The organism is Pseudomonas sp. RT6P73, from assembly GCF_054897715.1.
This window is the reverse complement of record NZ_JBUBUV010000002.1, coordinates 3,982,300-4,211,699: the sequence shown is the minus strand read 5'-3', so window position 1 is coordinate 4,211,699 and position 229,400 is coordinate 3,982,300. Positions and strand designations below refer to the sequence as shown.

Here is a 229,400-nt window from a genome sequence, read left to right as displayed (position 1 = left end):
CCGAGCCGTGCATTGCTGCTATCTGATGATTGCTATCGACTTTTTCGCTCGCTTGACGAGTCTTTTCCTTCGTCCGGGGTTGATTATTCGTCGTCATGACCGCAGTAATTCCTGACTGAAAGGGATTTTCCCTGCTTACCGAGGCCAGATTCATGAGCGTTATCGATCTTCGCAGCGACACCGTTACCCAACCGACCGCCGGGATGCTCGACGCGATGGCCAGTGCGGCCACCGGTGACGACGTCTATGGCGAGGATCCGACGGTCAATCGTCTGGAAGCCGAACTGGCAACACGGCTGGGTTTTGCCGCTGCGTTGTTTGTGCCGACAGGCACCATGAGCAACCTGCTGGGCCTGATGGCTCATTGCGAGCGCGGTGAGGAATACATCGTCGGCCAGCAGGCGCACACCTATAAATACGAAGGTGGTGGCGCGGCGGTGCTCGGTTCGATCCAGCCGCAGCCACTGGAAGTGCAGGCCGACGGCTCGCTGGACCTGGCACAGGTTGACGCCGCGATCAAACCTGACGACTTCCATTTCGCCCGTACGCGGTTGCTGGCGCTGGAAAACACCATGCAAGGCAAAGTCCTGCCGCTGGAGTATCTCGCCCGGGCGCGCAGCTTCACCCGTGAGCATGGGCTGGCCCTGCACCTGGACGGCGCGCGGCTCTACAACGCGGCCGTCAAGTTGGGTGTTGATGCCCGCGAGATCACTCAGCACTTCGATTCGGTCTCGGTCTGCCTGTCCAAAGGCCTGGGCGCGCCGATCGGTTCGGTGTTGTGTGGCTCGGAGGCGTTGATCGGCAAGGCGCGTCGTCTGCGCAAGATGGTCGGTGGCGGCATGCGTCAGGCAGGTCTTTTAGCGGCGGCGGGGCTCTATGCGCTGGATAACAACGTTCAGCGTTTGGCCGACGATCACGCCAATGCGCAATTTCTGGCCGACGGACTGCAAAAGGCCGGCTACGACGTCGAGCCGGTGCAGACCAACATGGTGTATGTGCAAATGGGCGACAAGGCCGAGGCGATCAAGGCCTTTGCGGCCGAGCGCGGCATTAAGCTGAGCGCTGCCGGACGTCTGCGAATGGTCACGCACATGGACGTCAGCCGCGCTCAAATCGAGCAAGTGATCGCGGCATTCGTCGAGTTTTCACGCAACTGACAGCGTTAGCCGTCCAATTGACCGTTTCTATCGTATAAACACGCTGTACCCCGCGCGCTGGGCCGATATAATGCGGCCCTTTGCCGTCGCTTCGTCTGTTGACGTTTCGCACAGGCCTTTGGCCGCAGCCTCCGTGGAAGAACCTAATGAAAAGCGCAGAAATCCGTGAAGCCTTCCTTCGCTTCTTCGAAGAGCAAGGCCACACCCGTGTAGCCTCCAGCTCTTTGATTCCGGGCAACGACCCAACCCTGCTGTTCACTAACGCGGGGATGAACCAGTTCAAGGACTGCTTCCTGGGCCAGGAAAAACGTGCGTACACCCGTGCGACAAGCAGTCAGAAATGCGTGCGCGCCGGTGGCAAGAACAGTGACCTGGAAAACGTCGGTTATACCGCTCGTCACCACACCTTCTTTGAAATGCTCGGTAACTTCAGCTTCGGTGACTATTTCAAGCACGACGCGATTACCTTCGCCTGGACCTTCCTGACCGGCGTTCTGAAACTGCCGAAGGAAAAACTCTGGGTCACTGTCTACGCCTCCGACGACGAAGCGTATGACATCTGGACCCAGCAAATCGGTGTGCCAGCCGAGCGCATGATCCGCATCGGCGACAACAAAGGCGCGCCATACGCGTCCGACAACTTCTGGACCATGGGCGATACCGGCCCATGCGGCCCATGCACCGAGATTTTCTACGATCACGGCGACCATATCTGGGGCGGCCCACCGGGCTCGCCGGAAGAAGACGGCGACCGTTATATCGAGATCTGGAACAACGTGTTCATGCAGTTCAACCGCACCGCCGATGGCGTGTTGCATCCGTTGCCAGCGCCGTCGGTGGATACCGGGATGGGCCTGGAGCGGATCAGTGCGGTGATGCAGCACGTCAACTCCAACTATGACATCGACCTGTTCAAGAACCTGCTGAGCGCATCGGCCGAGGCAATCGGCTGCGAAAATGGCGATCAGTCTTCGCTGAAAGTTGTGTCCGACCACATCCGTTCGTGCGGTTTCCTGATTGCTGACGGCGTGCTGCCGTCCAACGAAGGCCGTGGCTACGTGCTGCGCCGGATCATTCGTCGCGCGTGCCGCCACGGCAACAAGCTGGGCGCAACCGGCAGCTTCTTCTACAAAATCGTCGCGGCACTGGTCGCCGAGATGGGCGAAGCGTTCCCGGAACTGAAAAAGCAGCAGAGCAACATCGAGCGCGTGCTCAAGGCCGAAGAAGAGCAGTTCTCCAAGACTTTGGAGCACGGCCTGAAGATTCTCGAGCAGGACCTGCTGGAACTCAAAGGCACCGTGGTGCCGGGCGACGTGGTGTTCAAACTCTACGACACCTACGGTTTCCCGATGGACCTGACAGCGGACATCGCCCGCGAGCGCAGCCTGACCGTCGACGAAGCCGGTTTCGAGCGTGAGATGGAAGCCCAGCGTGTTCGTGCGCGTTCGGCCAGCTCGTTCGGTCTGGACTACAACACGCTGGTCAAGGTTGACGTGGCCACCGAGTTCACCGGCTACAAGGCCACCAGCGGTTCGGCGAAAGTTGTCGCTATCTATAAAGAAGGCCAGTCGGTCGACGTACTGAATGAAGGCGAAGAAGGCGTGGTCGTTCTCGATCAGACGCCGTTCTACGCTGAATCCGGCGGACAGATCGGCGATTGCGGTTATCTGCAATCGAGCAATGGCCGTTTCGACGTGCGTGACACCACCAAGACCGGCGGCGCGTTCCTGCACCACGGCGTGTTGGCATTGGGTAGCCTGACCATCGGCTCGCCGGTTGAAACCCACGTTGAAGCCGACGTGCGCCATGCGACCTCGCTGAACCACTCGGCAACTCACTTGCTGCACGCCGCGTTGCGTCAGGTGCTGGGCGATCACGTTCAGCAGAAAGGCTCATTGGTCGACAGTCAGCGCCTGCGCTTTGACTTCAGCCACTTCGAAGCCATCAAGCCTGAGCAACTGAAAGCCCTGGAAGACATCGTCAACGCCGAGATTCGCAAGAACTCCGCCGTTGAAACCGAAGAAACCGACATCGAAACCGCCAAGCAAAAAGGCGCCATGGCGCTGTTTGGCGAGAAGTACGGCGACAACGTGCGCGTGCTGAGCATGGGCGGTGATTTCTCCGTCGAGCTGTGCGGTGGCATCCACGCCAACCGTACCGGCGACATCGGCCTGCTGAAAATCATCAGCGAAGGCGGTGTAGCCTCTGGTGTGCGTCGTATCGAGGCAGTCACCGGTGCCGCGGCACTGGCTTACTTGAACGCTGCAGAAGAACAACTCAAGGAAGCGGCCAACCTGGTCAAGGGCAGCCGCGACAACCTGATCGACAAGCTGTCGGCTGTGCTGGAGCGCAATCGTCTGTTGGAGAAGCAACTCGAGCAGTTGCAGGCCAAGGCTGCCAGCGCGGCGGGCGACGATCTGTCGGCTTCCGCCCTGGACGTCAAAGGCGTGAAAGTGCTGGCCGTGCGTCTGGACGGTCAGGACGGGAAGGCGCTGCTGGCGCTGGTCGATCAGCTGAAAAACAAACTCGGCCGCGCAGTGATCCTGCTCGGCAGTGTCCATGAGGAAAAGGTCGTTCTGGTTGCAGGCGTAACCAAAGACCTGACTGGCCAACTCAAAGCCGGTGATTTGATGAAGCAAGCCGCTGCGGCAGTGGGCGGGAAGGGCGGTGGTCGTCCAGACATGGCGCAAGGCGGTGGTACTGACGCTGGCGCACTGGATGCGGCACTGGCCCTGACTGTTCCATTTGTAGAGCAGGGTCTATAAGGCAGAGTGTCCGGCCCGCAGTCTAGTGGCGGGCCAGAACGCTGTTTGAGTGATTATTTGGGCGCCCTTCATGGGCAGAGGCGGCTTTGAAATGGCTTTGATCGTACAGAAATTTGGAGGCACCTCAGTCGGCACTGTCGAGAGAATCGAGCAGGTCGCCGACAAGGTTAAGAAATTCCGCGATGCCGGCGACGACCTGGTGGTTGTCCTGTCTGCAATGAGCGGCGAAACCAACCGTCTGATCGATCTGGCCAAGCAAATCAGTGGCGACGGCCAACCGGTTCCGCGTGAGCTGGATGTGATCGTTTCCACAGGCGAGCAGGTGACGATTGCACTGTTGGCCATGGCGCTGATCAAGCGCGGCGTGCCAGCGGTGTCGTACACCGGTAACCAGGTGCGGATTCTGACGGACAGCGCGCACAATAAAGCGCGTATCTTGCAGATTGATGACCAGAAGATTCGCGGTGATCTGAAGGCAGGTCGCGTGGTCGTTGTCGCCGGGTTCCAGGGCGTCGACGAGCACGGCAACATCACCACCCTCGGTCGTGGCGGTTCCGACACCACCGGCGTGGCGCTGGCTGCGGCCTTGAAGGCTGATGAATGCCAGATCTACACCGATGTCGATGGCGTCTACACCACCGACCCGCGTGTTGTGTCCGTGGCCCAGCGCCTGGACAAGATTACCTTTGAAGAGATGCTGGAAATGGCCAGCCTAGGTTCCAAGGTGTTGCAGATCCGTGCGGTGGAATTCGCCGGCAAGTACAACGTTCCGCTGCGCGTACTGCACAGCTTCAAGGAGGGTCCGGGCACCCTCATTACTATTGATGAAGAGGAAACCATGGAACAGCCGATCATTTCCGGCATCGCTTTCAATCGCGATGAAGCCAAGCTGACCATCCGTGGCGTGCCAGACACCCCGGGCGTTGCATTCAAGATTCTCGGCCCGATCAGTGCCGCGAACATCGAAGTCGACATGATCGTGCAGAACGTTGCGCACGATAACACCACCGACTTCACCTTCACCGTGCACCGCAATGACTTCCAGGCCGCACAAACCGTGCTGGAGAACACCGCTCGCGAGATCGGTGCCCGTGAAGTGGTGGGTGACATCAAGATCGCCAAGGTCTCGATCGTCGGCGTCGGCATGCGTTCCCACGCAGGCGTGGCCAGCCGCATGTTCGAATCCCTGGCGAAAGAAAGCATCAACATCCAGATGATCTCGACGTCGGAAATCAAAGTCTCCGTTGTGATCGAAGAGAAGTATCTGGAGCTGGCTGTGCGCGCTCTGCACACGGCTTTCGAACTGGACGCACCGGCCCGCACAGGCGAGTGATGCGTTTGCCAAAGGGCGCGGTCTGACCGCGCCCTTTGTCTTTTTTGAATAGCGCGACCCAGGAACTGTTCTTTTGCTCGCGCTGGTCAATACTCAGGCATGTAGGGCTGCGATCGTTCCGGTTGTAGGTCGAGTGCCTTTTTTTTGCAGACTGTTGTCCCTGAAATGAAATGCGTGAGGAGAAAGGTATGCTGATTCTGACTCGTCGGTGCGCAGAAAGCCTGATTATTGGTGATGGCGAAATCACCGTGACCGTGCTCGGCGTCAAAGGAAATCAAGTGCGTATTGGCGTAAACGCACCTAAAGAGGTTGCGGTTCACCGTGAGGAAATCTACTTGCGGATCAAGAAAGAGAAGGACGACGAACCAAGCCATTAATTTTTATCGTTTTTTATGTTTGCAAACGGGGAAGAAGCTGGTTAATATACGCCCCGTGTTGCGGAGAGCTGGCCGAGTGGCCGAAGGCGCTCCCCTGCTAAGGGAGTACACCTCAAAAGGGTGTCGGGGGTTCGAATCCCCCGTTCTCCGCCATTATTTGCGTAGTACGTTGTAATCTGGCTTTTTCGGTAAGTGTTTGAAATTACTAGAAAAAGTGCTTTACATAGAGATTAGACGGCCTATAATGCGCGGCAACAAATGCACTCGTAGCTCAGCTGGATAGAGTACTCGGCTACGAACCGAGCGGTCACAGGTTCGAATCCTGTCGAGTGCACCATTTAAGAGTTGTTTGCAGTAATGTGAATGACTTGGCTTCAACCAGTTGTGATCTGGTATAAAAACACAAATGCACTCGTAGCTCAGCTGGATAGAGTACTCGGCTACGAACCGAGCGGTCACAGGTTCGAATCCTGTCGAGTGCACCAAACACCAAAAAGCCCGCGTTTAACGCGGGCTTTTTGCCGTCCGGGATTTGGCTTTTCCCTTGGTACATCCTTTCTCATCGAACTCGACGTGTGCGCTACGACCTCGCTTGATGTCGTACCGGTAGCTCGTTGCAGAATTCCTGATACTGATCTTGTCCGGTTTGCCCAGAGCGCTCTCGACGTCCTGTTGTGTCATGCCGGCGACTATCCGTTGATTGATGATTGCTTCGCGACGTTCCTTGGCGGTCATCAGGTTTCCACACTTGTCCTCAGGCTGGCCGACAACGGTTGGTTCATTCCTCCTGGTTTTCGTTGCGGGAGTCTCCCGGGCATCAGCCTCTGGCATGAGCGCTATAGGGTTGCCGGGCATGAAGGTGCGCACATCCTGAAGAGAGAGGCTCTCACCGTCCGTGCAACTCAGCGTAGTGAAGGTGAGGCGACCGTCGGGTGCTTCGCAGCGGTGAATGGTGGCTGCATGCAGCCGGGGTGAAAGGCAGAGCAGGGCAAGCAGTAAAAAATAAACAGTAATCGATGGCATCAAACGTCCTCCATGACGGTCCATGTCAGGGTAGCCGCTACATTTTTCGACGGGGTTGTGTTTTCTTTTCAGAATGAGTCGTCGCAGTTGGAGAGATCAGGACTGCACTCAGCTTTGTCTTGCAACCGCTTGTTTCAGCCACGATTTTTTAACGTTTAAAACCGTTGGGCGGTGTATCATTGCGCCCGTCAGCCCCGCCGGGGCTTGTGGAATACCTCCATGGACTTACCCAGTAGTTACTCAGTATCCCGTTTTTCCAATCATGAATTGACTGATTGATCCTTCCGGCGTGCCCCGCTGCTGGGAGTGGAGTTCGCCTATGTCTGAAGTTGAAGTAAAGAAAACGCAGGAAAGCTTGCAGGACCGCCTCGCTCAAGTCGTTGAGCTGCTGCAACGCCAGCGGGTGGTCGAAGACCTGACTCATCGCCAGGAAGGTCCGCATCACGAACGGGTCGAGAACCTGGTTCACCGGCAAAACCTCGTCGAGCTGCAACGCAAGCTTGATGATCTGCACTCCGCCGACGTTGCCTACATCCTTGAAGCCTTGCCGCTGGACGATCGTCTGACGCTCTGGCAATTGGTCAAGGCTGATCGCGACGGCGACATCCTCCTCGAAGTATCCGACTCGGTTCGTGAAACCCTGATCGCCGACATGGACGATCATGAGCTCCTGGCTGCGGCCAAGGACATGGACGCCGACGAACTTGCTGACCTGGCTTCCGAGCTGCCGCGAGACGTCGTCCACGAGCTGATGGAAACCCTCGATGGTCAACAGCGTGAGCGCGTCCGCTCCGCGTTGTCCTATGACGAGGAGCAGGTCGGTGCGTTGATGGACTTCGAGATGGTGACCATCCGCGAGGATGTCAGTCTCGAAGTTGTTCTGCGTTACCTGCGTCGTCTCAAGGAGCTGCCGGGCCACACCGACAAACTGTTTGTGGTCGACTACGACGGCGTGCTCAAGGGCGTACTGCCGATCAAGCGTTTGCTGGTCAACGACCCGGAAAAACAGGTCTCGGAAGTCATGGCCAGCGACCCGGTGAGTTTTCACCCGGACGAGGACGCCTACGACGCCGCTCAGGCCTTCGAACGTTACGACTTGATCTCGGCGCCTGTGGTCGACAAAAACGGCAAGTTGATCGGCCGTCTGACCATCGATGAAATGGTCGACCTGATCCGTGAAGAGAGCGAGAACGAAGTTCTCAACATGGCGGGTCTGCGCGAAGAAGAAGACATTTTCGCTTCCGTCTGGAAATCCCTGCGTAACCGTTGGGCCTGGCTGGCGGTCAACCTGATCACCGCGTTCATCGCATCCCGGGTGATCGGCCTGTTCGAAGGCTCCATCGAAAAACTGGTTGCGCTGGCGGCATTGATGCCGATCGTGGCCGGTATCGGTGGCAACTCCGGTAACCAGACCATCACCATGATCGTTCGCGCCATGGCGCTGGACCAGGTAAGCACCGGCAATACGTCACGTCTGATGCGCAAAGAACTGGCCGTCGGTTTGATCAATGGTCTGGTCTGGGGCGGCGTGATTGGCGTCGTGGCCTATCTGCTTTATGGCAGCTGGTCACTGGGCGTGGTGATGACCGCCGCCATGACGCTCAACCTGTTGCTTGCGGCGCTGATGGGGGTTTTGATTCCAATGACCCTGGCGCGGCTTGGGCGCGATCCTGCGATGGGTGCCAGTGTGATGATCACCGCCATGACGGACAGCGGCGGGTTCTTCATCTTCCTCGGGCTGGCGACGATCTTCCTGCTCTGATTTCCAACTGAAACCCGCTAATCGATTGGTAAAAACATCACTGTAGGAGCCAGGCTTGCCGGCGAAGGCGATCTCAAGGACGCCTTCGCCGGCAAGTGGCTCCTACAAGTGCAATCAGCCCGCCCACCCGGCGGGTTTTTTATTGGCAAATTTCAGGCAAAAAAAAGCCAGCGATTATGCTGGCTTGAGCGTTCGGGTTGAATCAGGAAGCGTCTGCAGCCATTTCGGCGTCATGGGCAATCAGCGAAACAAGTGCATTTTGCTGACGGTGAGAGAGTTGGCGGAAGCGTTGCAGCAGTTCACGTTCGTGCAATGACAGCTCCGGGCTGTCCAGGCGCATGCTCAATTCTTCGCCCAGTGCACCTTCCTGAATAAGACTCTGCTCAAGGCGCGCAATGATTTCGGAGTTCATGCTGCGATGATGATTGCGAGCCACCTCGGCAATGCGTTCACGCATTCCGTCTGGCAGACGTACGACGAACTTGTCAGCCGTACGGCTGGAATAAATTGCCTGTTTCAATGGGCGCATATATTTAACCGGTTAGTTCAGGGGAGCGGTTCTCGGGATTGGCCGCAGGATGTCTGATACGACAAGCTTTCTGGCCAAATGTTCAACCTGAATTGATAGAGGCTCGCATCATGCCTCAAAGCAGCCAGATCATTGGCGTCAATTCTGTGACAAATATTGAGCCGGGTAAAGGCTTTATGCCAGCACCCTTTTCAGAAATGCGGACTGGTTTGAAATCTTTGCCACACGTCCGTATCGCTGACCGCGTTCTCTGTCCGTCAGGTGATGCCCGTAGACGCCTGAAGGTGCATTCTATGCGGATTCGATCTTTGTTCCTCACCTTATACAGGATAGTGGCAAATGGCCGATTTACTAGGGGGAGACCCGCAATGGGGGACGATTCAGGATGGATGGCAGGTTGATTTACTTGATGGGACCGTCAGGATCCGGCAAGGACAGCCTCATCGAAGCGGCTCGACAACCATTACGCTCGATGAATGGCGAAGTTGTGCAACGTGTCATCACGCGATCGGCCGAATCCGTGGGCGAAGACGCGATCGGAGTCTCCCGCGAGGAGTTCGCGCAACGCCGAGATAAGGGTGACTTCGCTATGTCGTGGCACGCTAATGGCCTGGATTACGGTATACCGGTCCAGATCGACCATTGGCTGAAGGACGGCCGTCATGTGTTGGTCAACGGCTCTCGCGGCCACCTTGCGCAGGCGCTGAAACGCTATCCCACGCTGCTGCCGGTGCTGTTGACGGTCAAGGATGAAGTGTTGCGCGAGCGGCTGCTGCGCCGTGGCCGTGAGAGCGTTGAGGAAATTGAAACGAGATTGCGCCGTAACGGGCTATTTACGGCTGACGACTCCTTCGGTGACAAGCAAATCCATCAACTCGACAACTCTGGCGAACTTGCTGTCACCGTTGACCATCTTCTGAATTGGCTGAAGCTCAGCGTAAAACCGGATCGAACTTGATTTTGCGCCCGACAATCAGCGCCAGCACGAACAGCGCGCCGAAAACGCCGCAGGCAATCAGGGGCAGGGTGGCGACCGTATCCGGGACCCATGACAAATGAACAATGCCGCTCAGTAAGGCAAGGATCAAAAAACCTGCGGCTGATTTGGACATGCTGTGCTCCTGATAGGGTGAGTCAAAATACCAAGCGTTCCGAAGACTGCGACACCCGCGGTTGATTTTCCTGGCTCACGTCCTGGCCAGCAAAGCTGCGCTGATCGCTCACGACGGCCAATTGCGGTGCTTTTTGCAGCTGGAGGTAATGGGGCATCCGTTGCGTAACCTGCACAGCGTCGTTCTCGGGGGCAAAATGAGAGCCCAGCAGAACGGTAAGGGCGATCGCATTCGAGAGTAAAAGGACGCTGTTCATGAGGCTGACCTCGGTTGTTCGTGAGAACAGCTAAAGCAGTCCGCGTGCCAAGAGTCTAGCGGCTATTAAATCGTTTAAAAACAAAGAGTTAACTTATTATTCAAAGAGGCTGTCGTTGCAAATTGCAATGCTGGCATTTTGAGAGGATGCAATTTGCACGGTAAATTAAGCCACGGAGACTAAGGGCGTCTGCCTACACTTAAAAAGCCCTACGGACGACATGACAAAAGCAGGCCTGACCGTTAACATGCACGCCGTCCATCGCACCGCATTCCCTGCGGGCGATTTGTGTCTCAGTAGCTCAATTGGATAGAGCATCCCCCTCCTAAGGGGAAGGTTGGCAGTTCGAACCTGCCCTGGGACACCATTTAAATCAATGAGTTAGCGATTTCTTTGATTGGTTCTCTGATCGTTCGGCTCGACGCTCCGCAGCAGCGCGATCAACGGCCGCATCGGCGACCTCGACGCGCGCTTTGCGCTTGTCGCTGTTGGGCATTTGGCTCTTACAATTGGACGCACGGCATAAACAATTTGCCGAAAGGCCTAACTCAGGCGATATCAAGGAACCTGATTTAAGCCAGCATTACCGGCAAAAAGTTGAAACAACCTACGAGTCTGATTCCAGACTAGGCAGCACTCAAACCAATCCAGCCGTGAACCCCCACGTAAAGTCCGACACCGATGATCAGCACGCTGGACAGATAAGGTGCGCGACGCGCAACTGCGCCAAGCCAAGGCCAGCGATTGGAAGCTTGTTTAGCGCCAATGGCCGCCGCCGCACCGACGGATACCAATGTAAGCGCCAAACCAAGGCTGAAACACAGGACCAGCACGCCTCCCAAGGCGACTTCCTTGACCTGAAGGCAGAGCAGCAGAACGGTGATAGCCGCAGGGCAAGGAATCAGCCCCCCGGTCAAACCGAACATGATGATCTGGCCAGTGGTGACCTCACGATTGGTGAAGCGCTTGCGGATATCGTTGGCATGGGCACGCTCATGCGCATCCTGATAACCGTCAATCGACAGTTCCAGACCTTCAAGCTCGGAGTGCTCGTGACTGTGTCCGTGCTCCTGATAATCCAAATCGTAATCATGGGAATGGCCCGCATGCCCAAGACTCAAACGAGCACTAAACTCATGAGGCTCAGGAATGTCGACGGTCGATTCCAGGAAACCTTCGCGCTCGACGAACGAGAACGCTTGAATGCTGCCATTTGAGCGTGTAGTCGTCAGTCGAACCTCTGCCGCTGACCAGGCATGTCCACTCAATGCCTTCATGCGCCAGCGTGGGGGCATTCCCTGTTCGAAAATCGACAGTTCGAGCCGCCCGTGGCCCGTATCAATGTGCTGAGTCTCATCGTGATGATCATGGTCATGGTCGCCGTGGTGGTGATCATCACCTTGCTCGAACTTGAAGATCTGTTCGCCGCGCCAGGTACGCCACAGCATCCAGATCGCAATCAGAATGATCAGCGCGGAGGACGCCAGCTGGAAGTACGGCTCAGTAGTTTGAGCGTCGAGACCTTTGCCCAAATACATGCCACCAATGGCAACCAACCACACCACTGCCGTGTGCGAGAGCGTTGCGGCCAAGCCCAGCAGCACCGCTTGTTTCACCGATCCACGAATGGCGACGATGAACGCTGCCATCATGGTCTTTGAATGGCCGGGCTCAAGCCCGTGCAACGCACCTAGCAGTATCGCGCTCGGGAAGTAGAGCCACGCGTGGGTGCCACCCTGTTGAAGCAGTTCTGCAAAATTTGGCATGACAGGGTCTACTTCGAGTAACGACGGATGGCTTCAAGCAACTCTTCGACACCTTTAGCGCGCTCTTTATCGCTCAATTCCGGGTTAGCGACGTGAGCGTGCGCGTGAGCTTCGATGATTTCATCCATCAGGCCGTTCATTGCCCCGCGTGTGGCCGCGACAAGATGCAGCGTTTTGGCGCAGTCCGCGTCCGACTCCAGCGCTCGCTCTATGGCCTGAACTTGTCCAGCGATACGTCGGACACGTTTCAACAAGTCGTCTTTTTGCCCATGAACATGCGACATACCATACCCCCCTACCCTATATTGATGCGCATGCTCACTCAGAAACCAGGAATGCGCAAGCCAGCATTCGAGTGGGTCACAGCCAGAGCTGCGGGTGTAGCTGACAAAACTGTAATCTTTGGCTCAGCCTTCTGAAAGGTTGCACCCATTACCCTCTTCATCGAACTTGGCAGTATCTCCTGTTTGCTCTGTCATCCGACTGACTGGGAACAAAGCGCCATGCAACCTGAAACATCAAGACGAACCTTTGTGAAGGGACTCGCCGCCGCCGGGATTCTCGGCGGCCTCGGGCTATGGCGCACACCTGTCTGGGCGATCACCAGTCCCGGCGAGGCGAATGTCCTGGCCGGTACTGATTTCGACCTGATCATCGGTGAAACCCCGGTCAACATCACCGGCAACCCGCGCACCGCGATGACCATCAACGGCGGCATTCCCGGCCCCCTGCTGCGCTGGCGCGAAGGCGACACGGTCACGTTGCGGGTGAGGAACAAACTCAACGCTGATACTTCCATCCACTGGCACGGCATTCTGCTGCCGGCCAACATGGACGGTGTGCCGGGCCTGAGCTTTCATGGCATTGAACCGGGCGGGATATATGTCTATCAATTCAAGGTTCGGCAGAACGGCACTTACTGGTATCACAGTCATTCGGGGTTTCAGGAACAGTCCGGCGTTTACGGTCCATTGGTGATCGATGCCAAGGAGCCGGAGCCGTTCCAGTACGACCGAGATTACGTGGTGATGCTGACCGACTGGACCGACGAAGACGCGGTCGGCCTGATGAAGACGTTGAAAAAACAGTCGGATTACTACAACTACAACAAGCGCACCGTGGGCGACTTCATCCACGACGTCAGTGAAAAAGGTTGGGGCTCCACGGTCGCAGATCGAAAGATGTGGGCTGAAATGAAGATGAATCCCACGGACCTGGCCGACGTCAGCGGCGCGACTTACACCTACTTGATGAACGGCCAGTCGCCTGACATGAACTGGACGGGGGTATTCCGGCCTGGCGAGAAACTGCGCCTGCGCTTTATCAACGGCTCCGCCATGACCTACTTCGACGTACGCATCCCCGGTCTGAAAATGACGGTAGTCGCTGCGGACGGTCTGCACGTCAAACCGGTGAGCATCGACGAGTTTCGCATCGCGGTGGCGGAGACATTCGATGTGATCGTCGAGCCGACCCAGGATGCCTACACCTTGTTTGCCCAGTCGATGGATCGCACTGGCTATGCCCGTGGCACGCTGGCGGTGAAGACGGGTGTGTCCGCACCGATACCACCACTGGACCCGAGGCCGCTGGTGACCATGAATGACATGGGTATGGGCGGTATGGATCACGGCGGTATGGGCGGCGACATGGCGGGCATGGATCACAGCCAGATGACGGGTATGGACCACAGCTCAATGCAAGGCATGGACAGCATGTCCGGCATGGATCACAGCGGTATGGCTGGAATGGGCGAAATGCAGTCCCACCCCGCGACGGAAAGCAACAATTCGCTGGTGGACATGCAAGCCATGACCACCTCACCCAAGCTTGATGACCCTGGCCTCGGCCTGCGTGACAACGGTCGTCGCGTCCTGACCTATTCCGACTTGCGCAGCACCTTCGCAGACCCGGACGGCCGCGAGCCCAGCCGTACTATCGAACTCCACCTCACCGGTCACATGGAAAAATTTGCCTGGTCGTTCAACGGCGTGAAGTTCTCCGACGCCGAACCTGTGCGCCTCAAGTATGGCGAGCGGGTTCGGGTGGTGCTGGTCAACGACACGATGATGACCCATCCGATCCATCTGCACGGCATGTGGAGCGATCTCGAAGACGAGAACGGCCAGTTCATGGTGCGCAAACACACCATCGACATGCCGCCAGGCTCACGACGCAGTTATCGGGTGACCGCCGACGCGCTCGGTCGCTGGGCCTATCACTGCCACCTCCTGTACCACATGGAAATGGGCATGTTCCGTGAAGTTCGCGTGGAAGAATGAGGCGCTACCCATGATCAGGATCACTCCGATTTCTTTGGCGCTCGTGACCGCGAGCCTGACACTTTCTTCGGCAATGGCCGCCACTGACCACATGCAGAACATGGATCATAGCCAGATGCAGGGCATGGACCACAGCCAGATGCAAAGCATGGACGACGGCCAAATGCAGCCTGCCGCGCCTACCGAAAGCCGCACGCCGATTCCGGCATTGACCGATGCCGATCGCGCCGCCGTGTTTGTCAGCCCGGGTGGGCATAACGTGCACGACTCCGCGCTCAATACGTACTTCCTCGCTGACAAACTTGAATGGCAGGACGCCGACGACGGCAGCACCCTGGCCTGGGATATCTCAGGCTGGATCGGTGGCGATATCGACCGCCTGTGGCTGCGCTCCGAAGGCGAACGTACCAACGGCAAGACTGAAGATGCGGAAGTCCAGGCACTGTGGGGCCACGCCATCTCCCCGTGGTGGGACGTGGTAACCGGCGTTCGGCAGGATTTCAAACCCGGCGACCCGCAAACCTGGGCGGCGTTCGGCGTGCAAGGCATGGCGCTGTACAACTTCGAAGCCGAAGCCACGGCGTTCTTCGGTGAAGGTGGCCAAACCGCCGCGCGACTTGAAGGCGATTACGACATCCTGCTGACCAACCGACTCATTTTGCAGCCAACCGGCGAACTTAATTTTTACAGCAAAAACGACCCGCAACGAGGCATCGGTTCTGGCCTGTCTAACACTGAAGCGGGCCTGCGCCTGCGTTATGAAATCCGCGGGGAGTTTGCGCCGTACATCGGAGTGACCTGGAACCGCACCTACGGCAAAACAGCCGATTATGCCGAGGACGACGGCGAGGATCGCAGTGAAGCACGTCTCGTCCTTGGTGTTCGGCTGTGGTTCTAGAACGCGTCAACTTAATAATCAAAAAAATACCGCTTTAAGCGGTGAGAGGCCTTGTATGCAATTGATCAAAACCGCCGCTGTTGCCATCGCACTTTCTGGTGGGCTGCTTATGAGCACATTCGCTCAAGCGCACCCGAAATTGCTCTCCTCTACCCCGGAGGAAGGCGCGGTCGGCGCGGCCCCCGGCAAGATCGAACTGCACTTTTCCGAAAACCTCATGACCCAGTTCTCTGGCGCGAAACTGGTCATGACCGAAATGCCCGGTATGGCCCACTCCCCGATGCCCATGAAGGCCAAAGTCTCTGGCGGCAGCGACCCGAAAACCATGGTTATCACGCCGCTCTCTCCATTGCCCGCGGGTAGCTATAAAGTCGAATGGCGCGCGGTGTCATCGGACACTCATCCGATCACCGGCAACGTTTCGTTCAAAGTGAAGTAACTGATGAGCGATTGGGCCAGCATTGGCCTGCGCTTCGGCTTGTACCTGGATTTGATGCTGCTCTTTGGCGTGGCGCTTTTCGGGTTGTACAGCCTGAAGGGACGAGAGCGAGTGTCGGGTGCCGTGTTGCCGTTTCGGTCTATGTTGGCGGGGACGACGGCGCTGGGTGTGCTGGTGTCTGTCGCCAGCATGGTAATGATGGCGAGTGCTATGAGTGGGGAGTCGAACTTCGCTGAGCTGCGTCCGCATATTGAAATGATGGTATTTGAGACGGACGTAGGGTTGGCCTGGATCGTGCGAATCATCGCGTTAGTTGTTGGCGGTTTAGCGGTGATACTCAACCAACGTGCGCCTGGCGTTAGCTTGTTTGTCGCAGCTATTGCCGGCGGAATCGCCCTGGCCAGTCTCGCCTGGAGCGGTCACGGGGCGATGGATGAAGGCAGTCGTCGTTATTGGCATTTTGCGATGGACATATTGCACCTGCTGGCGGCAGGCGCCTGGCTTGGTGCATTAGTCGCTTTTGCCAGAATGACAATGCTCGACACGCTGCAAACCGAAGAGAGCATCAGTTTGCTGGCCCGGGCCGTCAACCGATTCGAATCGGTGGGCGCTTTGATCGTAGTCGTCATCACGGTCACAGGAATCGTGAACTACCTGTTCATCGTGGGCCCAAAACTCGATGCCGTGCTTCTAAGCACCTACGGGACTTTGCTGATCATCAAAGTGGTGTTGTTTGCCGGGATGCTGGTGCTGGCCGCACTGAACCGATTTCACCTTGGCCCGCTTTTGGAGCGGTCGTTGCGGGAGGGGGAATATCGAGTGGCGGCTAATGCGTTAAGGCGCAGCGTGTTGGTCGAGTTATCGACAGCGGTTTTGATTGTGGGGCTAGTGGCTTGGTTGGGAACGCTAATGCCCGATATAGAGATAACATCCAAATAGCGTTGCCAAAATTCGTCCATCATCGTTATTGCGAGCGAGCAGGAGCTTGACCTCCTGCTTGGCCATGGGTACGTCGGGCTCCTCCATGAAACCAAAATGCAGACAGCTTCGGAAAAAGCCTTCGCCAAAAGCGTCAACCTCAAACTGGCGTTCCGCAGTCCCCCGAGGACTGTCTTCGGAGGTTGGCAGTTCGAACTTGCCCTGGGACACCATCTGATTTTTCAGCATCGTGCTGTCGAAAAAGCCCCGCCGGAGAAATCCTCCAGCGGGGCTTTTTTTGCCCGGTCAACCCGACGACCTACATGGCAAGTCCGGCATTGCTGTGCCTTACTCCTCGTACCACTCAGGGAGCGAAGCGATGCGACGCAGAGGTGCACATTTCTGGTTATGGACCAACACTCGGCTACCTCTCCACGTCCATGAGGAAGTGCTCAGCGACGGTGTGCAGGTCGAAGTGCAGGCGCGGATCAGTCATGAGGGCATGACCCAGGTATTCATTGGTATTTACGCTGACAGTGGCTGGGCGATTTGCGAGGAGTTTCACGAAAGGACAGTGGGCGAATATTACTGCGTAGCGTTGCAGTGGGGCGCTCAACGGGCAAGAGAACTGGTGGCGGACACTCAGGCGTTTGTCGCGCCGCATCGGGTGCAGTTTACGTTGGCGACGGTGATCACCGATGAGCCGACGCTGGCGCTGCGGCGGATGGAAATGACGGATCGGGAGCGATTGAAAATTCGATCCGAAGACGCCTGGTCGGAATACCTGGCTGCCAAGTCGGCGATGCTTGAGCTGATGCGCGCCACCAAAGTCGATCCCACCGTCTGGGCGGACCACAAGGAGCGACTGCGGCAGGCGATTGATCGGCGCGTCTGTGTGCAACGCGCCTATTTGCGCTGACTCATTCGGCCAGCTCCTGGCTATGTTCTTCATGCTGACGTTTGTGCCCGGTCAGGTCCCGGGCGATCTTCACGTAGCCTTGCAGGTTGTCGCCGCTGAGCAGGGTCACCTCGCCGCTGCAATAGAACCGGCTGCCATCCTTGCGCAGGTGCCAGCGTTCGTCTTCGCTGCGACCGTGGGTGCGAACCGTCAGCAGTTCGTTTTCAGGCACGCCGCTGGCGCGGTCTTCGACGGAGAAGATGAAGTCGTAGTAAGCGCCTTCGGCCTCGCTTTTGCTGTAGCCGAAAATCAGCTCGGCGCCCTTGTTCCAACTGGTGATCACCCCTTGTTCGTCGAGGGTGATGATCGCGTAATCGCGGGTGCTTTCAGCCACCAGGCGCATGCGCTCTTCGCCCAGGCGCAGTTCTTCTTCGGCTGCCCGGCGTTTGGTGATGTCGATGAAGGTCAGCACGGTGCCGTCGATATGATCTTCGCTGGAGCGGTAGGGCTGCAGGCGGGCGATGTACCAGCGGTTGTCGGTGCTGCTGACCTCACGCTCGATCATGTTCAATGACTCGAACACCAATGCTGCGTCGCCCACCAGGTCTTCGTAGTGCAAGCGATGGGTGATGTCGAGCAACGAGCGGCCGGTATCCACTGGCAACATGCTGAAGATGTCCGTGGCACGCGGGGTGAACCATTTGATCCGCATGCTGCGGTCGACGAACACCGTGGCAATGTCGGTCGAGGCAATCAGGTTGGTCAGGTAGTCGTTGATCTTGTCGGTTTCTTCAACGTTGGTTTTCAGCTCGTAGTTGACCGTCAACAACTCTTCGTTGATCGATTGCAGTTCTTCCTTGTTGGTTTCCAACTCTTCGGTGGCCGAGCGCAGTTCTTCGTTGATCGCCTGCATCTCTTCGTTGGAAGCCTTGAGCTCTTCGCTGGAGACTTCCGATTGTTCTATGGTGTCCTGCAAGTGCAACTTGGTGCGTTGCAGTTCGCGTTCAAGGTTGGACAGCACCTGGCTTTCGGTTTGCAGCAGGGTGGTGGCGGCCTGTTCGGAAGGATCGACTTCGGCCTCTTCGAAAATCACCAGGACGAACTCGCCTTCCGACTCATCGTCCTTATAAGGCTGGGCGATCAGGTCGACCTTGTAACGTTGGCTGTCACGGGTGATCGGCACCGCGCGGGATTTCACTACCCAACCGCTCTGCTGGACCTGAAACAGTGTGGTGCGGATTTCCAGGCGCAACTCGGGAAGGATCAGCGTCAGCAGGTTACGCGACAACTCTCCACCCACATGCCGCAGGAAACGCCCAGCGCTTTCGCTCATGTGCAGGATGTCGGCGTTGGCATCGACAATCATGCTCGGTGGCGCGGCGCGTTCGAGGGCGCGCTGATGGATGTCACCAAAGGATAGCTTGCGCTGCACCGCGCTTTGCGGTGCCTCGCAGGAAACATTGGTGCGCACGTAGCCACCGCGCGGCATGGTCGGGGTGCGTCGGCTGTTGGCAGTGCCGGTCTTGGCGCGGAAGATCCGGTTACGCTTGTCCACCGGGACGAACAGCTCGTGGCAAGCGTCCGCGCTCTCGGAAGACCCCAGGAACAGGAAGCCGCCCGGGCGCAGCGCGAAGTGGAACATCTGCAGGATTTCACGCTGCACTTCGCGATCCAGGTAGATCAGCAGGTTGCGGCAAACGATCAGATCAATCTGCGAGAAGGGCGGGTCGGATAACAGGCTGTGTTTGGCAAACAGGACCTTTTCGCGGATCTCCTTGCGAATCCGGTAATGGTCGTCCTCCTTGACGAAGTAATGCCGCAGGCGCGTCGGCGGCACATCGGTCACGATCGCTTGCGGGTACAGACCGGCTCGGCCGATGCTGATGGCGCGTTCGTCGATGTCGGTGGCGAACAGTTGCAACGAGGCTTTGCTGGTGTCCAGTTGCAACTGATCGTTGAGCAGCATCGCCAGGCTGTAGGCTTCTTCGCCCGTGGAACAGCCGGCCGACCAGACGCGGATTTCTTCTTTCTCGGGCTGCGCTGACACGGCGGCACTGACCAGTTGCGGCAGCACGTCCCGTTCCAGGGCTTCGAACGCCTCGCGGTCGCGGAAGAAATTGGTCACGCCAATCAACATGTCGCCCAGCAGGGCTTTGGTTTCTTCGGGGTTGTTTTGCAGGTAGCGGAAATAGGCGCCCAGGTCGGGCTGGGCCGTGACCTGCATCCGGCGCTCGATCCGCCGCAACACGGTCGCGCGTTTGTAGTGCTTGAAATCATGACCGGTGCCTGTACGCAGCTGGATCAGGATGTCGTGGAGCATCTGATCGGCGAGCGCTGCGTCACGCTCGGACACGGAAGCGAAGGTTTGCAGTTCCGGGTCGTTGGCGGTGGGCAGGCTGATTCCCTGCGAGTTTTGCCACAGATCCAGCAGCTTTTGCGGCATTTCCACTACCGGCAACACCAGATCGACATTGCCGGTCTCGATGGCGGCGCGGGGCATGCCGTCGAACTCGGCATCTTCCGGCGCCTGGGCCACGGTAATGCCACCGTGTTCCTTGATGCGCGACAAGCCGACCGCGCCATCGGAACCGCTGCCCGACAGCACCAGGCAGTAGGCGCGTTCACGGTGGACTTCGGCCAGGTCGCGGAAGAACAGATCGATCGAGGCGTGTCGCTCCTCGCGTGGGTCGTTGCTCCTGACCTCAAGCACGTCACTCATCGTCAGCCGCTTGGCCGGTGAAATGACGTAGACGTGGTTTTTCTCGATCCGCACCGTCTCGGTGACTTGCAGGACCGGCATTCCGGTCGATTCCTGGATGATTTTGTCAGCGAGGCTCTGATGATCGGGCGACAGGTGAAGAATGATCACGAAGGCCATGCCGTTGTCGTGCGGCATGTTTTCGAAAAACAGTTTGATGGCTTGCAGTCCACCCGCCGACGCGCCAATGCCGACCACCGGGAAGTCCAGGGTGCTGGGGCTCTGGGCCTTTCGCTCAGGATCCATGGCCGACGGTGGAGGAGTGGTGGTCATGACTTCAACCTTATCGGCGACGGGGGGGAGTTGAGTTCAAGAGGAGATAACCGCTCCAATGAAGCAGGATAATCCCGTTTCTGAATAACACCTTCAAATATTTAGAGACACTTGAAAGGCGGGATTTCTCAAGGGAATGGCACTCCTGGCCGATAACCCGAACGGTCATGGTCTTCTTCTCAAATTGCCTGGAAATCTTCGATGCTGTCGTATCACCAAAAGAGTTTTCTGATCGTCGATGATTTCTCGGATTTCCGCAGTTCCGTCAGGTCCATGCTGCGTGAACTGGGGGTCAAGGATGTCGACACCGCGGATACCGGAGAGCAGGCGCTGCGCATGTGTTCGCAGAAGGCCTACGATTTCATCCTGCAGGATTTCCACCTCGGGGACGGCAAGAAGAACGGTCAGCAAGTCCTCGAAGACTTGATGATCGAGAAGCTGATCAGCCATGAAAGTGTGTTCGTCATGGTCACCGCCGAAACCAGCCAGGCCATGGTGCTCAGCGCGCTGGAACACGAGCCTGACGCTTACTTGACCAAACCGTTCAACCGTTCCGGCCTGGCCCAGCGCCTGGAGCGTCTGGAACAACGCAAGAATTTGCTCAAGCCGATCCTGCAAGCGCTCGATCGTGGCAAGCCGCTCGAAGTGCTCAATGCCTGCATCGAGCTGTGCAAGAAGGACATCCGTTATTCGCCGCTGTGCCTGCGTTATCGCGCGGACGCCTTGCGCGACCTGAATCAGAACGAAGCGCTGGAACGCCTCTACGACAGCATCATTGCCGATCGCCCCTTGCCGTGGGCGTTTGCCGGGCTGGGCAAGTTGCTGTTCAAGCGCGGCCAGGTCAGCCAGGCCAAAGGCATCTACGAAAAAGCCCTGAAAGTGTTTCCGATGATGCCGGCGCTGTATGACGGCATGGCTGACGTGCTGGTGGTCGAAGGGGATAACAAGGGCGCGCAGAAAGTTTTGGAAGAGGCGATTCGCCTGTCGCCGCTGGCCGTGCGCCGGCAAGCGCTGCTGGGCAAACTGGCGATGGCCAACGAAGATTTCGACACGGCCTCCAAGGCTTATCGCCAAGCCGTGTCCCAAGGCGCTCAATCGCGCTTCAAGGATGCCGAAAGCAACCTGGGTCTGGCCCACGCCTTGATCAGCAAAGGCAGCGAGAAAGGTCTGGATACCCGCACCCGACTGGAAATCAACACGACCCTCAGTCTGGTGGCCAAGGAGAATCCTAGCGATCCCGGCCTGCAGATCCGTGCGCGACTGATGAAAGCCACCAGCCTGTTGCTCAACGACGCCGAAACCGCCGAGAAGCTCACCGAGCAGGCGATGATGCGCCTCGATGGCATGGAGCAGTTCATGAGCGCCGAAGCGGCGCTGTTGGTGGCCAAGCAGCTGCAAATGCTTGGCCAGGCGAGCGCCGGCGCGTCGATGCTGAAAAACTGTGCGGAAATCTACGGTGACGATCCGGTGGTGATGCAAGGCATCGCCAAGCTGACCGATGACCCGACGATTCTCAGCCAGAGCAACGCGGCCTCCGAACTCAACCGTCAAGGCGTGCAGGTGTACAAGACCGGCAACCTGGCGGAAGCCCGGGCGGTGTTTCGCAAGGCCCTGCACATGCAACCGAAGAACATCAGTATCGCGCTGAACATGGCGCAGTCGTTGCTGCACGGCACGGACACCAGCGTGCCGTCGGCCGAACTGGATGAATGCCGGGCCTGCCTGAAACTGGTCGGCATGATGCCCGACACCGACGCGCGTTATCCGCGCTACCAGAAACTGAAAATCAAGGCGTTCAGCGGATGAGCCAAGACAACTCTGCACTGGATTTTTCCACGGTGATTGCCTCCACCGTGCATGACATGAAGAACTCCTTGGCCATGCTGATGCAGGCCCACAGCCATTGGCTGGCGCGCTTGCCTGATCCCGAACGGCACAGCCCGGAGCAGGGTGTCATCGAGTACGAGTTCGCTCACCTCAACGGCATGCTCGTGCAGTTGCTGGGGCTGTACAAACTGGGCGTCAATCAGATGCCGTTGCAGCCGGCCTACCATGATCTGGATGACTTCCTCGAAGCGCAGTTGGCCTGTCATCAAGAAGTGTTCGCCAGTCGCGGCATTGTCGCGACCTATGAAGTCGACCCGTTGAGCCCCCTGGGTTTCTTCGACCGGGAGCTGGTTGCCTCGGTGCTGGCCAACACCATCACCAACGCCATTCGTTACGCCCGCGAGACGCTGCTGATCAGCGTCAGCGATGAGGACGGTCAACTGGTGCTGACCATCAACGACGATGGCGACGGTTATCCAGCCCAGATGATCGAGCTTCAGGCGGACTACGTGCAGGGTATTAACTACAGCAGTAGCAGCACCGGTCTGGGCCTGTACTTCGCCGGACGGATCGCCGCGCTGCACCAGCGCAATGGCGTGGGTGGGCGCACTAAAATCAGCAACGGCGGCCCGTTAGGCGGCGGTGTGTTCAGCCTCTATCTGCCCTGATAAACACACCCATACGTGGGTAATGTCAGTCAGTTAAGCCGCAACGTGATAGGTAGCAGCTGGCGAAGCCTGCGTTCGGCTGCGCAGCAGTCGTAAAACCTGAGTGTGCGGTTTTCCTGAAACACCGCATCGACTGATCTTACGACTGCTGCGCAGCCGGACGCAGGCTTCGCCAGCTGCTACAAAAATTGCGTTGCCGCGGAAATTGCTTAATTGATCAGCATTACCCTACGCAGGGCCGTGATTTCTTTGTGTGCGCTGCTTGATATTCCGAACAGGTGGAGCCTATTTTGTACGGGTCGCCGTTCGCGGCTCGCACAATTACAAAGGATTGCGTCATGACAACCGATGGCCAGCGTTCACTCGCACAGCGATTGACGGGCATTGATGAGATTGAATGTGTAACGCCGGATTTGAACGGCGTGCCTCGTGGCAAGGTAATGACCGCCGAGGGGTTTGTCGAAGGACGGCGTTTGCAGATGGCGCGGGGTGTGCTGCTGCAATGCATCATGGGCGGATATCCGCCGGCACGTTTTTACGGCAGCGATGATGGCGACCTGGCGCTGGTGCCTGACCCGGGGCACATCCACCGCTTGCCCTGGAGCGATCAGCCGCGGGCATTAGCCATTTGCGACGCCGATGAACTAACCGGCGAGAGCTCGAAGCTGTCGACCCGTGGTCAACTCAAGGCGGTCATCGCGCGTTACGCAGCCCTGGGCCTGGCGCCGGTGGTGGCGACCGAGCTGGAATTCTTCGTGTTCGCGCCCAATCCCGACCCGACGCAACCGTTCCAGCCGCCGCTGGGCCTGGACGGTCGGCGTGAGGAAGGGCATTCGGCGTTCAGTGTCAGTTCCAATAACGGCTTGCGGCCGTTCTTCACTGAGGTCTACGCCTGCATGGCAGCCCTGGGCTTGCCACGCGACACCTTCATGCACGAGATGGGCGTCAGCCAGTTCGAGATCAACTTGCTGCACGGCGATCCATTGCTGCTGGCCGACCAGACGTTCCTGTTCAAGCATCTGCTTAAAGAGGTCGCGCTCAAGCACGGCCTGACCGTGGTCTGCATGGCCAAGCCGCTGGCCCACACGCCGGGCAGTTCGATGCACATTCACCAGAGCATCGTCGAGATCGGCAGCGGGCGTAACGTGTTCAGCGACGAGGCCGGGCAGCCGACGGCGACCTTCCGGCATTTCATTGGTGGCCAGCAGGCCGGCATGGCGGATTTCACCGCGCTGTTTGCGCCGAACGTGAATTCCTATCAGCGCTTGTGCCATCCGTTTGCCTCGCCGAATAATGCCTGCTGGTCCCACGATAATCGGGCCGCCGGGTTGCGCATTCCGGCCAGTTCACCGGCCGCTCGTCGGGTCGAGAACCGCTTGCCGGGGGCCGACGCAAATCCGTACCTGGCGATCGCCGCCAGCCTTGCCGCCGGTTTGCATGGCATCGAAAACCAACTGGAGCCGAGCGAGGCGATCCAGGGTGAGTTCGACGTCCCGGATAATCTTTCGTTGCCGTGTACCTTGCACGCCGCTCTTGAGCGTCTGAAACGTAGCCAATTGGCGAAGGAACTGTTTGGCAAGGAGTTCATCGAAGGCTACGTCGCTTCGAAGACCATGGAGTTGACCAGCTTCTTTGATGAAATTACTCCCTGGGAGCGCCGTGTCCTGGCCGCCCAGGCCTGACGACCTGTCGTCTTCGGGCTATCTTTTCGGATAGCCCGTTTCTCACCGCAAGGAGCCGCTCGGAACGCCGATGCGCCAAATCTGGAAACCTTTTCGAGCGCTTTATTTTGCCTCGCTGATGATGTTGATCGGCTCAGGCTTGCTGAGTACGTACCTGGGCTTGCGCCTGGCGGCGGATAACGTCGACAGCCTGTGGGTCGGTGCGTTGATGGCGGCCAACTATTTCGGCCTGGTACTGGGCGGCAAGATCGGTCACCGACTGATCGCCCGGGTCGGGCACATTCGCGCCTATTCAGCCTGCGCCGGGATCGTCGGCGCGGCCGTGCTCGGCCACGGCCTGGTCGACTGGCTGCCGGCCTGGATATTCCTGCGGGTGATCGTCGGTCTCGGCATGATGTGCCAGTACATGGTCATCGAAAGCTGGCTCAATGAGCAGGCCGAAGCGTCGCAGCGCGGCACGGTGTTCAGCGGCTACATGATCGCCTCGTACCTGGGGTTGGTACTCGGTCAGCTGATTCTGGTCATGCACCCGGCCTTGGGCCTGGAACTGCTGATGCTGGTCGCCCTGTGCTTCGCGCTGTGCCTGGTGCCGGTGGCCCTCACACGTCGTATTCACCCGGCACCGCTGCATCCCGCGCCAATGGAGCCGCGGTTCTTCATCAAACGGGTGCCGCAGTCATTGAGCACGGTGCTGGGGGCGGGGCTGATCATTGGCTCCTTCTACGGTCTGGCGCCGCTGTATGCCTCGCAGCAAGGGTTGTCCACAGAGCAGGTCGGTCTGTTCATGGGTAGCTGCATTTTTGCCGGACTGCTGGTGCAGTGGCCACTGGGCTGGCTGTCCGACCGTTATGACCGGGCGCTGTTGATCCGCTGTTTTGCGGTGGTCCTGGCCCTGACCGCGTTGCCACTGGCAATCATGCAGCAGGTACCGCTGGAGGTTTTGTTTGTCGCCGGATTCTTCTGTTCGCTGGTGATGTTCTGCCTGTATCCGCTGGCAGTGGCGTTCTCCAATGACCACGTCGAAGGTGATCGTCGCGTGTCCCTGACCGCAATGTTGCTGGTGACCTACGGCGTTGGCGCCAGTATCGGGCCGTTGGTGGCCGGTGTGCTGATGAAGCTGTTTGGCAGCCACATGCTGTATGCCTTCTTCAGTTTCTTCGCGTTGGTGCTGGTGTGGCGCATCCGCCCGAAAGCGGTTACCAACCTGCATCAGGTCGAAGATGCGCCGCTGCATCACGTGGCCATGCCGGACAGCATGTCGAGTTCACCGCTGGTGGCGTGCCTTGACCCGCGGGTCGATGAACAGGTGGTGCAGGACCAGATGCAGAACCCGATCAACCCAGAACCTGCGCCTGAACCCGAGCCGGATCCCGAAACCGATCCACCGCCAGAAGACCCGGATGCAGGTCGCGAGCAAAGCTTTACCGAAGCCAGGCCTTAAAGCCAGCGCATAAAAAAACGGGCAGTCACCGCAAGGGACTGCCCGTTTTTTGTTGAAGCGTTGTATCAGATGTCGTCTTTATCGAAGCGGCGTGCTTCACGCTGGAGCTGATAGACGAATCGCTCGACCTGACGCTGTACCAGTCCGCTCATGTTGTGGAAGCGGATGCCGGCGAAGGTGGTGGAGATTCTTTCTTCGAAGTGCAGGTAACGCAGTTCCACCGGGGCTGTCATGCTGCCGAACGGCAGATTGGCGATAAAGCGGTCGTAGACCTGGCCCAGCTGCAGCCTGGCGGTAATGTCACCTTCAAAGCGCAGCTTGCAGCCAGTGGCCGAGATGTCCAGCAGCTTGCCTCTGATCGGGAACTTGAGCTTTTCACCGCCCAGCTCGACATCGACCAGTTGCGCCAGCTTCAACGCAGCCCGGAAGGCATTGCGGCGCTGGTGGTAGACCACTTCATCGGGGAGGGTGCCACGGTAGCAGCGATCACCGGATTCATCGATGGTCAGCGGACCGTTGCTTTCCCACGCAATGCGCACGCCGTCGTGGAAGCCTTCAACGCGAAATGGCTCACCGGCCAGCAGATAGCGTTCGCCGTCGCGAGGCACCATTTCGTCCAGGGCAATGCTGTTGCCGTCACGATCGACATCCACCAGATAGCTCTGGAAGCGCTGGCTGCGTTCGTGGAACGTGATGATCAGCGGGTCATGGCTCTCTTGCAGCTGCCGCAGGTTACCGGCGATCTCCATCGGCGTGGATAGCACCTTGGGTGGCTGCGGAGCATCTTCCGCGTTTAAGGCATTGAACACGGTTCATCATTCTCCAGACAAAATTTGACTGCGACTTGCTAGCATACTGCCAGCATGTGACGCGTCTTGATAGAGCGTGCTCATTAACAGGCTCAAGCCTGACTAAGCGGGCGCGGCTTCGCTAGCATGGAGGTTGATCCGCGGGCATCGTAAAGCGCTGGTGGTTCGCCGCCGGTGAGGATTTTCAGCTGATTGGCCGTGGCGGCCTGCTGGACCAGGATCGACTGGCCATTATTGACGTTGGCCGCCTGGCATTGAGCCAGGAGATCGGTCAGTTTGTCGCTCTGTTCCAGCAATTGATCGCCAATGCTGGACTGGCTGGCAAGTTGCTCCAGGCCGTTGCGATTGGTCGGCAGGTTCAGGCTGGCGAGGATTTCACTGCGCTTGCGGCCATGCTGTTCCAGCAGAATGATCATTGCCTGTTTCTGCGCCAGAATATCTTCGAGCAGCGGCATGTCGCGACCGTGCAACGCGATGGATTCGGTTTGCAGTAACTCCAGCAAGTATTGCGCTGGAGCAAAGTCGTCGGTGATCAGTTGCAGTAAATTAGTGTCGTGCATGGCTGGCCTTGGGGTTTAAGCGTCCAAAAGCCTGGCGCAGGCCGTGGCCTAGCGCTGGGCTTCGAAGTTGAGCAGTTTGCTGGCTACACGGTTGCTGTCGACTTTATAGCTGCCATCGGCAATCGCTGCTTTCAACTCGGCCACGCGGGCGTTGTCGACGGCAGGCTGATCGCGCAGCTTGTCAGTGACCTTCTGCAACTGTTGAGCCTCATTGCTGAGGTGTACCGATTCCCCGCTTTTAGCGGTACTGGCCTGTTCGGCCGGGGTATTCAGCGTCGCGGATTTGCCGGTTTCGGCAGTTTCCTTCGCGGTGCTGGTACGCGTACTACCGGTAAGTGACGAGGAGCTGTTCAAACGGCTGAAATCGATGACCATGATAAAAACCTCTGGGTATTTGGACGCTTGCCATGTTTTCGGCTCTCCCTGCGAAAACTTTAGGCCCATTTATCAATGAGCTTGCATGCGCCAGCGCTAGTCCTGCCTGCGGCACAGTTTAGGGAACAGCCGGGCGGCGCGCCATCTTTCACCCACAGATCGTTCTACATGGCCACTTCCACCTGGCCGGGCGCAGTGACTTGCGCCTTGATGACCCGCTGGGAGTTAAGGTTTTTCACACGAATCTGTTCACGCAGGCCGCCGTTGGACAGGGCTTCGCCCGGCATACGCACACTGAGCGTACCACTGCGGGCGGTAATCACCACCTGATCGCCCTTGCTGATGACTTCCGCCTGTTCGAGATGGACCAGCGTCAGCACCTGATTGGCGACCGTTGGTCGGGTAAGTTTCTGCCCGACGGCCTGATCCATGGAAGTGAAATAACCCTGGTTGATCAGGCTGATATCCCGCTCGCGCAACATGACGTCGCCGGGTTCGATGACCCCGGCGCGTTTAAGCGGGCGCGTGGTCGTGACAACGTCTCGAAACAGGCGGACTTGAGCGGGCACGAAGACGGTCCAGGGGGATGTGCTGTCGCAACGGACCTTGACCGTGACCCGCCCGATCGGGGTCGCCGGGCTCTCCAGGGTGGCTGTCAATTCCTTGTCGCACATGGGCATGCGCAGTCGTGGATCGAGCTGGTTGACCTCGATTTCGTAGCGGCCTTCCGTTTGACTGGTGGCCAAATAGTCTTCTACGGTGAATTCAAGAAAGCCTTGGGTGACGCCGATAAGCATGTCAGGCAAGGTAACCGCGTCAGCAAGGGCAGGGCTGCCAGCGTTGAACAGGCAGACGGCCGACATCGCGCAAAGTAATTTGCAGAAGGTTGATGTCAGGCGTCGGAAAAATGTCGGTTCTGTGTTCATAAGAGTTAAAAAGCAAGCGCCGTGCCGTTTAGCAATAAATGTGCGTCGCAACACACTTAAGCGTTGGTGTAGGAGTCTGTGCATGGCTGGTGTAATGGATGCGGTAAACCAGCGCACGCAACTGGTTGGGCAGAATCGCCTTGAGCTGTTGTTGTTCCGTCTCGACGGCCAGCAGCTGTATGGGATCAACGTGTTCAAGGTTCGGGAAGTGCTGCAATGCCCCAAACTGACCGTGATGCCCAAGTCCAGTCCTGTCGTGTGCGGTGTGGCAAATATCCGGGGGGCGACCATTCCGATTCTTGATCTGGCAATGGCGACCGGCTCCGGCGCACTTAAAGATCAGAGCAATCCCTTCGTAATCATCACGGAGTACAACACCAAGACCCAGGGTTTCCTGGTGCGGTCGGTGGAGCGCATCGTCAACATGAACTGGGAGGAGATTCATCCGCCACCCAAGGGCACGGGACGCGATCATTACCTGACAGCTGTGACTCGGGTCGACAATCAGTTAGTCGAAATCATCGACGTCGAGAAAGTGCTGGCGGAAGTGGCGCCGACACCGGAAGCGATTTCGGTCGGCGTGGTGGATGTCGAAACCCAGCACAAGGCGTTGTCCTTGCGCGTATTGACGGTCGATGACTCGTCGGTGGCGCGCAAGCAGGTGAGTCGTTGCCTGCAGACGGTCGGCGTCGAAGTGGTGGCGTTGAACGATGGCAAGCAAGCGCTGGATTACTTGCGCAAGCTGGTCGATGAGGGCAAGAAGCCGGAAGAAGAGTTCCTGATGATGATTTCCGACATCGAGATGCCGGAAATGGACGGGTACACCCTGACGGCCGAGATCCGCAACGACCCGCGCATGCAAAAGCTTCATATCATCCTGCATACTTCGTTGTCGGGTGTATTCAATCAGGCAATGGTCAAGAAGGTCGGTGCGGATGACTTCCTTGCCAAATTCCGTCCTGATGACCTGGCATCCCGGGTAGTCGACCGGATCAAAGCAGCAGATATCAGCTAGGGGCCTTCTGCCCCTGGTGGTTAACACGATTTAAGAGGCGGCATCTTTGTCTACGGGTAATTTGGATTTCGAACAGTTCCGGGTATTCCTGGAAAAAGCCTGTGGCATTTTGCTCGGTGAAAACAAGCAGTATCTGGTCTCGAGCCGTCTCAACAAACTGATGGAGCAGCAAGGCATCAAGTCTCTGGGGGAGCTGGTTCAGCGCATCCAGACCCAGCCGCGCAGCGGTTTGCGCGAGATGGTGGTGGATGCCATGACCACCAACGAAACTCTGTGGTTTCGTGACACCTATCCGTTTGAAGTCTTGAAGAACAAGGTGCTGCCCGAAGCAATCAAGGCGGCCCCGGGCCAGCGCTTGCGGATCTGGTCGGCGGCGTGCTCGTCGGGTCAGGAACCGTATTCGTTGTCGATGTCCATCGATGAGTTCGAGCGCGTCAACATGGGCCAGCTGAAGATGGGGGCGCAGATTGTGGCCACCGACTTGTCCGGCACCATGCTGACCAACTGCAAGACCGGCGAGTACGACAGCCTGGCCATCGGCCGTGGTCTGTCGCCCGAGCGCCTTCAGCGTTACTTCGACCCGAAAGGGCCGGGACGCTGGGCCATCAAGGCGCCGATCAAGAGCCGCGTGGAGTTTCGCTCATTCAACCTGCTGGACAGCTACGCGGCCCTGGGCAAGTTCGACATCGTGTTCTGCCGCAACGTGCTGATCTACTTCTCCGCCGAGGTGAAGAAAGACATCCTGTTGCGCATTCACAGCACGCTGAAGCCGGGCGGTTATCTGTTCCTCGGCGCCTCCGAAGCGCTGAACGGTTTGCCGGATCATTACCAGATGGTCCAGTGCAGTCCGGGGATCATTTACCAGGCGAAGTGATCCGTTGGCGTCATCAAAAAACGGGAGCCCTCATCGGCTCCCGTTTTTTTTGTGCCTGTAATTATCTCTAAAAATCACCACACCCCCTGTGGGAGCGGGCTTGCCCGCGATAGCGTCGTATCAGTCGACATCAAGGCAACCTGTGACACCGCCATCGCGGGCAAGCCCGCTCCCACAGGGGCAGTTGTTGTTCTGACGATTGGTGATAAGCGGCAGAAAAGCGGCAGGCGGCGGAAATCGGTTGCCGCTTTTCTGGCATTGCCGCCTTGCCGCAGCCGGCAAAGCCCCGGTTTACGGGCTTTTTTGAATTGGCACGCCGCTTGCTATGTCTCAGTTACGAAAAATCAGGTCACCCGAAGGTTTCCCGACATGAGCATCAGCTTCGATAAAGCGCTCGGTATCCACGAACAAGCCCTGGGCTTCCGCGCGCAGCGTGCCGAAGTCCTGGCCAACAACATCGCCAACGCCGACACCCCGAACTACAAGGCTCGGGACCTGGAATTCTCCAAAGTGCTTGCCGCACAGAACGAGAAATCCAAGGGCGGCACTTTTGCCTTGAACATGACCAACAACCGTCATATCGAAGCCGAAGGCCTGGGCAATGGCGACGAGTCGCTGATGTATCGCACGCCGATGCAGCCGTCGATCGACCAGAACACCGTGGACGCCCAACTGGAACAGTCGAACTACGCGGAAAACGCCGTCGGCTTCCAGGCCAGCTTCACCCTGCTCAACAGCAAATTCAAAGGGCTGGTCTCAGCCCTGCGCGGAGAGTAATTCATGTCTCTATCCAGTGTTTTCAACATTGCCGGTAGCGGCATGAGTGCCCAGACCACGCGCTTGAACACCGTGGCCTCGAACATCGCCAACGCCGAAACCGTCTCGTCGAGCATCGACCAGACCTATCGCGCCCGTCACCCGGTGTTCGCCACCATGTTCCAGGGCGGTCAGAGCGGCGGCAGCGATTCGCTGTTCCAGAACCAGGACGCCGCCGGTCAAGGCGTGCAAGTGCTGGGCGTGGTCGAAGACCAGAGCAACCTTGACGCGCGTTACGAGCCGAACCATCCGGCCGCCGATGCCAAGGGCTACGTCTACTACCCGAACGTCAACGTCGTCGAAGAAATGGCCGACATGATTTCCGCCAGTCGTTCATTCCAGACCAACGCCGAAATGATGAACACCGCCAAAACCATGATGCAGAAGGTCCTGACCCTCGGTCAGTGATAAGGGGCGACTCAGATGAGTGTTACCGATACCACCAGCGGCGTGAGCATCAAGGACGTCTTGGCCAATTCTTCGGTCAAAAAAAACACCAGCGCTGACGGCCTGACGGCAGCGACTAACAGCGCCACTGGCAAGAAGGCGTTGGGCAAGGATGCGTTCCTGCAATTGCTGGTCACCCAGCTGAAAAACCAGAACCCGCTTGAGCCGCAGGACAACGGTGAATTCGTGGCTCAACTGGCACAGTTCAGTAGCCTGGAAGGCATCACCACGCTGAACACGACGGTCAGCGGCATTGCCGGCAACTACAACTCCTCGCAAGCGCTGCAAGCGTCTTCGCTGGTGGGCCGCTCGGTGGTCGCGCAGACCGACACGGCGGTTGTCGATACCTCCAAGAGTTTCAACGGCACGGCCGTGGTACCGGCATCGGTGGATCCGGTCATGGTCAAGATCACCGACGCCGATGGCAAAGTTGTGCGCACCCTCAATCTGGGCAGCCAGAAAGCCGGCAGCGCCAGTTTCATCTGGGACGGCAAGAACGATGCGGGCGAAGTGGCCAAGGCAGGCACGTACAAATTCGCCGCCACCGCGACCTACGACAGCAAGGCGACCTCGCTGGTTACTTACCTGCCGGCCACCGTCAACAGCGTGACCATCAGCCAGACCGGCGGTGAGTTGATGCTGAACCTGGCAGGCCTGGGCAGCGTTGCCCTGTCCAAAGTACAAACCATTGGTATATAGAGCCGACTAACACGGCACAAAGGAGTGGAATATGTCTTTCAATATCGGCCTTAGCGGTCTCTATGCAGCCAACAAACAACTGGACGTGACCGGCAACAACATCGCCAACGTCGCGACCACCGGTTTCAAATCGTCCCGTGCAGAATTCGAAGACGTGTACTCGGCCACTCGCCTGGGTACCGGCAGCAAGACCATCGGCAACGGCGTGCGCCTGGCCAACGTTTCCCAGCAGTTCGGCCAGGGCGACGTTAACAACACCGGCAACGTGCTGGACATGGGTATCCAGGGCAACGGTTTCTTCATTCTCAGCGACAACGGTTCCCTGAGCTACACCCGTGCCGGTGCGTTCAAGACTAACGCTGAAAACTACGTCGTCGACAACAACGGCAACCGCTTGCAGGGTTATGGCGTCGATGCCAACGGCAAGATCATCAACGGTGTGCTGACTGACCTGAAAATCGACACCTCGAGCCTGGCGCCACATGCCACGACCCGTATCGATCAGACGATGAACCTGAACTCGTCGGACCCACTGCCGACAGTGACGCCGTTCAACGTCAAAGACCTCAATAGCTACAACAAAACCATTTCCACCCCTGTGTACGACACCCAAGGTAACGAGCACAGGATGGACCAGTACTACGTAAAAAATGTGGCGTCCAACTCCTGGACTGTTTACACCTACATGGACGGCCGTAGCCCAACCGACCCGACCGCCACCCCTCAAGTGCCGATCACCGCCGACATCACCTTCAACCCTGATGGCAGCATCAAGACGCTGACGGCCGGTGCAGGCTGGACTAAAGTCGGCAACACCCTGACCATGACAGGCTGGAAGCCAGGCGTGTTGGTTAATCCAAACGCCAACCCGCCGACATGGGCCCTGAACGGCTCGGACGCAGCCGCGGGCGGTATTGCGTTCGACATGACCAAAACCACCTCGTACGCTTCGCCTACCGCGCGGACTGCGCAGTACCAGGACGGCTACGCCACTGGCCAGATCTCCAGCCTGACCATCGACGAAACCGGTGTCATGACCGCCAACTTCAGCAACCAGCAAACCAAGGCCATCGGTCAGGTTGCGGTCGCCAGCTTCGCCAACGAGCAAGGCTTGCAGCCAATCGGTGGTACCCGCTGGAAAGAAACCTTCGCCTCCGGCGTGGCCGGTGTCGATGCACCGAAAACCGGTACGCTGGGTTCGGTGGTGTCCAACTCCCTGGAAGAGTCCAACGTCAACCTGACCAACGAACTGGTTGAGTTGATCAAGGCGCAGAGCAACTACCAGGCAAACGCCAAGACCATCTCCACCCAGAGCACCATCATGCAGACCATCATTCAGATGACCTGATGTGATTCGCGGGCTCTACTGAAAAACCGGCGCCACACGGCGCCGGTTTTTTTATGCCCGTGAAAAAGATTTCGCTCCAGTGAGTACCGTTCGTCGGGCGGGTTGGTGCGCAATTTGCACTCTCGTTTGGCGCAGGTCGATACGCGTCAAAGTTTCATGCGACTTGTTTGATACAGCCAGCACGCCAGTTCGGCGACATGGAAGCCCTGCAACACTCGAAGGATGGAACACCAGTGATGAGCCATAAAGCCGTCAGTGCGCCTGTCATGGCGCTGCAACTGAAATCGGTATTGCGACGCGGATTGATCGGCGCTGCGTTGTTTTCCGGCGTGATCAATATTCTGGCGCTGATCGGCCCGGTGTTCATGCTCGAGGTCTATGACCGGGTCATTCCCAGCCAAAGCATTCCGACCCTGGTCGCGCTGGGTTTGCTGGTACTCGGCGTGTATGCGCTGTCCGGTCTGCTGGACATTGTGCGTTCCCGGGTCATGGTGCGCATCGCTTCGTCCCTGGACCTGACGCTGTCGTCAAAAGTGTTCAACGTCATTTCCGGCGCCTCATTGAAAACCCCGATCACCGGCGACGCCTTGAAACCGGCGCAGGAGCTTGATCAGATCCGTGGCTTTATCGGCGGCCCCGGGCTGGTGGCGTTTTTCGACCTGCCGTGGATGCCGGTCTACCTGGCCGTCTGCTTCTATATCCATCCGGCGTTTGGCTGGTTGACCACTGTGCTGATGATCATCCTCATCGCGTTGACGGTCATGACCGACCGCCAAACCCGTCAACTGATGCAGGCCTCGGCCGATGCCTTGAACAAGCGCAATCATCACGGCCAGCAAGCCCACCAGAACGCCGAAGCGCTGGCGGCCATGGGCATGGTCGGCAATGCCTCGGCCATCTGGCAAAACCATCACAGCACTTACACCACGCTGCAACGGCGCTCCGTGGACATCGGCAGCTTCTTTGGCGGGATCTCCAAGAACCTGCGGCTGGCCGTGCAATCCGGTTCATTGGCCCTCGGTGCCTATCTGGTGATCAAAGGGGATCTGAGTGGCGGCACGATGGTCGCCGCTTCAATCATCGTCGCCCGCACGCTGGCCCCCGCTGAGCAAGTCATCGCCACCTGGCGCAGCCTGTTGGGCGCGCACATCGCCTGGAAAAAACTGCTGGAAGTCTTCAACCTGTTTCCCGATCAACAGAACAAGACTGAATTGCCGGCGGCTCATCGCAGCCTGCACGTCGAAGGGATTTTCGCTGCACCTCCCGGCAGCCAGCGCCTGACACTGCAAAACGTCAATTTCAGCGTGGCGGCGGGCACCGCTATCGGCGTGGTGGGGCCGAGTGCATCGGGCAAGTCTTCATTGGCGCGCGTGCTGGTCAATGCCTGGCGACCGGCTCGCGGGCATGTGCGACTCGACGGTGCGCCGCTGGATCTGTTGACGGATCAGGCACGCGGCAAACTGATCGGTTACCTGCCACAAAGCGTCGGCCTGTTCACCGGCACCGTGGCTCAGAACATCGCACGGTTGGATCCTTCAGCGGCTGACAACGCGATAGTCGCCGCCGCCCAGCAGGCGGGTGTACACGAGCTGATTCTGCAATTGCCACAGGGTTATGAAACCCAGGTCGGCGAGGGCGGCGTCAACCTGTCGGCCGGCCAGCGCCAGCGTGTTGCACTGGCCCGCGCGTTGTTCGGCGAGCCGTTCCTGGTGGTGCTGGACGAACCCAATTCCAACCTCGACGCCGAGGGCGAACAAGCGCTGGCCAGGGCGATCCTTTCGATCAAGGCACGAGGCGGCGTGGTCGTGGTGATTGCCCATCGCACCAACATTCTGTCGGTCATCGATCAGGTACTGATTCTGGAAAACGGCGCTCAAGTTGCCTTCGGACCCAGAGACGCCGTGCTCAGAAGACCTGCGCCCACGCCATCGCGGCCTGCCACCAATGTCGTTGAGCTGGGAGCGTCCAACTGATGCAAAACGATCAAGAAAGCACCCTGAACCATTCGTTGTCCCGTCATCTGCGGCTGGGCATGATTTCGCTGGTTGTGCTGCTGGGCGGTGGCCTGGCCTGGGCAATCTGCACCGACCTGTCCAGTGCGGTGATTGCTTCGGGCTCCCTCGCGGTAGAAGGCAGCGTCAAAAAGATTCAGCACCCAACCGGCGGCGTCGTGGCCGAGTTGCTGGTCAAGGAAGGGCAGCAGGTCGCGGCGGGAGATGTGCTGCTGCGCCTCGATGCCACATTGCCGGCGGCCAGTCAGGCGATTGTCAGCAAGTCTTTGAATCAGGCCTGGGCCCGTCAGGCTCGCCTGGAAGCCGAGCGCGACAATGCCGCGCAAGTCACAGTGCCCAAAGAATTGCTGATGCGCATGAGTGCCGACGAAGCACGGGCGGTCATGGCCAGCGAGCAGCAAATGTTCCTGGACCGTCGTGCGTCCCGCGAAGGGCAGAAAAAACAGCTGCGCGAACGGATCCGGCAACTCAACGACACCATCGTCGGCCACGACCTGCAGCAACAATCCAAGACCGACGAAATCGAGCTGATCGACAAGGAGTATCAGGCCGTCAAGAAGCTGTTCGACAAAGGCATGATGACCCTGGATCGGGTCAATGCCCTGGCTCGCGGTATTACCCGGTTGCGTGGCGAGCGCGGGCAGCTCATGGCCGCCATTGCCGAAGCCCGGGGAAAAATCGCTGAAACCGACCTGCAACGGTTGCAGGTCGACCAGACCTTTCGCAGCGAAGTTTCCGAGGAACTACGCGACTTGCTGGCGCGCCAGGGTGAATTGGTCGAACGCGAAATCAGCGCCAAGGACCAGCTCAAACGCATCGACATCACCTCGCCGATAGCTGGCCGGGTGCAGCAATTGACGGTGCACACCGTGGGCGGGGTGATTTCCCCTGCGGAAGGCTTGATGCAGATCGTGCCGGCGGATGACGAGTTGTTGGTCGAGGCAAAGATCAGTTCCCAGGATATCGACCAGGTGTCTCTAGGCCAGGAAGCCATCTTGCGCCTGAGCGCTTTTAATCGCAGCACCACGCCGGAGCTCAAGGGTTCGGTGGTGCGGTTGTCGGCGGATTTGATTCTGGATGAACGTACCGGCGCGGGTTTTTATCGTGCCGGTATTCGCATTTCAAAAGAAGAGGTTGGCCGGTTGTCCGGGCTGACGCTTGTACCGGGCATGCCCGTTGAGTCGCTTATCAAAACCGGGGACAGGACAGTGCTGTCGTACCTGCTCAAGCCGATCAGTGATCACGCCCAGCGTGCGTTCAGAGAGGGCTAAACCCCCCGCAGCACCTGGCGTTTCGTAATTTCCAACACACACAAGGAAGATGTAATGGCGGTAATCAACGGCTCCAACGGTGCAGATACTCTGGTGGGTACTGCAGGAGATGATCAGATACGCGGGCTTGCAGGCGACGATATCCTGAACGGTGGGGATGGTAATGACCTGCTGATCGGGGGCGCTGGCGCCGACCAATTGATTGGCGGCGCGGGCATCGACACGGTCAGTTACGAAGATGACGTTTCGGGGGCGGGCGTCACCGTCAACCTGAAGACCGGTGTGCACACAGGCCTGGCCTTGGGCGATACGTTCAGCGGCATTGAAGTGATCCGCGGCTCGAACTACAACGACACGTTTGTCGCGAGCACCGGTGCCGATATTTTCGACGGCGCCAATAGCTACGACACCGTGAACTACGCCACCTCCGCCCAATCGGTCAACATCACTGTGGCCGGCACTTCAGGCACGGGTGTGGGCGGCGATGCCCAAGGCGATACGTTCAGCAACATCGAGGCGATTACCGGCTCGGCCTACGATGACGTGTTTACGGCGAACACCCCCAGCAGTGTGACCTTCAATGGTGGCGCGGGTAACGACGTCTACGTCATCAACGGCACCGGATCGATGGGCATCGTTGAGCAGGCAGGCGGCGGCGACGACGAAATTCGTACCAACATAGCCAGTGTGGTGTTGACTGCCGAAGTCGAACGCCTGACCTACACCGGTACAGCCAACTTCACCGGTCGCGGCAACGCGGGCAACAACATCATCACCGGCGGTGTGGGTAATGACCTGCTGATCGGGGGCGCGGGTGCCGACCAACTGATTGGCGGCGCGGGTATCGACACGGTCAGTTACGAAGATGACGTTTCGGGTTCGGGCGTCACCGTCAACCTGAAGACCGGTGTGCACACAGGCCTGGCCCTGGGCGACACGTTCAGCGGCATCGAAGTGATCCGCGGTTCGAACTACAACGACACGTTTGTCGCGAGCACCGGTGCCGATACTTTCGACGGCGCCAATAGCTACGACATCTTGAATTACGCCACCTCCGCCCAGGCGGTCAACATCACTGTGACGGGAACCTCAGGCACGGGTGTGGGTGGCGATGCCCAAGGCGATACGTTCAGCAACATGGAATCGATCGTCGGCACGGCCTACGACGACACCTTCACCGTGACCGCCGGTACGATGACCTTCAGCGGTGGCGCGGGTAACGATGTTTACATCGCAAGCGGGACAGGGGCGATTGGCGTTGTCGAGGCGACCGGTGGTGGCGACGATGAAATCCGTACTAACCAGGCTAGCGCAGCGTTGGGCGCCAACGTTGAGCGCCTGACCTACACCGGCACCGGCAATTTCACCGGTCGCGGTAACGCGGACGCCAACATCATCATCGGTGGTGCAGGCAACGACGTGCTGATTGGCGGCGCGGGTGCTGACCAGTTGATCGGTGGCGCGGGCACTGACACCGTCAGCTATGAGGATGACGTCAGCGGTGCCGGCGTGACCCTGAACCTGAAAACCGGTGTGCATACCGGGCTGGCAGCCGGCGACACCTTTTCCGGCATCGAAGGCTTCCGTGGCTCGGCTTACGGCGACACCTTCGTTGCCAGTGCAGCGGCCGAAACATTTGACGGTTCTGGCGGCAGCGACAAGCTGGATTACTCCGGTTCGGCCCAGGCCATCACCTTGTCTGTTGCCAACGGTGGCGGCACGGGGACGGGCGGCGACGCCCAAGGCGACGTGTTCAGCAACATGGAATCGATCATCGGTACCGCCCAGGCTGACCAATTTACTGTCACCGCCGGAGCGATGACGTTCAGCGGTGGTGCGGGTAACGATGTCTATATCGTGAACGGCACTGGCAGTGTGAGTGCAATCGAAGTGGCTGGCGGTGGCGACGATGAAATCCGCACCAGCCTGGCCAATGGAGCGCTGGGCGCCGAAGTCGAACGCTTGACGTTCACCGGCACCGGCAATTTCACCGGTCGCGGTAACGCGAGCGACAACATCATCACCGCGGGTGCAGGCAACGACGTGCTGATGGGCGGCGCGGGTGCTGACCAGTTGATCGGTGGCGCGGGTACTGACACCGCCAGCTATGAGGATGACTTCAGCGGCGCCGGCGTGACCCTGAACCTGAAAACCGGTGTGCATACCGGGCTGGCTGCAGGCGACACCTTTTCCGGCATCGAAAACTTCCGAGGCTCGGCTTACGGCGACACCTTCGTCGCCAGTGCAGCCGCCGATGTCCTTGATGGCGCCGGGGGCGTCGACAAACTGGATTATTCCAGCTCGGCCCAGGCCATCACCTTGTCTGTTGCCAACGGCGGCGGTACGGGGACGGGCGGAGATGCTCAAGGCGACCTGTTCAGCAACTTCGAGAACATTGTCGGTACCGCTTTCAATGACCAAGTCACTGTCACCTCCGGGTCGATGATGGTCACCGGCGGCGAGGGTAACGATGTTTATATCGTTAACGGCACAGGCATTCTGAATGTCATCGAAACCGCAGGCGGCGGTGACGATGAAATGCGTACCCAGCTCAATAACCAGGCGCTGGCGGCCAACGTCGAACGCCTGACCTTCACCGGCACGGGTAACTTCACCGGCACTGGCAACATGTCCGATAACATCATCACCGGTGGTGCCGGCAATGACATCCTGCGGGGTGGCTATGGTGGCGCCGATCAGTTTATCGGTGGTGCCGGCACGGACACCGTGAGCTACAGCGATTCCAACTACGAAGCGGTCACCATCAACACCAAAACCGGCGTGAACCTCGGTGCCGCTGCCGGTGATACCTATGTCGGTATTGAATTGCTGCAAGGCACGTTGGGCAACGACACCTTCATCAGCGGCGCTGCCGTCGATACCTTCGACGGTTCCAGTGGCACTGACACCGTGGACTACTCCGATTCAACCAGCGCGGTGGACGTGAACTTCCTGACGGGAAAAGGCCTGGGCGGTGATGCGCAGGGCGACAGCTACGCGAACATCGAGCGGGTCATCGGCTCGGCATTCAACGATACCCTGGCGGGTTACAACCCGATTCAAACGCTGGAAGGCGGCGCGGGTAACGACGTCTACATCATCACCAATCAGGGCGCGACAGTGGTCGAACAGGCTGGCGGCGGTGACGACGAAGTGCGTACCCAACTCAATACCCAGGTGCTGGCGGCCAACGTCGAACGCTTGACCTTCACCGGCACGGGTAACTTCACCGGCACCGGCAACATGAGTGACAACATCATCACCGGTGGTGCCGGCAATGACATCTTGCGTGGTGGCTATGGTGGTGCCGATCAGTTCATCGGTGGTGCCGGCGCAGACACCGTGAGCTACAGCGATTCCAACGCCTTTGCCGTGACCATTAACACCAAAACCGGCATCAACCTTGGCGCCGCGGCAGATGACACCTATGTGGGTATCGAAGTCCTGCAAGGCTCGCTGGGCAACGACACCTTCATCAGCGGCGCTGCAGCAGACTCATTCGACGGCTCCAGCGGCACTGACACCGTGGACTACTCCGATTCAAGCAGCGCGGTGGACGTGAACTTCCTGACAGCCAAAGGCCTGGGCGGTGATGCGCAGGGCGACAGCTACGCGAACATCGAGCGCGTCATCGGCTCGGCGTTCAACGATACCCTGACGGGTTATAACCCGATTCAAACCCTTGAGGGCGGAGCCGGCAATGACGTCTACATCATCACCAACCAGGGCGCGACAGTGGTCGAGCAGGTTGGCGGCGGTGACGACGAAGTGCGCACCCAGCTCAACACCCAGGTGCTGGCCAACAACGTCGAGCGCCTGACGTTCGTCGGTACCGGTAACTTCACTGGCACGGGCAACATGGGCGACAACATCATCACCGGTGGTGCCGGCAATGACATCTTGCGCGGTGGCTACGGTGGTGCCGATCAGTTCATCGGTGGTGCCGGCACGGACACCGTGAGCTACAGCGATTCCAACACCTTTGCCGTGACCATCAACACCAAGACCGGCATCAACCTCGGTGCCGCGGCAGATGATACCTACGTGGGTATTGAAGTCCTGCAAGGGACACAGGGCAACGATACGTTCATCAGTGGCGCGGCCGCCGATTCGTTCGACGGCTCCAGCGGCACTGACACCGTGGACTACTCCGATTCAAGCAGCGCGGTGGATGTGAACTTCCTGACGGCCAAAGGCCTGGGTGGCGATGCGCAGGGCGACAGCTACGCGAACATCGAGCGCGTCATCGGCTCGGCGTTCAACGATACGCTGACGGGTTATAACCCGATTCAAACCCTTGAGGGCGGAGCCGGCAATGACGTCTACATCATCACCAATCAGGGCGCGACAGTGGTCGAGCAGGTCAGTGGCGGTGACGATGAAGTGCGTACCCAGCTCAACACTCAGGTGCTGGCCGACAACGTCGAACGCCTGACCTTCACCGGGACCGGTAACTTCACCGGCCGCGGCAATGCCACTGACAACATCATCACCGGCGGCGCAGGCAATGATGTGCTGTCGGGTGGCGACGGTGCGGATCAGCTTATTGGTGGTGCCGGTTATGACACCGTCAGTTATGCCGACAGCAACAACGTGTTGACGATCAGCACCAAGGCGGGTGTCGCGAGTACGGGGTTCGCCGCGGGGGACGTCTACAGCAGTATCGAGCAGATCAACGGTTCGAATTTCAACGATATCTTCGTTGGCGGTGCCGGCGCTGACCGATTTGATGGCGGCACCGGTGTCGACATTCTGAGTTTTGCCTATGAAAGCTCGGGTGTCACCGTCGATCTGAGTGCTCCGCTCGTCAGCGGTGTGGCCGCAGGCGACCTGTATACCGGCATCGAAGCGTTCCAGGGTTCCAATTACGCGGACACCTTCACCGGCAGTGCCTACGCGGTCGAAAGTTTTGTCGGCGGCGCGGGTGCTGACGTCTTGACCGGTGTGGGTCGCGGTGACGCTGCCTGGTACGTGAACAGCTCCGATGCGGTTCAGGTCAATCTGCTGACAGGCGTCGGTACAGGGGGCGATGCGCAAGGGGATGTCCTCAGCGGCATCGATAACCTGGTCGGTTCTGTCTTTGATGACACGCTGACCGGTAATGCCTACGCCAACATGCTGGAAGGTGGTGCCGGTAACGACACCCTTTACGGCGGTGACGGCAACGACATCCTGTACGGCGACAGTTTCACTGTATTGGGGGCGCTGTCGGTAACGTCCTCGGATGCCAACCAGGTCAACATCCTTCATGGTGGTAACGGTGATGATTACCTCATGGGTCCCAACAATGACGTCGGCTCGGTCTATTACGGCGATGCCGGCAATGACAACATCACGGTCCTGTCGGGCGTTGCTGACGGGGGTGACGGCAACGACACCTTGCTGGGTCTGGGACGCGGTTATGAACTGCGGGGTGGCGCAGGTGCCGACAAAATGTACCTGAGCGCCGCGGGTGATGCTTATGGTGGCGAGGGCAGCGATGCGTACTTCGTTTCCTCCAAAACCATGGTCGCTATCTTCGATGACGGCACCACCGGTGTGGATACCGTCACCCTGAAAAACATCCAGAGCCTGAGCGATGTCCGGGTGGTCAAGAATGACCTGGGCGCCTACATCTTCAATGCCGCCGACCTGCAAAGTGGCAACCTGGACTCTGGGGTTTTCCTGAAGGACTGGTATGCCGGGTCCAACACCATCGAGACGTTCGTGACCAACAACGGAGACTCGTTCACCGTTCCGGTTTAAGCGTCGCAACGTGACGCCAACCTCCATCGACGTTTGATGGAGGTTGGCGATGTAAGACAGCAACGGCAAAGCCTGCAATCGGGGTTTTGCCGTTTTTTTGTGCTCGTGTTTTTTCCAGGCAAAAGAAAACCCCCGACAATCCAGAGGACTGATCGGGGGTTATCCAGGTAAGCGCCTTTCAGCGCTCACCGGCTCAGCTTATTGGCAAGCTTCGCAATCCGGCTCGTCGATGGCGCAAGCCTTCGGCACTGGAGCAGGGCCGGCAGGAGCAGCCAGGACCGAATCTTCACCGTGGTTGCCGCCGCTGGAAACAGCGTTCAGCTTGCCGGTGTTGATGGTCGACTTCTCGGTGCTGGTCGCGGCCAGGGCACGGAGGTAGTAAGTGGTTTTCAGACCACGGTACCAGGCCATGCGGTAGGTCACGTCCAGCTTCTTGCCCGAGGCGCCAGCGATGTACAGGTTCAGCGACTGAGCCTGGTCGATCCACTTCTGACGACGGCTTGCCGCGTCAACGATCCACTTGGTGTCCACTTCGAAGGCAGTCGCGTAGAGCTCTTTGAGTTCTTGCGGGATGCGCTCGATCTGTTGCACCGAACCGTCGTAGTACTTCAGGTCGTTGATCATGACCGAGTCCCACAGACCGCGAGCCTTCAGGTCGCGAACCAGGTACGGGTTGATCACGGTGAATTCGCCCGACAGGTTCGATTTCACGTAGAGGTTCTGGTAGGTCGGTTCGATCGACTGCGAGACGCCAGTAATGTTGGCGATGGTCGCGGTCGGTGCGATGGCCATGATGTTGGAGTTACGAATGCCTTTCTGTACACGGGCACGAACCGGTGCCCAGTCCAGGGATTCGTTCAGGTCAACGTCGATGTACTTCTGGCCACGCTGTTCGATCAGGATCTGTTGCGAATCCAGCGGCAGGATGCCTTTGGACCACAGCGAACCCTGGAACGTCTCGTACGCACCGCGCTCGTCGGCCAGGTCGCAGGAAGCCTGGATCGCGTAGTAGCTGACCGCTTCCATCGACTTGTCGGCGAACTCGACGGCAGCGTCGGAACCGTAAGGGATGTGCTGCAGGTACAGCGCGTCCTGGAAGCCCATGATGCCCAGGCCGACCGGACGGTGCTTGAAGTTGGAGTTCTTCGCTTGTGGCACCGAGTAGTAGTTGATGTCGATCACGTTATCGAGCATGCGAACGGCGGTGTTCACGGTGCGTTCCAGCTTGGCGGTGTCCAGCTTGCCGTTGACGATGTGGTTCGGCAGGTTGATCGAGCCCAGGTTGCAAACGGCGATCTCGTCCTTGTTGGTGTTCAAGGTGATCTCGGTGCACAGGTTCGAGCTATGGACCACGCCCACGTGCTGCTGCGGGCTGCGCAGGTTGCACGGGTCTTTGAAGGTCAGCCATGGGTGGCCGGTTTCAAACAGCATGGACAGCATTTTGCGCCACAGGTCTTTGGCCTGGATGGTCTTGAACAGCTTGATCTTGCCTGGGTACTGGGACAGCGCTTCGTAGTACTCGTAACGTTCTTCGAAGGCTTTACCGGTCAGGTCGTGTAGGTCCGGTACTTCGGATGGCGAGAACAGGGTCCACGGGCCGTCATCGAAGACACGCTTCATGAACAGGTCAGGGATCCAGTTGGCGGTGTTCATGTCGTGGGTACGACGACGATCATCACCGGTGTTCTTACGCAGCTCGATGAACTCTTCGATGTCCATGTGCCAGGTTTCCAGGTAGGCACAGACAGCGCCTTTGCGCTTGCCACCCTGGTTAACGGCGACGGCGGTGTCGTTCACCACTTTCAGGAACGGAACAACGCCCTGGGATTTGCCGTTGGTGCCCTTGATGTACGAACCCAATGCACGAACCGGCGTCCAGTCGTTGCCCAGGCCGCCAGCAAATTTCGACAACATGGCGTTGTCGTGGATCGCGTGGTAAATGCCCGACAGGTCATCCGGCACGGTGGTCAGGTAGCAGCTGGACAGCTGTGGACGCAGGGTGCCGGCGTTGAACAGGGTCGGGGTCGACGACATGTAGTCGAAGGACGACAACAGGTTGTAGAACTCGATCGCACGGTCTTCTTTCTGCTTCTCTTCGATCGCCAGGCCCATGGCCACGCGCATGAAGAAGATTTGCGGCAGTTCGAAGCGGATGCCGTCCTTGTGGATGAAGTAACGGTCGTACAGGGTTTGCAGGCCCAGGTAGGTGAACTGCTGATCGCGCTCGTGGTTGATCGCCTTGCCGAGTTTTTCCAGGTCGAAGGTGGCCAGGATCGGGTTGAGCAATTCGAATTCGATACCCTTGGCGATGTACGAAGGCAGGGCCTTGGCGTACAGGTCGACCATTTCGTGGTGAGTCGCGCTTTCGGCAACTTCCAGGAAGCTCAGGCCTTCGGCACGCAGGGTGTCCATCAGCAGGCGGGCGGTCACGAACGAGTAGTTCGGCTCACGCTCGACCAGGGTACGGGCGGTCATCACCAGCGCGGTGTTGACGTCGGTCAGGGCCACGCCGTCGTACAGGTTTTTCAGGGTTTCGCGCTGGATCAGGTCGCCGTCGACTTCTTCCAGGCCTTCGCACGCTTCGGTGACGATGGTGTTCAGGCGGCCCATGTCCAGAGGCGCAAAGGTGCCATCGGCGCGGGTGATGCGGATCGACGGGTGAGCGTTGACCGCTTCCTCGGTCGGTGCGTGGGCAGCGCGTTCTTTCGAACGACCGTCACGGTAGATCACGTAGTCGCGGGCGACTTTCTGCTCGCCGGCACGCATCAGGGCCAGTTCAACCTGGTCCTGGATTTCTTCGATGTGGATGGTGCCGCCCGAAGGCATGCGACGCTTGAAGGTCGCGGTGACTTGTTCGGTCAGGCGTGCAACGGTGTCATGGATTCGCGACGAGGCGGCAGCGGTGCCGCCTTCAACTGCGAGAAACGCTTTGGTGATCGCGACGGTGATCTTGTCATCGGTGTAAGGAACGACAGTGCCGTTACGCTTGATCACGCGCAGTTGGCCAGGCGCGGTGGCGGACAGATCCGAAGTCGAATCAGCCGCCTGCGGCAAGGTGCCCTGCGGGTTCTCGCGAGTTGTGTCGGTTTGCATGGGGGGTTGTCTCCACATTCTCTATGTTTGTTTGGGCACCATCACGGTGCCCACCGTTCCGTCCTGAAGCACTACAACCGGCGGGGGGCCGGGCATACCAACTTCGGGACAGATCAGGAAGGGGGCTGTTGGGCGCCGCTTCCATGCCGAAGTCTTTGGTGTCACGCCTTGGGCCTGAAACCGAATTCCGTTTTGGGTGGCAGTAATTGACTGCAACACCCGTACCGTTATCGCCGTTTGGGGCTCAAAAACAGTAGCCATCCGCACGCGCGGTTTGGTCTTTCGAAAATACGTTTGGTTCAACCGGAAAGAGGCAATAAAAGCGCTTGAAATCGGTATCCGGTTTGTGTTTGGTTTTTGGCGTAAAACCCTACATGTAGGGTTTTTTTGGCGCCGAGGTACAAGATAATGCGTTTTGGGGGGTGTTGCAACGTACTACCTGTGGATAAACCTGTGCGTAAATTGTGTGTGAAACGTGGAACGGGCGTGTAGGCCGCGACCTAGCTGGAGTCGACCGTTTTTCACTGTTTTTCAGCGACCGAAAACAGTCATTCGGATTTTTAAGGGCGCGAACCCTATCACAAAAAACCGGGTTGTCCGAACGCATTTGCCGGCTTGTGTTCTCGGCGTTCGGCGTTTATACAATCGGCCAGTGTGTATGCTTTCTTATCCTCCCCAATCATTACAAAAAGACGGGCGGATCCTTCCTTATTCGTGTTGTTGGCAAGCAGAGGTCACCGTGGAGCAAGAAGCCTGGCAGATATTGATTGTGGAGGACGACCAACGACTGGCCGAACTGACCCGCGATTACCTGGAAGCCAATGGCCTGCGTGTATCGATCGAGGGCAATGGTGCCCTGGCCGCGGCTCGCATCATTAATGAAAAACCGGACCTGGTGATCCTCGACCTGATGCTGCCGGGCGAAGATGGCCTGAGCATCTGCCGCAAGGTCCGCGACAAGTATGACGGCCCGATCCTGATGCTCACCGCCCGCACCGACGACACGGATCAGATTCTTGGCCTCGACCTGGGCGCCGACGATTACGTGTGCAAACCTGTGCGTCCACGCCTGCTGTTGGCGCGCATCCAGGCATTGCTGCGTCGCAGTGAAGCCCCCGAAGTGGCCCCGGAAAAACAACGGCGCCTGCAATTCGGTCCGCTGGTGGTGGACAACGCATTGCGCGAGGCCTGGCTGAATGACAACGGCATCGAACTGACCAGCGCCGAATTTGATCTGCTGTGGCTGCTGGTGGCCAACGCCGGGCGCATCCTGTCCCGGGAAGAGATCTTCACCGCGCTGCGCGGCATCGGCTATGACGGCCAGGATCGCTCCATCGACGTACGCATCTCGCGCATCCGCCCAAAAATTGGCGACGACCCGGATCATCCGCGACTGATCAAAACCATCCGCAGCAAAGGGTATCTGTTCGTTCCGGAAGCCTGCACCCTGTGAACTCGATCTTCCTGCGCATCTACGGCGGCATGTGCGCGGCGCTGATTCTGGTCGCGGTGCTCGGCGTACTGGCGTTGCACTTGCTCAATCAGGTGCGCAGCGAGCAATACCGCGAACGCTTGGCCCACGGCACCTTTTCGCTGATGGCCGACAACCTGCAACCCATGAACGAAACCGAGCGCCACCGGGCCTTGCTGGTATGGGAGCGTTTGCTCGGGATTCCATTGGCGCTGAAAACCTTCGCCCAGACCGACCTCGACCTGACGCAACGCACCCGCGTGCTGCGCGGCCAGGCGCTGGTTGAACAGACCGGCCCGCACGCGGCAAGGGTTTATCGCCTGGTCAGCGACAAGGAGCAACTGGTTCTCACGGGCGAGGTGCAGCAGATCAGCGAGCAATTGGCGCGAGCGACTATTTACCTGCTGGCCGACGAGCTGGTGCGCGTGCCGGTGGCCGAACAGCCCAAGCGTCTGGCGCAGTTGAAACAAGACAAGGGCTTCGGTTTCGACTTGCGGTTGGTCACCGTCGACCAGGCAGACATGGACGAAGACCAGAGCCGCCGGATCTCCGAAGGCGACACGGTGATGGCGCTGGGCAAGGGCGGCGACTCGATTCGCGTGTTTGCCGGCATGGTCGGCACGCCGTGGGTGCTGGAAATCGGCCCGTTGTATCAGATGAATCCTTATCCACCGGAATGGCTGGTGCTGATCGCGGCACTCGGTCTGAGTCTGATCGGTTTGATCGTCTATTTATTAGTGCGACAACTTGAACGCCGCTTGCGTGGCCTCGAAGCCGCTGCCACGCGTATCGCCAAGGGCAGTCTGGAAACTCGCGTCCCGGCACGCGGTGCGGACTCGGTGGGGCGTCTGGCCTCGGCGTTCAATGGCATGGCCGAGCACTTGCAGCAGTTGCTGGCGATCCAGCGTGAACTGGTGCGCGCGGTGTCCCACGAATTGCGCACCCCGGTGGCGCGCCTGCGTTTTGGCCTGGAGATGATTGGCTCGGCCACCACGCCGCAGGCCTTGGAGAAATACCGCGAAGGCATGGACCACGACATCGAGGACCTCGACAAGCTGGTGGACGAGATGCTGACCTACGCGCGCCTGGAGCAGGGCTCGCCGGCGCTGAATTTCCAGCGGATCGATCTGGATGCGTTGGTCAATCAAGTGATCGAGGAATTGGCGCCGTTGCGCGCCGAGGTCACGGTGCAGCGCGGGTTGTGCCTGTCAGCGGCCGATTGCGATGACGCCTGGGTCGAGGCCGAGCCACGCTATTTGCATCGGGCGATCCAGAACCTGGTGAGCAATGCCATGCGCCACGCCTCGTCGCGGGTAACCGTCAGTTATCAGGTGGGGCAGCAGCGTTGCCGAGTGGACATCGAAGATGACGGGCCGGGCGTGCCCGAGTCGGCGTGGGAGAAAATCTTCACGCCATTCCTGCGTCTCGATGACAGCCGCACCCGGGCGTCTGGCGGGCATGGGTTAGGGTTGTCGATCGTGCGGCGGATTATTCACTGGCATGACGGGCGGGCGTTGATCAGCAAGAGCAAGAGTCTGGGCGGGGCGTGCTTCAGCCTGAGTTGGCCGAGGAATCAGGAAAAGCGGTGAAATGTGTGGTGAATGTTCCATCGCCTTCGCGGGCAAGTCGGATCGCCGCACCGCTCGATCCTACAGGGTTCGCGTAGTTCCCTGTAGGAGCGAGGCTTGCCCGCGAAGAGGCCCGAACCGACACTAAAGATCTCAGGCCTTGATACTGACCAGACTCAACAACTGCCCATCCACCACCCCAAACTGCGCATCCAGCTCAGTGCCGTTGCGCCATTCACTGGACAGGTCCGTCAGCAATCGCAACCGCACTTCGCCCGCCTCGGTCCATTCCAACACCTCGGCATGTTCAAAATAGAACCGCTGCTGAACAATCGGATACAGCGCCTTGAACAGACTTTCCTTCACCGAAAACGTCAGCGTCACCAGCATCGCCAGCTGATCACGAGGGGCCGCCGCCATGCGCTGCAACTCTTGCGGGGTGAGGATTTCCCCGGCCAGGCGTTCGGCCCGTTCAGGGTTGAGCAGGTTTTCCAGGTCCATCCCCAAACCACGCCAATCGGCTTTCTTCGCCACAATCGCCGCAGCCCGGCCGGTGCTGTGGGTGATGGAGCCGCTGATATGCGCGGGCCACACCGGGGCCCGGTCTTCACCGATGGCCGGGGTAAAACTCAGCCCCTCCAACTGTTGCAACGCCGCCCGGGCACAGACCCGGCCGGCCAGAAACTCGGCCTGACGCTTGGCGACCGAACGCTGAATGCTCGCCGGCGGCTCGATGGCGCTGCGCTGGAAATCATCGCTGGCCAGTTGCGAGGTGTCGAAGTGCGTGCTCAACAGCACCGTATCGGGCAGCACAAACGGCAGCGGCCAATGGGCATCAAGCGGGGTGCAGCAGACGGGTAGGGCGGGGGCGGGATTCATGTCGGGCATTTTGCCGGGTTGCCTTCGGGCTGGGTAGTGGCAACCGCTTTTGTGGCGAGGGAGCTTGCTCCCGCTCGGCTGCGCAGCAGTCGTAAGTCAAAGTCATCAAAACAGCCAAGTCGATTTGATTCAGCTCAGGTTCAGAGTGCGTTCAGGGGGAGTTCAGGGGTGGTTGCGTAACCTTGCCCCGTACCCAAAAAGCAAATAGCGCATGAGGAAACTCCCCAATGACTAACTTCAAAAAACTGCTTCTGGCCTTCACCGTCCTGGGCGCAAGCACCGCGGCTTTCGCTTCCGACGACAATTTCGCCAGCCTTACTCTTGGGCAGACCAGCGACAAGGTCAAAAAGTCCCACGCCCTGAACGACAACCTCAACAGCCCGAACGCCGACGGCGTGATCGGCAAGGACACCACCTGGGGTGTGCGTCTGGGCCAGCAAAACAGCCAGGGTCGCTACTACGCCACTTACGACAACGTGTCGGGCTCGCACAATGGCATTAAACTGCGTCAGGAAAACCTGTTGGGCAGCTACGATCTGTTCTACCCGGTGGGCGGCAGCACCAAACTGTTCGGCGGTGCCACGGCCGGCCTGACCAAAATGACTCAGGAGTCCCCGGGTTTCAGCCGCGACAGCAACATCGGTTACGCCGTCGGCGGCCAGGTTGGCGTATTGCAGCAAGTGTCGCAAAACACCTCGGTCGAGATGGGTTACCGCTACCTGCGCAGCAACGCCAGCACCGAGATGAGCGAGCGCGGTGGCAGCAAACAGGGTTCGCTGGACCTGACCAGCAGCGCCCAGACGTACCTGTCGGCGAACTACGCTTTCTGATAAAGAGATGCGCGATGCCGGTCAGTTAAACGCAATCCCTGTGGGAGCGGGCTTGCCCGCGATAGCGGCGGCACATTCACTATTAATGTGTCAGCCAGATCGCTATCGCGGGCAAGTCGGATCGCCGCACCGCCGCTCCCACAGGGTTCTGCTGTGTGACTGAGAACTGAGCTGCTGGAGATAACGATTTGCCTAGGAGAGCGTTATGAAACTGCTGGTCGTCGAAGATGAAGCGCTGTTGCGCCATCACCTGCAAACCCGCCTGACGGACAGCGGCCACGTGGTCGAGTCCGTGGCCAACGCCGAGGAGGCGCTGTACCAGACCGAGCAGTTCAACCACGACCTGGCGGTGATCGACCTCGGCCTGCCGGGCATGAGCGGGCTCGACTTGATCCGCCAACTGCGCTCGCGCGGCAAGACCTTCCCGATCCTGATCCTTACCGCGCGCGGCAACTGGCAGGACAAGGTCGAAGGCCTCGCCGCCGGTGCCGACGATTACGTGGTCAAGCCTTTCCAGTTCGAAGAACTCGATGCGCGCCTGAATGCCTTGCTGCGCCGCTCCAGCGGTTTCACCCAGTCGACCATCGTCGCCGGGCCGTTGATGCTGGACCTGAACCGCAAACAGGCGTCCCTTGATGAACAACCGCTGGCGCTGACCGCGTACGAGTACCGAATTCTCGAGTACCTGATGCGGCATCACCAGCAAGTGGTGGCCAAGGACCGCTTGATGGAACAGCTCTACCCGGACGATGACGAGCGCGATCCCAATGTCATCGAAGTGCTGGTCGGCCGTCTGCGCCGCAAACTCGAAGGCCCGGCCGGTTTCAAACCGATCGACACCGTGCGTGGCCTCGGCTACCTGTTCAATGAGCGCTGCACTTGATTCGTTCTCTTCGCGTCCGGTTGATGCTTGCCGCCACCATTCTGGCGGTGCTGTTCATGCTGGCCTTGCTGCCAGCGATGCAGGGCGCGTTCAGCCTGGCGTTGCAGGATTCCATCGAGCAGCGCCTGGCATCGGACGTCACCACGCTGATCTCCGCTGCACGGGTGGAAAACAACTCCCTGCAGATGCCGGCGCAGTTGCCCGATGAACGCTTTAACCTGACCGACAGCCGCTTGGTCGGCTACATCTATGACCGCGAAGGTCACCTGGTGTGGCGCTCGAAGGCCACCCGCGAAGAGAAGATCAACTACAAACCGCGTTACGACGGACGCGGCAACGAATTCGCGCGCATTCGCGAGGCCGACGGTCAGGAATTCTTCGTCTATGACGTCGAAGTCAAACTGCTCGGCGGCAAAAGCGCGGCGTTCAGCATTGTTGCCCTGCAACCGGTGCGCGAATACGAAGTCACCCTCGAAGGCCTGCGCGAAAACCTCTACCTCGGTTTTGGCGCCGCATTGCTGGTGCTGCTGGCGCTGCTGTGGATCGGCCTGACCTGGGGGTTGCAGGCCTTGCGCCGACTCAGTCAGGAACTCGACGAAATCGAAAGCGGCGCCCGCGAAAGCCTCAGCGAACAACACCCACGCGAACTGCTGCGCCTGACCGGCTCCCTCAACCGCTTGCTGCACAGCGAACGCGAACAGCGCAGCCGCTACCGCGATTCCCTCGACGACCTGGCCCACAGCCTGAAAACCCCGCTGACCGTACTGCAAGGTGTCAGCGAAGACATGGCCCAACGCCCGGAAAACCGCGATCAGGCCTGGGTGCTGCAAACCCAGATCGAACGCATGAGCCAGCAGATCGGCTATCAACTGCAACGCGCCAGCCTGCGCAAAAGCGGTCTGGTGCGCCACCAGGTGCGCCTGCAACCGGTGCTGCAAAGCCTCTGCGACACGCTGGACAAGGTCTACCGCGACAAGCGCGTGCGCGTCGCTTTCGATCTGCCGGATCAGTGTTACGTGCCGATCGAGCAGGGCGCCTTGTTGGAAATGATGGGTAACCTGCTGGAAAACGCCTATCGCCTGTGCCTGAGCGAAGTGCGCATCAGCGTGCGCGAAACCCTGAGCGGCGTTGAGTTGTGTGTTGAAGATGACGGGCCGGGCGTACCGCCGGATCAGCGGGCGCGGATTCTGCAAAGAGGCGAGCGGCTGGATCGACAGCACCCGGGGCAGGGGATCGGGTTGGCGGTGGTCAAGGACATCATCGAGAGCTATAGCGCGAAGCTGACACTCGGGGATTCGTCGATGGGCGGGGCGGCGTTCCGGATTCATTTCCCGGTGGTTTGATTCCATATTTGATGGTGTTCTTGCGGGCCTCATCGCGGGCAAGCCCGCTCCCACAGGGGGATATGTCGTCCACGAATATTGTGTTCAGACTCGAAACCTGTGGGAGCGGGCTTGCCCGCGATGAGGTCGGCCCATTCACTACAAAGCGTGCAGGCAAGGTCGATAAACAGCGCTGTTTAAAACACATCTCCAGACACTCACTCAGGCTACACATCCTTGCGCCGCTGCCTACGACTACGCCAGAATCCGCCGGCTTGTGCGCCTGGGACGTGGGCTCTATCGTTTCTGGGTCGCTGACGAATCAGCGATCGGGTTTAGCAGCCCGGGTTTCTCTAGACGCACAACGTCCGTCGTTCATGTCATGGCGGCTTTGCGTGGGGCACTTCGGTGCGCCGGGTTCTAGAGTCCTGGTCTGCTAACCCGCGTACAGCCGCCACCTCTTTTTCGTTTAGCAGCGATGTGTTGCGGCTCCATGACTCTAGGAGCTTCATATGTTCAAGATCACACCCAACCCACCAGAAACCGACGACGTTTCGCCCTACGATTCCACCGACTCCAAAAAGCTCAACGAAGCCGCCGACCGCGCCCTCGATTACTACCTCAAACCGGTCATTCCCAAAGACACGCCACGTAAACCCAGCACGATCTACTTCGTCGGGCCCGACACCGATAACGAAACCTTGCTGGTCAACGCCTGTGAGACTTTGGCGTCAGCGAGTGTGATGTTGAGTGATTTCGCGGGGCAGCTGGATGGCCCGCAGCGCCACACCCTGCTCGGCATCCAGCACTCCGTCATGTTGGGTGAGCTGGCGGTGAATCGGATGCTGGACAGGCTTGATCCGCCGTAGTCGTTTGGTTAAGTAGACCGCGTCATCGTTCAATCGCGAGCAGGCTCGCTCCCACAGGAGATCTTCAGTGAATACATAATGTGCGTTCACACCGATCAAAATGTGGGAGTGAGCCTGCTCGCGATGGGGCCAGTCAATTCAACCCAAAATCAGTTCTCTTGGGCGCGATAGGCCCCAGGCGTCAACCCGGTCCACTTCTTGAACGCCCGATGAAACGCCGAAGGCTCGGAAAACCCCAACTGCTCGGCAATCTGCTGCAACGACAGATCCGCACGCCCCAAATGATAAATCGCGATGTCCCGGCGCAACTGATCCTTCAACTCCTGAAAACTCGACCCTTCTTCCCGCAAGTGCCGGCGCAAGGTCTGCGGGCTGATATGCAGGTGCGCGGCCACCGCTTCGAGGTCTGGCCAGCGGGAACTGTCGCGGCTGAGCAAACGGCGCAGCTGGCTGCTCAGACTGTCGCCGTCATCCGGGCGCGAAAGCAGGTTGGCCGGGGAGTGTTGGAGGAAATGTTTGAGGGTGCGTTCGTCCTGCAACAGGGGCATGTCCAGGTAGCGGCTGTGAAACAGCAGGCTGCTCTGCTCCGTGGAAAACACCAGGGGGCAGGGGAACAGTAAGTCGTATTCGGCGCCGTGCTCGGGCTTCGGATAACTGAACGTCGCCTGTTCCAGCCGAATGCGCTGGCCGATCAGCCAGCTGCCGAGGCGATGCCACACCATCAGCTGGCTTTCGGTGAGGAAATGGTCCGGGTCCTGGAACTTCGAATCATCGAGGCTCAGGCGGATCATTTCGTCTTCGCGGGTGAGGGTCAGGCGCGGACCCTCGGGGAACAGGCTGTAAAACAATAAGCCGCGATGTAGAGCCTTATCGAGGTTCCGGCAGTGGATCACGGCGTGGCACATCATCGCGAAGGTGCCGGTTTTACTGGGTGTCGGCCCGAAACCGAGGTACTCGTCGTCGAGTGCAAGCCACAACTCCTGGATCAATCGCGTGAACTGCTCCGGCGCAATCCGCGCACGCGGCTCCTCCAGCAATTCGGGGCTGATGCCCAGTTGTTGCAGCAGATTTGAATAGTCATAACCCAGCCGGCGCGCGCCACCGAGGACGGCACGGGCGAAATGACTGGCGATGGTGCGCTCTCGCATAGCAGGCAGGTCCGACCCATTGAACGACGGATGGTAGCCGCCGGCCTGGATGTTGAACAGGCGGATATCCGCCAAATTGTAGGACGAGGTCTGGAGGATGGGCGGATATCCGCCACATTGTTGTAACCCGTCAGTGGCAAGGCTGAACCTGTAACCCTTGATGTCAAAAGGCTCGCAGGCATTTTTTCAAAGGTGGCACGGGCCTTGCGATACAACGAGCAGATGCCTGCCGCTGCGCAGCTCGACAAAACAAATCCCTCCAGTGCAGGAGGGTTCGCAAATGAGGTGTCGTTGACAACAGATGGATGTTGTCGCGGGACGCTCTTGAGGAACTTTGCAATGACGACTCGTCAGCCACTGTACAAATCCCTGTATTTCCAGGTGATCGTTGCTATTGCCATCGGCATCCTGCTCGGTCACTTCTACCCGCAGACCGGTGTGGCCCTCAAGCCGCTGGGTGACGGGTTCATCAAACTGATCAAAATGGTCATCGCGCCAATCATCTTCTGTACGGTCGTCAGTGGTATCGCCGGCATGCAGAACATGAAGTCGGTCGGCAAGACCGGCGGTTATGCGCTGCTGTACTTCGAAATCGTTTCCACCCTTGCCTTGCTGATCGGTCTGGTCGTGGTCAACGTCGTGCAACCGGGCGCCGGCATGCACATCGACGTGACGACCCTGGACACCAGCAAAATCGCTGGCTTCATCTCGGCCGGTAAAGACCAGAGCATCATCGCCTTTGTCCTCAACGTGATCCCGAACACCATCGTCGGCGCCTTCGCCAACGGCGATATCCTGCAAGTGCTGATGTTCTCGGTGATTTTCGGTTTCGCCCTGCATCGCCTGGGTGCGTACGGCAAGCCGGTGCTGGACTTCATTGATCGCTTTGCTCACGTGATGTTCAACATCATCAACATGATCATGAAGCTCGCCCCGGTCGGTGCCTTCGGTGCAATGGCCTTCACCATTGGTGCTTACGGCGTAGGCTCGCTGGTGCAACTCGGTCAGCTGATGATCTGCTTCTACATCACCTGCATCCTGTTTGTGGTTCTGGTACTGGGCGCCATCTGCCGCGCGCACGGTTTCAGCGTACTCAAGCTGATCCGCTACATCCGTGAAGAACTGCTGATCGTACTGGGCACTTCGTCGTCGGAATCGGCTCTGCCACGCATGCTGATCAAAATGGAACGCCTGGGTGCGGATAAATCGGTAGTGGGTCTGGTGATCCCGACTGGTTACTCCTTCAACCTCGACGGTACTTCGATCTACCTGACCATGGCTGCTGTGTTTATCGCTCAGGCGACTGATACGCCGATGGACCTCACTCACCAGATCACCTTGCTGCTGGTGCTGCTGTTGTCCTCCAAAGGTGCGGCAGGTGTGACCGGTAGTGGTTTCATCGTGCTGGCAGCCACTCTGTCGGCCGTGGGTACTCTGCCGGTGGCCGGCCTGGCGCTGATCCTCGGTATCGACCGCTTCATGTCCGAAGCCCGTGCGCTGACCAACCTCGTTGGTAACGCTGTTGCGACCTTGGTCGTGGCCAAGTGGGTGAAAGAGCTGGATGAAGACAAGCTGCAAGTCGAGCTGGCTTCTGGCGGTCGCGGTATCTCCGACGAGCGTGAAGTAGACGACCTGGGTGTGGCCGAAGGCCCAACCCCAACCAACGTCAAATAAGACGGCTGCACTGAATAAACCCGCTTCGGCGGGTTTTTTCATGCCCGGGATTTGAGCGCAACGGTCACAGCTGCTGACACTTCAGGTGATTGCTGCAATTCGTTTGCCTGCCTAGGCTGGAAGCATCGTTCACGGAGGTCGCTCATGCCCGGTCCACTGGCATCACTCAAGGTTCTGGATTTCTCGACACTGCTGCCTGGGCCTTTTGCCTCGTTGTTGCTGGCAGACATGGGCGCGGAAGTCTTGCGCATCGAATCGCCGACCCGCATGGATTTGCTGCGGGTCTTGCCGCCGCACGATCACGGGGTGTCGGCCAGTCATGCTTACCTCAATCGCAACAAGCGCAGCTTGGCGCTGGACCTCAAGCAGCCCGAAGCGCTGGAGGTGATCAAACAGTTGCTGGCGGACCACGACATCGTGCTGGAGCAGTTTCGCCCCGGTGTGATGGAACGCCTGGGCCTGGGTTATGACGCCTTGAAGGTGATCAATCCGCGGTTGATCTACGTGTCGATCACCGGTTATGGCCAGACCGGCCCCTACAAGGACCGCGCCGGCCACGACATCAACTACCTGGCGCTGGCGGGGCTGGCGAGCTACACCGGCCGCACCGAGAGTGGGCCGTTGCCGCTGGGCATGCAGGTGGCGGATGTCGCCGGCGGCTCGCTGCACGGCGTGATCGGGTTGTTGGCGGCGGTGATCGCCCGGCAGCACAGCGGGGTGGGGCAGCATCTGGATGTGAGCATGACCGATTGCGCCTTCAGCCTGAACGCCATGGCCGGCGCCGGGTATCTTGCCTGTGGCGTGGAGCCGGGGACGGAGGATCAGATGCTCAATGGCGGCAGCTTCTACGACTATTACTGTTCACGGGACGGACGTTGGTTATCGGTGGGCAGTCTGGAGCCAGTCTTCATGCAGCAACTGTGTACGGCGCTGGGGCGGCCGGAACTGGCGTCCAAGGGCCTGTCGCCCAAACCCGCCGAGCAACAGGCGCTGAAGAATGAGTTGAAAGCCGAATTCGAGAAGCATGACTTTGTGCAGCTGTGCGAGTTGTTTGCCGGGGTGGATGCGTGTGTCGAGCCGGTTTTGAGTCTGGGCGAGGCGGTGCAGCATCCGCAGTTGCAGGCGCGGGAGTTGGTAGCAGAAGTACCGCGGTGGGATGGTTCTACGCAGTCGCAAATGGCCTGTCCGTTGAAATTTTCTGAGGGGTTGCCGGAGCCGCGGCATATCGGCGCGGCGCTGGGGCAGCATACGGATCAGGTGTTGGGGGAGTTGGGGTTCAGTGCTGAGCGGATCGAGGAATTGCGCCGTGCCAAGGTGATTCTCTAGTGCCTGTCAGGCCGCCATCGCCAGCAGGCTGGCTCCCACAATGGATCTGTGGCGTATCGATGATCCCCTGTGGGAGCCAGCCTGCTGGCGATGAGGCCAGACCAGACACCCCAAATCCTGTTATTCGACCCGCATCTCCCCACTAAACACCAACGTACTCCGGCACCGCCGACACAAATACCGCCGACCCTGCCGCACCAGACCATGGCGCTGCGCCGAAAACGGGAAATCGCTGTCGACACACGGGCATTTGTAGATGTAGCGGGTCACGCTGCGGCGTTTGACGTCGTAGGTGTGGCAACGATTGGGCGGCAGTTCGTACACGCCACGCATGATCAATTGCCACTCTTCACCGTGCGGCTGAATGCGGTCGCCAAACAGTTGATGGGCGATGAGGTGCGCCACTTCGTGGGCCACGGTCTGCTTGAGGAAGTCTTCGGTGTTTTCCCGGTACAGCTGCGGATTGAAGCGCAGCAGGTTCTCGTGCAAATGCGCGACACCGGCTTTTTGACCGCGCAGCTTGAGGCTCACCACGGGGCGTTTGAAAGTTCGTTTGAAAAAGGATTCGGCTAATTGGTAACAGTCTTCGACGCGGGTATTGAGTTGCTCGGGCATGCTTGATGGATCTCCAGAGACGTCGAGTATGCCGCAACGCCGGGGCCTTGCGAATCGCCGAGGCGCCGAATGGTCATTACCCCTCACGCATTAGAAGGCCGCCTTGCGGCGGCCTGTGTTGGCAGATCTAGTTTTTCGATGGTGTGTTGCTAATTGGTATAGACCGGCCCCACGCCGAGTCCCCAGACAATCACTGTAAACGCCATGATGGCAACCAGCACCACCAGGCCTACGGCAAGCACCGAACTGGAAAACAGGAAGCCCTCGTCTGATGGAATGTTCATGAAAGTGGGTAGCCCCACATACAGTAAATACACCGTGTAGCAGATGGCCGCCGTTCCGACGACCATCCCCAGCCACATGTGTGGGTACAGCGCCGCCAGACCGCCGATGAACAGCGGGGTCGCGGTATAGGTCGCAAATGCAACGCAGCGGGCCAGACTTGGATTGGCGTCATAGGTACGGGCCATCCAGTGGATGAATGCGCCCATGACCGCGACACCGCCGAGCATCGCCAGGTACGACATGATCGTCATCCATAGCGCGCTTTCCTGAGTCAACATCACCGGCGCCCGGCTGCCGATGACCCAGCCGACCTGAGTGGTGCCGATAAACGCCGACACAGCGGGGATCGCCGCCAGAATCAGCGTGTGGGTCAGGTACATGTGGCTGATGCTTTCCTCTTGGTCGCCACGGATTTCTTTCCATTCCTGGTCGGGGTGGGTGAAGAGCCCCACTACGTGATGGATCATGCCAGTCACTCCTCTTGTTTTTACCGTCGCCCCCCAGTGGAGCGCCTACAGGCCAAAGTGGCCAAGTAAGTAATAGGTCTGACTATGTGTGCGACCTTATGTCGCAGTATAGAAAGGTCTTAACGACGCGGGTTGCAGGGCGTTAGAGCAAATTGCGCTGTAAACACCCCTGTTAATCGCCGTAGGGTCTGTTGGGTCAGAGGAGAGGGCATACGCGACCTGTAGCAGCTGGCGAAGCCTGCGTTCGGCGGCGAAGCCGTCGTAATACCATGCACCTCGGTGTGTCAGGCGAACCGCGTAGCCCGCATTGACGACGGCTTCGCCGCCGAACGCAGGCTTCGCCAGCTGCTACAAAGATTGCGTCGGCGCATAATTCCTTTGGGTATCCGGCTTTCGCCAAGTACTTCGCCGACGATGGGTTTTTGCGTAAAATGCCGGCCTTTCGTCACACCTCACGGATTTCGCGTCATGGGCACTCTCACGGTCAACCAGAACAAACTGCAAAAGCGCCTTCGCCGCCAGGCGGGTGAGGCTGTTGCCGATTTCAACATGATTGAAGACGGCGACAAGGTCATGGTTTGCCTGTCCGGTGGCAAGGACAGCTACACCCTGCTCGACGTGCTCTTGCACTTGCAGAAGGTCGCTCCGATCAAGTTCGAGATCGTGGCCGTGAACATGGACCAGAAACAACCAGGCTTCCCTGAACACGTGCTGCCGGCCTACCTCAAAGAGCTGGGCATCGAGTACCACATTGTCGAGAAAGACACCTACTCAGTGGTCAAGGAGCTGATCCCGGAAGGCAAGACCACCTGCTCGCTGTGCTCGCGCCTGCGCCGCGGCACGCTCTACACCTTTGCCGACGAAATCGGCGCGACCAAAATGGCCCTCGGTCACCACCGCGACGACATCGTCGAGACGTTCTTCCTCAATATGTTCTTCAACGGTTCGCTCAAGGCCATGCCGCCCAAACTGCGTGCCGACGACGGCCGCAACGTGGTGATTCGCCCGCTGGCGTATTGCAACGAAAAAGACATCCAGGCCTATTCGGACTTCAAGCAATTCCCGATCATCCCGTGCAACCTCTGCGGTTCTCAGGAAAACCTGCAACGTCAGGTGGTCAAGGACATGCTGCAAGAGTGGGAGCGCAAGACCCCGGGCCGTACCGAAAGCATTTTCCGCAGCTTGCAGAACGTACAACCGTCGCAACTGGCGGACCGTAATCTGTTCGACTTCACCAGCCTCAAGATCGACGAAACGGCGGCTTCGCGGTTCGTCAATGTCGTCAACCTCTAAACACAATCACTGTGGGAGCCAGCCTGCTGGCGATGGCGGTGGGTCAGACACATCATTGTTGACTGACTCACCGCCATCGCCAGCAGGCTGGCTCCCACAGGGGTCTATTCATTTATTCATCAGGAGAGGGCATGCGCGATTACAAGTGGCTGCACGAATACTGTCTGAACCGCTTCGGCTCGGCAGCTGAACTGGAAGCCCATCTGCCCGTTCCCAAGACCCCGGCGCAATTGCGCAAGATCAGCGACGACCGCTACCTCTCGACCATGGCGCTGCGCGTGTTCCGCGCCGGGCTCAAGCACAGCCTGGTGGACGCCAAGTGGCCGTCGTTCGAAGAGGTGTTCTTCAAGTTCGACCCGGAAAAAGTCGTGTTGATGAGCGCCGAACACCTTGAACGCCTGATGCAGGACGCGCGGATCATCCGTCACCTGGGCAAGCTCAAGAGCGTGCCGCGCAATGCGCAGTTCATTTTGGACGAGGCACATGAGAGGGGCAGTTTCGGCGCGTTGATCGCCGATTGGCCGGTGACGGATATCGTCGGGCTGTGGACGTACCTGAAAAAGCGCGGGCATCAATTGGGCGGGTTGTCGGCGCCGCGCTTCTTGCGCATGGTCGGCAAGGATACGTTTGTGCCGAGTTACGACGTGGTCGCGGGGTTGAATGCGCAGAAGATCGTCGACAAGGTACCGACCAGTCTTCGGGACCTGGCGTTGGTGCAGGATGTGTTCAACCAGTGGCATGAACAGAGTGGCGGGCGGCCGATGAGCCAGATTTCGATGATGCTCGCGTATACCGTCAACCATTGAGACCGAGTCGCGGCAATCGCCAGCAGGCTGGCTCCCACATTGGATCTGTGGCGTACACAAATCCCCTGTGGGAGCTAGCCTGCTAGCGATTGCAATCTATCAGGCGACGGAGATCTCGCCTTCACCCGCCAATTTGCGATTCAACTGAAACCGCCACCGCACATACAACAGTGCCGAGCAGAACACCGCCAGGCTCGCGCCCATTTCCAGCAAGCCAAACAGCTGCCGGTTCGGGTCATACGCCGCCAATGCGCCCTTGATGAAATACAGATTCACCACAAAACACATCCACGAATGCCCCCGCGCGCTGCCGATGATCATCCCCGGCGCCAGCAACAGCAGGGGCACCAGTTCGATCAACAAAATCACCCACGGCCGGGCACCATGCAGGTCGGCAAATACCAGGTAATAGGCACACAGCAGCCCCACCAGCCCGAAAAAACACAGCAGGCTGATGACCCGCATCGCCCGGACCCGCGGTTCGAGCCATTCGATCGAGGGCAGAATCTTCGGCTTTTTCGCCACGTCAGTTCCCCAGTTTTTGCGCAGTCTTCGCCAGACGCAGGCCCAAGGCCCGGCACAGCGCGACTTCATGTTCATTCAAACCGCTTTTGCCATCCGCCCCGGCGTGATGACTCGCGCCATACGGCGTGCCGCCGCCACGGGTTTCCAGCAGCGCCGATTCACTGTAAGGCAGGCCGGTGATCAGCATGCCGTGGTGCAGCAGCGGCAACATCATCGACAGCAGCGTGGTTTCCTGACCGCCGTGCAGGCTCGCGGTGGAGGTGAACACCCCGGCCGGTTTGCCCACCAGAGCGCCCGTCAGCCAAAGATTGCTGGTGCCGTCGAGGAAATACTTGAGCGGCGCCGCCATGTTGCCGAACCGGGTCGGGCTGCCCATGGCCAGGCCTGCGCAATTCTTCAGATCGTCGAGGCTGGCATACAGCGCCCCTTCGTCGGGAATGTCCGGCGACACGGCTTCGCATTCGGAAGAGATCGGCGGGACCGTGCGCAGACGCGCTTCAATCCCGGCCTGCTCGACGCCACGGGCAATCTGCCGGGCCATTTCGTTGGTCGAACCGCTGCGGCTGTAATACAGAACCAGAATGTACGGCGCACTCACGGCAGCAACTCCAGCACGTTCTCCGGTGGACGGCCGATGATGGCTTTGTCGCCGACTTCGAGAATCGGTCGCTCCATGAGTTTCGGATTGGCGGCGATGGCGGCAATCAATTGCACCTCGCTCAGACTGCTGTCCGCCAGGTTGAGGGTCTTGTACTCGTCCTCGCCGGTGCGCAGCAGTTGCCGGGCGCTGATGCCGAGCTTGGTCAGCAGGCTCTGGATTTGCGCGGCGTCCAGCGGGGTCTCCAGGTAGCGGACCACGGTCGGGGCCAGGCCACGGGCTTCGAGCAGTTCGAGCGCACCGCGGGATTTCGAGCAGCGCGGATTGTGATAAAGCGTCAGATCGGTCATGTGCGGGTCGCATCTTGCGTAAGGTGGCGGCTATTCTAACTGTGCAGCGCGCAATCCAGAACCTCGGGAGGCGATGGGTCGCAAGCGCATTCAATTTTGAACAAGGATCAAGACATGACAAGACGACTGGCAGCGGCATTGGCGATCATGGGTACGCTGATGCTGGGGGGCTGTGGCAACGACTATGGCATCGACCAGAACGGCCAGAAAGTCGCGGCCGAACGTCTGGACAAACAATGGCTGGTGCTCAACTACTGGGCCGAATGGTGTGGCCCGTGCCGTACCGAGATCCCGGAGTTGAATGCGCTGGCCGACCAGCTGAAGGATAAGAAGATCGGTGTGTTCGGGGTCAATTTCGACAATGTGCAGGGGGAAGAGCTGAAAAGCGCCAGTGAGAAACTGGGGATCAAGTTCACCGTGCTGGCTCAGGATCCATCGGAGCTATTTGAACTGCCGCGCAGCGAGGCGTTGCCGGTGACGTACATCATCGATAACAAGGGCAAGGTGCGTGAGCAGTTGATGGGGGAGCAGACAGCGGCGGGGGTGATGGAGAAGCTTGAGGCGTTGCAGGCAGTCAACTGATCCGTTAAGCCGTGCCGCGATCCTGTAGCAGCTGGCGAAGCCTGCGTTCGGCTGCGTAGCAGTCGTAAACCCTGAGAATGCGGTCTATCTGTTAGACCGCACAGCCTGATTTCACGACTGCTTCGCAGCCGAACGCAGGCTTCGCCAGCTGCTACTTAGGTTGCGTTGCGTCGATCAACCCTCTTCAAGCCACCAACGCAACGGCTTGCCTTGCGCCGGCCAGAAGCGCATCTGTTCGATTGGCGAAACATCCCAGCGCTGCACATTTTCCAGGGCCTGCATGAAGCGCTTTTCCTGCTCCATCACGGCTGGCGGGCACAGTTTGCGGGTGCTGCCGATCTTGCCGAAGCTCAGCTTGTCGCCTTCCAGCGTGTACGGCGCAAACCAGTGGTTGCAGCCGCCATTGCCGTAAGCCCGGCCGTCTTCACCTAGAGTGATGGTCAGGTGGCTGTAGTCCATCAACGGACGTTCGCCGATCCATTCCAGAATGTAGCTGCGGTTTTGTTGCAATTTCACCGGCTCGGCGGCGCAGCCCAGCAGGCTGGCACCGACCAGGGCGGTCAGGGCGAGGCGTTTCATCACGCGGGCTCCTGGCATTTCGGGCACAGGTGCTTCTCGCCAACGGTGGTCCACCCCAACTCGGCAATCCGCGCGGTGGCGGCAGGCTTTTCAGCCTTGTTGCCCAGCTTGGCGTCGACTGCGAACTCGAAGCTCAATTCTTTGGCGCAGCTGTCGCAATTGACTTTCCAGGTGTGGATCGCCAATTCGCCAAACACCGGACCACTGGCCACCGCGACCCATTGGCCGGGCGGGTTGATCAGGTGGCGAACCGTTTCCACGGTCAGGCGCATGGACAAGTCCTTGGCACCTTTGAGGGTCACGACCAGCACGTCATTATTACGAATCGAGCCGCCGTTGCCGGTGACTTGATAACGCCCCGGCACAAGGGCGCGGCATTCGGTGAGGGTGTGTTGCGGGTTCATCAGGCTGTAGCGGAAATCGTGTTCGACCATGGGTCCTCCAAATATGCGCGGTATGCTATCACGGGCCTGCACGCAGCATGGCGCGGGCAGATGACCTTCGATCAGGTTCAAATTACCGGCCGAGTCATGGCACACTGCCGCTTTTGCATCTCTAAGGAACGGGCATGGCGTTAATCGGCTGGGCCTGATGATCCTCTTGTCCAAAGCCTGATCGGCTCAGCCCTCGACCCGATTCTGCGGCGCGCCGGCGGCCCAGGCGGCGATGTTCTGCAAGGTCGTCGTGGCAATCGCGTCCAGGGCTTCGCGGGTCAGAAAGGCCTGGTGCGCGGTGATGATCACGTTCGGAAAGGTCAGCAGCCGCGCCAGCACATCGTCCTGCAGCGGCAGGTCGGACCGGTCCTCGAAGAACAGCTGCGCTTCTTCTTCATAGACATCCAGCCCCAGATAACCCAATTGGCCGTCCTTCAGCGCATCGATCAGCGCCGGCGTGTCCACCAGACCACCACGCCCGGTGTTGATCAGCATCGCGCCGGGCTGCATGTGCGCCAGTGACTCGCGATTGATCAGGTGTTGGCTCTGCTCGTTGAGCGGGCAGTGCAGACTTATGATCTGCGATTCGGCGAGCAGCTCCGGCAAGCTCAGGTAGCGGGCGCCGAGGGCTTCGACTTGCGGGTTGGGGTAGGGGTCATAAGCCAGCAATTGGCAGCCAAAACCGTTCATGATTTTCGCGAAGGTCGCGCCGATCTGCCCGGTGCCGACCACGCCGACGGTCTTGCCCACCAAGTCGAAACCGGTCAGGCCGTGCAGGCTGAAATCACCTTCGCGGGTGCGGTTGTAGGCGCGGTGCAGGCGCCGGTTGAGCGCCAGGATCAGCGCCACCGCGTGTTCGGCCACCGCGTGCGGCGAGTAGGCCGGGACCCGCACAATCGAAAGCCCCAAAAGTTTCGCCACCGCCAGGTCGACATGGTTGTAGCCCGCCGAGCGCAGGGCGATCAAGCGTGTGCCGCCCGCTGCCAGGCGTTCCAGCACCGGGGCGCTCAAGTCATCATTGATGAACGCGCAGACCACTTCGTGGTACTCCGCCAACGCCACCGTATCGAGGCTCAGCCGCGCCGATTGAAAGTGCAGCTCGATACCGGCGGGCAGCGCGGCGCCGAGAAAACTGTCGCGGTCGTAGGTCTGGCTGCTGAAAAGAATCGTGCGCATGCGGTCCTCCTGGATAACTCGGTCACGCTTTTATGTAGCAGCTGGCGAAGCCTGCGTTCGGCGACGCAGTCGTCGTAAACCCGGCAAACGCGGTTTACCTGAAAGACCGCAGTGCCTGATTTTACGACGACTGCGTCGCCGAACGCAGGCTTCGCCAGCTGCTACAGAGCCCGGTGAGTTTAGCGGTTATGGTTTGGGCGCCATTGCGCTGCATCAAGCGTTTATTCGGGCGTGGGCGGCCAGGCGATTGATCGCTCGGTCGAGTTCTTCCAGGGCGCCGGGGGCTTTCGGGTCCTGTTGCTTGAGCAGGGTTTCGCTGCGCTGGCAGGCGGCACGCAGTTGCGGGACGCCGCAATACCGGGTCGCGCCGTGCAGGCGGTGGACGCGCTCGATCAGGGCGTTGTGGTCATTGGTTTCCCGGGCCAGGCGAATCGCCTCGCGGTCGGCTTCCAGGGAGGCCAGCAACATTGCCAGCATGTCCGCGGCCAGATCAGCCTTGCCGGCAGCCAGGCGCAAGCCTTCGTCGTGGTCGAGCACTTGCAATTCATGGGCGCCGCCATGACTGTCGCTGGAGCGTTCCGGCCCATGATTGCGCAACGCCAGGCCGGTCCACTTCAACACCACCTGGGCCAGTTGCCGTTCGCTGATCGGTTTGGTCAGGTAGTCGTCCATGCCGCTTTGCAGCAGCGCGCGTTTTTCGTTGGCCATGGCGTGGGCGGTGAGGGCGACGATCGGCAGCGGCGTGCAATGCCGCTCACTTTCCCACTGACGAATCGCCTCGGTGCTTTGACGCCCGTCCATGCCGGGCATTTGCACGTCCATCAACACCAGGTCAAAGGTCTCGCTCTGCACCGCTTTGACGGCCGCGTAACCGCTTTCAACCGCGAGCACCTTGGCGCCCATGTCTTCGAGCAGGGTTTGCACCAGCAACAGGTTGGCCGGGTTGTCGTCGACGCACAGCACCTTCGGCGCGCGGCTGGATACCGGTTCGCCGGGTTCGCTGCGCTGCTGGCGCGGGTTGACCAGATCGGACAATGCCCGACGCAGTTTGCGGGTGCAGGCCGGTTTGGCCTGCAGCTGACTGTGCGGGTTGGGCACCGAGAGGTGGAACAGCGTCTGTTCGGTGGTCGGGCACAGCACCAACACTTTGCAGCCCAGGTGCTCAAGGTCCCAGATGTGCTGGTTAAGGCGCTCCGGCGGCATGTCGTTGCTGGTGATGCCGAGCACCGCCAGATCGATCGCCTGATCGGTCTGATGCGCGCCGGTTACGCCATTGGCCAGGCTTTCCAGGGTATTGAACGGCGTCACGACCAGGCCGCAATCTTCCAGCTGATGCTGCAAGGCTTGCCGCGCCAGTTCATGGTTTTCCAGCACCGCCACGCGGCGCCCGAGCAGCGGTGGGGCGGGAAGGTCTTCGGCATCGTCGCGGGTCTTGGGCAGGCTGAGGCTGATCCAGAATTCCGAGCCTTCGCCCGGCGTACTGTCGACGCCGATCTCGCCGCCCATCTGTTCGATCAGGCGCTTGGAAATCACCAGCCCCAAACCGGTACCGCCGGGCTGGCGGGACAGCGAGTTATCGGCCTGGCTGAACGCCTGGAACAGGGCGCGCACGTCCTGGTTCGACAGGCCGATGCCGGTGTCCTGGATGCTGATGCGCAGTTGCACGCTGTCTTCGTGTTCTTCTTCAAGCATGGCCCGGGCGACGATGGTGCCTTCGCGGGTGAACTTGATCGCGTTGCTCACCAGGTTCGTGAGGATCTGCTTGAGTCGCAGCGGATCGCCCACCAGCGACAACGGCGTATCGCGATAAACCAGGCTCACCAGCTCAAGCTGTTTGGCGTGGGCGGCCGGGGCGAGGATGGTCAGCGTGTCCTGCAACAGGTCGCGCAGGTTGAACGGAATATTGTCGAGCACCAGTTTGCCGGCCTCGATTTTCGAGAAGTCGAGGATCTCGTTGATGATCCCCAGCAGGCTGTCGGCGGACTTTTCGATGGTGCCCAGATAGTCGAGCTGTCGCGGGGTCAGCTCGCTTTTTTGCAACAGGTGCGTGAAACCAAGAATACCGTTGAGTGGCGTGCGGATTTCATGGCTCATGTTGGCCAGGAACTCGGATTTGATCCGGCTCGCTTCCAGGGCTTCCTTGCGCGCCAGGTCCAGCTCGATGTTCTGGATCTCGATGGTTTCCAGATTCTGGCGCACGTCTTCGGTGGCCTGGTCGACGCTGTGCTGCAATTCTTCCTGAGCGTTTTGCAGCGTGCCGGCCATGCGGTTGATGCCCGACGCCAGTTCATCCAGTTCCTGACTGCCAAGGGGCGGCAGGCGGGTTTCCAGATGACCGTCCTTGAGTTGCGCCACCGCCAGTTTGATCTGGCTGATCGGCCGATTGATCGTCCGGCCCATGCGCAAGGCGAGAAGCGCCGCACCGGCCAGGCCCGCGCCAATCAGCAGCAGGCTGGCGAACAGGCTGCGGTAACCGCGCAGCAGCATGCCGCTGTGGGACAGTTCGAGCTCGACCCAGCCCAGCAGGCGCTCGGCTTCATCAGGTATCAGGTCGCCGGCCAGGTTGCGGTGTTTGCCGAACACCGGCAGCAGGTAACGTGTCGCATCGTTGCCACTGCGGCGCAGCATCTGCGAGCCATTGCCCATCGGCGCCGGGTTGAGCATGGTCGGGCCGGCGTGGGCCACGGGCGTGCGGTCGGGGGCGAGGAAGGTCACGGCGCGCACGTCCGGCGTTTCCAGCGACTGGGTGGCGATGCGCTCCAGCAGCTCATTGTCTTTGTGGCCCATGGCCGGGGCCACCAACGGCGCGAGCTGTTCGGCGATCATCTCGCCGCGCTGCATCAGTTGGGTTTGCAGGTCGGATTGCTGCGTCCAGGTGAAATAGCCGCCCAGGACCAGTGCCATCAGAGTGGTCGGCAACAGGGTCAGCAACAGCACGCGGCCTTTAATTCCCAGTTTCTTGAGCACGCATCTCTCCTGCATCCAGCTATTGATTGACCTGCGCGTACGTCCGGCACGCGCCACCGGGCCAGTGTAGCGATTTGCAGGCAGGCAATCTTCGTAAAATTGATGTCGTCATTCGTCGGATGGATCGCCGCTTTTGCGCCACGGGCAAACCTTGTGTTGCCCATCGTCAGGCAATCTTGAATAATCGCCAACTGAGAATTATTTGCAGATACTCATGACTCCCATCCCTGTTGGCCATCCCCGCATCCTGTCCATCGAAGACGACCTCGTCCTCGGCGCGTATGTGCACGAGCATTTGGGCCGTTGTGGTTTTCAGGTGACCTGGTGCCAGAACGGGCAGGAAGGCCTGGACATCGCCCGCCAGCAGCCCTTTGACGTGGTGTTGATGGATATTTTGCTGCCAGGGCTGAACGGACTGAACGTGCTGACGCAATTGCGCCAGAGCCATTCCACCCCGGTGGTACTGATGTCAGCGCTGGGCGCCGAGGCGGATCGCATCAGCGGTTTTCGCCTGGGGGCCGATGATTACCTGCCAAAACCCTTCAGCATGGCCGAGTTGCGCGTGCGCATCGAAGCGATCCTGCGCCGGGTGGCGCTGGACCGTCGGCCGGCGCCGGCAGCGGTGGCGCCGTCGGTCGATAGCCTGCGTTTCGACGATGAGCGCTGTGAGGTTTTCTATGGCGAACACGCCGCCGGCCTGACCCGCAGCGAGTATCGACTGCTGGACACACTGAATCGCAATGGCGATGAAGTGCTGAGCAAAGCCTTCCTTTATCAGCACGTGCTGCAACGCGGTTTCGCCCCCCATGACCGCAGCCTCGATATGCACATCAGCCAGATCCGTCGCAAACTCAAAGGCATCGGCTACACCGAACGGGAAGTGCGTACGGTCTGGGGCAAGGGTTACGTATTGAGTGCCGGCGATGAAATGGTCTGACCTGCCGGGCCGGCACTCGCTGTTCTGGAAACTGGCGTGTTTGCTGGTGGCGTTCTGTCTGCTGATGATTTGGCTGAGCTGGTCCTGGGGCCGCTACATGGAGCAACGAAACCAGTTCCTGTCGGATCAGGCCCGACGCACGCTGGTGGGGTATGCCGCCGAGGCCGAACAGGCGTGGCGTCAGGGGCATAGCGAGGGTATCGATGCCTGGCTGCAAGGTATGAAACAGCGCGAGACAGGCTGGGTTGGCGTCATCGGCAGTGATTTACAGTCGTTGAGCAGCCTGCCGCTGACGGACAAGGAAATCGAACACCTGACTTTTCTGCGCGGCCTGGATTGGCCTATTCACAAGAAACGTCTGCCGTGGCTGCGCGTGCCGTTCCCCGGTGATTCCTACGCCGGCAATCTGGTTATCGAGCTTCCAGAGCGCTTCATGCCCGGACAATACCGGGTGCTCTGGCGCGTGATCACCAACGGCATCATCCCGGGACTGTTCACGCTGTTGCTGTGCGTCGGTCTGTATCGGCTGTTGGTCGTGCCATTGAACAGCCTGCGCGAACAAGCCAACGCCTGGCGCGCCGACCAGTTGAGCGTGCGCGTGTCGAGCAGCACCACCAACCGGTCGGATGAGCTTGGTGAGTTGGGCCGGGCGTTCGACCACATGGCCGAGCGGCTGCAAAGCACCGTGGCCCTGCAACAGCAATTGCTGCGCGACCTGTCCCATGAACTGCGTACACCGCTGAGCCGTTTGCGGGTCGCCAGCGAAAGCGAGCAGGGGCTGGCGCAATTGCGCGAGCGCATTGGCCGGGAAGTCGATGGCATGCAGCGGCTGGTGGACGACACGTTGCAACTGGCCTGGCTCGACACCGAGCGCGCGCCGTTGCCCGACGAAGCGATTCAGGTCCAGGCGCTGTGGGAAATGCTCACGGAAAACGCCTGCTATGAAAGTGGCTGGCCGGCGAGCCAGTTGCAGTGCGTGGTGGATTCGTCGTGCTGGGTCCGGGGCAATCTCAACACCCTGGCGCAGGCGCTGGAAAACATTCTGCGCAACGCCATTCGTCATTCACCGAGTGGCGGCATCGTGCGGCTTGGTGGTCAGCGCAATGGCGACTTCTGGCATTTGTGGCTGGAGGATGAGGGCGGCGGGGTGGCTGAAGCGGATCTTGAACGGATCTTTTGTCCATTCATTCGGCTCGATGGCTCACGGCCGGGAAATGGCGGGTTCGGGTTGGGGTTGAGCATTGCGCGGAATGCGGTGAAGCGTCAGGGCGGGAGTCTTTGGGCGCAGAACACCGGGTTGGGGTTGCGGTTGAATCTGCGGCTGGTGGCTGAGATTGATGGCGCCAGTGATGACGCCTTCGCGAGCAGGCTCGCTCCCACAGTGGATCTTTGTCGACCACAAATCGTGTGACCAACCCCGAGCCCTGTGGGAGCGAGCCTGCTCGCGATGAGGCCAGTCGCGTCACCATCACGAAAAAATCTCACCGCTGGTGAGACAATTTTCCTGGACCCAACAACCATTGGATCTATCAGGTCTGTCACCTGAAGTGAAAGTCGCACCACTGGTGCGACAATTCCCTGGTGGAACAACATGATCATTTTCTCCCGTGCCAACCTTGTTTAAAGCGGCACAGTTCGGACGCAGGGATGTCCAGCCGGTAATAGTGTCAGCGCTGCTGACACAAATCCGTCTATTTCACGCAGACAGCTTAACGTTGAAAAAGCCGCTTATTCCCATAAGCCATAAACACCACACTTTGCGTGATATGGCCTGCGCAGGTTTGCCGGTATGATAGGCGCCCCCGCAGTCTGGATTGCGAATACGCCATGACCTTGCAGTACCCAACCATCGCCGATTGCGTCGGCAACACTCCGCTGGTCCGTTTGCAGCGCCTGCCTGGCGCCACCAGCAATACCCTTTTGCTCAAGCTCGAAGGGAATAACCCGGCGGGCTCGGTCAAGGACCGGCCGGCGCTGTCGATGATTACCCGCGCTGAATTGCGCGGGCAGATCCACGCCGGCGATACGCTGATTGAAGCGACCTCGGGTAACACCGGTATTGCGCTGGCCATGGCTGCCGCGATCAAGGGTTACAAGATGATCCTGATCATGCCGGACAACTCCAGCGCCGAACGTAAAGCCGCGATGACGGCCTATGGCGCCGAGCTGATTCTGGTCACCCAGGAAGAAGGCATGGAAGGCGCGCGCGACCTCGCTCAGCGAATGGAAGCCGAAGGCCGTGGCAAGGTGCTGGATCAGTTCGCCAACGGGGATAATCCGGAAGCGCACTACACCACCACCGGCCCTGAAATCTGGCGCCAGACCGAGGGCACCATCACCCATTTCGTCAGTTCGATGGGCACCACCGGCACCATCATGGGCGTCTCGCGCTACTTGAAAGAGCAGAACGAAAGCGTGCAAATCATCGGCCTGCAACCGATGGAAGGTTCGGCGATTCCGGGCATCCGTCGCTGGCCGCAGGAATACCTGCCGAAGATCTACCAGGCCGAGCGCGTGGACCGGATCGTCGACATGGCGCAAAGCGAAGCCGAAGACGTGACCCGTCGTCTGGCCCGTGAAGAAGGCATCTTCTGCGGTGTGTCCTCCGGCGGTGCCGTGGCAGCGATGCTGCGCCTGTCCCAGGAAGTTGAAAACGCGGTGATCGTCGCGATCATCTGCGACCGTGGCGACCGTTACTTGTCGACCGGCATTTTCGACGCTCCCAACTGATGGCCAAGCAAGAGAGAGGCCTGCGCTTCCAACCCACCGGTGGCAGCAAGGCCCCGCAAATTCCGACCGGCAAAAAGCAGCGCTTGAGCATCGAGCGCCTGGCCAATGACGGTCGCGGTATCGCGTTTTTCGAAGGTCGCACCTGGTTCGTCATCGGCGCATTGGCCGGTGAAGAAGTCGAGGCGCGCGTGTTGGGCGCCCACGGCAAAGTGGTCGAGGCGCGCACTGAACGTGTGTTCCTGGCCAGCGAATTGCGTCGTCCGGCACCGTGTCCGCATGCCGGTCGCTGTGGCGGTTGCAGCGTGCAGCATCTGCCGCACACCGAACAACTCGCCCTGAAACAGCGCATGCTCGCCGAGCAACTGTCCAAGGTCGCCGGTGTCGAACCCCAAGAGTGGGCACCGCCGTTGAGCGGTCCGGAATTCGGTTACCGTCGTCGCGCCCGAGTGGCGGTGCGTTGGGACATGAAGGCGAAAAAACTCGAAGTCGGTTTCCGCGCGGCAGGCAGTCAGGACATCGTGGCGATCAACGAGTGCACGGTGCTGGTACAGCCCTTGCAGCCGATCATGACTCGCTTGCCGGAAATGCTTCGACGCTTGAGCAAACCTCAGGCCCTCGGGCATGTGGAATTGTTCGCCGGATCGTCGTTGGCGGTATTGCTGCGGCACATGGCGCCGTTGTCCGACGCCGACCTGACGATCCTCAAGGATTTCTGCGCGTTCCATGAAGCGCAATTGTGGCTGCATGGAGAGGGCGAACCACAACCGGTCGAAGCCGATCAGTCGTTGGGCTATCGACTTGAGCAGTGGGATTTGAAACTGGCGTATCGGCCGGGGGATTTCATCCAGGTCAATGCCGGGGTCAATGAGGCGATGATTGCCCAGGCGCTGGAGTGGTTGAAGCCGACAGCGGATGAGCGGGTTCTCGATCTATTCTGTGGGTTGGGTAACTTTGCTTTGCCCCTGGCCAAAACCGTTCGCGAAGTGGTGGCGGTCGAAGGCGTGCAGGCGATGGTGGAGCGGGCAGCCGCGAACGCCACTAGCAACAATCTTCATAATGCGAAGTTTTTTCAGGCCGATTTATCCCAGCCTTTGACCGATGCCGAATGGGCGCGCGAAGGCTTTTGTGCGGTACTCTTGGACCCACCGCGTGACGGTGCTTTCGAGGTCGTGCGCAAGCTGGCGTCCCTGGGCGCCAAGCGGTTGGTGTACGTGTCGTGCAACCCGGCAACGCTGGCGCGCGATACGGCCGAATTGATCAAGCAGGGCTACCGGTTAAAACGTGCCGGGATTCTCGATATGTTTCCTCAGACGGCACATGTCGAGGCCATGGCGTTATTTGAAGCGAGCTAGGACGGCTCGTCTGGTCCGACTGGCCGCCCATGCAGCTCTCGCTTAGCCCCGTGAGGGCCATCGGGCAATGAAGGTCAGCGAATTGACGCATTGAATCTGCGTCGTAGGGAAGGTAAGCAAGATGGTACAGGTGAGAGCACACCAGCCGATCAACACCGACGGCAGTATCAATCTCGAGGCTTGGCTCGATCATGCGGTCAGTGTCGATCTGGCACTGGATCGCGAAGCCTTGAAGGAAGCGTGCGAGTTCGCTCGCGTGTCTGAACAACAAGCCAATGCGGCGAAGAATCTATGGTCCGAAGGGACCTCGAGTTTCCGCACCGGCCTTGAGATCGCCGAGATTCTCGCCGACCTCAAACTGGATCAGGATTCGTTGGTCGCGGCGGTCTTGTACCGCGGCGTGCGCGAAGGCCAGATCGAACTGCCGGCCGTCAGCCAGCGCTTCGGTCCGGTGGTCGCCAAACTCATCGACGGCGTGTTGCGCATGGCGGCGATCAGCGCCAGCCTGAGCCCCCGTCAATCGTTGGTGCTGGGCACTCAGGGCCAGGTCGAAAACCTGCGCAAGATGCTGGTGGCCATGGTCGATGACGTTCGCGTTGCGCTGATCAAACTGGCTGAGCGCACCTGCGCGATCCGTGCGGTGAAAACCGCCGACGACGAGAAGCGCAACCGCGTTGCCCGTGAAGTCTTCGACATTTATGCACCGCTCGCTCACCGTCTCGGCATCGGTCATATCAAGTGGGAACTGGAGGATCTTTCCTTCCGTTACCTGGAGCCGGATCAGTACAAGCAGATCGCCAAGTTGCTCCACGAGCGGCGTCTGGATCGCGAGCGTTTCATCGCCGATGTGATGAGCCAGCTCAAGAACGAATTGCAGGCCACCGGCGTCGATGCCGACATCAGCGGTCGGGCCAAACACATCTATTCGATCTGGCGCAAAATGCAGCGCAAGGGTCTGGAGTTCAGCCAGATCTACGACGTGCGTGCCGTGCGCGTGCTGGTGCCGGAAATGCGCGACTGCTACACCGCGCTCGGCATCGTCCACACCTTGTGGCGGCACATCCCGAAAGAGTTCGACGACTACATCGCCAACCCGAAAGAGAACGGCTACCGCTCGCTGCACACCGCGGTGATCGGCCCCGAGGGCAAGGTGCTGGAAGTGCAGATCCGCACCCATTCCATGCACGAAGAAGCCGAGTTGGGCGTTTGCGCGCATTGGCGCTACAAGGGCACCGACGTCAAGTCCGGCTCCAATCACTACGAAGAGAAAATCTCCTGGCTGCGTCAGGTCCTCGAGTGGCATGAAGAGCTGGGCGACATCGGCGGTCTGGCCGAACAGTTGCGGGTCGATATCGAGCCGGACCGGGTCTACATCTTTACCCCGGACGGTCACGCCATCGACCTGCCGAAGGGCTCGACGCCGCTGGACTTCGCCTACCGCGTGCACACCGAAATCGGTCACAACTGCCGTGGCGCGAAGATCAACGGGCGCATCGTACCGCTCAACTACAGCCTGCAAACCGGTGAGCAGGTCGAGATTATCACCAGCAAGCACGGCACCCCGAGCCGCGACTGGCTGAACCCGAACCTGGGTTACATCACCACGTCGCGAGCGCGGGCGAAGATCGTTCACTGGTTCAAATTGCAAGCCCGTGACCAGAACGTCGCAGCCGGCAAAACCTTGCTCGAACGTGAGCTGAGTCGCCTGGGCCTGCCGGCGGTGGACTTCGACAAGCTGGCCGACAAGGCCAACATGAAGACCGCCGAAGACATGTACGCCGCGTTGGGTGCAGGCGATCTGCGCTTGGCGCAACTGGTGAACCTGGCGCAGCAACTGGTCGAGCCGGAACGCGGCAACGAGCAGCTGGAACTGATCCCGCGCAAAGCCACCGGTTACAAACCGGGCAAGCGTGGCGACATTCAGATTCAGGGCGTCGGCAACCTGATGACGCAAATGGCCGGTTGCTGCCAACCGTTGCCGGGGGATGCCATCGTCGGTTACATCACCCAGGGCCGTGGCGTGAGCATTCACCGTCAGGACTGCGCCTCGGTGCTGCAACTGGGTGGGCGAGAGCCGGAACGGATCATCCAGGTCAGCTGGGGCCCGGTGCCGGTGCTCACCTACCCGGTGGACATCATCATCCGTGCCTACGACCGTTCCGGTTTGCTGCGTGACGTCTCGCAAGTGCTGCTCAACGAGCGGATCAACGTGCTGGCGGTCAACACCCGCTCGAACAAAGAGGACAACACCGCGCTGATGTCCCTGACCATCGAGATTCCGGGGCTGGATGCACTGGGACGGTTGCTGGGGCGGATTTCCCAGTTGCCGAACATCATCGAAACCCGGCGTAACCGTACGCCGTGAAGACAAGCCCTCTGTAGGAGCGAGGCTTGCCCGCGAAGGCGTCATACCTGACACACCGCCTTCGCGGGCAAGCCTCGCTCCTACAAGTGCAATGTGTAGAGAACGATTGATGTATTCACTTGAAGATTTGCTGCACCTGATGAACCGTCTGCGCGACCCGCAGTTCGGCTGCCCGTGGGATATCAAGCAAACCTGGGCCACCATCGTCCCGCACACCCTTGAGGAAGCCTACGAAGTCGCCGACGCCATCGAGCGCGGTGACTTCGATCACTTGCAGGGTGAGTTGGGCGATTTGCTGTTCCAGGTGGTTTATTACAGTCAGCTGGCCCGGGAAGAAGGGCGCTTCGAATTCGCCGGCGTCATCGACAGCATTACCCGCAAGCTGATCCGTCGTCATCCGCACGTGTTTCCCACCGGCGATCTGTACGCGCCGATGGATGTTCCGCGTCTGAGTGAAGAACAGGTCAAACAGCGTTGGGAAGAGATCAAGGCTGAAGAACGCGCCGAGAAATCTGCCGCACCCGAACAACTGTCCTTGCTCGACGACGTGCCCGCCGCACTGCCGGCGCTGTCCCGTTCAGCCAAGTTGCAAAAGCGCGCAGGACAGGTCGGTTTCGACTGGCCGGACGCCTTGCCGGTGCTGGACAAGGTCCGCGAAGAACTCGATGAAGTGCTCGAAGCCATGGCTGACAATGACTCGGCAGCGATTGCCGATGAAGTCGGTGATCTGCTGTTTTCCGTGGTCAATCTGGCGCGTCATTTGAAGGTTGATCCGGAAACGGCACTGCGCGGCGCCAACAGCAAATTCGAAAGACGCTTCCGTTTTATCGAACAGGCATTGCGCGACACCCACCGTCCCATGGAAGATTGCACCCTCGAAGAGTTGGACGCCCTGTGGGGTGAAGCCAAACGCCAGGAAAAGAATTTGCCCAGCTGCGGTTGAGCAGTTGCCTAAGTGAGAAATAAGCACCATGAGCATTTCCCTTCGCGACCAGTTGCTCAAAGCAGGGCTGGTCAACCAAAAGCAGGCCAAACAGGTCGGCAAAGAGAAACAGAAGCAGCAACGCCTGGTCCACAAAGGCCAGATTGAACTCGATGACTCCCAGCAGCGTGCAGCTCAGGAAGCGAAGGCCGAGAAGGTCAAGCGCGACCAGGAGCTGAACCGTCAGCAACAGGAAAAAGTCGAGGCCAAGGCTCGCGCGGCCCAGATCAAGCAGTTGATCGAAGTCTCGCGCCTGCCGAAGTTGACCACCGAGGATTACTACAACTTCGTTGACGACAAGAAGGTCAAGCGCCTCTGCGTCAACACGCTGATGCGCAACCAGCTGAGCAATGGCTTCCTGGCAATCGTGCACCATGCCGGCGGTTACGAAGTGATCCCTCGTGAGGCGGCCCTGAAGATCCAGGAGCGCGATCCGCAGCGGATTGTGCAGCTGAATGTGAAGACCGAAGAAGTCGCTGCCGAGGACGATCCGTACGCGGCCTATCAGATCCCTGACGATCTGATGTGGTAAGCCTTTAAAGGCTGCAACAACGACGAACCCCGCTCATGGCGGGGTTTGTCGTTTTCAATGCGGTCATTGCTTATGCGGATCGGAGCGCTCGTTGCTGCTCCTGCTTTTCCAGTTCGGCCTTGTAGCTGTGGGCGTCGGTTTCGGAATGAAACATCCCCACGAGCATGTCTTGTTGATGTACATCCCAGATACGGATACCGGCGGCTATGCCTTCATGGGATTTATGTGAATCGTCGCGTTCAGTTACTTTTACAGTCATCTGCTAGCTCCAATCTCTGTTATCTGCAGCAAGGCGTGTGCAGGACTCAGTTATATATTTTGGTAGCTTGCTAAGTAAACGGCTGAGTTCGGTAACGAATTTTTGCGAAATCCGCAAAAGTCCTGCAGCCCGCCAAACACGCGGCATTCGGTCGCAGGGCGTTGAGTTTTATGACAAAAGCTTCATGTTCACGAAGAACAAAACTGCAGGCTACGCACGACTTGTAGCAGCTGGCGAAGCCTGCGTTCGGCTGCGAAGCAGTCGTAATTCCTGCAAATGCGATTTGCCTGATATACCGAGGTGCTGATTTCACGACGACTTCGTCGCCGAACGCAGGCTTCGCCAGCTGCTACAGGGAGCGGCAGTGAAGTCATTTTCTTCGGGCACAAAAAAACGCCCCGAACCAGTCGGGGCGTTTTCATGTGCGGCTCAGCAGCGAGTAATTACTTACCAGCCCAGCGCTTCAGTACCAGGGTGGCGTTGGTGCCGCCGAAGCCGAAGCTGTTGCTCATCACGGTGTTGATGGTGGCGTCTTCGCGAGTCTTGGTCAGGATTGGCATGTCTGCCACTTCCGGGTCCAGTTCGTCGATGTTGGCGGAGCCCGCCATGAAGTTGCCTTCCATCATCAGCATGCAGTAGATCGCTTCGTGAACGCCGGCGGCGCCCAGGGAGTGACCCGACAGGCTCTTGGTGGAGCTGATGGCTGGAGCCTTGTCGCCAAACACTTCACGCACACCTTTCATTTCCGCGACGTCGCCGACCGGGGTCGAGGTGCCGTGGGTGTTCAGGTAGTCGATCGGTGCATCAACGGTGGACATGGCCATCTGCATGCAGCGGATGGCGCCTTCGCCGCTTGGGGCGACCATGTCGTAGCCGTCGGAGGTCGCGCCGTAGCCAACGATTTCCGCGTAGATCTTCGCGCCGCGAGCCAGAGCGTGTTCCAGCTCTTCGACTACGACCATGCCGCCACCGCCGGCGATGACGAAACCGTCACGCTTGGCGTCGTAGGCACGGGAAGCTTTTTCCGGGGTCTCGTTGTACTGGCTGGACAGTGCGCCCATGGCGTCGAACAGGAACGACTGGCTCCAATGCTCTTCTTCACCGCCGCCGGCGAACACGATGTCCTGCTTGCCCATCTGGATCTGTTCCATGGCGGTACCGATGCAGTGAGCACTGGTGGCGCAGGCAGAAGCGATGGAGTAGTTCAGGCCCTTGATCTTGAACGGCGTGGCCAGGCAAGCGGAAACGGTGCTGCTCATGGTCCGCGTTACACGGTATGGGCCGACGCGCTTCACGCCTTTCTCGCGCAGGATGTCCAGCGCTTCCATCTGGTTCAGCGTGGAGGCGCCACCGGAACCGGCGATCAGGCCGGTACGCGGGTTGGAGACTTGCTCATCAGTCAGACCGGAGTCGGTGATGGCGTCTTTCATGGCCAGGTAGGCGTACGCCGCCGCGTGGCCGACGAAGCGATAGATCTTGCGATCGATCAGCTCTTCGAGAGGAAGGTCGATGGAGCCGGAAACCTGGCTACGCAGACCCATTTCGGCATATTCCGGGTTGAACCGGATGCCAGGGCGGCTTGCACGCAGGTTAGCGGAGACGGTCTCTTTGTCATTGCCCAGGCACGATACGATGCCCAGACCAGTGATAACGACGCGGCGCATGCGGATAACCCTTAGAAGTTTTCAGTGGAGGTGAAAACGCCGACCCGAAGGCCTTCGGCGGTGTAGATCTCGCGGCCGTCGACGCTGACCGAACCATCAGCGATGGCCAGGTTCAGCTTGCCCTTCAGCACGCGCTTGATCTGAATGTTATAGGTCACTTTCTTGGCGGTCGGCAGGACCTGGCCGAAGAATTTCACTTCGCCCGAACCCAGCGCACGGCCGCGGCCCGGCAGGCCTTGCCAGCCGAGGAAGAATCCGACCAGCTGCCACATGGCGTCGAGGCCCAGGCAGCCTGGCATCACCGGATCACCTTCGAAGTGGCAGGCGAAGAACCACAGGTCCGGAGTGATATCCAGCTCGGCGACCAATTCACCTTTGCCGTACTTGCCACCCTCGGCACTGATATGGGTGATGCGATCCACCATCAGCATGTTCGGGGCGGGCAGTTGTGCGTTACCTGGGCCGAACAGCTCACCGCGACTGCAGCGCAGCAGGTCTTCCCGAGTAAAGGCGTTTTGTTGGGTCATGCGAGCTCCTCAATAATCCCATGCGGCAGGGTGGGGCAAATCTTCCCGGCCGACCGAAGCGTTCATGCTTCAAGTCAGCAGCCTACTCATAGACTATTGCGTTGTGGTGAAAGTCACAGCACCAAGGACATGAATGTACACTTGTGCACTGAAATTATTATTCAAGCCCCTTTTCGGGCCTGTTCGGGTGCCTAAGACTGCCGCACTTTCGCCTTTCACGCCAGTCGCAGATGGTCGAAAGGCCTGCACTACTGCACCCAGCGCTGCAGAATCTGCTGCAGATCAGTACGTTTGAAGGGCTTGGCCAGGTAATCGTTCATTCCAGCCGATAAACACGCTTCACGGTCGCCCTGCAAGGCATTGGCGGTCAGGGCAATGATCGGCAAGTCTGCGCAGCCGGGCAGTTGGCGAATCTGGCGGGTCGCTTCGTAGCCGTCGATGATCGGCAGTCGACAATCCATCAGAATCGCTTCGAAAATCAGGCTCTCGGCACTTCGCACCGCCTGCGCGCCATCGGTCGCAACGCTGACAGTAAAGCCCAGGCTGCGCAACATTGCTTCGATGACCGTCTGGTTGACCGGATTATCCTCCACCAGCAGCACATTGCGCCCTTCGCCATCGCCGTTGCCGGCGTGTGTTCGTGGCTTCAATTCCGGCAGCGACTGCTTATAGAGCGCCAGCGGAATTTCGAGGGTGAACACCGAGCCCAGGCCTTCTTCGCTCTGCGCGCGCAAGGTGCCGCCCATCCGTTCGGCCAGCGTGCGCGCAATCGGCAACCCCAGTCCGGTGCCGCCGTAACGCCTTGAAATAGAACTGTCGGCCTGCTGGAACGCATTGAACATCAATTCCAGGCTTTCGGCCGAGATGCCAATCCCGCTATCGCGCACGGTGCAGGTGAACCACAGCAATTCGTGATCCAGTGACTGCCACTGCGGTTCGATGCTGACGCGGCCTTGTTCGGTGAACTTCAGCGCATTGCCGACCAGGTTGACCAGAATCTGCCGGATCCGCGTCGGGTCGCCCTGAACCTGCAACGCGCGCATGTCCTCGGGAATCGCCAGGGCCAGATCGAGCCCGCGTTGTACCGCGCTGTGCTGGAACGACTGGGCGCAGCTGCTGATCAGGTCCGCGAGGTTGAACGGAATGTGTTCAAGCTCCAGTTCCGAACGCTCGATGCGAGAGAAGTCGAGAATGTCGTTGATGACTTTGAGCAGGTGTTCGGTGGACTCCGAAGCCAGCGCCGCATACTCGATCTGCTCCTCGGTCATGTCGGTGGTTTCCAGCAGTTGCAGCATGCCCAGCACGCCATTCATCGGCGTGCGCAGTTCGTGGCTCATCATCGCCAGGAAATCGGACTTGGCGTTGTTGGCCTTTTCCGCCTCTTCGCGGGTCTGGATCAATTGCGCCATGGCCTGATGCTGCTCACGACTGGCCTGCTCAAGGCCCTGTGCGAGGTTGTTGATGTGTTGCGACAACGCACCCAATTCAGTGTCATCGACGATCGGCAGCGGCGTCTTGTAGTCGCCTTCCTGGATCGCCTTCACGGCGTTCCCGATGTCGCGGATCGGCTGCGACAGGCTGCCGGCCAGGCGCCGGGCCACCAGAAACGTAAACAGCAAGGCGAACAAGGCGAGAATCCCGGCCTTGAACAGGATTTCCTGCTGGCGCTGGCTGAAGGCGTCATTGGACAAACCGACGATCACCCGGCCCAGATAATCCTCGGGCGGAGCCGTGTTGGCGACCTTGCTGCCCTGGAAAAAATCATTGTTCAGGGCGATCCGTTGCAGCCGCACCGGCGCCTGGAACACTTCGACCTGGTGCGAGCGGGTGTGGGTTTCCGACGGTTGCTCGACGTACACCAGAATCCGGTTGGCGCTGTCCTGGACTTCCAGGAAGCGCACGTTGGGCGTGGCCAGCGTAGCTTTGAGCAGACTTTCGAGCACCTCGTTGTTGCCCGAAATCACCCCGTATTCCGTGGCGGGCGCCAGTTGGTTGGCAATCAGCTGACCGGTGTGGTTGAGCTCCTGACGCAAGTCCTGGATCCGCACGAAGGTGAAGAAACTGATCAGCAGCAAGGTCAGCAACAGGGCAGGGCCGAGGCTGATGATCTGCGTGCGGGTATTGATGTCCCAACCGCGACGGAAGGTCATGGGCGGCGTTCTCCTTCGGCCAACTGTGCTGCGACAAACGCTTCAGTCACCTGTTCAATACCCAATGAACGAGCCACCTGCGGGTTACTTAACACTTTGAAGTGTTGCGGATACAACGCGCGCGGCCAGCCTGTCGACGGCCGATCGAGCAATTCGTCGAGCACTTCCAGCCAATCGTTCTGATCGCTGTAGGTGCTGGCCAGGCTACCGGCCTTGACGAACGCGGCGTTCGGGCCGACTAGCGCAAGTTGCCGCGAGTAGCTGCTCAATAGCAGGTTTTTTGCGGTTTTCGGGTTGTACAAATCGGAATCGTCGAGTCCCAGCAGCACGTCGCAGTTCCTTAGCAAATCCTGTAAGGGGCGGCTGTCGTTGGTGTTGTCCCATCGCCCGGCGATCACTTCCAGGCCCAACGCTTGCGCCGACAGACGTAATTCCTTGAGCAGGAATTCGCTGTGACTGTCGTACAGCACGCCGATGCGTCGGGCCTCGGGCAGGATGAGCCGGGTCAGGCGCAATTGCCGATCCAGCGGCGGATCGCTCCAGAGCAGGCTGAGGTGCGATGGAAAGTCAGCGCCGAACCGTTGGTGGGCTTGCAAGCGACTGATGCGCAGCACCAGCGTCGGCGGACCTTGTGTCTCTTGCAGGCGCCAGTCGAGGCTCGGCAGATCGAGCAGGATCAAACGGGTATCGGCGGGTAGATTGCCCGGCCTCGGCAAGCTGTCCAGTGCCTGGAAGCGCACGCTGTCGGCAGGGCGCATGCCGCTCAGCGCCTGCACAAAGGATTGCACGCCGGGACTGTCTTCGGCGCCGGTCAGCAGAATGTCGGCGGCCTGTGTCGGCAAGCTGCAGAGCAGACTGCTGAACACCAGGCACACCCCTGCCAGCAGGCGGCCAAGGGTTGGCGACTTCCGCGACAGGCGATGCAGCATTTAAAACGTCAGCTCCGCGCTGAAGTAGAGCACCCGACGCTCGTCGTAGTTGTTATCGACGAAGGTGGTGGGTTGATTGTCGAGGCGTTGCTGGAGCACACCGGCCAGTTCCAGGCTGGCCCTGCCCAGGCCGATGCGTTTGGCGATGCGCGTGTCGACGCGTTCGAAGCGGTAGCCGTTGAGGGCGTCGTCACCATAGTAGAAGAGGGCGCTGTTCCAGCCGTGGCCCCAATTGCGCAGCCAACCGGCGGAACCGCTGTTGCGCGCAGTGAACAGCTCATCCTGCGGATTGCTCGCCTCGGCGTCGACGTAGGCGTACGTCAGACGCAGGCGATCGGCGCTGCTAATGCGCCAGTCCAGCTGGGTTTCCGTGCCCTTGAAGCGCGAGTTGTTGGCATTGCTGGCGATGTACTGATTGTTGCGTAGCGGTTCGCTGATCATGCCGCTGATTTCGTCGTAGAACAGCTTCACATCGACTGTCAGTCCGAGCTCTGCAAAGTAGCCGTTGTAGCCCAGCTCGCGCGAGCGCATGCGTTCCTGTTCGAGGTCGCCGGGGCCGCGAGTCTTGACGAAATACCGGGCGCTGGTCTGGCCGTAGGCACTGGGTCGCAGGTTGGTCACCTGGTAACTCCAGTTGACGTTGTTCTCGAACATGTCCGGTGAACGGATGGCTTCCGAGTACACCGCGCGCAGGCCGTGACGCGGGTTGATCAGGTAATTGACCGCCACCCGCGGGGTCAGCGAGCTGCCGGTCAATTGCGTGTCTTCGAACATGGCTCCGCCCTGCAGCAGCCAGTGTTCGGTGGCGCGCCACTCGAGTTGGCCGAATGTCCGCCAGGTGGTGTCGTCGAGCGTGCCATTGAAGTAGGTCTCGGAATCTGCCCGGTCGTAACGATAGTTCATGCCGCTGACCAGTCGCAGACTGTCGGACAGGCTGAGGGTGTCTTGCACTTCCACGTCGTAGCGTGACTCCCGGGCGCTCTGGTCGATGTCGCCACAGAGGGTTTGCCGGGCGCCGTTGCGCCATTGCGCCAGCACTTGATTGCCCAGCGCACGTTCCGCCGCCGTGCCGGCCGGTGCGCCCGGACCGGTGAAACGTTCCATGTTGCGCGCCAGACGTTCGGTGTAGTTCGGGTTGAGCTGCCAGAGTTCGGTCAGTTCCGGGCTGAACGAAACCTCGGCATCACAGGCGCGCCAGGTCTGCTGACGATCCCAGTGCTGGGCCGAGCCCTGGATATAAAGGCTGTGATCAGGATTGATGTCGAGGTTCCAGCGCAACGAACCGGCGTAGTCCTTGGCAATGACGTCGGAATTATTACCGGCAGCGGTAATCCCGGAGAACACCGGGCGGTAGGTATAGGGCCGCTGGTTGGTTCCGTCCTTGGCGTTCAACTGCCAGTCGATGCTCTGGTTTTCACTCAGCGTCTGGCTGACGGCCAGGTTGAAGCGGTTCAAGCGGCGGCTGTCGCGATAATCGCCACCGTTGCGGTTGGTGTCGAAGCCGTCATCTTCTTGGCCGGACAACGACAGGCGCAGGTCACCGCCGTCCCAACCCACACCCTGGCTGGCATAAAAATCGTTGATGCCGCGCTGGCCACGGGTGACTTTCATCCGCGTGCCGGGGCTGTCGGCCGGGTTGCGGGTGATGATGTTGACCACCGCCATCAGCGCATTGGCGCCGTAGCTGACAGTGTTCGGGCCACGGAAAACCTCGATGCGCTCGATGTCTTCCATGGCCACCGGAATATCACTCCAGTCCACCGTGGCCAGGCCGGCGCGGTACACCGAACGGCCGTCGATCAGCACCTGCATGCGCCGTGCTTCAGTGGCGTTGGTGCCGTGGTAGTTCACCGCGGCCTGGTTGCCGCTGATACTGCCGACCATCATGCCCGGCACCAGCCGCAGCAATTCGCTGATGTCCCGCGCGCCGCTGGCGTTGATCAGCTCGTTGTCGATCACCGTCATACTTCCCGGGACTGCGGCCGGCGATTGCTTCAGGCGGGTGGCCGTGAGCACTTGCGGCAGCGGTTCGTTGTCGAGGAACAAATCGTCGGCCAGCAATGGCGAGCTGAAAATCAGTGCCAGAACCAGCGGCGAGCGGGGTGAAGGAGAGCCAAACGACACGAAACATCCTTGATAGCGATCAGTTGGCGCGCATGTTAACCGAGCTGATCGACTTTTCCATTCACGATGCCGGCATTTTCCTAGGATTTATTGGTCTTCTTCCTACAAGTGTGGGTAATTGACACGGGGGCTGGCCGCCACTGGGACGCTCCGTATAATGCCGACATCGCCACTGGTATGGATTAACGGATTGCATATGACTGAACAGCGCCCAATTGCGGTCCTGGGAGGCGGAAGTTTTGGTACCGCCGTGGCTAATCTGTTGGCCGAGAACGGGCATCAGGTCCGGCAGTGGATGCGTGACCCCGAACAGGCCGAGTCCATTCGGGTCAATCGCGAGAACCCGCGTTACCTCAAAGGCATCAAGATTCTTCCGGCGGTAGAACCGGTGACCGACTTGCAAGCGACCCTGGAAGCTTGCGACCTGTGCTTTGTCGCGCTGCCGTCCAGCGCTTTGCGCTCGGTACTGGTCCCGCACGCCGAACGTTTGAACGGCAAACTGCTGGTGAGCCTGACCAAGGGCATCGAAGCCCACACCTTCAAGCTGATGAGCGAGATCCTCGAAGAAATCGCCCCGCAAGCGCGCATCGGCGTGCTGTCCGGGCCGAACCTGGCCCGTGAAATCGCCGAGCACGCACTGACCGCCACGGTGGTTGCCAGCGAAGACGAAGAACTCTGCCAAAGGGTTCAGGAAGCGCTGCACGGTCGCACCTTTCGCGTGTACGCCAGCGCCGACCGTTTTGGCGTGGAGTTGGGCGGGGCGCTGAAAAATGTGTACGCGATTATCGCCGGCATGGCCGTGGCGCTGGGCATGGGCGAAAACACCAAGAGCATGCTGATCACCCGCGCGTTGGCGGAAATGACTCGCTTCGCGGTGAATCAGGGCGCCAACCCGATGACGTTCCTGGGGCTGGCGGGCGTGGGCGACTTGATCGTCACGTGCTCGTCGCCGAAAAGCCGCAACTACCAGGTCGGGTTTGCCCTCGGCCAGGGGTTGAGCCTGGAAGATGCGGTGACCCGTCTGGGTGAAGTCGCCGAAGGCGTGAACACGCTGAAGGTGCTCAAGGCCAAGGCTCAGGAAGTCGGCGTCTATATGCCGCTGGTCGCCGGGCTGCACGCGATCCTGTTCGAAGGGCGCACTTTGAATCAAGTGATTGAACTGTTGATGCGCGGCGAACCCAAAACCGATGTCGACTTCATTTCCACCAGCGGTTTCAACTGATCACGCTTTCCAGGGAGATGCACATGAACGATCCGAAAACAGAGGCCACGTACGAGTCCATTCTGCTGCGGGTGTTATGGATGATTGTCTTCTTGCTGGTCTGGCAAGTGGCGCAGTTCATCCTCGGCGCGGTAGTGCTGGTGCAACTGATCTATCGTTTGATTTATGGCGCCCCGAGCGCCAGCCTGATGAACTTCGGCGACAGCCTGAGCCAGTTCCTGGCGCAGATCGGTCGTTTCGGCACCTTCCACAGCGACCAGAAACCCTGGCCGTTCGCCGACTGGCCGACGCCGCGTACACCGGAAGGCGAAGCGCCGCACGCCGTGCCGCCAGCGCCACATCCGGCCCGAGATGAGGAGCCGAAACTATGAAACTCTGGGTATTGCGTCATGGTGAAGCCGAGTCTTATGGCTCGCGTCCAGACTCGGAACGGGCACTGACGCCACACGGTTGTGAAGAGGTGCTGCGTAGCGCCGCCGAACTGATCGGTCAGCCAATTACAGCCATCTACGCCAGCCCGTTTTTGCGAGCGCAGCAGACCGCGCAGCTGGTGCGTGAAGCGCTGGGCTTTCAACCGGACATTCGCACCGTCGAATGGCTGACTCCCGGTTACAGCCCGCAAGTGGTTGCGGAGCAATTGGTGTCGGTGGATTATGCGCTGCTGGTCAGTCATAACCCGTTGGTAGGCAATTTGCTGGGTTACCTGCAGCACGGTCATGTGCAGACCCCGGAAGCGGTAAAAACCGCCGGCCTTGCCGAGCTCGAAGGTGACTTGCCGCTGGCTGGCGCGATGAAGCTCAACGGTATCAAACACCCGTAAAGCGCTTCTGCTTTTTGGCTTTGGCTTTGGCTTTGGCTTTGGCTTTGGCTTTGGCTTTTGCCGTTGGCTTTGGCTTTGGCTCTGGCTCTGGCTCTGGCTTTGGCTTCGGCTTTGGCTTTGGCTTTTGCCGTTGTAGGAGCGAGGCTTGCCCGCGAAGCTTTTGGCGTCTTTGAAGGCCCCTTCGCGGGCAAGCCTCGCTCCTACAAGACCGGCGGCGCGGCAGATTTTTTTGTATGAAATAGTCAACCAAGCAACTGCTTGGTTGACTACGCTTGCTCCAGACCAAAAATAAAGGAGCGAGTCGCATGTCTGCTGCTTTTCGTTTGCCGCTGGACGTCTTCTACGAGCGTGAAGCCCGTCATCCCCGCCAGCGGTTTCTGGTCCAGCCTACGGGCGGCGGGCAGGTCGAGACCCTGTCCTGGGCCGACGTCGGCCATCAGGCTCGCTGCGCCGCGCACTGGCTGCGGGCCCGCGAATTGCCCCAAGGCAGCCACATCGCCCTGATCTCGAAAAACTGCGCGCACTGGATCATCGCCGACCTGGCGATCTGGATGGCCGGGCACGTTTCGGTGCCGTTGTACCCGAACCTCACCGCCGAGTCGGTGGCGCAAGTGCTCGAACACTCCGAAGCCGCGCTGGCGTTCATCGGCAAACTCGATGACTGGCCGAACATGTCACGCGGGGTCAGCGCCGATCTGCCGACCATCAGCCTGCCCTTGCATCCGCCCGGCACCTTCGATTTCAGTTGGGCCGACTTGCAACGCAGCTCTCCGATCCAGGACGACCCCAAACCCGCCGCCGATCAGTTGGCGACCATCATCTACACCTCCGGCACCACCGGGCTGCCCAAAGGCGTGATGCACAGCTTCGGCAATCTGGGTTTTGCCACCACCCGCGGCACCCAGTTGTTTGGCCTCAACGAGTCAGACCGACTGTTGTCCTATCTGCCGCTATGCCACGTCGCCGAGCGGATGTTCGTTGAGCTGGCATCGATCTACACCGGGCAAACCGTGTTCTTTGCCGAAAGCCTCGACACCTTCCTCACAGATTTGCAGCGCGCGCGGCCGACCGCGTTGTTTGGTGTGCCGCGGATCTGGACCAAATTCCAGATGGGCGTGTACAGCAAGATCCCGGCAAAACGCATCGACTTCCTGCTCGGCCTGCCCTTCATCGGTAAGCGGGTAGGTCACAAAGTGCTCGTCGGGTTGGGGTTGGATGCGTTGCGCGTGGCGTTGTCCGGTGCCGCGCCCGTGCCGCAGACCTTGTTGCTGTGGTACCGCAAACTCGGGCTGGATGTGCTGGAGGTCTACGGTATGACCGAGAGCTGCGGTTATTCCCACATCGGCCGCCCCGGCGACAACAAACCCGGCTGGATCGGCAAGCCTTGCCCGGAGGTTGAAGTGCGGATTGCCGACTCCGGCGAAGTCATGGTGCGCAGCGGTGCGACCATGCTCGGTTATTTCAAGGAGCCCGGGAAAACCGCAGAAACCATCACCGAGGACGGCTTCCTGCGCACCGGTGACAAGGGCGAGCAAGATGCCGAAGGCAACCTGCGCCTGACCGGGCGGCTGAAGGAAATCTTCAAGACCAGCAAAGGCAAATACGTCGCCCCGGCACCGATCGAAAACCGGCTGGCGGTGCATTCGCGGATCGAACAGGTGTGCGTGGTCGGCGATGGCTTGAGTGCGCCGCTGGGGTTGTGCGTGTTGTCGGCGGTCGGTCAGCAGGACGCCGGCGGAACGGCGCGGGCGGGGCTGCATTCAAGCCTTGAAAAACTGCTGGAGGAGGTCAATGGCGTGCTCGACAAACACGAACGCTTGCGCAGATTGGTGGTGGTCAAGGACAGTTGGGCGGTGGAAAACGGCTTCCTGACGCCGACCCTGAAGATCAAGCGCAACGTGATCGAAGCGGCGTACGGTGACCGGTTTGAAGAATGGAGCGAGCGCAGCGAGGCGGTGCTGTGGCAGGATTGAGCCACGAATAAAACCAACAAAGGAAAGCAACGATGAGTCTGTGGCGTACTACTCCCAACGTCGAGCAGTTGAACGCAATCCAGAAAAACACCATCGGCGAAGTCCTGGATATTCGCTTCGAAGCCTTTGATGAAGAGTCCCTGACCGCGAGCATGGTCATCGACCACCGCACTCACCAGCCTTACGGTCTGCTACACGGCGGTGCCTCGGTGGTACTGGCCGAGACGGTCGGCTCCATGGCCAGTTACCTGTGCATCGATGCCAGCAAGTTCTATTGCGTGGGTCTGGAAATCAACGCCAACCACCTGCGTGGTTTACGCAGCGGGCGGGTGACGGCAGTGGCCAAGGCGATTCACCTTGGGCGCACGACCCATGTCTGGGATATCCGTTTGACCAGTGATGAAGGCAAGGCCAGTTGCGTGTCGCGGCTGACCATGGCGGTAGTGCCGTTGGGCGAGAATCCACCGACCCGCTGAAACTCCTGTAGCAGCTGTCGAAGCTTACGTTCGGCGCTGTAGCAGCTGTCGAGCCCCAGCGAGGCTGCGTTCGGCTGCGTAGCAGTCGTAAATCCATTCACCACGGTGTTTCAGGAAGATCGAGGTAGTAGGGTTTACGACTGCTACGCAGCCGAACGCAGCCTCGCCGGGGCTCGACAGCTGCTACGAACCGAATGCAGGCTTCGACAGCTGCTACACAGATCTTCATCGGGTTTAAGCCTTGCGACATGTCCCTGACCGGACTGTCATCATTCCTGGCACTTACAGTCATTGCCGCAGCCTCGCGTCTTGCGGACAATCAACCCCTGTTCTCGCTCATGGATTTGCCGGTATGTCGCAACAGATATTTTTCGCCCACGCCAATGGCTTTCCTTCGGGCACCTACGGCAAGTTGTTCGCGGCGCTGGCGCCCGAATATCAGGTGACGCATCTGGAACAGCACGCCCACGATCCGCGTTTCCCGGCGGACGACAACTGGCGCAACCTGGTGGATGAGCTGATCCATCACCTCAAACAGCAACCGGAACCGGTGTGGGGCGTCGGCCATTCCTTCGGCGGCGTGCTGCACCTGCACGCGGCGTTGCGATGCCCTGAACTGTATCGCGGCGTGGTGATGCTCGACTCGCCGGTCTTGACCCGTGCCGATCAATGGGTGATCCGCGCCGCCAAGCGCTTCGGTTTCATCGACCGCCTGACTCCGGCCGGCCGCACGCTGGGGCGTCGGGAAGAGTTCGCCGATCTGGAAGCGGCGCGACGTTATTTCGCTGGCAAAACCCTGTTCCGCAGCTTTGATCCGGAGTGCTTCGACGCTTACCTGCAACACGGTTTGCAAAAAGTCGGCGACAAGCTGCGCCTGCGTTTCGACCCGGCCACGGAAATCAGCATCTACCGTGGCGTCCCGCACACCAGTCCGGGCCAGGCACGGCAGTTGAAAGTGCCGCTGGCGGTGGTTCGCGGGCACAAGAGCCGGGTGGTGATGCGTCATCACGCAAGCTCCGTGGGGCGCATGCCGCTGGGTGAATCACTGACCATGCCCGGTGGCCACATGTTTCCCCTCGAACGTCCGCAAGACACTGCCATGCTGCTGAAAAACCTGTTCAGCCGCTGGGAAGGTCGTCGCCAGCAGGATTGCGCATGAGTAACGTCGTCGAAGAAGTTCGCCTGAGCCTGCCGCACATCGAGCTGGCAGCGCACCTGTTCGGCCCTGAAGACGGCATGCCGGTGATCGCCTTGCACGGCTGGCTGGATAACGCCAACAGCTTCGCCCGATTGGCGCCGAAGCTCAAAGGCCTGCGCATCATCGCCCTGGACATGGCCGGTCACGGTCACTCCGGGCATCGCCCGACCGGAGCCGGTTACGCGATGTGGGACTACGCCCACGACGTGCTGCAAGTCGCCGAACAGCTGGGCTTGAAGCGTTTTGCCCTGATGGGGCACTCCATGGGTGCGATCGCTTCGTTGATCATCGCCGGGTCGATGCCTGAACGCGTCACGCACCTGGCGTTGATCGACGGCATCATTCCTCCTACAGACAAAGGCGAAAATGCCGCCGAACGCATGGGCATGGCCCTGCAAGCGCAGCTGGATTTGCAGGAAAAACGCAAACCGGTCTACAGCACCCTGGACCGCGCCATCGAGGCACGAATGAAAGGCCTGGTGGCGGTCAGTCGCGAAGCCGCGGAGTTGTTGGCCCAACGTGGTTTGATGCCGGTGCCGGGCGGTTACACCTGGCGCACCGACAACCGCCTCACGCTGCCGTCGCCGCTGCGTCTTACAACCGAGCAGGCGATGGCCTTCGTCCAGCGAGTCAATTGTCCTGCGTTGTTGGTGGTTGCAGCTGACGGCATGCTCGCCAAGCATCCCGAATTGCTGGAGCGTCTACCCTTTAGCCGTGAACAGCTGCCAGGCGGCCATCATTTGCACCTGAATGACGAACCCGGCGCCGACCTTGTCGCAGACTGTTTCAATCGGTTTTTCGCCGTTCCTTGACTTGCGCCGGGCAACTGTCGAGGCTGGGCGGGTTGAAATGGGAGACAACCATGATAGATCTCTACACCGCTGCGACTCCGAATGGCCACAAGGTCTCTATCGTGCTCGAGGAACTCGGCCTGCCCTACACGGTGCACGCCTTGAGTTTCGACAAAAAGGAACAGAAGTCCCCGGACTTCCTCAAGATTAATCCCAATGGCCGGATTCCGGCGATTGTCGACCGCGCCAACGGCGATTTCGCCGTGTTCGAATCCGGCGCCATCCTGATTTACCTCGCTGAACTGAGCGGCAGACTGCTGCCGCAGGACCCCAAGGGGCGCTCGGTCGTCCTGCAATGGCTGATGTTCCAGATGGGGGGGATCGGTCCGATGCAGGGTCAGGCCAATGTGTTTTTCCGCTACTTCCCGGAAAAACTCCAGGGCGCCATCGACCGCTATCAACACGAAACCCGCCGCCTCTATGAAGTGCTCGATACGCGCCTGCAAGCCGTGGAGTTTCTGGGGGGCGAGTACAGCATTGCCGACATCGCCACCTATCCGTGGGTGCGTGGCCATGAGTGGTCCGGTGTCGAGGTTGACGGTTTGCCGGCCTTGCAGCGCTGGATGGCGACCATGGAGGCGCGCCCGGCGGTACAACGTGGCTTGCTGGTGCCTGAGCGCATCGATGATGCCAGTATCGTCAAGGGTGCCCAGGCCATGCTGATCCGATGAGTCTATCCATGCGTTCATTCAGTGTGCTGGCGCTGTGTTGTTTCAGTCCCTTGTTGTTTGCCGCCGATGTCCCGGGCAGTCAGGACTTGCCGATCGTGCCGCGTATGGCCGATGCGCAGATCGTCGACTATCGCCCCGGCGTTGAGCTTGAGCGGATTTATCCGCTGGGTTCGATCCGTAAAATCAGTGGCCAGTTGCGCTTCGATGGTCAGGTCAGCGCCCGGGGGATGGCGACGTCGGTGACCTACGAGTTGCCGCCGGAGCATTCTTCAACCGACGCCTTCACCGCCGCCCGTGAAGCCTTGCAGAAGCAGGGCGCCGGATTGCTGTTCTGGTGTCAGGCGCGTGATTGCGGTGAAAGCAGCCTCTGGGCCAATGATGTCTTCGGCAACGCCAAGTTGTACGGTGCCGACGATCAACAGGCGTACTTGTTGTTGCGTCTCGCGGCGCCGCAGGACAATACGCTGGTGGCGCTTTACAGCATCACTCGCGGCAATCGCAAAGCCTATCTGCACGTCGAGCAGTTCGACGCTGCTGCGCCGCTCGGTGATTTGCTACCGACTTCGGCGACGCTGCTGCGAGAGCTCAAAAGCACCGGTGAACTCGATTTTCCGACGCTGAGCGCTGATCCCGACGACACCTGGCTGCGCTTGATTTCTCGCGGCTTGAACCTCGACACCACGTTGCGGGTCAGTGTTTCCGGAGCCAAGGCCGAAGCCTGGCGTGAGGCGCTGATCGGGCAGGGCGTGCGTGCGGCACGGATGGAAGCCGGCAACGTCGAAGGCTCCGGTCTGCACATCGAACTGTTGCGATAAGCTTTATCAGGCGGACGCGCCCGGTGCGTTCGCCTATTCTTTTCTGACTGATTCTTTCGAGACTTTACATGCCCAATAACGATCGGCTGTTGGTGCAGATCCTGCTCCTGGTGCTGTTTGGCGCGAGCTTCTGGGTGATGGCGCCGTTCTGGTCGGCGCTGTTCTGGGGCGCAGTGCTGGCGTTTGCCAGTTGGCCGTTGATGCGGTTGCTGACCCGTTGGCTCAACGGCCGCGAATCCCTGGCCGCGCTGGTACTGACACTGGGCTGGATGTTGCTGGTGGCGGTGCCACTGGTGTGGCTCGGGTTTAACCTGGCGGACCATGTGCGTGATGCCACGGCGTTCATCAAGGATGTGCAGATGGACGGTTTGCCGGAAGCGCCGACCTGGCTGGGTGGTGTTCCCTTGGTGGGTGAGCGGTTGGTCGTGATCTGGAACAGCATCGATCAGCAGGGCGCGGCGATGATGGTGGCGATCAAACCTTATCTGGGCCAGGTCGGCAACTGGCTGCTGGCACGCAGTGCGCAGATTGGCGGCGGCATTCTCGAGCTGACATTGAGCATCGTCTTCGTATTCTTCTTTTATCGCGATGGGCCGCGGCTGGCGGCGTTTGTCCATGGCTTGCTGGAGCGCCTGATCGGTGATCGTGCCGGCTATTACATTGAGTTGGTGGCGGGCACCGTACAACGGGTGGTGAACGGGGTGATCGGCACGGCGGCGGCGCAGGCGGTTCTGGCGTTGATCGGGTTCTTGATTGCCGGAGTGCCTGGTGCGCTGGTGCTTGGCATCGTGACCTTCATGCTCAGTTTGATTCCGATGGGGCCACCGTTGGTGTGGATTCCGGCCACGGCGTGGCTGGCCTGGAAGGGTGAGTACGGGATGGCGGTGTTCCTCGGGTGCTGGGGCACGTTCATCATCAGCGGCGTCGACAACGTGCTTAAGCCGTACCTGATCAGCCGGGGCGGGAATTTGCCGTTGGTGATCGTGTTATTGGGCGTGTTTGGCGGGTTGATTGCGTTTGGGTTTATCGGGTTGTTTATCGGGCCTACGTTGCTGGCGGTTGCGTACAGCCTGTTGACTGACTGGAGCAAGAGTCATGCGCGGGTAGATGATCGCCGGCCTTAAGTTTTCTGTTGGGGCTGATGGCCTCATCGCGAGCAGGATCGCTCCCACAGGGTTCGGTGGTGTTCACACATTCTGTGTTTCACCTCGGTCCAATGTGGGAGCGAGCCTGCTCGCGATGCTTTTGACTTAAGTCGCTACGTTTAGGTATTTGCCTACCGTCGCCACATTATCCAGCGAATACTGCTTGCTCAGGTTGGCGATCATTTTGTTCAGCGCTTCATTGACGTTGAACTGCGTGGTGGAGCTGTCGCTGGATTTCTCGCGACCCGCTTGCAATGCTACTTTCAGTTCATCGCTGCTGACTCCACCGCTGCTGTCACTGTCCAACACCTTGAGCAACGCGGCGCTGGTGTCGGTGCTGGTCGATGAGGTGCTGTTGCTGGCTTGCAACGCGCTGCTCAGTTCGCTGGCGGTCACGCTGCCATCGCTGTCCGTATCAAGCTGGCTGAACAGTTCTTCGCTGGACACCTGCTGTGGCGGCGGTGGCGGCGGGGTGAGGCTGGCGGCGAGTTCGTCCTTGCTGACGGTGCCGTCTTCGTTCTTGTCCAGGGCCGAGAAGATTTCTGTGCTGTCGGCACTGCTGCCGGCATTGCTCAAACCGTTGCTCAATTCGTCGCTGCTGATGGCGCCGTCACCGTCAGCGTCCAGGGCGCTAATGAGCGCATCGGCCAGTTCAGTGCTCGGTGGCTGATCATGCGGTGGTGGCGGTGGAGCCATCGCTGCCATCTCCTCGCTGCTCAGGCTGCCGCTGTCGTCGCTGTCCAGGTCGCCAAAGTTCTTGCTCAGGCTGACCAGAAGACCGTCGTCGGTTTTCTGCGACAGGGCGCTCTTTAGCTCGTCCTGATCCACCGCACCGTCGCTGTTGCTGTCGAGTTTGGCGAACAGTTCTTTCTGGAATTGTTGGCTGCGGGCGCTGTTGGTTGTGGTGCTGCTGGTGCTGGTATAGCTCGTGTAATTGCTGACGCTACCAATCATTGGACTCACTCCCTGGAATGGAAAACCGGCGGGTGCACCGGCTTATGCAGCGTCGGGGGGCAAGGTGTCGTGGGTGTGTAGGATTTGTACCGACGGATACACACGCGCAGGTTTCAAAATGGACGCGAACCCTGTGGGAGCGAGCCTGCTCGCGATAGCGATCGGCCAGTCAACAACATGTTGAATGATCGACCGCTATCGCGAGCAGGCTCGCTCCCACAGGGGATTGGTGTGTGGGTTAGGTGCGAGGCAGGCGGATGACGGCGGTGAGACCGCCGCCTGGCGTTTCTTCCAGGCTCAACTGCCCACCCAGCCGTTCCGCTGCCTCGCGAGCGATGGTCATGCCGAGGCCGACACCCCCTGAGTTGCGATTGCGCGAACCTTCCAGCCGAAAGAACGGCTCGAACACCGCTTCACGTTTGTCTGCCGCAATCCCCGGGCCGTGGTCGATGACGCGAATTACCAGTTGCTCGCGATTGTCTTCGAGCGTTATCCGCGCGTGCCCGGCATAGCGCAGGGCGTTGTCCAGCAGGTTGTTGATGCACGAGCGCAAGGCCATCGGCTGCACTTGCAGCGGCGCGCAGTGACCGCAGGCCTGGACGTCGGCACCCTGGTCCTGGGCGTTTTCGCTCAAGGATTCCACCAGCGCCTGCACGTCCATCCATTGCCCGGCTTCGCTGGTGCGCTGTTCGTGCAAATACGTGAGGGTGGCGTCGAGCATGCTGATCATGTCATCCAGGTCCTGGCGCATCTGGCCCTGCAGCCTGTCGTCCTCGATCTGTTCCAGCCGTAACTTGAGACGAGAGAGCGGCGTGCGCAAGTCGTGGGACACCGCGCCGAGCATCCGCGAGCGCTGCTGTACCTGTTCGATAATTCGTTTCTGCATCAAATTGAAGGTGGAGGCCGCTTGCCGTGCTTCCCGTGGGCCGGACTCATCCAGCGGTGCGCTGTCGAGGTTTTCGCTCAAGCGTTCGGCGGCGTCGCTTAACCGCTGGATCGGCCGGCTCAACAGTTTGGCGCCGTACCACGCGGCAATGATCAGCGAGACAAACTGGAATGTCAGCGGTACCAAGGGGCCGCCAAACCACGGTCGCGGTGGCCGGTTTTCGAAGCGCGGGTCCATCGGCGGGCGCTGTCCGTTCAGGCCTTCGGAAAACGCTGGCGGCGGTGGAAACGGCGGTGGGCCGTAATGGTGAAACCAGGCAAACGCCAACAGGTGCGCGAGGATGATCGCCAGCAGCAGCACGCCAAACAGGCGGCCGAACAGCGTATCGAAGCGCGCCCGCATCAGCCGATGTCTCTCGCGTCGAACAGATAACCCTCACCGCGAACGGTCTTGATCAACTGCGGGGCCTTCGGGTCATCGCCGAGCTTCTGGCGCAGGCGCGAGACCAGCAGGTCGATGCTGCGATCAAACGCTTCAATCGAACGACCGCGGGCGGCGTCCAGCAGTTGTTCACGGCTGAGCACCCGACGCGGACGTTCGATGAACACCCAGAGCAGGCGGAATTCGGCGTTGGACAGCGGCACCACCAGGCCATCGGCGGCGATCAATTGGCGCAGCACGCTGTTCAGGCGCCAGTTGTCGAAGCGAATATTCGCACGTTGTTCGGTGCGGTCGTCGCGCACCCGACGCAGAATGGTCTGAATCCGCGCGACCAATTCTCGCGGTTCGAAGGGCTTGGCCATGTAGTCATCGGCGCCGAGTTCCAGGCCAATGATGCGGTCGGTGGGCTCGCAGCGCGCGGTGAGCATCAGGATCGGGATGTCTGATTCGGCACGCAGCCAGCGGCACAGCGACAAACCGTCTTCACCCGGCAGCATCAGGTCGAGCACCACCACGTCGAAATGTTCCGCTTGCAGGGCCAGGCGCATGGCGGCGCCGTCGGTGACGCCACTGGCGTGAATGTTGAACCGGGCCAGGTAGTCGATCATCAGCTCGCGGATCGGGACGTCATCGTCGACGATCAGGGCGCGAATGCTCCAGCGTTTGTCGTCTGCGGGCGCTTTTTGATCGTCGTTCAGAGGTGCTGGGGTGCTGTGCATGCGTGCGTTCATCTGCCAGGTAGGCTGCCAACCACAAAGATGGGCTGCGAGGTTGTGGTTCCAGCATAGGCGTCCGGCCCGCAGGCTGGAAGTGCTGTAAGGACGTGTTGCGGCTGCCGAGGGTAGCGAGGAAGGGTGTTGTGGGCGTGTCGTGTGTGTATCGAGCTCGACACAATCGGCGCAGGGGCTAGTCTTGCTTGAGTCTTCGGGACGATTTACCGATCATCGGGTCCCGCAGTGGCGCTGGTTCCGCTACAATGCGCGCCGATTTCGTCCTGCCTGAGAGCCCGCTCATGTCCGTCTGCCAGACTCCTATCATCGTCGCCCTGGATTTTCCCACCCGTGACGCCGCACTGAAGCTGGCCGACCAGTTGGACCCGAAGCTGTGCCGGGTCAAAGTAGGTAAGGAACTGTTTACCAGCTGCGCCTCGGAAATCGTCGGCACCCTGCGTGACAAGGGCTTCGAAGTGTTCCTGGACCTCAAGTTCCACGACATCCCGAACACCACGGCCATGGCGGTAAAAGCCGCGGCGGAAATGGGCGTATGGATGGTCAACGTCCATTGCTCCGGCGGTCTGCGCATGATGGCCGCCTGCCGTGAAGTGCTCGATCAGCGTACCGGCCCTAAACCGCTGTTGATCGGCGTGACCGTGCTGACCAGCATGGAGCGTGAAGATCTGGCGGGTATCGGCCTGGACATCGAGCCACAGGAGCAGGTGCTGCGTCTGGCTGCACTGGCGGAAAAAGCCGGGATGGACGGTCTGGTGTGCTCGGCCCTGGAAGCCCAGGCCCTGAAATCGGCGCACCCGTCGCTGCAACTGGTGACCCCGGGGATTCGCCCGGCGGGCAGTGCACAGGACGATCAGCGCCGTATCCTGACCCCGCGTCAGGCGCTGGATGCCGGCTCTGATTATCTGGTGATTGGTCGTCCGATCAGCCAGGCGGCGGATCCGGCGAAGGCGTTGGCAGCAGTCGTGGCAGAGCTGGCTTAAGCAGCGACTGCTCAAACCATTCGCGGGCAAGCCTCGCTCCTACAAGGGCCCACCGGACCTGTAGGAGCGAGGCTGCCCGCGAAGCTTTTATACCTTCAACACCAACTTCCCGAAATTCTCGCCGCTGAATAACTTCATCAGCGTCTCCGGGAATGTCTCCAGCCCTTCAACAATGTCTTCCTTGCTCTTGAGTTGCCCCTTGGCCATCCACCCGGCCATTTCCTGTCCGGCGGCGGCGAACTGCGCGGCGTAGTCCATCACCACAAAGCCTTCCATTCGTGCGCGGTTGACCAGCAACGACAAATAGTTGGCCGGGCCTTTGACCGCTTCCTTGTTGTTGTACTGGCTGATCGCGCCACAAATCACCACTCGCGCCTTCATGGCCAGGCGACCCAGCACCGCGTCGAGAATATCGCCGCCGACGTTATCGAAATACACGTCCACACCTTTCGGGCATTCACGCTTCAGGCCCGCATGCACGTCTTCGTTCTTGTAGTCGATGACGCCGTCGAAACCCAGTTCGTCGATCAGGAACTTGCACTTGTCCGCGCCGCCCGCGATACCGATCACGCGGCAGCCTTTGATCTTGGCGATCTGCCCGGCAATGCTACCCACTGCACCGGCAGCGCCGGACAGCACCACGGTGTCACCTTCCTTGGGGGCGCCGACATCGAGCAGCGCGAAGTACGCCGTCATCCCGGTCATGCCCAGCGCGGACAGGTAACGCGGCAGCGGTGCCAGTGTCGGATCGACCTTGTAGAAACCTCGTGGCTCGCCGAGGAAATAATCCTGCACGCCCAAGGCACCGTTGACGTAGTCCCCGACCGCAAACCCAGGATTGTTCGAGGCAACGACTTTGCCTACACCCAATGCGCGCATGACTTCGCCGATACCGACCGGCGGAATGTAGGACTTACCCTCGTTCATCCAGCCACGCATGGCCGGGTCCAGGGACAGGTATTCGTTTTTGACCAGGATCTGACCCGCAGCCGGTTCGCCGACTGGCACTTCTTGATAGGTAAAGGTCTCGCGGGTCGCCGCGCCCACCGGACGTTTGGCGAGCAGGAACTGGCGATTGGTCTGGGTAGTCATGACTGGCACTCAAGATGAATGAAGCTTTGTTGATAGACCTTCATGACCGATGCCGCAAGTTTGGCTGATGCGGCGAATGCACATCGATCCAGTGCAGTGATAGTCGGTCCCGCAGTTCTATCACTGCCACTCATGGTCGCCCAACCGGGCTTCTGATAGTGCTGCCGTGCCACGCGCCCCTGTGGCTAGACTGCGAACACGCGATCCCCCGCATTCTTCTCTTCGAGGACATAACAATGAGCATGACGTTTTCCGGCCAGGTCGCTGTTGTGACCGGCGCTGCCAACGGTATTGGCCGCGCGACCGCCCAGGCATTCGCCGCTGAAGGGTTGAAAGTGGTGGTGGCCGACATGGACACGGCCGGGGGCGAAGGCACGGTGGCACTGATTCGTACAGCGGGTGGCGAAGCGACCTTCGTGCGCTGCAACGTTACGCTGGAAAGCGATGTAAAAAATCTGATGGACGAGGTGGTGAATACCTACGGTCGTCTGGACTACGCCTTCAACAACGCCGGCATCGAGATCGAGAAAGGCAAACTGGCTGAAGGCACAATCGATGAGTTCGACGCGATCATGGGCGTCAACGTCAAAGGCGTCTGGCTGTGCATGAAGTACCAGCTGCCATTGCTGCTGGCCCAGGGCGGTGGCGCGATCGTCAACACCGCTTCGGTGGCGGGCCTCGGTGCTGCGCCGAAGATGAGCATTTACGCGGCGTCGAAACATGCGGTGATCGGCCTGACCAAGTCGGCGGCAATCGAATACGCCAAGAAAAAGATTCGCGTGAACGCGGTATGCCCGGCGGTGATCGACACCGACATGTTCCGTCGTGCCTATGAAGCGGACCCGAAGAAGGGCGAGTTCGCCAACGCCATGCACCCGGTCGGCCGCATCGGCAAGGTCGAGGAAATCGCCAGTGCGGTGCTGTATCTGTGCAGCGATGGCGCGGCGTTTACTACCGGTCACTCGCTGGCAGTGGACGGCGGTGTCACGGCGTTCTGAACAATCAAGGTTTGCCATGTAGGAAAAAGCCCGCATACGTGCGTAATGCTGTTCACTTAAGCGGAGCAGCCTTACGGTCCACTGGAAATCGGGTTTTCGAAATTTTCACCGTCCTTGGTCTCGAAGGCCTTGGGCGGTGATCCAGAAACAATCCTCCTATCCCTGCTCTCAACTCAGCCAAGCGTCTTCCTGTGGCTGAAATCGGATTAGCCGCCGCCATCACGATCAGTTGCACGGCGATGTACTGACAAACGGGTTTGAAACGGATGTCCGAGGGTGGTCGGCCAAACGCCACCGCCGCCTGACTGGCCTCTCGACGAATCACGTTATAAGCCAGCAATAGCCCCCACACTTCCTGATAGATCAGCTCGACTTTTTTGCTGCGCAAGGTCATTGCGTTCTGTTGCATCGAACTCTTGATGTCCCTGAAGCCCAATTCGATTTCCCAACGCTCTTGGTAAAGTTTGGCAACGGCTTGAGTGTTGTAGGTCTTGGCCGGCAACGACGTCATGACGGTCTTCACCTTGCCTTTGATTTCATAACTGACTTCGCGTACTTCCCAGTGCGTTGGAAGAACCGGGTTTCGCTTTCTGGCCTGCGGTGAGACTTTCATACGCACTAACCTGTCGTGCTGGCTGTAACGGGCCACTTCCTCGCAGACCAGTCCCTTTTTTGCCGGGATCAACCAATGACGGTTGATGCCTGCTCCGCTCAGGCTCGACAGCAGCTCGGCACCCCAAAAACCTTTGTCGAACAGCGTCACCGAGTGGTCGGGTATCTGCTGCAAAAATTCGTCGGCCAAGCGCATTTCACTGCGTCGATAAGGGCTCAATTGAGCATCCATGATCACGTGCGAACGCACATTCATCAGGGCCACCAAGCGCAGCATCGGAAACGGCGTCTGGCGGTCGCTTGGAGTGTTTCCCGACCCGAAGTGATCTCGAAGCTCGGGCGTATCCGGAGTACGCAAAAGTGCACCGTCCACCGCGAATACCTGCAGATCATGCCAGGTATCATCGTCATAGCGCTCCGCGCCCCATTGGGTCCCGGTCTTGCGGAATAACCACTCAACAGGATCGGCACCGAGTCGCTTGCGCGCCTCGGTCACACCACTGCGGGCCAACAAGTGGTCGGTGGCCAGGCCTTGAGCGCAGATGTTCAATCGTCTGGCCACCTCATGAACCGGCTCGTCACGAAACAAGGCCATGCCGAGTACCAACCAGAGCACTTGGTCAGCGGGCAGGCGACGTCGGCGAATGGTCGCCTGACTGGAAAGATCCAGCGCAGACGCTACCCACTCGATGGGAATGTTTTGGGTGAAGGTGCTCAGGTCGCAGAAGTTGAAAAGGTCGCCGAGGTCGAGCAGATCTTGTTGAACAGACATAAAAAATCCGATGCCAGAGGTCTGGCATCGGATTTTCGGATAAGCCCGGCTTGGACTCAAATACTTAAGTGAACAGCATTACGCATACGTGCGGGCTTTTTCATGGTGCCGTGAAAGAGACGGACAAGTGTGTTTCAAATGGTTAGAACCGAGGGTTTTGGCGGCGTTGTCGCACATCCGATCAAGCGCACCTGTGATTAACTGCTCCCCGCAAATGGACAGGAGTTTGCTTGCTCATGGAATTGAGAATCGATCGACAGGCATTGGTGCCGGTCGTACAGCAAATCGTCGACGCGCTGGCCGTTTGGCTTCGTCAGAGTGAGGTGCTGCCAGGGACGCGTTTACCTTCTGCGCGACAAATCGCGCGGGTCAATCTACTGAGTCAGTCCAGCGTTGTCGAAGCCTGTGAGCGGTTGGTGACTCAAGGCGTACTGGCTTCGCGGCATGGCGCCGGTTTCATTGTCGCCACACCGGCGCTTGCCGCTCAGGGGCAACAGGATTGCCTTTGGTTCGAAGGGGCGGAAGTGCAGCAGGGCGGCCGCTCGGGCGAGCTTTTATTGGGCTGTGGCGGGTTGCCCGAAAGCTGGCGCGAGACGGATGACCTGAGTTACGCGATCCGTCAGGTCAGCCGTACCGACATGGCCGGGTTGTTCAACTACAGCACGTCATGGGGTCTGCCAGCCTTGCGTGTGCAGATCCTCAAACGCCTTAAACAGCTCAGTATCGAGGTGGACGAAAACCGGATCCTGACCACCGCCGGTGCCAGTCATGGGCTCGACCTGATCGTACGCACCTTGCTCAAGCCGGGTGATTGCGTGGTGGTGGAAAGTCCGGGCTATCCACTGCTGTTCGACCTGCTCAGGCTGCACGGCGTGACGATGATCGAGGTGCCGCGTACCCCGCGTGGGCCCGACACGGCGCGGCTTGAAGCGCTGTTGCTCAAGCACAGGCCCCGAGCGCTGTTCATCAATAGCTTCTACCACAACCCTACGGGCAGTTGCCTGACGTCCGTGGTGGCGCAGCAGGTTATGCAACTGACCAAAACCCATGGCGTGCTGGTGATTGAAGATGACGTCTATGCGGATTTACACAGCGGCCCCGGCACCCGCCTCGCGGCGTTGGGCATCAATGACAACGTGATCTACGTCGGCAGCTACTCGAAAACCCTCAGCAGTTCATTGCGGGTCGGCTTTGTCGTGGCCCGTGACGAGATAATTGCGCAACTGGCCGAGGTCAAGATGATCAGCAGCATGGGCGCCTCACGGTTCTGCGAATCGGTGCTGACGTGTCTGTTGGCCAGCGGCGCGTACCGCAAACTGGTCCAGCGTCAGCGCCAGCGTTTGAACACGGACAGAGAGGCGGCCCTGCAAGTGCTCGAAGACGCCGAGTGGGAGGTTTTCGGCAAGCCGGCCGGCGGCCTGTTCATTTGGGCGCGGTCGCGAATGTCCGACTACGCTCAGGTGCGCAAACAGGCCCGGCGCTTCGGTGTGCTGCTGTCTTCCGCCACGGCATTCAGTCCTGACGGCCAGGTTAGTGACTGGCAGCGCATCAACGTGGCTTATGCCTGCGATCCTCGTGCCCGGGCATTTTTTCAGGCTACCGCTGCGAATCGACCTAAAGCGTTCTGAAAACGACGCGGGCGTAGCTTTTTGCCATTATTCCGACGCCAGAGACTTGTGCTGGCGTATGCCCGTTGCGAATCTGCGTCAACAGACTATGTCAGGGGACTATGTGCAATGATTTCGGCCGTGCAAGGACGTTTTGCCAACCTCGGTATGGCAAAAAAAATGGGTGTCGGGTTTGTATTGGTGCTGCTGCTGACGGCCCTGGTGGCAGCCATCGGCGTTTGGTCCCTGCAAACCATCAGTCATCGCTTCGACGGGCTCAAGCAGATGTCGTCGCTCAACAGCGGTTTGCTCAAGGTGCGACTGCTTGAGCAGGAATACGCCTTGCACGGCAACCCGAAAACCGTCGAGGCCCTGCACGAGGGCGTTGATGGCCTGATCGCCCTGGCGACGCAGCTCAAGGCTGCATCAGCGGCCAACGTGCCGGTGATGAATGACGTCGAGCAGTCCCTGGGGGCTTATCGCAAGGCTTTCGACGAGTTTGTCTCGCTGAGTCAGGCCAAGGACCTAGCCCTCGAAATGGCCAGTTGGTCGGTGTCCAGCGTGGCCAACAACCTTGATGTCCTGCAAGCAGGGCTTGCCGATGACGGCGCCTATACCCTGAAGGAGTCCGAGGGTAAGGACGGTGGGCAGTTCATCGAGCAGGCCAATCAGGTCAGCCAGGTGTCGAGGTTGATGTTGCAGGCCATGAACGAGGCGCGGGTGCGTCTGGACCAGAGCCGCAAGGGCGACGACAGCGCAGGCCAGGGCAAGATCGAGCAGGCCGATCAGGCGCAGGTTCAGGCCGAACAGTTGAAAACCACAGTCAAGGATGAGGGCTATCAGACTGTCCTCAATGAGGTGGCGGGGCACATCAACAGTTTCAGCGAGAAACTGACCGAGTACACCGGTCTGTTGGCTCAGGAAAAAACCGTCTACGAGCAACTGCACCAGCGTGCCGCACAGGTGGTGGAACGGGTCGATCAGGCCTATGTCGCTGAAGACCAATCGATGCAGGCTGAGTTGAAAAAGAACTCGATGCTGATCATCGGCTCCTCGGCGCTGGCGTTGCTGGTCGGGTTGATTGCGGCATGGGTGATTACCCGGTTGATCGTCGCGCCGCTGCGCAGTGTGATTCGTGTTGCGCAGCAGATCGCCGCAGGTGATTTGAGTGCCACGGTGGAAGTAACGCGCCGTGACGAGATCGGCCAGTTGATGCAGGCCATGCAGCAGATGGGCGCGGGGCTGAGCACCATCGTCAGTGGTTTGCAGGCCGGTATCGAGCAGTTGGCGAGTTCGGCGCAATCGCTGTCGGCGGTGACCGAGCAGACCAATCTGGAGGTCAGTAGCCAGAAGGAAGAAACCGAGCAGGTCGCCACGGCGATGAATCAGATGACGGCGACGGTGCACGACGTTGCGCGTAACGCGGAGGAAGCCGCGCAGGCAGCGCAAACGGCGGACGGCAAGGTTGAAAGTGGTCAGCAGGTGGTGCGTCAGAGCATGGCACGGATCGAGCAGTTGGCGGACTCGGCGACGTCGGCCAGTTCGAGTATCGAAAGCTTGAGTGCGGAAATCCAGAACATCGGCACGGTGCTCAGTGTGATCAAGAGTGTCGCCGAGCAAACCAATCTGTTGGCGCTCAATGCGGCGATCGAGGCGGCCCGGGCCGGCGAGCAGGGCAGGGGGTTTGCGGTAGTGGCGGATGAGGTTCGGGCGCTGGCCAAGCGGACTCAGCAATCGACCGAGGAGATTGAGCGTCTGGTGAGTGCCTTGCGTTCGGCGGCACAGTCGTCGGTGCAGCAGATTCAGAACAGTGGTGAGCTGGTGAAGCTGGCGGTGAGTGATGCGTTGCAGACTGAGAGTGCGCTGGGGAGTATTGCGGCGGCGGTGTCGTTGATTCAGCAGATGAATCAGCAGATTGCGGCGGCCGCCGAGGAGCAGAGTTCGGTGGCCGAGGAGATTAATCGCAGTGTGACAAGTATTCGGGCGAGTGCGGATCAGTCTTCGTTGGCGATGCGGGGGAATGCGGCGTCGAGTATTGAGCTGGCGCAGTTGGGGGTTGAGTTGAAGGGGATGGTCGGGCACTTTCGGCTCTGATTTTTCTCCCGCATATGTACACAGATCTACTGTGGGAGCGGGCTTGCTCGCGAAGGCGGCCTGATAGCCGACCAGTCTCTTTCAGGTGTACATATCCATTTTTGCGGTAACGGCGGCTGGCGGTTTCGCCCTTACGGCGAGGCACTTTTTTCAAACGCCAAAAAAGTACCCAAAAAGGCTCGCCCCAAGCGTCCGGCCCCTCGCCTAGGCTCGGCGTTCCTTCGCTCCGGTATTCATCCGGGGACACTGCCCTCCGGTCTGCTTCGCGACGACCTACATGCAGCGTGTTCGACTGCGTCGAACGGCGCTGCGCGCCACTCCCCGGATGAACACCTCCACTCAGCCTCCCGAAAGGGGCGGGCAGATCAAAATCAAGAGCTGAAGGCGAGCTAACGCTCGGCCTGATGAGTGGTGAGGAGCGAAGCGTGTACGTCGAGCTTTGTAGGAGCGAGGCTTGCCCGCGAAGGCGGCCTGACAGCCGACCAGCATCTTGCTGATGTACCCAATTCCACTGTGGGAGCTGGCCTGCCAGCGATGGCGGCCTTACAGCCAACCAATCTTCCCCGGCAGTACTCACCCACCAAACCCAACCCCAAAAAAAAAGCCACCTCGCGGTGGCTTCTTTAATTCTTCCGATCAGTCGTAAATCACTTTTTTCTTCCAGTCCGCATCTGCCTCGACGTCTTTGAGGCCTACGTTCAGTTGGTTCGCTTCGCTTTCAACCGCGGCGATGTTGTCCATCACCATGGCGTTGGCGCGAGCCAGCAGTTTTTCGAGGTATTCGAGCTGTTCGGCGTAGACCTGGGGTTCCTGTTGTTTGCGCAGGTATTGCACGCCGCGTTCGAAGGCGAGGCGGGCCTGGCCTGGCTGGTTCTGTTGCAGGCAGTGCTGACCGAGGTTGTTGAAGAACTCGATGTGCAGCAGGACCAGAATGTGGCGTACTTCGCGGATCCAGCGCTTGGCTTCGTTGGTCGGCAAAAAGCCGTCCTGTGCGGCGCGGGTGATTTGGCCGTGCAGGGCTTCGAGCAGGAAACGCACGTCCTTGGCCTTGGCTTCGGTCTGGATCGGTGCCGGCGGGTTGTTGACCGGGATCGATTCGCCTTGGGCGGCCAGGGCTTCCAGTTCGGTAATCCGCGCCCTGAGGTTGGAGCTGGTTTTCTCCAGGTTGAGCAAACGCTGGCAGACGTTGAGCTCCAGACGGGTCAATAGCAGCTTGAGCGCCGGTGTCATCAACTGACCGGGGAAGGTCTCGGTGATTTCGCCGCAGCGACGCAGGCGGTCGTTGAGTTCAACCTTGGTACGGGCCCTTTCCAGCTTGTTGTTTTCCACCACATGGTTCATGTAGCCAATGGCGATCAATAGTGCGATCCCGGCTACGACTAGCAGGGTGATCATGAGTGGTGTCACCGGTAAGACCTCTTTATAGGGTTCGCGATCGAGTGTAGTGGCTTGGCATTTGGGCGCATAGGGCCGCTCGACGAGTTGAATCGGTTGTGGCTATCTTTATATCGGCCGTCGTTCCACTTATATAAATGCTGGCAACCGTGGTTCAGATTGCCATCATCTACAGCGGCGGACTATAACGTCTTGGTGGTTGCCAGAATATAGTCGCCAAAGGTCAGGAGGCGTTAAAGCCTGAATCGCGCCTGAAAGCGGGGCGAAGTCATTGATTTAAATAAATTTATATCTGGGGGTTGACGACCCCTCAATCCATCCATAGAATGCGCGCCACTTACAGCGTAAAGCACACAGCGAAACGCGGTAGGGAGTGAATGTTGTACGTGTGTCCCCTTCGTCTAGTGGCCTAGGACACCGCCCTTTCACGGCGGTAACAGGGGTTCGAGTCCCCTAGGGGACGCCATAAGCGGGAATAGCTCAGTTGGTAGAGCACGACCTTGCCAAGGTCGGGGTCGCGAGTTCGAGTCTCGTTTCCCGCTCCAATTTTAAGCAGCGTTGCTTTCGGGCGGCGCTGAGTGAAGCCAGAGCCGACATCTTCGGATGCGGATTTGGGCACTGAAATACACACCATGTGTTTCAGTTAGCGTGTCCCCTTCGTCTAGTGGCCTAGGACACCGCCCTTTCACGGCGGTAACAGGGGTTCGAGTCCCCTAGGGGACGCCATTTGCGGGAATAGCTCAGTTGGTAGAGCACGACCTTGCCAAGGTCGGGGTCGCGAGTTCGAGTCTCGTTTCCCGCTCCATATTTAACGAAAACGCCGCTCAGTGATGAGCGGCGTTTTTGTTTTTGCGTCATTCATAAAGAAGGAACTGAAGGTCCTTTTTTTGTTTGTGTAGGAATCAAGGCGATCAACGCGTCGGACCCGCCACAACAGCGGGCCCGAAAAAGCGATCAGAGCTTCGGCAATTGCCCGATTCGCCCCATCATTTCCGTCACGATCTGCAGGTCCAGCAGGAACTGGTCCACCGTCTTGAACTCGTTGTCGGTGTGGCCGGTGTACTTCACCTCGGGCCTGGCCAGGCCGAATTGCACACCGTTGGGCAGTTCATGGACCGACGTGGCGCCGGCAGAGGTGCCGTACTTGTGGTCCATGCCAAGGTTTTCGCTGGCCACGGCGAGCAGGGCCTTGACCCATTCACCCTCAGGGTTGCGGTACATCGGTTCGGCGATCGAGTAGTCGAAGGCCACCGCAACGTGGGTCTTCTTGCTCCAGGCGCCAAGTTTTTCGGCGATTTGTGCCTTGAGCACTTCGGGAGATCTACCCTTCGGCACGCGCAGGTTGACCGCGAGCTTGAAAGCTTTGTCATCCATGGCGACATAGGTCAGGGAAGTGGTCAGCGGCCCCATGAAGTCATCGGAAAAACCGACTCCCAATTTGCTCCCCAGGTAATCCAGCCCCCAGTTGTCCGCAGCGTAGCGGGCAGCGTCGGTGATGTGGTTGTGCTTGAGCGCGCCCTTGCTGTCGAGGCTGTTGATGAAGACCAGCATTCTGGACACCGGGTTGACGCCGGACTCGGGTTCGGAGGAGTGGGCGGAAACGCCAGTCACGGTGAGTTTGACGTCTTTGCCGTCGACCTTGGCGTTCACTTCGAAGTCGCCGCCGTTGCGTTTGGCATAATCAGCGCCGGCCTTTTGCAGACTGGCGGCCAATTCGGCGGGCTTATCCGTCACCAATGTGACGACGGAAGCCGACGGAATCTGGTTGGTGGCCAGGCCGCCAGTCATCGAGATGATTTCCGCGCCTTTGCCCTCGGCCTTACGCTTAGGGAAATTCGCCATCACAGTGCCGTAACCTTTCTCGGCAATTACCACCGGGTAGCCGCCATCCAGTGCCAGGTTGTAGTTGGGCGTCGGGTTGTGTTCGAAGTAATAAGGAATGGCATCGCCGGTGGTTTCTTCGGTGGTGTCGACCAGCAGCTTGAAATTCCGGGCCAGCGGCAGCTTCTCTTCCTTGATGATCTTCATCGCATAGAGCGCGACCACGATGCCGTTCTTGTCATCCTCGGTGCCTCGGCCATACATGCGGTCGCCGATCAGGGTGACCTTGAACGGATCGAGTTTGGTGCCGTCTTTCAGGACCCAGTTTTCCGGCGTTACGGGCACGACGTCGGCGTGCGCGTGAATGCCCACGACTTCATCGCTGCTGCCTTCAAGGGTGATTTCATAGACGCGATTGTCGATGTTGCGGAAGTTCAGGTTGAAGGCCTGGGCCAAACCCTTGATCTTGTCGGCGATCTTGATGAATTCGGGATTGTCGTGCTGATCAACGCCGTCCACGCGGAAGGTTGGGATTGCCACCAACTCGCGCAGGGTCTCGGTGGCCGCGCTTCCGTATTTCACTCGTGCGTAAAGGCCAAGCAGGCGATGGATCTCGTTCTGTTGTTCAGCAGTAAGGGTCTTGTTGTCGAGGAAGGCGCTGATGGCCGGGCCAAGATCATTGGTTTTGCCAAGGTCGCTCTTGGCCAAGCCTCCCAGGAACTGCCTGAAATCCGTGACCGATGCGTCGCTGAAGGTCTTGAGGATCGCCGCGCTCTGTTGCGGGGTGATGTTGGCTTGTGCGCTCAGGGTGAACGACGAAAGGCTGGCCAGAATCAAGGTTGACGCAGCCAGGTGCTTGAGTGAGAAATTCATTGCTGGGGGCATTCCTTTGCAGGCAGTTTGTGAGAAGTTTCTGATCGATAAGACAGAAACGTTTCCAACCTAACACTGTAACGGAGTGTTACGGGAGTCCTGAAGGGGGATTTGTCGCACAGAAATGCAAAAGCGGCGCAGAAACGAAAAAGGCCCGTCAGTCTGACTGAGCGGGCCTTTTACCTGGGCGCAGGTTTTACATCGACAGAATCAGGCGCCCGGCGAACAGGATCAGAATCACCCCCATGGTGCGTTCGAACCAATGCCCCATGCGCATGAACAGCAATCGCACCCGGGCGCTGGAAAAGAACAGCGCGACGATCACGAACCACAGCGCGTTCACAAAACACATCCACACCCCATACAGCGCCTGGACTTTCAACGGTGTCGTGGCGCTGATGATCGTGGTGAAAATCGCCAGGAAAAACAGCGTCGCCTTGGGGTTGGTCGCGTTGGTCAGAAAACCGGTGGTGAACGCCTTCAACAGCGTTTGCTCGACAACCGGCTCCTCCGCGACCTTGTCACCCTCAATTGCGGACTTGGGTTTACTGCGCAACAGGCTGACTCCGAGATACAAAATGTAAGCGCCGCCCACCACCTTGGCCACGGTCAACAACCAAGGCGTCGTGTGCATCAGCGCCCCCACCCCGAGCAGGGTGTAAAGCACGTGCACGGAAATTCCCGCACCGATGCCCAGCGCCGTGCAAATCCCGACCAGTCGGCCAAAGCGCACACTTTGACGGATGGTCACCGCGAAGTCCGGCCCGGGTGCAACTACGGCCAGAAAGTGAATGGTCGCCAGCGCCAGGAACTCGCCCAGGTAATTCGAAAACATCTCAACTCCAAAAAGTAAGGGGTGAAGCATTGCCGCGATAACCGACAAAGAACGAAAGGCTCAATCGCGGATCCGCCACGCCCGGCGTCACCGAGTGCATGCAGCGCGAATTGAACATGATGAAGTCACCCGGCTCAGGACGAATCTCCAGGGTCGGAGTGCCGAGCAGGGCCGGGTCGATGCCGTAGCTGTCGCCGCGCATTTCGTCGAATTGGTCCGGGGAAATGTCGTGGTCCCACATCTGCAGCGCGCCGCCCTCGGTCGGCATGTTCAGATAAACGTTGCAGGCGAACTGCGCTTCCAGACTTCTGGCCTGGTAACTGTCCGGGGCGTCCTTGGCGAAAATGTCGTGATGGGCGAGGAAGCACACACCTGGTTTCACCACGCGGGACAAGCCGACATACATTTTGCGACCGTAGAGATTTTCCAGATGCGCACCCGCCGGCCAGGACTCATCGAGCATGCAGCGCAGGGTGTCGACCGGGGACGAATAGGGTGCGCAACGTTTGCGCAACTCCGCGATGTTGCGCGAGGCATGCTCGAAATAATCCTCGATCAGTAGCGGCTGGTTTTCCGCCTCATAAAACGCCATGCCGATGCGACCGATGCTCGGCGCATTAATATAGCCTTCGAAACCCGGGGCGAGGATCTTGTCGCCAATCTGAATCGCCAGCGGTCGGGGCAACAGGCCTTTGACGCGGATGGCGAGGACTTCTTCGTTGGCCAGCTTTTTTATGCACGTCTCATCGAGACGCTCGACGTCAAGCATCATGTCTTAGGTCCATCTATCAGATAGTCATCAGAGCCCCCGAACGCAGGCTCCCCCGGGCGTCAGGCGATGACGGTTACGCCATCGCCCAAATGCTCAATCCACGCTGTAGTGGACTGACAGCGTTCCCTTTTTCAGTGAAAGGGAAGCGATCGTGACCGTGCCCAAATCCTTCAGGCTACGTACATGGGTGCCGCCGCAGCCGTAGGCGGGCAGTTCACCGAAACCGATTTCCCGGGCGCCTTCGCGCATCGATGTCAGGCGTGGCAGATCATGGGCAACCCATTGCTCGATGCCGTGCTGAAGGATCTTGGCATCCACCTCTTTTGCCGACTCCAAGGGTTTGAATTGCACGCGTCCTTCGCCCGGCCAGTGATGAGCCTTGATCGGCATCCAGCCCAGCGCCTGGACAAAGTGGCCGATCAGGTGACCGGCCGAATGCATCCGCGAATTGAACTGGCGGCGTTGCTCGTCAATCCGGATCTGGGTCATGCCCGGTTTCACCGGGCGGTCGACGAAATGAATGATCCGGTCCGGGTCCTGCACCACGCGCAGGACCTGGCTTTCACCAATCCAACCGGTATCGCAAGGCTGACCGCCGCCTTGGGGGTGAAACAACGTGGCGCGCAGCACCACTGCAAATTCGTTCTCCTGGGGCGTGCAATCCAGGACTTCCACGTTGGCCTTGAGGTCATCACTATGGAAAAAGAGGCGAAGCGTCATATTCCATGTCCTCATTAAAGTTTCTTTTTTTATTATATGAAGCGTGGAATTGCGTGATAATCCGTTCAAACATCAAAGGACTGTTGCGCTGTGAGCATTAATCTTCCACTGCCACTGCTGGGTGAAATGGCGATTTTCGTCAAGGTTGTCGAGACCGGCAGCTTTTCCGAAGCGGCTCGCCAATTGGGTTCTTCGCCCTCGGCGGTGAGTCGCAGCATTTCGCGTCTGGAAAAGGCGCTGGCCACACGTCTGCTGCAGCGAACCACGCGCAAACTGCGGTTGAGTGACGGTGGCGAAGAGGTCTTCAATCGTTGCCAGGAAATGGTCAGTGCCGCCAAGTCCGTGATGGAAATCAGCGGGCAGTTCACCCATGAAGCGGAAGGGCTGGTGCGGGTCAGCGTGCCCAAGGCGGTTGGCCGATTTGTGATTCACCCGCATATGCCGGAATTTCTGCGCCGTTATCCCAAAGTGGATGTGGAGTTGTTACTTGAGGATCGGCAGGTGGATCTGATCGACGACAACGTTGATCTGGCTATTCGCATTACCGATCGGCCACCCGCCGGATTGGTCGGGCGGCAGTTGCTGACCATCGACCATTTGCTCTGCGCAACACCGCAGTACCTGGCCGAACATGGCACGCCGACCCATCCACACGACTTGCTCAACCATAGCTGCATCTACCTGGGTGAAACCCCGAGCGATGCACGCTGGAAATTCAAGAAAGGCACCAAGGCTGTGACGGTCGGTGTACGCGGGCGGTATGCGGCGAATCACACGGGCGTGCGACTGGGGGCGGTGTTGCAGCATATCGGGATTGGCAGTCTGCCGTACTTCACTGCGCGTTATGCGTTGGAGCAGGGGCTGATCGTGCAAGTGCTGCCGGACTGGACCTTTCTAGCGTCCTACCATGGCGGCGCCTGGTTGCTGCATTCGCCGACGCGCTATTTACCGCCGAAGTTGCGGGTGTTTATTGATTATCTGGTGGAGTGCCTGGAGAAGGAGCCGACGTTGGGCAAGCCGGGGAAGCCAAGTGCATTGGCCACGGGCGCGACGGAATATGAGTTGCCTGAGAGTGATGGGTTGCTTTAAAGGGCCTCTTCGCGGGCAAGCCTCGCTCCTACAGGTGTCCGCGATCCCCTGTAGGAGCGAGGCTTGCCCGCGAAGGCGCCCTTGCAGGCGCTACATCACGCGGCAACAAAAAGGCCCGCATGAACAACCATGCGGGCCTTTTGCATTTCTGATCGCAAATCAGTGCTTGCTGTCGTCGTTCGACATCGCCAGCAGCTGTTTTTCCTGATTCCAGTCGAACGGTTCGTCGTTCTGTTCGGCTTCGAAACGACGCTCTTCCAGTGCCTGGTACAAGTCGATTTCGTCATCGGGCATGTAGTGCAGGCAGTCACCGGCGAAGTACCACAACAGGTCGCGCGGGACCAGGTGGGCGATTTGCGGATAACGGGTGATCACCTGGCACAGAATGTCCTGGCCCAGGTATTGGCTTTCGATCGGGTCGACCGGCAACAAGGCACGCAGTTCGTCAAAGCGCTCCAGGAACAAGGCATGGCTTTCTTCGGGAACCTGTTCGGCCTCACCTACGGCGACCAGGATGCTGCGCAGGTGGTCGAGCAAGACAAGATGATCGGCAACGACGTTGGACACGAGATAAGTCCTCAAGAGCAAAACGGGCGCGGGAGTATAAAGCTCCTGCGCCCCTTTTTACAGGATCAGCGGACCTTTCCGTCGGCCAGCGCCAGTTCATCTTTGTCGAAATCATCGACATCGATCACCTTGCGTCGCGCGGTTTCTGCTTCACGCAAGGTCTGCGCTTCCACCGGCTGCAACACCCCAGCCTCCAGTGCGGTATCGATGACGTGTTCGCCGGCGGCTGGTTTGACTTGACCGCTTTTCAGCGCCAAGTGCAGTTTTTTCTGTAACGGCTGCGCCGCGTTCAACAGGTTGCAGGCATGTTGCAGTGCACCCACTGCGTCGTCCGCCGATTGCGGACGGTAGCAACCGCCGAGCAATTCTTCGAGGGTTGGATCGCCCTTGGCCCGGCCAATCACAGCGGCGACTTCGGCGCCGAGTTTGTCCGATGGCCCTTTGTGACGACGGCCGAACGGGAACACGATCACCCTCAACAGGCAGCCCAATACCTTATTCGGGAAGTTGCTCAGCAGTTCATCCAGCGCACGTTCCGACTGGCCAAGGCTTTCTTCCATGGCCCAGGTAAACAGTGGCGCCATGTGCTCCGGCGAATCGAGGTCGTGGTAACGCTTGAGCGCGGCGGAGGCGAGGTACATGTTGCTGAGCACATCCCCAAGACGCGCCGACAGACGTTCGCGACGTTTCAGTTCACCGCCCAGCAGCATCATGCTGAGGTCGGCGAGCATGGCGAACGCGGCGGCCTGACGATTAAGTGCGCGGAAATAACCCTGACTGAGTTTGTTCCCGGGCGCGTGTTCGAAGTGCCCGAAGCCGAGGTTCAGCACCAGCGTGCTGGCGGCGTTGCTCACGGCGAAACCGATGTGCTTGAGCAGCAGACCATCGAACTCGGTGAGTGCCTGATCCTTGTCTTCACGACCGGCGAGGGCCATTTCTTTCAACACAAACGGATGGCAGCGAATGGCGCCCTGGCCGAAGATCATCAGGTTGCGCGAGAGAATGTTCGCGCCTTCCACGGTGATGAAGATGGGTGCGCCGTTCCAGCTGCGGCCGAGGTAATTGTTCGGCCCCATGATGATCGCCTTGCCACCATGAACATCCATGGCGTGGCTGATGCACTCGCGGCCGCGCTCGGTGAGGTGGTACTTGAGAATCGCCGACAACACCGACGGCTTCTCGCCAAGGTCCACCGCGTTGGCGGTCAGCATTCGGGCGGCGTCCATCATCCAGGCGTTGCCGCCGATGCGCGCCATGGCTTCCTGAATACCTTCGAACGCCGACAGTGGCACGTTGAATTGCTCACGAACCTGCGCGTACTGGCCAGTCACCAGACTGGTGAATTTGGCTGCGCCGGTGCCGACCGCAGGCAGGGAGATCGAACGCCCGACCGACAGGCAGTTCATCAACATCATCCAGCCTTTGCCGAGCATTTCCTGGCCGCCGATGAGGAAGTCCAGCGGCACGAACACGTCCTTGCCGGAGTTCGGGCCATTCATGAAGGCGGCACCCAGCGGCAGGTGACGACGGCCGATTTCAACACCGGCGGTGTCGGTCGGGATCAGCGCCAGGCTGATGCCCAGGTCTTCCTTGTCACCCAGCAAATGGTCCGGGTCATAGGCCTTGAAGGCCAGGCCTAGGAGGGTGGCCACCGGGCCCAGCGTGATGTAACGCTTTTCCCAGTTGAGGCGCAGGCCAAGAGTTTCCTGGCCATCCCATTCACCTTTGCAAATGATCCCGGTGTCGGGCATGGCGCCGGCATCAGAACCGGCCAGGGGACCGGTCAGTGCGAAGCACGGGATGTCGTCACCCCGGGCCAGCCGTGGCAGGTAATGATTGCGTTGTTCATCGGTGCCGTAATGCAGCAGCAGTTCGGCGGGGCCAAGGGAGTTAGGGACCATCACGGTGGAAGCGAGGTCGCCGCTGCGGGTCGCCAGTTTCATCGCCACCTGGGAGTGGGCATAGGCCGAGAAGCCCTTGCCGCCAAACTCCTTGGGAATGATCAGCGCAAAGAAGCCGTTTTCCTTGATGTGTGTCCAGGCTTCGGGAGGCAAGTCCATGTCCTGCCCGATCTGCCAATCGGTGACCATGGCGCAGAGTTCTTCGGTCGGGCCGTCGATAAAGGCTTGTTCCTCTTCACTCAACTGCGCTTTTGGATAAGAAAGCAGCTTGTTCCAGTCCGGGCGACCGCTGAACAGTTCGCCGTCCCACCACACGGTCCCGGCGTCGATCGCATCGCGTTCGGTTTGCGACATCGGCGGCAGGGTTTTCTGGAACCAGCTGAACAGCGGCGCACTGAAGAATTTGCGACGCAGGTCGGGCAGCAACAGCGGCGCCGCGACGGCTGCGATCAACACCCAGAAAATCAGCAGCAGCCAGCCTGGCGCACGGCTGAAGGCACCCATCGCGACAATATAGACAGCGACGATGCACAGGGCGGGCAGGGGGGCGATGCGACGGTGGGCTAAATAAGCTATCCCGACAACCAGAACCAGTATCCACAACAGCAGCATATTTAATCCTCCGTGAACCAGGGCAAAACCAACCTTCAGAGCTTAGACGGCATCCGCAAAACAGGGTGGTCGGAGCGAGGTGATTGAATTCGTGGGAAACCATCGATGGGTTTTGTAGGTTGGGTTGGCAACACGCCCGGGAAATCGTTCGTTTCCTACGCGGCAATGCGCCCATGTTTGGCCGAAACGTCGTTATCTCTGTGCTGAAGGTGTCGCTAGACTCGTGGCTTCCCCAGGAGATTGTTCTCATGCACGAGTATCTGAGTCCCGGCCGCTTCATCGATAGTGACCACCCCTCGGTGGTGGAGTTCGCCGAAAAACATCGTGGCGCCAGTCGCGATCCGCTTGAGCAGGCGATCAACCTCTATTACGCAGTGCGCGAAGCCGTGCGCTACAACCCCTACACGTTCAGTCGTGATCCGCAGACCTTGTGCGGCAGTTATGCACTGGCGACCGGGGAGAGTTATTGCGTGCCCAAGGCCACACTGTTGGCCGGTGCCGCGCGACATTGCGGGATCCCGGCCCGCATCGGTCTGGCGGACGTGCGCAATCACCTGTCGACCCCGCGTTTGCTTGAATTGCTCAAGAGCGATGTGTTCGCCATGCACGGCTATACGGAGCTGTATCTGAACGGTCGCTGGGTCAAGGCGACGCCGGCCTTCAATCAGAAACTCTGTGAACTGTTCAATGTGGCGCCGCTGGAGTTCGACGGCATCAACGACAGTGTTTTTCATCCCTTCAACCGCGACGGCGAGCAGTTGATGGAGTACCTGATCGACCACGGCCAGTTCACCGACGTGCCCGAAAAATTCTTTTTCGAGCACCTGGAAAAGTGCTATCCGCACCTGTTCAGCGATACATTGCCGGCGTTGCTGGGTGATATGCAGAGTGATTTGAGCCGCGCCTGATCCGGCGTATGCTGCCTGCGCATTCATCCATAAAGAGGCGGTCATGCTGAAGATCTGGGGTCGGAAAAATTCGTCGAATGTCAGAAAGCCATTGTGGGCCGCCGAGGAACTGGGCCTGGCCTATGAAGCTATCGATGCGGGCGGCGCCTTTGGTGTAGTCGATACGCCGCAGTACCGTGCGATGAATCCCAATGGCCGCGTGCCGGTGATCGAAGACGACGGCTTCGTGCTCTGGGAATCCAACGCCATCGTGCGTTACCTGATGGCCAGTCGCGCCGATGGCACTGCCTGGTATCCGGCGGATCCAAAGGCCCGCGCCACTGCCGATAAGTGGATGGACTGGGCCACCTCAAGTTTTTCCGGCCCGTTCCGCACCGTGTTCTGGGGTGTGTTGCGCACCCCTGAAGACAAGCAGGACTGGCCCGCCATCAAGGCCGCGATCAAGGAATGCGATGACATGCTGGCGATGGCCGACCAGGCGTTGGCGGCCAAGCCGTATTTGTCCGGCGACGAAATCGGCATGGGCGACATCCCCCTTGGCAGTTTCATTTATGCCTGGTTCGAGATGCCGATCGAGCGCGCACCGCAGCCCAATCTCGAAGCCTGGTATGCACGGCTGAAACAACGCCCGGCGTATAAAAAAGCCGTTATGACCGCGTTGACTTAATACTCACTATCGACACACTTGACTGTACTTGTGTGGCGGCGACAAGCACCATTGCGCTCACGCGCCGCGGTTGCGTTGCTCGCCGCCCGCCCAGAGTTATCCCTTTCTTCCCTTCTTGGTGCGTAAATCCGATATGAGTTCCGCTCTGTCCATCCGGCAGCTAACCAAAACCTACGGCAACGGTTTCCAGGCCCTGAGTGGTATCGATCTGGACGTCGCCGAAGGTGACTTTTTCGCCTTGCTCGGCCCTAACGGTGCCGGCAAATCCACGACCATCGGCATTCTCTCGACCCTGGTGAACAAGACCAGCGGCACCGTGAATATCTTCGGTCACGACCTGGACAAGAATCCTGCGCAGCTCAAGCGCTCCATCGGCGTGGTGCCCCAGGAATTCAACTTCAACCAATTCGAAAAGACTTTCGACATCGTCGTGACCCAGGCCGGTTACTACGGCATCCCGCCGAAGATCGCCAAGGAGCGCGCCGAGCAGTATCTGACCCAGCTCGGGCTGTGGGACAAACGCGATGTGCCCTCCCGTTCGCTGTCCGGCGGCATGAAGCGTCGCCTGATGATCGCCCGCGCACTGGTTCACGAACCGCGCCTGCTGATCCTCGATGAACCGACCGCGGGTGTGGACATCGAGCTGCGTCGCTCGATGTGGAGCTTCCTCACCGAGCTGAACCAGAAAGGCATCACCATCATCCTCACCACCCACTACCTGGAAGAGGCTGAGCAGTTGTGCCGCAACATCGGCATCATCGACCACGGCACCATTGTCGAGAACACCAGCATGAAACAGCTGCTCGGCCAGCTGCATGTGGAAACCTTCCTGCTCGACCTCAAGAACACGCTGAGCGTCGCGCCGCAGTTGCTCGGTTACCCGACCAAGCTGCTCGACAGCCACACCATTGAAGTCCAGGTCGACAAGGCCATGGGCATCACCGCGCTGTTCACCCAGTTGGCTCAGCAGAACATCGAAGTGCTGAGCCTGCGCAACAAAACCAATCGCCTCGAGGAGTTGTTCGTGTCCCTGGTGGAGAAAAATCTGTCGAAGGTGGCGGTATGAGTTCCGAGCTGCAACCCAACCTCGTTGCCCTCAACACCATCGTTTACCGCGAGGTGAAGCGCTTTACCCGGATCTGGCCGCAGACGCTGCTGCCGCCGGCCATCACCATGGTTCTGTACTTCGTGATCTTCGGTAACCTGATCGGTAAGCAGATTGGTGACATGGGTGGCTTCACCTACATGGAATACATCGTGCCGGGCCTGATCATGATGTCGGTGATCACCAACTCTTACGGCAACGTGGTCTCGAGTTTCTTCGGCAGCAAGTTCCAGCGCTCCATCGAGGAATTGATGGTCTCGCCGGTCTCGCCGCACACGATTCTGATCGGCTACACCTTGGGCGGCGTGCTGCGCGGCTTGATGGTCGGGGTGATCGTGACGCTGCTGTCGCTGTTCTTCACTGATTTGCAGGTGCATCACCTGGGCGTGACCATTCTGGTGGTGGTGCTGACGGCGACGATTTTCTCGCTGCTGGGCTTCATCAATGCCGTGTTTGCACGCAACTTCGATGACATCTCGATTATCCCGACCTTCGTGCTGACACCACTGACGTACCTGGGCGGGGTGTTCTACTCGATCAGCTTGCTGCCGCCGTTCTGGCAGACCGTGTCCCTGGCGAACCCGGTACTGCACATGGTCAACGCGTTCCGTTACGGCATTCTTGGCGTATCGGACATCAGGATCAGCGTGGCGATTACCTTCATGCTGGTGGCGACGGTTGTGCTTTACATCGGCTGCGCACGGTTGCTGGTCAGTGGGCGCGGGATGCGTACCTGAGAAAGACCGGGTCGCCTGCTTCGCGGGCAAGCCTCGCTCCTACAGGATCGATGTCGATCAACAAACATTGGCACACCTCAACCCTGTAGGAGCGTGGCTTGCCCGCGAAGGCGTCAGCCCAGACACCACAAAAAAACGGCCTCCAATTGGAGGCCGTTTTGCATTTACTGCATCCGGCGTTGCTTACGCCGCTTCCACTGCCGGCTCACCCACCAGCGCCAATACATCATCACCAGGCAATAGGCGAGGGCACCCAGCACCAGCCCAGTCACCACTGACCCCAACAAAAACGGCTGCCACAACGTAGACAGCTCGCCGCTGATCCATTCCCAGGTCAACTCGTCCGGCAAATGCCTGGCCGGCACATCCATCAACCATGCCCCTGTCTGATAAGTGCAGAAGAACACGGCGGGCATTGTGATCGGGTTGGTCAGCCAGACCAGGCTGACGGCAATGGGCATGTTGCCGCGCACCACAATCGCAAGGACGGCCGCGACAAGCATCTGTAACGGAATGGGCAGGAATGCCGCGAACAGACCCACCGCCATGGCCCGTGCGACGGAATGGCGGTTGAGGTGCCAGAGGTTCGGGTCATGCAGCAGGGTGCCGAGAAAGCGTAAGGATTTGTGTTCCCTGATGCTGGTCGGATCTGGCATGTAACGTTTGAATAAGCGCCGGGGCATAAGGCTTCTCGGTCGGTTAAGGCGGCAAGTATGTCTGGATTCTATGAACCGCCCATTCAGACTTTGTGACAATTAATAACCGTGCGCGTGCGTTCGGCCAGCTATGCCTAGGGTGGGACTCTCAAGGACGGGCGTATGCGCACAGGGATGATGGCGCTGGCGTTGGGTCTGCTGGCCCTGCGTTTTTTACCGGTTTTACCGCCGGTCTGGTTGTGGATGTTGCTGCCGGTTGTGGGTTTGATGCTGCTGCCGTTTCGGACTTACCCGTTGGCGTTTTTCCTGTTCGGCTTTAGTTGGGCGTGCGCGAGTGCGCAGTGGGCGCTGGATGATCGCCTGCCGCTGAAACTCGATGGCGAGACTCGCTGGGTCGAAGGCCGAGTGACGGGGCTGCCGCAGAATGCCGAAGGTGTCGTGCGTTTTGAACTGACGGACAGTCAGTCCCGAAGCACCCGGCTGCCCCGGCATTTGCGGCTCGCCTGGTATGACGGACCACCCGTCAACAGCGGCGAACGGTGGCGAGTGGCGGTCAAACTGAAGCGTCCTGCCGGGCTGCTCAATCCGCATGCCTTCGACTACGACGCTTGGCTGCTGGCTCAACGCATCGGCGCTACCGGGACGGTCAAGGATGGCCAGCGGCTTGCCGCCGCCCAATGGGCCTGGCGCGACAGCCTTCGCCAACGATTGCAGGCCGTAGATGCTCAAGGTCGGACGGGAGCGCTGACGGCCTTGGTATTGGGTGACGGCACCGGGCTGAGTCGCGAGGATTGGCAGGTGCTGCAAGACACCGGCACCGTGCATCTTCTGGTGATTTCCGGGCAACACATCGGGCTGCTTGCGGGATTGATGTATCTGTTGATCGCCGGGCTGGCCCGCTATGGTCTGTGGCCAAGCCGTTTGCCCTGGCTGCCATGGGCCTGCGGACTGGCGTTTGCTGCTGCGCTGGGTTACGGACTGCTGGCCGGTTTTGAGGTGCCGGTGCGGCGGGCCTGCGTGATGATCGGCCTGGTGCTGTTGTGGCGGCTGCGATTTCGTCATCTCGGTGCCTGGTGGCCACTGTTGCTGGCGCTCAATGGCGTTTTATTGCTCGACCCGCTGGCGAGCCTGCAGCCGGGGTTCTGGTTGTCCTTCGCAGCGGTGGCGGTGTTGATTTTCACCTTCGGTGGACGGCTGGGCCCTTGGCGCTGGTGGCAAACCTGGACCCGTGCGCAATGGCTGATCGCGATCGGTTTATGCCCATTGCTGTTGATACTCGGGTTGCCGATCAGCGTCAGCGGGCCCGTGGTCAATTTGCTGGCGGTGCCCTGGGTCAGTCTGGTGGTCTTGCCGCCAGCCTTGCTCGGGACGTTGTTATTGCCCATCCCTTATGTGGGCGAGGGATTGCTGTGGTTGGCGGGCGGTCTGGTCGACCTGTTGTTCAAGGGGCTGGCATTGATGGCCGTTCAATTGCCCGCGTGGGTGCCGGTCGCGGTGCCGCTGTGGATTTGGGCGCTCGGCATGCTGGGTGCCTTTCTTCTATTACTACCTAAAGGCGTGCCATTGCGCCTGTTAGGTTGGCCGCTGCTGCTGTTGCTGGCCTTTCCACCGCGCCCACTGCTTCCCGACCGCATCGCCGAAGTCTGGCAGCTGGATGTCGGCCAGGGCCTGGCCATCCTCGTGCGTACTCGCCATCACACGTTGTTGTATGACACCGGCCCGCGTTTCGGTGATTTTGACCTCGGCGAGCGGGTGGTGCTGCCGTCATTGCGCAAACTGGGCGTGGCCGGGATCGACTTGATGCTCATCAGCCACGCTGACGCCGATCACGCCGGCGGTGCACGAGCGGTTGCCAACGGATTGCCGGTGACGCGGGTCCTGAGCGGCGATCCCGAGGCGCTGCCAGCCGAATTGCGCGCTGAGGGCTGTGAAAGCGGTCAGCATTGGGCTTGGGACGGTGTGAACTTCCAGCTCTGGCAATGGACTTCCGCCCACGACAGCAATCAAAAATCCTGTGTCTTGCAGGTCGAAGCCAATGGCGAGCGACTGCTGTTGACCGGCGACATCGACACCACTGCCGAACGGGCGCTGCTCGACAGTCCTCTCGCCGTGCCTACCGATTGGCTGCAATCGCCGCACCACGGCAGCCGCAGTTCTTCTTCAATGGCACTGCTCACTGCATTGCAACCCAGGGCTGTGCTGATTTCCCGTGGCCAGGGTAATTCCTTTGGTCACCCGCATCCCACGGTCATGGCGCGCTACCAAAAGCGCGGCATGGCGATCTACGACAGTGCCGCCCACGGCGCCATTCGTCTGCAACTGGGACGCTTCAAGCCGCCGTGGACGATGCGTCTGGAACGGCGTTTCTGGCGCGATCCGCCACCGCCCGACCCATAACCGCGAGTTATGAAACCCCGACCGGATGCGACATCACGGTCTTCGGTGCATCCAGCCCCTATGTTAGAGTGGCGCACTTTTTCGAGGGGGCTGTCACTGTGTGGGAATTGGTCAAATCCGGCGGCTGGATGATGCTGCCGATCATTTTGAGTTCCATCGCGGCCATGGCGATCGTCGCCGAGCGTCTCTGGACCCTGCGAGCCAGCCGTGTGACTCCGGAGCATTTGCTCGGGCAGGTCTGGGTGTGGATCAAGGACAAGCAGCTCAATAAAGAAAAACTCAAGGAACTGCGCGCCAACTCACCGTTGGGCGAGATCCTGGCGGCGGGCCTGGCCAACTCGAAGCATGGTCGCGAGATCATGAAAGAGTGCATCGAAGAAGCCGCCGCGCGGGTGATTCACGAGCTCGAACGCTACATCAATGCGCTGGGCACCATCGCCGCGATGGCTCCATTGCTGGGCCTGTTGGGCACGGTGCTGGGCATGATCGATATTTTCAGCGCGTTCATGGGCACGGGCATGGGCACCAATGCCGCGGTTCTGGCGGGCGGTATCTCCAAGGCGCTGATCACTACGGCCGCCGGCCTGATGGTCGGTATCCCCGCAGTGTTCTTTCACCGATTCCTGCAACGCCGGATCGATGAGCTGGTGGTGGGTATGGAGCAGGAAGCGATCAAACTGGTCGAAGTGGTGCAGGGCGACCGTGATGTGGACCTGGCCGAGGGCAAAGCGTGAAATTCCGCCGCAAACCGCGGGAAACGGTAGACATCAACCTCGCGTCGCTGATCGACGTGGTGTTTATCCTGCTGCTGTTTTTCGTGGTCACCACTACATTTACCCGTGAAACCCAGTTGCGCGTCGATCTGCCGGAAGCGGTCAGCGGTTCGCCTGCCGAAGACCAGCAGGTCAAGCATCTGGACGTGGCCATCAGTGCCGAAGGCGCGTTCTCGGTGAACAATCAATTGTTGCCGAAGAACGACCTGACCAGCCTGATGGAGGCGTTGCAGAAAGAATCCAACGGCGACACCAACCTGCCGCTGTCGATCAGCGCGGACGGCAAGACCCAGCATCAGTCCGTCGTCACCGCCATGGACGCCGCCGGCAAGCTGGGTTTCAGCCACTTGCGCATGACCACGGTCGAAGCGGCACCGCCCGCGCCCTGATGGCCATGTCCGATCGCTTGCTCGCCGCGTGGTACCAAGGTCATCCGGCCCTGAAACTGTTGCAGCCACTGGAGTGGCTGTATCGGCGTGTGGTCATGAACAAGCGCAAGCGTTTTCTGGCGGGCGAGGGCGAGATCTATCAGCCGCCCGTGCCGCTGATCGTGGTCGGTAACATCACCGTCGGCGGCACCGGCAAGACACCGCTGATTCTGTGGATGATCCAGCATTGCCAGCGCAGCGGCTTGCGGGTCGGCGTGGTCAGCCGGGGTTACGGCGCCAAGCCGTCGCAATTGCCGTGGCGCGTCGAGGCCGATCAGAGCGCCGACATAGCAGGCGACGAACCGCTGTTGATCGTCCAGCGCACCGGCGTGCCGTTGATGATCGATCCGGATCGCAGCAGCGCCGTCAAAGCGTTGCTGGCGAGTGAGCCGCTGGACCTGATCCTGTCCGATGACGGCATGCAGCATTACCGCCTGGCGCGAGACCTGGAACTGGTGCTGATCGACGCCGCCCGAGGCTTGGGCAACAAACGTTGCCTGCCTGCCGGGCCGTTGCGTGAACCGGCCGAGCGTCTGCAAAGCGTCGACGCGGTGCTGTACAACGGTGCCGATGCCGATCGCGACGGTGGTTTTGCCTTCCAGCTTCGACCCACCGAACTGGTCAACCTGAAAAGCGGTGAACGTCGTCCCCTCGACCATTTCCCCGCAGGCCAGGCGCTGCACGCCGTGGCCGGGATCGGCAATCCGCAGCGTTTCTTCACGACCCTCGAAACGCTACACTGGCGACCAGTGCCGCATGCGTTTGCCGACCACGCCGAGTACAGCGTGCAGGCCTTGAATTTCACACCGTCATTGCCGTTGGTGATGACCGAAAAGGACGCGGTGAAGTGCCGTGCCTTCGCCGCCGCCGATTGGTGGTACCTGGCGGTCGATGCTGCGCCATCGCCGGCCTTCGTGGCCTGGTTCGATACGCAGCTGATGCGCCTGTTGCCGGCTCGTCTTTTGCCTTAACTCCGTTTTTATCCAGGGAATGCTCATGGACACCAAATTGCTCGATATCCTCGCTTGCCCGGTCACCAAAGGCCCACTCAAGCTCAGCGCCGACAAGACCGAGCTGATCAGCAAGGGCGCCGGCCTGGCTTACCCGATTCGTGACGGCATCCCGGTGATGCTCGAAACCGAAGCCCGCACCCTGACCACCGACGAGCGTCTGGATAAATGACCACAGCCTTTACCGTTGTCATTCCATCGCGTTATGCCTCCACCCGCCTGCCGGGCAAGCCGCTGCTGCTGATCGCTGGCAAGCCGATGATCCAGCACGTCTGGGAACAGGCGAGCAAAAGCAGCGCCGAACGTGTGGTGGTCGCCACAGACGACGCGCGCATCGTTGAGGCCTGCAAGGCGTTTGGTGCCGAAGTGGTGCTGACCCGCGAAGATCACAATTCCGGTACTGATCGTCTGGCTGAAGTCGCCGAGAAGCTGGGTCTGGCCGCCGACGCCATCGTGGTTAACGTCCAGGGTGACGAACCGCTGATCCCACCGAGCGTGATCGATCAGGTCGCGGCCAACCTGGCCGCCCACACCGAAGCGCGCATGGCCACCCTGGCCGAGCCGATCGAAGACGTGGAAACCCTGTTCAATCCCAACGTGGTCAAGGTCGTCAGCGACCTCAATGGCCTGGCGCTGACCTTCAGTCGCGCCACGTTGCCGTGGGCTCGGGACGCGTTCGCCAAAAGCCGCGAGCAACTGCCGGAAGGCGTGCCGTATCGCCGCCATATCGGCATTTATGCCTACCGCGCCGGTTTCCTGCATGACTTCGTCAGCTGGGGCCCGTGCTGGCTGGAAAACACCGAATCCCTGGAACAGCTGCGTGCCCTGTGGCACGGCGTGCGGATTCACGTCGCCGATGCGCTGATCGCGCCGCCCACCGGCGTCGACACCGTCGAAGACCTCGAGCGCGTTCGTCGCCTGCTGGAGGCCTGATGCGCGTTCTGTTCGTGTGCCTGGGCAATATCTGCCGTTCTCCGACGGCCGAAGGTGTGCTGCGGCATAAATTGCGCGAAGCGGGGCTGGCTGATCACATCGAAGTCGCCTCCGCCGGCACTGGTGACTGGCATGTCGGCAAGGCGCCGGACAAGCGCAGTCAGGCCGCCGCCAAACTGCGCGGTTATGACCTGTCCGCCCAGCGCGCCCAGCAAGTGACCCGCGCCGATTTCGCCAGCTACGACCTGATTCTGGCGATGGACAACAGCAACCTGCGCAACCTCAAGGCCCTGCAACCGGCCAAGGGCAAGGCCGAGCTGGACCTGTTCCTGCGTCGCTACCAGTCGGAACTCGATGAAGTGCCGGACCCGTACTACGACGGCGACCAGGGTTTCGAGCAGGTGCTGGACCTGATCGAACGCGCCAGTGATTTGCTGGTGATCGAATTGAAGGGACGGTTATGAGTTTGCAGGTTCTACCCCAAGTTTCGCTCAAGCCGTTCAATACATTTGGTGTCGACGTCCAGGCCCGGTTGTTCGCTGAGGCCCACAGCGATGCCGATGTGCGTGAAGCCCTGGCTTACGCCTCGGCCCATGACGTGCCGTTGCTGGTGATTGGTGGCGGCAGCAATTTGCTGCTGACCGCCGATATCCAGGCGCTGGTGCTGCGCATGGCCACCCGCGGGATTCGGATCCTCAGCGATGACGGCAGCAAGGTCGTGATCGAAGCCGAGGCCGGCGAGCCTTGGCATCCATTCGTGCAGCACACCCTGTCAGAGGGTTTGTCGGGGCTGGAGAACCTCAGCCTGATCCCCGGCACGGTCGGTGCGGCGCCGATGCAGAACATTGGCGCCTATGGCGTCGAGATCAAAGACGTGTTCGCCGGACTCACCGCGCTGGATCGCCAGACCGGCGAGCTGCGAGACTTCACCTTGGCGCAGTGCAACTTCGCTTATCGCGACAGCCTGTTCAAACAGGAGCCGGGGCGCTGGTTGATCCTGCGCGTGCGTTTCAACCTGGACCGCGCCGCGCACCTGCACCTGGAATACGGTCCGGTTCGACAGCGCCTGACCGAGCAAGGCATCGATCATCCGACCGCCACCGATGTCAGTGAGGCGATCTGCAGCATTCGTAGCGAAAAGCTCCCGGACCCGGCCGTGCTCGGCAATGCGGGGAGTTTTTTCAAGAATCCTCTGGTGCCGGCAGCGCTGGTCGCACAGTTGAAAAGCCAATACCCGGACCTTGTGGCCTACGCGCAACCTGATGGGCAGATGAAACTGGCGGCAGGCTGGTTGATCGAGCGGGCCGGCTGGAAAGGCTTTCGAGACGGCGACGCCGGCGTGCATAAGTTGCAGGCACTGGTGCTGGTCAACTACGGCAGCGCCACCGGCCTGCAATTGTTGAACCTGGCGCAGCACATTCAGAAAGACATTTGCGAACGTTTTAAAGTCGACCTGGAAATGGAGCCGAATAAGTATTGAAGCTACGCTTTAATGACTGATCTCAAAGCCCTGCACACCTTCAACTGTGCAGGGCTTTTTTGTTAATGCTGGGTTAACTTAGCCCCCTAACGATGCATTCATTTGCTCCATCAAAGGCCCGATGCAGACGTTGCCGTTCGCATAAGAGAGCCTCATTAGCCTGAGCGGATCTGCGTAATGCCAACCGCCACCCCTGGCGGCAGATTGCTCGACCCCATAACCCAACACATATGCGGGCGTGCCCATGATTACCCTGAAGCTCAATGGTCAAGACCATCAACTCGACGTCACCGAGGACATGCCGCTGCTCTGGGCGATTCGCGACGTGGCCGGTTACAACGGCACCAAGTTCGGCTGCGGCATGGGCCTGTGTGGCGCCTGCACCATTCATATCGAAGGCGCCCCGGCGCGCAGTTGCATCACACCGATCGGCTCGGTGGTCGGCCAGAACGTCACCACCATCGATAACCTGCACGTCGACCCGGTCGGGCAAGTCGTGCAACAGGCCTGGCTCGACACCGCCGTGGCCCAATGCGGTTTCTGCCAGGGCGGCCAGATCATGTCGGCGACGGCGCTGCTCAAGACCAACCCCAACCCCAGCGACGAACAGATCGAAGAGGCGATGGTCGGCAATATTTGCCGTTGCGGCACCTACAACCGCATCAAGACCGCCATCCGCCAGGCATCCACTCACCTGAAGGAGGCCAAGGCATGAGCCAGTTACCGAATGACTTTGCGCTGAGCAACCTTAGCCGCCGTGGCTTCCTTAAAGGAGTCGGTGCGACCAGCGCGTTAGTTCTGGTTGCGAGCTGGGGCTGGCAAGACGCTTTTGCCGAAGAAAAACAGAAAAAGTTTGGCGCCGACGGCATGCCCAATGGCTGGATCGATGATCCCAAGGTTTACATCAGCATTGCCGCTGACGGCATGGTGACCGTGGTCTGCAACCGTTCGGAAATGGGCCAGGGTGTGCGTACCAGCCTGACCATGGTGGTGGCCGATGAACTGGACGCCGACTGGGCGATGATGAAAGTGCAGCAGGCGCCGGGCGACGAAATTCGCTTCGGCAACCAGGACACCGACGGTTCGCGCAGCATGCGTCACTGGTACGAACCGATGCGTCGTTGCGGTGCTGCCGCCCGAACCATGCTTGAACAAGCGGCGGCCGAGCAGTGGAAAGTACCGGTCAGCGAGTGCCATGCGCAACTGCATAAAGTGGTGCACCAACCAACCGGTCGTGAACTGGGCTATGGCGCCCTCGCCGCCGCTGCGGGTGCGCTGGCAGTGCCGGCCCGTGACAGCCTGCGGCTCAAGCAGCCGTCGGAATTTCGCTACATCGGCAAGGAAGGCAGCAAGGCGATCGACGGTGCCGACATCGTCAATGGCCGCGCCATATACGGTGCCGACGTGCATTTCGACGGCATGCTCTACGCCGTGATTGCGCGTCCGGCGGTCTACGGCGGCAAGGTTAAATCCGTCGATTCCGACGCCGCAATGAAAGTCCCGGGTGTGATCAAAGTCATTCAGATCGAAGGCCGTCCGCTGCCGTCCGAGTTCCAGCCGTTAGGTGGCGTGGCCGTGGTGGCCAGCAACACCTGGGCTGCGATCAAGGGCCGCGAGGCGCTGAAAATCGAGTGGGATGATGGCCCCCATGCCAGTTACGACTCGATCGCCTACCGCAAAGAGCTGGAAGCCTCATCCCTCAAGCCCGGCAAAGTGGTGCGCAATACCGGCAACATCGACGACGCCATGAAAGGGGCCGACAGCACCCTCGAAGCCTCTTATTACCTGCCGCACCTGACGCAGGCGCCGATGGAACCGATGGTCGCCATCGCCCGCTTCAAGGACGGTGTGTGCGAAGCCTGGGCTCCGAGTCAGGCACCACAAGTCAGTCGCGAACGGATTGGCGAACGCCTCGGCATTCCATTCGATAACGTCACCTTCAATGTCACCTTGCTGGGCGGCGGTTTCGGTCGCAAGTCCAAGCCGGACTTCATCATCGAAGCGGCAATCCTCGCCAAGGAATTCCCCGGCAAGGCAGTGCGGGTGCAATGGACCCGTGAAGACGATATCCACTGTTCCTACTTCCACACCGTGTCGGCTGAATACCTGAAGGCCAGCCTGGGCAAGGACGGCCTGCCCTCCGGTTGGTTGCACCGCACCGTCGCCCCGAGCATCACCGCACTGTTCGCCCCGGGCATGAACCACGAGGCAGCTTTCGAGTTGGGCATGGGCTTCACCAACATGGCCTATGCGATTCCCAACGTACGCCTGGAAAACCCGGAAGCGGCGATTCATACCCGGGTCGGCTGGTATCGCTCGGTGTCGAACATTCCCCACGGGTTTGCGATTCAGAGCTTTGTCGATGAGCTGGCGCACAAGGCCAAGCAGGATCCACTCAAGTACCAGATCAAATTGCTCGGCCCGGACCGGCAGATCGATCCACGCACCTTGAGCGAAGAGTGGAACTACGGCGAATCCCCCGAGCGTTACCCGATTGACACCGGGCGGATGCGCACCGTGCTGGAAACGGCCGCCAAGGCTGCCGGTTGGGGGCGTGAGTTGCCCAAGGGCCGAGGCCTGGGCCTGGCGGTGCATTACAGCTTCGTCTCTTATGTAGCGGCGGTGATCGAGGTCGAAGTCAAAGATGACGGCACGCTGATCGTGCACAAGGCCGACATCGCTGTGGATTGCGGTCCGCAGATCAACCCCGAGCGGATTCGCGCTCAGTTCGAAGGCGCCTGTGTCATGGGCCTGGGCAATGCGGTGGTCGGGGAAATCAGCTTCAAGGACGGCAAGGTGCAGCAGGACAACTTCCACATGTACGAAGTGGCGCGCATGTCGCTGGCGCCGAAGGAAGTGGCGGTGCATCTGGTCACGTCGCCGGGCGTTGTGCCGTTGGGCGGTGTCGGCGAGCCGGGCGTACCGCCGATTGCGCCCGCGCTGTGTAACGCGATCTTCGCTGCCACCGGCCAGCGCATCCGCAGCTTGCCGGTTCGCTTTCAGCTGCAAGGCTGGCAGAAGGCGCAGGCCTGATGGACAGCGCGGATCTGAACGTCCTGCGCAGCGTGCTGGAATGGCGCCGCGCCGGTCAGCGGGTGGTGTTGTACAGCGTGGTCCAGACTTGGGGCACCGCGCCCCGGGCGCCGGGCGCGATGCTGGCGTTGCGTGAAGATGGCGTGGTGATCGGCTCGGTGTCCGGTGGGTGTGTCGAGGATGATTTGATTGCCCGGTTGCACGATGGCCGGATTGCGCCTGACGGACCGCCGGTGCAGTTGATCACCTACGGCGTCACCCGTGAGGAGGCCGCACGGTTTGGTTTGCCGTGCGGCGGCACGTTGCGCCTGACCGAAGAGCGGGTCGGCGACCCCGATTGGGTCGCCGAGTTGCTGGCGCGCTGCGAGGCCCATGAAATCGTGGCTCGCTCGCTTGATATTGCGAGCGGTGAAGTGGTTTTGCAGGTGGCGAACAAAAGCGACGTGCTGAGCTTTGACGGCAATACGCTACGTGCCATCTATGGTCCGCGTTGGCGGCTATTGCTGATCGGTGCGGGGCAACTGTCCCGGTATGTCGCCGAGATGGCGCGGCTGCTGGATTTCGAAGTGCTGATCTGCGATCCGCGCAGCGAGTTCGTCTACGGTTGGGAAGAGCAGCACGGCCGTTTCGTCTCGGGCATGCCGGATGAAGCGGTGCTGAACATCCAGACTGACGAACGTACAGCGATTGTCGCCCTGACCCACGATCCGCGCCTGGATGATATGGCCTTGCTGACGGCTCTGGATTCCAGGGCTTTTTACGTCGGTGCCCTGGGGTCGCGAGTCAACAGCCTGAAGCGTCGGGAAAACCTGGCTCAGCTAGGCTTGTCACAACAGGCCATCGAGCGGCTGCACGGCCCGATCGGTTTGCATATTGGCAGCCACAGTCCCGCGGAAATCGCCTTGTCGCTGCTGGCCGAGATAGTGGCGATCAAGAACGGCGTCGAACTCAAGCAGAAGAAGCCGTTGCAGGAGGTTGTATGAGCGAGTCCATCGGCGTCATTGTGCTGGCGGCGGGGCAGGGTAGTCGGTTCAGGCAGGTGGCGGGAGAGGACAGGGACAAGTTGCTGGCGGATTGTGCCGGCCGCGACGGCGCTGTTCGCTCGGTGATCGAACACGTGCTGGTGAATTTGCCGGCCAGCCTTGGGAAACGCGTGCTGGTGACCACCGAAGATCGCCCGCAAGTGATGCGCATGGCTCAAGCGTATGGCTTCGAGATTGTGGAGGTCGAGTCGACCGGGATGGGCAACAGCATTGCGGCCGGGGTGAAGGCGTGTCCAGAGCTCAGTGGCTGGTTGATAGTGCTGGGGGATATGCCGTTTATCTTGCCGGCGAGTATTGAGCAGGTGGTGGCGGGGATTGCTGATGATTGCGTCAGTGTGCCGGTGCAGGCGGGTGAGTACGGGCATCCGGTTGGGTTCGGTCGCGATTTTGGGCCGGGGTTGATGGCGTTGTCGGGTGATCATGGGGCCAAGCCGTTGTTTGCACAGGGCCGGGTGGTTGAAGTAGCGGTGGAGGATGCCGGGGTGTTGTGGGATGTGGATACACCTGAGAGGTTGTTGTTCGCCTGACACACCGCCATCGCGGGCAAGCCACGCTCCCACAGGTTTTGTGTCGAGTAATAATTTCCTTGAACGACACAAAACCTGTGGGAGCGTGGCTTGCCCGCGAAGAACGATAACGCGGTCTACCTGCTGCAACGCCAACATAAAAAAAGCCCCGCCTGGATCACCAGGCGGGGCTTTTTAGTGGCCGATGGAATCAGACGAGCGGTTTAGGCTCGTGTTCTTTTTCCAGGGCTTGCTCGTGTTGCTCTACCGCTTCCTGTACGGAGCGCGGGGCTTCTTCGATGACCGACTCGGCAGGTGCCACTTCGATCACTTCAGGGACAACCGGCGCAGGCTCGGCAGCGACAACCGCTTCAACCGGAGCTGCAGTGGCAGACAGTTCGGCTTCCTTCTGCAGACGCTCGGCTTCACGCTTGCGACGACGCACTTCACGCGGGTCGTTCGGCGCACGACCATTTTCGGTCAGGGCACTGACCGGAGCCGCTTCAACGACCGGAGCAGCCACTTCGGCAACAACCGGAGCCGGTGCTTCAACAACTGGAGCAGGCTCGGCAGCAGCAACCACTGGCTCGGAGACCATGGCTTCAGCCACTGGGGCTTCAGTAACCGGTGCAGGTGCTTCAACAACAACCGGCTCGGCAACCCAGTTGAACGCGGTTTGTTCTTCACGAACTTCGCGGACAGCTTCGGTCACGGTTTCGGTCGAGGTTTCGACAGCTGGCTCGGCAGCAACCACTGGCTCGAAAACTGGAGCTGTTTCAACAACCGACTCAGCTTCACGAACCGGGGCCACTTCGATTTCCGGAGCAGCAGTAGCTTCGACCGGAGTCGTCGCTTCTACCACTGGCGCTTCAACCGGAGCAGTTTCCAGGGTGGCGGCAGTTGCGCGTTCGGCTTGCTCGTTGGCTTGTGCTTCAGCAGGCGCGCTGATCACGGTGCTGGCAACGGCTGCGGTAACAGCCAGGCCGGCGGCCAGATCAGCAGTGCTTGGCGCTTCGTTGCTTTCGTCAGCTTCGTTGCCTTCGGCAGATTCGGATTCTTCCGAACCTTCGATCACGTTGCCGTTGGCATCGCGTTGACGCTCGCGACGGTTGCTGCGACGACGCTGGCCACGGGAGCGGCGGCGTGGACGATCGCCCTCGGCGCCTTCCTGACCGTCTTCCTGCAATTGCTCTTCGTTGGTCACCAGCTCTTCTTCGGCAACGGCAGCAGCTTGCTCGGCACGTGGCTGACGTTCTTCACGCGGTGGGCGTGGAGCACGTTCTTCACGTGGCTGGCGAGCCGGACGCTCTTCAGCGGTCGCAGCAACGGCAGCAGCAGCAGCGGCTGGAGCCGCGGCATCCAGAGGTTCGCGCAGTTCACGCACTCGTTCTTCACGCTCGCCACGTGGCTTGCGGTCTTCGCGAGGCGCGCGCGGTGCACGTTCTTCACGCGGGGCGCGTGGTGCGCGCTCTTCACGTGGAGCACGTTCTTCGCGGGCTACTGCTGGGGTTTCTTCGCGGGCTTCGCGTGGTTGACGCTCTTCACGTGGCTCACGTGGCGCGCGTTCTTCACGCGGTGCACGTTCCTCACGAGGCTTGCGTTCTTCATCGCGGCGACCGTTACGGTTGCGGCTCTGCTGACGACCGTTGCGACGCTCTTCGTTGCGGGCAGGGCGCTCGGTGGTCGCCGGTTTTTCAACAGCGGCCGGAGCAACAGGCTCTTCCTTGGTCGCAAACAGGCCGACCAGCGACTTCACCAGGCCTTTGAACAGGCTTGGCTCTGGCACAACGGCCGTAGCAGCAGCAACAGGTGCGGCAACGACTTCGGTCGGAACCGGAGCGTTGGCGCGAGCCGGTGCTGTCTTGACCGCAGCTTCCTGGCGAACCAGGGTGCGGGTCGCAGCGGCTGGCTGGACTTCTTCGACTTCGGCAGCGGCCGCAGCGATTTCGTAGCTGGACTGGCCGACCGCGGCTTCCGGGCTGTCGTCGCGCAGACGCTGAACTTCGAAGTGCGGCGTTTCGAGGTGATCGTTCGGCAGAATGACGATGCGGGCACGGGTGCGCAGTTCGATCTTGGTGATCGAGTTGCGTTTTTCGTTGAGCAGGAAGGCGGCGACCGGAATTGGCACTTGTGCGCGAACTTCGGCGGTGCGGTCTTTCAGGGCTTCTTCTTCGATCAGGCGCAGGATCGCCAGGGACAGCGATTCAACGTCACGGATGATGCCGGTGCCGTTGCAACGCGGGCACACGATGCCGCTGCTTTCGCCCAGCGATGGACGCAGGCGCTGACGGGACATTTCCAGCAGGCCGAAGCGCGAGATGCGACCGACTTGCACGCGAGCGCGGTCGGCTTCCAGGCATTCGCGGACTTTTTCTTCCACGGCGCGCTGGTTCTTGGCAGGGGTCATGTCGATGAAGTCGATGACGATCAGGCCGCCGATGTCGCGCAAGCGCAACTGACGGGCGATTTCTTCGGCAGCTTCAAGGTTGGTCTGCAGGGCGGTTTCTTCGATGTCGCTGCCTTTGGTGGCGCGCGCCGAGTTGATGTCGATGGACACCAGGGCTTCGGTCGGATCGATAACGATGGAACCGCCGGAAGGCAGTTCAACGACGCGCTGGAAAGCGGTCTCGATCTGGCTTTCGATCTGGAAACGGTTGAACAGCGGAACGCTGTCTTCGTACAGCTTGATCTTGCTGGCGTACTGCGGCATTACCTGGCGAATGAAGGTCAGGGCTTCGTCCTGGGCTTCAACGCTGTCGATCAGCACTTCGCCGATGTCCTGGCGCAGGTAATCGCGGATGGCGCGGATGATCACGTTGCTTTCCTGGTAGATCAGGAATGGCGCGGAGCGATCCAGCGAGGCTTCTTTGATGGCGGTCCAGAGTTGCAGCAGGTAATCGAGGTCCCACTGCATTTCTTCGCTGCTGCGGCCAAGGCCGGCAGTGCGAACGATCAGACCCATGTCGGCCGGGGCAACCAGGCCGTTCAGGGCTTCACGCAGTTCGTTGCGCTCTTCACCTTCGATGCGACGGGAGATACCGCCGGCACGCGGGTTGTTCGGCATCAGCACCAGGTAACGACCGGCCAGGCTGATGAACGTGGTCAGGGCTGCGCCCTTGTTGCCACGTTCTTCTTTTTCCACCTGAACGATGACTTCCTGGCCTTCGCTCAGGACGTCCTTGATGTTGACGCGGCCTTCAGGGGCTTTCTTGAAGTATTCGCGGGAGATTTCTTTAAGGGGCAGGAAGCCGTGGCGCTCAGAGCCGAAATCGACAAAGGCAGCCTCAAGGCTTGGTTCGATGCGAGTAATCCGGCCTTTATAGATGTTGGCCTTCTTCTGCTCGCGTGCACCGGATTCGATGTCCAGGTCGTAGAGGCGTTGGCCATCTACCAGTGCAACACGCAACTCTTCGGGTTGAGTTGCGTTAATCAGCATTCTTTTCATGTAGTACCGTCGGTTTCCGGGCTGCCGGAAACGGCGTTCGGCACACACGACTTCTCACGGTCGGTGTCAGGTGCGTCGGGAGTGGTTGGCCATTCCCGTGTCCAGCGATGTCCGGCCAATTGGGCCGTTATCGCGACGTACGCGTCCTGCTTGCTGTGGCTACTTAAGCACTCAGTCAGGAGGAGGAATCAACCAGCGGCTGTGGACGAGATGAAGCGTCTTGATAAAGCCTATTGCTACACAGTCCAGCGGTTGTGCATCTCCACCCTACACGTATCCCTGATAATTCGGGTGCTGCCGCGCGCAGAATCCGCAGCGGGTTGGCATTTACCGTGAGCTCCGAAGGGGGAGGTCACGCATCATGGCTAATTTAGGCGTTGTTTCCGAAGCGTTCGCTCGGGGTCGTCCGTAGCCGACTGCACTTTGTGAACTGGCCGTGAATATTGGCTCGCAAGGCGAGTGAAAACTCTGCTTTGCGGCTTGATTCAGGCCTCATGTCACCTGCGCTTGTTACAGCTGCAAACTCCACCGTTACGTAGCGAAAGCCCCGTAGGACGGCCTCGCGCCCTGGTGAATTGCGTTGGTCAGGGCCGGTTTTTGACCGTTAGTCCGCTGTCCAGGCCGCTTTTGGCGGCGTTCGCGACTATAGCAGCAATGATTAAGTGCTTCAATTCCATAAAAAATTGTTATCATCCGCGGCATGACGACTACTGCCCCTTCGACCCCAGCCGTACAACTGCTGGAGGTCTCGCCGGAATATGCCGGCCAACGTATTGATAACTTCCTTCTCGCTCGGCTCAAAGGCGTGCCCAAGACTTTGATTTACCGCATTTTGCGCAAGGGCGAAGTGCGAGTGAACAAAGGTCGGATCAAGCCCGAATACAAGCTGCAGGCGGGCGATATCGTGCGCGTGCCGCCGGTTCGCGTGCCGGAGCGTGACGAGCCTGTGCCACTGGCCCAGGGACTGCTGCAACGCCTCGAAGCCTCGATTGTGTTCGAGGACAAGGCGTTGATCGTGATCAACAAGCCTTGCGGCATCGCGGTTCATGGCGGCAGCGGATTGACTTATGGGGTGATCGAAGCCTTTCGTCAGCTGCGTCCGGATTGCAAGGAGCTCGAACTGGTTCACCGTCTCGACCGTGACACCTCCGGCCTGCTGATGATTGCCAAGAAACGCAGCATGCTGCGTCACTTGCACACGGCATTGCGCGGCGATGGCGTCGATAAGCGCTACATGGCGCTGGTCCGCGGTAACTGGGCGGCCTCGATCAAGCAGGTGCGTGCGTCGCTCGGCAAGAGCAATCTGCGTTCCGGCGAGCGTATGGTCGAGGTCGACGAGGAGGAGGGCAAGGAGTCTGTGACCGTGTTCAAGGTCCTGCGTCGTTTCGGCGACTTTGCCACCCTGATCGAAGCCAAACCGATCACCGGCCGCACTCACCAGATCCGCGTCCACACCTTGCATGCCGGGCATTGCATCGCTGGCGATGCCAAGTATGGCGATGAAGGTTTCAGCAAGGAAATTCGTGACCTGGGCGGCAAACGCCTGTTCCTGCACGCCTACATGCTGACCGTGCCGCTGCCGGATGGCGGGGAGTTGAAATTGCAGGCCCCAGTGGACGAAATGTGGGCCAAGACCGTGGAGCGCCTGAGTGCACCCCTCTGATTACAAACTGCTGATTTTCGATTGGGACGGCACGCTGGCTGACTCCATTGGTCGGATTGTCGAGGCGATGCACGTCGCGTCCGAACGGTCGGGGTTTCAGTTGCGTGATGATTTTGCGGTCAAGGGCATTATCGGTCTGGGCCTGCCTGAGGCCATTCGCACGTTGTACCCCGAAATTGGCGATGACGAGCTGGTAGCGTTCCGGCAGCACTATGCGGATCACTACATCGCTGCCGAAGCCGTGCCTTCGCCGCTGTTCGAGGGTGTGCTCGAGTCGATGGAGGCGTTTCGCGCCGAGGGTTATCATCTGGCTGTGGCGACGGGCAAGGCTCGTCGCGGGCTCGATAGGGTGCTGAAAGCTCACGGCTGGGAAAATTATTTCGATATCACTCGCGCCGCCGATGAAACCGCCAGCAAGCCTCATCCGCTGATGCTTGAGCAAATTCTCGCTCATTGCGAGGTTCACCCTGAGCAGGCGCTGATGGTCGGCGATTCGTCTTTCGACCTGCAGATGGCGCGTAACGCCGGCATTGATTCGGTAGCGGTCAGTTATGGCGCTCAATCGATCGACGCGCTGCAGCTGTTTGAACCGCGACTGGCCATTAATCGTTTTTCAGAATTGCATGCCTGGCTGAGTCAGCGGGCTTAACAGGTTTTTGCTGGGGTAGATGTCATGACCGACGAATGGAAAGCGCCCGCCAAGGCGAGTGCAGAGAGCGGTGACGAAAAAAGCTGGAAGCTGCTTGAAAAGACCCTGATGGCCAGTGTCCAGGAGCAGCGCCGGTCTCGTCGCTGGGGGATATTTTTCAAGCTGCTGACCTTTGTGTATCTGATTGGCGCGTTGATTCTGTTCACGCCGCTGATGGATATGGAAAAAAGCGCGACCCGCGGCTCCCACTACACGGCGTTGATCGACGTGACCGGCGTGATCGCTGACAAGGAACCGGCCAGCGCTGACAACATCGTCGGCAGTCTGCGTGCGGCCTTCGAAGATGAGAAGGTCAAGGGTGTGATCCTGCGCATCAACAGCCCGGGCGGCAGTCCGGTGCAGTCGGGTTATGTGTATGACGAAATCGTTCGTCTGCGTGGCCTTCACCCGGACACCAAGGTGTACGCGGTGATCTCCGATCTGGGCGCTTCCGGTGCCTACTACATCGCCAGCGCGGCTGATCAGATTTACGCCGACAAGGCGAGCCTGGTCGGTTCCATTGGTGTGACGGCGGCCGGTTACGGCTTTGTCGGCACCATGGAGAAGCTCGGCGTCGAGCGTCGGACCTACACGTCGGGCGAGCACAAGTCGTTCCTCGACCCGTTCCAGCCGCAGAAGCCTGAGGAAACCAGGTTCTGGCAGGGCGTGCTGGATACGACGCACCAGCAGTTCATCAACAGCGTGAAAAAAGGCCGTGGCGACCGTCTCAAGGACAAAGAACATCCGGAGCTGTTCTCCGGGCTGGTCTGGAACGGCGAGCAAGCGTTGCCGCTGGGTCTGATCGATGGCCTGGGGAATGCCAGCTCGGTGGCGCGTGATGTGATTGGCGAGAAAGAACTGGTGGACTTCACCGTTCAGGAATCGCCGTTCGATCGCTTCTCGAAAAAACTCGGTGCCAGCGTGGCTGAGAAGCTGGCGATGTGGATGGGCTTTAACGGTCCGTCGTTGCGCTGAGTTCTCCTGCGGCATAAAAAAGCCGGCCCAAGTGGCCGGTTTTTTGTGTTCAGGGGATTTGCACGCCTTCGGTCAGCAGCATGTCGATCAGGCGAATCAGCGGCAGGCCGATCAGGCTGGTGGCGTCAGGGCCTTCGGTGCTTTGAAACAGGCTGACCCCCAAACCTTCAGCCTTGAAGCTGCCAGCGCAGTCGTAGGGTTGTTCGGCGCGCAGGTAGCGCTCGATGCGTGCCGGGTCCAGCGTGCGCATGTGGACGGTAAAGGGCACGCAGTCGACCTGACAGTCGCCGGTCTCGCTGTTGAGCAGCGCCAGGCCTGTCAGGAAGGTCACGCTGGCACCGCTCGAAGCCAGCAGTTGTTCGCGGGCCTTCTCGAAGGTGTGGGGCTTGCCGATAATCCGCTCGCCGAGTACCGCAACCTGATCGGAACCGATGATCAGGTGCGCGGGATGGGTGCCGGCAAGTGCCCGGGCTTTTTCTGCGGCGAGGCGTTTTACCAGCTCAATGGCGGACTCGCCCGGGCGATGGCTTTCATCGATATCCGGTGAGCTGCAGGTGAATGGCAGCTGCAAGCGGGCCAGCAATTCCCGGCGATAAACCGAGCTTGAAGCGAGTAATAAAGGCAGCATACGCATCTCCGGAAGACAGGCGCGAATTCTACCGAGGCTTCCAAGTGACGGACAGGGCTGAATTTCCTTTGACATGGCCGGGTGCATCCCTATAATGCTGCGCCTATGTTGAATGACCCGATTCCACCTCACGTTGACCCGCGCAAATTGGCTGATCGTGGCACCACCCTTCAAGGTGAACTGCTGCTGGCCGATTTGGAGAGACTCTGCGACCCGCTTTCCGACACTGTCGGTACGGTGCAGGCTAAATTCGTTTTTGAACGAGATGAACGTAAGTCTGTGGTAATCCACAGTTTTATCGACACCGAAGTCAAAATGGTTTGCCAGCGTTGTCTTGAGCTGGTCACCCTGCCGATCCATAGCGAATGCAGTTATGCTGTGGTGAAGGAGGGTGCGAATACCCAGTCGTTGCCGAAAGGTTATGACGTGCTGGAACTGGGCGAAGATCCTTTGGATCTGCAGTCACTGATCGAGGAGGAGCTTCTGCTCGCCTTGCCCATTGTGCCTGCTCATCATCCGGAAGAATGCCAGCAGCCGGCGGGTCTCGATGAGCCCGAACCGAGCGAGGACGAGGTAACGCGGTCCAACCCGTTCAGTGTATTGGCGCAGTTAAAGCGTGACCCAAACGTTTAGGAGTTAATCAATTATGGCTGTTCAGCAGAACAAAAAATCCCGCTCTGCCCGTGACATGCGTCGTTCGCACGACGCCCTGACGGCAAGCACTCTGTCTGTAGAAAAAACCACCGGTGAAATTCACCTGCGTCACCACGTATCGCCAGAAGGCGTATACCGTGGCCGTAAAGTGATCGACAAGGGCGCTGACGAGTAATCACTTGTCTGCTCAAGTCATCGCGATTGACGCAATGGGCGGGGACTTCGGTCCCCGCAGCATTGTTCAGGCCAGCCTTGCTTGCCTGTCTGCTGCACCCTCGCTGCACCTGACCCTCGTCGGTCAACCCTCCCTTCTTGAAGAATTGCTCTCTGGCCAATCGGCTGTGGATCGCTCGCGCCTGTCGATTGCTCCGGCATTCGAAGTCATCACCATGGACGAAAAGCCTGCCCAGGCCTTGCGCGGCAAGCCTGACTCGTCGATGCGTGTGGCACTCGAGTTGTTGCGAGACGGCAAGGTCCAGGCGTGTGTCAGTGCCGGCAATACCGGCGCGCTGATGGCGTTGTCGCGATTTGTGCTGAAGACGCTGCCGGGCATCGATCGGCCAGCAATGGTTGCGGCCGTTCCGACGCAGAAGGGTTATTGCCAGTTGCTCGATCTGGGCGCCAATGTCGATTGCAGTGCCGAGCACCTGTTGCAGTTCGCAATCATGGGGTCGGTGGCAGCGGAAGCCTTGGGTATCGTTCGACCGCGTGTGGCTTTGCTGAACATCGGCACCGAAGACATCAAGGGCAATCAGCAGGTCAAGCTCGCTGCAACCTTGTTGCAAAGTGCCCGTGGTATCAATTACATCGGCTTCGTCGAAGGTGACGGTTTGTACCGTGGCGAGGCGGACGTGGTGGTGTGTGACGGCTTTGTCGGCAACATCTTGCTCAAGTCCAGCGAAGGCCTGGCGACCATGATTGCCGGGCGAATCGAAGCCTTGTTCAAGAAAAACCTCGCCTCGAAAATGGTCGGCGCACTGGCGCTGCCGTTGATGAGGCGCCTGCAAGCCGATCTGGCCCCTGCGCGGCACAACGGCGCAAGTTTCCTGGGTTTGCAGGGGATTGTGGTGAAAAGCCACGGTTCGGCCGGGGTTCAGGGTTTCCAGAGTGCGATTTCCCGTGCGCTGATCGAGATCCAGGAAAACCTGCCGGAGCGCATTCACGGTCGTCTGGAGGATTTGTTGCTTTAGGCGTTTTCGTCGGACAATGCTTAAATGTGACCGCTCAGTTCAATTGGCCATCCAACTGTCAGTTTCTTGCGTCCCCCAAGCGGGACGTCAAATTCTCCGACGACAAGATCATTAGGGGCTTGTTACATGTCTGCTTCCCTCGCATTCGTCTTTCCAGGACAGGGTTCGCAGTCCCTCGGCATGCTGGCCGAGTTGGGCGCGCAACATCCGGTTGTCCTCGAAACATTCAAAGAAGCTTCCGATGCTCTGGGTTACGACCTGTGGGCACTGACCCAGCAAGGGCCGGAAGAGCAACTCAATCAAACCGATAAAACCCAACCGGCCATTCTGACCGCCTCGATCGCCTTGTGGCGTCTGTGGCTGGCTGAAGGCGGCGCGCGTCCGGCTTACGTTGCCGGTCACAGCCTGGGCGAGTACAGCGCGCTGGTCGCGGCTGGCAGCCTGAGCCTGGGCGACGCCGTCAAGCTGGTTGAGCGCCGCGGTCAGTTGATGCAAGAAGCCGTTCCGGCAGGGCAGGGCGGCATGGCCGCGATCCTCGGTCTGGACGACGCTGACGTGTTGGCAGCTTGTGCCGAAGCGGCGCAAGGCGAAGTGGTCAGTGCGGTCAACTTCAACTCCCCGGGCCAGGTGGTTATCGCCGGTGCCAAGGCTGCGGTAGAGCGCGCCATCGAAGGCTGCAAGGCGCGGGGTGCCAAGCGCGCCATGCCGCTGCCGGTCAGCGTGCCTTCTCACTGCGAGCTGATGCGTCCGGCAGCCGAGCGTTTCGCCGAATCGATTGCTGCGATCGACTGGCAAGCGCCGCAGATCCCGGTGGTACAGAACGTCAGCGCTACCGTGCCGGCCGATCTGGAAACCCTCAAGCGCGACCTGCTTGAGCAGCTCTACAAGCCTGTGCGCTGGGTCGAATCGGTCCAGGCGCTGGCCGCCAAGGGCGCGACCCAGTTGGTCGAATGCGGTCCTGGCAAAGTACTGGCCGGCCTGAACAAGCGTTGCGCCGAAGGCGTGTCGACATCCAACCTCAATACCCCAGACGCTTTCGCTGCCGCCCGTGCAGCGCTGGCCTGAATCAGGAGAAACTTGCATGAGTCTGCAAGGTAAAGTTGCATTGGTCACCGGTGCGAGCCGCGGTATTGGCCAAGCCATCGCCCTGGAACTGGGTCGTCAGGGCGCCATCGTTGTGGGCACCGCGACGTCCGCTTCCGGCGCCGAGAGCATTGCCGCTACCCTGAAGGAAAACGGTATTCAAGGCACTGGCATGGAACTCAATGTCACCAGCGACGAATCCGTCGCCAAGGTGTTGGCGAGCATCTCCGAGCAGTTCGGTGCGCCGGCGATCCTGGTCAACAATGCCGGTATCACCCGCGATAATCTGATGATGCGCATGAAAGATGACGAATGGCATGACGTCGTCGATACCAACCTGAACAGTCTGTTCCGCCTGTCCAAGGGCGTTTTGCGTGGCATGACCAAAGCCCGTTGGGGACGAATTATCAGTATTGGCTCTGTTGTGGGTGCCATGGGCAACGCAGGCCAAGTAAACTACGCAGCCGCCAAGGCCGGTCTGGAAGGTTTCAGCCGTGCGCTGGCGCGTGAAGTCGGTTCGCGTTCGATTACGGTAAACTCGGTGGCCCCTGGGTTCATCGACACCGATATGACTCGCGAATTGCCCGAAGCGCAGCGTGAAAGCCTGGTGACACAAATTCCGCTGGGTCGTCTGGGGCAAGCACAAGAGATCGCGTCTGTGGTCGCTTTTCTTGCATCCGACGGTGCGGCTTACGTTACTGGGGCTACAATCCCGGTGAACGGCGGGATGTACATGAGTTAAATGTGACGGATTGCTTCAAAAAAATGTCATACGAGCTGTCTAAAATCCGTTATAAAGCTGCAATCTATTTATAGGCAGAGGGCTGTCGGGTTTGAGGAGTGAAGCTTTCAGTTGAAAAACTGAAAAGTCTTTCTATACACTTACCCACTGGCCAGCTGCCTGAATTTGTCCATTAGGAGTGAAAACAAGGTATGAGCACCATCGAAGAGCGCGTCAAGAAAATCGTTGCTGAGCAACTGGGCGTTAAAGAAGAAGAAGTGGTCAACACTGCTTCCTTCGTTGAAGACCTGGGTGCCGACTCCCTTGACACCGTTGAGCTGGTGATGGCTCTGGAAGAGGAATTCGAGACCGAAATCCCTGACGAAGAAGCTGAGAAGATCACTACTGTACAAGCTGCAATCGATTACGTTACTAACCACCAGGCTTAATAGCTTGTAATCGTTGCTTGCTGTCATGGAAAAACCGCACTGCCTCATGGCGTGCGGTTTTTTCTTTAGGCCTGATGCAAAGTCGTCATTTGAAAAAGGAGAGTGCTGTGTCGCGTAGACGCGTCGTAGTCACCGGTATGGGTATGTTGTCGCCACTGGGCACGGATGTGCCAAGCAGTTGGCAGGGCATTCTGGCTGGCCGCAGTGGCATTGGTCTGATCGAACACACCGACCTTTCTGCCTATTCCACCCGTTTTGGCGGCTCGGTAAAGGGCTTCAATGTCGAGGAATACCTTTCGGTCAAGGAAGCTCGCAAGCTCGACCTGTTCATTCAGTACGGTCTGGCCGCAGGTTTTCAGGCGGTACGTAACGCAGGCCTTGAAGTTACCGATGCCAACCGTGAGCGCATCGGCGTGGCCATGGGCTCGGGTATTGGCGGTCTGACCAATATCGAAGAAACCAGCCGCACCCTGCATGATTCCGGCCCACGACGGATTTCTCCGTTTTTCGTGCCTGGCTCGATCATCAATATGATTTCCGGTTTTCTGTCCATCCACTTGGGTGCACAGGGACCTAACTACGCCATCGCCACCGCGTGTACCACCGGTACGCACTGCATCGGCATGGCAGCCCGCAACATCATGTACGACGAAGCCGACGTGATGATTGCCGGCGGCGCCGAAATGGCGGCTTGCGGTCTGGGCATGGGTGGCTTTGGTGCCTCCCGCGCACTGTCGACCCGCAACGACGAGCCGACCCGCGCCAGCCGTCCATGGGACAAAGGCCGTGATGGCTTCGTGTTGTCCGATGGTGCCGGCGCTCTGGTTCTCGAAGAACTGGAGCACGCCAAGGCGCGCGGCGCGACCATCTACGCCGAGCTGATCGGTTTCGGCACCAGTGGCGATGCGTTCCACATGACGTCGCCTCCGGCAGACGGTGCAGGTGCTGCGCGTTGCATCACCAACGCCCTGCGTGATGCGAAGATCAATAGCGATCAGGTCCAGTACATCAACGCCCACGGCACCTCGACGTCGGCCGGTGACCTCGCCGAAGCCTGTGCGATCAAGTCCGTGTTCGGCGATCACGCCTACAAACTGGCCGTCAGTTCAACCAAGTCCATGACCGGTCACTTGCTGGGTGCAGCAGGCGCGGTCGAGGCGATCTTCAGTGTGCTGGCAATCAACAGCCAAGTGGCGCCACCGACCATCAACCTCGATGAGCCGGACGAAGGCTGCGACCTCGATTTCGTGCCGCACACCGCGCGCAACATGGACATCGATGTGGTGCTGTCCAACTCCTTCGGGTTTGGCGGTACCAACGGCTCACTGGTGTTCCGCCGGTTCGCTGACTGATGGACAGCTGGGTCGACGGTCAGCCGGCTGACGCTTTGTCGCTGAAGGATCGCGGCCTGGCTTACGGCGATGGTCTGTTCGAGACCATTGCCGTGCGGGGCGGGCAACCGTTGCTGCTGGAGCGACATCTGACGCGTCTGGCCGACGGCTGTTCGCGCCTGGCGATCACTGCCGATCATGAGTTGATTCGCAGTGAGCTGCTGGCCTATGCCGGCGTGCTGGATGAGGGTGTGCTCAAACTCATCATCACTCGCGGCGACAGCTTGCGCGGCTATGCCCCCGACCCTTCGGCTCAGGCCCGACGTATTCTGCAAGGCAATCCTCCCGCTGCTTATCCCGCCGTTCATGGCGAGCAGGGCGTTCGCCTGTTCCCTTGTGCGACACGCCTGTCCAGGCAGCCACTGCTTGCCGGCCTTAAACACCTTAACCGTCTGGAGCAGGTGATTGCTCGCGCTGAGTGGCAAGATGCGGAGCACGCCGAAGGCTTGATGCTTGATCTTGCGGGGCGCGTGATCGAAGGTGTGTTCAGCAATCTGTTCCTGATCCGCGATGGCGTGTTGATCACGGCCGATTTGAAGCGCTGTGGTGTGGCCGGTGTGATGCGTGCCGAGTTATTGTTTCAAGCCGAGTCATTGGGGATCCCCACACAAATCACCGACATCAGCCTGGATCAGCTGCAATGGGCCGATGAAGTCTTTGTCTGCAACAGCGTGTATGGGGTCTGGCCGGTGCGCGCCTATGCTGCGCTGAGCTGGTCGGTTGGGCCGCTCACCCGTAAACTCCAAACCATTGCCCGCGCGCTACTGGATGCTTGATACGTGAGACGTAAATTCTTGCTGCTGCTGGAAACCGGATTGGTTCTGGCAGGGCTGTGTCTGGGCGCCTGCGCCTGGAAAATTCATTCGGCGCTGGAACAGCCGCTGAACATCACCCAGGAAGAACTGCTGGAAGTGCCAAAAGGCACGACGCCTACCCGCACTTTCTATCGACTCGAAGCTGATGGCGTCATCAAGGACGCTTTCTGGTTGCGCGTGTATTGGCGTTTCAACCTGGCGGGACAACCCTTGCACAAGGGTGAATACCGCATGCAGCCCGGCATGACTGTCGAAGGGCTGATCGACCTGTGGAAGCGTGGGGAGATCGTTCAGTACAGCCTGACCTTGGTCGAAGGCTGGAATTTTCATCAGGTCCGGACGGCATTGGCCAAGGATGAAAAGCTCGAGCAGACCCTGAACGGCTTGAGCGATAGCGAGGTGATGACCAAACTTGGCCACACCGGGATCTTTCCCGAAGGACGATTCTTTCCCGATACTTACCGCTTCGTGCGTGGCATGACCGACGTCGATCTGCTGAAAAAAGCCTATGACCGTCTCGACGAAGTCCTCGCCAAGGAATGGGAACAGCGCTCTGCAGATGTGCCGTATACCGAACCTTATCAAGCCCTGATCATGGCTTCGTTGGTGGAAAAGGAAACCGGTGTGCCGCAGGAACGCGGGCAGATTGCTGGCGTGTTTGTGCGGCGCATGGCGATTGGCATGCTGTTGCAAACCGACCCGACGGTGATCTACGGTTTGGGTGATCGCTACAGCGGCAAATTGACCCGCGCCCACCTCAAGGAACCCACGCCGTACAACACCTACATGATTTCGGGCCTGCCGCCGACCCCGATTGCCATGGTCGGCCGCGAAGCGATCCATGCCGCGTTGAACCCGGTGGCGGGCAACAGCCTCTACTTCGTCGCTCGCGGTGATGGCAGCCACGTGTTCTCCGATGATCTGGATGCCCACAATAATGCGGTGCGTGAGTTCCAGATCAAGCGTCGTGCCGACTACCGGTCCAGCCCGGCACCGGCCTCGTCGCCCGAAATTCAGAATGGCGAAACCCCGGACGTCGAGGCGCCGATTCCGGCAGCGTCGCCCAGCCCCGATGCCGAGACTGTGCCACCCGTAGCGCCGCCAGAACCCGCTGCTACACCCGCTCCGGAGCCTGAACCGGAACCTGTGGCCGAGCCGGACGCAACCGCGCCGCAAAACCCGCAATGACCCTGATTAAGGACTGCCTGTGACTGGCTTGTTTATTACCCTGGAAGGCCCGGAAGGCGCCGGTAAAAGCACCAACCGCGAATACCTGGCCGAGCGCCTGCGCGCCGCCGGTATCGAGGTGGTGCTGACCCGCGAGCCGGGTGGTACGCCGTTGGCCGAGCGGATTCGCGAAGTGTTGTTGGCGCCGGTTGATGAAGTCATGAACCCCGACACCGAGTTGTTGCTGGTATTCGCCGCTCGGGCCCAGCATATGGCCGAGGTGATCCGTCCGGCGCTGGCCCGTGGTGCGGTGGTCTTGTGTGATCGTTTTACCGATTCGACCTACGCCTATCAGGGTGGCGGTCGCGGTTTGTCGCTGGAGCGCATCGCGACTCTGGAAACGTTTGTCCAGGGTGATTTGCGCCCGGACCTGACGCTGATCTTCGATCTGCCGGTGGAAGTGGGGCTGGCTCGCGCCAGTGCTCGCGGTCGTCTGGACCGTTTCGAACTTGAAGGCCGGACCTTTTTCGATGCCGTGCGCAGTGCGTTCCTCAAGCGCGCTGAAGCTGACCCGGCGCGTTATGTGTTGGTCGATGCCGCTCAGCCGCTCGCGCAGGTCCAGCAGTCTCTGGACACCTTGCTGCCACGTCTGCTGGAGCTGACCCGTGGCTGAAGCCTATCCGTGGCAGGACAGCCTCTGGCAGCAGTTGGCCGGTCGCAAGCAACATGCGCACGCCTATCTGCTGCATGGCCCGGCCGGGATCGGCAAGCGTGCGCTGGCGGAGCGGTTGATGGCCAGTCTGCTGTGCCAGCGTCCGACTGCGCAGGACGCCTGCGGCGAATGCAAATCCTGCCTGCTGCTCAAGGCCGGCAGCCACCCCGACAACTACATCCTGGAACCCGAAGAAGCCGACAAGGCGATCAAGGTCGATCAGGTTCGTGATCTGGTCAGCTTCGTGGTTCAGACCGCGCAGATGGGCGGGCGCAAGGTGGTGTTGATCGAGCCGGTCGAGTCGATGAACGTCAACGCCGCGAACGCCTTGCTCAAAAGTCTTGAAGAACCGTCCGGTGATACCGTTTTGCTGTTGGTCAGCCACCAGACCAGTCGTCTGCTGCCGACCATCAAGAGTCGCTGCGTGCAGCAGGCCTGCCCGCTGCCGAGCGAAGCGATGAGTCTTGCCTGGCTGGCCAAGGCCCTGCCGGACAGCTCGGAAGAAGAGCGTGTCGAACTGCTGACCCTGGCCGCCGGCTCTCCGCTGGCCTCAGTCAAGTTGCAGACGCAGGGCGTGCGCGAGCAGCGGGCGCTGGTGGTCGAAGGCGTGAAGAAGTTGCTCAAACAGCAGCAATCGCCGACGCAGTTGGCCGAAGAATGGAAAACCGTCCCGCAGTTGCTGTTGTTCGACTGGTTCTGCGACTGGTCGAGTCTGATCCTGCGCTATCAGTTGACCCAGGATGAAGAGGGGTTGGGATTGACGGACATGCGCAAGGTCATTCAATACCTGGCGCAGAAAACCGCTCAGGATAAAGTCTTGAGTATCCAGGACTGGATCCTCGCCCAGCGCCAGAAGGTCATGAGCAAAGCCAACCTCAATCCGGCCTTGTTGCTCGAAGCGCTGCTGGTGCAATGGGCATCCTTGCCTACCCAGAAGTGATCGTCTGTGCCTAGACTCTGATCATCAGCAATGGAGGTCAGCATGAATGAAGCAGTCAATCCGGGGCCACGCAACGGTATTTTGTCCCTGACCATCAAGGACAACTCCGTGCTTTACGCGGCCTACATGCCATTCATCAAGAACGGAGGCCTGTTTATCCCGACCAACAAAAGCTACAAGTTGGGCGATGAGGTATTCATGCTGCTGAACCTGATGGATGATGCCGAGAAGATCCCGGTCGCCGGCAAGGTGGCCTGGATTACCCCAAAAGGCGCGCAGGGCAACCGTGCCGCCGGGGTCGGCGTACAATTCAACGACGGCGACAACACCGCGCGCAGTCGAATCGAAACCCATCTGGCCGGAGCCATGAAGTCCGACCGTCCCACTCATACGATGTAAGTTGCAGCCCTTTTATGCTCGTAGATTCTCATTGTCACCTTGACCGTCTTGACCTCGCCGCCCACGACGGCTCCCTGGATGCCGCGCTCGATGCGGCTCGCCAGCGCGGGGTAGGGCACTTTCTGTGTATCGGCGTCAGCGTCGAGAACGCCGCGGACGTCAAAGCCCTGGCTGAACGTTATGACGATGTCGACTGTTCGGTGGGTGTGCATCCGCTGGATGTACAACCGGGTGCCGCGCCGGCGCTGGATTGGCTGTTGCGTGAGCTCAATCACCCGCGAGTGGTAGCGATCGGTGAAACCGGTCTGGATTATCACTACGAGCCGGAAGCGGCCGAGTTGCAGCAGGAATCGTTTCGCTTGCACCTGCAGGCCGCTCAGCAAACCGGCAAACCAGTGGTCATCCACACCCGAGGCGCCCGCGAGGATACGTTGAGTTTGCTGCGCGAGGCTGCATTGCCTCAGGCGGGTGTGTTGCATTGCTTCACTGAAGACTGGGACATGGCCAAGGCCGCGCTGGACATGGGTTATTACATTTCCCTGTCCGGCATTGTCACTTTTCGCAATGCCGACGCGCTGCGTGACGTTGCCAGTAAAGTGCCGGCTGATCGATTGCTGGTGGAAACCGACTCGCCGTATCTCGCGCCGATCCCTTATCGCGGCAAACCAAACCTGCCGCAGTACGTACGCGAGGTTGCGGAATTTCTGGCAATGTTGCGTGGTGAGTCCTATGAGCGATTTGCCGAGCAGACCACTGAAAACTTCAAGCGGCTGTTCCCGCTGGCGCATGTGAAAGGCTAAATCGCAGGCAAAAAAAACCCGGGTTCTGGGGGGTGAATCCGGGTTAAGACCATTAGGAGTAAAACAAAGGCACACGGTCCGTTGGTACCTATATCGACGCGACACTTGGGGGAGATGCCCCGCCGACAGTTCAAGTATTGATCAGTATTGCGCCGAGTCCAGTTTACCGACCCAGGTTTTTAAACAATTTTGGAATACGCCCGCTTCGGAAGTGTTCTCATCAACTGGCGAACCTGTGTGAAATGATCAAGAAACACAGATATGGTCGGATGATCCGTGCATTTTGGCGCAAGTTAGGCATAATACGCGGCTTCGAATTTTGACCCCAACAGACCTTTTCTTATGCATAAAGAACCTCGTAAGGTCCGTGAGTTTCGTCGCCGCGAGCAAGAAATTCTCGATACCGCGCTCAAGCTGTTCCTCGACCAGGGTGAAGACAGTGTCACCGTCGAGATGATTGCTGATGCCGTCGGTATCGGCAAAGGCACGATCTACAAACATTTCAAATCCAAGGCGGAGATCTATCTGCGCCTGATGCTCGACTACGAGCGTGATCTGAACGAGCTGTTGCATTCGGCAGATGTCGACAAGGATAAGGAAGCCCTGTCCCGGGCCTACTTCGAATTCCGCATGCGCGATCCGCAACGCTATCGCTTGTTCGATCGCCTGGAAGAGAAGGTCGTCAAGGGCAACCAGGTGCCGGAGATGGTCGAGGAGCTGCACAAGATCCGCGCCTCGAACTTCGAACGCCTGACCTTGCTGATCAAGGGCCGGATCAGCGAAGGCAAGCTCGAAGACGTTCCGCCTTACTTTCATTACTGCGCGTCCTGGGCGCTGGTGCACGGCGCTGTGGCGCTGTATCACTCGCCTTTCTGGAGCAATGTGCTGGAAGATCAGGAAGGTTTCTTCCAGTTCCTGATGGATATCGGTGTGCGCATGGGCAACAAGCGCAAACGCGATACCGACACGCCGAGCAGCTGAACCATTCAGTTGCCTTATCGCGCCATGATTTCGCTATATGGCGCCGTACCTCAGGAATATACTCAGGCATGGGACTTGCTAAAACTTGATTTGTAAGTCAAGTTTTACGCGTTCGAATTCCTTTTGCCGGAGTGATCCATGATCGTTGACCGTCAAGGCAGGCGTTTTCGCAATTTGCGGATCAGCCTGACCTCAGCCTGCAATTACGCGTGTACTTACTGCGTGCCTAACGGCAAGCGGCTGGTGGCTGCGCAGGATGAATTGTCGGCCGAGGCCATGGCACGCGGCGTGGCGTATCTGATCGAAGCGGCGGGCATTGAGCGTTTGCGCATCACCGGTGGCGAGCCGCTGGTCAGCCCCAAGCTCGAAGCCTTCATGACCGCCGTCGGCAAGATGGGCCTCGAAGACATCAGCCTGACCACCAACGGTCAGTTGCTGGCAAAGAAGCTGCCATTGCTGGTGGACGCCGGCATCCGTCGCATCAACGTTTCCCTCGATACCCTGGATGCCAGCGCGTTCCGCAGCATTGCCCGTGGCGGTGACCTGGCGACCGTGCTCGACGGGATGGATCAGGCCAAGGCGGCGGGCCTGAAAATCAAGGTCAACATGGTGCCCCTGCGCGGCCAAAACCTCGATCAGGTGATGCCGTTGCTCGATTACTGCCTGGAGCGTGGCTATGAGTTGCGCTTCATCGAGCTGATGCGCATGGGCCACCTGGCCAGCGACAACAACGCCTTCCTGCAACAGTTCGTCAGCCTTCAGCAGTTGTTGAGCCTGATCGGCGAGCGCTACGAATACCTGCAAGCCGATGCGCCCGTCGATGCCACTGCCGTGCGCTATGAAATACCTGGATTGGGCCACTTTGGGGTGATTGCCAACGAAAGCGTTCCCTTCTGCCGGACTTGCTCGCGACTGCGATTGTCATCCACCGGTTGGTTGCATGGCTGTTTGTCGTCGAGCAATCGCCACTATGTCGGTGACCTTCTGGACAAGCCGCGCCATCAGGCATTGCCGGCGTTGCAGCGACTCTTGGTGAAAGCTCTGGGGGACAAGCAGGAAGTGGCGTTTTCGGGTGGCGCGACAGTCATGAAAATCATCGGCGGCTGATTGGGCCCCATCGCGGGCAAGCCCGCTCCCACAGGATTAGCGCAACTCTTGTGGGAGCGTGGCTTGCCCGCGATTGCGTTCGAACAGACAACAATGCTCTTGAGCTGGCGCGGAAGCTGCATCCCATGGCCATTCGCCGGTTTTCCGTCACCGGCCTCTGGAGGGTAGGATGCGTAGCCTGGTTTTGCTGCTGGCCGTTTTGGCGCTTGGTGGCTGCATGAATGTCAGCGATATGGCTGAAGGAACTCGCTACCACATGAGCGATGCGGGGCTGCTGGATCACAGCGACAGTCGCCGGGTAAATAACCTGCGCATCCAGCCGGACTCGTTCATCTACATCGCCCAAGGTGCCTTCGCACCGCCGGGCAGTGCCTATCCGCGACCGAACGTGGTCGCTGAAGAAGCCTTCAATGGCTTTATCGAATACTTTCCGATGGTCCGCCGTGCGCGCACCCCCGAAGGCCTCGACCAGGCCATGGGTGAAGCCCGCGCCGCCGGTGCCCATTACCTGCTTTACACGCGGTTCGCCAAGGCTGATGACCGTATCGGCAACTCGGACGAATGGCTTGATCAGGAATACGTGGATCGCCTCGGCATCGACAGCGGCGTGATTCAGATCATGTTGATCGAGACCAGCACCCAGTATTTGATTGATACTGCACGTATCAAGAGTCGTGGCGGTTTACTGACGTTCCACGACAACAAGCCACAAGACCTGATTGGCCCGCCGCTGGAGCAGTACGCGCGCAGCCTGATCGGGCTCAGCGACCAGTAATTCAAGGAGAACGCCATGAGTGGCCCGCAAAAAGCCAACGACTTGTTGGGGCAAATCCCCAAGACCAAAGGCTTGCCGCCGGTCCACCTGTGGAACCCTGACTTCTGTGGCGACATCGACATGCGTATCGCCCGCGACGGCACCTGGTTTTACCTGGGGACGCCGATCGGACGCAAGCCGATGGTCAAACTGTTCTCCACCATCATCCGCCGCGATGGCGATGATTACTTCCTGATCACCCCGGTCGAGAAGGTTGGGATCAAGGTCGATGATGCGCCGTTTGTGGCGATTGCCGTGGACGTTGAGGGCGAGGGCGAAGCTCAGCTCCTGCGCTTCACCACCAACGTCGACGAGACCGCGGACGCCGGCACTGAACACCCGATCCGCGTGGTGATCGATCCGGTCACCCAAGAGCCTGCGCCGTACGTGCATGTGCGCACCAACCTCGAAGCCCTGATCCATCGCAACGTGTTCTACCAACTGGTGGACCTAGCCGTGACCCGCGAAATCGACGGGCAACGCTGGCTTGGCGTGTGGAGCGGCGGTGAGTTCTTTCCTATCGGGCTTGAACCGTGAAACCGCTGAGCTGCTCTGTTCTGGAAAACGGCCCGCTATAAGCGGGCCGTCTTATTGAGGTTACAAACCTTTGCTCTTGAGCAGAGCAGCATGGTCAAGGTAGAGCTTGACCGGGTTCACATTCCAGCTGTCGACCCCTGCTATCTGATTGACTGCGTCAAAGTGGTCCATTGGGTAATCCGAACGAATCACTTTCCCCAAGTGCGAACTGTATTGACCGACCAACCCGTCGTTGGCGTTTTTCTCTTTGTAAAATAACTTCGATAGCGCAATACAGTTCAGGTGGGACGGATCGAGAGGTTGCAGGCTTTGAAAGTTTTGAACGATCCCGCTCCAGGAGTAGTAATACACGCCGTTTTCAATTTCCTTTCCTTCCCCGCCCCAATGTTCCGGTACCCCTTGCGGATACTTACGATTGAAAGCGGCCAATCCCGCACTGGTCAGGGATTCGAAAGCTGCTTGAGCGTCCTGAGGGTTTTCCGGATGACCGCTGATCAACGAAATAAAGGTGCCGACTGCTTTGAACAGGGCTAGTACGACCGCTTCGGGCAACTCTCCAGGCGTCAGCGCCTTATGCAATTGGTCAGCAATCTCGGAGCCATGATTGGGACAGCTGACAGAAGTAACTGAAGCGACCTTTTCCGGGTGTAGCGCCGCTACGTAGCGTGCGGCCAGTGGACCTTGGCTGTGACCGATCAGATTGACCTTGGCGGCTCCCGTTGCCTGCAAAATGCGGTTGACGTGTTCGAGCAGTTTTTTACCGCGCTCCTCGTTACCGTTGACGGCTGGAATGTTAACGGCAAACACCTTGGCACCCGCGCGTTCCAGCGCTTCCTTGATCCCGAAGAAGTAGGGATAACCGGCGATTTTGTCGAAGCCGAAAAGACCGTGGACCAAAACAATCGGGTATTGCGTAGACGCATCCTTGTTCATGCTTATACCTGTCGATAGCGGACTTTAGTGGAACAGATGCTATTGACTGCTTGATCTGTCGCGGCTAACCGTAGGTCACAAAGTGAGTTCCTTCAAATACTCGCCGGATGCTGTCAGGCTCAAAAATCAAATTGACACCCAATCGTATGATGATTAGCTTGAACACCCTTGCGAACGGCTCTGTGCCGTTCCTGCATCGAGGTGCCCATGTCCAGCAGTTTTCATGCGTCGACCGTCGATTGGCTGGGTTGCTGGATTGCCGCAGGCCAGGTCAAACCCGGTGAAACCATCAAGGTCGAAGCCGACCTGGGTGAGCAGCTCGGTGTCAGTCGTACGGTCATCCGCGAAGCCATCAAAACCCTGGTCGCCAAAGGCATGCTCGAAGTCGGGCCAAAGGTCGGCACGCGGGTGTTGCCGGTGCGGCGCTGGAACCTTTTTGATCCGCAAGTCGTGGGCTGGCTGTCGCGCAGCGGCTTGCCGGAAAACTTCGTCGACGACTTGCTCGATCTGCGCCGCACCATCGAACCGATGGCCGTGCGCTGGGCGTGCGAGCGCGCTACCGGCGAACAGGTTCAAGCGATCCTGCAGGCCTACAACGCGCTGGAACGGGCGGTGGACAGCGGCGTCGATTACAACCACGCCGACCAGATCTTCCACGAGTGCATTCTCGCCGCCAGCCACAATCAGTTCATCGAACAAATGGTCCCGGCCCTCGGTGCGCTGCTGGCGGTGTCTTTTGAAGTATCCGCCGCCGACCCGGACGAGCTGCGTCGCACGCTGCCGATTCACAAAGACATGGCCGACGCCATCGCCGCCCGGGATGCCGCGCGGGGTGTCTGGGCCTGCATGACCCTGATCGATAACGCTGACCTGGCAATCAAACGGTTTTACCCCAAAGTCATGGCCGACAAAAAAGCCAGCTGACACAACGAACCCTGTGGGAGCGAGCCCATTCAACATTGATGTCGACTGACACACAGCTTCGCGAGCAGGCTCACTCCCACAAAAAACAACAGCAGGAGGTTTCATGACGTGGAATGCGGTTACCGGACACCGTGCGCAACTCGGTGAAGGCCCGTTCTGGGATGTGCCGACCCAGGCGCTGTACTGGGTGGACATCGCCGGCAAGCAAGCCTTGCGGCTGATCGGCGCCAACGTGCAGATCTGGGAAATGCCGGAACACGTCTCCGCGTTCATCCCCTGCGAAAGCGGCGATGCGCTGGTGACGTTGAGCAGCGGCGTTTATCGGCTGGACCTGGATTCACCAGGGCTTGAGCCGCGCCTGACCTTGCTTTGCGTCGCCGACCCGCAACCCGGCAATCGCGCCAACGAAGCCCGCTGTGATGCGCAGGGTCGGCTGTGGCTCGGCACCATGCAAAACAACATTGGCGAAAACGGCGAAGACCTGCCCATCGTGCGTCGTTCCGGTGGCCTGTTTCGCATCGATCGCGATGCCCGGGTCACGCCGCTGCTTCGCGGATTAGGCATTCCCAACACGTTGTTGTGGAGTGAGGACGAGACCACGCTGTTCTTCGCCGACAGCATGGACAAAACCTTGTACCGCTATTTCGTCCACACCGACGGCAACCTGGACACGGCGTACGTCTGGTTCGGTCCCCATGAGCGAGGCGGGCCGGACGGTTCGGCGATGGATGCCGAGGGTTTCATCTGGAACGCCCGCTGGGACGGCAGCTGTCTGATCAGGCTGACACCGGACGGCCATGTCGACCGCTTGATCGAGCTCCCAGTCAGTCGCCCCACCAGTTGCGTGTTCGGTGGCGAAGATTTGAGAACCCTGTACATCACCAGCGCCGCGAGCCCGCTCAACCATCCGCTGGACGGTGCACTGCTGTCGATTAGAGTCGATGTGCCGGGCAAACCCTGCACTCGCTTCGCCGGCTAAATCCCAAAATATGGGATGTAAAATTATATATTGAGATTATTTGGTCGTCGGGTTTATAGTCGGCCATCAGTTACACGCACTCACACTTAAAAAAACAAAACAGGTGAAGTGATGCAGCGATTTTCCAAACAGGTTTTTGACCGGACATCGACAGATGCCCGGTTTTTGTCGTGCCTGCAAAAGGGAGCGCTGATTCATGGCTGAACGTATCTCCCTGCCGCCAATGATCGAACCGCCGAAGGGCAAGCGCCTGAAAGACAAGGTCGTGCTGGTCACCGGCGCCGCTCAGGGCATCGGCGAGGCGATCGTCGCGGCCTTCGTCAATCAACAGGCCAAAATAATCATCAGCGACATCCAGGGCGACAAAGTTGAAAAAGTCGCGGCTCGGTGGCGTGATCAAGGCTTCAATGTTCATGCGATCACGGCTGACGTGTCTCGCCAGCAGGATCTGCACGCGATGGCTGAACTGGCCATCGAGCGACATGGCCGGATCGACGTATTGGTCAACTGTGCCGGGGTCAACGTGTTTCGTGATCCACTGGAAATGACCGAAGAAGACTGGCGTCGCTGCTTCGCCATCGACCTCGACGGCGCCTGGTATGGCTGCAAGGCCGTGCTGCCGCAAATGATCGAGCAGGGCATCGGCAGCATCATCAACATCGCCTCGACCCATTCCACGCACATCATCCCGGGTTGCTTCCCGTACCCGGTGGCCAAGCACGGCTTGCTCGGCTTGACCCGCGCGCTCGGCATCGAATACGCGCCAAAGGGCATTCGTGTTAATGCGATCGCGCCGGGCTACATCGAAACCCAACTGAACGTCGATTACTGGAACGGTTTTGCCGACCCCCACGCCGAACGTCAGCGGGCCTTCGACCTGCATCCGCCGCGGCGTATCGGGCAGCCGATGGAAGTGGCAATGACCGCCGTATTCCTGGCCAGCGATGAAGCGCCGTTCATCAATGCCTCGTGCATCACCATCGATGGTGGTCGCTCGGTCATGTATCACGACTGAATAAAACCGGATTCAGACGCGGAGTTCCGTCTGAAATCCAATCATCATACGATATGACTATTGCGGTACCGGCTTTCAAAATAACGCTCAAAAAAAATAACAAGGAGTCAGCTTATGAATCGTCGTCGTGGGATCCGTTCCCTGTGCTGTGCCGCTTTGGCGGTTACTGCGGTCAGCCTGAGCAGCACGCTGCTGGCGGCCGAGGAAGTGAAAATCGGCTTCCTGGTCAAGCAGGCGGAAGAGCCCTGGTTCCAGACCGAATGGGCATTCGCCGAGAAGGCCGGGAAAGAGAAGGGCTTCACCGTGATCAAGATCGCTGTGCCGGACGGTGAGAAAACCCTCTCGGCCATCGACAGTCTTGCCGCTAACGGCGCCAAAGGCTTCGTGATCTGCCCGCCGGACGTTTCCCTCGGCCCGGCCATCATGGCCAAAGCCAAGCTCAATGGTTTGAAAGTCATCGCCGTCGATGACCGTTTCGTCGATGCCAATGGCAAGTTCATGGAAGACGTTCCGTACCTCGGCATGGCCGCGTTCGAAGTCGGCCAGAAACAAGGCAGCGCCATGGCCGCCGAAGCGAAAAAACGCGGCTGGGACTGGAAGGACACCTACGCGGTGATCAATACCTTCAATGAACTCGACACCGGCAAGAAGCGCACCGACGGTTCGGTCAAAGCCCTGGAAGACGCCGGGATGCCGAAAGACCACATCCTGTTCTCGGCCCTGAAAACCCTCGACGTACCGGGCAGTATGGACGCCACCAACTCGGCCCTGGTGAAGCTGCCGGGCGCGGCGAAAAACCTGATCATCGGCGGCATGAACGACAACACCGTGCTGGGCGGCGTGCGCGCCACCGAAAGCGCCGGTTTTGCCGCGGCCAACGTGATCGGCATCGGCATCAACGGCACCGACGCCATCGGCGAGCTGAAGAAAGCCAACAGCGGTTTCTTCGGTTCGATGCTGCCAAGCCCCCACATCGAGGGCTACAACACCGCCAGCATGATGTTCGAGTGGGTCACCACCGGCAAAGAACCACCGAAGTACACCGCGATGGACGACGTAACACTGATCACCCGCGAGAACTTCAAGCAGGAACTGGAAAAGATCGGCCTGTGGAACTGAGGGCCGGTTGATTTCATCGGTGGCCCTGGCGACGGGGCTGCCTGATCTGTGTGATGAGGTGGTTCTATGCACGCGCAAGTACAGACACATGAGCACAGCGTCGGCGGCAGCCTGCGCTTCAACGGGATCGGCAAAACCTTTCCCGGGGTGAAGGCGCTGGACAGCATCAGCTTCGTCGCGCATCCGGGGCAGGTTCATGCCTTGATGGGCGAGAACGGCGCCGGCAAATCGACCTTGCTGAAAATCCTCGGCGGGGCTTACATGCCGAGCAGCGGCGACCTGCAAATCGGCGAGCAGACGATGGTCTTCAAGTCCACCGCCGACAGCATCGCCAGCCGGGTAGCGGTGATCCACCAAGAGCTGCACCTGGTACCGGAAATGACCGTGGCGGAGAACCTGTTCCTCGGTCATCTGCCGGCGAGTTTCGGCCTGATCAATCGTGGCGCGTTGCGACAACAAGCGCTGGCCTGCCTCAAGGGCTTGGCCGACGAAATTGATCCGCAGGAGAAAGTCGGGCGCCTGTCCCTCGGCCAGCGACAGCTGGTGGAAATCGCCAAGGCGTTGTCCCGTGGCGCCCATGTGATTGCCTTCGATGAACCGACCAGCAGCCTGTCGGCGCGGGAAATCGATCGGCTGATGGCGATCATCGGGCGACTGCGCGACGAAGGCAAAGTGGTGCTTTACGTGTCCCATCGCATGGAAGAAGTGTTCCGCATCTGCAACGCGGTGACGGTGTTCAAGGACGGCCGCTACGTGCGCACGTTCGAGGACATGAGCGAATTGACCCACGACCAACTGGTGACGTGCATGGTCGGTCGCGACATTCAGGACATCTACGATTACCGCAGCCGCCAGCGTGGCGCGGTGGCGCTCAAAGTGGACGGTTTGCTGGGGCCGGGGTTGCGTGAACCGGTGAGTTTCGAGGTGCACAAGGGCGAGATTCTCGGGTTGTTCGGACTGGTTGGCGCCGGTCGTACCGAGTTGTTCCGGATGCTCAGCGGGCTGACGCGCAATACCGCCGGACGCCTTGAGCTTCGCGGTCATGAGGTGAGACTGCGTTCCCCCCGCGACGCCATCGCTGCGGGCATTCTGCTGTGCCCCGAAGACCGCAAGAAGGAGGGCATCATTCCGCTCGCCAGCGTCGCCGAGAACATCAACATCAGCGCGCGCGGCGCCCATTCCACCTTTGGTTGCCTGTTGCGCGGGCTGTGGGAGAAGGGCAACGCCGACAAGCAGATCAAGGCGCTGAAAGTGAAGACGCCGAACGCGGCGCAGAAAATCATGTACCTGTCCGGTGGCAATCAGCAGAAGGCCATTCTCGGTCGCTGGCTGTCGATGCCGATGAAAGTCCTGCTGCTGGACGAGCCCACTCGCGGCATTGATATCGGCGCCAAAGCCGAGATCTACCAGATCATCCACAACCTGGCCGCCAGCGGCATTGCGGTAATCGTGGTGTCCAGCGACTTGATGGAAGTGATGGGCATTTCCGACCGCATCCTGGTGCTCTGCGAAGGCGCGATGCGCGGCGAGTTGTCTCGCGCAGAGGCCAATGAATCCAACCTGCTGCAACTGGCTTTGCCGCGCCAACGCGCTGACGGCGTGGCGAACTGAGAGGTGACTATGACAATCCAAAACAACGCTTTGCCCACCCAGCGCAAACCTCTGGACCTGCGGCGTTTTCTCGATGACTGGGTGATGTTGCTGGCGGCCGTCGGGATCTTCGTGGCCTGCACGCTGCTGATCGACAACTTCCTGTCGCCGCTGAACATGCGCGGTCTCGGCCTGGCGATTTCGACGACGGGAATCGCGGCCTGCACCATGTTGTATTGCCTGGCGTCCGGGCATTTCGACTTGTCGGTGGGGTCGGTGATTGCCTGTGCCGGTGTGGTCGCGGCCGTGGTGATGCGCGACACCGACAGCGTGTTTCTCGGCGTCAGTGCCGCGCTGGTGATGGGGCTGATTGTCGGGCTGATCAACGGCATCGTGATCGCCAAGCTGCGGGTCAACGCGTTGATCACCACGCTGGCGACCATGCAGATTGTTCGGGGTCTGGCTTATATTTTTGCCAATGGCAAAGCGGTCGGCGTGTCGCAGGAGTCGTTCTTCGTCTTCGGCAACGGCCAGTTGTTTGGCGTGCCGGTGCCGATCCTGATCACCATCGTGTGCTTCCTGTTTTTTGGCTGGCTGCTGAATTACACCACTTATGGGCGCAACACCATGGCCATCGGCGGCAACCAGGAAGCGGCGTTGCTGGCCGGGGTCAACGTTGACCGGACCAAGATCCTTATCTTTGCCGTGCACGGTGTGATCGGCGCATTGGCCGGGGTGATTCTGGCGTCGCGCATGACCTCCGGCCAGCCGATGATTGGCCAGGGTTTTGAGCTGACGGTGATTTCTGCGTGCGTGCTGGGCGGGGTGTCGCTGAGCGGCGGGATCGGGATGATTCGGCATGTGATTGCCGGGGTGTTGATTCTGGCGATTATCGAGAATGCGATGAACCTGAAGAACATCGATACCTTCTACCAGTATGTGATTCGCGGTTCGATCTTGCTGCTGGCCGTCGTCATCGACCGACTCAAACAACGCTGAGATTGCGCTGATCCTGTTGACGCCATCGCGGGCAAGCCACGCTCCCACAGGTTTTATGTCGTACCCGGATTATGCGAACGACAAAAAAAACTGTGGGAGCGTGGCTTGCCCGCGATGGCGGTCTATCTGATTCACATCGCTATAGCCGATACCCACGCCTCCCGTCACCTCCCTGAAATATCCCTTGCTCGAAATACCCCGTTTCGGTTATCACTTTGTACATGATTAGACAGGTACGATTTGACAAGAAACAACGGGTGGTCGACGAACTCATCCGGCGCATCGAAAGCGGCCTCATGGAGGACGGATTTCTGTTGCCGGGCGAGCACCAGTTGGCTGAAGAATTCAAAGTCAGCCGCGGCACGCTGCGCGAGGCCCTGGCCGAGTTGAAACGGCGCAACTACATCGCGACCCAAAGCGGCGTCGGCTCTATCGTCACCTTTGACGGTGTGGTGCTCGATCAGCGCAGCGGTTGGGCGCAGGCGCTGGCCGACAGCGGGGCGCTGATCAATACCGAAGTGCTGCGGCTGGAAGCGGTGACGCGTCCTGACCTGCTGCCGCGCTTCGGCACCGACCAATTCATCACCCTCGACCGGCGCCGCCGTTCCACCGACGGCAAACTGGTTTCCCTCGAACGCTCATTGATGCCCGCCACCGGAGGCCTGGAAAGCCTGCCGCGCGTCGGTCTGATCGACAACTCCCTGACCATCACACTGGCCGCCTACGGCTACATCGGCGAACGCGGTGATCAATGGATCGGCGCAGAACCCTTGAGCGCTGAAGACGCCGAGTTGCTCGGGCGCCCGGTCGGCACGGTCTTCCTCAAAGCCTTGCGCACCACGTACGACCGCCAGAACCGCTTCATGGAACAGGTCGAAAGCTTGCTCGACCCGGTGCATTTTCGCCTGCACCTGCAATTTGGAGAATCAAAATGACCGCGCTCGACCGTGCGCTCGGCGCGTTCTACGGACTGGCCCTGGGCGATGCGCTGGGCATGCCGACTCAATCCCTGAGCCGCGCCGACGTCAAGACTCGCTTCGGTGCGATCACCGATCTGCAAGACGCCGGCCCCGATCAACCGATTGCCGCCAACATGCCCAAGGGTTCGATCACCGATGACACCGAACAGGCGATTCTGGTCGGTCAGTTGTTGGTGGATGGTGAGGGCCGGATCGAACCGGCCGTGCTCGCTCAACGGCTGATCGAATGGGAAGCCGAGATGCAGGCCAAGGGCTCGCAGGATTTACTCGGGCCTTCGACCAAACGCGCGATCGAAATGATCCTCGCCGGCCATTCGCCGGAAGAAGCGGGGCGCTACGGCACCACCAATGGCGCGGCGATGCGCATTACTCCGGTGGGCATCGCCGCGGATGTCGCCAACCCTGAACGGTTCATCAGCGCCGTGGTGCAAGCCTGTCAGGTCACCCACAACACCACGCTGGGGATTTCCAGCGCGGCGGCGGTGGCGGCGGTGGTTTCGGCCGGCATCAATGGCATGGACCTGGGCGAAGCGTTGAACCTCGGCCAGCAAATCGCCCAGCAAGCTGAAAGCCATGGCCACTGGGTGGCGGGCGGACGAATTGCCTCGCGCATCAGCTGGGCGCGGACCATCAGCGTCGACAGTGACAAGGCGTTGCTGGCGGATTTGCTGTACGACGTCATTGGCACTTCGGTGGCTTCGCAGGAATCGGTGGTGGTTTCGTTTGCCCTGGCGCAACAAGTCGCCGTCGGTGAAATGAACGCCTTCGAAGCGGTGTGCATGGCCGCGAGTCTGGGCGGTGACACCGACACCATCGCGGCGATACTCGGCGCGATGCTTGGGGCCTGTCTGGGGCTTGGGAGTTGGCCGGTGGACATGATCGACCGGATTAAAGCAGTTAACTCGTTGGAGTTGGAACCGTTAGTAAAAGGACTGTTGGCCCTGCGCTGACTGGACTGACGCCATCGCGGGCAAGCCCGCTCCCACAGGTACAGCGTGTACCTCAAGGTTTGCACTATCCCTGTGGGAGCGGGCTTGCCCGCGATGGGCGCGCCGCGTATTTGAATTGATAACCCCGCAATGGACCGCACGGACTTGGCCAGGACAGCCGGGCTGTAGTTTTCGTCTTCCGTCATTGCCCACAACCACAACAAAGGCAACAGGAGCATTTTTCATGAGTTCATCGAACGCCGGGCAAAGCGCCGGGCAACTGGAAACCCGCGGCATCGAACCGGTGCCGGAAGCGGAGTGCAACGGTCATCCGCTGCAACTGTTCTGGGTCTGGTTCGCGGCTAACATTTCCATCCTCGGCCTGCCGCTGGGTGCCACGCTGGTGGCGTTTCGCGGGTTGGCGATCTGGCAGGCGATCATCGTCGCGATCCTCGGCGCCGCGGGTTCTTTCGTGGTGGTCGGGATCATCTCCATCGCCGGTCGACGTGGTCGGGCACCCAGCCTGACGCTGTCGCGAGCCATCTTCGGTGTGCGCGGCAATATCGGCCCGACCCTGGTCTCGCTGATGTCGCGGCTGGGCTGGGAAACCGTCAACACCACCACCGCCGCCTTCGTGCTGCTGTCGCTGTGCTCGATCCTGTTCGGTTCGCCGGTGGAAGCCAAAAGCGCGCCGCTATTGACCCTGATCTTCATCGCGATTTTCGTGCTGCTGACCTTGTCGGTGTCCGGCCTCGGTCACGCCACATTGCTGGTGATCCAGAAGTGGGCGACTTACGTTTTCGGTGCGCTGAACATTCTGGTCGGCGGCTTCCTCTGCGCCACCATCGACTGGAGCGCGGTGTTCAACGCCACGCCCGCGCCGTTGAGCGCGATGATCATCGGCGTCGGCACCATGGCCGCCGGCACCGGGATCGGCTGGGCCAACGCCGGCGCGGACATGTCGCGCTATCAGCACCGCAGCGTCAAAGCCGTGCGCCTGGTGGCGTCGGCAGCATTCGGTGCGGGGATTCCGCTGGTGCTGCTGATCACCCTCGGCGGTCTGCTGTCGGTGGGCAACAACGACCTGGCGTCGGCCACTGACCCGATCATCGCGATCCGCGACATGCTGCCGACCTGGATGGCTGTGCCGTACCTGATCACCGCGTTCGGCGGGTTGCTGCTGTCGAACAACCTGTCGGTATATTCCGCCGGTTTGACCACCCTGACCCTCGGCCTCAAGGTCAAACGCGTCTACGCCGTGGTGGTCGACATCGTTGCGATCTTCGCCGGTTCGATCTACTTCATGCTGATCGCCGACAGTTTCTACGGCCCGTTCATTACCTTCATTTCGCTGCTGGCGGTGCCGATCACGGCGTGGGTCGGGATCTTCGTCGTTGACCTGATTCATCGTCATTACTACAGCCCCAAAGACCTGCTGGATGTCAGCCCGAGCAGCGCCTACTGGTACAGCGGCGGTATCGAGTGGCGTGCGTTTGGCGCGTGGGCACTGGCGATCGTGCTGGGCTTCAGTTTCACCACGATTGGCACCACTGAACAAAACGTCTGGTTCCGCGGTTTCCTCTCTGACTCGTGGTTGGGCCATAACGGCCTTGGCTGGATCGTGACGTTCCTGGTGGCCGGCGGGATTTATTGGGTACTCGGTGGGGCGAGGGATCGTCGCGCCGCAATGACCGAGAACGCTCATGCATAGGTTGCTGCACACCGGCCAGGTCATCATCGACCTGGTCATGGCCGTGGATAAATTGCCTCAACCAGGCGGCGACGTGCTGGCGCAATCCGCCAGTTTCGAAGCCGGCGGCGGTTTTAACGTGATGGCCGCCGCTGCGCGTAACGGGCTGCCGGTGGTCTACCTTGGCCGGCATGGCACCGGTCGTTTCGGTGACCTGGCCCGTGAGGCGATGAAGGCTGAAGGCATTCGGATCGGCATCGCACACAAGGCCGAGCGGGATACGGGGTTGTGCGTTGCAGTGACCGATGCGTCGGCCGAGCGCAGTTTCATTTCCTACATCGGTGCCGAAGGCGAATTGACGGCCGAGGACCTGGCGAGCGTGCCGGCCGAGGCGGGCGACTACGTTTATGTCAGCGGCTACAGCCTGCTGCACGCCGGCAAGGCCCAGGCGCTGGTGGAGTGGGTGCTGGATTTGCCGAAAGCGATCAACGTGGTGTTCGATCCCGGTCCGTTGGTGGATTCGCCGGATCAGCCTCTGATGCAGGCGTTGTTGCCACGCATTGATCTGTGGACCAGCAACAGTGTTGAGGCGCTACGCTTTACCGGAGCGTCGGACATTGCCGAGGCGCTGGGCAGGCTGACCGATCATCTGCCGGTCGATGTGTTGATGGTGGTCCGCGATGGCCCGCAAGGGTGCTGGATCAGTCAGCGCGGCGACCGACAGCATGTGCCCGGTTTCAAGGTTGAAGCGGTGGACAGCAATGGCGCGGGCGATGCCCATGCCGGAGTGTTTCTGGCGGGGTTGGCGCAAGGGTTGCCTGCGGGTGAAGCGGCGCAGCGGGCGAATGCGGCTGCGGCGTTGGCAGTCACGCGGTGGGGGCCGGCGACTTCGCCTGGGACTGTTGAGGTGGATGAGTTGATCCGCAAAAACTTTGGCGGCTGACCTGACGTCTTCGCGGGCAAGCCTCGCTCCTACAGGTAATGCTGTTCACTTAAGTATTTGAGTCCAAGCCGGGCTTATCCGAAAATCCGATGCCAGACCTCTGGCATCGGATTTTTTATGTCTGTTCAACAAGATCTGCTCGACCTCGGCGACCTTTTCAACTTCTGCGACCTGAGCACCTTCACCCAAAACATTCCCATCGAGTGGGTAGCGTCTGCGCTGGATCTTTCCAGTCAGGCGACCATTCGCCGACGTCGCCTGCCCGCTGACCAAGTGCTCTGGTTGGTACTCGGCATGGCCTTGTTTCGTGACGAGCCGGTTCATGAGGTGGCCAGACGATTGAACATCTGCGCTCAAGGCCTGGCCACCGACCACTTGTTGGCCCGCAGTGGTGTGACCGAGGCGCGCAAGCGACTCGGTGCCGATCCTGTTGAGTGGTTATTCCGCAAGACCGGGACCCAATGGGGCGCGGAGCGCTATGACGATGATACCTGGCATGATCTGCAGGTATTCGCGGTGGACGGTGCACTTTTGCGTACTCCGGATACGCCCGAGCTTCGAGATCACTTCGGGTCGGGAAACACTCCAAGCGACCGCCAGACGCCGTTTCCGATGCTGCGCTTGGTGGCCCTGATGAATGTGCGTTCGCACGTGATCATGGATGCTCAATTGAGCCCTTATCGACGCAGTGAAATGCGCTTGGCCGACGAATTTTTGCAGCAGATACCCGACCACTCGGTGACGCTGTTCGACAAAGGTTTTTGGGGTGCCGAGCTGCTGTCGAGCCTGAGCGGAGCAGGCATCAACCGTCATTGGTTGATCCCGGCAAAAAAGGGACTGGTCTGCGAGGAAGTGGCCCGTTACAGCCAGCACGACAGGTTAGTGCGTATGAAAGTCTCACCGCAGGCCAGAAAGCGAAACCCGGTTCTTCCAACGCACTGGGAAGTACGCGAAGTCAGTTATGAAATCAAAGGCAAGGTGAAGACCGTCATGACGTCGTTGCCGGCCAAGACCTACAACACTCAAGCCGTTGCCAAACTTTACCAAGAGCGTTGGGAAATCGAATTGGGCTTCAGGGACATCAAGAGTTCGATGCAACAGAACGCAATGACCTTGCGCAGCAAAAAAGTCGAGCTGATCTATCAGGAAGTGTGGGGGCTATTGCTGGCTTATAACGTGATTCGTCGAGAGGCCAGTCAGGCGGCGGTGGCGTTTGGCCGACCACCCTCGGACATCCGTTTCAAACCCGTTTGTCAGTACATCGCCGTGCAACTGATCGTGATGGCGGCGGCTAATCCGATTTCAGCCACAGGAAGACGCTTGGCTGAGTTGAGAGCAGGGATAGGAGGATTGTTTCTGGATCACCGCCCAAGGCCTTCGAGACCAAGGACGGTGAAAATTTCGAAAACCCGATTTCCAGTGGACCGTAAGGCTGCTCCGCTTAAGTGAACAGCATTACGCTCCTACAGGGGATTTGCGAACGGCACAAATCCCCTGTGGGAGCGAGCCTGCTCGCGATGGGGCCATTAAATTCACTAGAGATCCTAGGGTTTTCTCCAGCTACTTGTAGCGTCGGTCAAACGGTCGCAGCCGCGCACGACTGCGACCTGATTCATCTGGCTAAGCGTCTAGCTTTCGCGCCGCCTCGACCCCAGCCGCGCTGAGTTTGATCGGCAGTTGCAGCGAGTGTTCGCCGGCCTCGTTACAGGTCACATGCCCGTGCTGAATCAGCCCGCGATCCTGCAGCGTGGCGAGGGTGCTGGCCACGACTTTCTCCCCCCGGTAATTGTCCAGAAGCTCCTTGCCCAAGCCACTTGGATGGGCGTGCAACAGACGGGTCAGGACTTCTTTCTCAAGGTTTTTATCAACGTTCATGGTTACCTCTTCATGGATGTGGATAGATCGCGTGGGCGAACTATTGGCTGGCACCGCCTTCGGAACCCGAGCCACCGGTGGTGGTTTTCGAGCCCATGCCGGCGCCGGCGTTATCGGGTGTCTGGGTGTCCGGCAGGTTCATTCCCCCTTGACGGCCTGCGTCGTTGCCCTGAGTCCGTGGGTCGGTGCCCGTGGACGCAGGCAGGCTGCTGTCGACGCCCGTGCCATTGGTGTTCATGCCGGGTGAGCCTTGGGTGGTCGGGGATTTCGGACCTTCGACCGGGTTGGTCGGGCCGGTACCGGTGGCGGAGGTCGCCGCGAAGGCGGCAGAGGACAACAGCGTGGCGAGAGCGAGGGCAGTCAAGCGGGACGTGATCATGGTGTCGTCTCCATTCAATTAGAGTCCTTACCTGATGTTGGTCCGCCCCCGATTTGGATTGGTGCCTGATGAACGACGAACGGTCTAGACCTGCTGCAACGATCTGGCGCTGATGACCTGACGCCAGATCAAGCGGCCCACGGTGATCAGCCAGTTCAACAGCGCTACGGCGAGAACGGTGAGCAGAAGCGTCGTCATCCCATGTTCGACGATGATCTTCCCGGCGAGCAACGGAAAACCGAACACGCCGATGAAGTACGACAAGCTGAACAGCAGCAACGATTGCGAGGTGGTGCCGTGCGGCGCTTCGTTCGCCGCCAGGCCATTGATCACCGAATACGTCAGCCCGTAACCGACCCCGAGCATCATCGCTGCCAGCACGTAGCTGAACCCGCTGTCGACCACGAAACCGAACAGCACAATCGCGCCCATCATCAGCCCCGACAGCAGGCAGGATGCGCGCAACGGATCGCGCTTGACCACGAAGCCGGCAATCAACATCCGGCTGCTGATCGCCGCGCCCATGAAGCCGAAAAAGAACAGTGAGTAGTCCAGTGAGCGAGACGCTGCGTAACTGGTTTGAAAGCTCGACAGGCCACCGAATACGCAGCCACCGAGGCCGACCATGATGATCGGCAGCACCGCTTTGGATGACAGCACCTGGGCGGTGGCGCGACAGGAAATGCGCGCGACTGTGGCGGTAGGCGAGGGCGCTTTTTTCAACTGAACATCCAGCCGCCAGAACAGCAACACGCCGATCAGACTGGCCAGCGCCGCGAGGTAAAACGCGGCGGTCACCGGGTAGCCCAGCGCACTGGCCGCGCGGCCCAGCAACGGACCGCTGCCGATGCCGGTCATCATGCTGCCGGACAGCAGCGCGAAGTACTTCGCGCGTTGGGCGGGCGTTACCAGACTCGCAACGATAATCGGCCCCAAGGTGTAAAACACCCCCCAACCCAGCCCTAAAAGCAGTCCGAAAAACAGCAACAGATTGCCGAACCCCGGCGTCAGCGCGAAGCCCAGGCTGGCGGCCACCAATAGCATGCCGAACAGCGCAATCGAACGCGCGGCGCCGAGCAGATCGGACAGGTGCCCGGAGACAATCACCGCGGCAAACGTACTGAGCATCGCTGCCGAAATCACACTACCGGCATCGTGTTCGTTGCCGCCCCGTGAGCCGATCAACAGCGACAACAAAAACGTCGAGCCGTAGGACAGCGACAGCAAATAACTGGCGAGGCAAAACAGGCCGAACAACCTGCTTGAGACGTGGGGCGTTGCGGTAGACATGAGGCGGTTCCTTGACCCGATACAGGCGCTATCCGTCTATCTACCATGCGCGTCGTCAACGTTAGGTCCGAGGTTATCGATGCCAGGGTTAGCGCCGGCCGGAGTAATGGGTTCAGCCGATGCCGATTTCTTCCTTGAACAGCTCCATGAAGCCCTTCAAACGCTCATGCCTGATCCGCGCCAGTCGTTGGCCGGTTGGCGTCTGGAAACCGTCCGCCAAATGCAGCAGCTTGGTCTGAAAGTGATCGAGGCAAAAGCGCTTGTCATCGTAGTCCCGCGCTTTCGCTTCCGGGTCTTGCGGGTCGTACAGCGCGCTGCTCATGCGTCCTGCGATGTAGAACGTGCGCGCTACGCCGAGCATGCCGAGAGAGTCGAGACGGTCAGCGTCCTGCACGATCTTCGCTTCGAGTGAGGTCGGGGTGATGTTGGCGGAAAAGCTGTGAGCCTCAATGGCGTGGGCAACGGCGCTGATTTTCGCGCTTGGCCAATCCATGTCGTCCAATACGGCAGACGCCTTCTCGGCAGCCAGTCTTGACGCCTGCGAACGCAACGGCGAGTTCTTCTCCACCGCCACGCAATCATGCAAAAGCACCGCTGCCAGTAACACTTCAAGATCGCCGCCTTCCTGCACATGCAGCGTGCACGCGTTGTGCCAGACGCGCTGCAAATGCGACAGGTCGTGGGCGCCATCTTCCGAGGGTTCCAATGCATGGGGCAGCAGCTGCGCGGCGAGAGTTTGCAGCGGCGCGAAAGCATCAATGGTCATAAACATCCTGTTAAGTGAAAACGTTCTTGTCAGCGACACAACCCTGTAGCAGCTGGCGAAGCCTGCGTTCGGCTGCGCAGCAGTCGTGAAGTCAGACGGTGCGGTGTTACAGGCAAACCGCGTATGCGGGTTTCACGACTGCTCCGCAGCCGACCGCAGGCTTCGCCAGCTGCTACACATGCTCCATGGATCAGCTTTGAAATTCCAGTGTGACGAGTGCCACGCGCCGACTTAGTATGGCGTTTTCAACTTTCGACAAAGGCCCGTCCATGACGATCGACATCCGCCCGGCGACCCCCAGCGATGCGCCGCAAATCCTCGGGTTCATCACCGAACTGGCTGACTACGAACGTGCCCGCCACGAAGTCATCGCCAGCGTCGCCGACATCGAACGCAGCCTGTTCAGCGAAGGCGCCACCGCCCACGGCCTGATCTGCCTGCGCGACGGCGTGCCAATCGGTTTCGCGGTGTTCTTCTTCAGCTATTCCACCTGGCTCGGCAGCAACTGCCTGTACCTCGAAGACCTTTACATCACCCCCGAACAGCGCGGCGGCGGCGCAGGCAAAACCTTGCTGCGCCACCTGGCGAAAATCGCCTGCGCCAATGACTGCGGACGATTCGAGTGGAGCGTGCTCGACTGGAACAAACCGGCGATCGAGTTTTATAAATCGTTGGGCGCACAGCCACAGGAAGAGTGGGTTCGGTATCGGATGGATGGGGCGGTGTTGCGGGAGTTTGCCGAGGGGAGTTGATGCGCGTTTTGCCCTAACGCTGAATCCAGTTGTCGCCACCTGTCTAGTTCGTCATCCTGTGCGCCTTTGCGCGCTCACGGATGACACCTGCAATGCCTCTGGCATCCTCTTCTCTCGACATCCGTCACGATCGCCTTCGACTCTCCAGTTTGGTTGAACGTTGTTGGTGCATTTCTTTTGCACCCTGAATGTTTGCCGCCATCGCTTTAAAACTCAAAAGCAAGGAGCTTTGACTTGAGTGGAAAACCTGCTGCACGCGTTACCGATCCCACTTCGTGCCCGTTGCCCGGACATGGTACCAATCCAATTGTTTCTGGATCGCCAGACGTGTTCTTTGACGGCCTCGCCGCCGCCCGCATGACCGACAAATCCGCCTGCGGCAGCCCGATCACCGGTGCCGTGTCCGGCACGGTATTCATCAATGGCCTCAATGCCGCAACACTCGACAGTACGGGAGGCCACGGTAACGTGGTCGTTGGCGGCTCCGGTACGGTCATTATTGGCCAGAGTGGCGGAGGCGCTGCGTTTAGTGGGTTGTTGCCGATGCCGGTACACTTTACTGACAGGTTGCAGGTGGTTAACGAGGCGAACGGCGAGCCCGTCCCCTATCACCCCTACACCATTCAGCGTGGCGATGGCAGCGAAGAACATGGCATCACGGACGCCGCCGGGTTTACCCATACCGTCAGTTCGCATTTGGCTGAGACTATTAAACTGTTTGTGGAGTGATTGGGGATGGCGAGTGAAAACGCGGCGGCAAAGGAAGGGTTGCCGAAAAGAGAGGCGGCTGAGCATGCACTGACGGACCCGAAAGACATATGCATCAAAACGGTTCCCATTCGATTAAAGAAAATATTCATATTTTTTATTGGTGGGGCCGGGGATCAGGAAAGTTACTACATGAGTGGGCCGAACTGGAACGTCAGTTATGTTCGCGATGACGTTTTAGCGGATGCTGAAACTCTGAACTATCTCTGCCGTTGCCCTTTGCGGGTAATGGCCTACAATAAATTTATAACTGATGAAGATTTGGCAAAAAATGTACTGAGTGAGATTCCTGATACCTCTACAGCGATCTACATTGTCGGTCATAGTCTGGGTGGGTGGAATGGCGCGCATCTGTCTGGTGTGTTGACGGATAAAGGGTACAAAATAAGGATGTTGATTACTCTGGACCCGGTGGGTGAAGGGAAAATAGTCTATGGTATTTCCAGTATTCACAGGTTGACGCCTAAACCCAAAGCAGAGTTTTGGATCAATGTCCGTGCTGCGAAAATAAAAGACAGGAATGTGTCTGACTTTGTTGCGGACTTTGGTGAGCAATGGGAGATTACATCGGGTCCGAATGTAAGTGGCAAGGTGGATGTCAATCATGCCGATGCGAACATCATGTTCGCGAAACCGCTAGACGGTGGCAAGTCTGCCCGTCAGCTCTTGGCAGAGTCCATACTCAGCTACTTTAGAGAGAAATAACCATGCGTGGTTTTGTATTTTGTATTCTTGCCGCTTTGTGTTCTTCATGTTCTTCAAATCACGACAGACCCATTGCGACGCTTAACTACGAAAGCGTGGAAATTACCCCGAGCGGGAATGCCTATCAGATAATTTTTACTAGCGATATTGACCTTTTGGGGCTATTCAAGTCCCGGATCGGTGAAGGGCTGGTGTGTGCTTTGGAGGATGATCTTGATTTTTCTATCGGGCATTACATAAAACGGTCAGGAAGAGGAACTGTGGAGTTTGTGAAAGCCCCTGAGGGTGGTCACTATGTTTCTAAGATTATTTTTCGTGAGGCCGAAGAAGTACAAGGGAAGGAAACTATTCTTGCGGGGCATGCATTGAATGAAGTCCTTGCTAAGCGTGAGTTTGTGATTTGTACTTTTAGGGTCCATACGACTCCTTACAAAACGTATTTCTCAAACAACATGCGCGTGCCGACTGTCGATTTGTTAAAGGCGTCTACTAAATAGTAAAACGAATATCTACGCACAGGCTGCTTGCTGGAAAGAAGTAGCCTTGATTGTTCGCTGGCTTCCTAATTACCACTGATTAACCCATCAAGTGTTTGCCGCAAGGTAATCTTGAAAACCCCGGCCTTCCCCTCATCAAAGGCCGCTCTCCATGCCGCATAACCCTGACTGAAATCCTGAATGTCAGAGGTATTTCCCACCCGATGGGTGATGCTGCGTTCTATGGCTTTTGCCTGGAAGGGCAGGTGAGGCATTTCGTTGAATTCATTCCCTGTCACCGGGTTGATCAGCCGAAAGCCGTCCACTCTGATGTGAACGACCTTACCCAACTTCGGATAATTCTCTATTTTCAGGATCGTCAGTGTCGATCCATCCTCGCCCGGCCGGTTTTTGTAGGCCCAGATATCGCCTGCCTTCAGTTCCTTCGATGCGCTGAGCGCTGCGGCGGACCAGAGAGCACTGCAAAACAGCAGCGCCTTTAAAGCAATCTTCATTTCTCTTCCTTGATGGCTGGGTGACGTTCCGTGGCCCGGCATTTTAAAGCGTCGGCAGAGAAAATCCTGTCACACTTGTAAATCCCATAATATGGGAGTGATATTTATATATTGAGATTTTGGCGCGTCCAGGTTTATAGTCCAGCTCACTCACTGCCAATAAACAGAACAGGTGAAGCGATGCTGGCGCAATTGATCGCGCTCGATTGGGGGACGACCTCATTACGTGCTTACAAACTCGCCGCGGGTGGCCAGGTGCTGGAACAGCGTTCGCTGTCGTCCGGGATCATGCAGCTGCCCCGGACGCCGCGAATCATCAACGGTCAGGAATGTGCCGACGGTTTTGAACTGGCCTTCGATGAGGCGTGCGGTGACTGGCTCGACGCGCAGCCGGATTTACCGGTGATTGCCTGTGGCATGGTCGGCAGCGCCCAGGGCTGGCGCGAAGCGGCTTACTGCGACACGCCGGCAAACGTTGCCAATCTCGGAACTTCCCTACAAACCATTCGCAGTCTTCGCGGTGTCGATGTGCACATCGTGCCGGGCGTGATTCAGCATTCGCGTTTGCCAAACGTGATGCGCGGCGAAGAAACCCAAGTGCTGGGTGTCCTGCAGAATCTACCGATCGAGCAGGGCCGTGATCTGTTGATCGGTCTGCCGGGCAGTCATTCGAAATGGGTCGAAGTGGCCGCCGGTTGCATCGTGCATTTCGATACCTTCATGACCGGCGAGATCTTCGCCGTGCTCAGCGAACACAGCATTCTGGGGCGCACCCAGCAAAAGGGCGCGTCCTTCGATGGCCAGGCGTTTGATCGGGGTGTGCAAGTGGCGCTGTCGGGGGAGGGCGAGATCGGTCCTTTGTCGACGTTGTTCAGCGCCCGCAGCCTCGGGTTGACCGGTGAACTCAGCGCGTCCGCGCAACCGGATTACTTGTCCGGCCTGCTGATCGGCCATGAGCTGTCAGCGCTGGCGAATGTCCAGCGACGCCGACGCAACAGCGTGCATCTGCCGTCGATCATCCTCATCGGAAACTCTCAACTCTGTGCCCGTTACAGCCGGGCCCTCGATGCCTGCGGTTTTGCCCGCGTGACCCTGGCCGAACAAGCCACCGAACGCGGGTTGTGGCAGTTGGCGGTCGCCGCCGGACTGATCGCCGCACACCCACCCCGTTAAACCTGACTGGAGGTCTGACATGCTCAAGCAAGCACTGGCGCAAAACGGTCTGATCGCGATCCTGCGTGGCCTGCGCCCGCAAGAAGCGGCTGCCATCGGCGAAGTTCTGTACGCCGCCGGATTTCGCGTCATCGAAGTGCCGCTCAATTCCCCTGAGCCGTACGAAAGTATCCGCATCCTGCGCAGTACCTTGCCCGCCGATTGCCTGATCGGTGCCGGGACGGTGCTGACGCCGGAGCAGGTCGAGCAAGTGAAAGCGGCGGGCGGTCAGGTGATCGTCATGCCCCACAGCGATGCCAAGGTGTTGCGTGCGGCGAAGGCGGCGGGGTTATACCTGTCGCCGGGCGTGGCGACGCCGACCGAAGCCTTTGCCGCACTGGCCGAAGGCGCAGACGTGCTGAAGATGTTCCCGGCCGAGCAAATGGGCCCGGCTGTCGTCAAAGCCTGGCTCGCGGTGCTGCCGGCCGGAACCATTCTGGCGCCAGTCGGCGGGATCACACCGGACAACATGCAGGTGTTTATCGACGCCGGCGTCAAGGGATTCGGACTGGGTTCCGGATTGTTCAAACCGGGCATGACGCCTGAAGACGTGGCGGTAAACGCCAAGGCCTACGTGGCTGCCTGGAAAGCCCTTCGCTAAGACTTTTTGGCGCTGCGAGCGCTGCATCTATAAGAGAGACAAAAAGATGAAAATCACCAAACTCACCACCTTCATCGTTCCACCGCGCTGGTGCTTCCTCAAGGTCGAAACCGACGAAGGCGTGACCGGTTGGGGCGAGCCCGTGGTCGAAGGCCGCGCACACACCGTGGCGGCTGCCGTTGAAGAATTGTCCGACTACCTGATCGGCAAAGACCCACGCAACATCGAAGACATCTGGACCGTGCTCTACCGCGGCGGCTTTTACCGGGGCGGCGCCATCCACATGAGCGCGCTGGCCGGTATCGATCAGGCGTTGTGGGACATCAAGGGCAAGGCCCTGGGGGTGTCGGTCAGCGACTTGCTGGGTGGCCAGGTGCGCGACAAGATTCGCGTGTATTCGTGGATCGGCGGCGACCGCCCGGCGGACACCGCTCGCGCGGCGAAGGAAGCGGTGGAGCGTGGTTTCACTGCGGTGAAAATGAACGGCACCGAAGAGCTGCAGTTCCTCGATTCCTTCGAGAAAGTCGATCTGGCCCTGGCCAACGTCGCTGCCGTACGTGACGCGGTAGGCCCGAACGTCGGCATCGGCGTGGACTTCCATGGCCGGGTGCACAAGCCCATGGCCAAAGTGCTGATGAAGGAACTCGACCCGTACAAACTGATGTTCATCGAAGAGCCGGTGCTCAGCGAAAACTACGAAGCGCTGAAAGAACTGGCGCCGCTGACCAGCACCCCGATTGCCCTCGGCGAGCGCTTGTTCTCGCGCTGGGATTTCAAGCGCGTGCTCAGCGAAGGTTACGTCGACATCATCCAGCCGGACGCGTCTCACGCCGGTGGCATCACCGAAACCCGCAAGATCGCCAACATGGCTGAAGCCTACGACGTGGCGCTGGCGCTGCATTGCCCGTTGGGCCCGATTGCCCTGGCGGCGTGCCTGCAACTGGACGCGGTTTGCTACAACGCGTTCATCCAGGAACAGAGCCTGGGCATCCATTACAACGAGAGCAACGACCTGCTGGATTACGTCAAGGATCCGCGGGTGTTCGACTACGACAAAGGCTTCGTGAAAATCCCGAACGGCCCGGGCCTAGGGATCGAGATTAACGAGGAATACGTGATCGAACGCGCCGCTGTCGGCCACCGCTGGCGCAACCCGATCTGGCGCCATGCCGATGGCAGTTTTGCCGAGTGGTGAGTTCTCCCTGACCCACCGCAAACCCCTGTGGGAGCCAGCCTGCTGGCGATTTGGTCGGCACATCCAGCATTCATGGTGACTGACACACCGCGATCGCCAGCAGGCTGGCTCCCACAGTTTGATCTCCATGGACAGGAGATTTGCGGCAAACCCCGACTTCACATCGACCTCAATAAACATAAGAAGAGGCATTCCCCATGCAACCGCAAACCCTCACCGGGCAGGCGTCGTTGGTGGCGCCCAGCCGCAAGCGTTTTTTCATCATGGTGCTGCTGTTCATCACCGTGGTGATCAACTACCTCGACCGCAGCAACCTGTCGATTGCCGCCCCGGCGCTGACCAGCGAACTGGGCATCGACCCAATCCACGTCGGGCTGATTTTCTCGGCATTCGGCTGGACCTACGCCGCCATGCAAATCCCCGGCGGCTGGCTGGTGGATCGTGTTCCGCCGAGGATTCTCTACAGCGTCGCGCTGCTGCTATGGTCGATCGCCACCGTCATGCTCGGCTTCGCCGCCAGCTTCATCGCGCTGTTCGTCTTGCGCATGGCGGTCGGTGCCCTGGAAGCGCCGGCGTATCCGATCAACAGCCGGGTGGTCACCACCTGGTTCCCGGAGCGCGAACGCGCCACGGCCATTGGCTTTTACACCTCCGGGCAATTCGTCGGTCTGGCGTTCCTGACGCCGGTACTCGCCTGGTTGCAACACCAATATGGCTGGCACATGGTATTTGTCAGCACCGGTGCGGTCGGTATTCTCTGGGCGGTCATCTGGTACGCGGTGTATCGCGAGCCACGGGATTTCAAGGGCGCCAATGACGCCGAAATCGAGCTGATCCGCGAAGGCGGCGGGCTGGTGGATATCCAGGCCGAACAAGCCAAAGTGAAAGCGAAATTCAGCTGGATCGACCTCGGCATCGTGCTGACCAAGCGCAAGTTGTGGGGCATCTACCTCGGCCAGTTCTGCCTCAACTCGACGCTGTGGTTTTTTCTGACGTGGTTCCCGACCTACCTGGTGAAATACCGCGGCATGGACTTCATCAAGTCCGGCCTGTTGGCGTCGCTGCCGTTTCTCGCAGCGTTTATCGGCGTGCTGTGTTCCGGGTTTTTCTCTGATTTCCTGATCCGACGCGGCTACACCGTGGGCTTCGCGCGCAAACTGCCGATCATTGGCGGCTTGCTGATTTCCACCTCGATCATCGGCGCCAATTTCGTTGAATCGACGCCGCTGGTGATTGCCTTCCTCGCATTGGCTTTCTTCGGAAACGGGCTGGCTTCGATCACCTGGTCGCTGGTATCAACCCTGGCCCCGGCGCGGTTGCTGGGATTGACCGGTGGGGTGTTCAACTTCATCGGCAACCTGTCGGCGATTACCACGCCGATCGTCATCGGTTTCCTGGCGACCGGTGATTCGTTTGCCCCGGCGATCACCTACATCTCGGTTCTGGCGTTGATCGGTGCACTTTCCTACATCTTGCTGGTCGGCAAGGTCGAGCGTATCAAGTTGTAGTAGCAGCCATCGGGCGACCATAATGCCGCCCGTTCACTCGCTCAACGGTAAAGGCTGGATATGCAGGAAGACGCCCCAAAAATCGCCAAGGACGCCGCACCGACCGGCACCCAGACATTGCTTCGTGGTCTGGGTGTGGTTCAGGCCGTGGCCAGTGGCGCCCGCGATCTCAAGGAAATCGCCCGGCTGATCGGCACGACGCGCAGCACCACCCATCGTCTGGCCAGTTGCCTGGTGGACGAGCGTTACCTGCGCGTGGTGCCGCAAGTTGGTTATCTGCTGGGGCCGAAGCTGATCGAGCTGGGTTTTCAGGCGCGTGAAGAGTTGCCGCTGGTGACCCTGGCCGGGCCTTATCTGGATGAACTGTCGGCGTTGACCGGCGACACCATTCACCTGGCTATTCGTGAAGGCGACGAGGTGCTGTATCTGCACAAGAATCCGGGGCGCAATGGCCCGGAAATGCGTTCGCGGGTCGGCCATCGCATGCCGTTGGCGCGCACCGGGATCGGCAAGGCGCTGATGCTCGATGACTCGCAGCAAGAATGGCAGCGGCTGTACGAAGTCAGTCTGCCGGCAGGTGGGAAAAATCTGTTCTGGCCGCAGCACCCGGAGCAGTCCTGGGAGCAGTTTCAACAGCGCATGATTGAGTACGTGGCCGGCGGATACGCCTTCGATCTCGAAGACAACGAACCGTCGATCCGTTGTGTCGCGGCGCCGATTCGCGATGCCAGCAAACGCATCGTCGCCGGCATCAGCATCGCCAGCACCGTGCCGTACATGCCGCTGGAAAAAATGGCCGAGCTGATTCCCCTGATCAAAGGGGTCACAGCCCGGCTCTCGGCAGAACTCGGCGCTAAGGTTTAAACCTTGAGCGTCGCCATATCGATCACGAAACGGTACTTCACGTCACCAGCGATCATGCGGGCGTAAGCCTCATTGATCTGGCGGATGTCGAGCATTTCGATGTCGCAGGTGATGTTGTGCTCGGCGCAGAAATCCAGCACTTCCTGGGTTTCGGCAATGCCACCGATCAGCGAGCCGGCGAGTACTCGGCGGCCCAGCACCAACTTGGCCGCGTGGACTGGTGGATCAATCGGTTCAATCAAACCCACGAGAATGTGTACGCCATCAAAACGCAGGGTGTCGAGGTAGGGATTGAGGTCGTGCTGCACCGGAATGGTGTCCAGCAGGAAGTCGAAATGTCCCGCCGCCGCCTTCATCTGATCAGCATCGGTGGATACGATCACGTGGTCCGCGCCCTGACGACGACCTTCTTCAGCCTTGCTCGCCGAACGGGTGAACAACGTGACTTCGGCGCCCATCGCCTTGGCGAACTTGATGCCCATGTGGCCGAGGCCGCCCATGCCGAGAATCCCTACTTTGTCGCCGGCCTTCACGCCGTAGTGCTTGAGCGGCGAGTAGGTGGTGATGCCGGCGCAGAGGATCGGCGCGGCGCTGGCCAGGTCGAGTTTTTCCGGGATGCGCACGACGAAGTGTTCGCTGACCACGATGCTGTCGGAATAGCCGCCCATGGTGTTGCTGCCATCGACGCGGTCCGGAGTGGCGTAGGTCATGGTCGGACCTTCGAGGCAGTATTGCTCGAGGTTGGACTGGCAGGCTTCACAGCTGCGGCACGAATCGACCATGCAGCCGACACCGACCAGATCACCGACCTTGTGCTGGGTGACGTTCGCACCAATCGCGGTAACTTTGCCTACGATCTCGTGGCCGGGCATCAGCGGGTAAACGGCAATGCCCCACTCGTTGCGTGCCTGGTGGATGTCGGAATGGCAGACGCCGCAGTAGAGAATATCGATCGCAACGTCGTCGGCCCGTGAGCTGCGGCGCTCGAATTTCACGGGGGCGAGGGGAGTGGTGGCCGACTGGGCGGCGTATCCGATGGCGGTGTACATGGTGAACCTCGCAGAAGCAGTGGCAAGTGAGGCGACGCATTTTGGGCGCCGTGTCCGCCATCGGCCATGGCGATTCCTCCGGGTGTCATGCCTAATCCTCCGGCAACAGCGTCCGTTTGATCAAATGGGCGGTCAGACCTGCGATGATGCTTTCATCCCCTTTTTTCAGAAGTTTTTCTCATGTTGTTAACGCGTCATCTTGATGCCAATGCCACGCTGGTTTCGCTGATTGAGCCTCTGACCACTCGCGATGGTTTCGCCCCTACGGCGTTGCCGGGCGTGCAGGTTTTACGGGCCAGTTGCGATGTGGCCCGTGGCCCGCAGATTTACGAGCCAAGCCTGGTCATCATCGCCCAAGGCAGCAAACTGGCGTATCTGGGGCCGCGAACGCTGGAGTACGGCGCCGGTCACTACTTGATTCAAGCATTGCCGGTGCCATTTGAGTGCGAAACGTTTTCGGCGCCGGGTGGGCCGATGCTCGGAGTGTCCATCGCCATCGACCGAGCGCTGCTCGGGGAGCTGGTGTTGGCCATGGGGCTGGTGCCGGGGCGCACGATTCCTGCGCAAACGCCGGAGTCCATGACGTCAGCGGTGCTCGACGATGCGATGCGCGGTTGCGTGGAGCGGCTGTTGCGTTGCCTGCACGATCCGCTGGAATGCCAGATCATGGGGCCGGCACGGCTTCGGGAATTGTTGTTCGTTGCGTTGCGCGGTCCGCAAGCTGATGTGTTGCGTGCGCTGGTGGAGCAGCAGGGGCAGTTCGCCCGGATTGCAGCTTCGCTCAACCATCTACACGGGCATTTCACCGAGCCGTTGAATGTGGAAATCCTTGCCAGTTGCGCAAACATGAGTGCGTCGACGTTTCATGAGCATTTCAAGCGCAGCACGTTGTTGTCGCCGGTGCAGTATTTGAAGCGTCTGCGTTTGCTCAAGGCGCAGACGTTGCTGGTCACCGAGGGTTTAGGCGTGGCGCAGGTGGCGCATCGGGTCGGGTATCAGAGTACGTCGCAGTTCAGTCGTGAGTACAAGCGCTACTTTGAGCGTAATCCGGGAGATGAACGCGCTGCCTGATTTGTCGATATATCCTGTGGGAGCGGGCTTGCCCGCGATGACGGTTTCTCATCCAGCATTGAAGTCGACTGACACACCGCAATCGCGGGCAAGCCCGCTCCCACAGGTTTTTGTGTTGTTGGCGGGAAATGCATGCAACAAAAAGGCCCCCGTTTCGGGAGCCTCGATGTTCAGGCGTTCGGCTTACATGTTCGGGTAAGTCGGGCCGCCAGCACCTTCCGGTGCCACCCACGTGATGTTCTGTGCAGGGTCCTTGATGTCGCAGGTCTTGCAGTGAACGCAGTTCTGGGCGTTGATCTGGAAGCGCTTCTCGCCGTCTTCCTTGGTCACTACTTCGTACACGCCGGCCGGGCAGTAACGCTGGGCAGGCTCATCGTACATCGGCAGGTTCTTGGCGATCGGAATGCTCGGATCGGTCAGCTTCAGGTGGCACGGCTGTTCTTCTTCATGGTTGGTACCAGAAATGAACACCGAGCTGAGTTTGTCGAAGCTGATCTTGCCGTCCGGTTTCGGGTAGTCGATCTTCTTGCAGTCGGCCGCGAGCTTGAGGCACGCGTAGTCCGGCTTGTTGTCGTGCAAGGTGAACGGCAGTTTGCCGCCGAAGATGTTCTGGTCCAGCCAGTTGAAACCGCCGCCGACGATGGCGCCGAACTTGTGGATCGCCGGGCCGAAGTTGCGGCTGGCGAACAGTTCGTCGTAGAGCCAGCTCTTCTTGAACGCGTCGACGTAAGTGGTCAGCTCTTCGGTGCCGTCCTTTTCAGCGAACAGCGCCTCGGCCACGGATTCAGCGGCGAGCATGCCGGACTTCATCGCAGTGTGGCTGCCTTTGATCTTGGCAAAGTTCAGGGTGCCGAGGTCGCAACCGATCAGCGCGCCGCCCTTGAAGACCATTTTCGGCAGCGAGTTCAGGCCGCCTTTGCAGATGGCGCGAGCGCCGTAGCTGATGCGCTTGCCGCCTTCCAGGTACTGCTTGAGCACCGGGTGATGCTTGAGGCGCTGGAACTCATCGAACGGCGACAGGTACGTGTTGCTGTAGGAAAGATCGACGATCAGACCGACTACAACCTGGTTGTTTTCCAGGTGATAGAGGAACGAGCCGCCGGTGTTCTCGGTGCCCATAATGTCCATCGGCCAACCGGCGGTGTGGACCACCAGGCCTGGCTGATGCTTGGCCGGGTCGACTTCCCAGATTTCTTTCAGGCCGATGCCGTAGTGCTGGGCGTCGGCTTCGCTGTCGAGGTTGAAGCGCTTGATCAGCTGCTTGCCGATATGGCCGCGGCAACCTTCGGCGAACAGCGTGTACTTGCCTCGCAGTTCCATGCCAGGGGTGTACAGGCCTTCTTTCGGGTGACCTTCGCGGTCCACGCCCAGATCGCCGGTGATGATCCCGCGAACCACGCCGTTCTCGTCGAACAGCGCTTCCTGGGCGGCAAAGCCCGGGTAGATTTCTACGCCCAGGTTTTCGGCCTGCTGGGCCAGCCAGCGGCACAGGTTGCCCAGGGAGATGATGTAGTTGCCATCGTTGTGCATGGTCTTGGGCACAAAGAAGTCAGGAATTTTTTGCGCGCTGTCGGCGTTTTTCAGTACGAAGATGTCATCGCGGGTAACCGGCGTGTTCAGCGGGGCGCCGAGTTCCTTCCAGTCCGGGAACAATTCGTTCAGGGCGCGGGGTTCGAAGATCGCGCCGGACAGGATGTGTGCGCCGACTTCGGAGCCTTTTTCGACCACGCAGACGCTGATTTCCTTACCGGCTTCAGCGGCCTTCTGCTTCAAGCGGCAGGCGGCGGAAAGACCCGCGGGGCCGGCACCGACGATGACCACGTCGAATTCCATGTATTCGCGTTCCACAGGTTATCTCCTACTCAAGGCTCAACAGTTTTTTTTCTAATTGGAGGTTTGGTGTCGCATCCATGAATTCCTGCGCAATGCGCGGAACAGGACAATCGATAGACCACCTTTCTCTCTGGGTGGCGCATTATATCTACACCACTCCTAGCGTCCAATACAAACGTTTGTTTGAATTGGCTCAAAGCCAGAGAAATCAAAGTCACGCGGCTTATGAACGGCTATTTTGCCGTATTGACCGGAATAGGCGTTCCGGTCAAGATACGGTCGGTTTTGCGCTCGCCGTAGGCTGACTGTTGGTATCAAGAGCACCTCTAAAGACAGGGCGATGGCAGTACTAGGTGATTTGCTGCGCAGGTTTGGCGCGCAGTTTACACGCCGCGATAATGAATGACTTGTCGGTCACCACTGACGAACGGTCATCACGCCTCGTGAGCAAGGTTCACCCGATACACCTGCCAGCGTTTTTAGAGGTGCCCTTGCGCCGATGAGCATCAAACCGCCAGGTTCGCCTAGGCGACTTTCTTTTCACCGGAGAGTAACGAGGAATCCATGAAGGTTCTTGTAGCTGTCAAACGCGTTGTGGATTACAACGTCAAGGTTCGCGTCAAGGCGGACAATTCCGGCGTAGACCTCGCCAACGTCAAGATGTCGATGAACCCATTCTGCGAAATCGCAGTGGAAGAAGCCGTACGCCTGAAAGAGAAAGGCGTTGCGACTGAAATCGTCGTCGTCTCCATCGGCCCGACCACCGCTCAAGAGCAACTGCGCACCGCGCTGGCTCTGGGTGCTGACCGCGCCATCCTCGTTGAATCCGCCGAAGACCTGACATCTCTGGCCGTTGCCAAGCTGTTGAAAGCTGTTGTCGACAAGGAACAGCCTCAGCTGGTAATCCTTGGCAAACAAGCCATCGACAGCGACAACAACCAGACTGGCCAGATGCTCGCTGCGTTGAGCGGCTACGGTCAGGGCACTTTCGCGTCCAAAGTCGAAATCAGCGGCGACAGCGTTGCCGTGACTCGCGAAGTCGACGGCGGCGCGCAGACGGTTTCCCTGAAACTGCCGGCCATCGTCACCACCGACCTGCGTTTGAACGAGCCGCGCTACGCGTCCCTGCCAAATATCATGAAAGCCAAGAAGAAGCCTCTCGAAGTGCTGACTCCGGACGCTTTGGGCGTTTCCACCGCCTCCACCAACAAGACCGTGAAAGTCGAAGCGCCTGCTGCACGCAGCGCGGGTATCAAGGTCAAGTCGGTGGCTGAACTGGTCGAGAAACTGAAAAACGAAGCGAAGGTAATCTAAATGACTATCTTGGTTATTGCTGAACACGACAACAAAGTAGTGGCCCCGGCCACACTGAACACCGTGGCTGCTGCCGCCAAAATCGGCGGTGACATCCACGTTCTGGTTGCCGGCCAGGGCGTTGGCGCCGTGGCTGAAGCCGCTGCGAAAATCGCTGGCGTGGCTAAAGTGCTGGTGGCCGACAACGCCGCCTACGCTCACCAACTGCCGGAAAACGTAGCGCCGCTGGTAGCTGAGTTGGGCAAGGGCTACAGCCACGTTCTGGCGGCTGCAACCTCCAATGGCAAAAACATCCTGCCGCGCGTTGCCGCTCAGCTGGACGTTGACCAGATCTCCGAGATCATCTCGGTCGAAAGCGCTGACACCTTCAAGCGCCCGATCTATGCCGGTAACGCGATCGCTACCGTTCAATCGAACGCTGCGGTCAAAGTGATCACCGTGCGTGCCACCGGTTTCGACCCGGTTGCTGCCGAGGGTGGTTCGGCCGCTGTTGAAGCGGTTGCTGCTGCTCACGACGCTGGCATTTCGAGCTTCGTTGGCGAAGAACTGGCCAAGTCCGATCGTCCGGAACTGACCGCTGCCAAAATCGTCGTTTCCGGCGGTCGCGGCATGCAGAACGGCGACAACTTCAAACACCTGTACGCCCTGGCCGACAAGCTGGGCGCTGCCGTCGGTGCTTCCCGCGCCGCGGTCGATGCAGGTTTTGTACCCAACGACATGCAGGTCGGTCAGACCGGCAAGATCGTTGCTCCACAGCTGTACATCGCCGTCGGTATCTCCGGCGCGATCCAGCACCTGGCCGGCATGAAAGACTCCAAAGTGATCGTTGCGATCAACAAGGATGAAGAAGCGCCGATCTTCCAGGTGGCCGATTACGGCCTGGTGGCAGACCTGTTCGAAGCAATCCCCGAGTTCGAGAAGCTGGTCTAATCCAGTCGCTTGACTTATAAAGAGCCCGACCTTTTGGTCGGGCTTTTTTTTGTTCCGGATTTGGGTGGGAGAGTATCGCCATGGATTTGCGCCGCGTGTGTGGCTGGTCATTACTGCTGGGGCTGACGGTGCTGCCGGCATTGGCCGTGGCTGCCGGCAAGTGCGAACGCCTGGTGGTGACCGGCAGCCCTGACGCGCCGCCGTACTTGTGGCAAGACCCGCAAAACCCCAAGTATTTGATCGGCGCCAGTGCTGACCTGTTGCAACACGTGGCAGGGGAGTTGGGTATCAAGGTCGAATTGCTTTACGCCGGCAAGCGCTCCCAGGCTCTGGACGAGGTACGCAGCGGACGCATGGACATGCTGGCTGATGCGCCGTTGACAGTCAGCGAACTGGACACCCTGGATTACATCCATCCGCCGCTGCTGGAAAATGACTATCTGGTCTGGACTCGAAAAGACTCGGCATTGGTCTACAACGAAGCGCAAGACCTTCACGGTCATCCCGGTGCCGTGTCGGAAAAGTCTCGAATGACCCAGGCATTCGGCACTTTCGCCGAGCAGCAATTGACCCTCCTGCGTACTCCGAATCTGACTCAGGCCTTTCAGAAATTGCTGCTGGGCGAGGTGGAATTTGTCCTCGCGGGACGCTACTCGGGCATGGCCGCCGCGCAAACCCTGAGCATGGCCAACGACCTGATCGCTCGCCCCCAACCGGTCGACAAACCCGGCCTGTTCCTCGCGGTTTCCCATAACTCCGCCTGCAACGATCCGTGGTTGCGCGGACAGCTGGCCAAAAAGATGACAGAATTGCCCGCGTCCGGACTGACGGAAGCCGTGCTGCAACGCAATATCGAGCGCTGGAAAGCGCAGCAACAGCAGCAGCCGCAACAACCCGCCAGTACCCCAAAACAGTAGGGATTTTTAGTGAGTATTCGACCTCTTTTCGCTGCCCTGGCCGTTCTGGCTCTGGCGGGTTGTGCAGCCGATCCGGCGCCGAATGAACAAATACGCCTGACCGAGCAGGCACTCGTGCAAGCCAAAGCCGTGGGTGCCACCGCCGAAGACGTGCCGGAAATGAAACTGGCCGAAGACAAGTTTTCCCGTGCCCAGGGCGACATGACGGATCAGTCCTACAAGCATGCGCGCATGCGTGCTGAACAAGCCGAACTGGACGCGCGCCTGGCCGAAGCCAAGGTGCTGACCCTCAAGAGCGAGGAGCAGCTGAATGTGCTCAACACCCGTATCACTCGCCTGCGCAAGCAACTGGGAGATGCCCAATGAGCTTCAAGTCCAAAGCACTTGGCGGTTTGATCCTGGCAGGTTGCGCAAGCCTTTACGGCTGCGCCGGCCAACACAGCGAGACCGTGTTGCAGCAGGCCGGCAGTGAGTTCCAGAAGGTCAAGGAAGACTCCAACGTGCTGCGAATCGCGCCCAAGGACGTGATCCGTGCCGGCGAATCCCTGGCCCGCGCCGATCGTCTTTCCAGCTATTGGGGCAGCGGCTCGGACGTGGTGCATTACGCTTACCTGAGCCAGCGCTACAGTGAGATCGCACGTGAGCATACCAATCAGGTGCTCAACGAAGAGCGCGCGGCGAAGCTCGAACTGGAGCGTCAGCGCCTGCAACTGGCCCTGCGCGAGTCCAAGTTGCTCAGTGTTCAGCAGCAGGGCAAATGGCTCGAAGAACAGATCGTTGCCCTGGCGACCACGCAGACCGACCGAGGTTTGGTGATGACCCTGGGCGATGTGCTGTTCGACACCGGCGAAGCGGAGCTGAAGAATTCGGCGAACCGCGTGGTGCTGAAAATCGTGCAGTTCCTGCAGCTCAATCCCAAGCGCGTAGTCCGCATCGAGGGCTACACCGACAGCACCGGCGGCAAGCAGGACAACCTCAAGCTGTCCCGTGACCGTGCACAATCGGTGGCGGACGTGCTGATGGACCTGGGTATCGACGACAAACGGATCAAAGTCGAAGGCTACGGCGATGAATACCCGGTGGACGTGAACGCTTCCGAGCGTGGTCGCGCGCAGAACCGTCGGGTGGAAATTGTGTTCTCCGACGAAAAAGGCCAGCTCGGCGCCGCCCGCTAATGGGCGCCTCCTGGTGAAGCCACGCATTCCGTAGGAGCCGGCTTGCTGGCGATAGCATCAACGCGGGGTTTCAAATGAACCGCAGTGATGCCATCGTCGGAACGCCGCCCGCAGCAAGCCGGCTCCTACAAACCCGGCCTGACCGACAGCGCCGGGTTTTTTTGTGCCTGCCAATTGCCTCTCGCCATGCCAATAAAAGCAGTACAGTTTTTGCTGACACTGCACTGTACGGTCGACTATTGTGGCAACTGTCCCAGTACACTTCTAAACTGTTCCGGTATTGTTTCACACAAGAATAAAATGCCCGTGAAATCGAGTGCTGCGTCATGACCAATCTCTTGCTCTATCAACGTATTGCTCAGCAACTGGCCGAAGACATCCGCCGTGGTGTCTATCAACCGGGGGAACGCGTGCCTTCGGTGCGCAAGATGAGCTCGCAGCTCAACGTCAGCCACGCGACCGTTTTGCAGGCCTACGCCAATCTCGAGGATCAAGGGCTGATCCGTGCCCGGCCGCAGTCGGGTTACTACGTGCACCAGACGCCGGCCCTGACGGCGCCAACGCCGGACATCGCCCGGGTCGAACGGCCAGGCCTGGTCACCCGCAGCAGCATTATTCAGCAAGTGTTGGTCGAATCCCGCCGCGAGGGCGTTTTTCCCTTGGGCGCAGCGGTACCGAGCGTCGACTATCTGCCGGTCCGCGCCTTGCATCAGCAATTGGCCAAGGTCACCCGTTTCCATAGCCCGCGTGCCTTCAGCTACATGTTCAGCCCCGGTTTCGAACCGTTGCGCCGACAGGTGGCGATCCGCATGCGTGATGCCGGCGTGGTGGTTGATCCGTCCGAAGTGGTGATCACCCACGGCTGCGTCGATGCGTTGCAGATGTCTCTTCGTGTGCTGACCCGGCCGGGCGACCTGATCGCCGCCGAGTCGCCGACTTATTATGGGTTGCTGCAACTGGCCGACCTGCTGGGCCTCAAAGTCATCGAGATCCCCAGCGACCCGGCGACCGGCATGAGCCTCGAAGCCCTGCAATTGGCGGCCAACCAGTGGTCGATCAAGGCACTGGTGCTGACCACTCGTCTGAGTAATCCGCTGGGCGGCACCATGCCCGAAGAGCGGCAGAAACAACTGCTGCGCCTGGCCTCGGATTTCGATATCCAGATTGTTGAAGACGATATCTACGGCGAGTTGATGTTCGAACAAGGCCGGACCAAATCACTTAAAGCCTACGACCGGCTGGATCGAGTGATCTATTGCTCGAGCTTCTCCAAGACCCTGTCACCGGGTGTGCGGATTGGCTGGATGATCGCCGGAAAATACCAGCAAGAGATTCAGCGTTTGCAGACGTTCAGTACGCATTCGGCGTGCAGCGTCACGCAAATGGGTATCGCCGCCTACCTGGAGAATGGCGGTTACGACCGTCACTTGCGCTACATCCGTCAGGAATACCGCAAGAACCTCAGCGCCTTCCAATTGGCCGTGCAGCAGCATTTCCCGGAAGGCACGCAGATGACCCGGCCCACGGGCGGCTTCATTCTGTGGGTCAGTTTGCCCGGCAGGGTCAACACTCAGGAACTGCATGTACGTGCATTGCAGCAGGGCATCAGCATCGCGCCGGGTCTGATTTTCAGTAACACCGAGCAGTTCAATCACTGCATTCGCCTGAACTGCGGCACGCCCTGGAACCGTGAAGCCGAGCGCGCATTGATGACGCTGGGGATGTTGGCAACGCAGCTTTGCCAGGAAACGGCCAGCGGTTTCTGACAAGAGCGCCGGTCGTTTCGTACACGTACTTGTCAGGCTGCGTACAACAGGGGAGCATATGGCCCTCTGCCGTTAGCGTCGTTGGGTCCATGAAACCGATTTTTCCTGCCGCCTGCCTATCGATTTGTCTCTTCATGACCGTTCATGCCCAAGGCGTCATGGCGGCTTCGACACAGGAAAAACCGGCAGCCACCAGCGAAACCTCAAAAAAACCAGCGCCCGTCAAGAAAACCGCTGTGGTCAAAAAGAACGCCTCGCCGGTAAAAAAGAAAGCGGCAGTGGTGAAAAAACGACCGCCAATTGCCTCCAAGTCCAAACCCGCCAGTGACGTCGTGAAAACCAAGCTTCCTTCGGCCGACCTGGATTTGAGCCTGCCCCAGGACATGGCGGAGGAGCTAAAACCGGTCGGTACGGTCCCATTGCCCAAGCGCGACGCTGTGTTGCCACAAATGTTCGGTGACAAGAGCGCGCCGTTTCAGCTCAACGGAAGGCTGATCAGCAACGAAATGCAGTTGCAACTGCGAAACGAAGAGCGCCGTGAAGTCGAAGGCGCGGCGCTGGAATTCGAGTTCAAGCGGTAATTCCTTCCCATCTGTGACCTGCTGGCCAGACACTTTGTCGGAGACTGTTCAGTCACATCCGTTTGAGCGCAAAAACCCCGGCCCAGGTAATTTTAAACAACTGTTTTAGCGGTTACTCTGTGCCCCGTCTATTAACACATCGCCCGTCGCGAGGAGCTTGTCGTCATGAAATGCCGTGAAGGCTGTGGCGCCTGTTGCATTGCCCCTTCCATCAGTTCACCGATTCCCGGCATGCCCAATGGCAAAGCCGCTGGCGAACGTTGCCTACAACTGTCTGTCGATAACCTGTGCAGTATTTTCGGCGATCCGAAACGTCCTGCCGTGTGTTCGGCGTTTGGGGCCGACGTCGAAGTCTGCGGAAGCAGCAGTGACGAAGCGATCAAGTTGCTCGGATGGTGGGAGCAAATGACGGCTGCATGATGTGTTCACGAACGGAACTTCAACAATAAGGAATAAGACTATGGGTTCGCTGCATCGTATGGCTGTGCTGTGTGGTTTGACCGTGTTGCTGGCCACCACGGCCGCGCAGGCTGAAGACTGGAAAGTGGCCAAGAATGAAGACGGCATCAAGGTGTCCCTGAGTGAAGTGGCCGGTTCCGACTACAAGGCCTACCAGGGCGTCACCCTGATGAAGACCACCATGGCCAAATTGCGTGCGCTGCAGGAAGACGTGGCAGGCGCCTGCACCTGGATTCACGAGTGCAAGACCCAGAAACTGCTCAAGCACGAAGGCGATCAGAGCTGGACCTACACTCAATTCAATACCCCGTGGCCGGTGACCCCGCGTGATTCGGTGCTGCATATCACCACCACCGAAGGCGCCGATGGCAGCCTGACACGCAAGCTCGAAGGCGTGCCGAAGTACATCCCTGAGGAAAAGGGATTCGTGCGTGTCACCAAGGTCGACGGTTTCTGGAAGTTCGTCCCCAAGGGCGACCAGATTGAAGTGACCTACCAGGTGCACACCGAGCCAGGCGGCAGTATCCCATCGATGGTCGCCAACAAGTTCGTGGTCGATGCGCCGTTCAACACCCTGAAGGCCCTGAAAGAACGCGCCGAGAAGTAACCGCGCGCTGTTCCATAAAACGCCCCGACCTTTCGGGGCGTTTGCGTTTTCTATGAGGGGTGGGGGTTTATTTTGTTTCCGGATATGCGTTGCACGAAATTTTCACAATGCCTCCAAGACAATTCGCCCGCGTCAACATTCCGGGCACTAATCAATGGCAATGCTGCGGTTGATCGTGCAACATTTGCGCACCGCGCAAGCCCCGGGGCCGAGAACTGGCCAACAGAGGGCAGGGCGCCGCTTTATTTTTGAAACTTCAACTTCCAATGGGTCCTAAAACGACATGGCAATCCCGGACGCCCTGAATCAGCAGCGAGCTTCTAGTCGCCTGCTGCAACCGACCGTCAAATCGCATCTGGCCTACACGCTGCTGTGCGCCTTGGTCATGATGGTCATGTTCAGCCTGCTGCGCGTCGCGCTGCTGGTCTATAACCGCGAAATGATCCTCGATACACCGGCCTCGACCTTTTTTGAGGCGTTCGCCAATGGCCTGCGTTTCGACCTGCGCCTGGTGGTCTACCTCAGCATTCCGCTGATACTGGCACTGTTCAGTGCCCGGGCCATGGCCGCTCGCGGGTTCTTCCGCTTCTGGCTGACCATTGCCTCGAGCATCGCGCTGTTCCTCGGCCTGATGGAGATGGATTTCTACCGCGAGTTCCACCAGCGCCTCAACGGCCTGGTCTTCCAGTACGTGAAGGAAGACCCGAAAACCGTGATGAGCATGCTCTGGTACGGTTTTCCTGTGGTTCGTTACCTGCTGGCCTGGGCTTTCGGTACGTTGATCCTGACCCTCGCGTTCAAGGGCGCGGACCGTGCGACCCGTCCACGCGGTCCGTTCAGCGGCGGCAGCATCGGCACGCGCCAGATCGCCCCGTGGTATGCGCGAGGCGTCGTATTTGTGGTCTGCCTGCTGGTCTGCGTAGTCGCTGCTCGTGGCACTCTGCGTCAGGGCCCGCCAATGCGTTGGGGTGACGTCTACACCACCGACTCGAACTTCGCCAACCAGTTGGGCCTCAACGGCACACTGTCGCTGATCGCGGCGGCCAAGAGCCGGATGTCCGAAGATCGCGACAACATCTGGAAATCCACGCTGGAACAGCCCCTGGCTCAGCAGACCGTCCGCGACATGTTGCTGACCCCTAGCGACAAACTGGTGGATGGCGAAACCGCGGCCGTGCGTCGTAACTACTCCCCGGCCGCTGACAAGACCCTGCCGATCAAGAACGTGGTTGTGATCCTGATGGAAAGCTTCGCCGGTCATTCGGTGGGCGCACTGGGTCGTCCGGGGAACGTCACGCCGTACTTCGACAAACTGTCGAAAGAAGGTCTGCTGTTCGACCGCTTCTTCTCCAACGGCACCCACACCCACCAGGGCATGTTTGCCACCATGGCCTGCTTTCCGAACCTGCCAGGTTTCGAATACCTGATGCAGACCCCGGAAGGCAGTCACAAACTGTCCGGCCTGCCGCAGTTGCTCAGCGCCCGTGACTACGACGATGTGTACGTCTACAACGGTGACTTCGCCTGGGACAACCAGTCGGGCTTCTTCAGCAACCAGGGCATGACCAACTTCATCGGGCGTAATGACTTCGTTAACCCGGTGTTCTCCGACCCGACCTGGGGCGTGTCCGACCAGGACATGTTCAACCGTGGCCTGGAAGAGTTGAAAGCCCGCGATGGCAAGGACAAAAAACCGTTCTATGCCTTGCTGCAAACCCTGTCCAACCACACGCCGTACGCCTTGCCGACGCCTTTGCCGGTCGAGCGCGTGACCGACCGTGGCAGCCTCAACGAACATTTGACCGCTATGCGTTACTCCGACTGGGCGCTGGGTCAGTTCTTCGAGAAGGCGCGTAAAGAGCCGTACTTCAATGAAACCCTGTTCGTGGTGGTCGGCGACCATGGTTTCGGCAACGAGCAGCAGATCACCGAGATGGACCTGGGCCGTTTCAACGTGCCGATGCTGCTGATCGGGCCGGGCGTGCAGGACAAATTCGGTCAGGTTGACCACACCGTGGGCACTCAGATCGACATCGTGCCGACCATCATGGGGCGAATCGGTGGCGAAGTGATTCACCAGTGCTGGGGTCGTGACTTGCTGAACCTGCCGGAAGGCGACAAGGGCTTCGGCGTGATCAAGCCATCGGGCAGCGATCAAACCGTAGCGTTGCTGACCGCCGATCGCGTGTTGGTGCTGCCTAAGGAAATGCCGCCCAAGCTGTACCAGTACGAATTGGGTGCCAATTCGAAAGGTGAAGTGATCCCGGCGTCGACTGACGAAGCGGCGCTGAAGCAAAAGCTTGAGTCGTTCATCCAGACGGCCACCAAAAGCCTGATCGACAACACCGCCGGTGTGGTTGACGGCAAGCCGGACTAAGTTTTCGGCGCAATAAAAAAGAGGCCCTTTTTCAAGGGCCTCTTTTTTTGACCTGGATTTTTATATCTTGCCAAGTAACAGCAGAATCAACAGCACCACCAACACCACGCCGATGATACCCGACGGGCCATAACCCCAACTTCTTGAGTGTGGAAAGACCGGCAAACCACCTACCAGCAGGAGAATCAGAATTACGATAAGAATTGTGCCCATGTCTATTTCCTTGTTGGAAGTGTTCTGGAATGACCTAGCTTTTAACTGTCAGCCGGACTGTAATAATCTCGAGCTGCTTACAAAATCCGACTCTCGCGAGTGTCAGAAAATTCCAAGTTTTTTTAATGTTTTTCGAAGAAAGCCTTATTTCGTTTTTGCAGCGTTAGTTGATTGAGGCCCGCCCGCGGTTTGCTCGGACCATTCAGCAATCTGATGGAGCGTGGGTCGCGCAATGTCCTTCGCTACACTCGGCGCATCTTCCCCGGAACAACAAGGCTGTTTGCTATGCAAAATCGCATGATGATCACTGGCGCGGGCTCAGGCCTGGGTCGCGAAATCGCGCTGCGCTGGGCGCGTGAAGGCTGGCAGCTGGCCTTGTCGGATGTCAGTGAGCCCGGTCTGCAGGAAACCCTGAAACTGGTTCGTGACGCGGGCGGCGACGGTTTTATCCAGCGTTGCGATGTACGCGATTACAGTCAGCTGACGGCCTTCGCCCAAGCGTGCGAAGAGAAACTTGGCGGCATCGATGTCATCGTAAATAACGCTGGCGTGGCCTCGGGCGGGTTCTTCAGTGAACTGTCCCTGGAAGACTGGGACTGGCAGATCGCGATCAACCTGATGGGCGTGGTCAAGGGCTGCAAGGCCTTCCTGCCGCTGCTGGAAAAAAGCAAAGGCAAGATCATCAACATCGCGTCGATGGCCGCCCTGATGCAAGGCCCGGCCATGAGCAACTACAACGTGGCCAAGGCCGGCGTGGTGGCGTTGTCCGAAAGCCTGCTGGTCGAACTGGCGCAGCAGGAAGTGGGCGTGCACGTGGTTTGCCCGTCGTTCTTCCAGACCAACTTGCTGGACTCCTTCCGCGGCCCGACCCCGGCCATGAAAGCCCAGGTCGGCAAATTGCTCGAAAGCTCGCCGATCACCGCGACCGACATTGCCGATTACATCTATGAGCACGTCGCCGCCGGTGAATTCATGATCCTGCCCCACGAACAGGGTCGCATGGCCTGGGCGCTCAAGCAGAAAAACCCGCAACTGCTCTACAACGAAATGACCACCATGGCCGACAAAATGCGCGCCAAGGCCAAACAAAACGCAGGCTGAACTTGCCCGTGCGCAACACCGTCGTTAGGGTGGCCGCAACCGGCCATCCTCACGAGACATCTGCATGCTCAATTACCTGTGGTTTTTCCTCGCGGCGCTGTTCGAAATCGCCGGCTGTTTCGCCTTCTGGATGTGGCTGCGTCAAGGTAAAAGCGTTTGGTGGGTGGTGCCGGCGCTGCTCAGCCTGACATTGTTCGCGCTATTGCTGACCCGTGTCGAGGCGACTTACGCCGGTCGCGCCTATGCCGCCTATGGCGGCATTTACATCGTCGCGTCGATCGGATGGCTGGCGGTGGTCGAGAGGATTCGCCCCTTGGGCTCGGACTGGCTGGGCGTGGCGCTGTGCGTGATTGGGGCCAGCGTGATTCTGTTCGGCCCGCGTTTCTCCGCGTCCTGAAGCAGCACTCAAAGGATTTGTCGGACGTTTCCGTAAGGGAGGATCGTCCAGCGCTGTAGGGCGAGACTGATTTGCCGTCGTTGCATTGAAGAGCGGCTGTGCGACGGGCATCTTCAAGGACCGGTAACCCTGAAGGATGAATGCCATGCTTGTACTCAGTCGCGTTGTGGGCGAGATGATTTCCATTGGTGACAACATTTCAGTGCGCATCATCGCCGTCAACGGAGGCAGCGTGCGCTTCGGCGTCGAAGCGCCACAAAACGTCAATGTGCATCGGGCCGAGGTCTACGATCGCATCCAGATCAAACTGGCCAAAACCAAAGGTCGCTGAGCGCTTCAGTCGAACAGGTGCTTGGGTACATCGTGCTTGAGCATCAACTGGCATTGCTCGCTGTCCGGATCGAAAACAATCAGCGCCTGCCCCTTGGTCAATGCCTGGCGAACACGCAAAACGCGGGTTTCCAGCGGCGTGTCGTCACCATTGTCCGTACCGTCGCGGGTCACGAAATCCTCGATCAGGCGGGTCAGGGTGTCGACTTCAAGTTGGTCGTAGGGAATCAGCATAGGCACCTCGGGTAAACAATGGCGCGATGCTACGGCGAATGATCGGTTGCGGCTAGCCCGGACCTGATGTGTTGCCTGATCTGACGCCTTCGCGGGCAAGCCTCGCTCCTACAGTTATGTGTTGATACGCCAAACCTGTAGGAGCGAGGCTTGCCCGCGAAGGCGATCCCTCAGACGATGAAAAAGCCAGGGTCAGCTATCCGAGCGCTGCCCAACCAGGCTATCTACCGACGGCACCCGCGTATCGCTTTCCATCTGCGTGTCATGCTCGATCTGATGACTGAACCGGTCCAGCGAGCCCTTCGCCGGCTGCGCATCACTGGCAAATACCGGCGGGCTCAGAATGTAGGCGCCGAGCAGACGGCTCAAAGCCGCCAGGCTGTCGATGTGCGTACGCTCGTAACCGTGAGTGGCATCGCAGCCGAAGGCGAGCAGGGCGGTGCGAATGTCGTGCCCGGCGGTGACCGCCGAATGCGCATCGCTGAAGTAATAGCGAAACAGATCGCGGCGCACCGGCAACTCGTTTTCACTGGCCAGTCGCAGCAGATGCCGCGACAGGTGATAGTCGTAAGGCCCGCCGGAATCCTGCATCGCCACGCTCACCGCGTGTTCACTGGAATGCTGGCCGGGCGCAACCGGTGCGATGTCGATACCGACGAATTCGCTGACGTCCCAAGGCAAGGCCGCCGCCGCGCCGCTGCCGGTTTCCTCGGTGATGGTGAACAGCGGATGACAATCGATCATCAACTCTTCACCGCTGTCGACGATCGCTTTCATCGCCGCCAACAGCGCCGCGACGCCGGCCTTGTCGTCGAGGTGACGGGCGCTGATGTGGCCGCTTTCAGTGAACTCCGGCAACGGGTCGAAGGCGACGAAATCGCCCACGCTGATCCCCAGGGAATCGCAGTCGGCGCGGGTGGCGCAGTACGCGTCCAGACGCAATTCGACGTGATCCCAGCTGATCGGCATTTCATCCACGGCAGTGTTGAACGCGTGCCCGGAAGCCATCAGCGGCAACACGCTGCCGCGAATCACACCATTGTCGGTGAACAGGCTGACGCGACTGCCCTCGGCGAAACGGCTGGACCAGCAACCGACCGGGGCCAGGGTCAGCCGTCCGTTGTCTTTCACCGCGCGAACCGCTGCGCCGATGGTGTCGAGGTGAGCGGAGACCGCACGGTCCGGGCTGTTTTTCTTGCCCTTGAGGGTCGCGCGGATCGTGCCGCGCCGTGTCATCTCAAAGGGGATGCCCAGCTCTTCAAGCCGTTCGGCGACGTAACGCACGATGGTGTCGGTAAACCCGGTCGGGCTGGGAATGGCGAGCATTTCCAGCAGGACTTTTTGCAGGTAGTTGAGATCTGGTTCTGGAATTTTGCTGGTCATGGAAACTCCTGATGAGTTGAGCGCATCGATGGTTTCGATGAGGAAGAATTTTTGTTGCCTGTCAGGCCGCCATCGCTAGCAGGCTAGCTCCCACAGTTGGAACGCGGTCAACTGTGGGAGCTAGCCTGCTAGCGATGGCGTCAGCCCAGACACCACATGATTAAGAAATGGCCGGCTGACTGTGCGGAAACAACAAATCCACAAACCGCTCTGCCGTCGGCTGCGGTTCATGGTTGGCCAGCCCGGCGCGTTCATTAGCTTCGATAAACACGTACTCCGGTTGATCGGCGGCAGGCACCATCAGGTCGAGCCCGACCATTGGAATATCCAGCGCCCGCGCTGCCCGTACGGCGGCATCGACCAAGGTCGGATGCAAAATCGCCGTGACATCTTCAAGAACGCCGCCGGTATGAAGATTCGCCGTACGCCGTACGAACAGATGCTCACCGGCCGGCAGAATGCTGTTGTAGTCATAACCCGCCGCGTGCAACGTGCGCTCGGTCTCGTGGTCCAGCGGGATTTTGCTTTCACCGCTGGTGGCTGCCTGCCGACGTCGGCTCTGCGCTTCGATCAAGGCACCGATGGAATGCTGACCATCGCCCACCACCTCGGCGGGCCGTCGAATCGCTGCGGCGACCACTTCGAAACCGATCACCACAATCCGCAGATCGAGACCTTCGTGGAAGCTTTCCAGCAGCACGCGGCTATCGAACTGGCGGGCGGCTTCGATGGCTTGCTGGACCTCTTCGATGGTCCGCAAATCGACCGCGACACCTTGGCCCTGTTCGCCATCCAATGGCTTGACCACCACCCGCTCGTGTTCGTCGAGAAACGCCAGATTGTCATCGGCGTTGCCGGCCAGTTGCTGCGAGGGCAGGTTCAAACCGGCGGCCTTGAGCACTTTGTGCGTCAGGCTTTTGTCCTGGCACAGGCTCATGCTGATGGCGCTGGTCAGGTCGCTCAGGGATTCGCGGCAACGCACCCGGCGCCCACCATGACTGAGGGTGAACATCCCGGCGTCGGCGTCATCGACGTGCACATCAATCCCGCGTCGATGGGCTTCCTCGACAATGATCCGCGCGTACGGGTTGAACTCCGCTTCGGGGCCAGGGCCAAGGAACAGCGGCTGATTAATGCCGTTCTTGCGCTTGATGGCGAAGGTCGACAAATTGCGAAAACCGAGCTTGGCGTAAAGGTTTTTTGCCTGCCGGTTGTCGTGCAAAACCGACAGGTCCAGGTAACTCAGCCCACGGCTCATGAAGTGCTCGATCAAGTGCCGCACCAGCACTTCACCGACGCCTGGTCGCGAACAGTGCGGGTCGACCGCCAGGCACCACAGGCTACTGCCGTTTTCCGGATCATTGAACGCCTTGTGATGATTGAGGCCCATGACGCTGCCGATGATCGCGCCGCTGTCTTCATCTTCGGCCAGCCAATACACCGGGCCGCCTTGATGTCGCGGGGTCAGCAGATTCGCATCGATCGGCAACATGCCGCGCGCCTGGTACAGCTGATTGATCGCCTGCCAGTCAGTCTCGCTTTGGGCCCGGCGAATACGAAAGCCGCGAAACACCCGGGTTGACTGACGGTAATCGCTGAACCACAGACGCAAGGTGTCGGACGGGTCGAGAAACAGCTGCGCCGGCTCCAGTCCCAGCACTTGCTGCGGTGCAGCAACGTACAGGGCGATGTCGCGCTCACCGGTCTGCTCGTTGAGCAGCTCCTGGGCCAGGCTCGCCGGATCGGGAAAGGTATGGCCGATGAGCAATCGGCCCCAGCCGCAATGCACGGCAATCGGCGCCGCGCCCAGTTCACTGCCGTCTTCGGCCAGGCGCGCCTGCAAGCGTTCGTAAGAGGGCGCCTGACCGCGCAACAAGCGTTGGCTATACGCCGTGGCGTGAGGTTTCATCGATCATATTCCTTGTTCACTGAGCCACAGGTTGAGCGCCGCCAATTGCCACAGCTTGGAGCCGCGCAACGGGGTCAACTGGCCTTGCGGATCGGTCAGCAGGCGGTCGAGCATGGCCGGGTTGAACAGGCCGCGATCCTGACTGGGATCAAGCAGCAGTTCGCGCACCCAGTTCAGCGTATCGCCCTGCAAATGCTTGAGGCCAGGGACCGGGAAGTAGCCTTTTTTGCGATCGATCACTTCACTCGGAATGACCAGTCGCGCAGCTTCTTTCAACACTTGTTTGCCGCCATCCGGCAGTTTGAATTTGCCGGGCACCCGGGCTGACAATTCCACCAGGCGATAGTCGAGGAACGGCGTCCGCGCTTCCAGGCCCCAGGCCATGGTCATGTTGTCGACGCGTTTGACCGGGTCGTCCACCAGCATCACCGTGCTGTCCAGACGCAGGGCTTTGTCCACCGCTGCATCGGCGCCGGGCTGTGCGAAATGTTCCTTCACGAAGTCACCGGCGGCGTCATTCGCCGTCAGCCATTTCGGTTGCACGGTGGCGGCGTAATCCTCGTAGCTGCGGTCGAAGAACGCATCGCGGTAGGCCGCATACGGATCGTCCGCGCCATCGACTTGCGGATACCAGTGATAACCGGCGAACAATTCGTCCGCACCTTGGCCGCTCTGCACCACTTTGCAATGCTTGGCCACTTCGCGGGACAGCAGGTAGAAGGCGATGCAGTCATGGCTGACCATCGGCTCGCTCATGGCGCGGAACGCCGCGGGCAGTTGCTCGATGATCTCGCTTTCATTGATGCGAAGTTGGTGGTGCTGGGTGTTGTAGTGCTTGGCGATCAAGTCCGAATACTGGAACTCATCGCCACGCTCGCCACCGGCATCCTGAAACCCGATGGAGAAGGTTGACAGGTTTTCCACGCCGACTTCACGCAGCAGCCCCACCAGCATGCTCGAATCGACACCGCCCGAAAGCAGTACGCCGACGTCCACGGCGGCCCGTTGACGAATCGCTACCGCGTCGCGAGTGCTGTCGAGTACACGGTCGCGCCAGTCTTCGAGTGTCAGATTCATCTCGTCGGCGTGTGGGCCGTAGGGCAGGGTCCACCAGGTTTTCTGCTCGGTGGTGCCGTCCGCTTCGATGCGCATCCACGTTGCGGGCGGCAGTTTTTCGATGCCGGCCAGCAGGGTGCGCGGGGCGGGAACCACCGCGTGGAAATTCAGGTAGTGATTGAGCGCTACCGGGTCGAGGATCGGGTTGATGTCCCCGCCCTTGAGCAACGCCGGCAACGCCGAGGCGAAGCGCAGGCGCTGCCCGGTGCGCGACAGGTACAGCGGCTTCACGCCGAGACGGTCACGGGCGATGAACAGACGCTTGGCATCACGCTCCCAAATGGCGAAGGCAAACATGCCATTGAGTTTCGGCAGCAGCGCTTCACCCCAGGCGTGATAACCCTTGAGCAACACTTCGGTGTCACCACCGGAATAGAAGGCATAACCGAGGCTTTCAAGCTCGGTGCGCAGTTCCGGGAAGTTGTAGATCGCGCCGTTGAAGGCCAGGGACAAGCCCAACTGGTTGTCGACCATCGGCTGCGCCGAGCCGTCCGACAGGTCCATGATTTTCAGGCGACGGTGGCCCAGGGCAATCGGCCCCTGGCTGTGGAAGCCCCACGCATCCGGGCCGCGAGGGGCCAGGTGATGGGTGATTCGTTCAACGGCCGCGAGGTCCGCAGGTTGATGATCAAAGCGTAACTCGCCAGCTAATCCGCACATAAAGTCCTTACCGGTTTTTCCGTTGGGGAGGGTTTATCGATACCCGGCCAAAACGGCGGGTACTCAGAAACTGACCCGGTGGGATCCTGGGAGTTTTAGATCGATAAGTAATAAGAGGGAATGTGCAGGCTTGCGCCTTTAACCTGAAACGTCGGGCCCTGTGCGGTAAATAGTTAGATTATTCATTGAGAATGCTGCTGTTTAAACCGCTGAAAACCTTTGGATTTTGAGTTATTCAGCAAGCAACGAAGGCATTACGTTAGAGGCTCTCTTGTATGCAATAAGGAACGTTGCGTATGCCACTGCAGGCCCCTGATACAGCGGCTATCAAGCCGTTCACCGCCACGGACAAGCTCGCTGCCCTCATGCAGATGACCGGCGATCTGGAAATAGCCGAATCGCTTCACAAGACTCTTCCCGCGTGGCTCACCGATGCAACACCGGAAAAAATCGTGGCATTTGCAGCCGCCATGCGTGAGCTTCAAGCCTGTCAGCTGAAAGTCCAACCGACGCTTGATCGACTGAAGCCGTTGCATGAGTTCTGCCGCGTTGAACTGACAGAGGAGCTGACGCAGAAATACAACGTCGTATTCGATGTTGAACAGGATCGCGTTGAACTACCGGGTTTCGATTGTGGGTGCCCCGGATCAACAGAACCTGACGATGTTGCCAGGCAGAAAGTGATTGCCCGACGCAGCCTGTTGGAGGCTGCCATGCATAACTTCACCGAGGATGAAGCAGAGGATGACGGCCTTCCTGCGGGCGGGGTTGTCCGTGTGACCTCAACGCCAGGTGGCGTGCCCCGTTTGACACCCATGGCGTTTGCCAAGGTTTGCCGCGATCTGGATCTGGGGCGCAGTTACCAGACTCATTTCGAGGCAACCTTCAAACCTGCCGCGCTTGATCTTGATATTCGCCGGCTCAAGGCGAGCGCCCTGAAGGTTGATGCGCACACCGCGTACTTGAAAGGGCACATTGGTGATTCGGCGTTTCAGATGCTTCAAGGGCTGGAGCTCACCAGCGGTGCCGGGACGGCAGCGGGCGTAAAGCCGATCCTTTACGAAACCGCACCGGTTCAGATGCAAGGGTTTGAGCTGTTCGGTGCCTGTCTTTGGGGCGTGGTCATCTTTTCAAAGCGTTCGCTCAAGGACCATCCCGTGGACGCGTGCGTGGTGTACATGCCGAACGACCCCAACCGGCCGATTTTTGAGTACACCACCTTCGCGCTGTTCAAGTGGCACCTGATCCAGCAATTGAAAATCAGCGCTTACGCTGACTTTTTTGCTGGTTACATCGATGAAGGCAACAGGGCCGATTTTTTCAAGTCGCTCGCACAGCAGGAGGACTGGAAGATCGATACGCCAGCCATTCCCACGACGCTGTTCAGCTTCCTTTATCAAAGCCACGTTACGAAGATGAAAAGCGATGCGTTGATATTGGCCGTGCCGACATCGGAGGTGGACGCCGAAGTTCGCCAGAAGCGCCTGCTGGGTTACGAAGAAACAGGCCTGCTGATCGCCAATATTGCCGGGCTGTTTGTACCCGTGCTGGGGCAATTGATGATGGGCGTCGCCGTTGGACAGCTATTGGGTGAGGTTTGCGATGGCATTGAAGACTGGCGCCATGATGACAAGGCCGGCGCGATGGCTCATCTGCTCAATGTGGCAGAAAACATTGCAATGATGGTGGCGTTTGCGGCCGGCACCAAGGCCATCGGTTCACTGGTCAGGCGTACTGTCGCGGCGCATCCGGATTTTTTCAGTCACTTCATCGCCATCAACAATGCGGCGGGTAAACCCAGGCTGTGGAAGTCGGATGTGGAGCCGTACCGACAAACCACGGCTGCGGATGTAACCGCTGATGCCGAGGGAATCTACCGGGTTGGCGCGCAGCGTTTCGCCAGGATCGACGGATTTACTTATGAAATTGCATTTGATTCAGCCATGGGCAAATGGCGCGTCAAGCATCCCGCCCGCAGCGAAGCCTTTTCACCAGTGGTCGAACATAATGGCGAGGGTGGTTGGCGTTTTGCTGATGAGCATCCCCAGGAATGGAGCAGCGGTCTTTATGGATTGAAACGCATTGATCCACGACTCGCCGCACTCGATGAAGGGCAACTGGAACACATCCGCAAAATCTCCGATACCTCGGTCAGTCAGTTGAATCAACTGGGTGAAGAGAACAGGGGGCTGCCCGCCCGGTTGAAGGACTGCATTGAGCGTTTCCGAATTGAGCAGCAACTCAGTGACTTCATTTCGGACATGGAAAACGGCAACTGGAAAAGTGCCGGTCACGTGCCAACGCAATTGCACACATTACCGTCCTTGCCCGGTTGGCCGGCGGACCGCTACATCGAGGTACTCGACGGCGAGCGCACAATCACGGCGATGTACCCTTCATCGACACTGGTGCACGATGAAGAGTTGAGTGTCGAAGTGACTGAAGCGCAACTGAGCAAGGGTGAGCTACTTGAAACGGTAGCGGCGGGCCTCTATCCAGATGAGGTCGATGCGTTACTGGGAAGAAAGGTTGCCAGCGGTACCGAAAGCAAAGAGCTGGCAAAAAAACTCGGGGCGGCGGTCAAGGCCGATCGCAGGTCGGCGTTCAAGCATCTCTATCGGCGCTACGACCAGAGCAGCGTCAGTGATGTGCAAAAAATACGCAGCGTTTTTCCGCAGCTTCCTGTTGGCCTGGCTGAAGAGTTGATTGCGCAGTCCACCAGCGTGGAACGTCTGCATCTGCGCTCCAGTGGCCGTGTCGCCATGGGATTGGCGCAGCGGGTCCGGCAAACGTTGGCCAATCTGCGTCTGGACAGGGCATTGGCGGGCTTGTACTTACCCGAGATCGGTGAGGCCGACACTCAAAAACTGGCCATTAAATTACTGCCCCGGCTGCGCGGCTGGAGTGATGACTTGCGTCTGGAGCTGCGTGAAGGCTCGGTGAGCGGTACGTTATCGGCCAGCACCGGTAAAGAAGATGCGACGCTCAAGCGGATCATCGTCAGCACGACAACCGGCCACGAAGCATTTGGCAGCGACGGTAAATCGCTTGGCGCTGCTGCTTCAGGATCAAACAGTCTCTATCACGCCACGCTGCGTGCACTTCCGCAAAATCAGCGCACCGCCATGGGCATCACCACTCTCGATGAAATCCAAGGCTGGCGCTTGCGTAATGATCTGGTGGGCAAAGGGCTTGAGGATCGAGCCAGCGCCGGGCGGGCGTTGTCTGGCGCGGCGTTCGAAGAACCGGTTTCGACGGCCGACTGTCTACAAGCCGATGACCCCGTGCCTGCCTCGACTCACCCCCGGGCGCTGGTCCGCCAGGTCAAAAAACTTTATCCCCAGTTTTCCGACGCTGAGGTTCGCACGTTCCTTGACGGGGTGGGCAGCGATCATCTCACACGAGCGAAAGAAGTAAGCCAGCGAAAGCAGGCGTTGAAATTGTTGCGAGTGGGGCTCGATGTCTGGAGCAAGGATGACGCTGGCCTGAGCTTGATTTCAGAAAAAGCCGAGCGTCAACATAGCCGCAGGCAGGTGTCTGATCTTATAGAGCAGAGTTGGCGGCGCGGGTCTTTCGTGCGCAATGACAAGGGCATTTTGGTGCCGGGTTTAAAGCTCGACGGAATGCGCTCTGGCAAATTTCCAACACTCCCTGTCGAGCTGAACTTCGATCATGTGCAGTCGTTGTCACTCAAAAACATGGATCTGGACAATGATGTTTCCGACTTCCTCAAGTCATTCAAAAAGCTTGAGTCGTTAGAGATGAACGACAACAAGCTGACCCGGCTGCCTGATGTGCTTTCATCGATGCCCAATCTCAAGCACCTCAGCCTGGCGAGCAATGATCTGCAATTGACCGAGGCGACTCTGAAGCAGTTGTCCGAAATGCGTACGCTTGAAACCTTGAATCTGAACGCCAATCGACGTCTCGGCGCCACGCTGGATGTCGGCAAGCTATTTGATTTGCGTTCCTTGTCGCTGCGAGACACGTGCGCCACTGAGCTACCGAAAAATCTTGCGCGCCTGCCCAATCTCGACTGGGTCGATCTGCGGGAAAACGAAATCAAGGTGTTACCGGAGTGGTTGTTCAGCAGTAACCGGCGATTCAGTGAAACACTTAATCTGCGCAAGAACCCGCTTTCCAGCGCCACTCGCACTCAGCTCAAGGCCTATCGCGACCGGGTCGGGATCGGTATGGGCTTTCTCGAAGATGACATCGAGCGATTGAACGAACAGCGGGCACGGGAGCTGTGGTTGCCGCAGGGGCGGACGTCGCCCGCACGGACCGCTTCCTGGACTGCCATAAAGGATGATCCTGCCTCCGCCGGCTTGCTTCACTTGCTGGCAGAACTGGGTGATACCGCCGATACCGAACATGTGCGCGAGGACATGACCCGGCGAGTCTGGAGCGTGCTGGACGCTGCCCAGGCCGATACCTCGATGCGCGAGCAGCTATTCGGCTTGGCGGCCAATCCCATCAACTGCACGGATTCGGCGGCACTTAACTTCAGCCATATGGAAGTTGCAGTGGAAGTGGGCAAAGTGATTAACCCGGCCAACTCCTCGCGTGCCAGCGCGGCGCAGCTATTGAAACTGGGACGTGGTCTGTTTCGACTCGATCAATTGGAGCAGATTGCCCAGACTCAGATTGCGAAGGAACCCAAAGCAGATCCACTGGAAGTCAGTCTTGCCTTTCGAACCGGGTTGGCAGAAACCTTCCAGTTACCGGGGCAACCCAAGCATATGCGCTATGCATCGTTGAGCGGCGTGACGCAAGCCATGCTCGATACTGCTGAGCAAAAAATTAAAGCCGCCGAACTGACACCGGCACTCATGAGGTTTTTGATTCGTCAGCCGTTCTGGACGGATTACCTGAGCCGCAACTACCCGCGACAATTCGATTCTCTTAACGAAACCTACCCGGCAAAGATGAAAGCAGTGTTCGATAAAGCCGAGAGTCTGGCGACAGGTGACTATCTCAATCAGGTTTCGATGATCAAAGACGAGAAAGAGGCCGCGGAGAACGCCGTTTTCGAGCGCTTGACCCAGGACGCCTTGAAAATTGCGGACCTGGGGATTTGCAGGTTTACGGACAGTTAAGTCTTCATTTACCCCGAATCAGTCGCCGCAAGGCAAAGCGATTCGGATGACATGCCTCGGCCACGGCTCTGGGCAATGGCAGCGGTTCGTTGTCGAGCCAGGCTGCCAGCAACTCGCCTGACAACGGGGCGGTGATCAGTCCTCGCGAACCGTGGCCGCTGTTGACGTACAAGCCGTCCAGCCATGGGCAAGGGATGTCCGGCGTTTGCCGGGCATCTTTGCTCAGGGCGATGTAGGCGTCGGCGAAGGCCTGACGGTCAGCTAAAGGGCCGACAATCGGCAGGTAATCCGGGCTGGTGCAGCGAAACGCCGCGCGACCTTCAAGTGCTTCGGGTTGCAAGGCGTCAGCGCCGAGTCGAGCGACCAGGTCCACCGAGATTTCTTCGAGCATCTGCAGGTTGCCGGCATGCTCGGCGGTGGTGGGCGTCAGGTCGTCGTTGTTGAAATCGAAACTCGCACCCAGGGTGTGTTCACCCAAGCGGGCCGGCGCAACATAACCCTCGGCGCACACCACGGTGCTCAGGCTCTGGCTTGCCGGTGTCTGGGGCAAGCGGGTGATCTGTCCGCGAATACGTTTGAGCGGCAAATCGCTGCTGAAGTCGAAACGCTTGATGTCGGCAGCACCGGCCAGCACCACCACCGGTGCGTTGGCCAGCAACGTGTTGCCATCCCACGCTTGCCATTGCCCCTCGACACGACGCAGTTCCAGTACTTCGTGATGGGTCAGGAGCTGGATATTCGGATGTGCGGCTTGCCATGCGCACAGGGCTGGCGGATGCACCCAACCACCTTCGGGGTAAAACAGGCCTCCGGATTGCAACGCGATACCCGCGCGAATTTCGGCGTGCTCTCGATCGAGTGTGTGCAGCAGATCTTCGGGAAACGCTTGCGCCAATTGCGCCTGACGTTCTCCTTCCTTGGCGTTGAAGGCCAGTTGCAGCACGCCGCAATCGTCCCAGTCGACGCTGCGCTGCAAATGCTCCAGCAGGCGCCGGGTGTGACCGAAACCACTGACAATCAACTGTGACAATGCTGTGCCATGGGCCGACAGCTTGAGGTATAGCACGCCCTGTGGATTGCCCGAAGCTTCCTGCGCCAGCGCATCGTGGCGCTCCAGCAAACTGACGTGCCAACCCCGCGCCGCCAGGCTGGCAGCGGTGGCGCAACCGGCCAGGCCTGCGCCGATCACCAGTGCATGACGTTCGCCGGTTGAAGGTGTCGGGCGCGCAAACCAGGGTTTTGGGGCGGCGGCTGTCGGGGCGTCTTCGGGCCAGCCGAGAAACACGCCGCGCAGGATTTCCCATTTGTGGCCGATGCCGGGCGTGCGCTTCATCTTGAAACCTGCGGCATTCAGCAAACGGCGCACCCAACCGGTGCTGGTGAAGGTGCTGATAGTCGAGCCGGGCGCGGCTAACCTTGCCAGTTCAGCAAACAGTTCGGCGGTCCACATGTCGGGGTTTTTTGCCGGGGCAAAACCGTCGAGAAACCACGCATCAATCTGCGCATCCAGTTGCGGCAATTGCTCCAGCGCATCGCCGATCAGCAGCGTCAGGGTGACGCGACCGTTGTCCAGAACCAGTCGCTGGAAGCCTTGATGAATCGCCACGTATTGCGCCAACAATTGATCGGCGAACGGCTTGAGTTCCGGCCACAAGGCCAGGGCTCGTTGCAAGTCTGGCCGGCTCAGCGGGTACTTTTCGACGCTGACGAAATGCAGTCGAGCACCGGCCATCGCGTGCTGCTCGAACAACTGCCAGGCGCAGAGGAAGTTAAGCCCGGTGCCGAAGCCGGTTTCGCCGATGACCAATCGACCGCCGTCCGGCAACGCGGCGAAGCGTTCACACAAACCGTTCTGTTCGAGGAATACGTAGCGGGTTTCTTCAAGGCCTGACTTGTCCGAAAAATAGACGTCGTCGAACACCCGCGAACGCGGGAGTCCCTGGTCGTCCCAGTCGAGTTGGGCGTGAGGCAATACAGGTTTCATGGCAGGCTCGGCAACGGCAAGGCGGCCATTCTAGCTGATCGACGTGGCGGTGCCTGTACGACCGCCGACTCGCAGAAAATCCTGTAGCAGCTGCCGAGGCACGAGGCTGCGTTGCGTGTCCGCAGGACCGCCCTAAAGGGCCGCTGCGCAGCCCAACGCAGCCTCGTGCCTCGGCAGCTGCTACAGGTAACTGTGGTTGCGGTGAAGTAATGGATTTCTCCAACGCAAAACAACTCAATCCGCTAGTCTTGCTCAATCCGGAAAGGGAGCCATCCATGTTCGAATCTGCTGAAATCGGTCACGCCATCGACAAAGAAACCTACGAAGCTGAAGTACCGGCGCTGCGTGAAGCGTTGCTCGAAGCGCAGTTCGAACTTCAGCAGCAAAAGCGCTTTCCGGTGATCATCTTGATCAACGGCATCGAAGGCGCCGGCAAGGGTGAGACGGTCAAGTTGCTCAACGAATGGATGGACCCGCGCCTGATCGAAGTCCGCACCTTCGATCAGCAGACCGATGAAGAGCTGGCGCGACCACCGGCCTGGCGCTATTGGCGGATGCTTCCGGCCAAGGGGCGCATGGGGATTTTCTTCGGCAACTGGTACAGCCAGATGCTGCAGGGCCGGGTCCATGGGTTGTTCAAGGACGCGGTGCTGGATCAGTCGATCAACCAGTCCGAGCGTTTTGAAAAAATGCTCTGCGACGAAGGCGCGCTGATTTTCAAATTCTGGTTTCACCTCTCCAAGAAGCAAATGAAGGCACGCCTGAAGGCGCTCGCCGACGATCCCTTGCACAGCTGGCGCATCAGTCCGCTGGACTGGCAACAATCGCGCACCTACGACAAATTCGTGAAGTACGGCGAGCGCGTGTTGCGCCGCACCAGCCGCGCCTACGCGCCCTGGCATGTGATTGAAGGGGTGGATGCGCATTACCGCAGTCTGGCGGTGGGCAAAATCCTGCTCGAAGGTCTGCAAAATGCCTTGAAGCGGTCGAAGATCCATCCCGTCAAGGTCAGTGCTGCGCCGCTGCCGATCCATGTCGATCAGTTGAGCGTGCTCGACAGTCTGGACTTGAGCCTGCGCCTGGATAAGGACGATTACGAAGAACAACTGATTACCGAACAGGCGCGCTTCTCGGGCCTGATGCGCGACAAGCGCATGCGTCAACACGCGTTGGTCGCGGTGTTCGAAGGCAATGATGCGGCCGGCAAGGGCGGGGCGATTCGTCGCGTCGCAGCGGCGCTCGATCCACGCCAGTACAACATCGTGCCGATTGCCGCGCCGACCGAGGAGGAACGGGCGCAACCGTATTTGTGGCGGTTCTGGCGGTACATTCCGGCCAAGGGCAAGTTCACGGTGTTCGATCGCTCGTGGTATGGCCGAGTGTTGGTCGAGCGCATTGAAGGCTTCTGTCCGCCCGCGGACTGGCTGCGGGCTTACAGTGAGATCAATGATTTCGAAGAGCAGATCTCCGAGTCGGGCCTCATCGTGGTCAAGTTCTGGCTGGCCATCGACAAGGAGACGCAACTGGAGCGTTTCGAGGCGCGGGCAGAAATCCCCTTCAAACGTTTCAAGATCACTGAAGACGACTGGCGCAACCGCGACAAATGGGATGCCTACCGCGCGGCTGTCGGCGACATGGTTGACCGCACCAGCACCGAAATCTCGCCATGGACCCTGGTAGAGGCCAATGACAAGCGCTGGGCCCGGGTCAAGGTGCTGCGCACGATCAACCAGGCACTGGAAGAAGCGTTCGAGAAATCAGACAAGCACGACAAGAAGGTCAAAAAACACAGGTCGTGAGCCGATGGTTACGCATACGCGGGGTGAATGATTGTCGCGGTCGGTTATGGGGTGGACTTATGCTCGGTCCACTCTCAACCGACAACAACAATGAGGTATGCCATGCGTGAAGTGGTGATCGTCGACAGCGTGCGGACCGGCCTAGCCAAATCCTTTCGCGGCAAGTTCAACCAGACCCGTCCGGATGACATGGCGGCGCATTGCGTCGATGCCTTGTTGGCGCGCACCGGCATCGACCCGGCCAGCGTTGAGGATTGCATCGTCGGTGCGGGCTCCAACGAAGGCGCCCAGGGTTACAACATTGGTCGCAACGTCGCGGTGTTGTCGCGATTGGGCATCGGCACCGCGGGCATGACCCTCAACCGTTTCTGCTCGTCGGGTTTGCAGGCCATCGCCATCGCCGCCAACCAGATCGCGTCGGGTTGCAGCGACATCATCGTCGCCGGTGGCGTCGAATCCATCAGCCTGACCATGAAAAGCGTCAACACCGACAACCTGATCAACCCGCTCCTGAAAGAGCAGGTGCCAGGGATCTACTTTCCGATGGGCCAGACCGCCGAAATCGTCGCGCGCCGTTACGACGTCAGTCGCCAGGAGCAGGATCTGTACGCCCTGCAAAGTCAGCAACGTACGGCCCAGGCTCAAGCCGCTGGATTGTTCGATGATGAAATCGTGCCGATGGCGGTGAAATACCGGGTTGAAGACAAGGTCACCGGTCAGATCCAGATCCTCGACGGGATTGTCGATCGCGATGACTGCAACCGCCCGGACACCACCCTGGAAAGCCTGGCCGGGTTGAAGCCGGTGTTCGCCGAGGACGGTTCGGTGACGGCGGGTAACTCCTCGCAACTGTCCGATGGCGCGTCGATGACGCTGGTCATGAGCCTGGAAAAAGCCTTGGCTCTGGGACTCAAGCCAAAGGCGTTCTTCCGGGGTTTCGCGGTGGCCGGGAGCGCGCCGGACGAGATGGGCATAGGTCCGGTGTTCTCGGTGCCGAAATTGCTTAAGGCCAAGGGCTTGCAGGTGGCCGACATTGATCTGTGGGAACTCAACGAAGCGTTTGCTTCGCAGTGCCTGTACAGCCGCAACCGCCTGGAGATCGATAACGAAAAGTACAACGTCAGTGGCGGCTCGATTTCCATCGGCCATCCGTTCGGTATGACTGGCTCGCGTCAGGTCGGGCACCTTGTGCGTGAGTTGCAGCGGCGTAATTTGCGTTACGGCGTCGTCACCATGTGCGTGGGTGGGGGGATGGGGGCAACCGGGTTGTTTGAAGCGGTGCGTTAAAAACTTCAGAATTTGTAGCGACTGTGAAATAGCCATCGCGGGCAAGCCCGCTCCCACAGGTTTTGTGCGAACGCGATATTTGTGATCGCCGCCATCACTGTGGGAGCGGGCTTGCCCGCGATGCAGGCGCCTCGGTCTAACGATGGGCACCCAAAACCTGCATACGCGCGATATAAGCCTGAATCTCCCGCTCTGCCGCTTGCGGGTTCTCAAATGGCCCCTCCAGCGTGTTTTCCCGGGTGCTGAAATACAATTCCCCGTTCACACGACTCACCCGGTCGCAACGAAAGTGCGTGGCGGGGGCGTTGTCCTGGGCGCGCATGCCGTACATGGCCGTCTCCTGAAGGATGTTCCTGTGGGTGAATCCAAGGAGCTTATGCATGAACCACTTGCGGCGCCTGACCAACTGATCGACGGCACATCGCCAAATTAATGGTGCGACCTGCACAGTTTCATTCGCGGCCAGTCGCCAACTGTCCCTGTGTCGCGCCGGGGTCTGCGCCTAGAATGGGGTTTCTTGCCATCTGGCTTTGGGGTTCGCATGCACATTTCATCCGGTCGCTGGGTTTACGGTCTGTTCCTGGCCTTGCTGACCGCGCTTTTGTGGGGAATCCTGCCGATCAAGCTCAAACAAGTCTTGCTGGTGATGGACCCGGTGACGGTGACCTGGTTTCGGCTGACGGTGTCCGGTGGGTGCCTGTTCATTTATCTGGCGGCGACCAAACGCCTGCCGAGCCGCAAAGTCCTTGGCCCACGCGGTGGCTGGCTTGTGTTGATGGCGGTGCTCGGCCTGGTTGGCAACTACGTGCTGTACCTGATGGGCTTGAACCTGCTGAGCCCCGGCACCGCGCAACTGGTGGTGCAGATGGGCCCGATCATGTTGTTGATCGCCAGTCTGTTTGTGTTCAAGGAACGGTTCAGTGTGGGGCAGGGGGTTGGTCTGCTGGTGCTGTTGATTGGCTTCGCACTCTTCTTTAATCAACGCCTGGCCGAGTTGTTGACCTCGTTGACCGATTACACCGCGGGCGTGTTGCTGGTGCTGCTGGCGTCGACGGTCTGGACGTTTTACGCGCTGGGGCAGAAGCAATTGCTGACGGTGTGGAATTCGCTGCAGGTGATGATGGTGATCTACCTGTTCTGCGCGCTGTTGCTGACGCCGTGGGTGCATCCGCTGGAAGCACTGCAATTGAGCCCGCTGCAAGGCTGGTTGCTGCTGGCGTGCTGCATGAACACCTTGATCGCCTATGGCGCATTCGCCGAAGCGCTGGCCCATTGGGAAGCTTCGCGAGTCAGTGCGACGTTGGCAATTACGCCGTTAGTGACGTTTGGCGCGGTGGCCGTGGCGGCGTGGGCGTGGCCGGAGTACGTGCATGCCGAGACGATTAATGGTCTGGGGTATGGCGGGGCGGTGTTGGTGGTGGTGGGTTCGGCGTTGGTGGCGTTGGGGCCATCGTTGATTGCCGGGCTCAGGGCGCGGCGGATGAAGATGGCTGCCAGTTAAACCGTGTCATCGTTTATCGCAGGCAAGCCAGCTCCCACAGGTCTTGCGCCGGTCACAATTTCCGTGAACGACACAAAACCTGTGGGAGCTGGCTTGCCTGCGATGGCGGACTAACAGTCACTACTGATTCAGCCCTTGGCGCCCGCTTCCAACATATTCTCCGGCCTTACCCACGCATCAAACTGTTCATCCGTCAGATACCCCAACTGCAACGCCGCCTCACGCAACGTCAGTCCCTCGCTGTAGGCCTTCTTGGCAATCTCCGCCGATTTGTCGTAGCCGATATGCGGGTTCAGCGCCGTCACCAGCATTAACCCTCGCTCCAGGTGTTCAGCCATTTTCGCCGCATCCGGCTCAAGCCCGGCGATGCAATGCTGCTGGAAGTTGCTGCAGCCATCGCCCAGCAGGCGGATCGATTGCAGCAGGTTGTGGATGATCACCGGTTTGAACACGTTCAGCTGTAAATGCCCCTGACTCGCCGCAAAACCAATGGCGACGTCGTTGCCCAAGACCTGACACGCCAGCATCGACAGCGCTTCGCACTGGGTCGGATTGACCTTGCCCGGCATGATTGAGCTGCCCGGTTCGTTGGCGGGCAGTTTCACTTCGGCAAAACCTGCGCGCGGCCCGGAACCCAGCAGACGCAGGTCGTTGGCGATTTTCATCAGGGTCACGGCGAGGGTTTTCAGCGCGCCCGACAGGGTGGTCAGCGGCTCATGGCCGGCCAGCGCGGCGAACTTGTTCGGCGCGGTGACAAACGGCAGGCCGGAGAGGGCGGCTAATTCCGCAGCGATCGCCTCACCAAAACCATGGGGTGAGTTCAGCCCTGTGCCGACCGCGGTGCCGCCCTGGGCCAGTTCACAGACCGCCGGCAGCGCGCTGCGGATCGCCCGTTCGGCGTAATCCAGTTGCGCGATGAAGGCCGAGAGCTCCTGGCCGAAGGTGATCGGCGTGGCGTCCATCATGTGGGTACGGCCGGTCTTGACCAGTTTCATGTGTCGCGCCGACAACTCGGCCAAGCCGCCAGAGAGTTCACTGATCGCTGGCAACAGATGCTGCTGCACCGCCTGAACGGTGGCAATGTGCATGGCGGTCGGGAAGCAGTCGTTGGAGCTTTGGGAGCGGTTGACGTGATCGTTGGGGTGAACCGGGGTTTTGCCGCCACGGGGATTGCCGGCCAGTTCGTTGGCGCGACCGGCGATCACTTCGTTGACGTTCATGTTGCTCTGGGTGCCGCTGCCGGTCTGCCAGACCACCAACGGGAACTGGTCGTCGTGGCTGCCGTCGAGCACTTCGTCGGCGGCCTGTTCGATCAGGCGGGCGATGTCGGCGGGCAGGTCGCCGTTGCGGTCATTGACCCGCGCCGCGGCTTTCTTGATCAGGGCCAGTGCGTGCAGCACGGCCAGCGGCATGCGTTCGTTGCCAATGGCGAAATTGATCAGCGAGCGTTGCGTCTGAGCACCCCAGTAGGCCTCATCCGGGACTTCCACCTGGCCTAGGCTGTCGGTTTCGATACGGCTCATCTTGCACACTCCTGTAGGTCGATAGCGCAGTTTAGGCCGTGATCGCCGGCCGTGGTTCCATCAGTCTGGATTTTGACCGTTCAACCCCTCTAATTCAGGCCCGACAAGGCTTGGGGTTGAGTGACACACTTTTTTAGGCGCAGAATGGACGCCCTTGGGGTTTTACCTCGCCTGCTAGAAAAGGAAACTCGATGACTCGTCTTCGTGCCATCTGTACCGCGGTTGCACTGGTTTGCGCCAGCGGCCCTGTTTTTGCCGATACCGCCAGCCACAACGCCAGTGCCGAAGCTTTCCTGACCCTGGCGCACGCTGACAAATTGGGCACTCCGGTGTACATGCAAGTGCAGCAAATGTTCGCTCAGCGCTTTCAACAGACCAAAGCCCCTGAGTCGAAAAAAGCCTTGCTCGAAACCTACCAGGCCAAAGCCAATGCCGCGCTGGACCAAGCCATTGGCTGGAACAAGCTGAAGCCGGACATGGTCAAGCTCTACACCACCAACTTCAGCGAATCGGAGCTCAAAGACCTGGTCGCGTTCTACCAGTCGCCACTGGGCAAGAAAGTCCTGGAAAAAATGCCGCAGCTGACTCAGCAATCGGCCCAGATGACTCAAGCCAAGCTGGAAAGCGCGGTGCCTGTGGTCAACAAACTGCTGGCTGACATGACTGCCGAGCTGGAGCCTAAAGGCGCCGCCGCTCCAGCCAAGAAAAAGCCTTAAGCGGAGCCCGGTATGACCATGCAACAACGCATCGAATCGACGCTGGGCCTGTTACAGCCCGAGCACCTGCAAGTGCTGGATGAAAGCCATATGCACAGTCGTGGGTTGCAAACCCATTACAAGGCGGTGGTGGTCAGCCAGCAGTTTGAAGGGCTCAACCGCGTCAAGCGTCACCAGAAAGTCTACGGCACGCTCGGCGAGCTGATGGGCGAGTTCCATGCGTTGGCGCTGCATACCTACACGCCGGAGGAATGGGCACAGATCGACGCGGCTCCGGCCTCGCCGACCTGTGCGGGCGGAGAGAAGCAGTAAAATTGGCTACAAGCTGCAAGCTGCAAGCTAAAGACATCGCGCTTCTGGCTTGCCGCTTGAAGCTTGCCGCTAACCGCTGCTCCTTTGCTACAATCCGCAACGCGCCGCTCACCCGGCGCGTTTTTTTTTGAATCCGGTTCACCCTTTACGAGGGTAGCCACCTGGAGAATCACCCATGACACAACAGATTGTCGTGGCGGCACTGTATAAGTTCGTCACTCTGGAAGATTACGTCGCCCTGCGCGAGCCACTGCTGCAAGCGATGGTCGACAACGGCATCAAAGGCACGCTGCTGATCGCCGAAGAAGGCATCAACGGCACCGTGTCCGGCAGCCGCGAAGGCATTGACGGGCTGATGGCCTGGCTCAAGAACGACCCGCGCATGGACGACATCGACCACAAAGAGTCGTACTGCGACGACCAGCCGTTCTACCGCACCAAGGTCAAACTCAAGAAAGAAATCGTCACCCTCGGCGTCGAAGGCGTGGACCCGAACAAAAAGGTCGGCACCTACGTCGATCCACAGAACTGGAATGCGCTGATCAGCGATCCTGAAGTGCTGTTGATCGACACCCGCAACGATTACGAGGTCTCGATCGGCACCTTCGAAGGCGCCATCGACCCGAAAACCACCAGTTTTCGCGAGTTCCCCGACTACATCAAAGCCCATTTCGACCCGGCCGTGCACAAGAAAGTCGCGATGTTCTGCACCGGTGGCATTCGTTGCGAGAAGGCGTCGAGCTACATGCTCAGCCAAGGGTTCGACGAGGTCTATCACCTCAAGGGCGGCATCCTGAAGTACCTCGAGGAGGTACCGCAGGAAGAAACCAAATGGCAGGGCGACTGCTTCGTGTTCGACAACCGCGTGACCGTGCGCCATGACCTCAGCGAAGGCGACTACGATCAATGTCATGCCTGTCGTACGCCGATCAGTGTCGAAGACCGCGCGTCCGAGCACTATGTAGCCGGCATCAGTTGCCCGCATTGCTGGGATACGCTGAGCGAGAAAACCCGTCGCAGCGCCATTGATCGGCAGAAGCAGATCGAACTGGCCAAGGCGCGCAACCTGCCTCACCCGATTGGCTACAACTACAAGCAAACTCCTTCAGAGGCTTGAACCATGTCTGCCCAACGCCTGCTCTACGTGATGGACCCGATGTGTTCCTGGTGCTGGGGCTTTGCGCCAGTCGCCAATGCGCTGGTCGAGCAGGCGCAAGCGGCAGGGGTGGAGTTGCATCTGGTGGTGGGCGGTTTGCGCACCGGCAGCGGCGCGGCGCTGGAGCCGACCACCCGGCGCTATATCCTTGAGCATTGGCAAGCCGTCACCAAGGCCACCGGCCAACCGTTCAAAACCGAAGGCGCGTTGCCTGACGGGTTTGTCTACGACACCGAGCCTGCGTGCCGGGCGTTGGTGACGGCGCGCAACCTGGCGCCGGATTGCGCGTGGAAACTGCTCGGGCTGATTCAACACGCGTTTTACGCCGAGGGCCGGGACGTCACCCACGCCAGTGTTCTGGTCGAGTTGGCCGAGCAGGCCGGCCTGCCGCGCATCGAGTTTGCTGCCGCGTTCGACCGTGCCGATCAGCACGCTGCGACCGCTGCCGATTTCACCTGGGTCCAGGACCTCGGCATCGCCGGCTTTCCTACGCTGTTGGCCGAACGTAATGGGCAGCTGGCGCTGTTGACCAATGGCTATCAACCCTTGAGTGAATTGTCGCCATTGCTCGGCCGTTGGCTGGAGCGCGCGGCCTGTGCATGACGTGCCCGATGACACGCCAGCTCCCAAGCGTGTCGATCGGCTGAGTTGGGCTGAAATCCGTCGCCTGGCCCTTCACCATAAAAAATCCCTGTGGATCGCCAATGGCGTGGCGGTATTGGCCACCCTGTGCAGCGTGCCGATTCCTTTGCTGCTGCCATTGCTGGTAGACGAAGTGCTGCTGGGTCACGGCGATTCCGCGCTGAAAATCATGAACCACGCGTTGCCTGAAGGCTGGCAGAACGCGGCGGGCTACATCGGCCTGATGCTGCTGGTGACCTTGTTGCTGCGTTGTGGCGCCTTGCTGTTCAACGTGGTGCAGGCGAAATTGTTCGCGGCGCTGGCCAAAGACATCGTGTATCGCATCCGCATACGGCTGATCGAACGGCTCAAGCGCATTTCCCTGGGCGAGTACGAAAGCCTGGGCAGCGGCACGGTCACTACGCACCTGGTCACGGACCTGGACACGCTGGACAAATTTGTCGGCGAGACACTCAGTCGATTCCTCGTGGCGATGCTGACCCTGGTCGGCACCGCGAGCATTCTGATCTGGATGCACTGGAAGCTGGCGCTGTTGATCATGCTGTTCAATCCGCTGGTGATCTACGCCACGGTGCAACTGGGCAAGCGGGTCAAGCACCTGAAGAAACTCGAGAACGACAGCACCTCGCGTTTCACCCAGGCCCTGACCGAAACCCTCGACTCGATTCAGGAAGTACGCGCCGGCAACCGTCAGGGGTTTTTCCTCGGGCGTCTGGGGCAGCGGGCCCGGGAAGTACGCGACTACGCGGTGAACTCACAGTGGAAGACCGATGCGTCGAACCGCGCCAGTGGCTTGCTGTTCCAGTTCGGCATCGATATTTTCCGCGCTGCGGCGATGCTCACCGTGCTGTTCTCCGACTTGTCCATCGGCCAGATGCTGGCGGTGTTCAGCTACCTGTGGTTCATGATCGGTCCAGTGGAGCAGCTGCTCAATTTGCAATACGCCTATTACGCCGCTGGCGGTGCGCTGTCACGGATCAACGAACTGCTGGCCCGCGCGGATGAGCCGCAATACCCCGGCGGTGTCGATCCGTTCCAGGGGCGGGACACCGTGGGCATCGAAGTCCAGGGCTTGAGTTTCGGGTACGGCGACGAGTTGGTGTTGAACCAGATGGACCTGTCCATCGCCCCCGGTGAAAAAGTGGCAATCGTCGGCGCCAGCGGCGGCGGCAAGAGCACGCTGGTGCAGTTGCTGTTGGGGTTGTACACGCCCCTTGCCGGGACCATCCGCTTCGGTGGCTCGACCCAGCAAGAGATCGGCCTGGAAACCGTGCGCGAAAACGTCGCCGTGGTCCTGCAACATCCCGCGCTGTTCAACGACACCGTGCGCGCCAACCTGACGATGGGTCGTGTACGCAGCGACGAGGCCTGCTGGCAAGCGCTGGAAATAGCCCAGCTGAACCAAACTGTCCGAGAGTTGCCTGATGGTTTGGACAGCATCGTCGGACGTTCAGGTGTGCGTTTGTCCGGTGGCCAGCGGCAACGGCTGGCGATTGCGCGGATGGTGCTGGCCGAACCCAAGGTGGTGATTCTCGACGAGGCCACCTCGGCGCTGGACGCTGCCACCGAATACAACCTGCACCAAGCGCTGGCGCGGTTCCTGAGCAACCGCACCACGCTGATCATTGCGCACCGGTTGTCAGCGGTGAAGCAGGCCGATCGGGTACTGGTGTTCGACGGCGGGCAAATTGCCGAGGATGGCGACCATCAGCAACTGATTGCCGAAGGTGGTTTATACGCCAAACTTTATGGGCATTTGCAGCAGCATTAATGACAGTTCGCGCGAAGTTGACGCCAGATTGCGCACAAATATGGCCGCTGGCTTGCCGGGATCGAATACGCACCCTAGTCTAGCTGTAGCGATCACGTTGGATGATGATCTGGCAGTGCTAATGCAAGGGACCTCATGAAGCAAAAGCGGACTCTCGGAACCCCAAGGTTGTTGGGCATCGTCTGGCCATTTATTGCCGTAGTGCTATTTCAAGCGCTGTTGGGCGGGGTCAGTCTTTATGTGCTTTCGGCGGTTCGCGGCTATGTGGCCGGGGAAAGCCTGTGGTCCAAGGGCCAGAAGGACGCCATCTATTACCTCAATCTCTACGCGGACAGTCGCGATGAGGCCATTTTCCTCAAGTACCAGAACGCCATTGCCGTACCGCAAGGTGGCCACGAATTGCGCGTGGCGCTGGATCACCAGCCACCGAATATCGAAGCCGCGCGAGTGGCGATCCTCAAGGGTGGCAATCACCCGGACGACGTCTCCAGCCTGATCTGGCTGTACCTCAATTTCCGGCATTTCAGCTACCTGGAAAAAGCCATCGACCGCTGGACGGTGGGTGACGCCTACCTGGTGCAACTCGATAGCGTCGCCTGGGAGATGCATCAGCGCATTACCGAAAGTCAGGCCTCGGACGCCGACATCAAGCGCTGGAAGGATCAGATATTTGCGATCAACGATGGTGTGACGCCCGCAGCCAAAGCCTTCAGCGATGCCTTGGGCGAGGGCTCGCGCTTGATTCTGCGCCTGCTGCTGGTGACCAACCTGGCCACGGCCCTGGGCTTGATTGCGTTGGCCCTGATGCGCACCCACAAACTGCTCAAGCAGCGCCATGCCTTTGCCGAGGCCCTGCAATTGGAGAAAGACCGAGCGCAGATCACCCTGCAATCCATTGGCGACGGGGTGATCACCACGGATGTCGACGGTGCAATCGCCTACATGAACCCGGCTGCCGAAGCGTTGACACACTGGAAGGGTGAGCAAGCCGTCGGTTTGCCGCTGGCGGCTTTGTTCAATCTGCTGGATGAAAACGCTCAGACCGATGGTTTTACCTTGATCGAGCACATTTTGAGCGGACAGCTCAGCGGCGGCAGCGAACATTCCAAACTGATCCAGCGCCTTGATGGCAGCACCGTTTCGGTCACCCTGGTGGGGGCGCCGATCCGCAATGCCGGCAAGGTCAGTGGCGCCGTGCTGGTGTTGCATGACATGACTCAGGAGCGGCAGTACATCGCCAATCTGTCCTGGCAGGCGACCCATGACGCCTTGACCGGGCTGGCCAATCGTCGCGAGTTCGAATATCGCCTGGAGCAGGCGCTGCACAACCTGACCCGGTACGCCGGGCGCCATGCCTTGATGTTCCTTGACCTGGACCAGTTCAAACTGGTCAACGATACCTGCGGCCATGCGGCGGGTGATGAGCTGCTACGGCATATCTGCGCGCTGTTGCAATCGGGACTGCGCGAAGGTGACACCCTGGCCCGGCTGGGCGGCGACGAGTTCGGTATTTTGCTGGAAAACTGTCCTCCGGAAGCGGCCGAGAAAATTGCCGAGAGCCTGCGCCATACCGTGCAGAACCTGCACTTTGTCTGGAAAGGCCGGCCATTCGTCACGACGGTGAGCATCGGGATGGTTCATGTTGCACAGAACCCGACCACCCTCGAAGCTTCGCTGCGTGCGGCTGATATGGCCTGTTACATGGCCAAGGAAAAGGGACGTAACCGTGTTCAGGTGTATAACGCCGATGATTCGGAGCTGTCCCTGCGTTTCGGTGAGATGGCATGGGTACAGCGCCTGCACATGGCACTGGAAGAGGATCGCTTTTGCCTGTACTCACAGGAAATCGCACCCCTTGGACATACCGAACACGGCGGCGGGCATATAGAAATCCTGTTGCGTCTGCATGATGAAGCCGGGCGCATGATATTGCCTGACAGTTTTATTCCGGCCGCCGAACGTTATGGCCTGATGACGGCACTTGATCGTTGGGTAGTGCAGAACGTCTTCAAGATTATTGCCCAATGTATAGCCGAAGAACGCAAAGGTCCTTTGGCCATGTGTGCGATTAATCTGTCAGGCACTACTATCGGAGATGACGCGTTTCTGGACTTCCTGAAGGAACAGTTTGTTGTATGGGCCATTCCACCTGAAATGATTTGTTTTGAAATTACAGAAACCAGTGCAATTTCAAATCTGGGAAGTGCAATTAGATTTATTAATGAACTCAAAGGTTTAGGCTGCCACTTTTCATTGGATGACTTTTGCGCCGGGATGTCCTCATTCGCCTACTTGAAACATTTACCTGTAGACTTCTTGAAGATCGATGGAAGTTTCGTAAAGGACATGCTGGACGACCCGATTAACCGCGCCATGGTAGAAGTGATTAACCACATCGGCCATGTCATGGGTAAGCGTACGATTGCCGAGTTTGTAGAAACACCCCAGATCGAGCAGGCATTGCTGGAGATCGGGGTGGATTTCGCTCAAGGGTATGTCATTGAACGCCCGCATCTGTTTACCTGCGATAGTTTGCAAAGTCGTCCTGCCAGGCCTCAACCTTTGTTATTCAAGGCGCCTGGCACGTTCCGTTGAAATCTCTTGCTGATCCTAACAATCACAATCAAAAGGAGCCCGACAGTGATCGACACATTCAACCGAACCGGACCACTCATGGAAGCTGCAAGTTATCCCGTATGGGCGCAACAGCTCATCAAGGATTGCAGCGAGAGTAAGCGCCGGGTTGTCGAACACGAACTGTATCAGCGCATGCGAGACAATAAGCTCAGCGCAAAGACCATGCGACAGTACCTTATTGGTGGCTGGCCCGTAGTTGAACAGTTCGCGTTATACATGGCACAAAACCTGACCAAGACTCGTTTTGCCCGCCATCCAGGTGAAGACATGGCGCGTCGCTGGTTGATGCGTAACATTCGTGTCGAACTGAACCATGCCGATTACTGGGTAAACTGGAGTCGGGCTCATGGTGTGAGCCTGGAAGATCTTCAAGCGCAACATGTTGCCCCTGAGTTGCACGCGTTAAGCCATTGGTGCTGGCATACCAGTTCGGCGGATTCGTTGATTGTCGCCATTGCCGCGACCAACTACGCCATCGAAGGCGCGACTGGGGAGTGGTCGGCACTGGTCTGCTCCAATGGGGTCTACGCGGCAGCGTTCCCTGAGGAAGATCGCAAGCGGGCCATGAAGTGGTTGAAGATGCACGCCCAGTACGACGATGCCCACCCATGGGAAGCGCTGGAAATCATCTGCACGCTGGCGGGCATGAACCCGAGCAAGTCCCTGCAAGTGGAGTTGCGCGAGGCTGTCTGCAAGAGCTACGACTACATGCACCTGTTTCTGGAGCGCTGCATGCAACTGGAACACTCGGAAAAGGCTCCGGTCGCGCGTGAGCGCATGATATTGGCCGAAAGCTGATCCATAGGCAACACGCACTAAAAATGTGGGAGCGAGCCTGCTCGCGAAAGCGGAATATCAGTCAACATCATCGTTGAATGTTAGTCCGCTATCGCGAGCAGGCTCGCTCCCACATGTGTTTTACGGTATTGCTGATTTAGCCCGCCATAGCCAACCGGTTACGCCCTTCGCGCTTGGCGACATACAGCGCGCTGTCGGCCCGTCGTAACAAACTCTCGGCAGACTCGCCCGGCAGCAGGGTCGAGCAACCGAGGCTAACCGTCAGCTCGACCATATTGCCATCGGCTTTATAGTTTTGCGCCTGCGCGGCAAACCGCAGACGTTCACCGACCATGGCGGCGGCTTCCCGGCTGGTGTTGGACAGCAGGATCAGGAACTCTTCGCCCCCAAACCGGAACACCATGTCCACGTTGCGCAGCTGGTTCTTGATCGAGGCTGCGACAGCCTTGAGTACGTCATCGCCCGCACTGTGGCCGTAATTGTCGTTAACGTTTTTGAAGTGATCGATGTCCAGCATCAGTAGCGACAACGGCATCAAATGGCGTCGGGACATCTCTATTTCACGTTGCAAGGTCTGATCCATGGCGACGCGGTTGCCGGTGTCGGTCAATGGATCGCGCAATGCGCTTTGAGTCGCGGCTCGGTAGAGCAGGGCGTTACGCATAGGGAACAGAAGAGTGGACAGCAACGACTCCAGATTGCCCTGTTCGTATTCGCTGAATCGCTGATTGCGGCGGAACACCAGTTCACCCAGGTTCTCGCCGTCATGGCTGAGGCTGTAAGTGACTGAATGATGGCCGCGCTGACCGAACTCCAGGCGCAAGTCGCTGGCCGGGTGCTGATAGTTCAGCGCATCCAGCGGTACGAGGCGCTGAATCTCGCGGAAGAAAAGCCCGAGAATGCGTTGTGGCTCAAGACTGGTTTGCAGCTGCTGGCCGAGTTGCTGGCGCAATTGTGCAAGGCTGAATGGCCGCTCCAGAATGGGAGGTTGCTGACCAAAGCCCAGGCGTTGCAATTTGGCGCTGTCGAAGTCAATTGCGTTGGTCTGGGATGGTGATTTCATATGGCATGAGCCCCTAAGCAGTAAGGCTGTCTTACAGGCTGGGTGAGAGCGGCTTTGGGCTGCGCGTCATACTGGTCCATCAGTCCCGTAGGACATTTGGCGCAAGTTTAGTCCGCTTTATCGAAGATTAGTAACCTATCGACTGAGGCGTCCGCCCGATTGCTTTCACACGGCGTGTCTGAGCAAATTTAGAGCGAAAGTCATGCCAATGAGTTCCTTCTAATAAAAAGCGTTCCAAATCAATAATTTGAGAGGGTTTTGATGATTTTGTGCCCGGAAGGACGACGGCGATTTGACTGAAGCGGGCATAGTTACAAGGCACTTTGAGTGTCGCGCCGGGAAATCGACGCGACACAAAAAGCGACGTGCGGTTACTACTGAGCGTTAAAAGCCTGGCCGTTGATGCCCGTGCTGTCCGGGCCCATCAGGTAGAGGTAGACGGGCATGATCTCCTCGGGCGTCGGGTTGTTCAGTGGATTTTCACCCGGGTAGGCCTGGGCGCGCATGCTGGTGCGGGTGGCGCCCGGGTTGATGCTGTTGGAGCGCACTGGTGCCACGGTGTCGACTTCGTCGGCCAGGGTTTGCATCAGGCCTTCGGTGGCGAACTTGGACACGCCATAAGCGCCCCAGTACGCACGCCCCTTGCGACCGACGCTGCTGGAGGTGAACACTACCGAAGCGTCCTGGGACAGCTTGAGCAGGGGCAGCAAGGTGCTGGTGAGCATGAACATGGCGTTGACGTTGACGTGCATGACGCGCATGAAGTTCTCGCCGGACAGCTGCTCGATCGGCGTGCGCGGACCAATGATCGACGCGTTATGCAGCAAACCGTCGAGGTGGCTGAACTCTGTTTCGATCATCGCGGCCAGCTCGTCATATTGATGAGGCAGCGCGGTTTCCAGGTTGAACGGGATTACCGCAGGTTGCGGATGCCCGGCCGCTTCGATCTCGTCATAGACCTGAGTCAGGTTGGCTTCGGTCTTGCCCAGCAGCAATACGGTTGCGCCATGGGCGGCGTAGGTTTTCGCCGCCGCAGCGCCAATGCCGCGACCTGCGCCGGTGACCAGGATGACCCGGTCCTTGAGCAATTCAGGGCGGGCGGAATAATCAAACATAAGAAACCTCACAACAATTCAACACAAAGGCGGACACCGAACCTGTGGCGAGGGAGCTTGCTCCCGCTCGGCTGCGAAGCAGTCGTCAAATCAGCAGATATGGTGTGCCTGACAGAATGCGGTTGTAGATAGAGGGGGCGCTTCGCGCCCCAGCGGGAGCAAGCTCCCTCGCCACAAAATCTGCGACCCTCAACAGCTGCAGAGGGCGCTATCCAACACCTTGCGCAACTCCAGCGGATGATCAACCACCACATCCGCCCCCCAATGCCGCGGGTTGTCGTCCGGGTGAATGTACCCATAGGTCACGGCAGCCGTTTTGGTGCCGGCATCGCGACCGGACTCGATATCGCGCAGGTCATCGCCCACAAACAGCACGCTGGCCGGGTCCAGGTTGAGCATCTTGCACGCAAGGATCAACGGTTCAGGATCCGGCTTGCTGTTCTTTACGTGGTCCGGGCAGATCAGCAGCGCCGAGCGTTCAGCCAGCCCCAGTCGTTGCATGATCGGCTCGGCGAAGCGCACAGGTTTGTTGGTCACCACGCCCCAGATCAGGTTGGCTTTCTCGATATCGGCCAGCAGTTCGCCCATGCCGTCGAACAGCTTGCTGTGAACCGCGCAATCCTTGAGGTAGCGCTCGAGGAACTCCAGGCGCAGTGCTTCAAAGCCTGGAGATTCCGGGTCCATGGAAAAGGTCACGGCGACCATCGCCTTGGCGCCGCCGGAAATTTCGTCGCGGATGTGTTTGTCGTTCACTGGCGGCAAGCCGCGATCGGCGCGCATCGCCTGGCAGATGGCAATGAAGTCCGGCGCGGTGTCGAGCAGCGTGCCGTCCATGTCGAAAAGGACTGCTCTGATACGCATCGGCTTATTCCTCCCGCAGGGTCTGGATCATGTAGTTGACGTCCACATCGGCCGCCAGTTTGTAGTGCTTGGTCAGCGGGTTGTAAGTCAGCCCGATGATGTCCTTGACGGTCAGGCCGGCCATGCGGCTCCAGGCACCCAACTCGGAAGGGCGGATGAATTTCTTGAAGTCGTGAGTGCCACGTGGCAGCAGCTTCATGATGTATTCAGCGCCGACGATGGCGAACAGATACGCCTTCGGATTGCGGTTGATGGTGGAGAAGAACACCTGTCCACCCGGTTTGACCATTTTGAAGCAAGCGCGGATCACCGACGATGGATCCGGTACATGCTCGAGCATTTCCAGGCAGGTAACCACGTCGAACTGCTCAGGCATTTCTTCTGCCAGTGCTTCGGCGGTGATCTGCCGGTATTCGACGCTCACGCCGGATTCCAGCTGATGCAATTGCGCGACCGCCAACGGCGCTTCGCCCATGTCGATGCCCATGACGGTAGCGCCGCGCTGGGCCATGGCTTCACTGAGAATGCCGCCACCGCAGCCCACATCGAGGACTTTCTTGCCGGCCAGGTTGACCCGCTCGTCAATCCAGTTGACCCGCAGCGGGTTGATGTCATGCAGCGGTTTGAACTCGCTTTCGCGGTCCCACCAGCGATGGGCCAGGGCTTCGAATTTGGCGATTTCGGCGTAGTCGACGTTGCTCATGGTTTAAGTCCTCTAAAACTTGAAAAATCCTGTTGCCCCGGTATTCAGTCCGGGGGGCTTACTATTCGGTGTGGCCGCTGATGCGTTGACCCCAGGCCTTGGCGGTGGCGCAGAGCTGTTCTTCGTCCAGGCGGGTCAGGCGACGGTCGTCGAGCAGTTGCTTGCCGGCGACCCACAGGTGTTTCACGCAGTCCCGGCCGGTGGCGTATATAAGCTGCGAAACCGGATCGTAGACCGGTTGCTGCGCCAGGCCCGACAGGTCGAACGCCACGATGTCCGCAGCTTTGCCGACTTCCAGCGAGCCGACTTCAGCCTCGATCCCCAGCGCGCGGGCGCCGTTGAGCGTGGCCATACGCAGCGCGCGATGGGCGTCCAGCGCGGTTGCCGTGCCGGCGACAGCCTTGGCCAGCAGCGCGGCAGTGCGGGTTTCGCCGAGCAGATCGAGGTCATTATTACTGGCCGCGCCATCGGTACCGACGGCGACATTGACGCCGGCCTGCCACAGGCGTTCGACCGGGCAGAAGCCGCTGGCCAGCTTGAGGTTGGATTCCGGGCAATGAATCACATTGGTGTTGCTTTCTACCAGCAACACCAGGTCTTCATCGCTGATCTGGGTCATGTGAACGGCCTGGAAGCGCGGCCCGAGCAAGCCAAGGCGCCCGAGTCGAGCCAGTGGCCGTTCACCGCGCTGCTCGACCGATTGCTGCACTTCGAAAGCGGTTTCGTGGACATGCATGTGAATCGATGCGTCCAGTTCCTCGGCGATCACCCGGATTTTTTCCAGGTTTTCATCGCCCACGGTGTAGGGCGCATGGGGGCCGAACGTAACTTTGATGCGCTCGTGGTGCTTGAGATCGCCGAACAATTCAACGCCCTGACGAATGGCCTCGTCCGCCGTGCTGGCGCCCGGGATCGGGAAGTCGAGGATCGGGATCGCGATCTGCGCGCGAATACCGCTGTTATGCACCCGCTCGCTGGCAACCTTCGGGAAGAAATACATGTCAGAGAAGCAGGTGATGCCACCTTTTATCTGCTCGGCGATGGCCAGGTCAGTACCATCGCGCACGAAAGCTTCATCGACCCACTTGGCCTCGGCGGGCCAAATGTGGTTTTCCAGCCAGGTCATCAGCGGCAGATCGTCGGCCAGGCCCCGGAACAATGTCATCGCCGCATGCCCATGGGCATTGATCAGGCCGGGGCTGAGCAATATGTCCGGCAACTCGCGCACTTCGGTTGCGTTAAGCTTCAGCGCAGCCGACCGCGGGCCGATAAACACGATGCGCCCGTCGCGAATGCCCAGGCCGTGCTCTTTGAGGACAACACCAGCGGGTTCGACGGGTACCAGCCAGGTCGGCAGCAATAACAGGTCGAGCGCAGCGGCAGTGTTCGGCATCGAAGGTCGGTTCCAGTGCTTTTGTAAAGGATGGCGAAGTATACCCGAGCGTCTTCGCGGGGGGATCGCTATAATCGGCGGCTTTTGTTCATGAGTGCGGGGTGTGGGATGCGCGATCGACTGTTGGCTGCGGAGAAGGTGAAGGCCATCGATTGGCGTGATGGTGCCCTGTACCTGCTGGATCAGCGTATTTTGCCGTTCGAGGAAACGTGGATCGCCTACACCAGCGCCGCTGGCGTGGCCGAGGCCATTCGCTCGATGGTGGTGCGCGGCGCGCCGGCGATTGGCATCAGTGCCGCGTATGCCATGGTGCTGGCCGCCCGCGCCCGAATTGCCGAGGGCGGTGACTGGCAGGCCGCGTGGGAAGAGGATTACGCGTTGCTGGCCGATTCCCGTCCCACGGCGGTGAATCTGTTCTGGGCCTTGGCCCGCATGCGTGACCGCCTTGATCGTCTCAAGGGCAATGCCGACCCTCTGGCGGCGCTGGAGGCGGAGGCCATCGCCATTCATGAAAGCGATCGCGAAGCCAACCTGACCATGGCGCAATTGGGTGTAGACCTGATCCGCAAGCACCAGGGCAACGCCCAGGCCATCCTGACCCATTGCAACACCGGCGCACTGGCCACCGGCGGCTTCGGCACGGCGCTGGGGGTGATTCGCGGGGCCTTCATCGAAGGCATGGTCGAGCGCATCTACGCCGACGAAACCCGCCCATGGCTGCAAGGTTCGCGATTGACTGCATGGGAATTGGCCAATGAAGGCATTCCCGTGACCGTCAACGCCGACTCCGCCGCTGCGCACATCATGAAAACCAAGGGCGTGACCTGGGTGATCGTCGGCGCGGACCGGATCACCGCCAATGGCGACGTGGCCAACAAGATCGGCACTTATCAGCTGGCGGTCAACGCCATGCACCACGGCGTGCGCTTCATGGTGGTGGCGCCGAGTTCGACCATCGACATGAACCTGGCCAGCGGCGACGAAATTCCTATTGAAGAGCGTGATGGCCGCGAGTTGCTGGAAGTCGGCGGCAATCGGGTAGGAGCGGATGTCGATGCGTTCAACCCGGTGTTCGACGTGACCCCGGCAGACCTGATCGATGCGATCGTCACCGAAAAAGGCATCGTCGAACGCCCGGACACCGCGAAAATGGCGCAGTTGATGTGCCGTAAGCGACTGCATTGATTGGCCGTGGCGTTCGAAAGGACGCCATCGCCAGCAGGCTGGCTCCCACAGGGTTTGTGATCGACACGGACCAAATGTGGGAGCCAGCCTGCTGGCGATTAGGGTCTGAAAGTCAATAAACATCTGTAATTCAGCCCCGGATTCTGCATTCTCAGCAGCTCTAAGCCCCTCTCGTCTCCTTCAAGCCTGCCACCAGTCAACTAACTACACTCCATGCGCATCTGGGGGATAGGTGCGTGGCGGCTCTTGTGATAACATCCGGCGTTTTCCGAGGCAGTCCCACGGGGTTGTCTTTACTGCGCAAATCCATGGTTCATCTTGTTGATTTGTCGTAAGTCGGTGCATGGCACTCAGCCTGCAGCGGCGAGCTTCGTTCGTCCCATATGGATGTGACGAAGTTTCACCAGAAAAAGGAATCGAGCTTCTCATGGGCGAACTGGCCAAAGAAATCCTCCCGGTCAATATCGAAGACGAGCTGAAGCAGTCCTACCTCGACTACGCGATGAGCGTAATCGTCGGGCGGGCCCTGCCGGATGCGCGCGATGGCTTGAAGCCCGTGCACCGGCGTGTGCTGTTCGCGATGAGCGAGCTGGGCAACGACTTCAACAAGCCGTACAAGAAATCTGCCCGTGTTGTCGGTGACGTCATCGGTAAGTATCACCCGCACGGTGATACCGCGGTGTACGACACCATCGTCCGGATGGCGCAGCCCTTCTCGCTGCGCTACCTGCTGGTAGACGGTCAGGGCAACTTCGGTTCCGTGGACGGCGACAACGCCGCCGCCATGCGATACACCGAAGTGCGCATGACCAAGCTGGCGCACGAGCTGCTGGCTGACCTGCATAAAGAAACCGTGGACTGGGTGCCGAACTACGACGGCACCGAAATGATCCCGGCGGTCATGCCGACCCGTATTCCCAACCTGTTGGTCAACGGCTCCAGCGGTATCGCCGTGGGCATGGCGACCAACATCCCACCGCACAACCTCGGTGAAGTCATCGACGGTTGCCTGGCCCTCATCGACAACCCTGAGTTGACCATCGATGAGCTGATGCAATACATCCCCGGTCCGGACTTCCCGACTGCCGCGATCATCAACGGTCGCGCCGGCATCATCGAAGCCTACCGCACCGGTCGCGGGCGCATTTACATGCGCGCCCGCTCGATGATCGAAGACATCGACAAGGTCGGTGGCCGTCAGCAGATCGTCATCACCGAACTCCCATACCAGCTGAACAAGGCCCGTCTGATCGAGAAGATCGCCGAGTTGGTAAAAGAGAAGAAGCTCGAAGGCATCACCGAACTGCGCGACGAGTCCGACAAGGACGGTATGCGCGTCGTGATCGAGCTGCGTCGCGGCGAAGTGCCTGAGGTGATCCTCAACAATCTCTACGCCCAGACCCAGCTGCAAGCCGTATTCGGTATCAACATCGTTGCGCTGATCGATGGCCGTCCGCGGATCCTGAACCTCAAGGACCTGCTGGAAGCCTTCGTTCGCCACCGTCGCGAAGTGGTAACCCGCCGTACCGTTTTCGAACTGCGCAAAGCCCGCGAACGTGGCCACATCCTGGAAGGTCAAGCGGTTGCCCTGTCGAACATCGACCCGGTCATCGCCCTGATCAAGGCTTCGCCGACGCCGTCGGAAGCCAAGGAAGCGCTGATCAAGACCGCGTGGGAATCTTCCGCGGTGGTCGCGATGGTCGAGCGCGCCGGTGCCGACTCTTGCCGTCCAGAGACCCTGGACCCGCAATACGGTCTGCGCGAAGGCAAATACTTCCTGTCGCCGGAACAGGCACAAGCCATTCTGGAACTGCGTCTGCACCGTCTGACCGGTCTGGAACACGAAAAGCTGCTGGCCGAGTATCAAGAGATCCTCAACCAGATCGGCGAGCTGATCCGCATCCTCAGCAGCGCTACGCGCCTGATGGAAGTGATCCGCGAAGAGCTGGAAGTGATCCGCGCCGAATACGGCGACGTGCGCCGCACCGAAATTCTCGATGCCCGTCTCGATCTGACCCTGGGTGACATGATCCCGGAAGAAGAGCGCGTCGTGACCATCTCCCACGGTGGCTACGCCAAGACCCAGCCTTTGGCTGCGTACCAGGCTCAGCGTCGTGGCGGTAAAGGCAAATCGGCGACCGGCGTGAAGGATGAGGATTACATTGCTCACCTGCTGGTCGCCAACAGCCACACCACGCTGCTGCTGTTCTCCAGCAAAGGCAAAGTGTACTGGCTGAAAACCTACGAAATTCCGGAAGCATCCCGCGCTGCCCGTGGTCGTCCGTTGGTCAACCTGCTGCCGCTGGACAGTGATGA

At 59.4% G+C, this 229,400-nt stretch carries 205 protein-coding genes, 8 tRNA genes and 2 pseudogenes (1 of these 215 running past the window's edge); 149 read left to right on the top strand and 66 right to left on the bottom strand.

Features of this window, described 5'->3' with window-relative positions; translation table 11 throughout:
- The first annotated feature begins 152 nt into the window (after positions 1 to 152).
- The 7 genes from ltaE (at position 153) to ACYZT6_RS19695 (ending at position 6,117) form a co-directional block, all read left to right on the top strand.
- Positions 153 to 1,157 carry a low-specificity L-threonine aldolase gene (gene ltaE, locus ACYZT6_RS19725; RefSeq protein WP_462028294.1) on the top strand — a complete coding sequence of 335 codons (1,005 nt, stop codon included), beginning with the start codon at positions 153 to 155 and terminating at the stop codon, positions 1,155 to 1,157.
- A gap of 146 nt (positions 1,158 to 1,303) precedes the next feature.
- Positions 1,304 to 3,922 carry an alanine--tRNA ligase gene (gene alaS, locus ACYZT6_RS19720; RefSeq protein ID WP_462028293.1) on the top strand — a complete coding sequence of 873 codons (2,619 nt, stop codon included), beginning with the start codon at positions 1,304 to 1,306 and terminating at the stop codon, positions 3,920 to 3,922.
- A 91-nt stretch (positions 3,923 to 4,013) separates the two neighbouring features.
- Complete coding sequence (locus ACYZT6_RS19715; RefSeq protein ID WP_008033100.1) at positions 4,014 to 5,255, top strand: aspartate kinase; 1,242 nt, start codon at positions 4,014 to 4,016, stop codon at positions 5,253 to 5,255.
- 188 nt (positions 5,256 to 5,443) lie between these two features.
- A complete protein-coding gene (gene csrA, locus ACYZT6_RS19710) occupies positions 5,444 to 5,632 on the top strand; it encodes a carbon storage regulator CsrA (protein WP_003178872.1) in 189 nt (62 codons plus the stop codon).
- Positions 5,633 to 5,694: 62 nt separating this feature from the next.
- Positions 5,695 to 5,785: transfer RNA gene (locus ACYZT6_RS19705), tRNA-Ser, on the top strand.
- Between the two features lie 107 nt (positions 5,786 to 5,892).
- Positions 5,893 to 5,969 (top strand) — tRNA-Arg (locus tag ACYZT6_RS19700).
- 71 nt (positions 5,970 to 6,040) lie between these two features.
- Positions 6,041 to 6,117: transfer RNA gene (locus ACYZT6_RS19695), tRNA-Arg, on the top strand.
- Between the two features lie 19 nt (positions 6,118 to 6,136).
- Here the strand turns inward: ACYZT6_RS19695 and ACYZT6_RS19690 are convergent.
- Positions 6,137 to 6,655 (bottom strand): cell envelope protein SmpA, encoded by a 519-nt coding sequence (locus tag ACYZT6_RS19690; protein ID WP_462028292.1) that lies wholly within the window; start codon positions 6,653 to 6,655, stop codon positions 6,137 to 6,139.
- Between the two features lie 319 nt (positions 6,656 to 6,974).
- Between ACYZT6_RS19690 and mgtE the strand changes: the two genes are divergently transcribed.
- Complete coding sequence (gene mgtE, locus ACYZT6_RS19685) at positions 6,975 to 8,417, top strand: magnesium transporter (RefSeq protein WP_131059681.1); 1,443 nt, start codon at positions 6,975 to 6,977, stop codon at positions 8,415 to 8,417.
- A 202-nt stretch (positions 8,418 to 8,619) separates the two neighbouring features.
- Here mgtE and ACYZT6_RS19680 read toward each other — a convergent pair whose 3' ends face one another.
- A complete protein-coding gene (locus tag ACYZT6_RS19680; protein WP_003178899.1) occupies positions 8,620 to 8,946 on the bottom strand; it encodes an Arc family DNA-binding protein in 327 nt (108 codons plus the stop codon).
- A gap of 385 nt (positions 8,947 to 9,331) precedes the next feature.
- On the opposite strand from ACYZT6_RS19680, the gene phnN reads away from it, so the two are divergent.
- A complete protein-coding gene (gene phnN, locus ACYZT6_RS19675) occupies positions 9,332 to 9,904 on the top strand; it encodes a phosphonate metabolism protein/1,5-bisphosphokinase (PRPP-forming) PhnN (protein ID WP_462028291.1) in 573 nt (190 codons plus the stop codon).
- Here phnN and ACYZT6_RS19670 read toward each other — a convergent pair.
- Both ACYZT6_RS19670 and ACYZT6_RS19665 read right to left on the bottom strand, forming a co-directional pair.
- A complete protein-coding gene (locus tag ACYZT6_RS19670) occupies positions 9,879 to 10,058 on the bottom strand; it encodes a PA3371 family protein (RefSeq protein WP_462028290.1) in 180 nt (59 codons plus the stop codon). The genes phnN and ACYZT6_RS19670 overlap by 26 nt on opposite strands.
- Before the next feature lie 22 nt (positions 10,059 to 10,080).
- Complete coding sequence (locus ACYZT6_RS19665; RefSeq protein WP_462028289.1) at positions 10,081 to 10,314, bottom strand: hypothetical protein; 234 nt, start codon at positions 10,312 to 10,314, stop codon at positions 10,081 to 10,083.
- A gap of 290 nt (positions 10,315 to 10,604) precedes the next feature.
- Here ACYZT6_RS19665 and ACYZT6_RS19660 point away from each other — a divergent pair.
- Positions 10,605 to 10,681: transfer RNA gene (locus ACYZT6_RS19660), tRNA-Arg, on the top strand.
- Between the two features lie 259 nt (positions 10,682 to 10,940).
- Here ACYZT6_RS19660 and ACYZT6_RS19655 read toward each other — a convergent pair.
- Entirely contained in the window at positions 10,941 to 12,080 is a 1,140-nt protein-coding gene (locus ACYZT6_RS19655) for a nickel/cobalt efflux protein RcnA (RefSeq protein WP_462028288.1), read from the bottom strand.
- 8 nt (positions 12,081 to 12,088) lie between these two features.
- Positions 12,089 to 12,364, bottom strand: a complete 276-nt coding sequence (locus ACYZT6_RS19650; RefSeq protein ID WP_462028287.1) for a metal/formaldehyde-sensitive transcriptional repressor — start codon at positions 12,362 to 12,364, stop codon at positions 12,089 to 12,091.
- Between the two features lie 219 nt (positions 12,365 to 12,583).
- Between ACYZT6_RS19650 and ACYZT6_RS19645 the strand changes: the two genes are divergently transcribed.
- From ACYZT6_RS19645 to copD, 4 genes are read left to right on the top strand one after another with little or no spacing between them, the layout of a single operon-like run.
- Positions 12,584 to 14,362 carry a copper resistance system multicopper oxidase gene (locus tag ACYZT6_RS19645; RefSeq protein WP_462028286.1) on the top strand — a complete coding sequence of 593 codons (1,779 nt, stop codon included), beginning with the start codon at positions 12,584 to 12,586 and terminating at the stop codon, positions 14,360 to 14,362.
- A 10-nt stretch (positions 14,363 to 14,372) separates the two neighbouring features.
- Positions 14,373 to 15,260 (top strand): copper resistance protein B, encoded by an 888-nt coding sequence (locus tag ACYZT6_RS19640; RefSeq protein WP_462028285.1) that lies wholly within the window; start codon positions 14,373 to 14,375, stop codon positions 15,258 to 15,260.
- A gap of 55 nt (positions 15,261 to 15,315) precedes the next feature.
- Positions 15,316 to 15,699, top strand: coding sequence for a copper homeostasis periplasmic binding protein CopC (gene copC / locus ACYZT6_RS19635; protein WP_462028284.1), 384 nt, complete (start codon positions 15,316 to 15,318; stop codon positions 15,697 to 15,699).
- 3 nt (positions 15,700 to 15,702) lie between these two features.
- Positions 15,703 to 16,638, top strand: coding sequence for a copper homeostasis membrane protein CopD (copD, locus tag ACYZT6_RS19630; protein WP_462028283.1), 936 nt, complete (start codon positions 15,703 to 15,705; stop codon positions 16,636 to 16,638).
- Here the strand turns inward: copD and ACYZT6_RS19625 are convergent.
- A complete protein-coding gene (locus tag ACYZT6_RS19625) occupies positions 16,606 to 16,851 on the bottom strand; it encodes a KUP/HAK/KT family potassium transporter (protein ID WP_462029985.1) in 246 nt (81 codons plus the stop codon). The genes copD and ACYZT6_RS19625 overlap by 33 nt on opposite strands.
- 145 nt (positions 16,852 to 16,996) lie before the next feature.
- Here ACYZT6_RS19625 and ACYZT6_RS19620 point away from each other — a divergent pair, with 145 nt between their 5' ends.
- Complete coding sequence (locus tag ACYZT6_RS19620) at positions 16,997 to 17,536, top strand: hypothetical protein (protein ID WP_462028282.1); 540 nt, start codon at positions 16,997 to 16,999, stop codon at positions 17,534 to 17,536.
- A gap of 4 nt (positions 17,537 to 17,540) precedes the next feature.
- Here ACYZT6_RS19620 and ACYZT6_RS19615 read toward each other — a convergent pair.
- A pseudogene (locus ACYZT6_RS19615) lies at positions 17,541 to 20,546 on the bottom strand (CheR family methyltransferase); the annotation flags it as partial.
- A 201-nt stretch (positions 20,547 to 20,747) separates the two neighbouring features.
- Between ACYZT6_RS19615 and ACYZT6_RS19610 the strand changes: the two are divergent.
- The 4 genes from ACYZT6_RS19610 (at position 20,748) to ACYZT6_RS19595 (ending at position 26,164) form a co-directional block, all read left to right on the top strand.
- Complete coding sequence (locus ACYZT6_RS19610) at positions 20,748 to 22,352, top strand: tetratricopeptide repeat-containing response regulator (RefSeq protein ID WP_094471121.1); 1,605 nt, start codon at positions 20,748 to 20,750, stop codon at positions 22,350 to 22,352.
- Positions 22,349 to 23,041: a sensor histidine kinase gene (locus tag ACYZT6_RS19605; protein ID WP_462028281.1), complete on the top strand. Its 693-nt coding sequence runs from the start codon at positions 22,349 to 22,351 to the stop codon at positions 23,039 to 23,041. Before ACYZT6_RS19610 ends, ACYZT6_RS19605 begins: the two co-directional genes overlap by 4 nt.
- Before the next feature lie 440 nt (positions 23,042 to 23,481).
- Positions 23,482 to 24,723: a glutamine synthetase family protein gene (locus ACYZT6_RS19600; protein WP_462029984.1), complete on the top strand. Its 1,242-nt coding sequence runs from the start codon at positions 23,482 to 23,484 to the stop codon at positions 24,721 to 24,723.
- A 70-nt stretch (positions 24,724 to 24,793) separates the two neighbouring features.
- The gene (locus ACYZT6_RS19595; RefSeq protein ID WP_462028280.1) at positions 24,794 to 26,164 is read left to right on the top strand and encodes an MFS transporter; all 1,371 of its coding nucleotides are present in this window, start codon (positions 24,794 to 24,796) and stop codon (positions 26,162 to 26,164) included.
- A gap of 65 nt (positions 26,165 to 26,229) precedes the next feature.
- Here ACYZT6_RS19595 and ACYZT6_RS19590 read toward each other — a convergent pair whose 3' ends face one another.
- The 4 genes from ACYZT6_RS19590 to flgA form a co-directional block, all read right to left on the bottom strand.
- Entirely contained in the window at positions 26,230 to 26,973 is a 744-nt protein-coding gene (locus tag ACYZT6_RS19590) for a flagellar brake protein (protein ID WP_462028279.1), read from the bottom strand.
- A 92-nt stretch (positions 26,974 to 27,065) separates the two neighbouring features.
- Positions 27,066 to 27,533 carry a flagella synthesis protein FlgN gene (locus ACYZT6_RS19585; RefSeq protein ID WP_461975961.1) on the bottom strand — a complete coding sequence of 156 codons (468 nt, stop codon included), beginning with the start codon at positions 27,531 to 27,533 and terminating at the stop codon, positions 27,066 to 27,068.
- Between the two features lie 48 nt (positions 27,534 to 27,581).
- Entirely contained in the window at positions 27,582 to 27,908 is a 327-nt protein-coding gene (gene flgM / locus ACYZT6_RS19580; protein ID WP_461975959.1) for a flagellar biosynthesis anti-sigma factor FlgM, read from the bottom strand.
- A gap of 164 nt (positions 27,909 to 28,072) precedes the next feature.
- Positions 28,073 to 28,834: a flagellar basal body P-ring formation chaperone FlgA gene (gene flgA, locus ACYZT6_RS19575; RefSeq protein WP_462028278.1), complete on the bottom strand. Its 762-nt coding sequence runs from the start codon at positions 28,832 to 28,834 to the stop codon at positions 28,073 to 28,075.
- An 82-nt stretch (positions 28,835 to 28,916) separates the two neighbouring features.
- Here flgA and ACYZT6_RS19570 point away from each other — a divergent pair, with 82 nt between their 5' ends.
- From ACYZT6_RS19570 to ACYZT6_RS19530, 9 genes are all read left to right on the top strand, one after another.
- Complete coding sequence (locus ACYZT6_RS19570) at positions 28,917 to 29,849, top strand: chemotaxis protein CheV (protein WP_462028277.1); 933 nt, start codon at positions 28,917 to 28,919, stop codon at positions 29,847 to 29,849.
- Between the two features lie 46 nt (positions 29,850 to 29,895).
- Positions 29,896 to 30,723 carry a protein-glutamate O-methyltransferase CheR gene (gene cheR, locus ACYZT6_RS19565; RefSeq protein ID WP_010457158.1) on the top strand — a complete coding sequence of 276 codons (828 nt, stop codon included), beginning with the start codon at positions 29,896 to 29,898 and terminating at the stop codon, positions 30,721 to 30,723.
- Positions 30,724 to 31,092: 369 nt separating this feature from the next.
- Positions 31,093 to 31,500 carry a flagellar basal body rod protein FlgB gene (gene flgB, locus ACYZT6_RS19560; RefSeq protein WP_109633987.1) on the top strand — a complete coding sequence of 136 codons (408 nt, stop codon included), beginning with the start codon at positions 31,093 to 31,095 and terminating at the stop codon, positions 31,498 to 31,500.
- 3 nt (positions 31,501 to 31,503) lie between these two features.
- On the top strand, positions 31,504 to 31,947 hold the full coding sequence (gene flgC / locus ACYZT6_RS19555; protein WP_010457154.1) for a flagellar basal body rod protein FlgC: 444 nt from the start codon (positions 31,504 to 31,506) through the stop codon (positions 31,945 to 31,947).
- A 15-nt stretch (positions 31,948 to 31,962) separates the two neighbouring features.
- Complete coding sequence (flgD, locus tag ACYZT6_RS19550; protein ID WP_461975953.1) at positions 31,963 to 32,685, top strand: flagellar hook assembly protein FlgD; 723 nt, start codon at positions 31,963 to 31,965, stop codon at positions 32,683 to 32,685.
- Positions 32,686 to 32,716: 31 nt separating this feature from the next.
- The gene (gene flgE, locus ACYZT6_RS19545) at positions 32,717 to 34,033 is read left to right on the top strand and encodes a flagellar hook protein FlgE (RefSeq protein ID WP_462028276.1); all 1,317 of its coding nucleotides are present in this window, start codon (positions 32,717 to 32,719) and stop codon (positions 34,031 to 34,033) included.
- Between the two features lie 233 nt (positions 34,034 to 34,266).
- Positions 34,267 to 36,006 (top strand): type I secretion system permease/ATPase, encoded by a 1,740-nt coding sequence (locus tag ACYZT6_RS19540; protein ID WP_462029983.1) that lies wholly within the window; start codon positions 34,267 to 34,269, stop codon positions 36,004 to 36,006.
- Positions 36,006 to 37,316, top strand: a complete 1,311-nt coding sequence (locus ACYZT6_RS19535; protein WP_462028275.1) for an HlyD family type I secretion periplasmic adaptor subunit — start codon at positions 36,006 to 36,008, stop codon at positions 37,314 to 37,316. Before ACYZT6_RS19540 ends, ACYZT6_RS19535 begins: the two co-directional genes overlap by 1 nt.
- 54 nt (positions 37,317 to 37,370) lie before the next feature.
- Complete coding sequence (locus tag ACYZT6_RS19530) at positions 37,371 to 43,061, top strand: hypothetical protein (RefSeq protein ID WP_462028274.1); 5,691 nt, start codon at positions 37,371 to 37,373, stop codon at positions 43,059 to 43,061.
- Between the two features lie 198 nt (positions 43,062 to 43,259).
- On the opposite strand, the gene ACYZT6_RS19525 is transcribed toward ACYZT6_RS19530, so the two are convergent.
- Positions 43,260 to 46,154 (bottom strand): ribonucleoside-diphosphate reductase subunit alpha, encoded by a 2,895-nt coding sequence (locus ACYZT6_RS19525; protein WP_462028273.1) that lies wholly within the window; start codon positions 46,152 to 46,154, stop codon positions 43,260 to 43,262.
- Positions 46,155 to 46,893: 739 nt separating this feature from the next.
- On the opposite strand from ACYZT6_RS19525, the gene ACYZT6_RS19520 reads away from it, so the two are divergent.
- Positions 46,894 to 47,607, top strand: coding sequence for a response regulator (locus ACYZT6_RS19520; RefSeq protein ID WP_131060275.1), 714 nt, complete (start codon positions 46,894 to 46,896; stop codon positions 47,605 to 47,607).
- Positions 47,604 to 49,214, top strand: coding sequence for an ATP-binding protein (locus ACYZT6_RS19515; RefSeq protein ID WP_462028272.1), 1,611 nt, complete (start codon positions 47,604 to 47,606; stop codon positions 49,212 to 49,214). Before ACYZT6_RS19520 ends, ACYZT6_RS19515 begins: the two co-directional genes overlap by 4 nt.
- Before the next feature lie 132 nt (positions 49,215 to 49,346).
- Here ACYZT6_RS19515 and ACYZT6_RS19510 read toward each other — a convergent pair whose 3' ends face one another.
- Positions 49,347 to 50,072, bottom strand: coding sequence for a 4'-phosphopantetheinyl transferase family protein (locus ACYZT6_RS19510; protein WP_462028271.1), 726 nt, complete (start codon positions 50,070 to 50,072; stop codon positions 49,347 to 49,349).
- 227 nt (positions 50,073 to 50,299) lie between these two features.
- Between ACYZT6_RS19510 and ACYZT6_RS19505 the strand changes: the two genes are divergently transcribed.
- From ACYZT6_RS19505 to ACYZT6_RS19490, 4 genes are all read left to right on the top strand, one after another.
- Positions 50,300 to 50,902 (top strand): hypothetical protein, encoded by a 603-nt coding sequence (locus ACYZT6_RS19505; RefSeq protein WP_462028270.1) that lies wholly within the window; start codon positions 50,300 to 50,302, stop codon positions 50,900 to 50,902.
- Positions 50,903 to 51,107: 205 nt separating this feature from the next.
- Positions 51,108 to 51,785, top strand: coding sequence for a response regulator (locus ACYZT6_RS19500; protein WP_462028269.1), 678 nt, complete (start codon positions 51,108 to 51,110; stop codon positions 51,783 to 51,785).
- The gene (locus ACYZT6_RS19495; RefSeq protein ID WP_462028268.1) at positions 51,782 to 53,128 is read left to right on the top strand and encodes an ATP-binding protein; all 1,347 of its coding nucleotides are present in this window, start codon (positions 51,782 to 51,784) and stop codon (positions 53,126 to 53,128) included. The genes ACYZT6_RS19500 and ACYZT6_RS19495 overlap by 4 nt, the downstream gene beginning before the upstream one ends.
- A 491-nt stretch (positions 53,129 to 53,619) precedes the next feature.
- Positions 53,620 to 53,976, top strand: a complete 357-nt coding sequence (locus ACYZT6_RS19490; protein WP_462028267.1) for a DUF6124 family protein — start codon at positions 53,620 to 53,622, stop codon at positions 53,974 to 53,976.
- Between the two features lie 149 nt (positions 53,977 to 54,125).
- On the opposite strand, the gene ACYZT6_RS19485 is transcribed toward ACYZT6_RS19490, so the two are convergent.
- Positions 54,126 to 55,124, bottom strand: coding sequence for an AraC family transcriptional regulator (locus tag ACYZT6_RS19485; protein WP_462029982.1), 999 nt, complete (start codon positions 55,122 to 55,124; stop codon positions 54,126 to 54,128).
- Positions 55,125 to 55,463: 339 nt separating this feature from the next.
- On the opposite strand from ACYZT6_RS19485, the gene ACYZT6_RS19480 reads away from it, so the two are divergent.
- Both ACYZT6_RS19480 and ACYZT6_RS19475 read left to right on the top strand, forming a co-directional pair.
- A complete protein-coding gene (locus tag ACYZT6_RS19480; RefSeq protein ID WP_462028266.1) occupies positions 55,464 to 56,798 on the top strand; it encodes a dicarboxylate/amino acid:cation symporter in 1,335 nt (444 codons plus the stop codon).
- A gap of 144 nt (positions 56,799 to 56,942) precedes the next feature.
- Complete coding sequence (locus tag ACYZT6_RS19475) at positions 56,943 to 58,124, top strand: CaiB/BaiF CoA transferase family protein (RefSeq protein WP_462028265.1); 1,182 nt, start codon at positions 56,943 to 56,945, stop codon at positions 58,122 to 58,124.
- Positions 58,125 to 58,244: 120 nt separating this feature from the next.
- Here the strand turns inward: ACYZT6_RS19475 and ACYZT6_RS19470 are convergent, their stop codons facing one another.
- Entirely contained in the window at positions 58,245 to 58,739 is a 495-nt protein-coding gene (locus tag ACYZT6_RS19470; protein ID WP_010457127.1) for a SprT family zinc-dependent metalloprotease, read from the bottom strand.
- 149 nt (positions 58,740 to 58,888) lie between these two features.
- Positions 58,889 to 59,491, bottom strand: a complete 603-nt coding sequence (locus tag ACYZT6_RS19465; RefSeq protein WP_462028264.1) for a Yip1 family protein — start codon at positions 59,489 to 59,491, stop codon at positions 58,889 to 58,891.
- A gap of 468 nt (positions 59,492 to 59,959) precedes the next feature.
- Here ACYZT6_RS19465 and ttcA point away from each other — a divergent pair, with 468 nt between their 5' ends.
- Together ttcA and ACYZT6_RS19455 are read left to right on the top strand one after the other, a co-directional pair.
- Positions 59,960 to 60,784 (top strand): tRNA 2-thiocytidine(32) synthetase TtcA, encoded by an 825-nt coding sequence (gene ttcA, locus ACYZT6_RS19460; protein ID WP_462028263.1) that lies wholly within the window; start codon positions 59,960 to 59,962, stop codon positions 60,782 to 60,784.
- A 131-nt stretch (positions 60,785 to 60,915) separates the two neighbouring features.
- Complete coding sequence (locus ACYZT6_RS19455; RefSeq protein WP_462028262.1) at positions 60,916 to 61,590, top strand: DNA-3-methyladenine glycosylase I; 675 nt, start codon at positions 60,916 to 60,918, stop codon at positions 61,588 to 61,590.
- Between the two features lie 99 nt (positions 61,591 to 61,689).
- Here ACYZT6_RS19455 and ACYZT6_RS19450 read toward each other — a convergent pair whose 3' ends face one another.
- Genes ACYZT6_RS19450 through arsC form a run of 3 tightly spaced genes read right to left on the bottom strand, consistent with a single transcriptional unit; the run spans position 61,690 to position 63,063 of the window.
- Positions 61,690 to 62,115 (bottom strand): DUF2069 domain-containing protein, encoded by a 426-nt coding sequence (locus ACYZT6_RS19450; RefSeq protein WP_059182318.1) that lies wholly within the window; start codon positions 62,113 to 62,115, stop codon positions 61,690 to 61,692.
- A gap of 1 nt (position 62,116) precedes the next feature.
- Positions 62,117 to 62,713 carry an NAD(P)H:quinone oxidoreductase gene (wrbA, locus tag ACYZT6_RS19445; protein WP_462028261.1) on the bottom strand — a complete coding sequence of 199 codons (597 nt, stop codon included), beginning with the start codon at positions 62,711 to 62,713 and terminating at the stop codon, positions 62,117 to 62,119.
- A complete protein-coding gene (gene arsC, locus ACYZT6_RS19440; protein WP_462028260.1) occupies positions 62,710 to 63,063 on the bottom strand; it encodes an arsenate reductase (glutaredoxin) in 354 nt (117 codons plus the stop codon). Before arsC ends, wrbA begins: the two co-directional genes overlap by 4 nt.
- Positions 63,064 to 63,177: 114 nt before the next feature.
- Here arsC and ACYZT6_RS19435 point away from each other — a divergent pair, with 114 nt between their 5' ends.
- Entirely contained in the window at positions 63,178 to 63,645 is a 468-nt protein-coding gene (locus tag ACYZT6_RS19435) for a TlpA disulfide reductase family protein (protein ID WP_462028259.1), read from the top strand.
- Positions 63,646 to 63,819: 174 nt separating this feature from the next.
- On the opposite strand, the gene ACYZT6_RS19430 is transcribed toward ACYZT6_RS19435, so the two are convergent.
- The 4 genes from ACYZT6_RS19430 to ACYZT6_RS19415 all read right to left on the bottom strand — a co-directional run bounded on the left by ACYZT6_RS19430 (position 63,820) and on the right by ACYZT6_RS19415 (position 68,801).
- The gene (locus tag ACYZT6_RS19430) at positions 63,820 to 64,224 is read right to left on the bottom strand and encodes an META domain-containing protein (RefSeq protein ID WP_462028258.1); all 405 of its coding nucleotides are present in this window, start codon (positions 64,222 to 64,224) and stop codon (positions 63,820 to 63,822) included.
- A complete protein-coding gene (locus ACYZT6_RS19425) occupies positions 64,224 to 64,658 on the bottom strand; it encodes a hypothetical protein (protein ID WP_033056853.1) in 435 nt (144 codons plus the stop codon). The genes ACYZT6_RS19430 and ACYZT6_RS19425 overlap by 1 nt, the downstream gene beginning before the upstream one ends.
- A gap of 186 nt (positions 64,659 to 64,844) precedes the next feature.
- The gene (locus tag ACYZT6_RS19420; protein ID WP_462028257.1) at positions 64,845 to 65,834 is read right to left on the bottom strand and encodes a 2-hydroxyacid dehydrogenase; all 990 of its coding nucleotides are present in this window, start codon (positions 65,832 to 65,834) and stop codon (positions 64,845 to 64,847) included.
- A 213-nt stretch (positions 65,835 to 66,047) separates the two neighbouring features.
- Positions 66,048 to 68,801 (bottom strand): response regulator, encoded by a 2,754-nt coding sequence (locus tag ACYZT6_RS19415; RefSeq protein WP_462028256.1) that lies wholly within the window; start codon positions 68,799 to 68,801, stop codon positions 66,048 to 66,050.
- A gap of 214 nt (positions 68,802 to 69,015) precedes the next feature.
- Here ACYZT6_RS19415 and ACYZT6_RS19410 point away from each other — a divergent pair, with 214 nt between their 5' ends.
- From ACYZT6_RS19410 to ACYZT6_RS19380, 7 genes are all read left to right on the top strand, one after another.
- On the top strand, positions 69,016 to 69,738 hold the full coding sequence (locus tag ACYZT6_RS19410; protein ID WP_462028255.1) for a response regulator transcription factor: 723 nt from the start codon (positions 69,016 to 69,018) through the stop codon (positions 69,736 to 69,738).
- The gene (locus ACYZT6_RS19405; protein WP_462028254.1) at positions 69,725 to 71,149 is read left to right on the top strand and encodes a histidine kinase sensor domain-containing protein; all 1,425 of its coding nucleotides are present in this window, start codon (positions 69,725 to 69,727) and stop codon (positions 71,147 to 71,149) included. Before ACYZT6_RS19410 ends, ACYZT6_RS19405 begins: the two co-directional genes overlap by 14 nt.
- A 416-nt stretch (positions 71,150 to 71,565) precedes the next feature.
- Positions 71,566 to 72,468 carry a cysteine synthase CysM gene (gene cysM / locus ACYZT6_RS19400; RefSeq protein WP_131060350.1) on the top strand — a complete coding sequence of 301 codons (903 nt, stop codon included), beginning with the start codon at positions 71,566 to 71,568 and terminating at the stop codon, positions 72,466 to 72,468.
- The gene (rlmD, locus tag ACYZT6_RS19395) at positions 72,468 to 73,820 is read left to right on the top strand and encodes a 23S rRNA (uracil(1939)-C(5))-methyltransferase RlmD (protein WP_462028253.1); all 1,353 of its coding nucleotides are present in this window, start codon (positions 72,468 to 72,470) and stop codon (positions 73,818 to 73,820) included. Before cysM ends, rlmD begins: the two co-directional genes overlap by 1 nt.
- 121 nt (positions 73,821 to 73,941) lie before the next feature.
- The gene (gene relA, locus ACYZT6_RS19390; protein ID WP_462028252.1) at positions 73,942 to 76,185 is read left to right on the top strand and encodes a GTP diphosphokinase; all 2,244 of its coding nucleotides are present in this window, start codon (positions 73,942 to 73,944) and stop codon (positions 76,183 to 76,185) included.
- A 109-nt stretch (positions 76,186 to 76,294) separates the two neighbouring features.
- Complete coding sequence (gene mazG / locus ACYZT6_RS19385; protein ID WP_462028251.1) at positions 76,295 to 77,128, top strand: nucleoside triphosphate pyrophosphohydrolase; 834 nt, start codon at positions 76,295 to 76,297, stop codon at positions 77,126 to 77,128.
- Between the two features lie 28 nt (positions 77,129 to 77,156).
- Complete coding sequence (locus ACYZT6_RS19380; RefSeq protein WP_461975894.1) at positions 77,157 to 77,699, top strand: DUF2058 domain-containing protein; 543 nt, start codon at positions 77,157 to 77,159, stop codon at positions 77,697 to 77,699.
- Positions 77,700 to 77,769: 70 nt separating this feature from the next.
- On the opposite strand, the gene ACYZT6_RS19375 is transcribed toward ACYZT6_RS19380, so the two are convergent.
- From ACYZT6_RS19375 to ACYZT6_RS19350, 6 genes are all read right to left on the bottom strand, one after another.
- Positions 77,770 to 77,958 carry a hypothetical protein gene (locus ACYZT6_RS19375; RefSeq protein ID WP_010457086.1) on the bottom strand — a complete coding sequence of 63 codons (189 nt, stop codon included), beginning with the start codon at positions 77,956 to 77,958 and terminating at the stop codon, positions 77,770 to 77,772.
- Between the two features lie 443 nt (positions 77,959 to 78,401).
- Positions 78,402 to 79,622 (bottom strand): beta-ketoacyl-ACP synthase I, encoded by a 1,221-nt coding sequence (gene fabB / locus ACYZT6_RS19370; protein ID WP_462028250.1) that lies wholly within the window; start codon positions 79,620 to 79,622, stop codon positions 78,402 to 78,404.
- A gap of 11 nt (positions 79,623 to 79,633) precedes the next feature.
- Positions 79,634 to 80,149, bottom strand: a complete 516-nt coding sequence (fabA, locus tag ACYZT6_RS19365; protein WP_140667384.1) for a 3-hydroxyacyl-[acyl-carrier-protein] dehydratase FabA — start codon at positions 80,147 to 80,149, stop codon at positions 79,634 to 79,636.
- Between the two features lie 248 nt (positions 80,150 to 80,397).
- The gene (locus tag ACYZT6_RS19360; protein ID WP_462028249.1) at positions 80,398 to 82,299 is read right to left on the bottom strand and encodes an ATP-binding protein; all 1,902 of its coding nucleotides are present in this window, start codon (positions 82,297 to 82,299) and stop codon (positions 80,398 to 80,400) included.
- Positions 82,296 to 83,228 (bottom strand): ABC transporter substrate-binding protein, encoded by a 933-nt coding sequence (locus ACYZT6_RS19355; RefSeq protein ID WP_462028248.1) that lies wholly within the window; start codon positions 83,226 to 83,228, stop codon positions 82,296 to 82,298. The genes ACYZT6_RS19360 and ACYZT6_RS19355 overlap by 4 nt, the downstream gene beginning before the upstream one ends.
- Positions 83,229 to 85,352 carry a TonB-dependent receptor plug domain-containing protein gene (locus ACYZT6_RS19350; protein WP_462028247.1) on the bottom strand — a complete coding sequence of 708 codons (2,124 nt, stop codon included), beginning with the start codon at positions 85,350 to 85,352 and terminating at the stop codon, positions 83,229 to 83,231.
- Between the two features lie 196 nt (positions 85,353 to 85,548).
- On the opposite strand from ACYZT6_RS19350, the gene ACYZT6_RS19345 reads away from it, so the two are divergent.
- The 10 genes from ACYZT6_RS19345 to ACYZT6_RS19300 all read left to right on the top strand — a co-directional run bounded on the left by ACYZT6_RS19345 (position 85,549) and on the right by ACYZT6_RS19300 (position 94,502).
- Complete coding sequence (locus tag ACYZT6_RS19345) at positions 85,549 to 86,574, top strand: NAD(P)H-dependent glycerol-3-phosphate dehydrogenase (protein ID WP_462028246.1); 1,026 nt, start codon at positions 85,549 to 85,551, stop codon at positions 86,572 to 86,574.
- Between the two features lie 23 nt (positions 86,575 to 86,597).
- Positions 86,598 to 86,945, top strand: coding sequence for a DUF4389 domain-containing protein (locus ACYZT6_RS19340; RefSeq protein ID WP_010457073.1), 348 nt, complete (start codon positions 86,598 to 86,600; stop codon positions 86,943 to 86,945).
- Positions 86,942 to 87,394, top strand: a complete 453-nt coding sequence (gene sixA, locus ACYZT6_RS19335) for a phosphohistidine phosphatase SixA (RefSeq protein ID WP_462028245.1) — start codon at positions 86,942 to 86,944, stop codon at positions 87,392 to 87,394. Before ACYZT6_RS19340 ends, sixA begins: the two co-directional genes overlap by 4 nt.
- Before the next feature lie 305 nt (positions 87,395 to 87,699).
- Positions 87,700 to 89,367, top strand: coding sequence for an AMP-binding protein (locus tag ACYZT6_RS19330; RefSeq protein WP_462028244.1), 1,668 nt, complete (start codon positions 87,700 to 87,702; stop codon positions 89,365 to 89,367).
- Positions 89,368 to 89,399: 32 nt separating this feature from the next.
- A complete protein-coding gene (locus ACYZT6_RS19325) occupies positions 89,400 to 89,843 on the top strand; it encodes a hotdog fold thioesterase (protein WP_462028243.1) in 444 nt (147 codons plus the stop codon).
- 352 nt (positions 89,844 to 90,195) lie between these two features.
- The gene (locus ACYZT6_RS19320) at positions 90,196 to 91,002 is read left to right on the top strand and encodes an alpha/beta fold hydrolase (RefSeq protein ID WP_462028242.1); all 807 of its coding nucleotides are present in this window, start codon (positions 90,196 to 90,198) and stop codon (positions 91,000 to 91,002) included.
- Positions 90,999 to 91,853: an alpha/beta hydrolase gene (locus tag ACYZT6_RS19315; protein ID WP_462028241.1), complete on the top strand. Its 855-nt coding sequence runs from the start codon at positions 90,999 to 91,001 to the stop codon at positions 91,851 to 91,853. The genes ACYZT6_RS19320 and ACYZT6_RS19315 overlap by 4 nt, the downstream gene beginning before the upstream one ends.
- A 50-nt stretch (positions 91,854 to 91,903) precedes the next feature.
- Entirely contained in the window at positions 91,904 to 92,563 is a 660-nt protein-coding gene (locus ACYZT6_RS19310) for a glutathione S-transferase family protein (protein WP_462028240.1), read from the top strand.
- Between the two features lie 8 nt (positions 92,564 to 92,571).
- On the top strand, positions 92,572 to 93,378 hold the full coding sequence (locus ACYZT6_RS19305; protein WP_462028239.1) for a DUF4892 domain-containing protein: 807 nt from the start codon (positions 92,572 to 92,574) through the stop codon (positions 93,376 to 93,378).
- 68 nt (positions 93,379 to 93,446) lie between these two features.
- Entirely contained in the window at positions 93,447 to 94,502 is a 1,056-nt protein-coding gene (locus tag ACYZT6_RS19300) for an AI-2E family transporter (protein ID WP_461975868.1), read from the top strand.
- 126 nt (positions 94,503 to 94,628) lie between these two features.
- Here ACYZT6_RS19300 and xopAW read toward each other — a convergent pair whose 3' ends face one another.
- From xopAW to ACYZT6_RS19285, 3 genes are all read right to left on the bottom strand, one after another.
- Positions 94,629 to 95,477 carry a XopAW family type III secretion system calcium-binding effector gene (gene xopAW, locus ACYZT6_RS19295; RefSeq protein ID WP_462028238.1) on the bottom strand — a complete coding sequence of 283 codons (849 nt, stop codon included), beginning with the start codon at positions 95,475 to 95,477 and terminating at the stop codon, positions 94,629 to 94,631.
- A 238-nt stretch (positions 95,478 to 95,715) separates the two neighbouring features.
- The gene (locus tag ACYZT6_RS19290) at positions 95,716 to 96,765 is read right to left on the bottom strand and encodes a sensor histidine kinase (protein ID WP_462028237.1); all 1,050 of its coding nucleotides are present in this window, start codon (positions 96,763 to 96,765) and stop codon (positions 95,716 to 95,718) included.
- Entirely contained in the window at positions 96,765 to 97,523 is a 759-nt protein-coding gene (locus tag ACYZT6_RS19285) for a response regulator (RefSeq protein ID WP_077749216.1), read from the bottom strand. The genes ACYZT6_RS19290 and ACYZT6_RS19285 overlap by 1 nt, the downstream gene beginning before the upstream one ends.
- 293 nt (positions 97,524 to 97,816) lie before the next feature.
- Here ACYZT6_RS19285 and pyrF point away from each other — a divergent pair, with 293 nt between their 5' ends.
- Positions 97,817 to 98,515, top strand: coding sequence for an orotidine-5'-phosphate decarboxylase (gene pyrF, locus ACYZT6_RS19280; RefSeq protein ID WP_027924005.1), 699 nt, complete (start codon positions 97,817 to 97,819; stop codon positions 98,513 to 98,515).
- An 87-nt stretch (positions 98,516 to 98,602) separates the two neighbouring features.
- Here pyrF and ACYZT6_RS19275 read toward each other — a convergent pair whose 3' ends face one another.
- Positions 98,603 to 99,607, bottom strand: coding sequence for an NADP-dependent oxidoreductase (locus ACYZT6_RS19275; RefSeq protein ID WP_462028236.1), 1,005 nt, complete (start codon positions 99,605 to 99,607; stop codon positions 98,603 to 98,605).
- 236 nt (positions 99,608 to 99,843) lie between these two features.
- Here ACYZT6_RS19275 and ACYZT6_RS19270 point away from each other — a divergent pair, with 236 nt between their 5' ends.
- On the top strand, positions 99,844 to 100,605 hold the full coding sequence (locus ACYZT6_RS19270; protein WP_461991780.1) for an SDR family oxidoreductase: 762 nt from the start codon (positions 99,844 to 99,846) through the stop codon (positions 100,603 to 100,605).
- A 52-nt stretch (positions 100,606 to 100,657) separates the two neighbouring features.
- On the opposite strand, the gene ACYZT6_RS19265 is transcribed toward ACYZT6_RS19270, so the two are convergent.
- Positions 100,658 to 101,989, bottom strand: a complete 1,332-nt coding sequence (locus ACYZT6_RS19265; RefSeq protein ID WP_462027613.1) for an IS4 family transposase — start codon at positions 101,987 to 101,989, stop codon at positions 100,658 to 100,660.
- 236 nt (positions 101,990 to 102,225) lie between these two features.
- Between ACYZT6_RS19265 and ACYZT6_RS19260 the strand changes: the two genes are divergently transcribed.
- The 3 genes and pseudogenes from ACYZT6_RS19260 to ACYZT6_RS19250 all read left to right on the top strand — a co-directional run bounded on the left by ACYZT6_RS19260 (position 102,226) and on the right by ACYZT6_RS19250 (position 105,690).
- Positions 102,226 to 103,617 carry an aminotransferase-like domain-containing protein gene (locus ACYZT6_RS19260; protein ID WP_462028235.1) on the top strand — a complete coding sequence of 464 codons (1,392 nt, stop codon included), beginning with the start codon at positions 102,226 to 102,228 and terminating at the stop codon, positions 103,615 to 103,617.
- A 108-nt stretch (positions 103,618 to 103,725) separates the two neighbouring features.
- Positions 103,726 to 104,829: pseudogene (locus ACYZT6_RS19255) on the top strand (HAMP domain-containing protein); the annotation flags it as partial.
- Positions 104,809 to 105,690 carry a methyl-accepting chemotaxis protein gene (locus ACYZT6_RS19250; RefSeq protein WP_370655173.1) on the top strand — a complete coding sequence of 294 codons (882 nt, stop codon included), beginning with the start codon at positions 104,809 to 104,811 and terminating at the stop codon, positions 105,688 to 105,690. The pseudogene ACYZT6_RS19255 and the gene ACYZT6_RS19250, both read left to right, overlap by 21 nt.
- A gap of 636 nt (positions 105,691 to 106,326) precedes the next feature.
- Here the strand turns inward: ACYZT6_RS19250 and ACYZT6_RS19245 are convergent.
- Positions 106,327 to 107,097 carry a hypothetical protein gene (locus ACYZT6_RS19245; RefSeq protein ID WP_462028234.1) on the bottom strand — a complete coding sequence of 257 codons (771 nt, stop codon included), beginning with the start codon at positions 107,095 to 107,097 and terminating at the stop codon, positions 106,327 to 106,329.
- A gap of 378 nt (positions 107,098 to 107,475) precedes the next feature.
- Here ACYZT6_RS19245 and ACYZT6_RS19240 point away from each other — a divergent pair.
- The 4 genes from ACYZT6_RS19240 (at position 107,476) to ACYZT6_RS19225 (ending at position 107,890) form a co-directional block, all read left to right on the top strand.
- Positions 107,476 to 107,551: transfer RNA gene (locus tag ACYZT6_RS19240), tRNA-Glu, on the top strand.
- A gap of 3 nt (positions 107,552 to 107,554) precedes the next feature.
- A tRNA-Gly gene (locus ACYZT6_RS19235) sits at positions 107,555 to 107,630 on the top strand.
- Between the two features lie 105 nt (positions 107,631 to 107,735).
- Positions 107,736 to 107,811: transfer RNA gene (locus tag ACYZT6_RS19230), tRNA-Glu, on the top strand.
- 3 nt (positions 107,812 to 107,814) lie between these two features.
- Positions 107,815 to 107,890, top strand: a tRNA-Gly gene (locus ACYZT6_RS19225).
- A gap of 149 nt (positions 107,891 to 108,039) precedes the next feature.
- Here ACYZT6_RS19225 and ACYZT6_RS19220 read toward each other — a convergent pair.
- The 4 genes from ACYZT6_RS19220 to ACYZT6_RS19205 form a co-directional block, all read right to left on the bottom strand.
- Complete coding sequence (locus ACYZT6_RS19220; RefSeq protein ID WP_462028233.1) at positions 108,040 to 109,779, bottom strand: dipeptidase; 1,740 nt, start codon at positions 109,777 to 109,779, stop codon at positions 108,040 to 108,042.
- 196 nt (positions 109,780 to 109,975) lie between these two features.
- On the bottom strand, positions 109,976 to 110,614 hold the full coding sequence (locus ACYZT6_RS19215) for a LysE family translocator (protein ID WP_462028232.1): 639 nt from the start codon (positions 110,612 to 110,614) through the stop codon (positions 109,976 to 109,978).
- 1 nt (position 110,615) lies between these two features.
- On the bottom strand, positions 110,616 to 111,386 hold the full coding sequence (locus tag ACYZT6_RS19210; RefSeq protein ID WP_462028231.1) for a 2OG-Fe(II) oxygenase: 771 nt from the start codon (positions 111,384 to 111,386) through the stop codon (positions 110,616 to 110,618).
- A gap of 93 nt (positions 111,387 to 111,479) precedes the next feature.
- On the bottom strand, positions 111,480 to 112,106 hold the full coding sequence (locus ACYZT6_RS19205; protein ID WP_462028230.1) for an alanyl-tRNA editing protein: 627 nt from the start codon (positions 112,104 to 112,106) through the stop codon (positions 111,480 to 111,482).
- Between the two features lie 90 nt (positions 112,107 to 112,196).
- Here ACYZT6_RS19205 and ACYZT6_RS19200 point away from each other — a divergent pair, with 90 nt between their 5' ends.
- Entirely contained in the window at positions 112,197 to 113,195 is a 999-nt protein-coding gene (locus ACYZT6_RS19200) for a LysR family transcriptional regulator (protein WP_462028229.1), read from the top strand.
- 159 nt (positions 113,196 to 113,354) lie between these two features.
- Here the strand turns inward: ACYZT6_RS19200 and ACYZT6_RS19195 are convergent, their stop codons facing one another.
- Entirely contained in the window at positions 113,355 to 113,762 is a 408-nt protein-coding gene (locus tag ACYZT6_RS19195; protein ID WP_027924016.1) for a PA2817 family protein, read from the bottom strand.
- Positions 113,763 to 113,827: 65 nt separating this feature from the next.
- Positions 113,828 to 116,275, bottom strand: a complete 2,448-nt coding sequence (locus tag ACYZT6_RS19190; protein ID WP_462028228.1) for an acyl-CoA dehydrogenase — start codon at positions 116,273 to 116,275, stop codon at positions 113,828 to 113,830.
- A 248-nt stretch (positions 116,276 to 116,523) separates the two neighbouring features.
- Here ACYZT6_RS19190 and ACYZT6_RS19185 point away from each other — a divergent pair, with 248 nt between their 5' ends.
- The 4 genes from ACYZT6_RS19185 to ACYZT6_RS19170 all read left to right on the top strand — a co-directional run bounded on the left by ACYZT6_RS19185 (position 116,524) and on the right by ACYZT6_RS19170 (position 119,692).
- Entirely contained in the window at positions 116,524 to 117,183 is a 660-nt protein-coding gene (locus ACYZT6_RS19185) for a transglutaminase-like domain-containing protein (protein ID WP_462028227.1), read from the top strand.
- Between the two features lie 43 nt (positions 117,184 to 117,226).
- Positions 117,227 to 117,850, top strand: coding sequence for a glutathione S-transferase family protein (locus ACYZT6_RS19180; RefSeq protein ID WP_462028226.1), 624 nt, complete (start codon positions 117,227 to 117,229; stop codon positions 117,848 to 117,850).
- Between the two features lie 133 nt (positions 117,851 to 117,983).
- Positions 117,984 to 118,916, top strand: a complete 933-nt coding sequence (locus tag ACYZT6_RS19175) for an ABC transporter ATP-binding protein (protein WP_462028225.1) — start codon at positions 117,984 to 117,986, stop codon at positions 118,914 to 118,916.
- The gene (locus tag ACYZT6_RS19170; RefSeq protein ID WP_462028224.1) at positions 118,913 to 119,692 is read left to right on the top strand and encodes an ABC transporter permease; all 780 of its coding nucleotides are present in this window, start codon (positions 118,913 to 118,915) and stop codon (positions 119,690 to 119,692) included. Before ACYZT6_RS19175 ends, ACYZT6_RS19170 begins: the two co-directional genes overlap by 4 nt.
- Before the next feature lie 164 nt (positions 119,693 to 119,856).
- Here the strand turns inward: ACYZT6_RS19170 and ACYZT6_RS19165 are convergent, their stop codons facing one another.
- The gene (locus ACYZT6_RS19165; protein ID WP_461975833.1) at positions 119,857 to 120,375 is read right to left on the bottom strand and encodes a DUF2062 domain-containing protein; all 519 of its coding nucleotides are present in this window, start codon (positions 120,373 to 120,375) and stop codon (positions 119,857 to 119,859) included.
- Between the two features lie 135 nt (positions 120,376 to 120,510).
- Here ACYZT6_RS19165 and ACYZT6_RS19160 point away from each other — a divergent pair, with 135 nt between their 5' ends.
- From ACYZT6_RS19160 to ACYZT6_RS19105, 12 genes are all read left to right on the top strand, one after another.
- On the top strand, positions 120,511 to 122,745 hold the full coding sequence (locus ACYZT6_RS19160; RefSeq protein ID WP_462028223.1) for a DNA internalization-related competence protein ComEC/Rec2: 2,235 nt from the start codon (positions 120,511 to 120,513) through the stop codon (positions 122,743 to 122,745).
- 98 nt (positions 122,746 to 122,843) lie between these two features.
- Complete coding sequence (locus ACYZT6_RS19155; RefSeq protein ID WP_162556235.1) at positions 122,844 to 123,479, top strand: MotA/TolQ/ExbB proton channel family protein; 636 nt, start codon at positions 122,844 to 122,846, stop codon at positions 123,477 to 123,479.
- Positions 123,476 to 123,907: an ExbD/TolR family protein gene (locus ACYZT6_RS19150; RefSeq protein WP_462028222.1), complete on the top strand. Its 432-nt coding sequence runs from the start codon at positions 123,476 to 123,478 to the stop codon at positions 123,905 to 123,907. The genes ACYZT6_RS19155 and ACYZT6_RS19150 overlap by 4 nt, the downstream gene beginning before the upstream one ends.
- Positions 123,907 to 124,917 (top strand): tetraacyldisaccharide 4'-kinase, encoded by a 1,011-nt coding sequence (lpxK, locus tag ACYZT6_RS19145; RefSeq protein WP_462028221.1) that lies wholly within the window; start codon positions 123,907 to 123,909, stop codon positions 124,915 to 124,917. Before ACYZT6_RS19150 ends, lpxK begins: the two co-directional genes overlap by 1 nt.
- 25 nt (positions 124,918 to 124,942) lie before the next feature.
- Positions 124,943 to 125,128 (top strand): Trm112 family protein, encoded by a 186-nt coding sequence (locus ACYZT6_RS19140; protein ID WP_010461887.1) that lies wholly within the window; start codon positions 124,943 to 124,945, stop codon positions 125,126 to 125,128.
- Positions 125,125 to 125,889 carry a 3-deoxy-manno-octulosonate cytidylyltransferase gene (gene kdsB / locus ACYZT6_RS19135; RefSeq protein ID WP_461975825.1) on the top strand — a complete coding sequence of 255 codons (765 nt, stop codon included), beginning with the start codon at positions 125,125 to 125,127 and terminating at the stop codon, positions 125,887 to 125,889. The genes ACYZT6_RS19140 and kdsB overlap by 4 nt, the downstream gene beginning before the upstream one ends.
- Positions 125,889 to 126,353 carry a low molecular weight protein-tyrosine-phosphatase gene (locus ACYZT6_RS19130; RefSeq protein ID WP_462028220.1) on the top strand — a complete coding sequence of 155 codons (465 nt, stop codon included), beginning with the start codon at positions 125,889 to 125,891 and terminating at the stop codon, positions 126,351 to 126,353. The genes kdsB and ACYZT6_RS19130 overlap by 1 nt, the downstream gene beginning before the upstream one ends.
- Entirely contained in the window at positions 126,350 to 127,369 is a 1,020-nt protein-coding gene (gene murB / locus ACYZT6_RS19125) for a UDP-N-acetylmuramate dehydrogenase (RefSeq protein ID WP_462028219.1), read from the top strand. The genes ACYZT6_RS19130 and murB overlap by 4 nt, the downstream gene beginning before the upstream one ends.
- 244 nt (positions 127,370 to 127,613) lie before the next feature.
- Positions 127,614 to 128,084 carry a (2Fe-2S)-binding protein gene (locus ACYZT6_RS19120; RefSeq protein ID WP_131062737.1) on the top strand — a complete coding sequence of 157 codons (471 nt, stop codon included), beginning with the start codon at positions 127,614 to 127,616 and terminating at the stop codon, positions 128,082 to 128,084.
- Positions 128,081 to 130,402 carry a xanthine dehydrogenase family protein molybdopterin-binding subunit gene (locus ACYZT6_RS19115; RefSeq protein WP_462028218.1) on the top strand — a complete coding sequence of 774 codons (2,322 nt, stop codon included), beginning with the start codon at positions 128,081 to 128,083 and terminating at the stop codon, positions 130,400 to 130,402. The genes ACYZT6_RS19120 and ACYZT6_RS19115 overlap by 4 nt, the downstream gene beginning before the upstream one ends.
- Positions 130,402 to 131,385 carry an XdhC family protein gene (locus tag ACYZT6_RS19110; protein ID WP_462028217.1) on the top strand — a complete coding sequence of 328 codons (984 nt, stop codon included), beginning with the start codon at positions 130,402 to 130,404 and terminating at the stop codon, positions 131,383 to 131,385. Before ACYZT6_RS19115 ends, ACYZT6_RS19110 begins: the two co-directional genes overlap by 1 nt.
- A complete protein-coding gene (locus ACYZT6_RS19105) occupies positions 131,382 to 131,972 on the top strand; it encodes a nucleotidyltransferase family protein (protein ID WP_462028216.1) in 591 nt (196 codons plus the stop codon). The genes ACYZT6_RS19110 and ACYZT6_RS19105 overlap by 4 nt, the downstream gene beginning before the upstream one ends.
- Before the next feature lie 190 nt (positions 131,973 to 132,162).
- On the opposite strand, the gene rne is transcribed toward ACYZT6_RS19105, so the two are convergent.
- Positions 132,163 to 135,396, bottom strand: a complete 3,234-nt coding sequence (gene rne / locus ACYZT6_RS19100; RefSeq protein ID WP_462028215.1) for a ribonuclease E — start codon at positions 135,394 to 135,396, stop codon at positions 132,163 to 132,165.
- 700 nt (positions 135,397 to 136,096) lie between these two features.
- Between rne and rluC the strand changes: the two genes are divergently transcribed.
- From rluC to ACYZT6_RS19085, 3 genes are read left to right on the top strand one after another with little or no spacing between them, the layout of a single operon-like run.
- Positions 136,097 to 137,059, top strand: coding sequence for a 23S rRNA pseudouridine(955/2504/2580) synthase RluC (gene rluC, locus ACYZT6_RS19095; protein ID WP_462028214.1), 963 nt, complete (start codon positions 136,097 to 136,099; stop codon positions 137,057 to 137,059).
- The gene (locus ACYZT6_RS19090; RefSeq protein WP_462028213.1) at positions 137,046 to 137,708 is read left to right on the top strand and encodes an HAD-IA family hydrolase; all 663 of its coding nucleotides are present in this window, start codon (positions 137,046 to 137,048) and stop codon (positions 137,706 to 137,708) included. Before rluC ends, ACYZT6_RS19090 begins: the two co-directional genes overlap by 14 nt.
- A gap of 24 nt (positions 137,709 to 137,732) precedes the next feature.
- Positions 137,733 to 138,722 carry a S49 family peptidase gene (locus tag ACYZT6_RS19085; protein WP_462028212.1) on the top strand — a complete coding sequence of 330 codons (990 nt, stop codon included), beginning with the start codon at positions 137,733 to 137,735 and terminating at the stop codon, positions 138,720 to 138,722.
- Between the two features lie 49 nt (positions 138,723 to 138,771).
- On the opposite strand, the gene ACYZT6_RS19080 is transcribed toward ACYZT6_RS19085, so the two are convergent.
- On the bottom strand, positions 138,772 to 139,350 hold the full coding sequence (locus ACYZT6_RS19080; RefSeq protein ID WP_462028211.1) for a Maf family protein: 579 nt from the start codon (positions 139,348 to 139,350) through the stop codon (positions 138,772 to 138,774).
- A gap of 105 nt (positions 139,351 to 139,455) precedes the next feature.
- Between ACYZT6_RS19080 and ACYZT6_RS19075 the strand changes: the two genes are divergently transcribed.
- From ACYZT6_RS19075 to ACYZT6_RS18995, 17 genes are all read left to right on the top strand, one after another.
- Positions 139,456 to 139,983, top strand: a complete 528-nt coding sequence (locus ACYZT6_RS19075; protein WP_004371317.1) for a YceD family protein — start codon at positions 139,456 to 139,458, stop codon at positions 139,981 to 139,983.
- Positions 139,984 to 139,996: 13 nt separating this feature from the next.
- Positions 139,997 to 140,179, top strand: coding sequence for a 50S ribosomal protein L32 (gene rpmF, locus ACYZT6_RS19070; protein WP_008152339.1), 183 nt, complete (start codon positions 139,997 to 139,999; stop codon positions 140,177 to 140,179).
- A gap of 4 nt (positions 140,180 to 140,183) precedes the next feature.
- Positions 140,184 to 141,194: a phosphate acyltransferase PlsX gene (plsX, locus tag ACYZT6_RS19065; RefSeq protein ID WP_462028210.1), complete on the top strand. Its 1,011-nt coding sequence runs from the start codon at positions 140,184 to 140,186 to the stop codon at positions 141,192 to 141,194.
- A gap of 126 nt (positions 141,195 to 141,320) precedes the next feature.
- On the top strand, positions 141,321 to 142,259 hold the full coding sequence (fabD, locus tag ACYZT6_RS19060; RefSeq protein WP_008152335.1) for an ACP S-malonyltransferase: 939 nt from the start codon (positions 141,321 to 141,323) through the stop codon (positions 142,257 to 142,259).
- 16 nt (positions 142,260 to 142,275) lie between these two features.
- Positions 142,276 to 143,019: a 3-oxoacyl-ACP reductase FabG gene (gene fabG, locus ACYZT6_RS19055; protein ID WP_462028209.1), complete on the top strand. Its 744-nt coding sequence runs from the start codon at positions 142,276 to 142,278 to the stop codon at positions 143,017 to 143,019.
- Positions 143,020 to 143,210: 191 nt separating this feature from the next.
- Positions 143,211 to 143,447: an acyl carrier protein gene (gene acpP / locus ACYZT6_RS19050; protein WP_003442511.1), complete on the top strand. Its 237-nt coding sequence runs from the start codon at positions 143,211 to 143,213 to the stop codon at positions 143,445 to 143,447.
- Between the two features lie 107 nt (positions 143,448 to 143,554).
- A complete protein-coding gene (gene fabF / locus ACYZT6_RS19045) occupies positions 143,555 to 144,799 on the top strand; it encodes a beta-ketoacyl-ACP synthase II (RefSeq protein WP_131062725.1) in 1,245 nt (414 codons plus the stop codon).
- Positions 144,799 to 145,614 (top strand): aminodeoxychorismate lyase, encoded by an 816-nt coding sequence (gene pabC / locus ACYZT6_RS19040; protein WP_462028208.1) that lies wholly within the window; start codon positions 144,799 to 144,801, stop codon positions 145,612 to 145,614. The genes fabF and pabC overlap by 1 nt, the downstream gene beginning before the upstream one ends.
- 3 nt (positions 145,615 to 145,617) lie before the next feature.
- Positions 145,618 to 146,841, top strand: coding sequence for an endolytic transglycosylase MltG (gene mltG / locus ACYZT6_RS19035; protein WP_462028207.1), 1,224 nt, complete (start codon positions 145,618 to 145,620; stop codon positions 146,839 to 146,841).
- A gap of 19 nt (positions 146,842 to 146,860) precedes the next feature.
- A complete protein-coding gene (tmk, locus tag ACYZT6_RS19030; RefSeq protein WP_462028206.1) occupies positions 146,861 to 147,493 on the top strand; it encodes a dTMP kinase in 633 nt (210 codons plus the stop codon).
- Positions 147,486 to 148,472: a DNA polymerase III subunit delta' gene (locus ACYZT6_RS19025; RefSeq protein ID WP_462028205.1), complete on the top strand. Its 987-nt coding sequence runs from the start codon at positions 147,486 to 147,488 to the stop codon at positions 148,470 to 148,472. The genes tmk and ACYZT6_RS19025 overlap by 8 nt, the downstream gene beginning before the upstream one ends.
- A 42-nt stretch (positions 148,473 to 148,514) precedes the next feature.
- Entirely contained in the window at positions 148,515 to 148,871 is a 357-nt protein-coding gene (locus ACYZT6_RS19020) for a PilZ domain-containing protein (RefSeq protein WP_461975796.1), read from the top strand.
- Positions 148,872 to 148,885: 14 nt separating this feature from the next.
- Positions 148,886 to 149,671 carry a TatD family hydrolase gene (locus tag ACYZT6_RS19015; RefSeq protein WP_462028204.1) on the top strand — a complete coding sequence of 262 codons (786 nt, stop codon included), beginning with the start codon at positions 148,886 to 148,888 and terminating at the stop codon, positions 149,669 to 149,671.
- A 342-nt stretch (positions 149,672 to 150,013) separates the two neighbouring features.
- Positions 150,014 to 150,652, top strand: a complete 639-nt coding sequence (locus ACYZT6_RS19010) for a TetR/AcrR family transcriptional regulator (RefSeq protein ID WP_008152317.1) — start codon at positions 150,014 to 150,016, stop codon at positions 150,650 to 150,652.
- 138 nt (positions 150,653 to 150,790) lie between these two features.
- Positions 150,791 to 151,759 (top strand): GTP 3',8-cyclase MoaA, encoded by a 969-nt coding sequence (locus ACYZT6_RS19005; protein ID WP_403108147.1) that lies wholly within the window; start codon positions 150,791 to 150,793, stop codon positions 151,757 to 151,759.
- A 169-nt stretch (positions 151,760 to 151,928) separates the two neighbouring features.
- Complete coding sequence (locus ACYZT6_RS19000) at positions 151,929 to 152,534, top strand: DUF4823 domain-containing protein (RefSeq protein ID WP_438657882.1); 606 nt, start codon at positions 151,929 to 151,931, stop codon at positions 152,532 to 152,534.
- 15 nt (positions 152,535 to 152,549) lie between these two features.
- Positions 152,550 to 153,110, top strand: a complete 561-nt coding sequence (locus ACYZT6_RS18995) for a DUF1285 domain-containing protein (protein WP_462028203.1) — start codon at positions 152,550 to 152,552, stop codon at positions 153,108 to 153,110.
- Between the two features lie 60 nt (positions 153,111 to 153,170).
- On the opposite strand, the gene ACYZT6_RS18990 is transcribed toward ACYZT6_RS18995, so the two are convergent.
- Entirely contained in the window at positions 153,171 to 154,043 is an 873-nt protein-coding gene (locus tag ACYZT6_RS18990) for an esterase/lipase family protein (RefSeq protein WP_462028202.1), read from the bottom strand.
- Positions 154,044 to 154,250: 207 nt separating this feature from the next.
- Between ACYZT6_RS18990 and ACYZT6_RS18985 the strand changes: the two genes are divergently transcribed.
- From ACYZT6_RS18985 to ACYZT6_RS18935, 11 genes are all read left to right on the top strand, one after another.
- Complete coding sequence (locus ACYZT6_RS18985) at positions 154,251 to 154,967, top strand: FadR/GntR family transcriptional regulator (RefSeq protein WP_462028201.1); 717 nt, start codon at positions 154,251 to 154,253, stop codon at positions 154,965 to 154,967.
- 103 nt (positions 154,968 to 155,070) lie between these two features.
- A complete protein-coding gene (locus ACYZT6_RS18980; protein ID WP_462028200.1) occupies positions 155,071 to 155,946 on the top strand; it encodes an SMP-30/gluconolactonase/LRE family protein in 876 nt (291 codons plus the stop codon).
- A 196-nt stretch (positions 155,947 to 156,142) separates the two neighbouring features.
- Positions 156,143 to 156,961 (top strand): SDR family oxidoreductase, encoded by an 819-nt coding sequence (locus ACYZT6_RS18975; protein ID WP_462028199.1) that lies wholly within the window; start codon positions 156,143 to 156,145, stop codon positions 156,959 to 156,961.
- 114 nt (positions 156,962 to 157,075) lie between these two features.
- On the top strand, positions 157,076 to 158,080 hold the full coding sequence (locus ACYZT6_RS18970) for a substrate-binding domain-containing protein (protein WP_462028198.1): 1,005 nt from the start codon (positions 157,076 to 157,078) through the stop codon (positions 158,078 to 158,080).
- 66 nt (positions 158,081 to 158,146) lie between these two features.
- Positions 158,147 to 159,691: an L-arabinose ABC transporter ATP-binding protein AraG gene (gene araG, locus ACYZT6_RS18965; RefSeq protein ID WP_462028197.1), complete on the top strand. Its 1,545-nt coding sequence runs from the start codon at positions 158,147 to 158,149 to the stop codon at positions 159,689 to 159,691.
- 9 nt (positions 159,692 to 159,700) lie between these two features.
- Positions 159,701 to 160,669 carry an L-arabinose ABC transporter permease AraH gene (gene araH / locus ACYZT6_RS18960; RefSeq protein WP_462028196.1) on the top strand — a complete coding sequence of 323 codons (969 nt, stop codon included), beginning with the start codon at positions 159,701 to 159,703 and terminating at the stop codon, positions 160,667 to 160,669.
- A 221-nt stretch (positions 160,670 to 160,890) separates the two neighbouring features.
- The gene (locus tag ACYZT6_RS18955; protein ID WP_462028195.1) at positions 160,891 to 161,604 is read left to right on the top strand and encodes a GntR family transcriptional regulator; all 714 of its coding nucleotides are present in this window, start codon (positions 160,891 to 160,893) and stop codon (positions 161,602 to 161,604) included.
- Positions 161,601 to 162,599, top strand: a complete 999-nt coding sequence (locus ACYZT6_RS18950; RefSeq protein ID WP_462028194.1) for an ADP-ribosylglycohydrolase family protein — start codon at positions 161,601 to 161,603, stop codon at positions 162,597 to 162,599. Before ACYZT6_RS18955 ends, ACYZT6_RS18950 begins: the two co-directional genes overlap by 4 nt.
- Before the next feature lie 223 nt (positions 162,600 to 162,822).
- The gene (locus tag ACYZT6_RS18945) at positions 162,823 to 164,289 is read left to right on the top strand and encodes a purine-cytosine permease family protein (protein WP_462028193.1); all 1,467 of its coding nucleotides are present in this window, start codon (positions 162,823 to 162,825) and stop codon (positions 164,287 to 164,289) included.
- Positions 164,282 to 165,211 carry a PfkB family carbohydrate kinase gene (locus tag ACYZT6_RS18940; protein WP_462028192.1) on the top strand — a complete coding sequence of 310 codons (930 nt, stop codon included), beginning with the start codon at positions 164,282 to 164,284 and terminating at the stop codon, positions 165,209 to 165,211. The genes ACYZT6_RS18945 and ACYZT6_RS18940 overlap by 8 nt, the downstream gene beginning before the upstream one ends.
- Positions 165,212 to 165,328: 117 nt before the next feature.
- Positions 165,329 to 166,660, top strand: coding sequence for an IS4 family transposase (locus tag ACYZT6_RS18935; RefSeq protein ID WP_462027613.1), 1,332 nt, complete (start codon positions 165,329 to 165,331; stop codon positions 166,658 to 166,660).
- Positions 166,661 to 166,831: 171 nt separating this feature from the next.
- Here the strand turns inward: ACYZT6_RS18935 and ACYZT6_RS18930 are convergent, their stop codons facing one another.
- From ACYZT6_RS18930 to ACYZT6_RS18915, 4 genes are all read right to left on the bottom strand, one after another.
- Positions 166,832 to 167,086 (bottom strand): hypothetical protein, encoded by a 255-nt coding sequence (locus ACYZT6_RS18930; RefSeq protein ID WP_462028191.1) that lies wholly within the window; start codon positions 167,084 to 167,086, stop codon positions 166,832 to 166,834.
- 40 nt (positions 167,087 to 167,126) lie between these two features.
- Complete coding sequence (locus tag ACYZT6_RS18925; protein WP_462028190.1) at positions 167,127 to 167,465, bottom strand: hypothetical protein; 339 nt, start codon at positions 167,463 to 167,465, stop codon at positions 167,127 to 167,129.
- Positions 167,466 to 167,549: 84 nt separating this feature from the next.
- Positions 167,550 to 168,755, bottom strand: a complete 1,206-nt coding sequence (locus ACYZT6_RS18920; RefSeq protein ID WP_462028189.1) for an MFS transporter — start codon at positions 168,753 to 168,755, stop codon at positions 167,550 to 167,552.
- 112 nt (positions 168,756 to 168,867) lie between these two features.
- On the bottom strand, positions 168,868 to 169,521 hold the full coding sequence (locus ACYZT6_RS18915; protein ID WP_462028188.1) for an HD domain-containing protein: 654 nt from the start codon (positions 169,519 to 169,521) through the stop codon (positions 168,868 to 168,870).
- Positions 169,522 to 169,790: 269 nt separating this feature from the next.
- Between ACYZT6_RS18915 and ACYZT6_RS18910 the strand changes: the two genes are divergently transcribed.
- The 4 genes from ACYZT6_RS18910 to ACYZT6_RS18895 all read left to right on the top strand — a co-directional run bounded on the left by ACYZT6_RS18910 (position 169,791) and on the right by ACYZT6_RS18895 (position 172,243).
- Entirely contained in the window at positions 169,791 to 170,273 is a 483-nt protein-coding gene (locus ACYZT6_RS18910) for a GNAT family N-acetyltransferase (RefSeq protein ID WP_461959364.1), read from the top strand.
- Positions 170,274 to 170,507: 234 nt separating this feature from the next.
- Complete coding sequence (locus ACYZT6_RS18905; protein WP_462028187.1) at positions 170,508 to 171,002, top strand: PAAR domain-containing protein; 495 nt, start codon at positions 170,508 to 170,510, stop codon at positions 171,000 to 171,002.
- Positions 171,003 to 171,008: 6 nt separating this feature from the next.
- Positions 171,009 to 171,746 carry an alpha/beta hydrolase gene (locus ACYZT6_RS18900; RefSeq protein ID WP_462028186.1) on the top strand — a complete coding sequence of 246 codons (738 nt, stop codon included), beginning with the start codon at positions 171,009 to 171,011 and terminating at the stop codon, positions 171,744 to 171,746.
- 2 nt (positions 171,747 to 171,748) lie between these two features.
- Positions 171,749 to 172,243 (top strand): hypothetical protein, encoded by a 495-nt coding sequence (locus tag ACYZT6_RS18895; protein WP_462028185.1) that lies wholly within the window; start codon positions 171,749 to 171,751, stop codon positions 172,241 to 172,243.
- A 65-nt stretch (positions 172,244 to 172,308) separates the two neighbouring features.
- Here the strand turns inward: ACYZT6_RS18895 and ACYZT6_RS18890 are convergent, their stop codons facing one another.
- Entirely contained in the window at positions 172,309 to 172,737 is a 429-nt protein-coding gene (locus ACYZT6_RS18890; RefSeq protein WP_462028184.1) for a hypothetical protein, read from the bottom strand.
- 180 nt (positions 172,738 to 172,917) lie between these two features.
- Here ACYZT6_RS18890 and ACYZT6_RS18885 point away from each other — a divergent pair, with 180 nt between their 5' ends.
- The 5 genes from ACYZT6_RS18885 (at position 172,918) to ACYZT6_RS18865 (ending at position 178,117) form a co-directional block, all read left to right on the top strand.
- Complete coding sequence (locus tag ACYZT6_RS18885; protein ID WP_462028183.1) at positions 172,918 to 173,910, top strand: 2-dehydro-3-deoxygalactonokinase; 993 nt, start codon at positions 172,918 to 172,920, stop codon at positions 173,908 to 173,910.
- A gap of 19 nt (positions 173,911 to 173,929) precedes the next feature.
- The gene (locus ACYZT6_RS18880; RefSeq protein ID WP_462028182.1) at positions 173,930 to 174,550 is read left to right on the top strand and encodes a 2-dehydro-3-deoxy-6-phosphogalactonate aldolase; all 621 of its coding nucleotides are present in this window, start codon (positions 173,930 to 173,932) and stop codon (positions 174,548 to 174,550) included.
- A 46-nt stretch (positions 174,551 to 174,596) separates the two neighbouring features.
- A complete protein-coding gene (dgoD, locus tag ACYZT6_RS18875) occupies positions 174,597 to 175,745 on the top strand; it encodes a galactonate dehydratase (RefSeq protein ID WP_008152275.1) in 1,149 nt (382 codons plus the stop codon).
- A 197-nt stretch (positions 175,746 to 175,942) separates the two neighbouring features.
- Positions 175,943 to 177,253 (top strand): MFS transporter, encoded by a 1,311-nt coding sequence (locus ACYZT6_RS18870; protein ID WP_403108097.1) that lies wholly within the window; start codon positions 175,943 to 175,945, stop codon positions 177,251 to 177,253.
- Positions 177,254 to 177,313: 60 nt separating this feature from the next.
- Positions 177,314 to 178,117 (top strand): IclR family transcriptional regulator, encoded by an 804-nt coding sequence (locus ACYZT6_RS18865; RefSeq protein ID WP_462028181.1) that lies wholly within the window; start codon positions 177,314 to 177,316, stop codon positions 178,115 to 178,117.
- On the opposite strand, the gene ACYZT6_RS18860 is transcribed toward ACYZT6_RS18865, so the two are convergent.
- On the bottom strand, positions 178,114 to 179,166 hold the full coding sequence (locus ACYZT6_RS18860) for an NAD(P)-dependent alcohol dehydrogenase (RefSeq protein ID WP_462028180.1): 1,053 nt from the start codon (positions 179,164 to 179,166) through the stop codon (positions 178,114 to 178,116). The genes ACYZT6_RS18865 and ACYZT6_RS18860 overlap by 4 nt on opposite strands.
- 180 nt (positions 179,167 to 179,346) lie before the next feature.
- Between ACYZT6_RS18860 and ACYZT6_RS18855 the strand changes: the two genes are divergently transcribed.
- Complete coding sequence (locus tag ACYZT6_RS18855; protein ID WP_462028179.1) at positions 179,347 to 180,237, top strand: AraC family transcriptional regulator; 891 nt, start codon at positions 179,347 to 179,349, stop codon at positions 180,235 to 180,237.
- Positions 180,238 to 180,420: 183 nt separating this feature from the next.
- Here ACYZT6_RS18855 and ACYZT6_RS18850 read toward each other — a convergent pair whose 3' ends face one another.
- Positions 180,421 to 182,085, bottom strand: a complete 1,665-nt coding sequence (locus tag ACYZT6_RS18850; protein ID WP_462028178.1) for an electron transfer flavoprotein-ubiquinone oxidoreductase — start codon at positions 182,083 to 182,085, stop codon at positions 180,421 to 180,423.
- Positions 182,086 to 182,634: 549 nt separating this feature from the next.
- Between ACYZT6_RS18850 and ACYZT6_RS18845 the strand changes: the two genes are divergently transcribed.
- From ACYZT6_RS18845 to ACYZT6_RS18800, 10 genes are all read left to right on the top strand, one after another.
- On the top strand, positions 182,635 to 183,384 hold the full coding sequence (locus ACYZT6_RS18845; RefSeq protein WP_064676439.1) for an electron transfer flavoprotein subunit beta/FixA family protein: 750 nt from the start codon (positions 182,635 to 182,637) through the stop codon (positions 183,382 to 183,384).
- Positions 183,385 to 184,314, top strand: a complete 930-nt coding sequence (locus ACYZT6_RS18840) for an electron transfer flavoprotein subunit alpha/FixB family protein (protein ID WP_462028177.1) — start codon at positions 183,385 to 183,387, stop codon at positions 184,312 to 184,314. It begins immediately after the preceding gene.
- Between the two features lie 80 nt (positions 184,315 to 184,394).
- Positions 184,395 to 185,231 (top strand): substrate-binding periplasmic protein, encoded by an 837-nt coding sequence (locus tag ACYZT6_RS18835; protein ID WP_462028176.1) that lies wholly within the window; start codon positions 184,395 to 184,397, stop codon positions 185,229 to 185,231.
- 9 nt (positions 185,232 to 185,240) lie between these two features.
- Positions 185,241 to 185,597, top strand: a complete 357-nt coding sequence (locus tag ACYZT6_RS18830; RefSeq protein ID WP_462028175.1) for a DUF4398 domain-containing protein — start codon at positions 185,241 to 185,243, stop codon at positions 185,595 to 185,597.
- Positions 185,594 to 186,406, top strand: coding sequence for an OmpA family protein (locus ACYZT6_RS18825; protein ID WP_462028174.1), 813 nt, complete (start codon positions 185,594 to 185,596; stop codon positions 186,404 to 186,406). Before ACYZT6_RS18830 ends, ACYZT6_RS18825 begins: the two co-directional genes overlap by 4 nt.
- Before the next feature lie 326 nt (positions 186,407 to 186,732).
- Positions 186,733 to 188,172, top strand: coding sequence for an aminotransferase-like domain-containing protein (locus ACYZT6_RS18820; RefSeq protein ID WP_462028173.1), 1,440 nt, complete (start codon positions 186,733 to 186,735; stop codon positions 188,170 to 188,172).
- Between the two features lie 89 nt (positions 188,173 to 188,261).
- Entirely contained in the window at positions 188,262 to 188,753 is a 492-nt protein-coding gene (locus ACYZT6_RS18815; protein ID WP_462028172.1) for a translation initiation factor 2, read from the top strand.
- 165 nt (positions 188,754 to 188,918) lie between these two features.
- Complete coding sequence (locus ACYZT6_RS18810; protein WP_462028171.1) at positions 188,919 to 189,173, top strand: YkgJ family cysteine cluster protein; 255 nt, start codon at positions 188,919 to 188,921, stop codon at positions 189,171 to 189,173.
- Between the two features lie 40 nt (positions 189,174 to 189,213).
- Positions 189,214 to 189,819 (top strand): START domain-containing protein, encoded by a 606-nt coding sequence (locus ACYZT6_RS18805; protein ID WP_462028170.1) that lies wholly within the window; start codon positions 189,214 to 189,216, stop codon positions 189,817 to 189,819.
- A 283-nt stretch (positions 189,820 to 190,102) separates the two neighbouring features.
- Positions 190,103 to 192,196, top strand: coding sequence for an LTA synthase family protein (locus tag ACYZT6_RS18800; protein ID WP_462028169.1), 2,094 nt, complete (start codon positions 190,103 to 190,105; stop codon positions 192,194 to 192,196).
- A 60-nt stretch (positions 192,197 to 192,256) separates the two neighbouring features.
- Here the strand turns inward: ACYZT6_RS18800 and ACYZT6_RS18795 are convergent, their stop codons facing one another.
- Positions 192,257 to 192,415, bottom strand: a complete 159-nt coding sequence (locus ACYZT6_RS18795; RefSeq protein WP_169858239.1) for a DUF3309 family protein — start codon at positions 192,413 to 192,415, stop codon at positions 192,257 to 192,259.
- A gap of 279 nt (positions 192,416 to 192,694) precedes the next feature.
- On the opposite strand from ACYZT6_RS18795, the gene ACYZT6_RS18790 reads away from it, so the two are divergent.
- From ACYZT6_RS18790 to csrA (ACYZT6_RS18780), 3 genes are all read left to right on the top strand, one after another.
- Complete coding sequence (locus tag ACYZT6_RS18790; RefSeq protein ID WP_462028168.1) at positions 192,695 to 193,510, top strand: SDR family oxidoreductase; 816 nt, start codon at positions 192,695 to 192,697, stop codon at positions 193,508 to 193,510.
- A gap of 64 nt (positions 193,511 to 193,574) precedes the next feature.
- The gene (locus tag ACYZT6_RS18785; protein ID WP_131061342.1) at positions 193,575 to 193,907 is read left to right on the top strand and encodes a YnfA family protein; all 333 of its coding nucleotides are present in this window, start codon (positions 193,575 to 193,577) and stop codon (positions 193,905 to 193,907) included.
- A 145-nt stretch (positions 193,908 to 194,052) separates the two neighbouring features.
- On the top strand, positions 194,053 to 194,238 hold the full coding sequence (gene csrA / locus ACYZT6_RS18780) for a carbon storage regulator CsrA (protein WP_131061343.1): 186 nt from the start codon (positions 194,053 to 194,055) through the stop codon (positions 194,236 to 194,238).
- Positions 194,239 to 194,243: 5 nt separating this feature from the next.
- Here the strand turns inward: csrA (ACYZT6_RS18780) and ACYZT6_RS18775 are convergent, their stop codons facing one another.
- From ACYZT6_RS18775 to ACYZT6_RS18760, 4 genes are all read right to left on the bottom strand, one after another.
- Positions 194,244 to 194,471, bottom strand: coding sequence for a YheU family protein (locus tag ACYZT6_RS18775; RefSeq protein ID WP_010461751.1), 228 nt, complete (start codon positions 194,469 to 194,471; stop codon positions 194,244 to 194,246).
- Positions 194,472 to 194,663: 192 nt separating this feature from the next.
- Entirely contained in the window at positions 194,664 to 195,854 is a 1,191-nt protein-coding gene (locus tag ACYZT6_RS18770; protein ID WP_462028167.1) for an osmoprotectant NAGGN system M42 family peptidase, read from the bottom strand.
- A 160-nt stretch (positions 195,855 to 196,014) separates the two neighbouring features.
- Positions 196,015 to 197,763, bottom strand: coding sequence for an N-acetylglutaminylglutamine synthetase (ngg, locus tag ACYZT6_RS18765; protein ID WP_462028166.1), 1,749 nt, complete (start codon positions 197,761 to 197,763; stop codon positions 196,015 to 196,017).
- A 3-nt stretch (positions 197,764 to 197,766) separates the two neighbouring features.
- Complete coding sequence (locus tag ACYZT6_RS18760) at positions 197,767 to 199,539, bottom strand: N-acetylglutaminylglutamine amidotransferase (protein ID WP_462028165.1); 1,773 nt, start codon at positions 199,537 to 199,539, stop codon at positions 197,767 to 197,769.
- Between the two features lie 365 nt (positions 199,540 to 199,904).
- On the opposite strand from ACYZT6_RS18760, the gene ACYZT6_RS18755 reads away from it, so the two are divergent.
- Positions 199,905 to 204,638 (top strand): NEL-type E3 ubiquitin ligase domain-containing protein, encoded by a 4,734-nt coding sequence (locus ACYZT6_RS18755; RefSeq protein ID WP_462028164.1) that lies wholly within the window; start codon positions 199,905 to 199,907, stop codon positions 204,636 to 204,638.
- A gap of 4 nt (positions 204,639 to 204,642) precedes the next feature.
- Here ACYZT6_RS18755 and mnmC read toward each other — a convergent pair whose 3' ends face one another.
- Entirely contained in the window at positions 204,643 to 206,622 is a 1,980-nt protein-coding gene (mnmC, locus tag ACYZT6_RS18750; protein ID WP_462028163.1) for a bifunctional tRNA (5-methylaminomethyl-2-thiouridine)(34)-methyltransferase MnmC2/FAD-dependent 5-carboxymethylaminomethyl-2-thiouridine(34) oxidoreductase MnmC1, read from the bottom strand.
- Between the two features lie 275 nt (positions 206,623 to 206,897).
- On the opposite strand from mnmC, the gene pap reads away from it, so the two are divergent.
- Positions 206,898 to 208,421, top strand: coding sequence for a polyphosphate:AMP phosphotransferase (gene pap, locus ACYZT6_RS18745; RefSeq protein WP_462028162.1), 1,524 nt, complete (start codon positions 206,898 to 206,900; stop codon positions 208,419 to 208,421).
- Between the two features lie 102 nt (positions 208,422 to 208,523).
- Positions 208,524 to 209,708, top strand: a complete 1,185-nt coding sequence (locus ACYZT6_RS18740; protein WP_462028161.1) for a thiolase family protein — start codon at positions 208,524 to 208,526, stop codon at positions 209,706 to 209,708.
- A 136-nt stretch (positions 209,709 to 209,844) separates the two neighbouring features.
- On the opposite strand, the gene ACYZT6_RS18735 is transcribed toward ACYZT6_RS18740, so the two are convergent.
- A complete protein-coding gene (locus ACYZT6_RS18735) occupies positions 209,845 to 210,039 on the bottom strand; it encodes a DUF6316 family protein (RefSeq protein WP_462028160.1) in 195 nt (64 codons plus the stop codon).
- A gap of 210 nt (positions 210,040 to 210,249) precedes the next feature.
- Between ACYZT6_RS18735 and ACYZT6_RS18730 the strand changes: the two genes are divergently transcribed.
- Positions 210,250 to 211,209: a DMT family transporter gene (locus tag ACYZT6_RS18730; RefSeq protein WP_462028159.1), complete on the top strand. Its 960-nt coding sequence runs from the start codon at positions 210,250 to 210,252 to the stop codon at positions 211,207 to 211,209.
- Between the two features lie 128 nt (positions 211,210 to 211,337).
- Here ACYZT6_RS18730 and ACYZT6_RS18725 read toward each other — a convergent pair whose 3' ends face one another.
- Complete coding sequence (locus tag ACYZT6_RS18725; RefSeq protein WP_462028158.1) at positions 211,338 to 212,732, bottom strand: class II fumarate hydratase; 1,395 nt, start codon at positions 212,730 to 212,732, stop codon at positions 211,338 to 211,340.
- A gap of 191 nt (positions 212,733 to 212,923) precedes the next feature.
- Here ACYZT6_RS18725 and ACYZT6_RS18720 point away from each other — a divergent pair, with 191 nt between their 5' ends.
- From ACYZT6_RS18720 to ACYZT6_RS18690, 7 genes are all read left to right on the top strand, one after another.
- A complete protein-coding gene (locus ACYZT6_RS18720; RefSeq protein ID WP_461975596.1) occupies positions 212,924 to 213,448 on the top strand; it encodes a DUF2059 domain-containing protein in 525 nt (174 codons plus the stop codon).
- Between the two features lie 12 nt (positions 213,449 to 213,460).
- Positions 213,461 to 213,760: a BolA family protein gene (locus ACYZT6_RS18715; RefSeq protein WP_462028157.1), complete on the top strand. Its 300-nt coding sequence runs from the start codon at positions 213,461 to 213,463 to the stop codon at positions 213,758 to 213,760.
- Positions 213,761 to 213,935: 175 nt separating this feature from the next.
- On the top strand, positions 213,936 to 214,877 hold the full coding sequence (gene trhO, locus ACYZT6_RS18710; protein ID WP_462028156.1) for an oxygen-dependent tRNA uridine(34) hydroxylase TrhO: 942 nt from the start codon (positions 213,936 to 213,938) through the stop codon (positions 214,875 to 214,877).
- 39 nt (positions 214,878 to 214,916) lie between these two features.
- Positions 214,917 to 215,519, top strand: a complete 603-nt coding sequence (locus tag ACYZT6_RS18705; protein ID WP_462029981.1) for a DsbA family protein — start codon at positions 214,917 to 214,919, stop codon at positions 215,517 to 215,519.
- Positions 215,512 to 217,329 (top strand): ABC transporter ATP-binding protein, encoded by a 1,818-nt coding sequence (locus ACYZT6_RS18700; protein WP_462028155.1) that lies wholly within the window; start codon positions 215,512 to 215,514, stop codon positions 217,327 to 217,329. The genes ACYZT6_RS18705 and ACYZT6_RS18700 overlap by 8 nt, the downstream gene beginning before the upstream one ends.
- Positions 217,330 to 217,464: 135 nt before the next feature.
- Positions 217,465 to 219,924, top strand: a complete 2,460-nt coding sequence (locus tag ACYZT6_RS18695) for an EAL domain-containing protein (RefSeq protein ID WP_462028154.1) — start codon at positions 217,465 to 217,467, stop codon at positions 219,922 to 219,924.
- A 78-nt stretch (positions 219,925 to 220,002) separates the two neighbouring features.
- Complete coding sequence (locus ACYZT6_RS18690; RefSeq protein ID WP_462028153.1) at positions 220,003 to 220,764, top strand: TenA family transcriptional regulator; 762 nt, start codon at positions 220,003 to 220,005, stop codon at positions 220,762 to 220,764.
- A 136-nt stretch (positions 220,765 to 220,900) separates the two neighbouring features.
- On the opposite strand, the gene ACYZT6_RS18685 is transcribed toward ACYZT6_RS18690, so the two are convergent.
- The 5 genes from ACYZT6_RS18685 to ACYZT6_RS18665 all read right to left on the bottom strand — a co-directional run bounded on the left by ACYZT6_RS18685 (position 220,901) and on the right by ACYZT6_RS18665 (position 225,899).
- Positions 220,901 to 221,827 carry a GGDEF domain-containing protein gene (locus ACYZT6_RS18685; RefSeq protein WP_462028152.1) on the bottom strand — a complete coding sequence of 309 codons (927 nt, stop codon included), beginning with the start codon at positions 221,825 to 221,827 and terminating at the stop codon, positions 220,901 to 220,903.
- Between the two features lie 374 nt (positions 221,828 to 222,201).
- Positions 222,202 to 222,942 carry a YciK family oxidoreductase gene (locus tag ACYZT6_RS18680; RefSeq protein WP_462028151.1) on the bottom strand — a complete coding sequence of 247 codons (741 nt, stop codon included), beginning with the start codon at positions 222,940 to 222,942 and terminating at the stop codon, positions 222,202 to 222,204.
- Positions 222,943 to 223,131: 189 nt separating this feature from the next.
- Positions 223,132 to 223,803: an N-acetylmuramic acid 6-phosphate phosphatase MupP gene (mupP, locus tag ACYZT6_RS18675; RefSeq protein WP_462028150.1), complete on the bottom strand. Its 672-nt coding sequence runs from the start codon at positions 223,801 to 223,803 to the stop codon at positions 223,132 to 223,134.
- Positions 223,804 to 223,807: 4 nt separating this feature from the next.
- A complete protein-coding gene (gene ubiG, locus ACYZT6_RS18670) occupies positions 223,808 to 224,506 on the bottom strand; it encodes a bifunctional 2-polyprenyl-6-hydroxyphenol methylase/3-demethylubiquinol 3-O-methyltransferase UbiG (protein WP_109633737.1) in 699 nt (232 codons plus the stop codon).
- A 61-nt stretch (positions 224,507 to 224,567) separates the two neighbouring features.
- The gene (locus ACYZT6_RS18665) at positions 224,568 to 225,899 is read right to left on the bottom strand and encodes a TRZ/ATZ family hydrolase (protein ID WP_462028149.1); all 1,332 of its coding nucleotides are present in this window, start codon (positions 225,897 to 225,899) and stop codon (positions 224,568 to 224,570) included.
- 108 nt (positions 225,900 to 226,007) lie between these two features.
- Here ACYZT6_RS18665 and mtnA point away from each other — a divergent pair, with 108 nt between their 5' ends.
- Complete coding sequence (gene mtnA, locus ACYZT6_RS18660) at positions 226,008 to 227,084, top strand: S-methyl-5-thioribose-1-phosphate isomerase (protein ID WP_462028148.1); 1,077 nt, start codon at positions 226,008 to 226,010, stop codon at positions 227,082 to 227,084.
- A gap of 427 nt (positions 227,085 to 227,511) precedes the next feature.
- On the top strand, positions 227,512 to 229,400 hold the 5' portion of the coding sequence (gyrA, locus tag ACYZT6_RS18655; RefSeq protein ID WP_461975578.1) for a DNA gyrase subunit A. Its footprint extends 766 nt past the window's final position; 1,889 of the gene's 2,655 nt are visible here — the first part of the coding sequence; it begins with the start codon at positions 227,512 to 227,514; the stop codon falls past the right edge of the window.

Coding starts and splice junctions, on each gene's coding strand:
- ltaE (WP_462028294.1), top strand. CDS start 153: ATGAGCGTTATCGATCTTCGCAGCGACACCGTTACCCAACCGACCGCC.
- alaS (WP_462028293.1), top strand. CDS start 1,304: ATGAAAAGCGCAGAAATCCGTGAAGCCTTCCTTCGCTTCTTCGAAGAG.
- ACYZT6_RS19715 (WP_008033100.1), top strand. CDS start 4,014: ATGGCTTTGATCGTACAGAAATTTGGAGGCACCTCAGTCGGCACTGTC.
- csrA (WP_003178872.1), top strand. CDS start 5,444: ATGCTGATTCTGACTCGTCGGTGCGCAGAAAGCCTGATTATTGGTGAT.
- ACYZT6_RS19690 (WP_462028292.1), bottom strand. CDS start 6,655: ATGCCATCGATTACTGTTTATTTTTTACTGCTTGCCCTGCTCTGCCTT.
- mgtE (WP_131059681.1), top strand. CDS start 6,975: ATGTCTGAAGTTGAAGTAAAGAAAACGCAGGAAAGCTTGCAGGACCGC.
- ACYZT6_RS19680 (WP_003178899.1), bottom strand. CDS start 8,946: ATGCGCCCATTGAAACAGGCAATTTATTCCAGCCGTACGGCTGACAAG.
- phnN (WP_462028291.1), top strand. CDS start 9,332: ATGGATGGCAGGTTGATTTACTTGATGGGACCGTCAGGATCCGGCAAG.
- ACYZT6_RS19670 (WP_462028290.1), bottom strand. CDS start 10,058: ATGTCCAAATCAGCCGCAGGTTTTTTGATCCTTGCCTTACTGAGCGGC.
- ACYZT6_RS19665 (WP_462028289.1), bottom strand. CDS start 10,314: ATGAACAGCGTCCTTTTACTCTCGAATGCGATCGCCCTTACCGTTCTG.
- ACYZT6_RS19655 (WP_462028288.1), bottom strand. CDS start 12,080: ATGCCAAATTTTGCAGAACTGCTTCAACAGGGTGGCACCCACGCGTGG.
- ACYZT6_RS19650 (WP_462028287.1), bottom strand. CDS start 12,364: ATGTCGCATGTTCATGGGCAAAAAGACGACTTGTTGAAACGTGTCCGA.
- ACYZT6_RS19645 (WP_462028286.1), top strand. CDS start 12,584: ATGCAACCTGAAACATCAAGACGAACCTTTGTGAAGGGACTCGCCGCC.
- ACYZT6_RS19640 (WP_462028285.1), top strand. CDS start 14,373: ATGATCAGGATCACTCCGATTTCTTTGGCGCTCGTGACCGCGAGCCTG.
- copC (WP_462028284.1), top strand. CDS start 15,316: ATGCAATTGATCAAAACCGCCGCTGTTGCCATCGCACTTTCTGGTGGG.
- copD (WP_462028283.1), top strand. CDS start 15,703: ATGAGCGATTGGGCCAGCATTGGCCTGCGCTTCGGCTTGTACCTGGAT.
- ACYZT6_RS19625 (WP_462029985.1), bottom strand. CDS start 16,851: ATGGTGTCCCAGGGCAAGTTCGAACTGCCAACCTCCGAAGACAGTCCT.
- ACYZT6_RS19620 (WP_462028282.1), top strand. CDS start 16,997: ATGCGACGCAGAGGTGCACATTTCTGGTTATGGACCAACACTCGGCTA.
- ACYZT6_RS19610 (WP_094471121.1), top strand. CDS start 20,748: ATGCTGTCGTATCACCAAAAGAGTTTTCTGATCGTCGATGATTTCTCG.
- ACYZT6_RS19605 (WP_462028281.1), top strand. CDS start 22,349: ATGAGCCAAGACAACTCTGCACTGGATTTTTCCACGGTGATTGCCTCC.
- ACYZT6_RS19600 (WP_462029984.1), top strand. CDS start 23,482: ATGACCGCCGAGGGGTTTGTCGAAGGACGGCGTTTGCAGATGGCGCGG.
- ACYZT6_RS19595 (WP_462028280.1), top strand. CDS start 24,794: ATGCGCCAAATCTGGAAACCTTTTCGAGCGCTTTATTTTGCCTCGCTG.
- ACYZT6_RS19585 (WP_461975961.1), bottom strand. CDS start 27,533: ATGCACGACACTAATTTACTGCAACTGATCACCGACGACTTTGCTCCA.
- flgM (WP_461975959.1), bottom strand. CDS start 27,908: ATGGTCATCGATTTCAGCCGTTTGAACAGCTCCTCGTCACTTACCGGT.
- flgA (WP_462028278.1), bottom strand. CDS start 28,834: ATGAACACAGAACCGACATTTTTCCGACGCCTGACATCAACCTTCTGC.
- ACYZT6_RS19570 (WP_462028277.1), top strand. CDS start 28,917: ATGGCTGGTGTAATGGATGCGGTAAACCAGCGCACGCAACTGGTTGGG.
- flgB (WP_109633987.1), top strand. CDS start 31,093: ATGAGCATCAGCTTCGATAAAGCGCTCGGTATCCACGAACAAGCCCTG.
- flgC (WP_010457154.1), top strand. CDS start 31,504: ATGTCTCTATCCAGTGTTTTCAACATTGCCGGTAGCGGCATGAGTGCC.
- flgD (WP_461975953.1), top strand. CDS start 31,963: ATGAGTGTTACCGATACCACCAGCGGCGTGAGCATCAAGGACGTCTTG.
- flgE (WP_462028276.1), top strand. CDS start 32,717: ATGTCTTTCAATATCGGCCTTAGCGGTCTCTATGCAGCCAACAAACAA.
- ACYZT6_RS19535 (WP_462028275.1), top strand. CDS start 36,006: ATGCAAAACGATCAAGAAAGCACCCTGAACCATTCGTTGTCCCGTCAT.
- ACYZT6_RS19530 (WP_462028274.1), top strand. CDS start 37,371: ATGGCGGTAATCAACGGCTCCAACGGTGCAGATACTCTGGTGGGTACT.
- ACYZT6_RS19525 (WP_462028273.1), bottom strand. CDS start 46,154: ATGCAAACCGACACAACTCGCGAGAACCCGCAGGGCACCTTGCCGCAG.
- ACYZT6_RS19510 (WP_462028271.1), bottom strand. CDS start 50,072: ATGAATCCCGCCCCCGCCCTACCCGTCTGCTGCACCCCGCTTGATGCC.
- ACYZT6_RS19505 (WP_462028270.1), top strand. CDS start 50,300: ATGACTAACTTCAAAAAACTGCTTCTGGCCTTCACCGTCCTGGGCGCA.
- ACYZT6_RS19500 (WP_462028269.1), top strand. CDS start 51,108: ATGAAACTGCTGGTCGTCGAAGATGAAGCGCTGTTGCGCCATCACCTG.
- ACYZT6_RS19490 (WP_462028267.1), top strand. CDS start 53,620: ATGTTCAAGATCACACCCAACCCACCAGAAACCGACGACGTTTCGCCC.
- ACYZT6_RS19485 (WP_462029982.1), bottom strand. CDS start 55,124: ATGCGAGAGCGCACCATCGCCAGTCATTTCGCCCGTGCCGTCCTCGGT.
- ACYZT6_RS19480 (WP_462028266.1), top strand. CDS start 55,464: ATGACGACTCGTCAGCCACTGTACAAATCCCTGTATTTCCAGGTGATC.
- ACYZT6_RS19475 (WP_462028265.1), top strand. CDS start 56,943: ATGCCCGGTCCACTGGCATCACTCAAGGTTCTGGATTTCTCGACACTG.
- ACYZT6_RS19470 (WP_010457127.1), bottom strand. CDS start 58,739: ATGCCCGAGCAACTCAATACCCGCGTCGAAGACTGTTACCAATTAGCC.
- ACYZT6_RS19465 (WP_462028264.1), bottom strand. CDS start 59,491: ATGATCCATCACGTAGTGGGGCTCTTCACCCACCCCGACCAGGAATGG.
- ttcA (WP_462028263.1), top strand. CDS start 59,960: ATGGGCACTCTCACGGTCAACCAGAACAAACTGCAAAAGCGCCTTCGC.
- ACYZT6_RS19455 (WP_462028262.1), top strand. CDS start 60,916: ATGCGCGATTACAAGTGGCTGCACGAATACTGTCTGAACCGCTTCGGC.
- arsC (WP_462028260.1), bottom strand. CDS start 63,063: ATGACCGATCTGACGCTTTATCACAATCCGCGCTGCTCGAAATCCCGC.
- ACYZT6_RS19435 (WP_462028259.1), top strand. CDS start 63,178: ATGACAAGACGACTGGCAGCGGCATTGGCGATCATGGGTACGCTGATG.
- ACYZT6_RS19430 (WP_462028258.1), bottom strand. CDS start 64,224: ATGAAACGCCTCGCCCTGACCGCCCTGGTCGGTGCCAGCCTGCTGGGC.
- ACYZT6_RS19425 (WP_033056853.1), bottom strand. CDS start 64,658: ATGGTCGAACACGATTTCCGCTACAGCCTGATGAACCCGCAACACACC.
- ACYZT6_RS19420 (WP_462028257.1), bottom strand. CDS start 65,834: ATGCGCACGATTCTTTTCAGCAGCCAGACCTACGACCGCGACAGTTTT.
- ACYZT6_RS19410 (WP_462028255.1), top strand. CDS start 69,016: ATGACTCCCATCCCTGTTGGCCATCCCCGCATCCTGTCCATCGAAGAC.
- ACYZT6_RS19405 (WP_462028254.1), top strand. CDS start 69,725: ATGAAATGGTCTGACCTGCCGGGCCGGCACTCGCTGTTCTGGAAACTG.
- cysM (WP_131060350.1), top strand. CDS start 71,566: ATGACCTTGCAGTACCCAACCATCGCCGATTGCGTCGGCAACACTCCG.
- rlmD (WP_462028253.1), top strand. CDS start 72,468: ATGGCCAAGCAAGAGAGAGGCCTGCGCTTCCAACCCACCGGTGGCAGC.
- relA (WP_462028252.1), top strand. CDS start 73,942: ATGGTACAGGTGAGAGCACACCAGCCGATCAACACCGACGGCAGTATC.
- mazG (WP_462028251.1), top strand. CDS start 76,295: ATGTATTCACTTGAAGATTTGCTGCACCTGATGAACCGTCTGCGCGAC.
- ACYZT6_RS19380 (WP_461975894.1), top strand. CDS start 77,157: ATGAGCATTTCCCTTCGCGACCAGTTGCTCAAAGCAGGGCTGGTCAAC.
- ACYZT6_RS19375 (WP_010457086.1), bottom strand. CDS start 77,958: ATGACTGTAAAAGTAACTGAACGCGACGATTCACATAAATCCCATGAA.
- fabB (WP_462028250.1), bottom strand. CDS start 79,622: ATGCGCCGCGTCGTTATCACTGGTCTGGGCATCGTATCGTGCCTGGGC.
- fabA (WP_140667384.1), bottom strand. CDS start 80,149: ATGACCCAACAAAACGCCTTTACTCGGGAAGACCTGCTGCGCTGCAGT.
- ACYZT6_RS19360 (WP_462028249.1), bottom strand. CDS start 82,299: ATGACCTTCCGTCGCGGTTGGGACATCAATACCCGCACGCAGATCATC.
- ACYZT6_RS19355 (WP_462028248.1), bottom strand. CDS start 83,228: ATGCTGCATCGCCTGTCGCGGAAGTCGCCAACCCTTGGCCGCCTGCTG.
- ACYZT6_RS19345 (WP_462028246.1), top strand. CDS start 85,549: ATGACTGAACAGCGCCCAATTGCGGTCCTGGGAGGCGGAAGTTTTGGT.
- ACYZT6_RS19340 (WP_010457073.1), top strand. CDS start 86,598: ATGAACGATCCGAAAACAGAGGCCACGTACGAGTCCATTCTGCTGCGG.
- sixA (WP_462028245.1), top strand. CDS start 86,942: ATGAAACTCTGGGTATTGCGTCATGGTGAAGCCGAGTCTTATGGCTCG.
- ACYZT6_RS19330 (WP_462028244.1), top strand. CDS start 87,700: ATGTCTGCTGCTTTTCGTTTGCCGCTGGACGTCTTCTACGAGCGTGAA.
- ACYZT6_RS19325 (WP_462028243.1), top strand. CDS start 89,400: ATGAGTCTGTGGCGTACTACTCCCAACGTCGAGCAGTTGAACGCAATC.
- ACYZT6_RS19320 (WP_462028242.1), top strand. CDS start 90,196: ATGTCGCAACAGATATTTTTCGCCCACGCCAATGGCTTTCCTTCGGGC.
- ACYZT6_RS19315 (WP_462028241.1), top strand. CDS start 90,999: ATGAGTAACGTCGTCGAAGAAGTTCGCCTGAGCCTGCCGCACATCGAG.
- ACYZT6_RS19310 (WP_462028240.1), top strand. CDS start 91,904: ATGATAGATCTCTACACCGCTGCGACTCCGAATGGCCACAAGGTCTCT.
- ACYZT6_RS19305 (WP_462028239.1), top strand. CDS start 92,572: ATGCGTTCATTCAGTGTGCTGGCGCTGTGTTGTTTCAGTCCCTTGTTG.
- ACYZT6_RS19300 (WP_461975868.1), top strand. CDS start 93,447: ATGCCCAATAACGATCGGCTGTTGGTGCAGATCCTGCTCCTGGTGCTG.
- xopAW (WP_462028238.1), bottom strand. CDS start 95,477: ATGATTGGTAGCGTCAGCAATTACACGAGCTATACCAGCACCAGCAGC.
- ACYZT6_RS19290 (WP_462028237.1), bottom strand. CDS start 96,765: ATGCGGGCGCGCTTCGATACGCTGTTCGGCCGCCTGTTTGGCGTGCTG.
- ACYZT6_RS19285 (WP_077749216.1), bottom strand. CDS start 97,523: ATGCACAGCACCCCAGCACCTCTGAACGACGATCAAAAAGCGCCCGCA.
- pyrF (WP_027924005.1), top strand. CDS start 97,817: ATGTCCGTCTGCCAGACTCCTATCATCGTCGCCCTGGATTTTCCCACC.
- ACYZT6_RS19275 (WP_462028236.1), bottom strand. CDS start 99,607: ATGACTACCCAGACCAATCGCCAGTTCCTGCTCGCCAAACGTCCGGTG.
- ACYZT6_RS19270 (WP_461991780.1), top strand. CDS start 99,844: ATGAGCATGACGTTTTCCGGCCAGGTCGCTGTTGTGACCGGCGCTGCC.
- ACYZT6_RS19265 (WP_462027613.1), bottom strand. CDS start 101,989: ATGTCTGTTCAACAAGATCTGCTCGACCTCGGCGACCTTTTCAACTTC.
- ACYZT6_RS19260 (WP_462028235.1), top strand. CDS start 102,226: ATGGAATTGAGAATCGATCGACAGGCATTGGTGCCGGTCGTACAGCAA.
- ACYZT6_RS19250 (WP_370655173.1), top strand. CDS start 104,809: ATGCAGGCCATGCAGCAGATGGGCGCGGGGCTGAGCACCATCGTCAGT.
- ACYZT6_RS19220 (WP_462028233.1), bottom strand. CDS start 109,779: ATGAATTTCTCACTCAAGCACCTGGCTGCGTCAACCTTGATTCTGGCC.
- ACYZT6_RS19215 (WP_462028232.1), bottom strand. CDS start 110,614: ATGTTTTCGAATTACCTGGGCGAGTTCCTGGCGCTGGCGACCATTCAC.
- ACYZT6_RS19210 (WP_462028231.1), bottom strand. CDS start 111,386: ATGATGCTTGACGTCGAGCGTCTCGATGAGACGTGCATAAAAAAGCTG.
- ACYZT6_RS19205 (WP_462028230.1), bottom strand. CDS start 112,106: ATGACGCTTCGCCTCTTTTTCCATAGTGATGACCTCAAGGCCAACGTG.
- ACYZT6_RS19190 (WP_462028228.1), bottom strand. CDS start 116,275: ATGCTGCTGTTGTGGATACTGGTTCTGGTTGTCGGGATAGCTTATTTA.
- ACYZT6_RS19185 (WP_462028227.1), top strand. CDS start 116,524: ATGCACGAGTATCTGAGTCCCGGCCGCTTCATCGATAGTGACCACCCC.
- ACYZT6_RS19180 (WP_462028226.1), top strand. CDS start 117,227: ATGCTGAAGATCTGGGGTCGGAAAAATTCGTCGAATGTCAGAAAGCCA.
- ACYZT6_RS19175 (WP_462028225.1), top strand. CDS start 117,984: ATGAGTTCCGCTCTGTCCATCCGGCAGCTAACCAAAACCTACGGCAAC.
- ACYZT6_RS19170 (WP_462028224.1), top strand. CDS start 118,913: ATGAGTTCCGAGCTGCAACCCAACCTCGTTGCCCTCAACACCATCGTT.
- ACYZT6_RS19165 (WP_461975833.1), bottom strand. CDS start 120,375: ATGCCCCGGCGCTTATTCAAACGTTACATGCCAGATCCGACCAGCATC.
- ACYZT6_RS19160 (WP_462028223.1), top strand. CDS start 120,511: ATGCGCACAGGGATGATGGCGCTGGCGTTGGGTCTGCTGGCCCTGCGT.
- lpxK (WP_462028221.1), top strand. CDS start 123,907: ATGGCCATGTCCGATCGCTTGCTCGCCGCGTGGTACCAAGGTCATCCG.
- ACYZT6_RS19140 (WP_010461887.1), top strand. CDS start 124,943: ATGGACACCAAATTGCTCGATATCCTCGCTTGCCCGGTCACCAAAGGC.
- kdsB (WP_461975825.1), top strand. CDS start 125,125: ATGACCACAGCCTTTACCGTTGTCATTCCATCGCGTTATGCCTCCACC.
- ACYZT6_RS19130 (WP_462028220.1), top strand. CDS start 125,889: ATGCGCGTTCTGTTCGTGTGCCTGGGCAATATCTGCCGTTCTCCGACG.
- murB (WP_462028219.1), top strand. CDS start 126,350: ATGAGTTTGCAGGTTCTACCCCAAGTTTCGCTCAAGCCGTTCAATACA.
- ACYZT6_RS19120 (WP_131062737.1), top strand. CDS start 127,614: ATGATTACCCTGAAGCTCAATGGTCAAGACCATCAACTCGACGTCACC.
- ACYZT6_RS19115 (WP_462028218.1), top strand. CDS start 128,081: ATGAGCCAGTTACCGAATGACTTTGCGCTGAGCAACCTTAGCCGCCGT.
- ACYZT6_RS19110 (WP_462028217.1), top strand. CDS start 130,402: ATGGACAGCGCGGATCTGAACGTCCTGCGCAGCGTGCTGGAATGGCGC.
- ACYZT6_RS19105 (WP_462028216.1), top strand. CDS start 131,382: ATGAGCGAGTCCATCGGCGTCATTGTGCTGGCGGCGGGGCAGGGTAGT.
- rne (WP_462028215.1), bottom strand. CDS start 135,396: ATGAAAAGAATGCTGATTAACGCAACTCAACCCGAAGAGTTGCGTGTT.
- rluC (WP_462028214.1), top strand. CDS start 136,097: ATGACGACTACTGCCCCTTCGACCCCAGCCGTACAACTGCTGGAGGTC.
- ACYZT6_RS19085 (WP_462028212.1), top strand. CDS start 137,733: ATGACCGACGAATGGAAAGCGCCCGCCAAGGCGAGTGCAGAGAGCGGT.
- ACYZT6_RS19080 (WP_462028211.1), bottom strand. CDS start 139,350: ATGCTGCCTTTATTACTCGCTTCAAGCTCGGTTTATCGCCGGGAATTG.
- ACYZT6_RS19075 (WP_004371317.1), top strand. CDS start 139,456: ATGTTGAATGACCCGATTCCACCTCACGTTGACCCGCGCAAATTGGCT.
- rpmF (WP_008152339.1), top strand. CDS start 139,997: ATGGCTGTTCAGCAGAACAAAAAATCCCGCTCTGCCCGTGACATGCGT.
- fabD (WP_008152335.1), top strand. CDS start 141,321: ATGTCTGCTTCCCTCGCATTCGTCTTTCCAGGACAGGGTTCGCAGTCC.
- fabG (WP_462028209.1), top strand. CDS start 142,276: ATGAGTCTGCAAGGTAAAGTTGCATTGGTCACCGGTGCGAGCCGCGGT.
- acpP (WP_003442511.1), top strand. CDS start 143,211: ATGAGCACCATCGAAGAGCGCGTCAAGAAAATCGTTGCTGAGCAACTG.
- pabC (WP_462028208.1), top strand. CDS start 144,799: ATGGACAGCTGGGTCGACGGTCAGCCGGCTGACGCTTTGTCGCTGAAG.
- ACYZT6_RS19020 (WP_461975796.1), top strand. CDS start 148,515: ATGAATGAAGCAGTCAATCCGGGGCCACGCAACGGTATTTTGTCCCTG.
- ACYZT6_RS19015 (WP_462028204.1), top strand. CDS start 148,886: ATGCTCGTAGATTCTCATTGTCACCTTGACCGTCTTGACCTCGCCGCC.
- ACYZT6_RS19010 (WP_008152317.1), top strand. CDS start 150,014: ATGCATAAAGAACCTCGTAAGGTCCGTGAGTTTCGTCGCCGCGAGCAA.
- ACYZT6_RS19005 (WP_403108147.1), top strand. CDS start 150,791: ATGATCGTTGACCGTCAAGGCAGGCGTTTTCGCAATTTGCGGATCAGC.
- ACYZT6_RS19000 (WP_438657882.1), top strand. CDS start 151,929: ATGCGTAGCCTGGTTTTGCTGCTGGCCGTTTTGGCGCTTGGTGGCTGC.
- ACYZT6_RS18995 (WP_462028203.1), top strand. CDS start 152,550: ATGAGTGGCCCGCAAAAAGCCAACGACTTGTTGGGGCAAATCCCCAAG.
- ACYZT6_RS18990 (WP_462028202.1), bottom strand. CDS start 154,043: ATGAACAAGGATGCGTCTACGCAATACCCGATTGTTTTGGTCCACGGT.
- ACYZT6_RS18985 (WP_462028201.1), top strand. CDS start 154,251: ATGTCCAGCAGTTTTCATGCGTCGACCGTCGATTGGCTGGGTTGCTGG.
- ACYZT6_RS18980 (WP_462028200.1), top strand. CDS start 155,071: ATGACGTGGAATGCGGTTACCGGACACCGTGCGCAACTCGGTGAAGGC.
- ACYZT6_RS18975 (WP_462028199.1), top strand. CDS start 156,143: ATGGCTGAACGTATCTCCCTGCCGCCAATGATCGAACCGCCGAAGGGC.
- ACYZT6_RS18970 (WP_462028198.1), top strand. CDS start 157,076: ATGAATCGTCGTCGTGGGATCCGTTCCCTGTGCTGTGCCGCTTTGGCG.
- araG (WP_462028197.1), top strand. CDS start 158,147: ATGCACGCGCAAGTACAGACACATGAGCACAGCGTCGGCGGCAGCCTG.
- araH (WP_462028196.1), top strand. CDS start 159,701: ATGACAATCCAAAACAACGCTTTGCCCACCCAGCGCAAACCTCTGGAC.
- ACYZT6_RS18955 (WP_462028195.1), top strand. CDS start 160,891: ATGATTAGACAGGTACGATTTGACAAGAAACAACGGGTGGTCGACGAA.
- ACYZT6_RS18950 (WP_462028194.1), top strand. CDS start 161,601: ATGACCGCGCTCGACCGTGCGCTCGGCGCGTTCTACGGACTGGCCCTG.
- ACYZT6_RS18945 (WP_462028193.1), top strand. CDS start 162,823: ATGAGTTCATCGAACGCCGGGCAAAGCGCCGGGCAACTGGAAACCCGC.
- ACYZT6_RS18940 (WP_462028192.1), top strand. CDS start 164,282: ATGCATAGGTTGCTGCACACCGGCCAGGTCATCATCGACCTGGTCATG.
- ACYZT6_RS18935 (WP_462027613.1), top strand. CDS start 165,329: ATGTCTGTTCAACAAGATCTGCTCGACCTCGGCGACCTTTTCAACTTC.
- ACYZT6_RS18930 (WP_462028191.1), bottom strand. CDS start 167,086: ATGAACGTTGATAAAAACCTTGAGAAAGAAGTCCTGACCCGTCTGTTG.
- ACYZT6_RS18925 (WP_462028190.1), bottom strand. CDS start 167,465: ATGATCACGTCCCGCTTGACTGCCCTCGCTCTCGCCACGCTGTTGTCC.
- ACYZT6_RS18920 (WP_462028189.1), bottom strand. CDS start 168,755: ATGTCTACCGCAACGCCCCACGTCTCAAGCAGGTTGTTCGGCCTGTTT.
- ACYZT6_RS18915 (WP_462028188.1), bottom strand. CDS start 169,521: ATGACCATTGATGCTTTCGCGCCGCTGCAAACTCTCGCCGCGCAGCTG.
- ACYZT6_RS18910 (WP_461959364.1), top strand. CDS start 169,791: ATGACGATCGACATCCGCCCGGCGACCCCCAGCGATGCGCCGCAAATC.
- ACYZT6_RS18900 (WP_462028186.1), top strand. CDS start 171,009: ATGGCGAGTGAAAACGCGGCGGCAAAGGAAGGGTTGCCGAAAAGAGAG.
- ACYZT6_RS18895 (WP_462028185.1), top strand. CDS start 171,749: ATGCGTGGTTTTGTATTTTGTATTCTTGCCGCTTTGTGTTCTTCATGT.
- ACYZT6_RS18890 (WP_462028184.1), bottom strand. CDS start 172,737: ATGAAGATTGCTTTAAAGGCGCTGCTGTTTTGCAGTGCTCTCTGGTCC.
- ACYZT6_RS18885 (WP_462028183.1), top strand. CDS start 172,918: ATGCTGGCGCAATTGATCGCGCTCGATTGGGGGACGACCTCATTACGT.
- ACYZT6_RS18880 (WP_462028182.1), top strand. CDS start 173,930: ATGCTCAAGCAAGCACTGGCGCAAAACGGTCTGATCGCGATCCTGCGT.
- dgoD (WP_008152275.1), top strand. CDS start 174,597: ATGAAAATCACCAAACTCACCACCTTCATCGTTCCACCGCGCTGGTGC.
- ACYZT6_RS18870 (WP_403108097.1), top strand. CDS start 175,943: ATGCAACCGCAAACCCTCACCGGGCAGGCGTCGTTGGTGGCGCCCAGC.
- ACYZT6_RS18865 (WP_462028181.1), top strand. CDS start 177,314: ATGCAGGAAGACGCCCCAAAAATCGCCAAGGACGCCGCACCGACCGGC.
- ACYZT6_RS18860 (WP_462028180.1), bottom strand. CDS start 179,166: ATGTACACCGCCATCGGATACGCCGCCCAGTCGGCCACCACTCCCCTC.
- ACYZT6_RS18855 (WP_462028179.1), top strand. CDS start 179,347: ATGTTGTTAACGCGTCATCTTGATGCCAATGCCACGCTGGTTTCGCTG.
- ACYZT6_RS18845 (WP_064676439.1), top strand. CDS start 182,635: ATGAAGGTTCTTGTAGCTGTCAAACGCGTTGTGGATTACAACGTCAAG.
- ACYZT6_RS18840 (WP_462028177.1), top strand. CDS start 183,385: ATGACTATCTTGGTTATTGCTGAACACGACAACAAAGTAGTGGCCCCG.
- ACYZT6_RS18835 (WP_462028176.1), top strand. CDS start 184,395: ATGGATTTGCGCCGCGTGTGTGGCTGGTCATTACTGCTGGGGCTGACG.
- ACYZT6_RS18825 (WP_462028174.1), top strand. CDS start 185,594: ATGAGCTTCAAGTCCAAAGCACTTGGCGGTTTGATCCTGGCAGGTTGC.
- ACYZT6_RS18820 (WP_462028173.1), top strand. CDS start 186,733: ATGACCAATCTCTTGCTCTATCAACGTATTGCTCAGCAACTGGCCGAA.
- ACYZT6_RS18815 (WP_462028172.1), top strand. CDS start 188,262: ATGAAACCGATTTTTCCTGCCGCCTGCCTATCGATTTGTCTCTTCATG.
- ACYZT6_RS18810 (WP_462028171.1), top strand. CDS start 188,919: ATGAAATGCCGTGAAGGCTGTGGCGCCTGTTGCATTGCCCCTTCCATC.
- ACYZT6_RS18805 (WP_462028170.1), top strand. CDS start 189,214: ATGGGTTCGCTGCATCGTATGGCTGTGCTGTGTGGTTTGACCGTGTTG.
- ACYZT6_RS18800 (WP_462028169.1), top strand. CDS start 190,103: ATGGCAATCCCGGACGCCCTGAATCAGCAGCGAGCTTCTAGTCGCCTG.
- ACYZT6_RS18790 (WP_462028168.1), top strand. CDS start 192,695: ATGCAAAATCGCATGATGATCACTGGCGCGGGCTCAGGCCTGGGTCGC.
- ACYZT6_RS18785 (WP_131061342.1), top strand. CDS start 193,575: ATGCTCAATTACCTGTGGTTTTTCCTCGCGGCGCTGTTCGAAATCGCC.
- csrA (WP_131061343.1), top strand. CDS start 194,053: ATGCTTGTACTCAGTCGCGTTGTGGGCGAGATGATTTCCATTGGTGAC.
- ACYZT6_RS18775 (WP_010461751.1), bottom strand. CDS start 194,471: ATGCTGATTCCCTACGACCAACTTGAAGTCGACACCCTGACCCGCCTG.
- ACYZT6_RS18770 (WP_462028167.1), bottom strand. CDS start 195,854: ATGACCAGCAAAATTCCAGAACCAGATCTCAACTACCTGCAAAAAGTC.
- ngg (WP_462028166.1), bottom strand. CDS start 197,763: ATGAAACCTCACGCCACGGCGTATAGCCAACGCTTGTTGCGCGGTCAG.
- ACYZT6_RS18760 (WP_462028165.1), bottom strand. CDS start 199,539: ATGTGCGGATTAGCTGGCGAGTTACGCTTTGATCATCAACCTGCGGAC.
- ACYZT6_RS18755 (WP_462028164.1), top strand. CDS start 199,905: ATGCAGATGACCGGCGATCTGGAAATAGCCGAATCGCTTCACAAGACT.
- mnmC (WP_462028163.1), bottom strand. CDS start 206,622: ATGAAACCTGTATTGCCTCACGCCCAACTCGACTGGGACGACCAGGGA.
- pap (WP_462028162.1), top strand. CDS start 206,898: ATGTTCGAATCTGCTGAAATCGGTCACGCCATCGACAAAGAAACCTAC.
- ACYZT6_RS18740 (WP_462028161.1), top strand. CDS start 208,524: ATGCGTGAAGTGGTGATCGTCGACAGCGTGCGGACCGGCCTAGCCAAA.
- ACYZT6_RS18735 (WP_462028160.1), bottom strand. CDS start 210,039: ATGTACGGCATGCGCGCCCAGGACAACGCCCCCGCCACGCACTTTCGT.
- ACYZT6_RS18730 (WP_462028159.1), top strand. CDS start 210,250: ATGCACATTTCATCCGGTCGCTGGGTTTACGGTCTGTTCCTGGCCTTG.
- ACYZT6_RS18725 (WP_462028158.1), bottom strand. CDS start 212,732: ATGAGCCGTATCGAAACCGACAGCCTAGGCCAGGTGGAAGTCCCGGAT.
- ACYZT6_RS18720 (WP_461975596.1), top strand. CDS start 212,924: ATGACTCGTCTTCGTGCCATCTGTACCGCGGTTGCACTGGTTTGCGCC.
- ACYZT6_RS18715 (WP_462028157.1), top strand. CDS start 213,461: ATGACCATGCAACAACGCATCGAATCGACGCTGGGCCTGTTACAGCCC.
- trhO (WP_462028156.1), top strand. CDS start 213,936: ATGACACAACAGATTGTCGTGGCGGCACTGTATAAGTTCGTCACTCTG.
- ACYZT6_RS18705 (WP_462029981.1), top strand. CDS start 214,917: ATGTGTTCCTGGTGCTGGGGCTTTGCGCCAGTCGCCAATGCGCTGGTC.
- ACYZT6_RS18695 (WP_462028154.1), top strand. CDS start 217,465: ATGAAGCAAAAGCGGACTCTCGGAACCCCAAGGTTGTTGGGCATCGTC.
- ACYZT6_RS18690 (WP_462028153.1), top strand. CDS start 220,003: ATGGAAGCTGCAAGTTATCCCGTATGGGCGCAACAGCTCATCAAGGAT.
- ACYZT6_RS18685 (WP_462028152.1), bottom strand. CDS start 221,827: ATGAAATCACCATCCCAGACCAACGCAATTGACTTCGACAGCGCCAAA.
- ACYZT6_RS18680 (WP_462028151.1), bottom strand. CDS start 222,942: ATGTTTGATTATTCCGCCCGCCCTGAATTGCTCAAGGACCGGGTCATC.
- mupP (WP_462028150.1), bottom strand. CDS start 223,803: ATGCGTATCAGAGCAGTCCTTTTCGACATGGACGGCACGCTGCTCGAC.
- ubiG (WP_109633737.1), bottom strand. CDS start 224,506: ATGAGCAACGTCGACTACGCCGAAATCGCCAAATTCGAAGCCCTGGCC.
- ACYZT6_RS18665 (WP_462028149.1), bottom strand. CDS start 225,899: ATGCCGAACACTGCCGCTGCGCTCGACCTGTTATTGCTGCCGACCTGG.
- mtnA (WP_462028148.1), top strand. CDS start 226,008: ATGCGCGATCGACTGTTGGCTGCGGAGAAGGTGAAGGCCATCGATTGG.